Consider the following 230686-nt stretch of genomic DNA (forward strand, 5'->3'; position numbering starts at 1 on the left):
CAGAAAGCATTTCATCCATAAATGTATGAGTACCTGTTGTATAAATTTCAGGCGTACCTGAAACTTCAACAAAGACTGTTTTTTGTTTGTCTTTCGAGATCGCCTCTGCTTGTTTCTTGATGTGATTCAATTTTGCTTTCATCTCGTCTACAAGCTTTGTTGATGCTTCTTTTGCACCTGTTGCTTCACCGATCGTATTGATCGATTTGTACACATCCTTAAAGGAAGTGGCATCATTTACAGTCAGTACTTGAATTCCTGCATCCTCTAGCTGTTTAAATCCCTCTTTTGATCCCATCTGCGAGGCATGAGCTAGTACAAGATCAGGCTTTAAGGAAATCACCTTCTCGACATTGAATTCAAGTCCGCCAATCTTCTCTACCTTTTCAACTTCCTTTGGATAATTGTCAAAATCAGATCGTCCAACCATTTTATCTCCAAGACCAAGCGCATAGGCAACCTCTGTATTACTTGGAATTAATGAGACAATACGTTTAGGCTGTTCTTTGATTTCGACTGTTTTACCAGCTGCATCTTTAATCGAGACAGGAAATGCCGCAGCCGCTGTTTCGTTATTTTGTGAACTCTTTGCTTTATGGTCTGTTTCAGCACCTGCACATCCTGCTAAAACACCCATCACAAGCAATAGCGATAGCCAAATGGCCGTTAACTTTTTCATGAATGAACCCCCTGATTTATGTACTGCTTGACGAAAGCTCTTCCGTCAATTCTTTTCTAATTTCGGGAATATTATACTACAGTGCAGTTAGGTTGTATATGTGATTTCTAAAAGCGTCTTTTTCGTTCTGATAAAAGAAAAACAGCCTCTAATAAGACTGTTTTACGCCCATCTATTTATTAATTTGTTCCCCATTGATGACAACTTTCTGAAAAGAAGGCGCTACTGCATTCTCCAAAGAAAGTGGATACGTCACATGGTCTATGACACAATTTTTCATGTTGAAGTTTGTCACGGGGGAATGTGAGTAGGCGGCTATTTTCACACCATATCGTCCGCCGCTGCTTTTCAGTCCTTCCACTTGAATATGACGTACAACAGGACGATGTGGACCCGCATCCCCTTCCTCATACATCATGTCGATACAGACCACTTCATGCTTTAAGCTTTTGACTGTGTTGTTTTTAAAGTAAATATGTTCAATGGTACCGCCTCTGACAGAGTTGGTTTTAATCCGCAGTGCCCGGTCAAGGTTCGGACTATCCATGACATTATTCTCTGCATAGATATACCTTACCCCGCCAGAGATTTCACTCCCAATCGTCACTCCGCCGTGTCCATCACGCATCTCATTTCTACGAATAACAATGTTTTCAGATGGAATCCCTATTCTCCGTCCGTCCTCGTTCCTTCCAGATTTGATGGCAATACAATCGTCGCCATTATCAAAATAACAATCTTCAATGAGCACATTCCGGCAAGACTCCGGATTGACACCATCTGTGTTTGGTCCATGCCCGATAATATGAACTCCACGGACAATCACAAGTTCACTTAGTACAGGGTGAATTTGCCACATCGGTGAATCCTTCACTGTCACTCCCTCAATAAGAACTTGCTGACATTGGTAGGGCTGGATAAAGCTTGATCTTAAATAATGGCCTTCTCCAAACACTCTTTCTTCTACTGGTATTCTCTTTTCAGCCATGTCAAATAGAAGCTGACGATCCCGATCTTGAGAAGGCTGACCATTCGTACCATATTTCCAAGGCCACCAATGATGCTCATCTCCCCTGCCATCAAGCGTTCCAGCTCCTGTAATGGCAATGTTTTCTGCATGGTGTGCATAAATGAGAGGTGAATAATTATAAAGCTCAACCCCTTCATATCTTGTCAGGACAAGTGGCAGATAATCCTTTGGGTTTTGGCTGAATGACACATACGCTTTCTCATGCAAATGCAATTCTACATGACTCTTCAATTCTAGCGCACCTGTCAGAAACGTCCCTTCTGGAATGTGCACACGCCCCCCTTTCAAACGGTGCGCATCATCAATGGCAGACTGGATAGCATCTGTTGAAAGCTCGATTCCTTTCGCATCTGCACCATAATGAACCACATTAAATTCACGATCAGGGAACAGTGGTGCTTTTATCTGTTTTAACACTTGATCGATTCCATTTGCTTCTTTGTCTTTCTTCCCTTGTCTTGCTAAACGTGTGAGCCCGATTCCTGTGAGTACCGTTCCTGCTGTGATATACATTAAATCCCGTCTTCTAGACACATTTTCATCCCCCCGTCGCCTTAAAGTGTGACACCTGTTTTGAAAATAGCCAACTCTCTAAAATTGTTTTTTTCATGATTTAATAGCTTTCCGCTTGCCACATCAATGACAGTTGAAATGAATTTTTCTAACACAACATCTTCTGGTACATCTTCAAGCAATTCTCCCGCATTAAAGTCAATCCAATGTTTTTTTGTTTCATATAAGGCTGTATTCGTCGAGACCTTCATTGTTGGGACAAACGTGCCGAATGGTGTCCCTCTGCCTGTTGTAAAAAGAACCAACTGACAGCCAGAAGCGGCAAGAGCAGATGAAGCAACCAAATCATTTCCCGGTGCACTTAATAAATTTAGACCCTTTCGCTTCAGCAATTCCCCATATTTCAATACATCTTGAATGTCAGAAGTTCCTGCTTTTTGTGTACAACCGAGAGATTTATCCTCTAATGTCGAAATTCCACCTGCTTTATTTCCCGGGGAAGGATTTTCATATACTGGCTGTCGATGATCCATGAAGTATTGTTTAAAGTCATTGATCATTTGCACAATATTGTCGAAGGTCGCTTCTGATTCCGCTCTCTCCATTAAAATCGTTTCAGCTCCAAACATTTCGGGCACTTCTGTTAACACTGTCGTGCCGCCTTGAGCAACAATAAAATCGGACAGCCTTCCTAAAAGCGGATTTCCGGTAATGCCGGAGAATCCATCTGATCCCCCGCACTTCAAGCCGATTTTCAGCTCAGATAACGGGATTTCTTCACGGTGATCTTCTTTCGCTGCCTCATAAATTCCCTTGAGTAAAGCGACTCCCGCCTCAATCTCATCTCCTACTTCTTGGCTTCTTAAAAATTTCACCCTCTCATGGTCATATTCACCTAATGTAGACTGAAAATCTTCAATGTCGTTATTTTCACAACCAAGTCCGAGGACGAGCACTCCTCCAGCATTGGGATGCTTCACGGCATTTTGTAAAATGATTTTTGTATTCTCATGATCGTCCCCAAGCTGTGAGCATCCATAATTGTGCTTTAATACAAGAGCTGTTTCAAACGGATGGATGCTTCCGCCCATTTCAGCGGTAAAAATTTGAATGATTTGATCGGCGATGCCATTTACGCATCCAACGGTTGGGACAATCCAAAGCTCATTGCGAATCCCGCTTTCCCCATTTTTTCGTTTATATCCTTTAAATGTAAGATTCGTTTTTTCATAGGGGTTATTTGTAAATGAAGGCTCGTATTCATAATCGAGCTTGCCTGATAGATTGGTTTTGATGTTATGTGTATGCACCCATTCTCCAGCAGAAATGGCAGTCGTTGCATGCCCAATGGGGTAACCGTATTTCATGATATTCTCTCTTTGCTTGATATCAGCCAATGCAAACTTATGACCTTTGGCGATGGTCTCTTTTAAAATAACGGAATGATCTTGATGATGTAGCTCCTCCCCTTGTTCAAGCACTTTTAAAGCAATACCGACATTATCTGAAGGGTGAATCACAATAAAATCTTTCATGCCTTCTCCCCCTGACTTTCATATTGATGCTGCAGCATTCGTTGAACAGCCGCTCTCATCCCTTGCTCCTTTATGAGGGTAAGCTGATCAGCTACAGCGTGAACCAAATCATTTATATCCGTTAAATTTCTCCCCCATAATTTTTCACATGATAGAATCTTTGCTGCGATCGCTTCATTAGATTGGTTCTCTTCTTCAAATGCTTCCTTCATGAATGCCAGTACAGTCTCATCATCCTTTATCTTTTCTGCATGTGCTCTGTAAAAATAAATGAGGCTGCTGAGTGAAAACACGAGTTTCATTGGCAGCTGTTTCTTTTGCTCAACATAATCGAGCAATGACGGAAGAATACGGGTTCGAAACTTAGATACACCATTAAGCGCAATATCCAGCAATTGATGCTTCACAAATGGATTGCAAAATCGATCCCAAACCGATTGTGTATAAAGAAGAAGCTCACCTCGAGAAAGCTCAAGCCCTGGCAGTATTTCCTCCTCCAGCATCCGCCGGATGAACGGGCCAACATCCTCATCATCCACAGCCTCTTTTACAGTTTCTACCCCGCATGAGTAAGCGATTGGCACCATCGCTGTATGGGCACCGTTTAAAATCCGTACCTTGCTCATGCGATAAGGCGCAATATCCTCTACAAAAAGGACATTTAAACCTGCTTCTTGAAAGGGAAGCTCTTTTTGTACGAAGACAGGTGCTTCAATAACAAAGAGGTGATAGTATTCTGCCGTGACAAGCAACTCGTCGATATATCCCTCTTCCTTTTGAACAATTTCAGCTGCTTCCTTAGAAAACCCAGGAACGATCCGATCCACAAGCGTATTACAAAACGTATTGGCTTCCTTGATCCATGTGATAAACGCAAGCGGCAGGTCCCACTCAGTTGCCATGTCTATCACATATTCCTTCAAGCGATCACCGTTATGTTCGACCAGTTCACATGGAAGGATGATCAGCCCTTTTTGTTCATCTCCAGCAAATGCTTTAAACCTGTGATATAGGAACGCCGTCAGCTTTCCTGGAAAACTCGCTTGCGGTCGATCCTCCAAGCGATCCGCCTTTCTGAACATAAGCCCTGCCTCTGTCGTGTTGGAGAAGACAAAGCGGAGATCGGGATTTTCAGCTACTTGTAAAAAAACATCATAATCCGTATACGTACTGATTCCTCTGCTGATCGATTGAATGACCATCCGCTCATTCATTTCTTGCTGGTCATGATAGCCCTGTATACATAATGTGTATAAGCCATCTTGTTCATTTAAAGCTGCAACAGATCCTTTTCTCGGGGGAACAACAACAGCTCTTCCTTTAAAATCTGTGCAGTCGTTCAGCTTTTGGATGTGCCAATTAATAAAGCCTCGCATAAAATTCCCTTCACCAATCTGCAAAATCGTTTCCGGATACTCAGGCACCGGGTATAGGGCTTTTGATAAACGTTTCAAATGGATTCCCCTCTCTGTAATTTATGCACACGTGAACATTCTTCTATAAAAGATGCCGATTACTGCACCTTTTTGACTGAATCTCTGATCATCAGCTCTGTGTGGACATACATTTTTTCCATATGATCTTTTTCCTGCTCTTCACCGTTTATGACGGATAGGATGGCTTCTGCTCCAAGTGCACACATTTTTTCGATTGGCTTTTTCACCGTTGTCAGTGCAGGCGTGGTATAGGATGAAAATGCAATATCATCAAAACCAATAATAGAGATATCGCCTGGACACGTCTTGCCCTTTGCATATAAAGCATTCATCGCACCAATGGCCATGTCATCGTTAGAGCAAAAAAGCGCTGTTGGCGGATGATCAAGGGTCAGCAGAGATTCCATTGATTCATAGCCGCTTTTCATATGGTAGTCACCCGTGATCATATATTCTTTTTTCATAGGAATATGGTGATCAATTAACGCTTGGAGAAAGCCAGCTTTTCTCTCCTGAGTCGATTTAAAGCCTTCTTTTCCTTCAATGATGGCGATTTGTTGATGGCCTTGCTGAATGAAATAGTGCGCTGCCTGGTATGCTCCTTGACTATCATCTGCTAATATATTCATCACTTCATTACTTTCTACACGACGGTTCAGCACAATGATTGGAATGCCCTGTTTCTTGACATGATGGATAAACGCTTCATCGTGCTCGCTTTGGCTCATCAGCAAAATGCCATCGTAGCGCTGTTTATGAATGGTTGTGTAATCGTGAAAATCGTCAATACCCCTAACAAACAGATTGTAATGCTCTGTCATGACGCTATTGACACCTTTTAACGCATCCACAAAGAAGCTTGAGGATGTGCCTTCTGTTAAACTCGTGAAAAACAGACCGATTGTAAACGATTTTTGTGATACAAGGCCTCTGGCATGGACATTTGGTGAATAGTTCAGCTGTTTTGCAATCGACAAAATCTTTTGTTTTGTCTTCTCTTTAATAAAAGGACTGTTATTCAAAGCCCTTGATACTGTGGTATGAGAGACATTTGCCAATTTTGCTATGTCTTTAATTGTGACTGTCATGCTATTCCGCCTTTTATGATTTTTTTCCATCTTATCATAAAACCGCTTTCATTTTCTCACCTTTTTCCTCATGTGATTTTACTTTGATGATGGAGCTGCTTTGCCCGGTCAAATTGAAAATATTGCTTGGCATTTTCATAGCTGATTCCTTTCACGATCTCCCCTAACAGCTCAAGGTCATAGGGGACTTCTCCTTTTTCTACCCAATCCCCGATGATATCACAAAGCAGTCTTCGGAAATATTCATGCCTTGTATAGGACAAAAAGCTTCGTGAATCTGTCAGCATCCCGATAAAACGGCTGATCAGTCCGATACTGGAAAGAGCCATCATCTGCTCTGTCATTCCTTGCTTCGTATCATTAAACCACCAGGCTGTGCCGTGCTGCATCTTCCCCGGTGTCTTCCCGTCTTGAAAGCTTCCAGCCAATGTTGATATCACTACATTGTCCCTTGGATTCAAGGAATAAAGAATCGTGTTTGGCAATGCATCTTCTTGTTCTAAACGATCTAATATTCGGCAAAGCGGCTTTGCAATGTCTTCGTCATTCATCGCATCGTATCCCGTATCTGGTCCGAGCCTCTCAAACATTTTCGTATTGTTGTTTCTAAGTGCATTGATATGAAGCTGCATTGCCCAGCCACGCTCACAGTAAGCCTGACCTAGCATAATGAATGTCTCTGTTTTAAATTTGATCTTCTCTTTTTCCGTCAATGGATGACCAGACATTCTTTTATGAAAGATGGTCTCCACTTCTTCTTGTGTCGTTTCTTCATATGTCATTTCATTAATGGCATGATCTGAGATCAAGCAGCCGTGATCATGAAAAAAATCAATTCTCGCACGGAGGGCATGTAAGAAGTCTTGGTAGGATTGTATTGGGATAGCTGAAGCCTCTGCCAGCTCATGAACATATTTTTCAAACAGATCATTCGCTATATCGAGTGCTTTATCAGGTCGAAACCCTGGAAGCACTTGTACAGAGAATCCCTCTTCCCGCAGTTTTTGATGATATTGAAGAGAATCGACCGGATCATCTGTTGTGACAACGGTTTCAACGTTTGATTTCATGATGAAGTCTCTCGCCCCAAATCCCTCTCCTTGCAGCTTTTCATTGACTTTCTGCCAAATGATGTCTGCATTTTTTTCATTTAATAGGTCTTCGACTCCGAAATACCTTCTCAGCTCTAGATGAGTCCAGTGATAGAGCGGATTTCCTATGGTCATAGGGACGGTCTTTGCCCACGCCAAAAATTTATCATCATCAGATGCATCCCCCGTGACGTGCGTTTCAGGGATGCCGTTTGCTCTCATGGCACGCCATTTGTAATGATCTCCATAAAGCCATGCCTCGGTGATATTTCGGAAGGTTTTATTTTCATAGATGTCTTTAGGACTTAAATGACAATGGTAATCTATGATTGGAAGGTCCTTTGCAAACTCATGGTATAACTTTTCCGCCGTTGGACTGTTTAGTAAAAACTGCTCATCTAAAAAGGCTTTCATCAAATTCCCCCATCCCTCTTATCGTATGAAATTATTTTGTTCACGTTAACAATTTAATTGTAATCGTTTACAAAGTTGATTTCAATCCTAAAACAGGAAAAAACGATCTCCTTTTGAAAGGAAAATCGTTTTTTGGCTATTTTACAGGAGGTGATTTTTTTAGGATAATCGCAATAGTTGTTCCAGCACCTTGTTCACTTTCCACTTGAATATCACCGTCATGCAGCAAGACAAGCTCTTTTGCAATCGCCAGCCCGAGTCCTGTTCCATTCGTTGGATCGTTCGTATTTGTCCCTCTATAGTAGCGGTTAAATAAGTGATCGACCGTTTCTTGTGCCATTCCGCATCCGTTGTCTTTCATTTCGATCCGAACTTCCTCATTTGTTTCAGATAAGGTAGCTGTAATATGAGTTCCTTTTTGGTTATGCTTGACTGCATTCGCTAGCAGGTTCTCAATCACTCGTCTGAACCAGGCTTTGTCGATCTCAAACATGACACCATCAGTTTGATCTTCGAAGGAGGAAGGGAAATCTTCTGAAAATGAGCTCCTTGAAAACTCGTCCATAATGGATGCTAAGAATTCACCAAGCTCGACTGGTTTTCGATTAATAGGCAATGCGCCATTTTTTAGTCGATACGTGAGGTTTAAATCTTCAATCAAGGTCGACATGTATTCTGATTTCTCACGAATCACCTGTCCCATTTCCATGACTTCTTCCTTGGACCATTGATATTGATCAGATTCAAGCATGAGCCCGTAGCCATAAATCGTACTAAGGGGTGTTTTCAAATCATGTGACAATCCTGCAATCCATTCTTCCCTTGTGGTTTGAATTTTTCTTCGGTTTGCTTCATTCTCTTTTAATGTAAGCGTGAGCTGATCCATTGTTTTTAGGATATCCTCAAATAATCGGTATTCCCGCTTAATACGACCTTTTTTATTTTTACTGATTGGAATTCCTTTTCTATTTGTTGGTTCCTGTAATTTATTTCTAGATAAGAAAATCAGCCAGCGGATAATGTGATAGATTGGCAGACCATAGCGATACGAGTACCATATTGTCATGACGATAATAATCGTAAGCGCAAGACCTGCAATTAAGATGGTTGTATATTGATTTAAAGCATCTGTTTCTTTATCGTATAATCCATCTGGGCTGTATACTTTATTTGGTACAGAAATAATGATATACAGGTTTTTATTCACTCTGATATAAGACAGGTCACTTCTAAACTCCCAAGGCTTTGATTGATACTTGAGCAGTTCAACATCTGTTACCTCATGTTTCAAATTGGTATTAGCTCGAATACCTTGTAAATATTTCCCTTCATCATTGAACAGATGCACTGATCCATTCATTCTCTTCAAGAATTCTTTCGTTTCAACCGAATATTGAGATAATGCAGCCAAGTCTTTCTCGTGCTGCTTCAGATAATTGGCGACCTTTGTGCTGTTTGTTTTGAACCCGTATAGCACGATAAAGCTTTTTTGATCAATTTCAATTGGCCAGAAGTACATCTTGTAATCTTTATATTGCCTTTTTTCAAAGATCTTGATCATTTCATCCTTTTGATAGGAAGTTGGAATGGACTTAGGGCGGTGATAGCTATAGACGTTATCCTTTTTTGAATCAATGACTTGCAGCCAGCCGTCTCGTTTTCTCACTGCTTGTTTCAGCTGATCATCGGCTTCCATTTTTCCATCCTCATTAAAATAAAGCCAGCTCATGAGTGTATCTCCATCAGCTTTTGTTAAACCGGTTTCAGCCATGTTCTCATAGTATTTTTTTAAATATAAATTATCAGAGAACGTATTTCCGATGATCAAAATGGCAATCACAATAAACATTTGTCCGACAAAGTGAAAGAAGAGTTTTGCTCGTAGATTCATAAATTATTTAAGAACCTTTGCTGGGTGCGGTATAAATTTATAGCCCATACCACGGATCGTCACAATATATTCTGGCTGACTCGGATCTAACTCAATCTTTTCTCTCAGCTTTCGGATATGAACCATCACGGTGTTGTTATCACCATATGATGGGACGCCCCATACTTTCTCATAGATTTGATCTTTTGAAAGAACCACATTCGGATGATCACAAAAGTACTTCAGCAAGGAGAGAAGCTGAGCTGAGCATGCAGTCACCTCTCCTCTTACTTTCAATTCGGCTGAATGAGGATGATAGGAGAAATGGGCATATTCGTATTGACTTTGAGCCTCATCGTGGTCTTCCTTTAAAGAGATATATGTTCGGTTTAAGTGAGCCTTAATTCTAGCCACTAGCTCTAGCGGGTTAAATGGCTTTGTGATGTAATCATCTGCTCCTTGAGCAAAGCCGGTCAGTTTATCTACATCAGACGTTCTTGCGGTTAAATAGAAAATGGGCGCTTTCGTATATTTTCTCATTTCAGGAAGAACATCAAAACCAGACTTACCGGGCATCATCACGTCTAGAAGTAAGAGGTGGATGTCCTCGTTTTTGACAATATCTAATGCTTCATCTGCATGGTAGGCTTTATATATATGCTTGAATCCTTCTTTTTTTAATACGCGTTCAACCATTTTGACAATTGCTTCTTCGTCATCTGCAATCAATATTTTTGCTGTTTCCACGCATCTCTTTCCTTTCTAGCTATGATCTCTAACCGTATATTACCATTGTCTAAAGTAAAAAAGTACCTCTTTTCTGCATAAAAGCGAAAAAATATCAACTGGAGAAAATGGCAGCACTAGGAAGTTTCAGAGACGCAAAAAAACTCGGCTATTCCACCGAGTTCCTTTTACTTCTATTATCCATTCACAGCTTCTAGCTTTCTTTCATGATTCATTAAGTCATATGTTAAACAGATCGGCTTATTCGTTCTAGGGTCAAGTACGATTTCTGCATCAATGTGGAATACCTGACCAAGCACCTCTTTGGTCATGACCTCATGAGGCGACCCATCTTTGATAACTTTTCCTTGATTGAGGGCAATCATGTAATGAGAAAAACGTGCCGCATGATTCAAATCATGAATGACCATCAACACAGTTCGTCCCTGCTCTCTGTTTAACCGTTCTAACAGCTGAAGAATTTCGAGCTGATGTGCAAGGTCCAAATACGTCGTCGGCTCATCCAATAGAAGCAGTTCTGTTTCCTGGGCAAGTGCCATCGCAATCCATACACGCTGACGCTGTCCACCAGAAAGTGCTTCAATTGGCCGGTCATGAAAAGCAATCATACCCGTTTCTTCAAGTGCCCATCTGATGATTCGTTTATCTTCATTTGATAAGCGTCCAAATCCATTTTGATGCGGGAATCGTCCATATGACACAAGCTCATACACTGTCAGCCCGCTTGGTGCTTCGGGAGTCTGCGGTAAGATCGCCATTTGTTTTGAAATTTCTTTTGTTGGCGTTTGATGGATGGCCTGGCCTTTTAAGTAAACAGCTCCTTGACTGGACTTCATGATACGGGACATTGTTTTTAAAATCGTTGATTTCCCGCACCCATTCGGTCCAATCAATGTCGTCACCTTGCCTTTTGGGATACTGATATTTAAATCGTCTACAATCAAACGGTCATTATAGCCAATACAAAGCTTTTCTGTTTCGAGCGATTTCATATGTTGTACTCTCCTTCCTTCTTAGTTCGTTTTCATCAATAAGTAAATGAAGTAAGGTGCGCCTAAAGCCGAAACGACAAGACCAACTGGCACCTCTGATGGTGCAAGTATGACGCGGCCAAGTGTATCTGCCAGTAATAATAACAATGCGCCAATCAACGCGGAGGCTGGTATCATTCCTTGATGCTTTGGTCCAACAAGCTTTCTCGCCAAGTGCGGTGCGGCTAACCCTAAGAACGAGATACTACCTGCAACAGCGACACTAGCACCTGCTAATGCAACAGCAATCAGCATAAAAAAGCTTCTTTCTTTATGAACTGAAATCCCTAATGCATAGGACAGCTGGTCACCTAAATTCATGATATTTAAGTAACGTGCTCTCACAAACGCTAACACAAGGAAAATAAGCATCCATGGCAGAACTGATAGGACATACGTCCAGCTCGATCCCCAAATGCTTCCTGATAACCACACGATGGCTTGGTTAAAATCATTTGGGCTCATTTTTAATTGAATAACCACAATTGCTGCTGAAAACGCAGCATTCACGCCAATACCCGTTAAAATCAATCGAACAGGTGTGATGCCTTTTTTCCACGCTAACACATAGATGAGAAATGCAGCAAAGCCTGCACCTACAAAAGCGAAGAGCGGCAGTACAAAGATCGTAAAATCACCTAGGTTTGACATCGTACCTTGGAAAGCAAAAATAAACAAAACCACTGCAAAGCCTGCGCCCGCATTGACACCAAGAATGCCTGGATCGGCTAAACCGTTTTGAGAAACACCTTGCCAAATCGCTCCTGATACAGCGATAGAAGCGCCAACAAGTAAAGCGATGACCATTCTTGGAAGTCTGAACTCGAATAATACAAGCTCATCCATTTCACTTCCGAATCCAAAAAATGTTTTCAATGTATCCATCGGAGAAATGCGAATTTCTCCGGTATTTAAACTAATAAGGAACACAGCCACGATCGCCAAAAAGATCATGAGCATCGTTCGTTTGTATTTCTTTTTCTTTGCCTGCTGCACCATTTCCATCTAAATCCCGCTCCTTTCACGTCTAGCTAAATATAAGAAGAAAGGAACGCCTATAATTGCAGTAATGGCACCGACTGGCGTTTCAAATGGGGCATTGACCAGCCTTGCAGCAATGTCTGCATAAATTAACAGAACCGCCCCTAAAATAGCTGAGCATGGGATAATCCATCGATAGTCAACTCCGACCAAGAAACGAGTGACATGAGGAATCACAAGCCCGATAAAGCCAATAGTACCGGCCACTGAGACAGCAGCACCTGTTAGAAGAATGACGACCAATATTCCAAGTACCTTGACAGTTTTCGTGTACTGTCCAAGCCCTTTTGCCAATTCATCACCTAAGCTGAGAACAGTGATCGAGCGGGCAAGAATCATTGCGATGATCAGCCCCGCAACCGCAACTGGAATGATGACCTTAATATTGCTCCAATTCACACCAGCCACGCCGCCAGCATACCAAAAGCTCATGTCTTGAGCGACGTCAAACCGGATGGCAATTGCTGAGGAGATGGAGCTTAAAAGTGCCCCAACAGCCGTACCAGCTAGTGCGAGCTTCACTGGGGTCAATCCACCTTTTGAAAGAGTACCGACACCAAACACAATAGAGGCAGCGAGTGCCGCACCAACAAATGACCAAAGAATTAATGTAAAAGAAGATTGTCCTGGGAAAAAAGCAAACGCAATGGCAATCGCAAATGCAGAGCCATTTGTCACACCCATAATTTCAGGAGACGCAAGCGCATTTCTTGTCATGCCTTGCATAATAGCCCCCGATACGGCTAAAAAGGCACCGACGAGTGCAGCCCCAACTGTACGCGGCAGCCTCAATTCCCGGATGATTTGATGTGAAGTTTGTTGTGGATCAAATTGAAAAATGGCTTCCCATACCGTGTGAAGATGAATATTTGCTGCTCCTAATGATACCGATAAAAAAAGACCAAATGCTAAAGCGATAATTCCTATGATGACAACAACTGCTGTTCCAAAGGGTTTCGTGACAATATCCATTGCATTGTCTTTGGCCGGCAGCTGTTTATTCGATTGTGAGCCCAAAACCAGTCTCTTCCTTTCCGTTCAAATCTATTCCTCATTAGTGATAATGATTATCAATCTCGAAGTCTAGTATATCACTTTCTTTTCTTTTTGAAATCATTGTTCTGAACATTTTCTTTATTTTCATCAAAAAACCGTGAGAAATTTACCATTTTTCTTTAGGCCCTAAAATAGCCGATGCATTTTTCATCCCATCATGTTACGATATAATTGAAATTGATAATCATTATCATGTACGAGTGAATAGGAGAGAATCTTTGTGAAAAACCGATCTGGATTTCTTTTGATATCCTTAGCCATTCTCATGCTTTTTACAGCTGCTTGCGGCAGCACTTCAAATAAAAAATCTGGTGCCAACCAGGATGACACAATCACCTATCAGGATGTGAAAGGTGAAGTCAAACTCCCTAAAGATCCAAAACGAATTGTGCTTCTGGCAGAAAGCTACTATGGAGACCTCGTGACACTTGACAAGACGCCAATTGCTGCAACGGCACCCATCTTTAAAAACCCTTTCTATAAAGGCAAAACGGATGGTGTCAAAAACCTTGGAACAACCCCTTCTGTCGAAAAGGTCGCCGCTTTGAATCCAGATATGATTATTGCTTGGGGAGAAGACGAAAAATTTGATCAATACAAAAAAATTGCGCCAACCGTTGCCATTAAATACAATCAATATTCCTTTAAAGATCAACTAAAAGAATTCGGTAAAATGACAGGTACACCGAAAAAAGCAGCAGAATGGATCACAAAATGGGATACCAAAATAGCTGAGATTAAGCCTAAAGTAACAAAAGCGGTCGGCAGTAAAACCGTTTCAATCGTGTCACCTTTTGATAAAGGGATCTATATCTTTGGAAACACCTTTGCACGCGGAGGCGAAATTATTTATGATGAGCTGAAATTACGTGCGCCAAAGGCAGTTAAAAAAGATGCCATCGACAGCGGCGTCGGCTATGCAAACATTTCCCTTGAAAAGCTGCCAGAATACGCAGGCGACTATATTTTCACTAGTCCATGGAGCGGGTCAAAAAGTAAAGGAGACCAGGTGTATGAAAGCAGCATTTGGGCATCACTTCCTGCTGTACAAAATAAACACGTATTTGAAATCGACCCTGTCGGTTACTTCTTTAATGACCCAGTTTCATTAGAAGGACAGCTTGAGTTTATTGTGGACCGATTAACATCTGCATCATAAAAAAACGTTTCTCCATATGTGGAGAAACGTTTCCCTTATTCCGTTCCTTTGGCAAATCCTTTTGACATGAATGGATAAAGCAAAATACCTACTAAGAACAGACCGATGCCAAGTCCAAATGTTTTCAAATCAGCTGTTCCTGAAATAATGACCCAAGCGGAATACCCCATCGCAACAAGCGCAATGATTCCGTCTCTTGTTCGCTTCCCTTTTTGAAGATCATACGTGTCACCTTGCATGATGACTTTAAAACTATAGATCGAAGACACAATATACGGAATGAGATACGCAAGTGTCGCTGATGTCGTTAAAAAGGTAAAAGCTTCATTAATCGTACGAGACATCACTGAGAAAATAAACAGCTGTGACATGATATTTGTAACCGTTAAAGCAAAAACAGGACTGCCTTTTTTGTTTGTTTTTGCAAATACTGCCGGGAAATCGCCAGCCTTTGCTGCTTGGTATGGTACTTCTGAACCAAGTAAGATCCAGCCAAGCATCGAGCCAAATAAACAAATAATCGCAAGCAATGCCATCACAATTCCACCAGCCGGTCCAATAATAAGCTGAAGCACGTCTACGAATGGTTTATCTGAGCCTTGCAACTGATCGTGCGGTAGGACGCCCATTGTAATCAAAGTAATAACCATGTAGATAGAAAGTGCAATTAAAAGACCTGTAATCGTTGCACGTTTCACATCGCGCTGCGAGGACGCTCTTCCTGATAAAATGACAGCAGATTCGATGCCAATAAATGCCCATAGTGTGGAAATGGCCGCATGATGAATTTGGCCTCCAAGTCCGAGCATTCCTTCGCCTTCTGCTGCAACTGGGAAGTAATAATGTTCAAATAATGCCGTTTGGAATGCAAATAATCCCGCAACAATAAAAAGGACGAATCCAAGTACCTTTGAAAAGGTTGTAATAAAGTTTAATTTACTTGCAGCACTTAAGCTTGTAATTAAGATCGTATGTGTTCCCCAAAGAAGAATGGTACATACAATAAACGTTGTCAGCTGACCAAGTGTGATCGCTTCTTTACCAAAGGTGAAAATCTCCGTCTTCACTGTGAGAATTGGGAAAAATGTCGTTAAATAACCGGCAAGACTTGTAATAATCGCGACATTACTAATCCAGCTTGCTACCCAATATCCCCAAACCATTGTAAAACCGGCTGCTTTCCCCTTTTTCGGATCGTTAAAAAGTGCTCTTGCATAACTTTGTGGTCCTGCCGTTAGCTGCGGCTTATGAATGGACAAATGCCCAAAAACAAGTGCAATCATCAGCACACCGCCACCTGTGACAAGCCATGCCATCGTCACACCTAAAGGACTCGCATGCTGGGCAAGCGTACTTGGCAGCATAAAGATGCCTGAACCTACCATATTTCCGACGACAAAAGCCGTCAATAACCAAAAACCCCATTTTTTTGTCTGTTCCATTTCCGTACCTCCGTTATATTCACTTCGGACCAGACCCGGCATTATCTTCATTGATATATTTGTGAAGCAATGACTTGTATTCTTTATGTTCATTATGGGTCACTTTCTTAACAGCATACCCTTATCTTCGGTACTCAGAACATAAAAAAAAGCCTGAACAACAGTCCATGCTTTTCAAAACATACACCTTGATCTCCGGATAGCCCTCCACGCTTCAAAGACGTGGCAGTCCTGCATTTATTCAATGCAGACCCAGCATAAAGAAAGTTGGAGCTCTCTCTACACTTCGGCGCTGATGCCTTTTTTCTCATGATCTTCGATTCCATCTCTCCCATGAGTGACTCATCATCCGCGCAACCTCTACCTCACTGAGACATAGCGTGAGGATTTCTATTCATTTTTACTACACGAAGGTTATCAAACATTCTCACTTCTGTCAAAGGGTAAAACATAGAAAAAGGGCAGAGATTCTTTTCTCTGCCCTATACCTGCTTATTGATCATTGTTTTTCTTCTTTTGTACAGCTTCCTGAAGCGGATCGCCTGCTAGCTCTTTGCTTGCTTCTTCTAACAGCTGATCTACTTGCTTGTGGTCTTTCTCGCTTTTCGCCTTTTTATCCTTTTGGAAAAATGACATCGCTGTTTCCTCCCTTTTCATAAAATGCGGTTGCCTGTTTAATTTGTGCTACAGTGCGCCGCATTATACAAAGTGGAAAGGCTCAATCATCATGAAAGGTCTGTCTCATTTTTTGCAGGTACGTCAAAAAGGTCTTTAAGTCTTCCTTTGTGAAGTCTGACATCATATGCTGAATCACCTTTCCGAAAAGACGTGTATGCTTCTCATAAATCGCCTTCCCTTTTTCGGTGGCTTCTAATCGGACGAGCGAGGGGTCGTCTTTGTCCCGTTCTCTCTGAATATAGCCCTGCTCACATAATTTATTGAGTGCAATGGAGGCTGCACCTGGGTTTAAAGAGAGTCTTTGTTTCAGCTCTTCGGCATGTGATACTTTGCCTTGTATCAAAATAGAAAGAGCATATATCTGCGGAGGCGTGATGTCTTTTTCTAACTCAAGTAACTTGCGGTTTAATTTACGGCTGACTTCATAATGTACAAGAACAATTTCTTTTAAAATGTCTGCATTACCCATCCGAATCGCATCCTTATCGTTAGTATCAACATGACTTCCCCCTTATTATAGAATGTTTTTCCAATCAGCCAACCCTTTTGTCCTCTTTTTCTTTAGAAATAAGCCTTGCTGAATGAATTCACCCTTGATATAGTGGGTACTTGAACAAAAGATAGAACAGGAGTACGCATCATGACAGGAAAAACACACATTATGGGCGGAATCGCCGCCTCAACAGCCGTCGCCTACTACTACGGATTCGACCCAGTCATCATGGCTGCAGCTGGATCAGCAGGTGCTTTGATCCCCGACCTTTGCCATACAAAAAGTAAAATCGGTAGAAAATTTCCGCTGCTCTCAGCAATGATCAGCAGCGTATTCGGTCATCGCACGTTCACTCACAGTTTATTATTTCTGCTGATCATTTATTTTCTCGCGACAACATACATACCAAATGACAGCCTAAGTATCGGTTTACTAGTTGGAATGACGAGCCACCTTATCCTTGATGCTGGAACAGTAAACGGCATTAAATTTTTATTTCCAGCTTCCATTAAAGTGCGTCTCCCCTTCTATGTCAAAACAGGCAGCACAGGAGAACAAGTCGTACTAGCTGCTCTCACTGTCGTCACCTGCTATTACATCGCCGTCATTTGCGGCATATCTATCCCCATTCAGTTCTAACAGAATAAAAAAGAGTTTTGCGAAAAAAATAAGATATGAATTGATCATTCCTCATTTTTTTAGTAGGTTTAAGATAAGTGTTTTTGCCTTGCAGCTGAATACAGAATGATGAGGAGATACATAAATGAAAGCGTTTTTCAAAAATCACTGGTTTTTAGTGTATTCCATCCTCTTCATGTGGATGAAAACATACATCATTTATCAACTAGGTTTTCACATACGAACGGCCAATCTGTTTCATGAATGGCTGCTTTTGATCAATCCACTTAGCTTTCTACTCCCTTTGTTTGGGATAGCTCTTTTTTTAAATGAAACCAAACAAAAGGTTTTTTTATTGACTGCAAATTTTATTCTTACGGCGATTCTTATATCGAATACGATCTTTTATGGTTTTTACATTGATTTCATTACCATTCCCGTGCTATTCCAAGCGAAGAACATGGGAGATATGGGCAGCAGTATGACGGAATTATTCCACCCGCTCTTTGTGCTGATGCTCGTTGATTTTGTCGTACTTGCTTGGCTGCTCAAGCGCAAACCATTAGCCCCAAAAGCGTCATACAAGACGATCAAAACATATTATGCGATCTGCTGCAGCTTCCTATTGTTTCATGTCAGCTCAGCTATGATGGATCACCCTCGATTTCTGACAAGCTCTTATGATCGTGAAGTCATTGTCAGAAACCTCGGGCTGTTCCAATTCCATCTTTACGACGGTGCTGCCCAAACGGCACGCATTGGACAAAAGGCTTTTGCAGATGAAGATACGCTTTCTACTGTAGCAAACTACACAAAGGCTGATTACAGCGCACCAAACGAAGAGTACTTCGGACTTGCTAAAGGCAAGAACGTTGTGTTCATTTCACTTGAATCCACGCAGCAATTTGTCATGAATCAAAAGGTAAATGGACAATATATCACTCCCTTTTTAAATCAATTGGCTAAAAAGAGTTTTTATTTTGATGAATTTTATCAGCAGACAGAGCAGGGGAAGACGTCCGATTCAGAGTTTATTGTCGCGAATTCCCTCTATCCTTCTAGCAGCGGCGCTGTCTTTTTCACAGCGAGTGATAATGAATATGATACGTTATACAAGCAGTTGAAAAAGGAAAACTATCAATCCGTCCAATTTCATGCGAATAATAAAACGTTTTGGAATCGTGATGTAATGTATGAATCTCTAGGAATTGATCGTTTTTATGATGTCGATTCATATCATGTCAATGAACGGAATTCCACTGGCTGGGGCTTAAAGGATATCGACTTCTTTGATCAATCCATTGATTATTTAAAAAAGTTGAAGCAGCCTTATTACAGTACGTTTATTACTTTGACCAATCATTTTCCATTTGAAATTGACCCGAAGGATCAGTTTATTGATGAATATGATTCGTCCAGTACCATCTTAAACCGCTATGTGACGACCGTCCGCTATCAAGATGAAGCGATTAAGATGTTTTTTGACCGTATGAAAGAAGAAGGATTGTATAACAATACGATGTTTGTCCTCATGGGTGACCATTATGGCATCTCTGAGGCACATCATGAGGCAATGGCACAGCTACTCAATCAAGAGGAAATCACACCGTTTGATGCGGTCAAACTGCAGCGTGTTCCGTTTTTGATTTACATTCCTGGTGTCACGGACCAAGCACCGCAGACGATTTCTGAAACAGCTGGTCAAATGGACGTCAAGCCGACACTTCTTCACTTACTAGGGATTGAAACGAAGGATTCCATTCAATTCGGCAATGATTTATTTTCAAATGAACGGACGCCTTTCGCTGTTCTGAGAAACGGTAACTTTATTACAGATGATTATCTCTATACAAAAAACACCTGCTATGATCAAAAAACAAAAGAACCCGTGAAGCAGGATGAGGTATGTCAGCCTTATATCGAAAAAGCCAATAAAGAGCTCTCCTTATCAGACAAGGTGATCAATGGGAATTTGCTGCGTTTTTATCAGCAGTAAACAGGATAAAACGATCTCCTTAGTCGTCACGCTGAAAGTCGCCATTTGGCGGCTTTTTCTTTTCTCTTTTTATTGAAAGCCTATGAATGCTCAAATAAGTTTGCTTATAATAAAGGGAACTACATGATATTGAATGATAAGAGGTGTGAACATGAAGTATATATTCTTAGCCTTCATCTCCATATGTTTGCTTCTGAGTGGATGCCAAACAGAGATGAAGCCATCTAATTCGAATAAAAAAACAGAGCTTGTGATTTCAGCAGCGGCAAGTCTTCAGGATGCACTAAAGGAAATTGAAGCCTCCTTTCACAAACAGCATCCACATGTGACATTAACGAATAACTTCGGATCATCCGGCGCATTGAAGCAGCAAATCGCTCAAGGAGCAAAAGCGGATCTCTTTTTCTCAGCAGCTGAAGAGCCCTTCAATAAACTTGTTCAATCTGGAGACATTGACCGAGAATATATCAAGGACGCCATACAAAATGAGCTAGTCCTTATTGTGCCAAAAGATGGCTCTTCCTCTATTAAAAGCTTTCAAGACGTCCAGCACGTAAAAGGAAAGATCGCTCTTGGCACACCTGAATCGGTTCCTGCTGGTACATATGGCAAAGAGATTTTCACAAAACTGAATATATGGGATCAAGTGAAAAAGAATGCTGTCTATGCCAAAGATGTACGGCAAGTTTTAAGCTACGTTGAAACTGGAAATGTCGAAGCAGGTGTTGTGTATAAAACAGACGCCCTCGTTTCTAAAAAAGTAAAGATTGCAGCTGAAGCAAATTCGGACATGCACTCCCCGGTTATATATCCAGTAGGGATTGTCAAAGGGACAAATCATCTTACGGAAGCCAAAGCCTTTTTTCAATTTCTTCAATCTGATAAAGCCACATCCATTTTTAAGAAATACGGCTTTCAAGTGTCGTAATGCCTATGCTGACTGAAGACTTTCTATCACCCATTTGGCTGTCCGTGCAAGTGGCTATCGTCAGCGGGCTGTTGGCCACTGTCTTTGGCACAACGATTGGCTTCTGGATGGCGCGAACAACTTTTAAAGGGAAAATGCTTGTGGAAACGCTCCTGATGATGCCGCTCGTTCTCCCGCCAACAGTCGTTGGCTTTTTATTGCTCGTCGTATTCGGAAAGCATAGTGTAATAGGGGGCGCGATTGAATGGATCTTCCATCAGCCGGTCATTTTCACATGGTGGGCAGCGGTCATTGCTTCGACAGTCGTGGCATTCCCGCTCATGTATCAATCAGCAAAGGCGGGCTTTTCTACAATTGAGTCAGATATTGAAGGGGCTGCAAAAGTAGATGGTGCTCATTCATTCCAAGTCTTTGCCTATATTACGGTACCTCTTGCCCTTCCATCCCTCTTGTCAGGCAGCATCCTTAGCTTTGCAAGAGCCCTTGGTGAATTCGGAGCGACCTTAATGTTTGCCGGCAACATCCCAGGAAAAACCCAAACACTCCCAACCGCTATTTATGTGGCGATTGATTCTGGACGCATGGAGCTTGCTTGGGCGTGGACGATCTGTATTGTGATCTTATCTTTTATTATGCTTTTGGCTGTGCGTAGAAGTAGTACGTAAAAAAATCCCCTTTCTCACGTGAGAAAGAGGATTTTTTCATTTATTCAAACCCAACCGTCATCGTCTCAGGATTAGAGCCGACGCGCTCGTTATTGTTTAATGCATCAATTTTTTCCATGTCTTCTTTTGTTAGTTCGAAATCAAAAATATCTGCATTTTGTTTAATGCGTTCTTCGTTGATTGATTTAGGAATCGTCACGACGCCGCTTTGCAGATCCCAGCGCAAGATGACCTGAGCAACAGATTTGTTGTAGCGTGCAGCCATGTCCTTTAATACGTCATGATCTAATAGCTTTCCTTGCATGAGCGGAGACCACGCTTCAATTTGAATGCCTTTTTCTTTTGCGTATTGACGCAGTTCGACAAGTGTCAGTTTCGGATGAAATTCAACTTGGTTCACGGCTGGAACAACTTCAGCATCTTTTAATAGCTCTTCTAAATGCTGAATGTAGAAGTTGCTGACGCCAATGGCTCTCACTTTCCCATCCTTGTAAAGCTTCTCAAGCGCACGCCATGTGTCTTTAAATGTTTCTGCATTTGGGCCAGGCCAATGAATCAAATAGAGGTCTAAGTAATCAAGACCTAATCGATTTAAGCTTGCGTCAAATGCAGCCAGCGCTTTGTCATAGCCTTGATCCGTATTCCATACTTTAGACGTAATGAACAAATCTTCTCGTTTCACGCCAGATTCTTTAATTGCTTTGCCTACGCCTGTCTCATTTTTATAAACGGCAGCCGTATCAATACTGCGGTATCCGTTGCGTATGGCTGCTTTTACGGCATCTACCACTTGATTGCCGTCCTCCACTTTGAATACACCTAAACCAAACCAAGGCATTTCCACTCCGTTATTCAGTGTTACGGTATCATTCAAGCTTTTAACCATTTTAACAACCACCTTTTTCATAGATTCCATCTTTTTCATTATCTCACGTTGTCCATTAAAACTCTATTATCAGGCGTTTTTCTTCGCTTCGATGGCTAACAGCAAAGCACCTGTCATGCCGGCCTTGTCCTCAAGTCCAGGAGAGACAATGTATGTATCAAGCGGCGGCAGGTCTACATAATCATTGAGATACGCAGCAAGCTTCTCTCGAATTAATGGAAACAGCTGTTTTTGCTTCATGACGCCCCCGCCCATAATGATGCGCTCTGGGCTTAAAATGAGGGAGTACTGCATCAGCGCCTGCGCCAAATAATCGGCTTCAAGTGCCCAAACTGATTTTTCCTCCGTAAGCTCTTTAGCAGATTTCCCCCATCTTTTCTCAATCGCTGGTCCAGCTGCCAGTCCTTCTAAACACGTCCCATGCGCTGGGCAGACTCCTTCAAATACGTCTGATTCATGCTGCCTGACAAGGATATGCCCCATTTCTGGATGCGAATGACCATGAAGAAGCTCGTTTTTTACAACAGCGCCAGCACCGATACCCGTACCGACCGTGATATACATACAGCTATTCAGCCCTTTGGCTGCTCCTTTTGTTAATTCACCTAAGGCTGCCGCATTTACATCTGTTGTAAAAGCTACTGGGACTTCTAATTGCTTCTCTAGCTCTGGGATGAACGGGTAATGCTTCCACTCTACTTTCGGCGTGTTCATGATATAACCGTAAGAAGGGTCGTCCTTTTGGATACAAATCGGTCCAAAGGAGCCGACCCCTAATGCTTCAATGTCATGCTGCTCGAAAAATGGCATGAGCTTTTGTAATGTTTTTTCTGGGTGCTCTGTAGGAATTGTCATTTCTTCGAGAATATCCCCGTGCTCATTGCCAATTGCACAACAAAACTTTGTACCGCCAGCTTCAATTGCTCCATAATACGCCATCATTGATCTCCCCCTGCTTGTTCTCTTTCTTCATCATAAAACATAGGGAAAAAGATAACAACATTACGTGTTGGTCAGGAGAACAGCTTCCATATCATTGATATACTCCCTTAGATGATGGGCAATATCACGATTGATTTCACCATTTTCATACAAAGTTTGAATTTCATTTCGAATCGTCTGTACAGCTTGGAAGTTAAGCTCTTTTTTCTTCCGGTCAAACGAACGGTCTTTTTGCTGAAAGAAGCTTGGACCGTGTTCACATCGATAAATGACTTGGTTGTAAAAGCCAATCACTTGGTGACATGTTTGTTTATTTTCATCGGTCATATGCTGTTTGATCGAGTCCACAGCAGCCTCTGCCGTTTTCTTACGGATTTGCTTGTACGAGTCTTCGTTTTCTAAAATACCGCTGGAAACGAGCTGATTCGGTCGCCATAATTGAAGCCATTGAAGCAAGCGCAGGAACTTCACTTTTGAAAAACGAATTTTGAAGGAGTTTGAATACAGCATTTCCAGCTCATGAAATCTCTCCTGCAACTCATAGGCTTCTTCTTTATCTAATTTCTCTTCATCAATTAATTGCTGAAGCTTCATTTGTTCTGCTTTAATTCCATGCAATCTGATCTTTCGTTCCTGTCTTCTCATCCCGAATTGGTACGGCTCACGCTGGATATTACGCAGCTTCATTCGGTAATCATTAATGAGTGCTAGAGACACTTCCCTGTTGTCTTCATTCATTCCTTCTCTTAAGGTTTTAATGGCACTTCTCAGCAGCTTCCGTTTCGCATGCTGAACCTTTGTATCCAAATCCACGGCAATTTGTTTGTCTTTTTTCTCAGATAAAAGAGGCAATAATACACTAGCTAAAATGAGTGTACATAAAATGACGCCTGCTGCGAGGAAAATAATCAAATGCCGCTCGGGGAATGGTGATCCGTCCGCAAGCGTAAATGGGATTGAGAAGGCACCAGCTAAAGTGACAGCACCACGAACACCAGAGAATGTCATCAGCATCGAAGCACGCAGCTTCGGTTTTTTCACATTCTGCTTTTTCGTTACACTCCAGTTACCTGCCCAGAAGAGCCATACCCATAAGAATCTCAGGATCATGAGACACAGCGTGATGATTAAGATGTAACTGATGACCTGCATATTATTAAACGCTTCATCCTGGAAAATCACTGTCGATACATCAGGAATCTGCAATCCAAGAATAACGAAAACAAGTCCGTTTAAAATAAATAAAATAATATTCCATGTGTTTGATGAAGCAATTTGCAGTTTGGCTAAATTTGCTTCCATTCGATCCTGCTCAATAGCGTGTGTCACACCGCCAGCAACAACGGCTAAAATACCGGATACACCAATTTCTTCAGCTGCTAAATAGATGACAAATGGTGTAAGGATTTGCAGAATGATATGCATCGTGACATCGTCCATTCCTAAACGGCGGAGAAAATAGCGAAAACGAATGATAAAAAAGGATAGAATAAATCCAGTCAATAGACCACCTGCGGCAATCAGGACAAAGCTAAAGGATGCCTCAGCAATTGAAAAAGCGCCAGTTACTGTTGCTGCAATGGCAAATTTAAAGGCGACAAGTCCTGATGCATCGTTCATCAATCCCTCGCCTTCCAGCAGTCTCATGATGCCCTTTGGCATATTCACACGGCTGGAAAGTGCACTGACTGCTACCACATCTGTCGGTGATAAAATCGCTGCAAGCGCAAATGCGGCTGGAAGTGGTATGCTTGGGATCATCCAATGGATGGTATATCCCGCGACAATGACTGTCGCAAAGACTAACCCTAGGGCTAACAGAAGAATCGGCGCTCTTAATTTCCACAGCTCGTCCCTTGGGGTACGCTTCCCGTCATTAAATAACAGCGGTGCAATGAATAAAACGAAGAATAGTTCAGGATTTAAAGAAATATGTAAACCTGAAGGAAAAGCTGCCACCAGTATTCCTAAGCCCACTTGAATTAACGGGACTGGAATAAAGGGGACAAAACGATTGATAATATTAGATGATGCAATGAGTGCAAGTAGTACGAGCACTGCCAAAAAAATCTCCACTAGTACGTGTCCCTCCTATTTTCATTTTTTCGTCAAGTTTTGCTTACATGCAAAGATGTGTTCATTTCGAGTTGATTCATCCGTCCGATCATAGAAGCTTCTTTAGTATTCCGCAAAATGTGAAACCAACACATAACAATCCATCTAGGCAAAAAAAGGCTGAATCCAGATATTCAGCCAGCTGACAAAATTTTCATCATATGTATTGTTCCAATGATGAACAAAAAGACCCTGCTTTTATTTTACACGAAAACTCCATTACCTGCTGACATCCAGCTCGTTTCAAACACAAAAAAAAGAGCGAAATCGCTCTTTTCTCGTTTTACCCTTTATTTAAAAAATAAGACCTAGCGGGAAGCCGCCATTTGAATAGATAGGAACAAACCCTGCATACGACGAGGATGAGAAACAGCAAATACAAAGCAATCTCTCCTTGTGCTAAACCGAGTCCTACGAGTAAGCCGCCAAGTGCTGCCCAGACTGCGTAAATCTCCGCTTTTAGCACAAGCGGCTTTCGCCCTGCCAATAAATCACGCACAATTCCGCCACCGCTTCCAGTCAGAATGGCTGCCACAATGACCGCACTGAGCGGAAGCTCTCTTTGCACAGCAAATAATGCACCTTGAATCGCAAACGCTGCTAAGCCAATCGCATCCGAGAAATTCCCCCATGTGCTCCAGTGCTTGAGCAAAAGCTTTGGAAAAAGAAACACAATCGTAATGGATACAAGAGCAATGGTAAACATCTTGCCCTGTGACCATAAAGCAGACACCGGAAGACCGATTAATAGATTCCGAATCGCTCCACCGCCAAATGCTGTCACAATCCCTAAAATGTACACACCAAGAATATCGTACTCTTCCTCCATTGCCACTATCGCACCACTAATGGCGAACGCGATAATACCAATGATACTTAAGACTTCCCATGCCATTTTCCGCTTATCTCCTTACATGATCTGATCATCTAACACTACTCCCTTAATGTATATCTGACATAAGCGAAAAGCAATACAAATTTTCTTTAAATTTTATCTTTTTGCAAAAATAAAAAATAGCCCGCTAAAAAGCAGGCTATCTCTCAATCTTCTTTTGCATTTAACAGCAGCATACTGATGATAATCAGAATAAATGCAATAAGTGCTAATAGCGGAATGGTGATAAAACCAAACCAGTTCAAATAATCAACAGAACAAGGAATACCGCTGAGGCAAGGGCGAATCGACGCAAAGCCTGGGATCTTTTGTTCCATATAATGATAGATGGAAAAGCCAGCACCGATTACAGCTAAAGGCAGTACGTAATACTTCACTTTGACATCACCCCGGAACGTAGCAATTCCAAGTAAAAGCACGAGCGGGTACATGAAAATACGCTGGAACCAGCACATATCGCATGGAATAAACTTTTTGATTTCACTTAAATACAGGCTGCTCATCGTCGCAACGATCGAGACAATCCAAGCACTGTACAAGTAAATAAGCTTATTCTTCATGATTTCTTCCCTTTAAGCTCTTGATCAATTAATTCTTTGATTTCATCATAGTCATAGAAGTTTTGAACTTGTTTATTGTTAATGAAAATCGTTGGTGTTGAATTCACTTTGTATTTGTTCACAAGCTGATCGTCTGTGTTCAGCTGCGGCTGATACGTTTTCTTTGATAGGTTATCTTTGAGTTTGTCCGTATCAATTTTTGTTGTCTTTTTCGCTAATTCAGTCAGCTTAGCAGGCGTAACCCATTCTGCTTCACTATCTGGCTGTGCTTGATAGACAGCTTCATGGAATGCCCAGAAGTTTTTTGGATCTTCTTTCCATACTTCTTCAGAAGCTAGTGCTGCTAACACTGCGCCATCTCCATGAACAGGCAGTGGCAAGTTAATAAATGAAAATGATACATCGCCTTTATCTATGTAGTCTGCTTTCAGTTTTGGGAAAATGTCTGTTTCGAATGATTTACATGACGGACATTTGTAGTCCCCAAACTCGACAATTTGCACCGCTGCATCTTTGTCTCCTATGACAGGCTGTCCTTTAATCGAAGGCTTACTGTCAACTGTTTGTGCTTCTTGGCTGTTCTTGTTTCCAATCACAACAAATATACCGATGAGAAGAGCTGCGATGATGGTTAAAATGACAGCAAATTTAATGGATGAAGATTGATTATTTTTCTTACTCACATAAGCACCTACCTTATCTTTTTCATTCCTTTTAAAAAAGAAAAAGGATAATAGCTTAGAAAAATGCCATTATCCAACTTCTTCTATTTTAACAAGAGGGGGTCCATTATGAAAGATGGTATTCATGAAATTTTCCTTACAATTTTATTTCATGACCCTCATCGCATTTAAAACAGCGAGTACGGTGACACCGACATCCGAGAAGACGGCTTCCCACATCGTCGCAATTCCGAATGCTCCGAGTAATAGGAAAACGCCTTTGACACCAAGGGCAAATGCGATATTCTGCCAGACAATCCTTCTTGTTCGTTTTGCGACAGCGATGGCTTCTGCTACCTTTGATGGCTGGTCCGTCATGATGACGATATCAGCCGCTTCGACAGCTGCATCTGAACCAAGCCCGCCCATTGCAATTCCTATGTCTGCTCTTGCTAATACCGGTGTATCATTAATGCCGTCCCCAACAAATAATAGCTTTTCTTGAGGCGCTTTTTTCTGATCAATTTCTTCTAATTTCGTTACTTTGTCCTGCGGTAATAATTCTGCATGTACTTCATCAATGCCAATTTGCTTAGCGACCGCCGTTCCGACTTGCTTAGCATCACCAGTGAGCATGACGGTTTGAATACCAGACGCCTTTAGAGCAGAAACGGCTTCGATTGCATCGTCCTTTAATTCATCTGCGATCAAGATTGATCCGGCAAACTCACCGTTAATTGCCATGTACACAACGGTTCCGCTTCTTTTTTCTTTTTCATACGCAATGTCTTCTCGCTCCATCAGGCGGTGATTTCCCGCTAAGACGTGAGAACCGCTGATGGTCGCTTTAATTCCATGTCCCGCGATATCCTCATAAGCTTCGATCTGGCTTTCATCAAGCGGTGAGCTATATGCCGCTTTAATCGATTCTGCAATAGGGTGAGAGGAATGGGCTTCTGCTAGTGCTGCAAAAGAAAGCAGCTCTTCTTCTGACCACTTGTCACTGGCTGTGGCAATATTGGTCACTGTAAAGTTTCCTTTTGTAAGCGTGCCCGTCTTATCAAATACCGCATATTTCACAGAATTCAATGCTTCTAAATAGTTACTGCCTTTGACAAGGATGCCTCGTTTAGACGCTGCCCCAATCCCCCCGAAAAATCCTAATGGAATGGATACAACAAGAGCACAAGGACAAGAGATCACGAGAAAGACAAGTGCCCGGTACACCCAATCAGACAATTGTGCTGATGGAATAAGAAGCGGCGGCACAAAGGCAAGCAATAAGGCGAGTACGACGACAGCCGGTGTATAATATTTCGCAAATTTTGTAATGAAATTTTCTGTCTGTGCTTTTCGGCTGCTTGCATTCTCAACCAAATCTAAAATTTTCGTCACAGCCGATTCGCTTAACTCTTTTTGAACTTCAATTTCAAGTATACCGTTTTGATTCACAAATCCTGCAAGAACTTCTTTTCCCGCTTCTACATCCCGCGGCACCGACTCCCCTGTTAATGCGGATGTATCAACAAGCGAGAAGCCCTCAATAACGAGCCCATCCAGCGGAATTTTTTCACCAGGCTTCACGACAATACGGTCACCGGCTTTTACTTCTTCTGGATTCACTTTTTTCGTTTCATTTCCGACTTTTAGATTCGCGTATTCTGGACGTATATTCATTAATTCACTAATTGAACGTCTTGAACGGTTCACTGCCGCCCCTTGGAAGAGCTCTCCAATTTGGTAAAAGAGCATCACTGCCAGTGCCTCTGGATATTGCTGAATCACAAAAGCGCCAACTGTTGCAATGGTCATTAAAAAGTTCTCATCAAATACTTGGCCTCGCACGATATTTTTCAGCGCTTTAAAAACCACATCACCGCCGACTAGTAAATATGCTGCGAAGAACATAAGGAACTTTAATACACCATCTTCAGGTATAAAGAAAGCGGCTGTTCCAATGACTGCACCGCCAATTAATTTCAGCACAATCGTTTTTAAATTTTTCGTCCCGTGATCATGATCGTGATGATGTCCTTCTTCTTTCGGTGATACACTCACATGAGGTTCAATGGACTGAACAGTTTTTTCAATACGCTTTGTCATCGTTTCTTGCTTATCTGCATGCGTCACAGTCAAGGTGCCTGTCGCAAAGTTAACAGAGCAAGCTTCCACTCCATCCATTTTGCTGACTCCTGTTTCTATTTTCCGTGCACAGTTGCCGCAATCAAGACCGCTTAATACGTATTCATCCTTCATCTTTTTCATGTTCTCACCTTTTTCTATATGATAAGTAACGTTCCCTGGATCGATTCAACCTATTAAAAATTAAAAACTTTATATATGAGCATATATTCATATATTGGATTACCCTTATTATATGAGGATTTCTTATCTTCTGTCAATCATTTATGAAGAAATAATTGGTTTTTTGTGTCCCATTCTGTCACACGGATTTTCAATAAACCAAGCTCATGTCCCCCGCTCACCACATAACATAAAAACGATCGTTTGATCTCTGACAGAATAAGTGCAGTTTTTTCTCTTTACAAAAGAAGGACAGACGCTTAGAATGAAATAAAAGTTTCCTCAAGGAAACAAATTAGCGTTAGAGAATCATTTCATCCTTTAGTCAAAATTATTTAATGTATGCATATATCTTTAGGAAGTGCAATGATGATCGAAAGGGGCCGCAAGAGATGCCAAATGCTTTAACAATCGACCGTCTTCATGTCTCATATCACGGGCAGGATGCTTTAGAGAACATCTCTCTTTCCATACAGGAAGGAACGATGACAGGAATCATAGGTCCAAATGGTGCCGGTAAATCGACTTTACTCAAGGCATGCTTGGATTTAATTGAAAAAGATCAAGGGGATATTCGCTTTTTTGAACAGCCCTTTAAACAAGTTAGAAAACTGATCGCCTATGTACCTCAGAGAAATGATCTAGACTGGACGTTTCCTATTCATGTGCTGGATACCGTCCTACTTGGAACATATCCGAAGCTTGGCCTGATCAAACGTCCAAAAAAAGAAGACCGGGCATATGCGTACCACTGTTTAGAAAAAGTCGGCATGCAGGACTTTGCCAAAAGACAAATTGGTGAGTTATCCGGCGGTCAGCAGCAGCGTGTCTTCCTTGCAAGAGCACTTGCGCAAAACGCACAGCTCTTCTGTTTGGATGAACCATTTGTTGGAATTGATATGGCAAGTGAAGAAACGATGATTCGCATTTTGAAGGAATTACGGGATGAAGGAAAAACCATTTTGGTGGTCCATCATGATTTAAGTAAAGCCGATGATTACTTCAGCCATCTCGTTCTGTTAAATAAAAAACTCATCAAAGCTGGACCTGTACACGATATCCTTCGCCCAGAGGTCATGCTGGAGGCATATGAAACGCAGCTACCATTCTTAAAATCAGCAGGAGGAGACGTGTAATGGAATTTTTAACCGGACTCTTTGAATATGCGTTTTTACAAAAAGCATTATTTACATCCGTGATGGTAGGCATTATTTGCGGGGTCATTGGCTGCTTTATCATTTTACGGGGCATGGCCTTGATGGGAGACGCCATATCGCATGCTGTGCTGCCAGGTGTCGCCATCTCTTATATGCTGGGAATTAACTTTTTCTTCGGAGCCGTCTTAACTGGCGTATTAACAGCGATTGGGATCGGATACGTGAGTCAAAACAGCCGCATTAAAAATGACTCTGCGATTGGCATTGTCTTCACCGCTTTTTTCTCAATCGGGATCATCTTGATCACATTTTTGAAAAGTTCCAGCGATTTATATCATATCTTGTTTGGAAACGTTCTAGCTGTTCGATCATCTGATATGTGGATTACGCTTGGCATCGGCATTTTTATCCTGCTGGCCGTCATCATTTTCTACAAAGAATTGCTCATTAGTTCATTTGATCCGGTGATTTCTTCGGTTTACGGTTTACCGAATCGAATGATCCATTATTTTCTCATGACCTTGTTGACCCTTGTGACCGTTGCTTCACTACAAACTGTTGGGATTATTCTTGTCGTTGCCATGCTTATTACGCCGGCAGCCACTGCGTATCTCTTAACAGACCGGCTATGGATTATGATTTATTTATCTGCATTTTTCGGGGCAGTTTCTGCCGTTGCCGGTCTTGGGCTTAGTTTTACGTATAACTTGTCGTCTGGCGCTTCTATCGTGCTAGTTGCGACCATTTTATTCGGGAGTGCCTTTATCCTTTCACCAAAGCAAGGAATTCTATGGAGATCATTAAGATCTAAACGAAAACGAACGCAGCTAAAAAAGGAAGCGTCTATGTAAAAGGAGGACATATATGAAGAAGGTATTTGCAATCCGTTTGACCGCAGTATTCATTGCCCTTATGGTCATCACAGGCTGTTCTACAAAACAAAATAATTCCGGCAAAGATGACGGCACATTAAAAGTCGTCACAACCTACTCCATTCTTTATGACATTGTGAAGGAAGTAGGCGGAGATCATGTCTCTATTCACAGCATTGTTCCCATTGGTACAGACCCACATGAATTTGATCCACTACCAAAGGATGTTCAGCATACAACGGATGCAGACCTTGTTCTATATAATGGTTTAAACCTTGAAACAGGGAATGGCTGGTTTCAAAAGCTGCTCGAATCGAGTGGTAAGGATGGGGATGATGCACCTGTAGCCGAAATGAGTAAAGGCGTCAAAGTAAAACATTTATCTTCAAAAGGCCTCGAAAGCCAGCAGGACCCACATGCTTGGCTAAATGTCGAAAATGGGATTCTGTATGCTAAAAATGCCAGAGATGCACTTATTAAAGCGGACCCTGAGCATCAAGAGGATTACGAAAAAAATGCAGAAGACTATATCAAAAAGCTTCAAGCGCTTCATGATGAAGCAAAAGACAAGTTCGACCAGCTGCCGAAAGACAAAAAGCGTCTTGTGACAAGTGAGGGAGCCTTCAAGTATTTTGCAGATGCCTATGGACTAAAGGCAGGCTACATTTGGGAGATCAACACAGAAAATGAAGGAACACCTGGACAAATGAAGCGCATCATTCATTTCGTCAAAGATCATCAAGTGCCTGCGCTCTTTCTTGAAACAAGTGTCGATCCACGCAGCCTTGAAAGCCTATCTGAAGAAACTGGTGTTCCGATTAAAGGAAAAGTATTTACTGACTCCATTGGAAAGAAAGGTGAAGATGGGGACAGCTACTATAAGATGATGAAATGGAATATTGACATCATTTACAAAGGGCTTTCATCATAAGAAAAGACAGGCGGAGTGAGTTCGCCTGTCTTTTTTATTAGCTGGCTATATTTTGCGGGTGTTTTTTCGGCCAGATCACATAGCTGATGCTAATGACGAAATCAATGGCTAAGACCATTCCCCATACTCTCGCTAGCTGCATCAGTGCTTCCGTTCGTTCTGGTGCTTGGATGAGATAAGATAACCCAAATAGTAGACCGGCTCCGATGACATAAGAGACGAGATGCCGCGTCCAGCCGACTATTTCATATACAGACCGTTCCTTCCCGTACTTTGGTCTTCCCTTCGGCTTAGGGCCTCCTGCAAATCGATAAGCAAACCGGACATCTGCCCATTTCACCATTTGATGTCCAAAAGCGAGACTCACCCCAATATAAACAGCTGCGAGCCCGTGAATGACACTTGCCACAGCCCCCTCTCTTAAATCCATATACGTCGCTGCAAGAAGTATGAGATCCAAAATCGGTGTACAAATGAGGAAGAAGGCGCCCCACTTTTTCTGTCTAAACACATAACGAAGTGTTAACCCCACCAGAATAAACAGCCAAAAGCCAATTTCACATGCCACAATCAATAACCCGATCAATATTCACCACATCCTTTTTAATACGATTGTATTAAATAAAAAATAACACAACTGTTTTAAAAAAACAATAGCTGTGCTAAAATCAATGTATGCCAAAAATCGTCGATCACTATAAACAAAAACAAAAAGTCGCTCAAGCTGCCATGAGAGTGATTAAACAGGATGGATTGGAAAACGCTTCTGTACGAAAAGTAGCGGTAGAAGCTGGCATTTCAGCGGGCTCTATGCGTCATTATTTCTCCACACAGCAGGAGCTATTTCTTTTCTCTATGACATTGATTCAGGAAAGAGTCAAAGAGCGGATGACAGGACTTCAGCTGAACGGTTCAACGGAAGAAAATGTCTTCGCGTTATTGGAGCAGGTTCTCCCACTTGATGAAGAACGAAGATTTGAAATGGAGGTGTGGCAGGCTTTTACAGTCAAGTCGATGACTGAACCTGATTTACAGCCGCTCAATGCAAAGATGTATGACGAGCTTTTCCAAATGACCCAATATTGTTTAATGAAATTAAAAGAGGATGGGCTCTTGCTTGATCATATCGATCTTTTAGTCGAAACTGAGCGGCTTTATGCGGTCATCAATGGGCTTGCATTGAATGGAATCTTGCAGCCTCATCGCTTACCGCCTCAGCTCATACGCTTCGTACTGCAGATGCACCTGCAATCCATCACCAAAAAAGACATGTCTCCCTCATGAGGGAGCATGTCTTTTTTTAATCTTCCATAAAAATACGTTTTGCTTCGTAGTAGAGCACCTGTACAAATTTCTTCACATTGATACGGGTATGTTCTTCTCTACCGCTCGTCTCTTTTGTTAATTCACTCATTTTCTTTCGCACGATGGTGAAATCAAAGAATTTAGAAGCGTAATTTTCAAAGGTCGGATGAGAAAAATCAGTTAACCCAAGTGAAGCGATGTGTTTCAAGGATTGATTGATCGCACGCCTCACCCGCTGTTCCGCTGCTTTCGCTTCTCTTGCAATGTCTGCCGATGTGTAAGGCTCATTTAATTTATCCTCGGTGACACCCGTGAAAATGACCTTTAAAGAAGGAAATGAATCATGATGTTCGGTATGTAGCGCTAAATACTGATCTGTGAAGAGGATCATATCTAATAAATCTTTAGATCCCTTTTCGCCCACAATTCCAAGCTCTGCAAGCAAGAACTGGCCTGCCTCTGCAAGACTTTTCCCACGCTGCTTCGTTTTCGTCTGACCGCGCTGCTGAAACTGCATGACGGATTTGAGTGAGTGCTGAATATTTTCAATTGAATGCTCTAAATGAAGCCGCTCAATCATGAGGTGGAGCACACTTAAGACCTCTACACGATTGATTGGCTTTGTCACATAATACTCGACACCAAGCGTATACGCCTGGCCGATTAATTCCTTTGTTTCTACCTGTGACAGCATTAAGTATTTGCCATGAAACTCATCCTTAATGGCTCGAATCGTTTCAAGTCCGTCTCGTTCCGGCATCAATAGATCAATACATAAGATATCAATGTGCAAATCATTTAAGTAGCTTGCCGTTAACTCTGCGCCATCCTCTGCTTCTCCCGCGACGAAGCCAAGCTCTTCATCTTCAATGAGCTGAGCGAGTGAAGAACGCACGGCTTCATCATCATCCACAATAAAAAATCTCATCTCCCAATCCCCTCTTTTCTACTAACTTGATCCATTGGTATCGTTAACGTGAAAGTCGTTTGTTTATTTGGAATACTCTTCATCTCAACACTTCCGCCAAGCTTCTCCGCTGTATCCTTTACATAGGAAAGACCGATACCGCTTGATGGATTCCCAGCCTGATCGTATTTTAAAGTAAAACCGGGTTTAAAAATCACATGATGATTACGCTCTTTAATGCCAGGCCCGTTGTCACTAATTTGAAAGATCACATGGTTCTCTTTATGGGAAATAGAGAGTGATACCTCTCCATCCACCGGAATGGCTTCGACAGCATTGGAAACGATATTATTTAACAAAGATAGAATGGTATACACGTGATAGACGGGATGCTGCCCATCTTCATCATAATGAAAGACAATGTTTTTTTTAAGAGATTCTGCGTAATTTTCATGAATACGAATCACGAGCCCAGCAATATGCGCAGGACTTGCATACGCCTGGAAATTTTCTTCATGAATCAGCTTTGATAATGCAGAAAAAATCCGCTGGTTATCCTTTTTGATCTCGTGCACCTCTCCAGCGATTTGCAGGGCTGTTTTTCCGAGTTTTTTCAAATCCAAAGATTCCGCATCCTTTGCGTGATGCAGGGATTGATACAATTGATAGGATGTCGCTGTAATGTGCTCAGCATGTGCAAGTGTTTTATGAAAGTATGTAGATTCCGTGTAAAGATTAGACAGGAGCATGAGCAGATGTTCCTTTTCCTTTTTCATCTGACGCTCTCTCGCCTGCTCTTCATATAATCGAATCATTGTATAACAAGCCAACACGAAAAAGCTTCTGAAAATCGCCAACACGAAAAGTTGAAACAGCGTCCGCATCGTTAAAATTTCATCGATGGTGCCACGAAGTGCAATCATTTCAACAACGCTCGCGCATAGCTCCATGATGATACCTGTGGCTCCAATCAGCCAAGGCTGATCGCGGAAACGTCTGACCTTTAATAAATAAAAGAGCGTGCCGTAGACGACGTAATAAAGCAGGGGAGGAAATCTGAATGAAATTGCCTCTTCCAGTGGAAGATGACCTGTGACGGCTGTATCAAGAAGCACGCGAAACGCAAAAACAGAAACCCCTGCAATGATACCGCTTGCCCATGCCGGGAATTTTTTCATTTGAAGCAGGATAAAGAAAAAGACAACGGTTCCAAAGCTGACCCGAAAGCTGTCCTCAAATGGATAAAATTTAAACTCTCCGCCAATCGGTGTCAGTACAATGAGCATCACAATTAAATAAGGCTCTGTATTCAGCCATTTTTTCAGTAGATTCAAACGCAGTCACATCCCTAATAATTGACGATAGTATACTATGTGGGCTTGAGAAAAACAAACATCCATGAAAAAGCGCACACCGGAACTTTGTCGGTGTGCGCTTCTCATGATGCTGCTTAATCTTCTAAACGATCCTTTTCTAAAAGTGATGCGCCAGCAATACCTGGTTTAGTCATTTCAAAAGGATTCAAGATGACATCAAGCTCTTCCTCTGATAAAACATCATTTTGCAGACAAAGCTCACGTACAGATACGCCTGTAAGAATCGCTTCTCTGGCAATTCGTGCAGCAGCTTCATAACCAATATGCGGATTCACCGCTGTCATGACACCAGCACTTTTTTCTACATATTCTTTTAATCTAGATTCATCTGCTTTTAGGTCACGCAAGCAGTTGTCTACGAAGGATTCAAATACATTTTTCATGATGCTGAGAGATTGAAGCAAGTTGAACACAAGAACTGGTTCCATCACGTTCAGCTCAAGCTGACCAGCCTCTGATGCAAGACAGATCGTGTGGTCATTTCCGATAACTTGGAATGCCACTTGGTTCATGACCTCAGGCATCACTGGGTTGACTTTCCCTGGCATGATAGATGAACCTGGCTGTCTTGGCGGCAAGTGAAGCTCACCAAAGCCTGCTCTTGGACCTGATGCCATCAAGCGAATATCGTTCGCCATTTTAGACATATTCATCATACATACTTTCAGTGCAGCTGATACTTCTGTATAAGCATCCGTATTTTGCGTGGCATCGACTAAATCTTCAGCTCCAACTAACGGTAATCCGCTAATGTCAGATAGATAGCCAACCACCTGGCGAATATATTTAGGATCAGCATTCAAGCCAGTTCCGACTGCTGTTGCACCCATATTGACTTCATATAAATGCTGTTTAGACTGCTTGATACGTTTAATATCACGAGCAAGAACCTTTGCATAAGCACTAAACTCTTGACCAAGTCTGATTGGAACAGCGTCCTGAAGATGCGTACGTCCCATTTTGATGACATGATCGAATTCTTGCGCTTTTTCTGTCATAACTTGATGCATGTTTTCCATCGTATAAAGTAGTTTTTCAATCATATTCAATGTTGAAATATGAATCGCTGTTGGGAAAACGTCGTTTGTTGACTGCGACATGTTCACATGCGTGTTTGGACTTAGCTCAGTATAAGCGCCTTTTTCCTTTCCTAGTAGTTCAAGCGCTCTGTTTGCAATGACTTCATTGGCATTCATATTCATTGAAGTGCCAGCCCCGCCTTGAATTGGATCGACAATAAATTGATTGTTCCATTTTCCTTCAATAACCTCATCTGCGGCTTGAACAATTTTTTCTCCAAGACCAGAATATAGTCGCTTTGTATCCATATTTGCAAGTGCGGCTGCCTTTTTGACAATCCCTAATGCTTTGATGAGTTCCTCATGAACATGGTAGCCAGTAATTGGAAAGTTCTCTACTGCACGTAATGTTTGAATTCCATAATACGCTTGAGTGTCTACTTCCTTTTCACCTAGAAAGTCTCGTTCGATTCGAACTTGCTTGTCCTGTAGCTTCGTCATTTGAAAAGATCTCCTTTTACGCTGCTTTTGTTTGTTGTTTTAATTCCTCAATATACTTCTTCGATTTCTCTTGATCAAAAACTTTTTCCCACTTAGACATGACAATGGCTGCAAGTGAGTTACCAAATACGTTAACAGTTGTACGAACCATGTCAAGAATACGGTCGATCCCAACGATGAAGGCAAGTCCTTCAAGCGGCAGTCCCATTGCACCAAGTGTTGTGATGACAACAACGATTGATGCACCTGGTACACCAGCCATTCCTTTAGATGTCAGCATCAAGATTAATAGTAACGTAATTTGCTCATAGATGGAAAGTGGCATGCCGTACATTTGTGCAACAAATATGGCGGCAATGGATTGATAGATGGCACTTCCATCTAAGTTAAAGGTGTAGCCTGTTGGGATAACGAACGACGTGATCGCTTTCGGGCAGCCGAACTTCTCCATTTTATCCATTAGTCTAGGCAGTACAGCTTCTGAACTTGCTGTTGAGAATGCAAGAATGATTTCTTCTTTTAGCACTCTAAATAGTGTAAAGACGCTTGTTCCAGCTAATTTTGCGATAATGCCAAGTACGACAATCACGAAGAATGCCATTGTGCCGTAAACGACAAGTACCAGCTTACCTAGCGGGAGAAGCGCTCCGACCCCGAATTTGATCACCGTCACACTGATGAGCGCGAATACACCAAATGGTGCAAATTTCATCACTTTATTGGTCACCCAGAACATGGCTTCGAGTATACCCTCAAAGAATCCTAACACTGGTTTCCCTTTGTCTCCTACTGCGGCAATTCCTAATCCGAATAAGACGGTAAAGAAGATCGTTGGTAATAGATCACCTTCTGCAATGGATTGGAAAACGTTTGTTGGCACTAGATGCACAATCGTTTCAGAGAAACTTGCTTTTTCGGAAGAAGCTTTCGATGTCTCTTCATATTTAGAGATATCGCCTTTTTCCATGTTGCTCATATCAATTCCTGTACCAGGATGGAAGACGTTTGCTGCAAGCAGTCCTACTGCTAATGCAATCGTTGTCACAATTTCGAAGTAAAGAATCGTTTTCCCACCGAGTCTTCCGATGGTTTTCATATCCCCTACACCAGCTACTGCTACAATCAACGCAGCAATAACAATTGGAAGAACGATCATTTTAATTAAATGGATGAATATATCGCCAATCGGCGTTAACACATTAATAACGGTTTCATTTTGATAAAACAGCGCTCCCACGATAACACCCAGAACAAGTGCAATGAGTATTTGTGAAGCTAACCCTAACTTTTTCATACGTGAACCCCCTTTTTTTGATAACGCTTTCTTTGTTGCTTAATCGCATCTTAACGATGAACCTACAAAAAACGACAAAAAGGAACAAAAAGAAGTGAATTTTTTATGAAAAATCTTTTAAAAGGTGGGTTTTTCCACAAAATTGTTAAAAAAAGACTCCGCTTTTGGGCGAAGTCCTAATGATTTTGCATTTGTTCACTTGGTGTATCTTGTTGTGGATAAAATCTATCGTATATCACATATCCAATAAGGACAAGAGCAACGTAGAACAATGCACTAATCGTCCAAATCCATTTGACATTCAGCTTCATTGTGCCACTCCCTCTCTAACCGGTTTCAATCGCTGCAATCTGAGCGCGTTCAATACAACCGACACGGAGCTAAAGGCCATTGCTGCTCCTGCAAGCCATGGCGCAAGAAGTCCTAAAGCAGCTATCGGTATCCCAATACAATTATAAGCAAGCGCCCAAAATAGATTTTGCTTGATGTTTCTCATCGTTTTTTGACTAAATTCAAGCGCATCAGCAATGGCATGGAGGTCTCCTGTCATGAGTGTGATATCTGCTGCTTCCATGGCGACATCTGTCCCAGTTCCAACTGCCATCCCAATATTCGCTGTCGCAAGGGCCGGGGCATCATTAATACCATCTCCGACCATGGCGACTTTCTTTCCTTGTTCCTGAAGCGCCGCGATGTGAGCCGCCTTTTCCTCAGGCAGGACTTCAGCAATGACATGATCAATGCCCGCCTGTTTCGCAATCGCCTCTGCTGTCATCTTGTTATCACCTGTCATCATCACGACATGAATCCCTTGCTCTTTCAGACGCTTGATCGCTTGAGGTGAAGATGATTTGATCGTATCTGCGACCGCGACAATGCCAGCGACTTCGCCGTCAATCGCGACGAGCATTGCCGTTTTCCCTTGCTGCTCCAGCGTTGTGACGGATGCTTCGACTTGATCATATGGGATATGATGTTTCTGTAATAGCTTACGCGTTCCAATCAAAAGCTTGCGCCCTGCCGCCTTTGCTTCAATTCCATGACCTGGGTCAGCTTGGAAGGCTTCAATCTCGACCGCTTCTAGACCTTGTTCCTTCATTCCATCTGTGATCGCTCTGGCAAGCGGGTGTTCCGACTGTTGTTCAGCTGATCCTGCTAACTGTAGGAGCGTATTTTCTGTCCAATTGGCAGACGCTATTACATCTGTCAGACTCGGCTCCCCTTTTGTCACAGTCCCTGTTTTATCTAAAACCACCGTGTCGAGAGATTGGGTCACTTCTAAATGCTCTCCGCCTTTAAACAGAATGCCTGATTCAGCCGCACGGCCGCTACCCGCCATAATAGAGGTTGGTGTAGCAAGACCGAGTGCACACGGACATGCGATGACGATGACTGCGATAAACGTTTCAAGTGCTGAAGTCACATTCCCTGGATCAACAAAGAAAAACCAGATCATGAAGGTGAGCACTGCAATTCCTACAACGATGGGAACGAATATCCCTGATATTTGATCGGCCATCCTTTGAATCGGTGCTTTTGAGCCCTGTGCCTGTTCTACGACTTTAATAATCTGTGAAAGGGCGGTCTCTTTTCCAACCTTTGTCGCTTTCACTTTCACAAACCCATTTTTATTAATGGTTGCCCCAATGACCGCATCACCTGCCGTTTTATCAACAGGCAAACTTTCGCCCGTAATCATGGACTCGTCAATTGCGGTTGTTCCCTCCACGATCTCTCCATCTACCGGCACTTTCTCTCCCGGTTTGATAAACACAAGGTCATTTACTTTCACTTCGGAAATAGGGACGGTCATCTCTTTCCCATCTCGCTCGATGACCGCTTCTTTCGCTTGTAGGCCCATCAGCTTTTGAATCGCTTCTGATGATCTCCCTTTTGCTCTTGCTTCCATTAATTTTCCGAGCACGATCAACGTAATGAGTACAGCACTTGTTTCATAATAGAGGGCTGCCTCATGTGTGCCTTGAACCGCTGACTGAATGCTTTCATATAAACTATAGAAAAACGCAGCTGATGTCCCAAGTGCGACAAGAACATCCATGTTGGCACTTTTATTACGTAACGCTTTATACGCACCTACATAGAAGGACCAGCCGACAATGAACTGAACGGGCGCTGAAAACGCCAGTTGAACCCAAGGATTCATGAACGCTTCAGGCAGCCAAATAAAAGACGTGAAAGAAAAATGACTGACCATTGCCCAAAGAAGTGGCAGTGACAGGATCATTGAGAATAGAAAGCGTGCCGTCTGCTTCTCTATTGCTGCTTGGCGATGATCTTTTTTTCCTTCCTCTGCTTCATCTGCAGCTGGTTCAATTAAAGAATACCCAATGGACTGAACCGCTTCCTTTATATCACTTGTAGACGTTTGGCCTGGGTGATACGTGACCTGAAGGGTCTCCAGCGCAAAGTTCACAGATCCGTGATCGACACCATCCATCCGGTTAATTTTTTTCTCGATTCGGTTGGCACACGCTGCACACGTCATTCCTTCTATATCAAATTCTGCTTGCTCCATCACCACATCGTAGCCGAGAGATTGAATTTTTTGCTTGAGATCCTCTGGTGTGAGTTGTTCTGCTTCATACACAATATGAGATGTTTCCAGCGCCAAATTCACATTGGCATCCTCCACACCTTCCAGCCTGTTCAATCCCTTTTCGATGCGTCCTGCACAGGCAGCACAGGTCATCCCCGTAATTTGAAAGTCGATTTCCTTCTTCATTAACCTCACCTCTCCATATACACCATGGGGGTATTATATTTTGAAAAAAATACGTGCTGTTATGCAGCACGTATTTTCATTTATACGACATCATATCCCTGTTCTTCAATTACATCAGAGATACGGTGCAACGTGACTTGATCTGGGTGAAATGAAACTTCCACCTCTCCTTTGTCTAAATGGACTTTCACAGATTCAACACCTGCTAGTTCTCCTACATTTCCTTCGACTGCTTTCACGCAATGTCCGCAAGACATGCCCTGCACTTGAAGTGTTGCTTGCTCCACTTCTCATCGCCTCCATCAATCATTTTCTACACCTTACTATACCCTAGTAGGGTATCAATGTAAACATATAAATGCTACGATTTTGTCAGTTTCGTAAAGACCGTCATTAACTCTTCAATGGCTTCATCCCCATTGCCGCTCTTGATTGCATCTGCTACACAATGATGGGTATGCTTTTCCATCAATTGAAGACTGACCTTTTTCAAAGCCGCATTGACAGCGGAGATTTGATTGACAACATCTATACAGTAACGATCGTTTTCAATCATTTGCTGAATCCCGCGCACTTGTCCTTCCACTCGTTTCAACCGATTGATCAATTGATCTTTATCCTTCTCTGCTCTTGGCGAAGCCATATGTCTTTCTTCATGTTCTGTCATGTGATCACCTTTTTTTCCATTATGACTTGTCTTTACCTAAATTAAAGCATATCTCCACCGGAAAAGGCAAAGATATGCTGAATACACTCTATAGTGTTTGCTTTAGTTTGTTAATTGTTCAATGTCCTGCAATAGATTGACGGATTGCTGAAGCTGCTTAATCAATCCTTGCTGGTCCTCAAGCATGGCGGCAACGTCGATGTTGTCTGCTTTCAATTGCTGTAAATACGTCTGAATTTCCTCTGACAGCACTTTATTTTTTTCAATGATTTGCGCATGCAGGTCTTCTGCCATTTTTGGCGCTGTGACCTCATTAAAATCTTGAATGTCTGCCTTCAATGATTCAAGCTGCTGCGTTAATTCTGCCTTTTTGGCGGCGTTTTGGACAGCTTCTTCAGCAAGCTTTGGAAAGTCCTCTGTAAATTGCTGAATGTCTGTGACATAGTCATTTGCCTCAGTGACATATGTCGTTGTATCGTTGACTTGATCAAGTAAGCTGGAGCACCCGCTTAATACAAGCGTTCCGGAAAATAGGAAAGCTATCACATATTTTTTCAAGATCGATCATCCTTTCATCTGTGGGATTAAAAGCATCATTTGTTCAGCTTCCCTATCACACAGACTTAAAAAGACCTTAAAAATAGCCAGACCTTTGCCTCATGTGTGATAGGCAAAGGTCTGGCTAACATTGTTCATGCCGGAATGGCCGAGAAGCAATCGCTGCTTCTGTAATGACGACCAAACCGTAAAAGCTACTCCCCTTTAGGAAACCGTTCAAATGTTATGTTTATCATATCGAATGTCAGGACAACCGTCAATGAGAAGCAAGCGGTAGGTCAATTCTCTTCATAAAGCATATAGTCCGCTCCAGTGGACGCATAAATCCGGTTCCGTCCTTGGCGTTTTGACATATACAAGGCCTGGTCCGCTTCAAATAGAAGAGTTTCTAATACATTGGGATCATAAACTGTATGAGCAATTCCAAAGCTCGCTGTTACTCGCACTTTTTCCTCATCATTCTCAAAGAAACTCATCTCAAATGAATGTCTAATTTGCTCCGCAATATGACATGCCTCTTCGAAAGAATGATGCGGCAGACAAATAGCAAACTCTTCTCCGCCATATCGTCCGAATAAATCGTCCATTTGTAAATGCTGCTGACAAATGGTGACAACATGACGCAGTGCCTCGTCTCCAATATGATGTCCGTGTGTGTCATTGATTTGTTTAAAGAAATCAATATCAAACAGCATAACAGCCGTATCCTGCGCATCCTCTTCCAGGATCATCTGCGTTCGTTCAATAAATGAAGACCGATTGAAGATATTCGTCAATCCATCAATATACGCACGACGCTCCAGCTCTTCCTGCAATAAACGCTGCTCTGTTACATCACTGATCACAATTTGCCTTCCCTCGATCTCTCCTCTTCTATTAAATAACGATGAAGCGGTCAGAAGATAATAGCTGGACTGATCTTCTTCCTTTTTCCACATTAAATCATATTGCGAATGATCCTGCGGAGAACGCAGCCACTGGAAGAACGCGGTATCTTTGATGATCCCTGAGAAAATATCGTCTATTTTATAGCCAATTCCCTTTTTATTAGAAAGTGCTGGAATGATCGATGCAGCAGCGGGGTTGTAATCTATGAGTGTCCGGTATCGATCTAAAATGAGAACCCCTTCAGACATATGCTCAAACACACGCTCCATCGCAATGGGAGAGAGCTTAAAGAGCTGGAACGACATAATCGCCCATAAGTAGAGCGCATTGGTTAAAAACATCACCACAGGGACCGGGTCAATATGAAGAGGTGTCACGCCTAATAAATAGATAAAAGATGTCGTGATTGGCAGTAACATGCCCACTAGCAAAATAAGGATCTGCTTTAAATACTCTTTTTTTGTAACCCGCAAAAACCAAACCAGCATAAAAATAGCGAGCATCGAACAGCCAAATGTATAGACGCCATGAATGATATACCAATAGCCAATCGTAAAGTCAGCCAATAAAAATCCGTCTACTGGATTCATCGTGATGCTTCGATAAAAGAGTGAATGAAAAGAGTTGGTGAACACCATAATGGTGGTGAGAGTTGGAATCAGTAAGATGAGAAGCACGCGGCGCTTTGTAAAATATTGATGGAATCCAGTAAATTGCAGCACAATCATCAGACTGAATGGCGCGATGAACGGAAGACCTATGTATTGAAAACAAACCCAGAACATAATCTCCCTAGGTGTACTTGCCAATAATTCAAATGTGTGCCCAAAGATATAAATCGCAGTTGCTCCAGACATGTACATAAACAATTGACAGCCAATATACCGGTGGCGGTTCGCATGAGCAATGATTGATAATATCACGGACAGAATGCCAGAAACACTCATGATCACAATAAAATGTAAAACAATCGAATCCATGTAAACGCCCCAATTTCAGTTATTTAGAACTAGTCTAATCTTACTATATATGAGGAAGTCACAAATGGGAAGATGTGATTTTGATTTGGGTGGAGGTTTTTTGTAACATTTCAGGCGTTATCTGTTCGTGATCTCTTATATTTTCACTACTTTTTGCTTAATTTAAGATAGAAGTATGTTGCGCTCGGAGAAATATCTGTACAATGTGGGGATGAATGGAGAGGAGACTCAAAAGAAATATGACTTTTTGGATGATCATGACAGGGCTGTTTATACTGATTCTTTTGAAGAAACCGTTTGAAAAGAGAAGTTCTGGATTGTTATTTTTGATCAGTTATTTACTGCTGATTGCGATTTATGTGATCCAAACAACGTTTGTGGAACTTGTGCCGGATGGATTTTTGATGATGATTGCGGTGGTTGTCGTTTTTCCTTTGTTTGTTCGGTTGGTGGTGTCTTCTCAGAAGACACGTTCTTGAAAACTATACAAAAATGAGACTATGTTAGTACTTATTTTGCAAGTTTAATTATTAGTTAAATAGACAACTAACTAGTGTAAATGGTCAATTGAATTACCTTACAAAAAATAAGCAAGCAGAAGCTTGCTTATTTTTCATAATCACTTATTAGTAAATAACTTATCAATAATGTTAATAGCAATAAGACAAATAGGAAGTGCAATGATAATGTACAAAAAGTTTTTAGGTACAAACATATTGTAATAATAGAAAAATACACTGATAAAGAGAATCATAACAGCATACTTCATTATACTTTTCACAAAATTCCTCCTAATAAATATCCACCCAGCCATTATTAGGGCGTTTATCCCTTTTATCTAATTGTTTAGCAATTTGGGTTCCAATATCCAAATAATTTAGAGCAATTGCGACAGCAACACCAATAGAAACCGCTAATTTTTTAGCTCCCCACGCCTTTAATCTACTTGTTACGGTTTTAGTGAATATTCTTTTAGCTTCTGCTTTGCCTTTTTTAATAATAAATGATTGTATAACACCAACGCCACCCCCAACAGCAAAACCAATCACAGCATTGAAAACTGCACCTGCAAACCTCACAGATACACCAACCTTTATACCAGATGATTTTTTCTTTTTAGCAGCTTCAACTTCTTTAACCCCAAAGGAAGAAGCAAATACCTCTTTAGCAAATGCTAAATTCTCATTTTCTAATAGAGTTGAATCATTTATTTCTTCCACTAACTCTTCTTGTGCTGCTGACAAATCATTATATGTATCAGATTCTTTATCGAAGAAATTTGTTAGTTCTTTTTTAAATATTTCCTTCTCAGTAACATTTGATAGCTCTGTTTGTTCTTCTACTATTTTATCAAAAAGTTTTCTCTCATCTTTCGTCATTTCATCTATCGAAGGCATATTTCTAACCTCTTCTTCAAGATCGAACTCTTCAGATAAAACTTCCCTACTCAATTTAACATCATTTGAATTTATACCCTCTACTGTTTCACCTACTAGAACTCCCTCTAACACAGGTTGTTCCTCAATATCTGACTCTGCGAAACTAGTTAGAGTAGATAATGAACTAATCGTGAAGATAATTACTGTCAAAATTGAAACTCTTTTAAAAAATACATTCATCGACACCTTTACAAATACCTCCTATAAAAGTTAAATTAAAACACATAAATTTTATTTTAACACAAAAATGATGAAGAAACAGGATAATATTCTCTAGATAAGTAAATAATTGATAAATATGATCAAATTTTTAATTCTTAATACCTGTAAACAAGGAGACTCCGAATAAAAATTTAGGTTATAATAATATGACTAAATAAAAAAAGACGCTAAAAATAGCGTCTTTTTTTATTAAAGTTTTTAATAAAATCCTTTTGTGCTAACCAATCGTTTAGAAGAACATGTTGCCAGTCCCGCATCAAGGGCTTTCAAACCCTTGATACGACTGCATTCTAAAAGTTTTGATGGAGACGGTGGGAGTCGAACCCACGTCCAGAGACATCGATTACTTAAGCGTCTACGAGCGTAGTCAACATATTTCGTGTTCACTCATCCTCATGCCTGCTGACGGGCGCTTGGAGAGCTAGTCTGATGGATCTCTTCTTACGTCCTCAGACAAAAACGTAAGCGTAGCCTACTTCATTGGGCTCCTCACAGACACATAGGCGATGTCAGGAAGAGCTCGCTGCACTTATTAGGCAGCTAGTGCTAAGTTTTGGTTAAAACTTTTAGTTTTGCCAGTTACATTTAGTGCGTGTTAACGAGATCGCCTCTCGGCTCGCAGCTCAAGCTCGAACCGCCCCTGTCGAATCCGTAACGTCCCCTTGTAAAAGGGATATACGGGATGGAAACGTTCAGCTTAACTGCTTCCGTATATAACTATTATAACAGTCTCATCGCTTGAAACAACTGGTGGTTTCTGTAAAAAAGCGGTGACTGTTTACTGCATATCATATTGTAGCATAGTGTTGATGCTAGCAGCAAGCAATCTGTCCCGGGCTAGAATTGCTTTTGTCGATCACGGAAGGCACGGTCGATTTCGCGTTTTGCATCTTTTTTCTTCAGATCTTCACGTTTATCGTATTTCTTTTTCCCTTTACCAATTCCGATCAACACTTTGGCAAAGCCATTTTTTAAATAGAGTTTCAGAGGCACGAGTGAGTAACCTTCTTCCTTTGTCGCACCAATCAATTTACTGATTTGCTTGCGATGAAGCAGCAGCTTTCTCGTTCTCAGCGGATCATGGTTATAACGGTTCCCCTGCTCGTATGGGCTCACGTGCATGTTGTGAAGGAACACTTCTCCTCGTTCGATTTTGGCAAAGGAATCTTTTAAATTCACTTTTCCTGCACGAATCGATTTGATCTCAGTTCCTTGTAACACAAGGCCAGCTTCATACGTTTCTTCAATAAAATAGTCATGATTTGCTTTTTTGTTTTGGGAAACAACCTTTCCCTCTCCCTTTGGCATTGGCGTACACCCTCCTTTTGACACAAACACGGTCCAAATCGTACGGATTATTTTATCAAACAATCCAGCTTTAGACAACGCTGACGCTATGTGGTCAAAAAGCAAATAGAGCGTGATGCCTTATTTGCTTTTTGTCACGTTACTTTTTCTTTTTACGCTTTTGTTTTGGTGCGTTATCAAATACGCGTTTTTTCTTTTTCTTCTTCTTACGGCCTGTGAACCAGTCACTTCCGCCTTTATCCTCTTTGGCTTTATCCCCAGAGGCATTTTGGCCACCGTGCCCTTTTTTCGCTGGTGAATCTGTCCGTTTTTTAAACTTAAAATCTTTCGGCGATTTACGGCGGGTGCCTTTCATGCCGACGATTTCAAAATCAATCGAGTGCTCATCTTTATTGACATTCACCACTTTGACTGTGATTTCATCACCGATACGGTAGACATTTCCTGTGCGTTCACCGATCATGGCAAAGTGCTGCTCATCAAAGCGATAGTAGTCGTCTGTCATGTAGCTGACATGAACAAGACCTTCAATTGTATTCGGCAGTTCAACAAATAGTCCGAAGTTCGTCACGGAACTAATCATGCCATCAAACTCTTCACCGATTTTATCAAGCATAAATTCTGCCTTCTTGAGATCATCTGTTTCACGCTCTGCATCAACTGAGCGGCGCTCCATTGTAGACGCATGATCTGCAATTTCAGGAAGCAGCTGCCCCCACTTTTCTAGAGTTGCTTCGTCTGTCTTTTTCTGAATCAAATAGGTTCTAATTAGTCTATGCACGATTAAATCCGGATAACGGCGGATCGGTGATGTGAAATGTGTATAGAATTCCGTTGATAAACCAAAATGGCCGATGCTTTCTGGATCATATTTCGCCTGTTTCATCGAACGAAGCATCACGGTTTGTATCACAACTTCTTCTGGTTGATCCCTCACAGCATCAAGTACACTTTGAAGTGCACGCGGGTGAATGTTTGTCGACGTTCCTTTCACAATGTAACCAAACGTTGTCACGAACTCTAAAAAGCGCTGAAGCTTCTCAGGATTTGGTTCTTCGTGAATTCGATAAATGAAAGGTACATTCAACCAGTGGAAATGCTCTGCAACCGTTTCGTTTGCAACAAGCATGAATTCTTCAATTAATTTCTCTGCGACAGAACGCTCACGAACGACAACGTCTTTTGCTGCGCCTTCATCATCTACAAGCACTTTTGCTTCCTTGAAGTCAAAGTCTACTGCCCCGCGCTCCATCCGTTTGTCGCGAAGGATCTCTGCAAGCTTCTCCATTTCTTGGAACATTGGCACAAGCGGCTCGTATTTGTCTATAAGCTCTTCGTCTTGATCGACTAAAATCTTATTCACATCAGTATAGGTCATTCTTTCCGTCGTTTTGATCACACTTTGGAAAATCTCGTGTTTGACGACCTTCCCATTTCGATCAATGACCATTTCACAAGACAGCGTGAGACGATCGACCTTCGGATTCAACGAGCAAATACCGTTTGACAGGCGGTGCGGGATCATCGGAATGACGCGGTCTACGAGATATACACTCGTTCCACGCTCATAAGCTTCCTGATCAATCGGAGAGTTCTCTGTGACATAATGAGAGACATCTGCAATATGCACCCCTAGCTTATATTTGCCATCATCCAGCTTTTGCACCGTAACGGCATCATCTAAGTCCTTCGCATCTGCTCCGTCAATGGTTACAATCGTTTCATTGCGTAAGTCACGTCTGCCTTCTAGGTCTTTTTCATCAATCGTTTCAGGTGTGTCTACTGCCTGCTGGAGCGCTTCTTCTGGGAACTCACCTGGCAGGCCGTGTTTATGAATGATTGATAGTATATCAATGCCAGGGTCATTTTTATGACCAAGGATTTCAGTGACTTCGCCCTCTGCACTCATTCTTCCTTCTGGGTAGCTAGTCAGCGTCACGACCACTTTATGCCCTTCGACCGCTCCATTTTTAGCGGATTTCGGGATGAAGATATCGGTTGTGATTTTTTTATCATCAGGAATGACAAAGCCAAAGCTTTTCGTTTCTGTATAGGTACCGACAACCGTCTGAGTATTACGCTCCAGAATTCGGATGACAGTCCCTTCTTTTTTTGTGCCGTTTGATTTGTGGCTGACACGAACCATGACTGTATCACCATTCATCGCTGTGCCTAGCTCATTAGGCGGAATGAAAATATCATCCTGTCCAAACTCTTCTGGTGTCACAAATGCAAAGCCTTTTGCATGAGCAGACAGCTTTCCTTTTACCAAGTTCATTTTTTCCGGTACACCGTAGCGATCGCTGCGCGTGCGAACGATGAGTCCTTGATCTTCCAGCATCACAAGTGCTTTGACGAGCTCTTTATAATCATCTGGATTGGTAATCTCCATCATCACTTCCAGCTCTTGAACGGTTAACGGTTTATACGCTTCATCTTTCATAAAAGCGAGTAATTCATTCATAAATTCTTCTTTTTGCACACTCTAACCCCCTATATATTTAAACTGACCAATCAAGTGATTCTAAGAATGCATATACATCCTGATGAACCTTCTCGCGCTCTTTATCAAGCGTGATCGCATGGCCTGATTCTTCATACCATTTCAAATGCTTTTGATCTGTCTCTACTTCGTTGTAAATGATATTCGCACTGTCTGTATTAATCATATGATCGTGACGTGCCTGAACAACAAAAGTAGGTGAATAAATCATGTCGACATTGTTTCTGACATCTGCAATGAGTTCTTGCAGACTCTTAAGTGTATCCATTGGCGTTTTCTTGAACTCTTCCATTTCCTGTTCAATTTGGTCCTCTGACTTACCCTCGAATTTCTTATAGTTACGGGCATATTCTAGTACACCCTGGTACATGACTTCTTCACTTTTTATGTACATAGGTGCACACATAGGTACAATTCCCTTTACAGGTACAGTGTAACCTAATTTCAATGAAAAAACTCCTCCGAGGGATAGTCCGCAAACTGCAATTTCCTCATAGCCTTCATCCTTTAAGAATTGATAGGCTTCTTGTACATCCTTCCACCAGTCATCCGGTCCAAAATGGACAAGCTCTTCTGGCGGCACGCCGTGTCCTTTATATTGTGGTGCATGACACGTATACCCTCTTTCGTTCAAATAACGGCCTAGCATTCGAACATCGGCTGTATTCCCAGTAAAACCGTGAAGAAGAAGCACCGCCTTTTCTCCACCTTTAAACGTAAATGGTTTTGGTGTAACAACTTTCATGATGTGACTTCCTTTCCTTCCGATATGGTTTATATTTTCCACTTGTATGTATGAAACAAACACAAAAGAGTGCTGATAATAAAAAAAGGTCTGAAAAAAGATCAGACCTTCTGTTACTCGCGCTTTATACGCCTAAATATGCCAATGCAAGTGTTAAGATGAAGAAAAGCACTGACAAAATAACCGTTAAACGGTGAAGTATCAAGTCAAGACCTCTCGCTTTTTGCTTACCGAAAAGCTGCTCGGCTCCACCTGAAATAGCGCCTGACAGTCCAGCACTTTTACTAGATTGTAACAATACAACGATGATAAGTGCGATACTGACAATTACGAGTAATGTGATAACAAATGCGTGCATGAAAACACCTCCAGACAAACTGGTACACATAACTTTATTTTACATGAAAACAAGGTGCATGTCACGAAACATCAAAATAAAGATTCCCTCTATATTCTGGACTTTACTCGTTATTTTGATTCAATTTCATTCCAAAGAGTAGTATGCAGCATTTTTTATATGCAATTTTCGGTTAAAAACATGTTTTTAACGGGTTGCTTCTTCTTTCAATAGCTGTTTTAATTCTACTAACAAACGTTCAGCTCCTTCAGGACTCAGCATCACTTTCCCATTTCCATAGCTTTTGTTATACTTCGTCACTTGTCCAGTTAACAGGCAGCTCTTATCTGCATCATATTTTTTCAGCATAATAGTTTGATCTTCAATGAAAATTTCTAAAAGCTGCTCTTCTTTAATATTGAGTACCTTGCGCATTTCTGAAGGCAGAACAATTCTGCCTAGTGAATCAATATGTCTGACCATCCCAGTTCTTTTCAACGACATTGCCTCCTTGATCATTTCATTCATTGACTTTTGTCAACATTTTCATAGTAAAATAGATCTTCAAATTTTTTATCAAAGTAATGAATCATTTTGCCAATGACAAGCTGGCCTGGTTTCCGATGACCATTTAATACCCTGCTGAGTGTGGCAGGAGAAATGCCAATTTCATCAGCGAGCTGATTTAAAGACATATCGTTTTCGATCATATACTGCATGACATAAGTTCGCCTGATCTGAATCTTTTCGACCATCATTACAACCTCCTATGGAATCAATATGTACAACGTGTAGGTGCTCACATGAAACAGATTCATTAACTTAAGTCAACACTTTTACCCCTCTGCTATTTCCTTTGGTCAATGATCATACTAAAATAAGTCATATACTGAAATGTGAGGTTCGATGTCATGAATCACTTTGGTGAACAATTACGCATTTTAAGAGAAAATAGAAAAATGTCTGTCAATCAACTCGCCATGTATTCAGGTGTAAGCGCTGCTGGTATTTCTCGTATCGAAAATGGAAAGCGTGGTGTGCCGAAGCCTTTAACCATAAAAAAATTAGCACACGCCTTGAAGGTGCCTTATGAGGATTTAATGCTGCTTGCCGGTCATATTGAACAGGAACAAGTTCATGAAATGAAACCAAAATATGAATCCATGTTAAAAATCTACCAAACGGCGCTTCAAAAGGATGTAGAACATCTTCCCATTTTTGACGGAGACCTATGGGAAAGGTTATCCGCACAAGACATCAGCCAGCTGAATGAATACTTTCTCACGCTCATCAACCAAAAAAAGACGAACAAATAGCGGGGCATAACCTTAAGATACATTCACTATTAACTAATGTCAATATTTTCATGGTATACTTGTTGCCAATAGTCAACAAATCAAGTAAAATAGACATATCTAATCTATAACCATGTGAGGTTTTGCCTTGATGAACTTTGGTGCATACTTAAGAGCATTACGTGAGGAAAAGAAGCTGTCAGTGAACCAATTAGCGATGTATTCAGAGGTCAGTGCTGCTGGTATTTCTCGTATTGAAAATGGGAAACGCGGCATTCCGAAGCCTCCTACGATAAAAAAACTAGCCGGTGCATTAAAGGTCCCTTATGAGGAAATGATGCAGGCTGCGGGCTATATTGAGGAAGCCTCTTCTGTCCATCAGCTGAAGGAAGAGGAAACGGCATTATCCAAAATAAAGGAAGCCGCAACGCAATATGAACTTGGTGATCTCGAGCTATTTGATGGAGACATTTGGTCAACTCTTTCGAAAAAAGAAATAGAAGATCTTAACCGATATCTGTTATTTATATTAAACAGCCGTTCGTCATCATAGAATGTTTTGATCATTGACAAGCTTTTAGAGCTGATTTATGACAAATTTACGGTATAATGAGTTCAGATTGGAGTGAAGAAAGATGAATCAATCTGACATATGCCCGCGGTTTGAAAAAGCAGTTGAGTTATTGAGTAAACGCTGGGTTGCACTGATTGTTTTTCAGCTTCTCTCAAGTCCGCAGCGCTTTAGTGAAATTGAGGCCGCTCTGACAAATTTAAGCGGAAGAGTATTATCTGAGAGATTAAAAGAGCTGGAAGCAGCAGGCATTGTAAAACGGGAGGTTTTTGCTGAAACACCCGTGCGTATTGAATATTCTTTAACTGATATGGGGCGTTCCCTTGCACCCGTTTTTGAGGAAATTTCGAAGTGGTCCACTGAATGGATCACGCTCGAATCATAAAATAACCGCATGTGAACTGAACTGCCTGATCATTATAAAACAACCTCCCTTACAGATGTAAGGGAGGTTTTGTCTTTTCAACCGCTTAAGCAGATGTCATGTTTTTTTCAGCTAATGCTTTTCTTTCTTTTTTCTTGTTCGTTGGGCTTAAATAGCGTTCAAGCCAGCCCATGACTAGGTCAGCGATAATGGCCATGAGGGCAGTTGGAATAGCACCTGCTAAAATGATGGCTGTTCCGTTTGTGGCGTTTGATCCTCTGATGATGATATCACCTAGACCTCCTGCGCCAACAAATGTCCCAATCGCTGTAATGCCGATGGCGATGACCAGCGCAGTTCTTAAACCAGCCATAATAACCGATAAAGCAAGCGGTAATTCAACCATTCTCAGCACTTGCCATTTCGTCATGCCCATCGCTTTACCCGATTCTAAATAAGCATGTTCAATGCTGACAATTCCTGTATACGTGTTGCGGATGATCGGCAGAAGCGAATACAGAAAGAGTGATAAGATGACTGTATTTGCGCCAAGTCCTAACACGAGCATCAACACGGAAAGCATTGCTAACGCCGGTATGGTTTGAATGACGTTGGTAATGGCGAAGATCCAATTGCTTAGCTTACGGTAATGCGCCACAAAGATGCCTACTGGAATTCCGACTATTGCCGCAAACAGCACCCCATACGCTGACATGAGAAAATGCCGATAAAATTCTTCTAACACATATGAACCGTTCTGCTGATAATACGTCCATAATTGCTGCAGTGTGTCCATCAGCCGTGACACCTCCCCATCTTACTCAAAGTAATTGTGCTTTTTCAGGAAATTCTTCGCAACGGTGGCTGGTTCTTGAAGCTCTCCGTCGACTTGATAGTTCAGCTCTTGCATTTGTTCTGTATTAATTTTTCCGATCAGTCTGTTGATCACCTTATCAAGCCCTGGGTTCTCTTTTAAAACTTTTTCCGGGACAACGGGCGATGCATCATATGGCGGGAAAAACCGCTTATCATCTTTTAAAATTTTGAGGTCATAGGCTTTGATTCGCCCATCTGTTGAATAGGCAAGCACAATATCCATTTTTTCATTTTTTAATGCATCGTACACTAAACCAATCTGCATTGGATACGTGCTTCCAAATTCAATTCCGTATGTTTTCACGAATCCTTCATAACCGTCGCCTTTCTTTTTGAGCCATATATTATCGACACCGAACCGGTAATTCTTCGCATTCTTTTTCAAGTCAGAGACCGTTTCTAACTTGTTTTCCTTCGCCATCTTTTGCGTCACGGCAAAGGCATACGTATTGTCAAAGCCATAGGAATCAAACCATTTGTAATCATAGCGTTTCTTAAATTCTTTTTGGACGATTTCCATTGCACGCTCCGGGTCTTTTTCCGCATCCATTCCAAGCGTACTTGTCAAATCTGTCCCTGTATATCTTGTCGCCGAAATGTCGATATCCCCATTTTCCATTGCTTTCTGCTGTACGGTATTAGAGCCTAAGTTTTTCACAATGGTTGTCTTTTTATCTGTGTAATGTTCGATGATCTCGCTAACCATATAGGCCATGATTTCTGATTCGGTAAAGTTTTGTGCTCCCACCCGCAGCGTATTGCCTGAGGAGCCGGCTAGTCCAGGAAGTGAACAGCCGCTTATCAATAGCAAGCATCCAGCAAGCAGTGCGCTGATCCATTTTGTTTTTCGATTCTTCACATAAGCCAACTCCTTATGAAACTTCCTTCAATCCTTTTAAGCCTTCTGGTGTTACTTTTTTCTCCAGCTTCATCAATGTAAAGTCAATGATGACCGCTAAAATAGTGACTGGGATGGCGCCTGCAATAATGTATTCCGGCTGGTATAGCTGAAGTCCAATCAAAATGTAGTCACCAAGACCGCCTCCACCGATAAAAGCAGCAAGTGTTGTCCAACCAATTAAATAAATCGTTGACGTTCGGACACCTGCCATAATGATCGGTACAGCAAGCGGAAGTTCCACAAGACGAATTTGCTCCCAGGTGGTCATGCCGATCCCTTTACCGGATTCAAGCAGATTTTTGTTCACACCTTGGACGCCGGCATACGTATTTCTCAAAATAGGCAATACCGAATAGAAAAAGAGAGCAACGATTGCAGGTATTTTCCCAACCCCCAAAATAGGAATAAAAAATGCAAGAATCGCTAAACTAGGGAGTGTTTGAAAGATATTCACGACACCGATGACAAAGCCTGCGCCTCGTTTCATTCGCGTGAGAACGACGCCTAAAGGAACGGCAACGATAATTCCTAGCACGACAGCAATTAAGGAAATATATAAATGCTCCCACATTTTTGTGAGGAGTTCCCCACCATTTTTCTCTAGAAAATCGATGATTTGATCCATGTGTCCACCTCCCTTAGTTCATTTCAATGGCAGACGCTGGCGTATCGTCTCCCCAAATGGAGTCGTACACAACATCTACAAGACTTGCCCGTGTCACAATGCCTTTTAAATGCCCTTTGGCATCGACAACCGGTACATATTTAATACCGCGTATTAAGATTTTCCGAACGGTGTCTCTGAGAAGTGCGCCTTCTTGTACAGTATAGAACTCTGTATTTAGGATCTCACCAACGAAAGCCGCTTTTCTGCGGTTCGCATCAATTGTTTCAATATCGATATAGCCTTTTAACACATCATGTTCGTCTACTACAAGCAAGGAATCGACCCGCTTTTCTCTCATGATGTAGATGGCATCAGTCAACGTTTGTTCGACTGTAATGGTGACTGGTGACGTGTTCATCATTTGTTCTACACGTTCCATATTCGGATTTGACTGAAGCAGGCGTTCTTTTCCAATGAATTCTTCAACGAACTCGTTGGCTGGGTTACGTAAAATATCTTCTGGTGTGCCTACTTGAACAATCTCTCCATCTTTTAAAATCACAATTCGGTCAGCCAGTTTAATTGCTTCATCCATGTCATGTGTGACGAATACGATGGTTTTATTTAACGTTTTTTGCAGCTTCTTAAATTCTTCCTGCAATGTATCTCGTGTAATTGGATCAAGTGCACCAAATGGTTCGTCCATGAGGATCAGAGGGGGTTCTGCTGCTAGTGCGCGAAGAACTCCGATACGCTGCTGCTGTCCTCCACTAAGTTCATGAGGATAGCGCTCTAAAAATTCTGGGCCCATGTCGACGAGCTTCAGCAGTTCACGTGCTCGCTCTTTCCGTTTTTCTTCCGGCCATTTTAAGAGCTTCGGCACAAGTGAGATGTTTTGCGCGATGGTCATATGGGGGAACAGTCCAATTTGCTGAATCACATAACCGATTTCTCTTCTTAATTGAACTGGATCTTTTTTCATGATATTTTCTCCCTCGATAAAAATATTTCCTGAGGAAGGTTCGATGAGTCGGTTGATCATCTTCATGGTTGTGGTCTTACCACAGCCACTCGGTCCAATAAAACAAATAAATTCTCCTTTTGCTATGTCTAAATCAATATTTTTGACAGCTTTTTTTCCGCCTTTATACGTCTTAGATACATTCTCTAGTTTCAGCAAATGAGACACCTCCAATTAGTTGGATCTATATATTCAGAAAATTTACACCTTATTAATTATAGTGCAAACTTTATAAAATAAAAAGTTTATGATGTGTTTGTATTGCATAACATTTATATAAAATTTTCAGTTAACGCCGTAATACCTAGATATCTCTCCTTTTTCCTCCAAATTACTAGCAATTACTCAATATTTATTGTTTTCATCAACAAACAGGTATATGATATATTGTGTTACAAATTGTCAGTCGTGAAGGGATGAAGCGGGGAGTGGACAAGCAAGCGCTAGGCGCCATTCAAAAAGCACAGGATCATTATATTGAAAAAGCTGCAGAGAACATGAATGCCTTTGGTCTTTCTTCTACAGTGGGTAGAGTGCTTGGTATCATTCACATGAACCGTAAACCAATGACGCTGGAAGAGCTATCAGAGGCGACCGGCATGAGCAAAACGAGGATGAGTCAAGTCGTTCGAGAAATGCTCGATTTAAATATTGCGGAAAAGGTTTATGAAAAAGGAATACGTAAAGATCTTTATGACGTTGAGCAAGATCAATACCAAACGTTTATTTCATTGTTTGCAGCCAATTGGACACGTGTTGTCAGTAAAAACCGTAAAGCACATAAGAAAACGTGCAAGGAATTGCAAGAGCTGCTTGAACAGGAAGATTTACCAGAAGAAACAGAGGATAAAATCAATCTGCTTCTTTCAGAAATCAAGGAAAGTCTTGATTACTATGATTGGATTAGCCGCTTAATTGAGTTCTTTGAAAGTGAAGAAGTATTTAAGCATGTGCCGAAACCTTAAAAAAAGCTGTTTTATTTTACATCATTGTAGAAAAAAACAGCTTTTTTATATACACTTATGACATAAACATCGGAAACATCCCTTTTAAGCCTGCGCCGATCATTTCAACTGCCACTACAGCCAGAATTAATCCCATCAAACGCGTCACGACATTCATCTCTGTTTTCCCCATTTTTCGCATAATAAAACTTGAATAATGAAAGGCATAATACGTCATGGCAAGAACGATGACAATGCCGATTAGAATCGCAAACATGTGGAGCATCCCTTGACTTCCCGGGGTTAAACTCATCACTGAAGCGATTGTACCGGGACCAGCGATGATCGGAATGGCGAGCGGCGTAACGGAGATATCTGCCTTCTCTTTGCTTTCTGCCTTTTCCTCCGAATGAGGATTTTGGACGTGTGATTCTTTTGCATTCAGTAAATTGTAAGCGATACCAAAAATAAAAATACCGCCAGCGATGCGGAGTGCATGAATATCAATTCCAAACAGTTTGAAAATGAGCCTGCCTGCCAATAGAAAGGCAATCAAAATAATAAAAGAGACCACGATGGCTTTTTTGGCTGTCTGGGAGCGCTCTTTCTCTGTATAGCCCTCTGTTAAGGTGATGAAAAGAGGTACGTTTCCTATGGGGTTTGATACAGCAAATAATGAGACGACAACATGAATCATAAAGGAAATCAACAGACACCCTCCTTTTTTCATAGTGTCTGCCATTCTGATGTGAATATTCCCTTGTGATGTTAAAACCTGTATATCTTTAACCGATGATAATAGAGGTTTAAAGAAAGGGGTTCACACATGAAGAAAACAATGACGATCATTCTTCTTTCTGTAGCAGTTATTGCCTTAGGTGGCTGGATTGTTTGGCAGCAGCAGACCATCTTAAAAGCAGAGAAAACACATCAGCAAGAAAGCAAAACGAGCGATCTGAAGCTCTCGCAGTTAACATCAGATCAAACAGATATGAAGCATAAAAACGATGAACAAAAAAAGCAAATAGCCACCGTCACAAAAAAGCTCAAAAAAGAAAAGAAAGCCTATGAAAAAGAGGTCAAACAGCGTAAAGCGCTTGAGATAAAAGTCGACCAGCTTCAAAAAGAGCTGGCAGCAGCAAAAGCCACTGCTCAAGCAAATAAGCAGACCGCTCAGGGTACAAGAAAACCAACTGTGAAAAAAGACCCGAATGTCACTCATCATCCTCCATCTCAGTGGGTACAGGACCAATATGATTGGGGCGTGAAACAAGGGTATATTAAAGAATAGAAAGGATGAAAAAATGTGATACAGATTCGGCGATTATCTCATGATGAATCTCTCCCAATGGATCTTTTACTATTAGCTGATCCTTCAAAGGAAAAGGTTCTTGCTTATGTGCAATCCAGCTCTTGTTATGCCGCTTTTCATGAAGAGGATGTGATTGGTGTCTATGTGCTATCATCGCTCTCTCAGCATTCAGTGGAAATCATGAATGTGGCTGTGAAGGAGTCATGGCAAGGAAGGGGAATTGGGAAGCAGCTGATCCGCCATGCGATCGCTGAAGCGAAAGCCACTGGTTTTCATACGATTGAAATCGGCACAGGCAACTCGAGTATTCAGCAGCTCGCACTTTATCAAAAATGCGGCTTCCGTCTAACGTCGATCGATCGCGATTTCTTCCTTAAGCATTATGATGAACCAATTTATGAAAACGGGATTCAGTGTATGGATATGGTACGGCTGTCTCTCACATTTCAAGCAGACTGACTATTTGTTCAGCCTGCTTTTTTTATGCTCTTCGTTTCTTCATAGCATGAATCACATATTGAATGAAAAAGTAAAGCACAGCGCCGGCTAAAAAGCAGACAACGCATCCAAAAAGCGTCGCCTCAGAGCTGAATTGATACTCTTCAATTTTCATGATATAAAATGGCATGCCAAACAGCGTTGGACTTGACTCGATATGATTGACCTCTAACAGTAGTAAAAAGACAGGGGTCATAAACACAGCAAATATATACAGCATCGCAAGTGTTAAGCCGCTAGAAAACGAATGAAATACTTTGATCATCTCTTTCTCTCCTTCATCTCTTTTAAACTGACTGTGATATTTTTCCCGTCTGGGCAAGCTGGATGCAGCATCACAGTGTTCAGTAAAGAAAAAAACAGCAGCTGATGACTCACCGAATGCTTCCACGTTAATAAAAGCACAATTGAGCAGAGTACCGGAAACAGCGGACCTGCAAGTGCCACCATCAGATTAAAGCTCGGCCGGGCAAATGTCTCATGAATAATCACCACATGCTTCCAATCAATCGTTACCACAAAATCAAAGAGCGGCCTTTTTTCGACTTTGTTACACACCATGATCATCAGCATATGACCGAGTTCATGAATGAGCACAACCGCTAGTAAACTAATGACAAGCCCCATCATCGCAATATCGGCCTTTTTAACATCACAGCATATATACAACTGAAAAAGGCAAGTGACCCAAGCAGATAAGCGGTGGCAAGAAGAAACATATGAGCTGACAGCCACTCTAATAAAAGCATATCGATGAAGCTGAATACAGCAATCATCATCACGATGACAAACAGTTTATTAAAATCACTGATTTTCACGACAAACCCCGTACAGGCTGCCATGACGGTCATGAATAAAATGGACAAACTCGCCAAGCCATGACCTTCACTTTCAATACCGATCACCAAATAAGCAAGGCCAATATACACAAAATAAATGAGTAAATTGATTGTGTAATAAAATAAAATTCTTGGCAATATATACGCACCCTTTGATGTATTTAACATAAAGATGGCCCGTTGATTGATATGATATTCTCTGCCAATCATCAGCGGAAGCATGATCAATATTTCCTTTAACGCAAACTGCACAATAAAGGCATACAGCCAGCCAGTTTCTTCCGGTGTAAAAACAAATGGCAGCCCAATCGTCAAACAAACGAGAAAGAGGAACAAAATGCCTTGTTCTTTAAAAACAGTTGATCGGATGAAATAGACCATTTCCTGCCGCACATGCGTCAGAAAGGAAGAGTACGTCCTAATTTTCTGGTAAGAAAATGACTTTACCTCTGTTTTCAGCTGCAAAAACATTTGATGAACATAGCAAGCTGCTAAGCCCTTTACCCATAGCCAGCCAGAGCTTAGAAGAATTACCAGCAACGTCAGATAGACAGCCGGCCATACATGGATCATCTCCACTGCTTTTTGAAAAAGAAGAAATATGAGTACTTGAAGTGCCGCAAAGCCGATTGTTTGTAGCAGTAAATGCTCCTTTGTTTTTGATACGAAATAACTTACACCGATCCTCATTAGCATCCATGAAGAGAGCGTATAAAGTGCCAATATGCCGCATGTGATGCAAACAGCGATGATCCAATACAGAGATGGGGTGACACCCGTGATAAAAAGACCTAATACAATCGGTAAAAAAAGCAATCCAGCCATGAGGAAGCAAAAAAGCACTGGAAAGAAATACGCACAAAGGACAAAGGGTACACTTTGTATCGCACTGTTCAAAAAGTAGAATTGATATTCTTGGCGCTTCAGTTTATTGCGGGATAACACAATCCCTGCTCCTAATAGTAAGAGCGACATTTTGACAAATTGGAGGTATAGCGCAGCTGGCTCACTTTCACCTGCCTGCATGTAAAAGCGCAGGCTGATGACAACGTATATTGCATAGATGAGCAAGAGAAAAACGGCAGCTGCGAGAAGCTGCAAAGGATACTTTTTTCCAAGCTGCTTTCCTTTCGTTGTCAGCATGCCCCATTCGATTTTATGAAGAACGTGTCGTGTCCAAATCATTGAGTAACCTCTCCACCTGCATATAGTAATCTCGATTTACATCTTTATAAATCTCTTCAAGTGCCTGATGAGGAAATGTCTCATTCGTTTCTTGGCGGGACATATTCAGCTTCACGTCACCATTTCTTAAGATCATGAGATGATCATATAATGTATCACCAAAGCTCAAATGATGAGTTGATATCAGGATGCCAGCGCCTTGATCTCTCAGCTTCATGAGCACCTTTTTTAAGATGATCATCATATCTGGATCAAGTCCGTTCGTTGGCTCGTCGAACACATAATAATCACATGGTCTGAGAAGCTGCGAAATGATCTGTGTTTTTTTTTGATTGCCATGGGACAGCTGAGCGATTGGCTGATCCATATACGGACTCAGCTCAAACAAATCGGTGAATGTCTCTTCACGTGTGGCATCTTGCTCATGTGGCAGCTGAAGTAATTGAAAGTATTCCCTCGGTGTTAAATAATCGAACAACGCATGATCGTCAGAAATATAGGAAACATGTTTTTTCAAAAGGGAAATATGAGCTGAGGATTGAAGGTTCAGCTGTTCACCATGTAAGGAAACGTATCCAGTAAATGGCGTCAGCCCAAACATAGCTTGAATCATCGTTGTCTTTCCTGCACCATTATGCCCTAAAAGAAGCATCGTCCGGCCTTTCTCCACGTTCATTTGAATATTACGGAGAGAGAAGGTGCGGCTATACGTTTTTTCTTGTAATTGTAATGACAGCATCATATCCCTCCGTTTGTTTCAGATGGAACAGATGACCTTGCATCTGTTCTCATCCCTGTTAGAACCCGCATTGGATTTTAACGTACATGCCTAATAATTTGAACTCTCCTAAAAATTTGGAGCCCTGTCCAAAGGTCTTACATGCCCAAATCAATGCTCCAAGTGAAATAATGCCCAATATAGCGGCAAGGACATAAATCCAAAATGCGTTTTTCTGTACATTCTTAGAAGTTAGAATTCGTTGCTTCCTTTCATCATATGCCGCCAGTAGGTGGAGAATATACATATACACACCTACTGGAAAACGAAGGCTAAAAGGATTCAGCATCTCATCACCCCCTAATATATGTAAAATGATACCACCCCCTTACAGAAAGCATAAGTTCATTTCAGATCATATTTTTAGTCGATTTTTCATGATCTATTGCTTATAAATGGTGGATCTTCTCACTTTCCCTCTGACTGAAGGACGACTTTTTACAAAAATAGGATGTGACTATTGAAACAGCTGCGGGATCTCATTCAACACAAAAAAACGCTGTGCCCACTCTTTTATAAGAGCGGAACGCAGCGCGTTGCTGGCATTATTTATTCAAGTTATAGAATGTTGCAATGCCGTGATATTGTGCTGTTTCAGCCAATTGATCTTCGATGCGAAGTAATTGGTTGTATTTCGCCACACGGTCCGTACGAGACGGAGCACCTGTTTTGATTTGTCCAGCGTTTGTTGCAACAGCGATGTCTGCAATTGTGCTGTCTTCTGTTTCACCAGAGCGGTGAGAGATAACAGCTGTGTATCCTGCACGTTTTGCCATTTCGATTGCATCAAATGTTTCAGTTAATGTACCGATTTGGTTTACTTTGATTAGGATTGAGTTACCAACGCCGTTTTTGATTCCTTCAGAAAGCTTCTTCGTGTTTGTCACAAACAAGTCATCTCCTACTAGCTGAACCTTGCTGCCAAGGCGCTCAGTTAATAGTTTGTGACCTTCCCAGTCGTTTTCATCAAGGCCGTCTTCGATCGAGATGATTGGGTATTTCGATACCATATCTTCATACCAGTCAACCATTTCAGCAGATGTTTTCACAACACCTTCGCCTGATAAATGATATTTACCGTCTTCTTTGTTGTAGAACTCAGAAGATGCAGCATCCATTGCAAGTTTCACTTCTTCACCTGGTTTGAAACCAGCTTTTTCAATCGCTTCAACGATTGTTTGAAGTGCTTCTTCGTTAGAACCAAGGTTTGGAGCGAATCCACCTTCGTCACCTACAGCTGTGTTTAAGCCTTTTGCACTTAATACAGATTTCAGGCTATGGAAGATTTGTGCGCCCATGCGAAGTGCTTCACGGAAGTTAGGTGCACCTACAGGCATAATCATGAATTCTTGAATGTCTACGTTGTTATCCGCATGCTCTCCGCCGTTGACGATGTTCATCATTGGCACTGGAAGCGTTTTGGAGTTGAATCCACCAAGGTATTGGTAAAGTGGAATTTGTAAGAAATCAGCAGCCGCACGTGCTACAGCGATAGATACGCCAAGGATTGCGTTTGCGCCTAATTTCCCTTTGTTTTCTGTTCCGTCAAGTTCGATTAACATTTTGTCAATTGCTACTTGTTCAGTTACATCAAAGCCTAAAAGCTCTGGTGCAATGATTTCGTTTACGTTGTTTACAGCTGTCAGAACACCTTTTCCAAGGTAACGGTCATTGTCTCCGTCACGTAGTTCTACTGCTTCATATTCACCAGTAGAGGCACCACTTGGTACTAGTGCACGGCCAAAGCCGCCAGATTCTGTGTAAACTTCTACTTCAACTGTTGGGTTACCGCGAGAGTCTAATACTTCGCGTGCATATACGTCAACAATGTATGGCATCGTTATTTCTCTCCTTTTGAATCAATTTGTTATTTCTGAATCAATGATGTTCCTGTCATCTCTTTTGGTTTTTCAAGACCAAGTAAGTCTAAAAGCGTTGGAGATAGATCGGCTAGAATGCCGCCTTCTCTAAGCGTTGCACCTTTTTTCGTTACGATGACTGGAACAGGGTTTGTCGTATGTGCAGTATGCGGCTTTCCTTCTTCAGTAATCAGCACGTCTGCGTTACCGTGGTCTGCCGTGATGATGGCATGTCCGCCTTTTGCTAGGATTGCGTCGACAACAGCTCCTAAGCATTCATCTACTGCTTCAATGGCTTTGATTGTTGGCTCAAGCATACCTGAATGACCAACCATATCCGGGTTAGCAAAGTTCAGGATGATCGCATCATGCTTGTCAGCATTGATGTCTGCAACTAGTGCATCCTTTACCTCATAAGCGCTCATTTCTGGCTTGAGGTCATAGGTTGCCACATCTGGCGAATTGATCAAGATGCGGTCTTCACCAGGAAATTCTTCTTCACGTCCACCGCTCATAAAGAACGTCACGTGAGGATATTTCTCTGTTTCAGCAATCCGCAGCTGTTTCAATCCATTTTGCGCTAGCACTTCTCCTACTGTGTTATCCAAATTCACTGGTTTGAAGGCAACATAGCCATCAACCGTTTCACTGAAGTGTGTGAAGCAGACGAAGTGTAAATGCTTCGGATGTGCTTCTCCGCGATCAAACGAGCGGAAATCTTCATTTGTGAAGGTGTTCGAAATTTGGATTGCACGGTCTGGGCGGAAGTTATAGAAAATCACAGAATCGCCGTCGTTTACTTTTGCAACTGGCTCACCATTTTCTCTCGTGATGACAGATGGAATAACGAATTCATCGTAGATTCCATTTTCATAGGAGTCATCAACGACATCATAGATGTTTTGATAACTTGGGCCTTCACCATACGCCATCGCGCGATATGCTTTCTCCACACGATCCCAGCGTTTGTCACGGTCCATTGAGTAATAGCGTCCAGAAAGTGTTGCCACTTCTCCGACACCGATTTCTTTGATTTGTTCTTCAAGCTGTTTTAAGTACACTTTGGCTGTCTTTTGACCAACATCACGTCCGTCCAAGAAGCCATGAATGTATACTTTTGTTAAGCCTTCTTTTTTCGCTAGTTTCAGCAAGGCAAAAAGATGCTGGATGTGGCTGTGCACACCGCCGTCTGACAGGAGACCGAATAAATGAAGGGCCTTGTCATTCTCTTTTGCATAAGTCATTGCCTCTAAGAACGTTTCGTTTTTCTCAAATTCCCCATCACGAATGGCAACATTCACTCTTGTTAAGCTTTGATACACAATGCGTCCTGCACCGATGTTCAAATGCCCAACTTCAGAGTTCCCCATTTGACCTTGTGGGAGGCCTACTGCCTCACCTGAAGCCGTTAAGGTTTGATGCGGGAATTCGTTCCAGTAGCGGTCGAAGTTCGGTTTCTTTGCTTGGGCAACAGCGTTACCAACTGTTTCGCCTCTTAAACCGAATCCATCTAAGATGATTAATGCAGCTGGTTTCTTACTCATATTGACCTTCCTCCAATAATTGAACGAAAGACTGAGGTTCTAAGCTTGCGCCGCCTACCAAAGCACCGTCAATATCGGATTCTGCCATATATTCTTTAATATTCGCAGGTTTCACGCTTCCGCCATATTGAATGCGAAGGCTGTCTGCCGCTTCTTGACCATATTCGCTTGCAACCGTTTGACGGATATGCGCACAAACGTCGTTTGCATCTTTCGCTGTAGAAGATTTCCCTGTACCGATCGCCCAGATTGGCTCATATGCAATAACAGATTCAGAAACTTGCTGAGTTGTTAAACCAGCTAGTGCTTTCTTCACTTGATCAGCGACAAGTTCATTTGTTTTGCCAGCTTCACGCTCTTCAAGCGTTTCACCTACACAGATAATTGGAACGATGCCATGCTTGAATGCAGCATGTGCTTTTTTGTTCACTGTTTCATCTGTTTCAGCGAAGAATTCACGGCGCTCTGAATGACCGATCACTGAGTAGCCGATGCCAAGATCTTTTAGCGCAGCAGGGCTGATTTCACCAGTGAATGCACCATTTTCTTCAAAGTGCATGTTTTGTGCACCAATTTTAAGGTCTGTTCCGTTAGAAAGGCTGTTTAGCTTTTCAAGGAAAAGGGCTGGCGCACAGACAATGGATTCCACTTTGTCAGGAGATGGAATGGATGACTTGACTTCTTCAACGAAGCTAACCGCTTCGCCAAGTGTTTTGTTCATTTTCCAGTTCCCAGCTATAATTGGTTTTCTCATGATTGACACTTCCTTATAGCAGTTTTGGTCTTATTTATCGTTTAATGCAGTAACACCTGGAAGCTCTTTGCCTTCCATAAATTCAAGTGAAGCGCCGCCGCCTGTAGAAATATGGCTCATCTGATCAGCAAGACCAAATTTCTCAACAGCTGCTGCTGAATCTCCACCGCCAATGACAGAATATGTATCTTTTGCTTCTGCCAGTGCTTCTGCGATTGCTTTTGTTCCTTTAGCGAATGCGTCGATTTCAAATACACCCATTGGTCCGTTCCAAACAACAAGCTTGCTGTTTTTAATAACATCAGCGTACTTGCCTATTGTCTCTGTTCCAATATCAAGTGCTTCTAGATCACTTGGAATTTCAGAGATTGGCACAATGCTTGTATTCGCATCATTTGAAAAGTCGTCGGCTACCAGAACATCTGTTGGAATCAGGAAGTTCACGCCTTTTTCTTTTGCACGGTCCATAAAGGATTTCGCTAAATCGACTTTGTCTTCTTCTAATAAAGATTTTCCTACTTCGTGGCCTAGTGCTTTCACAAATGTGTAAGCAAGTCCGCCGCCGATGATGAGGTTGTCCACTTTATCAAGAAGACTTTCAATCACACCGATTTTATCCTTTACTTTTGCGCCACCAATAATCGCTGTAAATGGGCGATCAGGGTTTGAAATGGCTTTTCCTAGAACCTCAAGCTCTTTTTGCATGAGGAAGCCAGAAACAGCCGGAAGATATGCTGCAATACCAGCAGTGGATGCATGTGCACGGTGTGCAGCACCGAATGCATCATTGACATACACATCGGCTAAATCAGCAAATGCTTTTGATAGTTCAGGATCGTTCTTTTCTTCACCAGGATAGAAACGAACGTTTTCAAGCACTAGCACATCTCCTTCTTTTAAGTCAGAGATTTGCTTTTTTACGTTGTCGCCGTAAGCTTCATTCGCTTTTTTCACTTCTTGTCCAAGAAGCTCTTGCAGACGTTTCGCTACAGGTGTCAGACGCAGTTCTTCAGTAACTTGACCCTTCGGACGACCCAAATGACTAGCTAGTAGTACCTTTGCGCCTTGTCCTGTTAAATACTCAATCGTTGGTAATGCTGCGCGAATACGAGTATCATCCGTCACTTTTCCGTCTTTCATTGGAACGTTAAAATCTACGCGGCAGAACACAACTTTACCTTTTACGTCAATGTCTTTTACTGATTTCTTATTCATGCTCGTCAGGAGATCCTCCTTTATTCTGGTTTCCTTACGCATTGGACAAGTCTCTCTTTATCCTTTTCCCATTTTGCCCTCATCAAAACGAGAAATCGTGCAGAACGGATAAAAACAGAGAAAAAGGGAAAGGGATGCTTCCCCTTCCCTTGTCCGTCTTCATTATATCGTGTCTATAGGAAAGAACCAAGTGAGTTCCTTCAGTGTGACAAATTAAAGACCTTGTTTTGCAATGTAAGCTGCAAGGTCAACCACGCGGTGAGAATATCCACTCTCGTTATCGTACCAAGAAATGACTTTCACCATGCTGCCTTCCATTACCATTGTAGAAAGAGCATCAATTGTTGAAGAGTTTGCATTACCATTGTAGTCACCAGATACTAATGGCTCTTCGCTGTAGCCAAGGATTCCATTAAGTTCTCCTTCAGCTGCTTCTTTAAGTGCTGCATTTACATCTTCAACAGTTACATCTTGGTTTAATTCAGCCACAAGGTCAACTAAAGAAACGTTAGGTGTTGGAACACGCATAGCGCCACCGTTTAATTTACCTTTAAGTTCAGGCAATACAAGTGAAACAGCTTTCGCAGCACCTGTAGAAGTTGGGATGATATTTTCCGCAGCTGCACGAGCACGACGGTAGTCTTTGTGCGGAAGATCAAGAATTTGTTGGTCATTTGTGTATGAGTGAACAGTTGTCATCATACCGCGTTTGATACCAAATTTATCGTTAAGTACTTTTGCAAATGGAGCTAAGCAGTTTGTTGTACAAGATGCATTAGAGATGACATCGTGGCTAGCTGCATCGTATTTGTCTTCGTTTACACCCATAACGATTGTGATATCTTCTTCGTTAGCAGGAGCAGAGATGATGACTTTTTTAGCGCCAGCTTCTAAGTGTTTTGCAGCGTCTGCACGTTTTGTGAAGAATCCAGTAGATTCAACAACAATTTCTACGCCTTGTTTACCCCAGCTTAATTTCGCAGGGTCACGCTCAGCTGATACTTCGATTGTTTTACCGTTCACTACTAAGTTCGTACCGTCTACAGAAACCTCTGCATCTAGTTTTCCGTGAACAGAGTCATATTGTAAAAGGTGTGCAAGCATGTTAGCGTCTGTTAGATCGTTAACCGCTACTACCTCAACTTCAGGATTGTTTAATGCTGCACGAAATACGTTACGTCCAATACGTCCAAATCCGTTAATACCGACTTTTACTGCCATGATGTTTCCTCCTTTTATAGGTCACAATGTTTTATATTGAGGGATCAATTGACTCCCTTAATAACTCTTTTGCGGCTCCTTCGTCTGTGACGAGAACCGTTCGGCGGGGTTTTTTGAAATAAGCTTCAATGGCCCCTGCCTTTGATGATCCACCTGCAACAGCAATGATGTGTGGAATGCTTTCTAAATCATCTAGCTGCATGCCGACGGAGTGCACTTTGTGGACGACCTCACCATCACGATTAAAGTAATAGCCAAAGGCCTCTGTCACTGCGTCATGCTCATCAATCTTTTTTAAATCTTCAGCTGGTGTGTTTCGTCTCATCGCCATTGTTTTTGCTTCACCGATTCCATGAATGAGCATCGTGGATGATTTAATCGTTTGAAGCACTTCTTTGACTGACGGCTCTTCAATAATGGAAGAGTAAGCACCTTCTGACAGCTGTCCTGGAACAAACAACAGTTTGTAAGTACCGGAAGCTTTTTCAGCCATGTGGGCACAAATGGTGTTTGCCTGATTTTTTACATTCTCCCCAAGACCGCCTCTCGCAGGGACAAACATCATGTCTCTGTTTTTGGCATCAGGGGTCATCATTTCGGCAACGGCTTCCATCGTCGTTCCGCCAGTGACGGCGACGATATTATTTCCAGTAAACCTTTTTTTCATACATTGGACAGCAGCTCTTCCCATCTCTTGCTTCACCCACGGGGATTCGTCACTGTCACCAGAAACGATCACGACTTCTTCTAGGCCTAACTTCCTCTTTAATGTATTTTCCAAAAAGGTTAAACCTAAAACGTCTTTCATCATTCCTTCAAGCATTTCAAGCAAAGCGTGGCCTTCACTCGTCAGCATCATGCCGCTCGTTTTGACATCCAGCAGATTTTGTTCTTTTAAAAACTGAACTTCAGCTCTTAAGATGCGCTCACTGAGACCAAGACTCGTCGCAAGACTTCTGCGGCCGATTGGTTCAGCTAATCTGATGTACTGCAAAATGTCGTAGCGTTTTTGCATAACGATGAGAAGATCTGGCAATAATTTTTTTTGAGCTTCCAATAAACGATTCATGGCTAACGACCCTTTCTTTTCACGTTGGACTAAAAACGTCCCACTGTGACAAAAAACGTCCCGCCACAGCCAAAAAAAATCAATCCCTGCTTTCTTTAATTATTTTAACAGGATCATCTTGCATTTTCAACTATTACAAACACATTTAGACAAAAAATAGACACATTTTCACCGATAGCCTGCTTGTCATCAAGGTTCTTGCTATGATTTTTCTTTTCGAAATATTTTATTTTCTTCTATATTGAATGAATTCATCAATGAAAGTGTGCATGCGTAAGAGGTCCGCATACACACTTTTTTGATATAGTCGTCTTTTATGTTTTTGGGATTCCTTCCTCTTCGGCGAAACGCTTTGCCTCTTCCTTCGGTTTGATTTTGAGATAATAAATGATGTAGCAGGCAGCCATGAACGGGATTCCGCAATAAAGACCGATCCGCTGATCCTCGATAAAAAATAAGCTAATGAGCACGATGCCAAATGCGATGAAGCCTGCTAGTGGGACAAATGGATAGAGCGGTGTACGGAAGACGAGATCTTTTACATCTCCCCCGTCTTTTATGAATTGCTTTCTAAAGAAATATTGAGACAAACAAATGGACATCCACACCACAACAAGAACCATTCCAGAAATCGAAATAAGCCACACATACACCGTTTTTGGTGCCACAATACTTGTGAGCAGAGATAGAGCGGATACACCCATTGTCACCAATAATGCATTGATCGGGATTTTACGCTTGGACAGCTTTTTCGTAAAGGCAGGTCCTTTCCCGTCCTTTGAAAGCGACCAGAGCATACGTGATGATGCATATAATCCAGAGTTTGCTACAGACAAGACAGCTGTGATGATAATAAAATTCATGATATCTGCAGCATATGGGATGCCGACCTTGTCCAGCACGACCACAAACGGACTGTCGACAGCGCCTGCTGTCTGCCATGGAAGAAGTGCCGCTAGAACCGCAATTGATAAAACGAAAAAGACCATCGTTCTCCAAATAATATTCCGTATTGATCGAGGCAATGTTTTTTCAGGGCTTTCACTCTCACCTGCTGCGATCCCTACAAGTTCTGTTCCTTGGAAGGAGAAATTGACCGTGACCATGGTTAATAAAATAGCAAAAACACCATTAGGAAATAGTCCGCCATGATCCGTCAAATGACGAAATAAAGGGGCTGGTTCTCCGCCTTTTAAATGAATCATTCCGAAAATTGCGCCAATTCCGATGATAATAAACAATAGGATGGCCGCAACCTTGATGGCTGAAAACCAAAACTCCGTTTCAGCGAAGCTGCGAGCAGAGATGGCATTCACGGCAAATAATATCACGCTAAATGCTAGACACCAGAGCCAAACCGGAATATCTGGAAACCACCTTTGGAGCAATATGCCTGCTGATGTAAACTCCAGACCAATCGTACACGCCCAGCTAAACCAATACAGCCAGCCGATCATAAAGCCTGTGGACGGGCCTATATATTTGGTTGCATATTCCTGAAAGGAACCGGCTGTTGGCATCGCCACTGCTAATTCTCCAAGACAGAGCATGACCAAATACATTAAAAATCCGCCAATGATAAACGATAGAATGGCTCCCCCCGGTCCTGCCTGATGGATAATCAACCCTGACCCAAGGAAAAGCCCTGTACCGATGACGCCGCCTAAGGCAATCATAAAGAGATGTCTGCTTTTCATGGAACGCTCTAGTTCATTATGCTGTTCTTGCATCAAATCCACTTCCCCACTTTCCCTCTTCTATTCAGCATCCTTTGACAAAATTCGCTGTTCGTTGAAAAAGAAAGGGAGAAAGTGAAGCTTCCTCCCCCTTTGCCATTTAAGCTTGAAACAGTGATTCAATATGACCAATCGCCCAGTCTAAATCTGCTTTTGAAATGGTCAGTGGTGGTGCAAAACGGATGACTGTTTCATGAGTTTCCTTACATAACAAACCTGCTTGCTTCAGCTTTTCACAATAAGGTCTAGCTGCCTCTGTCAGCTCCATGCCTATAAATAGTCCGCGGCCGCGCACTTCTTTAATCACAGGACTTTGAATGCGTGCCAATTTGTCTTTGAAGTATTCACCAAGCTCCATAGAGCGTGCTGCAAGCTTTTCGTCGATTAAAACATCCAGTGCAGCAAGCGACACTGCACACGCAAGAGGATTTCCTCCGAAGGTAGACCCATGAGAACCAGGGTTAAACACGCCTAAAATATCGCGGTTTGCTACAACACACGAGATTGGGAATACTCCGCCGCCTAAAGCTTTCCCAAGAATCAGCATATCTGGCTCAATGTCTTCCCAATCACACGCAAACATCTTACCTGTTCGTGCTAACCCCACTTGAATCTCATCCGCAATGAACAGCACATTTTCTTGCTCACAAAGCGTTTTGGCTTCTTTCAAGAAGCCTTCTGGCGGCATGACAATCCCCGCTTCTCCTTGAATCGGCTCAATGAGGAAAGCCGCTGTCTGTGGTGTGATCGCTTCACGTAACGCTTCAATATCTCCGTAAGGAATTAGCTTAATTCCAGGAAGCATTGGGCCGAAACCTCTTTGGTATTCTGCTTCTGAGGAAAGAGATACAGCCGTCATCGTTCTCCCATGGAAATTGCCAACACACGCAATGATTTCTGCACGATTCTCTTCGATTCCTTTCACATCATAGCCCCAGCGTCTCGCTGCTTTTACAGCGGTTTCTACAGCCTCAGCACCTGTATTCATTGGCAGTGCCATGTCTTTATTCGTCAGTTTGCAAATTTTTTCATACCAAGGACCAAGCTGATCATTATGAAAGGCTCTCGAGGTGAGCGTCACGCGGTCTGCCTGTTTTTTGAGCGCTTCAATAATGCGGGGATGGCGATGTCCTTGGTTCACTGCGGAATACGCACTCAGCATATCCATATATCGATTGCCTTCAGGGTCTGTCACCCACACTCCCTCAGCCTCAGAAATGACAATTGGCAGCGGATGATAGTTTGCCGCTCCATATTGCTCTGTTTGTTGAATCAATTCATTTGTCTGTGTCGTCATCATCTATTCCTCCTTCTGTAAGGTAGCTTCTTTCAATTGGGTTCATCTTCATCCATATGTTATGCAAGGATCGTGCCAACTTTCTGACCGCTTGATCATGGGGTCTACTTCATTAATTACGCAAAGTTTCTTTGCATACGCCAAATTTTTTAGAGGAAACCGCAAAATTTTTCATGTAAAATAGAGGTAACGTCAGGAGGTGGCGCAATTGAAAAAAGATCTGCATGCCGCAAAGCTTGAAAATGAGATTGATTTATATAAACAAATGCTCGATTTAATTGATGTCGGGGTTCATGCTATTGATGAGAATGGACATACGGTTGTTTATAATAAAAAAATGATGGAGATCGAGTCTTTAAAACGCTCAGATGTTCTCCATAAAAATGTACTCGATTTCTTCGCCTTTCAAGATGAGATGCACAGTACACTTGTCCAAGCGCTGCGTACCGGGAAACAAACCGTACATGCCAAGCAGACGTATCATAATTACAACGGAAAAGAAATCACAACGATTAACCATACATACCCACTCGTTCGAGATGGTCTCATTCAAGGGGCAGTTGAAATTTCGAATGATGTGACCAAGCTGGAACGGCTGATTCATCACAATATGAAGAAAAAAGGAAGCACCCGCTTTACCTTCGATTCTATTATTGGACAAAGCCCTACCTTTTTAGAGGTGATTGAGCATGCGAAACGAGCGACACGCACCTCTTCCTATGTGCTCATTGTTGGCGAAACTGGGACTGGGAAAGAGCTGTTTGCTCAAAGCATTCATAACGGCAGCAGCCGGTCATCTGGACCTTTTATTACTCAAAATTGTGCGGCACTGCCTGATAATTTGATTGAAAGCCTGCTCTTTGGTACACAAAAAGGGGCTTTTACGGGAGCAGCTGATCAGCCTGGCTTATTTGAGCAGGCGCAAGGAGGAACCTTGCTTTTAGATGAGATCAACTCACTAAATCCTCATCTTCAAGCAAAACTACTGCGCGTCTTACAGGAGAAACGTGTGAGAAGGCTAGGAAGCACAAAGGAAATTGCTGTTGATGTAAGAGTGATTGCCAATATGAATGAGGACCCTGTGGATGCAATCGCAGGTGGACGCATGCGCAAGGATTTATTTTATCGTCTCGGTATTGTCACCTTATTTATTCCGCCGCTTTCTGAACGAAAAGAGGACATTCCTACGTTTGTGAATCATTTTATTCAAAAATATAATGAGCTGTTTCAAATGAAGGTGAAGACGGCTGATGAAGAGGTACTTGCCCTTTTTAAGGCGTATCATTGGCCAGGCAATGTAAGAGAACTGGAGCATGTGATTGAGGCGGGGATGAATATGATGATGGATGAAGACGACTTAAGCATGCATCACCTTCCCTATCATTTTAGATTTAAGCACGGGGAAGTCCGTCCTAAGGCGCAATTGCAAACAAATTCTTTGCAGCAAACCGCAGCTGCTGACACCTTTGTGTATACAAGCCCAGAACAGACGACTGATTTCCAAACCCAAATGGAACGATTCGAAAAACAATACATCGTCCATTACTTAGAAAAAATGGACGATAATATTTCACAGACTGCAAAGTTATTGGGCATGAGCAGGCAAAGTCTGCAATATCGAATGAAAAAGCTACATATTTCTCGTCAATAATAGAGCTGTGCCATCATTCGGCACAGCTTATTGTGTATCTGACTGTTCTGCTGGTTTTTGCAGCACATCACCGAGCAGATTTTCTACATTTTTCAAATGCGTAAGCATCGCTTTCTCTGCTTCTTCTGGCTGCCTTGCAACGATGGCTTTGTAAATTTGTTCATGTTCTTCGTAAAGCTTCCGAATGGAGGCTTTCGTTGAGAATAACACGACTTTTCTCGTTTCCCGCATCGTTTCTACTAACAAGGATGAGACTTGATTCATTAACACCTTTAATACATCATTCTTCGAGGCTTTGGCTAAGGCGAGATGAAAGGTAAGATCTGCCTCTTCACCAATTTCTTCATGGGCTTCTGCCAGCTTCATTTGTTCAAGTGCATCACGCAGCTGATGTAGGTCATCGTCCGTCCGAAGCAGCGCCGCCTTTTTGACAGCACCTGTTTCAATAATGGTTCTCACTTCAAGGAGCTGCCTGACATCATGCTGCTTCATTAAAAATGCAGGAGATAAAGAAAATGCGAGCTGTTCAGGATCGAACTGCTTCACATATGTGCCTTCCCCTTGTTTCATCTCTATTAATCCGATCGCTTTGAGAGCAGACAGCGCCTCTCTCACAGCGGAACGGCTGACTTGAAAGCTTTCTGAGAGCGATTGAACCGAATCTAATTTTTCTCCCGGAAGAAGCTCACCAGTGCGAATCGATTCGATTAATGCATCCGCAATTTCTTCATATATTTTTTTGGTTTTGATTTGTTTATATTTCAATTGGTCTCACCTCATCACTGTTGTCTACCCTTTTCGGCTCATGCCCTATCTTATACTTTACCCCAAAATTTCCGTTCACACGTCTCCCCGATTTAATTTTCAAAAAATCTTCTGTATGCCTCGCTTTCAACTAAAAAAGCACCTGCCATGTTTCTGGCAAGTACTTCTTTTTAATCATAGCGCTTCCGCAGTGTAGATGATGGAAGATTCATTTGTTCACGATATTTCGCAATGGTTCTGCGCGACACTCGGATGCCAAAGGTTTGCTGTAGCTGCGTCATCATTTGCTGATCTGAATACGGTTTTTTCTTATTTTCCGTTTGGATCAGCTCTGTGATGTACGTCTTGACTGTGTAGCTGGACGCCTCTTCCAGTGAGGGTCCTTCTAGCTTTGCTTGGAAAAATTGCTTCATTTCCATGAGGCCATAAGGGGTTTGCACCATTTTCCCTTTCACCGTTCGGCTGACTGTTGACTCATGCACTTGCAATATATCTGCGATACGCTTCATCGTAAGCGGTTTCATTTTATGTTTCCCTGTAAGGAAAAAATCTGTCTGGTGTAAGATAATCTCACGAACGACATGGGTCATCGTTTGTTTTCTTTGCTTCAGCGCCTGGACAAGCCAATTGTACTGCTGCTCTTTTTCCTTTAGATACACATATGCTTCATGCCGCTTTCGGTCTTGAATCATAGCGAAGTATCCTTCATTCATTTCAACGTCTGGGAAAGCGCGCTGATTCAGCTCAAATGTGATGTGGTCCTGCACGACAGTAATCGTCACATCCGGCTCTATATACACATGGTCTTCTTCGTATGAGAAATGGATGCCTGGTCTTGGTTCAAGCTGCGACACCTCATCTTGTACCGCTTGAAGTGTTTTCATGGAAATACCTGTTTTCGCCGCGATTTCCTTCCATGCTTTTCTTGCAAAGAGAAAGAAGTGCTCATCGATGATCAGCTCGGCTTCATACCAGCGCTCCTTTTTTCTTCTCAGCTGAAGCAGGATGCATTCTTGTAAAGATCTTGCGCCAATACCGGCAGGCTCTAGCGATTGAAGCTGATGAAGGACGGCTTCAACTTCTTCAACTGACACCTTTAAGACAGCTGCCATCTCGTCAACCGGTTCATTTAAATAGCCATTGGAATCAATGGACTCGATCATAAAATGAAAGATCCTTTGATTCTTTTCACTTAGATTCAAATCAATGGCTTGTTTCTTTAAATACATTTGCAGGCTTTCTTTTTGATGCGTTCGATACGGCTCTGTCATTCGGTCTTGAGATTTTTTATGATAAACTGGTTGATAGCTGTCCGTGTCTTTCCGCTCAATCAGAGGGTTCTCAAGCGCTAACTGGTCAAGATACTCGCCAAGCTCAGTGCTATTCAGCTGGAGCAATGTAATGGCCTGCCTGAGTTCTGGTGTGAGCACCTGCTTTAATACTTGTTCTTGTTGCAGATTAAGGCTCATTGTCTCCCCTCCCTCTCATCATTTTACATGAAGATTGACGGACCGTATATACGAAATAGGAGTGATTCCCATGTCTGAACTTTTTTCCGTTCCATACTTTGTTGACAACTTGAAACAACACATCGCCATGAATCAAAATGAAGACAAGATTCATGCCATGAATGCCTATTACCGCTCAGTCGTGTCAACGCTTGTACAAGACCAGCTGACCAAAAATGCTGTGGTTTTGAAGCGAATTCAGCACCTTGATGAGGCGTATCAAAAGGTGAAAAAAGAAAGCGAATGAACGAAAAAGAACACCCTTTGTCACGATGGCAAAGGGTGTTTTTCATTTGCAAAAAGCTTCCGATCCAGCCTTGATTTGTACATCATCAAAAAACCAGAACGTCCTACAGTATAGATGATAAAAGCAAACCATAATCCGTGATTGTGCCAAATAGGCGTGACCGCTGCTTGAACAACGATAAACAAGATCATCGCAAACAGCATCGAATTTCTGACAGGGGCAATTTCTGTCGCACCTGTAAATACGCCGTATATGACCAAACCGAAACAAGCGGCAAACGGATAGAGAACGAGCCAGTCTGCATAGCCTAATGTCACATCTAGAAGACGGGGAAGATTTGTAAACAAGCCCAAGATCGGCTCTTTTAAGAGAAAATAAACCGACGCAATGACGCATGCCATGACAAGTGCCCACTGCCTTGAAAGGGTTAAGGTTCTCTCATAAAGGGTGCGGTCATTTGCACCAACTGATCTGCCCACAAGGATGCTGGATGCATTGGCAAAACCATCGAACAAATAAGCCATGATGTAGTGAATTTGAAATAAGATGGCATTGGCCGCAAGCATTTCTGTTCCAAAAGAAGCACCTTTTGCTGTAAACATGTTAATCACGACAAGGAGACAAATCGTCCGAATAAACAAATCTTTATTCACATGAAACATTTTCTGAACTGCCTGTGTATCCATAATTTTCTTAATAGACGGCACCTGGAACCCGTTTTTTGAATGCTTCATAATGATCCATGCGCCTAGCACAAAGGCGGTTAATTCAGATATCAATGTCGCAGCTGCCACCCCTTTGACTGCAAACGAAAACACATGAACAAGCAGGAGGGCAAGGACCATATTCATGACATTGATCAAGATTTGTAAAGAGAGGGCTTCTTTCATTTTTGCCATTCCCATCAGCCAGCCTAATATCACATAATTCATCAAGGTAAACGGCGCACCCCAAATCCGAATATGAAAATAATCTGCTGCAAATTGCCGTACATCCGCAGCCGGAGAGATCACGAGAAAAGCAGATTGAATAATGGGCCATTGCAGGGCAATAAAACAAAGGCCGACAATGATGGCAATTAAAAAGGGTCTTAGAAAAGCAAGTACGCCCTGCTCTTCACTCTGCGCCCCATTTGCTTGAGCGGCAAAAGCAGATGTACTCACCCGCAAAAAACCAAAGAGCCAATAGAGTGTACTGAAAATGAGACTGCCAACTGCGACGCCTCCAATATACGCGGGATTGGCAAGCTGACCGACAACAGCTGTATCAACAGCTCCAAGTAATGGAGTGGTCATCGTTGAGATGGTTAAAGGAACGGCTAAAGCTAAATACGCTCGATGGTTCACGATGCCACCTGCCTTTCATGAAAAATAGCCTCTTCTAAAAGAGGCTTAGATTGTTGACAAAGTGCTAAAATGATTTTTATTTTAGCACTTTGTCTTCTTTTCAGCGTGATAGAAAACCTTTGAAGTCTAGGAAGGGCAGCTACTTTTGCGGAGCGAATTGAACATTCGTGAGCACCAGCGCGCAGACCTGACAACGAATGCGAGGGTTTGTCTACACGCTGAGCCTCTTCTAAAAGAGGCATTGATGTAATGAAGATTTATCGAACCGGTCTGCCAATTGTTCGGGACAAAGGATGGTCTACGAGCATTGCATCTCTCATCTTTTGCACCGCTTTCTCTTCTGATGAAAAGAAATCATCCTTTGATCGAAATTGAGCAACAAGTTCACCTTGATCTAATATCGCCAATTGATCACTTAAGTGATAGGCTGCCGTCATATCATGTGTAATAAATAAGTAAGCGACACCTAGTTCCTTCTTTAATTCTACTAATAAATCTAAAATGACACCCTGTGTGACCATGTCTAAGCTGCTGACGGATTCATCCAGTACGACGAGCTTTGGCTGCAGTAATAAGGCTCTTGCAATGTTGATTCTTTGCAGCTGACCGCCGCTGAATTGGTGCGGATATTTAGATAAGTCCTTTTCACTGAGCCCGACTCTTTCCAGCCAATGGATCAGCACGCTTTTGCGTTCTTTTCGGCTCATGGTTCCATAGTTTTCAAGCGGCTCGGATAAAATTTGTTCGACTGTCCACCTTGGATTTACCGCCGAGTACGAATCCTGAAACACCGCTTGCACATGCCGGCGATAATGTTTGCGTGTTCTTTGATCTGCACAATATATATCCTGCCCTTCAAAAAGAACCTGACCGGCTTTTGGCTTCTCTAGACCAAGTATGATACGACCTAGCGTGCTTTTCCCTGCGCCGCTTTGCCCCAGTAATCCGACGCACGTGCCTTCTTCAATGATTAAATTGACGCCGTTTAAGACTTGGTCTGCGCCTTTTTTTCTCATCAGAAACGACCGGCTGTTGTATGAATGACTAACTGCTTTCACTTCTAATAAATGCAAGGGCCTTCTCACCTCAAATCGGACAAACAGCTGGGATGGATGGACGAGCTGCTAATAGTTTCTTTGTATAATCATGCTTGGGGTTTTCAAAAAGCTCAAGGACTTCTGCTTTTTCTACCATTTCTCCCTGTCTCATGACAACAACCTGATCTGCCATTTCTGCAATGACGCCAAGGTCGTGAGTAATGAGCAAGATGGCAGTTCCATAGTCATGACGAATTTGGTTCAGATGCTCAAGCACCAGCTTCTGCGTGTGTACATCTAAAGCAGTTGTTGGTTCATCTGCTATGAGGAGAGGCGGGTGCATACAGGCAGCCATGGCAATCATGACACGCTGCAGCATGCCGCCGCTTAGTTCAAAGGGATACTTGTTTAACAGCTTGTCTGGCTGCGGCAGATTCATCTGCGCTAACGCATCTATTGCCTTCGCTTTTGCCTGCCTTTTACTGACAGTAGTATGCCGGCGGATGGTTTCAATCAGCTGATGACCGATCGTCCATACTGGCGTAAAGCTGTTCATTGGATTTTGCATGATATATGAGATGTCCTTGCCCCGAATAGAACGTATATCCCTTTCACTCAGACCGATCAATTCTCGTCCTTGAAGTGTGATGCTACCAGTGACATCGGTTGTTTTTCGGTCAAGCATATGTAAGATCGACATACTTGTCACCGTTTTCCCGCAGCCGCTCTCACCTATTAATCCAACGATTTGGCCTCGCCCTACTTCAAACGATACGTCCTGAATAAGAGAGGTTGTCCCATAAGGCGTTTTCGTCTGCACATGCAGGTTCTCTATTTGTAAAATGGACTCTTGCACATTGATCATTCCTTTACACACGGCGTTTGATACCATATTTCTCTGAAAGGGCTTCTCCTAGTAAATTAAAGAGGACGACGACAGCCATGATGACAAGACCTGGATACAGCATCAACTGAGGATTCGTTTGAATATACGATTTCCCTTCATGGATCATTGCTCCCCATTCAGGCATAGGAGGCTGAACGCCTAATCCGAGAAAGGACATCGCTGAAATGTCCATAATCGCCCAGCCCATTTCAAGTGTGCCAATGACCGCGAGTGGCGGCAGGACATTTGGAATCATATGCTTTCTCATGATGTTCCAGTGGGATGTCCCGCTGATTTTCGCAGCGGCAATAAAGTTCTGTTCTTTTAAACTCAGCACCATTCCTCGGAAGACGCGAGCATAGTATACCCACTGCACAAGCATCAAGGCAAGCACTACTTGAGAAAGTCCAGGACCGAAGATGCCGACTAATCCGAGGATCAGCACCAGGTTCGGGAATGCCATGATCCCGTCGCAGATTCTCATTAAGACGTGATCGATCCAGCCACCTTTGTAACCTGACAACAAACCAACGATTAACCCAATCAATAAAGAAGAGAGAAAGATTAATAACGCACAGCCTAGTGAAACACGTGCACCATATAAAATTCGAGATAAATTGCATCGGCCTAATTGATCTGTCCCAAGAGGATACTCCCACGAAGATCCCTTTAGCTTCATCGCTAGATTGACAGCCGCCGGATCATGTGGAGCGATCCACGGCGCACATATTGTCACAATCAGCAATAGACCAAGGAGCACCACGCAGATCGAGATCAGCTTTTGATGAGAGAAGAGATATTTTCCTTTTGTCATCATGACTGGCGGCCTTCCTTTCTGGAAATACGGGGGTCAATGATCAGCTGAAGTAAGTCCACAATCAAGCTGCTCAAAATAAAGATACATGCTGCCATAAGGACATAGAATTGAATGACCGGCAGATCCCGGTTAAAGATCGCTTCAATAAAGAAGCGCCCAAACCCTGGCCATGAAAAAACTGCCTCTACGATAATGGTTCCTGTCAGCAGCTTGCCAAGATTCACCCCAAGCCCTGTCAGCATTGGCGATATCGCGATTCTCAATACATGCTTGAACATGATCGACCGTTCCTTTAATCCTCTAATTCTCGCATATTGAACAAACGGCTCTTGAAGCGCCTCACTCACACTTGATCGTAATAGCCTTGTATACATCGCAATTAAAGGGACGGCAAGTGTGACCGACGGCAGAATGAGATGCTCCCATGTTCCCACCCCTTCAACCGGTAGAAGATCGAGCTTCACCGAAAAAAAGAAGATGAGCAAATACCCCAAGACAAATGTCGGGATAGATGCTCCTAAGAAAGAAATGAGCCGGCTCACATGATCAACGACGCCATTTTTCCTCATGCCGCTGAAAAAGCCGAGTGGAATGCTGACACAAATTGCAATCAGTAGACTAGTCAGCGCCAATTGAATCGTCGCTGGTATTCTATAGATCACCTCATTGAGCACAGGCTGGTTGGACATATATGATTTGCCAAAATCAAGATGAATGACTTTTTCAATGGTGTGAAGATACTGCATATAAAACGGTTGGTCTAAACCAAATTCACTTCGTTTTTGCGCTAATATTTCATCCGTTGGCTGGATATGAGCCGCCGCTAAATATGCCTCAGCCGGGTCGACTGGCGAAAGGTGAATCATACCAGTCGTGAAAAGAGTGGCTAATAAAAATACAGGGATGATTGATAGCATGCGTTTGACGATATAGCGGCCCATTTCCTAACCTTCCTTCTATTACTTCAGCTTAATACCTGTGAATGGATGTTCGTCGCGATTTGCTGGGAACTCAAAGTCCTTCACATTTTTTTGATAAACGGCTGTCTTTTTAAAATAAGAGATTGGCACAATTGCCCCTTGATCCTGTAATGAAGATAAGACAGACGAATAAAGTGCTTTTCGTTTGTTTTCATTGGTTGTTGATGGAATTTCGCTCATTTCTTTGATCAGCTTGTCCTTATTTGGATAGGCTGAGATGGCTTCTTTGAATCCAAAACCATCTGATGAGACGACGTTCATAAATGTATGCGGATCATATGGCGCTCCGTAGTTGCTAAAGAAGTTCATATCAAACTTATTAGCTTTAAAGCGCTGCACCTGTGTTGCCAGCTCCACACCTTCAAGTTTGACACCAACGCCAATGGCACCCCATTCTGCTTGAAGCGTCTCAGCCATCGCTTTTTGAATCGATTCTGCTGAATCATACATCATACTAAATTCAAGCGTTTTTCCATCTTTTTCACGAACGGTTTTTCCTTTTGGTAGTGTCCAGCCTGCTTCATCCAGCAATGCTTTCGCTTTGTCTACATCATATTGGAACGACTTCACCTTAATATCAGATGTGTAAGGCATGTTGGTCGGCAATATGTGATCTGCTTCATCCTCTAAGCCAGAGGTAACACCTTCTACCATTGACTTCTTATTGATCGCATATTGAAGGGCATGTCGCACTTTCTCATCTGACAGCTGATCCACTTTTGTGTTCATGACAAGCTGTCTCGTTGCTACCGGCTCTGACATTTTTGTTTCATACTTACCGCTCGCCTCTAACTGTTTGTAGGCATCCAGGCTAATGGTTCCTTCTCCGTAAAGGACGTCTACATCACCTTTTTCAAATGCCATGACTCTCGTTTCCGCATCTGGGATGACCTTGACTTTGATTTCTTTGACCTTTGGTTTTTCTCCCCAATAATGATCATTTCGTTCGAAAATGGCATAGTCATCTTTTTGATATGTTTTTAATACCCAAGGGCCTGTTCCCACTGGTTTTTCAATTCCTTTTGACGTATCACCGTTTTTAGGGAAGCCTGCTTCGCCTAAGAAACGAACCGGGCGGACAACGGCTAATTCTTGAACAGTTGGATAATATGGCTCTGTTAATGTGAGTTTAAATGTTTTCTTGTCTACTGCTTCTGTCTTTTTGATCTTTTTTATCACACCTAACCAGCTATGTATATCCTTGTTTTTCAAGATGGAATCAAAGTTCTTTTTCACAATGTTTGCATTAAACTCAGATCCATCTGAAAATGTCACTTTGTCTCTTAGATGGAACGTGTACACCTTGCCATCCTTTGACACATCCCATGATTTCGCTAATTCAGGTTTTAGCTTTCCATTCTTTTGATAGCTGACCAATGGCTCATAAATCATTGATTGCGCGAACAATTGTGATGGGTTGTATACGTGCGGATTCATTTCGCCAATATCTCTCGGCCAAGCCATCGTGATCATGTCAGGATGATCCTTGTTTCCATCTGCCCCATTGTTTGCTTGAGAACAGCCTACTAATAAAAAGATAAGCAGGAAAGGGATGACTGTATTTATTTTAATTTTCGGAAAAAATTGACTCCTAATAAACATAAGATGTTCCTCCTAATTGATGCTGATAATCATTTTCATTTTAAGGAGGAAGGACCCCGTTGTCAATATCATATTTAAAACGAATTGACAATAAATAAACCTATTTATTCCACAAATTGATGAATTTGATAAAAAGAGAGGCAGGCTGCTTACGAGTGAGCAGCCTGTGAAGAGGTGAAGGTTTTTTCTCGCAGGGCATGACGAAGTGTGTCAATGATACGATCCTGTTCAGCGTCTGTCATACTTGTTCCAGAGGGGAGACAAAGCCCTGTTTCAAATAACAATTCAGATACGGGAGTGCCTTTCGCCGCTGAATAAAAGGGACAATCACGAAAGAGCGGCTGTTGGTGCAGCGGCTTCCATACACGCCTTGCTTCAATCTGTTCTTCTTCTAGTGCAGCAATGATGTCCACTGGAGAGGTTCTTTTATCGCGATCAATGGTCAATGTCGTCAGCCAGCGGTTGGACTTGGTGTCTTGATATTCAGACATGAAATAAAGACCCTCTACTTTAGATAACGCATCCTGATACCGCTTGAAAATGCGGCGCTTTTGTTCAACACGCTCGTCCAATATTTCCATCTGAGCAATCCCGACGCCTGCTAGCAGGTTGCTCATGCGATAGTTGTATCCTATTTCTTGATGCTCATAATGCATCGCGCGCTCTCTTGCCTGTGAAGCGAGAAAGCGGCAGCGTTCGATCGCAGCTTCATCATTACTCACAAGCATTCCGCCGCCTGATGTTGTAATGATTTTATTGCCATTAAACGAATAAATGCCGAACCTGCCCATTGAGCCGCTTTTTTTTCCTTTATATAGAGCACCTAACGATTCAGCCGCATCCTCAATGACTGGCACATCATATGCTTCACACAACGCCAGGATCTCGTCCATTTTTGCGCTTTGTCCATATAAATGCACGACAATGACTGCACGGGGTCTTTTTCCAAGTCGTTTTGATTCCACAAAGGCTTTCTCTAAAGCAAGCGGGCACATATTCCATGTATCCCTTTCAGAATCAATAAAAACGGGCGTGGCTTGTTCATATAAAATCGGATTTGCAGTTGCCACAAATGTGAGGGTGGAACAAAAGACAATGTCCCCTTTTTCAACGCCAATAAGCTTTAATGCGAGGTGAATTGCTGCTGTTCCAGAAGATAAAGCCGCTCCTGCATTCACTCCTGCATAGCGCGCGACTGCCTGCTCAAATTCATTCACAAGAGGTCCAAGCGGTGCAATCCAATTACTCTTGAAAGCTTCCTCTATTTTCAAATACTCTTTTCCGCTCATATGCGGTGGTGATAAGTAAATCCGTTTTCTTTCTTGCATCATTTCCCACCCTCTCTCCGATCTTTGATTTCTATTGCAGGAATGCCTACAGCGACTTTCTGATCGTGTATATCTCTTGTTACTGCGGCTCCTGCGCCAATGATTGTCCAGCTTCCGATTGATGTCCCGGGTATCACAACAGCACCTGCCCCAATATGGGTTCCCATTCGTACAGACACACAGCCAGTTAACACTGCTCCCGGTGACAGATGGACAAATGATTCGAGTATACAGTCATGCTCTACGATAGATCCTGTGTTGATAATCGCATGTTCACCGATTACTGCATCTGCTTGAACTACTGCCCTTGCCATTACGACAGCTCCTCTTCCAATGACCGCTGATGGACTTACGACCGCCTGTGGATGGATGAGTGTGGAAAATGCCGTGTTTTCAAAGGAGAGGCGTTCCTTTACTAACTGTCTGCTCTCATTTTGTCCGATCGCAATCAGCCATTTCATATGTGGCATTGTCTCTCTCAGCTGTTGACTCACGGAGATCGGTCCATACAAGATACTGCTTTGAGTCGTAGTCTCTTCAAATTGATCATCTAATACGGCACATAATGAGTAATCGGGATGGGCAGCAATCATTTCTTGAATGACTTTGCTATGCCCACCAGCACCAATTAAACCAATCGGTTGCTCTTTACATATCGGTTCCTTTGAATTTTTCAGCTGTGGCATGATGCGGCTGCTGCACCCCCTCTGTTTTGATGACTTTCAGCAAGGTCATCCATAAAATTTTCATATCAAGCCAAAATGATTGATGCTCGACGTACCAGAGGTCATAGTAGAATTTCTCCTCCCAGGAGATCGTGTTCCTTCCATTCACCTGTGCCCATCCAGTAATGCCAGGCTTGACAAGATGGCGCCTTGCTTGCTCCTCTGTATACATCGGTAGATATTCCATCAGAAGCGGCCTTGGTCCAACGAGACTGAGCTCTCCTTTTAGGACATTGACTAGCTGCGGCAATTCATCAAGACTGAGCTTGCGAATCAAGGCGCCGGTTTTTGTTAATCGAAGATGATCTGGCAGGAGCACCCCGTGCTCGTCACGCTCATCGGTCATCGTCCGAAATTTATATAGCATAAATGGCCGACCATACAGACCAGGCCGCTTCTGCCGAAACAACACAGGCCTCCCAATTTTCCACCGAATCAATCCATAAAGCAGAAGAAAAAGAAGACTGCCTGCGATGAGCAGCGTCAATGCCACCATCACATCTAACATTCTTTTCATCATGAAATCTCCTTTTCTCACTAGCGGGAAACAGCTTGTTTTACCTTATGCACCAGCTGCTGCCGCTCTCGTTTTGTTCCTGCAAATTGATACAAGTAGCCCATATAAAGAAAGAAACATAGACCGCCAATACAAAACAGCTCCCACCAGGACGTCACGTCATAAATCGCTTGAATTCCTGCACAGACGCCCCAAATCATGAGCGCTCCTGCAAGTGGAACCATCGTATGTTTGTAAAAGATGGTGCGTTTCTGATTCGTGATGCGGGCCGTATAAAATGGCAGAAACACAATATTTTTGATCAATAAAACAATCGCTCCCGCTGATGCAATGCCGTATAAACCAAGCTGAAGCGTATGAGTCAATCCATAGGCAAAAAGTACATTGGATACACCTAATATGAGCGTGACCACCGCTGGAACCTTCAATCGATTAAAAGCGGTCGGCACATATGTCAGCGGTAAAAACATCAAGGTCAAGCATAAATAAGCAGCATGAATCATGAGAAGCCATTTCAGCTCTTCAAAGGCAGGTCCCAGCCATAAAAGCATGAGCGGACCGGCAAGTCCTCCTAGCAGAGCGGCCGGAAACGCGACAAATAATCCGCTCCACTTAATGGCACTGGCTGCATATTGAATGAGACCTTTTTCATCTTGATTCGAGTAAAATTTCGTAATCGTTGGGGCAAATACAACCGCCAATGTCCCTGCGAGTGTGCGTAATAATAATGGAAATTGTAATATCGCCGCATACTGTCCCGTCGCTTCCGCTCCAATGAGCAGATTCGTCATCAATAAATCAATCTGTAAAAATAGCAAAATCCCCATTTGCTCAAAAGAATGCCAGACCCCTGATCGAACAAGTGTAAGACTAGAAGATAGTGAAACGTGCCGCCACTTAAACGAAAACCAAGGAATAAGCTTTTTAAAATAATAGATACCAATTCCCATAGCCGCCATGCTTCCTATCACAGCCGCAAGTGGAATATGCCAGATGGCGGGTGCCGTCCATGTAAACAGCAGCACAATCATCATTGCCCTCAAAAACATTTGAATAGCCTGACCAATACTTGATACATATAACTTATTCGCATAAAACGGCGCAGCCCCAATGCCGGACATGACAAAATTGAGCATAAATAATAGACCCCCTAATATAAAGGCGGTCTGTGTGTCCTTGGCGAGATCATCAGGCACATGAAGCCACTCTACAAGCTGGCTGGACATGAACAGACAAAACAAAAAAAGGCTAATCGATAAAAAAATGGAACTGACGAAATAAGATGAGAGATAGCGCTGCGCCTTCTCCATTTCTCCTTTATGAGCCGCCACAGAAAAAAAACGCACCACCACAGCACTTAATGACGCCGTAATAACCGATAAATAGTTGATCATATTTTGCGTCAGATGGATTAAGCCGAATGCTTCGACTCCAAGTGTATGAACGATGTACGGTGTTAAACAAACAGACATAAGCATCATCAAGACAAACGTCATGATGTTTGCACTGGCATTGTAAAGAAACGCTCGATTCATTTTGATTTCACGCAGCGTGTAAAAGCCTTCATCCAGCTTCCTCTCCCTTTTGTCTGCTCGTTTTCATCAGCTGATGAATCGCCTCTTTCACAGACGCCTCATTCGGTTCTTTCAATAGCGTCAAAAACGGAAGATGAGCCACCCATTCATATCCTTCCATCACCTTATGATCAAACGACCTGAGGACAACACACGGTGTTTGCGTAATCGCACAAAAAATCATGCCGTGAAGCCGGTCTGTCACGACGACCTGAGCCTTACTTAACTCTTTCCATAAAGCAGATAATTCATCTAAGCGAGTCGTTCGATCCACTCGTTTGCCAATTGTCGTTGTGATCAAACCGACTTGATCATACGTCTCTTGAATATGCTGCTTTAGCTCCCGCCGCTCCTTTTCAGTGAGATACGCTTCCTTATCCTCTCGCAAACAAAGTAGAACCCCTTCACGTTTTTGTTCCTTGTTTGATTCATCTAATGTCAGCACCATATCAGGCTGTTTCCACACATCTTGATCAGGGAAGTGCTGCTTCATCCAAGTGTAGGTTGTTTGATCTCTTGCCATGAGAAGCAGCCTTGGATGGTGTTTGTATGTTTGAATGGCGCGGCGTTCCTCTCTTTTTCCTCTCTTTGTTTCTGTAAAATGGGCAGTGGCCGGCAATTGAATCACCGGATAGGACTTGAAGGTTTTCATGATAAATTGTCTCGTCCATTCTTCATAACGGTATAAGTCCCCCATATTGCCTCCACCGATGATACAGACGATGTCTTCTGGGTGCCGCATACGCTTTAACGGACGGGCGAGGCGATAAATCTCCTTCATGTCCACTTCCATGATGTCGTAGGCGGGAAAGTGCTCTTTTAAAAAACAATAACTCGCATAGGCAATGGCATGATCCCCTAAATTATCATGTCCTGGCAGCAGCGTGAGAATGATTTTCTTCTGATGACTCCGCTTTGGCAGGCTTTGGCGGCTCAGTCGATATTCAAGCGGATATTTAACCTTTAAGAGCAGCCACTCTGCGGCGTGCGCCTTCAATTGCTGCAATGTCAATCTCATCACCCCTATTTCCTTGTTTGATATTCGATCCATTTTTGATAGCTAGAAGCGGCGGCAGACAGCGGATAAACCAGCCGGCACTTCGCAAGGAATAAAATCATTCGCTTTCGAGCGGTGAGCTTCGATGGTTCCACTTGTTTGACAGCATGCTGAAAAGCCTCGTGTGTCACCATTTCCCGCATGTGATCAAGCTTTTCCCGAAGAGAGAGTGCATTTTGGCTCTTCCATTCGTTGAGCATACAATGAAGGGTATGATTGACAATAAAAAAATCAAGTGCCTTTTCATACAGAGAGATGTCATCATATTCTGTCAAAAACAAGCGCTGCGCATGATAAAAGGTTAGTCCATGATGAAAATACTGCTTCTGATATCGCTGCACAATAGAAGACAGATGAACACGGTAGTAATAAAGAGGTTCATGAACAAAGGCAATGCCGCGAGATAAAGAAAAACAGCGCAGCGTCACATATTGATCTTCTATGTTCTCAAGTTCCCCCCGCAGCGGAAATCGAATGTGATGTTCTTCGATAAAGGCACGTCGATACAGCTTATTCCATGAGAACCCCGTAATGTCTCCATGCAATAATGCTTCAATTAAACTCGTTTTTTCGGCCGACCGCTCGGCTAACAACGTCGTTGGTATGGTTCGCTTTGACTGTTCAAATTGAATCCAGTACTCACTGACAACTAGATCTGCGCCGGTCATTTCAGCTTTTTCATACAAGGCTTCGCAGTAATGAGGCGCTAGAATATCATCTGAATCAACAAAGGCAATATACGTGCCCTTTGCTTCTTCGATGCCCCGGTTCCTCACAGCGCCTAACCCTTGATTGGTTTGATGAATGACCCGAAACCGCTGATCTTGCGAAGCAAATGCTTCAAGATATTCTCCGCTACGATCTGTAGATCCATCATTCACGAGAATGACCTCTATATTTGAAAAACTTTGATCTGCAATTGATTGAAGGCATTGCTCCACATACTGACTCGTATTGTAGACTGCGACCAATAGACTGATAGCTGGCATTACAACATGCCCCACCTTTCTCAAAATCTACTTTGTAAATATCGTCCTGTACGGTAACACAGATGAATCGAACGGCATCAGCATGATGCTGTACAGAATATAGCAAACAGCAATCCCTACATAGATAAAAACATTAGACCGCTGATCAAAAATACGTGTGAAATACGGCAGTAAAATAAGCTGATACAAGCCAAAATAAATATGAAATCTTGCATAAATGACATCCTTTGTGGCAAGGATGCCAAACAAGAAACCGAGCAAACAAAAGTTCACAACGTAATCACTCTCAGGCGTCAGCTCACGAAGCCGTTTTCGATAAAAGAACGCAAGCAAAAGCGGCAAAATCAATACACCGATTTTTGTCACATTCATTCCATTTGTATTCGTTGTGAGCCATTCCTCGTAATGCCCATACGAACTGCCTTGCAGCATTACGACAAACACGGAAATAAAGCGGTCATAAAGAGCGGTTAACCCTAAGAAAATCATGCATAAGACCAGCATCATCCATGACCACGATTTTGTTCTCACGATAAAATACACAGGAATCATGATAAGAGCTGATGAATGAAACAATGAACATACGAGGACAAGCGGAAAATATAATTTCCACTGACCATTGATCACAAGACGGATGGCATAAAAAAGAACCGCCGCCACCATATACTGACGCATGCCATTAAACGAAGCGTAATAATGAAAGGTGCCGAGAAAAAGCAGCATACTCAGCTCAAAGGGACGACCATATTGAATGAGCGTCTTGATGATAAAAAAATAGGTGATCGCCCCAACCGAGATATACATGATTTGCGGATCATGGGACAGTTGATTGAGCATCCATAAAATAAACGTAAATCCTGGGTCAGTAGCCGCCTTGTCCACACCAAATCCGAAGATATGCCAAGGCTTTTCATAATTGATGGAGAACTCATACATCTGTCCATATGTGACAAAATCGGTTCCTACTTTGTACCGAATACCAGCGACAATACAAAGAAACAAAAACGGAAATAACACGAGAATCTTGTTAGGCCGCCATCCGCTTTGAATGGTATCATCACGCTTACCGTAAAATGCGGCAAAGCTCGACCATAAATAGACCATGATCATGTTCACCAAATATACCGCCATCTGCCATTCCTTCCTTACAGTCCATATCCATTCATCACACGTGTGATGTTCTGTTTGACATCAAATCCTCTTTGTTCAAGCTGGTACGTAATGGTCTCTTGAAGAGGAGGCTCTGCATGATACGCTTCAAGCACCGCCTTCATCCATTCATGCGCGGAATCCCGCAGCGACATTCTTTTCACAAGACCGCAGCCTAAATCTACTTCCTCTGTAATATGATCTGAAATCACACAAGGCAATCCAGATGCCTGTGCTTCCACTAAAACGAGTGGAAGGCCTTCAAACAAGGAAGGCATCACAAATACATCAAATGCTTTCATATAGTCTGGAACGTCCGATACAACGCCTGTAAAGACAATGTTGTCTAACAAACCGGCCTTTTCCGCATATGATTCAACCACCTGCCTCAGCGGTCCATCCCCTACAAGGACAAGCTGAAATGAAACCCCCTGCTTCTTTAAGGTCTGTGCCAATTCCATAAAAAAAACGTGATTTTTTTGTTCATGAAAACGGCCAATATGACCTATCACCATACTCTTTTCCTGAAGACCCAGCTGCTTTTTGATCTTCACCTTTTCTTCTGGATCAGGCTGAAAGAAAAGGGATAAATCGATCCCATTCGGCAGCACCTCAACCTGTCCATTCTTCATTTTTTTCTGCCCAAATAAAAAGGAGCCGGCATCCTCACCGCATGCAACAAGCTTTGTAGAAAATGCAAAAATCAGCCGGCGAAACCCTTTGAGCATCAAATGGTCTACCCAATTTGGCGACTGTTTCCAAGCTGTATTATGCGAATGACAAATCCGCACCTTCACACCCGCCAATTTCGCAGCAAGGGCAGAGAAGCCTGTTTGAAAATCTGTATGTGCATGCACTGCTTGATACGGTCCTGTTCGTTTGATCGTCTTTGTCAATGTTCTGACAAATGCCAAAGGAGAGGACGCTCCAATACTCGGGACGTAAAAGATACGTCCTCCGAGCCTCTGAATTTCCTCATCATAATCACAGACATCCTTCCGGTGGGTAATAAAGTCAAATTGAAGAACATTTCTATCGAGCGCACGATAGATGTTCATGATCATCGTTTCAGCTCCGCCGCGGTTCATCCCGCCCACAATATGAAGTACACGCTTTGGCTCACTCATCCCGAATCCGCCTCCTTTTCAACAAAGACGCCTCCAGCTTCCGCTGATGATAAAATTTCATGATCTTCGGTGATAAACAGGCACGGACCACCGGCTTTAACGCAAACAAATAATGAACCGGCGGCAATTTTAATAACCAGCATGCTTTTAAAACGAGCCAGGCATTATCTATCGAATATTGAAACTTACGACGCTGAAAAGCCGCTTCATCCTCTCTCACAAGGTATAACGGCTCTTGTAAATTAAAGCCTTTTCTCCCCGTAGCAAAAAAACGGATCCACAGATCAATATCTTCCATCCGTCTCGTTGTTTTCACAGAGCGATATCCATTTAAAGCCTTGTACGCAGCAGCCCTCATCATAATGGTTCCATGACAAAAAGGCGTCCCTCTTGCCAGCACTTTTCGATCAGGCTCTGAAATCAGTGCACGTACACCTTTTGTACCCAATTCATCAAACACGGTCATCGCCGTCCCGACCACATCATATTCAGGATGTGATTCAAGGAAATCCACCTGTTTTTCTAAACGATCAAGTACTGATATATCGTCGCCATCCTGCCTTGCAATCAAGTCTCCCCTCGCTTCAGCTAGACAGCGATTCAGACTGGCAGCGAGCCTTTGATTATGCTCATTGCGGATAAGGCGAATTCTTTCAGGTTCTCGTTTTGTATAGGACAGCACTTTTTCATAGGTGCCGTCTGTTGATGCGTCATCACATATGATGAACTCCCAGTTGTCATATGTTTGATGAAGAATGGAGTCAATACTTTCTTCTACTGTGTCTTGGCAATTATAGACGCCCATGATGATAGACACCTTTGGCTTATGCATGCTCACATCACCTTCTTTGCTTGATCCATAAAGGTTGTATAAATTTCTTCCATAGCACTCACCGTCTGCTCCTGTGCAAATGCATGGGCTAAGGAGCGCCCCGCTTTTCCCATGAGGGGCAGCTGATCTCTTTTGTGATAAAGCTGGTGCAAATATTCAGCCAAGTCATTCACATCATGCGGTTTGACTAAAAAACCATTCACGCCATGTCTGATCAACTCACAGTGTCCTCTATTCTCTGTTGCAATGACCGGCTTTTCCGCAGACATCGCTTCAAGCAGATTCATGCCGAGCCCTTCTCTTAAACTAGTCGACACACATACATCACTCAAATGCATCCATTCCTCGATTTGTTTGCAAAAACCAGCAAAGTGGACATGCTTTTCAAGATGGAGTTCGTGAACCAACTTTTCATACATCGGCCTCATTGCCCCTTCCCCGACAAACACGATCTTCACATTTGGTATTTTCCTATATAGCTGGGCACATGCTTTGATGAGCATTCCTTGGTTTTTATTCGCATTTAATTCGCCAGCGCACAGCACAATAAAATCTTCTAAAGAAAAGCCATGGACTGCACGAAGATGCTGCTTCTCTTTTTCATTAACTGGTGCAAATCGTTTCATATCCACACCCATACCAGGAACGTAATAAACAGATGTCCGCTCTTTTGATAGACGATCAGCTCTTTTAAAATCTTCTCCATTAATGGTGATCAGAGCGTCTGTATGACGGGCGAGCCATCGCTCAATCGGATAATAGAGCAACCAGTTTTGAAGCGGCGCTCCTTGCCAAAAGTGAAAGCCATGTGCTGTGTAAAGTACCTTCGTCCCTTTTCTGCGCGCGCTTTTGGCTGCAAGTCTACCAATCACACTGCCCATTGGTGTGTGACAATGGATGAAGTCGTAGTGCTCTTTCGCTAACAGCTTCTTCAGCTCGACATACGCAAGCCGGTTGTGCACATGAAAAGGAGAGCGCTGAATCGGAATCGAGTGCGCTTGATCCACATAGGGAAGCTCCAGCTGACCATTTGCCGCTGTATGCACTTCCCATCCTTGTTCCTGAAACCACCGGAAATACGGAAGGTGAAATGCCTTAAAATGATAATCAACCGTTGCGCAAAACAAGACTTTTTTCTTCATCAGCAAGCGCTTCCCCCTCTCTTTTCATCTGTTCAGACAACAAATCATGCGATTCGATGGCAGCAAATAATGCTTCTCTCATTTGCTCTTCACTCATGATGTCAAATTCATGGATAAAGCGGTTCAGCACATATGGATCCCCATCCAGCGCATGGCCGATATGAATTTTCGGGAAAATTTGTTCCTGTGCTTTTTCATGCTGGTTGAGTAGTTCCTCATACATTTTCTCCCCAGGGCGAATGCCTGTGAACGTAATCGGAATCTGGTCTGTGGTGTAGCCTGAGAGGTGAATGAGGTTTTCTGCGAGGTCAACAATTTTCACTGGCTCCCCCATATCTAATACGAAAATCTGTCTTCCTTCTGCCAAGGCACCCGCCTGAATGACAAGTCTCGATGCCTCTGGAATGGTCATAAAATATCTTGTCATGGCTGGGTGTGTGACCGTGACCGGCCCGCCTTGTTCAATCTGTTTCTTAAAAATTGGAATGACGCTTCCCCTGCTTCCGAGTACATTTCCAAACCGAACCGCGACAAATTTTGTGTCACTGCTTGCCCCCATTTGCATGATCAGCATTTCAGCAAATCGCTTTGTGGCGCCCATCACATTGGCAGGATTGACCGCTTTATCAGAGGAAATGAGGACGAATGTTTCAATGCCATGCTCATGTGCAGCTTCTGCGACATTTTTTGTCCCGATAATATTGTTTTTTACTGCTTCTTTTGGACTGATCTCCATGAGCGGGACGTGCTTATGTGCCGCAGCATGATAAATCATATCCGGCTGAAATTGACCAACGATTTCACTCATTTTCTGTTTATCTTGGATATCCGCAATTTGCGGATAGAGACTGATGGTGTCCCCATACATTTCTTTCAGCTCTAGTAAAATAGAATGAATGCTAAATTCTCCATGTCCCACAAGCACAATCGCTTGAGGAGCAAACACACAAATTTGACGACAGATTTCTGATCCAATCGATCCGCCCGCCCCTGTGACCATGATGGTTTTCCCCTTTAAATGGACAGATAGACGGCTTGAATCTAATTGAATCGGTTCTCTACCTAATAAATCCTCTGGCTGTACATCTCGCAATTGATTTAGCGCATGGGTTCCTTTTAAAATCTGCTCCATCTCCGGCATGATCTGCGTTTTAATTCCAGTCGCTACGCATTCTTTATAAAGCCCTTTTAAGGTATGGCTGCTTTTGGACGGAATGGCGATGATGATCTTTTGAATATCCATCATCACAACAGCTGTTTGAATCTGTTCTTTTCCCCCTAGAACAGGCAGTCCCATGATTTCAAGCCTATGCTTCGTCTTGTCATCATCTATGAAGGCGACTGGTTCAATATGTACATCACTCGATTGCTGAAGCTGACGAACGATGATGGTCCCAGCTGATCCGGCGCCAATGATTAAGGCTCGCTCCTTTTCTACCTGCAGCCGCTTTGCCCCATCATGTAATAGCCGGGACGCCATTCGAGATGCACCGATGAATAATACGTGAAAAAGCCACACGATGAATAAAAAACGGAAGGGCCATGTCTGCACGAAAAGGTACAGCATTGCCATTGAAAATAAAAAAGAACATACAAAGGTCTTCATTAAAGAAAATAGCTCTCTTACCCCTGTATAAGCCCATACTTGCTTGTACACGTGAAAAATATACGAAAACAAATGGTGCCCAATGAGTAGACTGAGCGAAGAAATGACGAGCATTTCAAATGTATAAACAGTTAACGCCGCTTCTTGGACAAATTGAAAACCAAAAAAGACAGCCACTAAGATGAGATATGAATCTAGTGCCACGATGATTGATAATCTTTGGGCGTAAGTCAACGCTCCTCCCCCTTTTTAAAACATCACTATTCTTACGTAAAATGGGCATCAAACCCGTCCTCACATCCCACTATTGATGACGAGCATCTAAGGCATTGGTCATGCCCACAGCAGGATCGAGTGCCTCCATTGTTAAAGATTAGGAGACATCACCTATCAATCTTGTTAATACATATACAGCCTTCCCTTTTTCTCTTTCTTGCCATTTAGCATAGCCCCAAGCAGTTTACCTGTTGTCCCGTCTAACACTTCTTTTGATTTCTTGACCGCAGCTATCTTGGTTTTGCCGCTTAAGACAACAAGAATGCTTCCATCTGTCCGGTTCGCCAGGATCTTTGCATCGGCTACTGGCAGAAGCGGCGCAGAATCAACAATCACCATGTCATATTGCTGTTCAATTTCATAAAACAGCTGCTTCATGACAGATGAGGAGAGCAGCTCAGCTGGATTCGGCGGAATGGTTCCGCTCGGAAGCAGCTCTAAATGTTCAATAGGTGTGGGTAAAATAGCTTCCTCCAAGCTGCAATTATTTAATAGCACATTGGTCAAGCCCGTGTGATGACTCAGGTCAAAATATTCATGAACAGCCGGCTTTCTCAAATCAGCATCCATTAGCAGCACCCGCTTTTTCTGCTGTGCAAAAACAGCTGCTAGATTTGCAGCCGTAAATGATTTCCCTTCCTTCGGCAAGGAGGATGTCACCAATATGGATTTCAGCCTTGTTTGGATTGATGTGAATTCGATGTTCGTTCGGATCGTACGAAATTGTTCTGCTATGACAGAGTGAGGATCTAATACAGAAATACAGGATAAATCTCTCTTTTCTCTTTTCTTTCTCTTAAAGATCAATGTTCTGTCCTCCCGTTATGACGGACTGCTTGTCTTTTTTTGCCCTCCTGTCTGCCTGCATCTGATAGACGCTGCCGAGCGACGGCAATCCGATCTCTTCTCTTATTTGATGTGTTCTTTTTACAGTATCATCGAGTAGGTTCATTAAGAAAATGAGTGTTACCCCCCCTAATAAAGAGGCGCCTAGTGCCAGTACGATATGAACGAATTTTCTTGAATTCATGAGAATCGTATTGGACAGCTTGGCTTCAGACAAAACATTAATGCGATCCATATTCATGGTTTTTTTGATTTCTTCTTGCAGCACCTCTGTTGCAGTATTCGCGATGGCAACTGCCTTTGCGCGATCCTCATCTTGCACAGAAATATTGATGACCTCAGACTCATTTTCTGTACTTGTGGCAATTTTGTGTTTTAATCCTTCAGCTGATTCTGTGAGATTGAGTGTTTCTTTTACTTTTTCAATAACGATCGGACTTTTTAATAAAACTTGAAAGGTACGTGTATATTGAAGGTTCATCTGAATATCGTTTAAGTTCGCTTGTGCGTCATTGCTGCGTTTATGAACAAGAATTTGAGTGGTTGCCTGATATACAGGAGTCGAGACATAGAACTGATAGTAGGCTGAAATGCCCGTTACGATCAGGACAATCAGGATCAGAAGGGCCATTTTCTCTTTAATGACAGAAAACAGCTGCTTAAAACCTATATTCTCATTCATAGATACCTCCCGATTCCATCATAAAAAGGTTATATATGGTTTCTTTTTGTTAATGATTGGATTATAAAAGATAATACCCGCAAAGAAAAATGTCATAATAGGTCTTATAGTTCTTTTTAAAGAACGAAATCGTTCGTTTTCTTTTGTTTACTTCCTGATTCTTACGTTTTTGAATTTTATAAAGAACAATTTATTTCTTATAATGAACAAAAAGGTCGCAGTACGATTCGCCAGGGAGAAGGGAGATCATTAATCGAATGATAGGAAAGGTGATACGCATTTACCGAAAGAGGAAAGGATACTCCATTCAGCAGCTGGCTGAAGATGCCCATGTTTCTAAATCGTATTTGAGTAAAATTGAGCGTGGTGTCCACAGAAATCCATCTGTCCAGTTTTTAAAAAAGGTATCCTCTTCGCTAGAGATTGATTTACAAGAGCTATTTGATGCAGAGACGTTGATGTTTCATGACTCTGAGAGTGGTGAACACGAATGGCGGGAGCATATCGTCAATGCCGTCCAATCCGGCATGCCAAAAGAAGAACTCTATCAGCTGCTCCAAACGTACCGAAAGGAGCAGGAAGAAAAGACGTTACATGTCACTCATAGAAAGTTGACGGATTCGAATATAACAGAGTGGAAGCGTCTGATGAGTGAGGCGAAAGCTATCGGCTTAAGCATTGAGGAAGTAAAAGCATTCCTCGCCAACATGGGAGAACGACGGGCGTAAGCCTTTCAGGAAGAGTCAAATTGCGGGGAGAGGCGTTTGACGCTTCGCTGAAAAAGAGCCTTTTATCATGAAAAGGCTCTTTTTCCTCTTATTCTGCTTTTTTTGTTCGTGCTTTTTTCGTTATATCATTGTTTTTCCAATAGGCCCAGAGAGATGTAATTCCAAGAAAGACTAACGTGATGAATTGCTGAATACCTTCTTCATCAATAGGTATTGGGCTTTTTCCCGCAGCGGTTAGCGCACTGTTGACAAGCGCGAGCAAAAGCAGCACAAGCCTTGCGATTGTACCTGCACTAATTTTTTGAACTTCCAACTGTAACCCCTCCCTTTCTTCCCCTTCACGGGCGGTACGGCTCGTTCTCTCTCATATGTATGCAAAAACCGAAAGAATAGAAGACCGGATCAAAAAAAGAGACATCATGCCTATATAAGGAATGATGCCTGATTTCATCTTATTTTGATGTAGAAAACATCTCTTTCGCTTCATCCAATGCCATTTTATTGCCTAGTGCTGAGTAATCGAGCCATGGCTGATCGGCAATCGGATAGACTTGATTGTTCTTCACAGCTTTTAGACCCTTCCAAATCGGCGTCTTTTCTAATTGCTTGAATGCCTGCTGCGCTTTATCATCACGGTTCACGACGACAAAGATAGCATCTGCATCATAGTCAGGAAGAACCTCTTGAGAAATCACTTCAAATGGCCGTTTGCTGTCCAGTTTCTTCACCCCATCGACAGGTGTGAGGCCTAAATCCTCGTACAAAATTGGACCCATTGGGCGCTTCATGCTAAATACTCGAAGCTCCTTTGCCGTCACACGGATCGCCATTACTTTTCCGTTTCCAATCTTTTGTTTGATGAGCGATTTGACTTCTTTTGCTTCTTGATTGTAATCCTGAATATATTGATCGGCTTCTTTCTCTTTATTGACGAGCTTGCCGATTTTTTTCAAATGATCACGCCAAGTGCCGTTATTTAAATCAAACACTTCCGTTTTGGCGATTTTCTTATATTTCGATAAATCTTGTCCAGCTAGTTCTTCATCGACATAAATAACATCTGGTTGTAATGCAAGCAGCGACTCCATATCAGGATCGGCTGCGATGCCCAGCTTCTTCGTACCACTCAGCTGCTTTTTGGCATGTGGAAGAAAATCTTTTAAATCCCCTCCTACAACAGAGCCTGCTGGCTTGATACCGAGTGCTAATAAGTCATTCGTTAAATGAATAGACAAGGAAGCAATTTTCGGTGTTCCATGATCATTTTGAGTTGTTGTATTCTTTGTTTCCTGTTGACCACAAGCGGCAAGCAAAATAAAACAGAGCGTTAAACCAAGCACAAGTAATTTTTTCATGATGAGTTCCTCTTTCTTGTTTATTTCGTTTTTGCTAATAAATAGAGAAAATAAGGAGCGCCGATAAAAGCCACAACGACACCCGCTGGTATGGCATTTGGGGCAAAGATGGAACGTCCAATTGTATCGGCACTGACCAAAATCAACAAGCCAAGCAGCGCACTAACCGGTAAAAAGTATTGATGAAGCGAGCCGACAAGCCGCCTTGCCAAATGCGGGGCGACAAGTCCAATAAAACCAATACCACCTGTCATCGAAACACTTGCACTTGCCAGGCCAACAGCTAAGGTCAGCAAAAGGAGACGCTGACGCTGAACACGTACACCTACACTTGAGGCGACAGCATCTCCTAATGTCAACGCATTGAGCGTGCTTGACTGCATCAGCGTAAGCGGCACAAGGCATACAATCCAAGGCAGAAGCGCTAACACATGAATCCAATCTCTCCCCCAGACATTTCCGACAAGCCATCTTGAAGCAAATGTGTAAGTATCTTCATCTAGCTTCAATGACAAAAATAATGTCAAAGCACTGAATCCCGCTGCAACTGCAATTCCTACTAAAATCAGCCGGATGGGAACGATCCCTTCCTGCCGGTCATACGCCAAAAGCACAATGACCGCTGCCGCAAGTAACCCTCCGCCAAATGTAAAGAGCGGAATCAGAAGAGAGGGATTGCCTTCTAGTGCGTGGAAATACGTCACAAACACGATTAAGCCAAATGCGGCGCCTGCATTCAGTCCAATAATCCCTGGATCGGCCAGCGGGTTACGAGATAAACTTTGCAAAATGCCTCCCGCAATACCAAGACCAATTCCCGCTAGCATCGTTACCACGATTCGAGGCAGACGATAGTCAAACAGCACCGTTTCACTTTGAAAATCTCCAAAGCCGAATAACGTTTTGACGACTACAAGAGGATTTAGTTTTAGCGTACCGGTATTTAAGCTATACAGCACAACAGCCTCACTTAAACAAAGCAAAACGACTGTCACAACAAGAGCCCGCTGTTTCTCTCTCATGACAGGTTCCTCCCTTCTTTTCTGGCAATATACAAGAAGAAAGGAACACCGACAAGTGCCACCATCACGCCAATGGCAAGCTCTCGCGGCGGATTAACGGTGCGGCTGGCAAGGTCAGCAAAGACAAGCAGCACCGCGCCTAATATCGCTGACATCGGAATGACGAAACGATAGTTTACACCAACCAGCTTTCGTGCGATATGCGGGATGACAAGACCGACAAACCCAATGGAGCCGACTGCTGACACAGAAACCCCTGCTAATAATACAGCAGCTACCATTCCTAGTATTCGCACTTGTCGCGTTTTCACCCCTAAATTTGCCGCTACATCTTCACCAAGCGACAGTAGCGACAGTGACCGTCCTAATAGCATCGCCCATACGATCACTATGAGAATGACCGGAGCAAGAATTGTCAGCTGCGGCCATTTCACACCAGCCACTCCGCCTGCATACCAAAACGCAAGGTCCTGGCTTAAGTCAAAATAAATCGCGATTCCAGAGCTAAGTGCATGAAGCAATGCAGCCACAACGGCTCCTGCTACAGTTAAGCGCAGCGGTGTCAAAACGCCGCCAGCCGCACCAATCGCAAAGATCAGCAGCGTACTGAGCACCGCACCGATAAAGGAAAACAACATAAGTGCCGAATAAGGGATTCCTGGGAAAAAAGCAAAACAAAGAGCGACTACAAACATCGCACCGCCATTGATGCCCAAAATCCCCGCATCGGCCAGCGGGTTTCTTGTAATCCCCTGCATGAGCGCACCCGCTACGGCAAATGCCGCTCCAACAAGAGCTGCTCCTAAAACACGAGGAAGTCTTAACTCATGGATGATCTGCTGCTCTGTGACATCTGACTGATAGTCAAATACAGCTGTCCAAACCGTTTGCAGAGACAATGTTTTGGCACCATATGACACAGCCAAAAACATGGCAACAGCCAAACTAAGGACGGCGAGAAAAAATATCAAAAAGAACAGAATATATGATGATCGTTTTTGTTGAGGTGTTCGCTTATCCTGCAAAATCGGTGTCATCCTTTTCTTCATTAAAAGTCTGTTTGAAAATGAGAATCATAATCATCAAAATTATATCTGCCTGCCTCTCAAAAATCAATGTACACCTTATTTTTTAATTAATGAAGGTATGCAGATGACAGTCTTTGCTCGTTTGAAATGACCTATCATTTTTTCTCATAGTTTAATAGGAAAATAGTTGACATTCCGCCTGAATATCCTCTAAAATGACAAAAGTAAGTCAAATGTTATAAAAATATTACAAACAGATGTCAAACTGATAAAGAATGACCCGTCTTGAGAGGAGATTTGAACGTTGTGTCATTAAAGGGAAAATGGAGTATCGGCCTATTTGCACTTGCGATCGTCATTGGAGTCGTTGCTTTCTTTCAGAATCAACAAGCAAGTGGTACCGAGAAGAAAAATGTAAAGCAGGATACGAACTATAAAAACGTCGAAATCGTCACTCTCGTAAATGACGGGAAATTTATGAGATATGCAGTCAACTATCCTCTTTTTCATCAAAAAGAGCTAGATGACAAGATTCAAAGCTATGCCAATTCAGCTTTAGAGCATTTCAAAAAGACGTTTAGTGAAGCCAAGGACGTCGATGAAAACAAACGCTTTGAACTGAATATTGATTATGATATGGTGCATTATGCGAAGCAGTCGGCTGCTATTCGCTTTACGACTTATACCTATACAGGTCAGCAAAATGGGACCACCAATCATCTCACGATCAACTATGATTTTCAGAAAAAAACCTTTCTTGACACAAAAGATTTATTTCTACCTAAAACCAACTTTTTGAAGAAATTATCCTACATTACATATTCGGAGCTTCAAAAGGACAAAACCTTATCTAAGGATCAGACGCTCCTTCAGAAGGGAACAGCCCCTACTGCTCAAAACTTCAGTCAATTTGCCTTGAAAGAGAAATATGTAGAATTTTATTTCCCAGCATCTCAAGTAGCCGGCGAGGATCTTGGTCCCCAAACACTTGCGATTAAAAAGACGCTGCTGAAAGATATAATGAAGCCAGAATATATGAATAAAACCAAAAATCAAAATGAAATGAAAGAACCAAATCCGAAAAGAAAAGCCGTCAAGCTGCCGCAAAAATCAAAGCTTGATCCAAATAAAAAAGCCATCGCCCTCACATTTGATGATGGTCCGAATCCAGCGACCACCTCAAAGATTTTAGAAGCACTGAAGGAAAATAAAGGACATGCGACCTTTTTCGTATTAGGCAGCAGGGTGCAGTATTATCCTAATATGCTTGCTGATATTCTAAAAGGCGGGAATGAAATCGGAAACCATTCTTACAGTCATCCTTTATTAACAAGACTGCCTTTAAAGGAGGCGGTGAAACAAGTGAAGGACACTCAGAAGCTGATTGAGAAAGCGAGCGGGTATGCACCTACGCACTTTAGACCGCCATATGGTGGGACAAATCAAGACATCAATCAAGCAGTTGGGATGAAGGTCTCTTTATGGGATGTTGATCCTGAGGATTGGAAAATTCGCAACAGCCAGCAGATCACAAACCACGTTCTTTCACATGCAGCAGATGGCAGAACGGTGTTGATGCACGATATTTATGACAGCTCAGCTCAAGCAGCAGTGAAGATCATTCATGAACTCACCAAACAAGGCTATCAGCTCGTCACAGTCAGTGAGCTTGATCAATTAAAAAAAGAACGACATGAACAAGCCCCTGTGCAATAAACACAGGGGTTTTCTTTATGACTCCAAAGATTTCTTTTGTTTCAATAATGCTTGAAATGTCTCCTCCAGCTCCTGAGACGGCTCAATACTTAACCGGCTGAGCACTTCAGACAGCTGTAAATCAATTAACAGAAGCTCCTCTTCTCTTTGGGTAACAGCTGGTTTGTCGCCTTTTTGTTTATACGCTTCATATGTTCCACAAAAAGCTTCAATACGCTTTTCATGAACATGGAAAATGCGAGTCGCCACATTCTCAATCAGTCTGCGATCATGGGAAACGAACACAACCGTACCCGGGTAATCCTTCAATAGACCTTCAAGCGCTTCAACTGCCGCCAGATCTAGAAAGTTCGTCGGTTCATCCAGCATGAGAACATTGGCATCGCTGACAAGCAAAGACGCCAGCATGGTCTTCACCCTTTCTCCTCCGCTTAACACCCCGACAGGTTTATACACGTCATCCCCTCGAAACCCAAGTCTCGCTAAAACCGTTCGTACCACTGTCTCATCTTGAACTGCCTCTTTCAGCGCATTTTGTAAAATCGATTCATCTACCTTTAATCCTGAAAGATCTTGACGAAAATAGCCGAGCTTGACAGCTTCTGAGCGAGAAACTCCGGGATGTCCATTTACCAGCATTCGGAGAAATGTCGTTTTCCCGCTCCCATTCTTGCCAATGATGGCGACCTTGTCCCCGCCTCTCACTTCCACATTCGCCTGTTTCCAAAGCAATTGATCGCCCGCCTTGCCATCTACATTTTTCACTCGCAAAATGGTACGGCTCGCTACTTCCTTCATTGTATGCTGCGTCATTTGAATGGGCTGAATGTCTTTTACTTTCTCAACCTTTTCTAATTTCTCCATCCTTGTTTCAATCGATTTGGCTGTTTTTTGCAGCTTTTTTTGCTTATTTGCATAGTAGGGCTTTGCAATTTTTGGCCCTGAGGATTTCAGCTTTTGGGATGGCTTTGTAGCTTTGTCGGCTTTTTTCTTTTTCTTTTCTAGCGCATGCTCTAACTGTTTTTTCTTTTGGGTATAAGCTTCGTACGCTTCCACCTGCTGACGATGCGCCAGCTCTTTTTGATGTGCAAATTGCGTGTAGTTGCCTTTGTATTGATTGAGCCGTCCATGATCCAGCTCCCAAATCTCCATACATACCGCATCTAAAAAAGCACGATCATGTGAAACGACAATGAGGGCTCCTTGATAATTGTGCAGCTTCTCTTCCAGCCACTCAATGTGCTCTGTATCTAAATGAGTCGTTGGTTCATCTGCTAATAAAAGGGCAGAAGGACGGTTTAACGCGCTTTCAATATAAGTCTGGGTCATCTCACCACCACTCTGTATGCCATCCGCTTGTTTTAGCTGAGGAAGCAGTGTGCAGGTCGTTGTGGCAGCAAACGTGCCACTTTCTGGTGTCTCTTGCCCCGCGAGCACATGCAATAACGTCGTTTTCCCGCTTCCATTTGCCCCGACAAGTCCAATGCGGTCACTTTGATGGATGGTAAGTTCCTCAATATCAAATAACAATCGATCTTTTCGAAACACCTTTAACTGATTGGCTTTTACTAACATCCAACCCACTCCTTTCGTATCAGGAGACATGAAAAAGCCTCCCATTCTCAGAATAGGAGGCAAAATGGTGTACAAAAATAAGCGGATCAATCCCGGATGACGTGCCGTTCCTATTTGAACACACACATCCCCCGTATCAATCTCCTCATTCTTTGATTCCCAAGCTGTACCATCCTATTCCGAAGCTAAAAAATGAAAACGCAGCAAACATGGCAAACCAATCGTTTGCTCACTGCCTTCGTTTTTTCATTTTGCTTACAGGTCATAGGATTAGTACTTCATTGCATTGGGTCACCCTTCCGTCGTTTGTTACGTTTACAATAAAAGATTGGTTATTTTTTGTCAAGCTGAAATGGCACAGGTGAGTCCATTCATTTCAGCGTAATAGAAAACCTTTGAAGTCTTGGAAGGACTGGTACCGAAGCAGAGCGAATTCCACTTTCACGCACGTCAGACACCAAATACGAGGGTTTGCCTACACGCTGACAGACTCATGATTGAGTCTGTTTCGTCTGCATCCATTGATCAATCGTCCGCAATGCTTTATCTGTTCCACCTGCTGTTTGGAAGCTTTCTTCAATTTTTTCGATTCCAGCACGGTATGTGTTACTTCCCAGAACAGATTCCACGGTTTCTCTTAGCTGCTTTGCTGTCAGCTGTTCTTTATCAAGTGCACGGGCAGCAGATAGCTCGGTCAGTCTTTGTGCGACCATCGGCTGATCTTTGTCGACAGGAATGACAACCATCGGAACGTGATAATGAATGCCTTCATTGACACTGTTCATTCCGCCATGCGTCACAAACACATCTGTCAGCTCAAGCACTTCAAGCTGCGGCACATAAGACTCGATCAGAAAATGAGAGGGTGCTTCTTTCAAAAGAGACCGATCCACTTTTTCACCTGTTGCGAGCACCACTTTTCCATCAAAGTCGGCAAAGGCATCTATACACATATTAAAAAATGCCTCTGTATCCCCAAGAACGGTGCCCATCGAAATAAAGACGACTTTATCTTGCTCAAGTGCTTCCAGCGGGAAATCATGCTGATCTGCCCTTTTTAGAAAGCTCGGTCCAATGAAAACAAATGAGTCGTTTACTGCATCGACAGACGGCTGGAAATATTCACTTGTATACACGATATTCAGTTCTCCGCGATTTTTCATGAATTGCATCAAACGTGTTGGCTGAACGCCAAAACGCTCTTGTATGTTCTCTAACAGATGATCGGCTTTCTCATCTTTTCTGTATAGCGGTGTATCAAAATGCGCCTCTTGCAGCACAAAGGATGGGTTTGAACCGATCCCTGGAATTTGTAAATAATCTCGAACAAGCTCCCCTGCCCCAAACATATCAAAATAGACAAAATCAAATGAATGCTGCTGAGAAAGTGTTTCCACCACCTCTAAAATATCAAATGATGTTTGCAGCATGGCATGAAAGAATGGCTGCATGGAATCGAGATTTCCTTCATCCACGTGTAATGTCCGAATATAGTCTGGATGTTTATGTACGTGAGCGCCTAAGCGTTTGATTCGTTCCTCATAATGTACAGTTGTGACCGCATGCACTTCATCTCCACGATCCGCCCAAGCTTTGATGATCCCTAACATAGGATTCACATGCCCTTCAGCGGGAAATGTAATCAATAAAATCTTCGCCACAAGAAATCCCTCCTCATTGTCAATTCTCTTCCATGTTAATCATATACAGCCAGCAGGCTCAACAAATACGCCTGTAAAGGGAAGAAATGAGTCTTATGGCTAGTATTTTAAGAGATGACTAGAAGAAAAAAGACAAAGCCCCAAGTTAAGTGCTTTGTCCTTTTTCTATTATTTTTTGAGCAGCATTTGTTTAAACGCAGCAGACTGTTTTTCAATTGAGATCGGATCTGCATAGATAAATTCATTGATTGAAGTTGAAGAACATTATTCAAACATTAAAATTTTGAGGTCTTTATTGTAACAGTGAACAAGCATAGCATGTAATTGTCCCCTATGATGATATACATGTGCTAATATTTCTAACAACCATTCATACCTTGTATATGTTACACCCCAATATGAAGTGGTACGAGACAGTAGTTCTGTGTCCGATAATTTCATATAATTATTTTTTAATGAATGAAAATTAGTCATTAAGCCATTTTCTATCGACTTTAAAGTTCTATATGATACATTAGCATAAAACTTTTCCATCTCTTCTTGGGTAGCCTCATTAGCAATACGCCAATCCGCTTCACAAATGATCGCAATGTGTTCCAGCAACTCTCCGATAGACTGCTTATGAGGTGTTGGTTTTTTTTGTAAATCATCTTCTTCTAATTGACTTACTATTTCTATTAATGTTTTAACAGCTACTTCAATTTGATGTAAAACACTTTCACAATTCATGAGTGCCCTCCTTATTAAAGGATTCTGCCCTTTTAGTTGAACAAGCTTTGAGAATATTGTTGATTCAATGATTTTAGACTCCAATTATAGATTAACTTTACTTAATCACTATCATAAAGAAAATTTGTCTTTTTAACAATTTTACTCCGTGCTTTTTGGTACAAAATGAACTACTTCACTTAAACGATGATAAATAGTGAGGTTCCTCTCAATTTACTCACACAATACCACTCATAAAAAATAAAAAACCCTTTATTTCAAAGGGTTTTCAGGTTCTTTCACAAATGATCAATCGGATACTATAGACGCGCTCGGAGGGATTCGAACCCCCGGCAGACGTGGTACCGGAAACCACCGCTCTATCCGACTGAGCTACGAGCGCACGATATGTTTTTGAACGTCAGCATATCAAATTATAAGGGAAATGCTGCAAGAAAGCAATAATATTCTGATGACTTCAAAGAAGCCTGCACCGAAAAGATGCAGACATATCAATTTATGCACTTTTAACAGACGCAATAATTTTTCGTTCTATGTTTTCATTTACTTCATCCACTGTTTTGACAAGACAAATGATCCCATCAATAAATGGCCAAATGAAAAATGTCAACCATCCTAGTAGAAGCATGGTCACTGCATAACCTTTTTTTTCATCAAGATAAAAACGATGAATAGCAATAGCTCCAAGGAACCACCACAAAATAAATACAACTAATTTCGACTTTTTTTTGGCTTGAAGTTCGGTTGATACAACAATACGCTGTTGATCAGTCAAACTACTTTTCTCCAAAAGATTATCCACTATTCTTCCTTCTTTCCGACTATATATAATAATAACATAGGTAATATTACCTCATAACAGAAAGTTTTACCATATTTTTTTAAAACTTTTCCATGGTTTAAGATAAATAAATTTTGGGAAAAATAACATGTGGCTGTCGAATTTTTTGATTGCGTTTTGTTTGACCTTTATTGACCAAAAATGTATCATTGAATTACATACTTACCTAAAAGGTGAAGGAGGAACATTATGAATTTAATACCTACAGTCATTGAACAAACAAATCGTGGGGAAAGAGCTTACGACATTTATTCTCGTCTTTTAAAAGACCGTATTATCATGCTTGGTTCTGCGATCGATGACAATGTTGCCAACTCCATCGTGTCCCAGCTGCTTTTCTTAGAAGCTGAAGATCCAGAAAAAGATATTTCTATCTACATTAACAGCCCTGGCGGTTCAATCACAGCTGGTATGGCCATTTACGATACGATGCAATTTATTAAACCAAAGGTATCAACCATTTGTATTGGTATGGCTGCATCTATGGGTGCGTTCCTGCTTGCTGCTGGTGAAAAAGGTAAGCGTTATGCTCTTCCAAACAGTGAAGTCATGATTCACCAACCACTAGGTGGTGCCCAAGGTCAAGCAACAGAAATTGAAATTGCGGCAAAACGAATCCTTTCTTTACGCGATAAACTGAACCAAGTACTTGCTGAACGTACTGGTCAGCCAATTGAAGTCATTGAGCGCGATACAGATCGTGACAACTTCAAAACAGCGGAAGAAGCACTTCAATACGGACTCATTGACAAAGTCTTGACCCGTAATGCAGAAGAACAAAAATAATATGACAAAACAAACCGTCTGCTCCTTGAACAGACGGTTTTTTGTGGTTGAAATACGCTTTACTTTAAGACAGCTCCGTCCATTTCTGCTGAAGAGATGGTGTTTGATAAGAAGCCATCTGCGTGATTAATTCCTCCGGTTCGCTGGAGGCATGTAACAATTGGAGGTGTGATTCATTCGAGAAACCTTCCTGTACACTAAACTTCACCATGTCAATGAGCGGATTGAAATAGTCATTCACTTGATACAAGCCGATTGGCTTTTGGTGAATGCCGATTTGTGCCCAGCATAGCACCTCAAATAATTCTTCATATGTACCAAAGCCGCCTGGCATCGCAATAAATCCATCAGCCAGCTCACTCATTTTCGCTTTTCGTTCATGCATTCCTGTTACCTCGATTAATTCTGTCAGCTCTTGATGTACAACTTCTCCTCTAAAAAGCCCCTTAGGCATAACTCCAATGACTTGCCCGCCATGTCTTAAGACCTCATCTGCAATGGCACCCATCAATCCAATTCGTGAACCGCCGTATACAAGACGGATGTCATGCTCTGCCATATAAGTCCCCAGCTCTACAGCCTTTTCTTTGTACACGTCCTTCACGCCTGGATTCGAACCAGCAAACACACAAATCGTTTTCATCAAAACAGCTCCATCTCTCTCTATGATTTCTTCACCCACTCATTCTACTATAATTGTTTTTAAAAAAACAGCCGCTTCATCTATATATAGTGTAAAATCAAAAGGTGCACACCATATAAGGAGCTGTATAAAGAGAATGCAAACAAATGAGATGGAGAAATGGATCAAGGATTTTTACAAAAAGAGAAATTGGACAGAATACGGACCGTTTATCCGGTTAGGGTTCCTGATGGAAGAAACAGGAGAACTCGCTCGCGCTGTTAGAGCCATCGAGATCGGACGTGACCGGCCTGACGAGCAAAAACAAAAATCATCTGAGTTGAAGAAAGAACTCGTTGAAGAAATGGGAGATGTGTTAGCGAATCTACTTATTTTAGCCGATCTCTATGATGTCACAGTAGAAGAGATTTTCTCCTCTCATCAACAGAAACTCACAAAGCGTTTTTCAGAACTGAAAAGCACGTGACCACATCGTCACGTGCTTTTTTCCACCTTTATAGCTGCTGTGGTGAGATATCATCTGTTCGTTCAAAGAAATGCTGTTTTCCAATATGATGGAAAAGACCTGTTCTGTGCAAAAGCTCTTTCGGCTGTGATTGAAGTCCGACAATCATCAGCTTACCATTATGATGCTTTAACCGATTGGAGATATTCATCAGCACCGCTTCTGCTGATGTGTCCATATAATTGACTTTATTCATGAGCAGAATGAGGGTTTTCGGCTTTGTCTGAACATGGTCAAGAATCGAATTTTCGAGTGAATCTGTTGTCCCGAAAAACAGCGGCCCTTCAATGGCGTACATACTGATGCCTTGCTGGTCTGTCTGTTTTTCTAAAGCAGCTGCTGTTTCCATCTGGGGAACCGCAACGTTTGGATGAATGCTGGTCGTCTGGCTCATTTTTTTGATGAAAGCGATAAAGGCTAAAATGAGACCTGCGGTGACGCCAATAATCAAATCACCGATGACCGTCAGCAGGAAGGTCACAACAAGTACAAGGGAATCCGCATTTTTCACTTTTACAATATTGATAAACTCTTTTTTCTCACTCATATTCCAAGCCACAAACATTAAAATCGGTGCCATCGCAGCAAGTGGAATCATCGACGCATATGGCGCAAAGAGCATTAAGATGAGCAGCACGACGACGCCATGCACAACACCTGAAATCGGGCTTGCTCCGCCATTTTTGATGTTTGTTGCCGTACGGGCAATCGCCCCAGTCGCCGGTATTCCTCCGAACAGCGGTGCCGCCATATTGGCGATCCCTTGTCCGACAAGCTCCTTGTTGCTATCATGCTTAGAGCCTTTCATATTATCAGCAACCATTGCGGACAAGATCGATTCTACTCCGCCTAAAAGCGCAATGACAATCGCTGGAGGGAGGAGGTAGATCATTTTTTCAATCGTTAATTCAGGAAAAGCAAAGCTTGGCAGCTGACGAGGAATTTCCCCATATGCCGAGCCGATCGTTTCAACTTGTCCTTGGAAAAAGAGAACAGCTAGAAACGTTGAAGCCAATAGACCTAATAGAGCACCAGGTATTTTGGGAATGTATTTTTGTGCCACCAATATCACAATAAGCCCAATAACAGCTGTGATGATGGCAAGACTGTTTGCGGTACCGAGATGGACCACAATTTCTCTCATATTGAGGAAAAAGCTTTCATGCTTTTCAACACCCTTTAATCCGAGGAAATTGGCAATCTGTCCTGAAAAAATAATGACAGCAATGCCAGCAGTAAAGCCGATGATAACCGGACGAGGAATAAATTTCATGAGCTTCCCTAGTTTGAATATCCCGAATAATACAAGCATACACCCTGCCATAAAACCGGCAATGAGTAAGTTTTCGATACCGTATTGGCTGACGATACCAAATAAAATCGGAACAAACGCCCCAGTCGGCCCGCCGATCTGATACTTTGAACCACCAAACAATGAAATCAAAATGCCGGCAACGATGACTGTGTATAATCCATATTCTGGTCCGACACCAGATGCAATGGCAAAAGCCATGCCTAAAGGAATTGCCACAACGCCCACGACAAGCCCAGCGATTAAATCACGTCTAAATTTTGATGAATCATATCCTTCAAATCTTCCATAAAAACGCATGGTATGTGTTGGCCTCCTTCAAGTATGTGTAGATGATTTAGGTATACTGCGCATCAATCTGATTATCTTTCACAACGACATCCAGCTTTCCCGTTGCTGGATGAATGACAAGTCCATGAACAGCCACATCACTTGGCATCAATGGATGCTCTTTAACCAATTTCACACTTTGGGACACACTCTCTTCAACCGAATCAAAGCCTGTCAGCCATCCCTTTAAATCAACTCCTGAGTTTTTCACAATGCTCAAACATTTCTCTTCAATGCCACGCGCTTTCGCCTTTTCAAGTAAAGGATCTGCCGCAAGACCTGCCATTCCGCATTCATGATGTCCTACAATGCATACCTCTTCTGCCTTTAGCTCATAGATTGCTAGCAGAATACTCCGCATCACACTGCCAAAAGGATGTGTTACGATGGCGCCCGCATTTTTAATGATCTTCGCATCACCGTTACGTAGCCCCATGGATTGCGGCAATAATTCCAAAAGACGTGTATCCATACAAGTTAATATGACGAGTTTCTTTTCAGGAAATTTCCCCGCTTTGTAAGGCTCATAATGTCTCTCTTGTACGAACTTTGAATTGTGCTGAAGAATCTGTTCTAATTTTGATCCCATCCTGCCATCTCCCATCTTTTTATAAGTCACGTAAGCTCCTGCCTGTCCTCCTTTTCTTTCGTGTGTTCTCAAGCATAAAGATGAAAAATGATAGAAAAAAAAGAAAAAAATGAGAAAACGATGAGAAGAAATGTGATCATTTTCTCTCATTTACGCTTCATCGCAAGGGGGACGCGGTCTTCCTTTCAATCTATCGTTCTCTACTCGCCAAAAGACGATGAAATGGTTTAGTAGAAAACGACCTTCCCGTTTAATATGTTTCAAATATAATCATTTTTCTATCAAAAAATCTCGATCTATTTTCCAGTTTGTCAGATAATCTCTCAGAAAAACCGGCTTTTTCATATATCACAACTCCCATTAGCTGATTTTCATCTAAGTAAAAAATGAATCAGATGGCATATGAATACCCTTTTTCACTAAGAAAATGTCTCTCTTTTCCGTTATTTTAGTATATTAAATATTGAGCAGATAACCTTCAAACGTGTTCAGCCGAAATGGTTGCTTTATAATAAAAGGAGCAAGATGATCATGTGAAAGGAGCGAGTTGACAATGAAACCACACATTTTTGTCGCCAAACCATTACCTGCTTCATTTGAGGAAATACTAAAGGAACATTGTACATACGAGGTTTGGCAATCCAAGGACCCCATTCCAAAAGATATTTTGTTTCAAAAATTGCAGCATGCTGATGGTCTTTTAACGTCTGGAACGAAAATCGATCAAGAGCTATTAGATCACGCACCAAAACTCAAAGTAGTGAGCAACAACTCTGTCGGCTATGACAATTTCGATATAGAATTGATGAGGCAAAGAGGCGTAATTGGTACACACACGCCTCATACACTCGACCACACTGTGGCTGACCTTGCATTTTCACTCATTCTTTCCTCTGCGCGAAGAATTGCCGAGCTTGATCGTTTTATCCGTGAGGGGAAATGGACGAAATTTGTACAGGAAGAGGATATCTTTGGCATCGATGTCCATCATCAAACGCTTGGCATTATTGGCATGGGACGAATCGGAGAGCAAGTCGCCAAACGAGCTGCACATGGTTTTGATATGAATGTTCTGTATCATAACCGCAGCCGGAATGAAAAGGCTGAATCAGCATATGGCGCTTTATATTGCACACTTGATGACCTGCTAAAGCAAGCTGATATCATTGTGTTGATTACACCGCTGACCGATGAAACGTATCATATGATTGGCGAACGAGAATTGAAGTTAATGAAGCAAACGGCTTTATTTGTAAACATCTCCCGCGGGAAAACAGTGGACGAAAAAAGCCTCATTCAAGCGCTTCAAGAGGGATGGATCAAAGGCGCAGGTCTTGATGTGTTTGAACAGGAACCGCTTCAGGAGAATCATCCTTTCAAAGAAATGAACAATGTCACCCTTGTTCCCCACATCGGTTCCGCTACTGAAACAACACGGGATCTTATGCTGAAACGAGCCATTCATAATGTGATTCATGGAATTGATGACAAAGCCCCTGTAGATATTGTGAAGGAGCTTGCTTCATCTTAATCGGAAAAGACGCAGGATTCAGAGCTGCGTCTTTTTATTTATTTCAATAGAAGGATATCAGGAAAAAAGCCTCATTTTAGCAAAGATCCTGTTTCTTTACATTTCCTTCATATTCGGGTGCTATAATATGAGGTAGACAAGCATCAAGAGGACAGCTTCCGATTTCCTTAATAGGAGGATGAAGATGAAAAAAATCAGTTCGGTTTTTACTATGTTTGCTCTGATCGCTGCTATTCTGTTTTCTGGTTTTATTCCGCAGCAAGCCTATGCCGAAACACCACTTACACCGACCGCCACAAATGAAACACCTTCTGTTCAACTGACATCAGATGTTCATACCCTTGCCGTCATTAATACGTTTGATGGTGTAGCGGATTATTTGATTCGCTACAAACGACTGCCTGATAACTACATCACAAAATCACAAGCAAGTGCTCTTGGATGGGTGGCATCAAAGGGAAATCTAGCAGAGGTTGCACCAGGCAAAAGCATCGGTGGAGATGTTTTCTCTAACCGGGAGGGACGTCTTCCTTCAGCAAGCGGCCGCACATGGCGTGAGGCAGATATCAACTACGTCTCAGGCTTCCGCAATGCTGATCGCCTCGTGTATTCAAGTGACTGGCTCATTTACAAAACAACAGACCATTACGCTACATTCACACGTATTCGATAATCAATCAAAAAACAGCCCCATTTGACGCAGGGCTGTTTTTTTGATGCTACTTATGGCAGCAGGATTTTGACGTATTCCTCAAAAGGCAGAGGCAGCGGTTTTTTCGACACTTCTTCATGTTCATGTATGGTGACATGATCCTCGGTGACGATTACACGTCCTGTCGGTGTGAGCTTTGATGCAAGCGGTCTTTTGTTAAAAGGAGAGGCTTCATTTTCATAAATCTGCTTTCTCATTTGGACCAATGTAGGCTCACTCACCTCTTCCAATGTAAATGCATAGCCTGTCTCAGCGCCTTCTCCTCTATCTAATTGGACAAGGTGCGTACCTTTTTCGGTTTTCTCTTCTTTGACTCGAAACCGAATAGACGCTCCTTCCACCCATTCTTCAGTAAAGGGTACAGGCTGGAGAGGTAAATTCACACCAAAACCCGCATCAATAAGGAAGCGTTCGTTGTGATGATTCAACGTCATGGCTACGTGCGTGCCATCGATTGCCCATGTGCCCGCTTCCTTGTTATACACGGTCCCTTGAACGAGCTGTACAGCGAGTCCTGCCTCTTTTAACACATAATATAAAAGAGGATTGAGATCGTAACAAAGACCTCCTCTGCCTCCTTCAAGAAGATGCTGCTTCAATCCTTCTTGATTCAAGGCATAGGATTGTTTGTTCAGCACAGATCTATTTTCAAATGGAAAGGTGTAGGCCATCTTTTTTAATAATGCAGGCAGGTCATCAAAGGTGATAGACTGTCCTTCGTATCCGATCTTCTGTAAAAATGCTGATTGCATCATGTTCATTCCCTTCTAAAAAAACTGAGTCTGTGAAGAGACTCAGTTTTCTTGATTGATAAAATCAGTTAACGCATCAATGGCTTCTTGTTCATCCGCACCATCTGCTATCAGTTTGACAGTGATCCCAGAGCTGATCGCAAGGCTCATGAGACCCATAATGCTCTTCGCATTGACTCTTTTTCCGTCCTTCTCTAGAAAAATTTCAGCCCCAAAGCGATTCGCTTCCTGTACGAACAAAGCAGCGGGACGTGCCTGCAAGCCTGTTTTCAACTGGATGGTGACCGTTTTTTCCACCATATGATCTGCCTCCCTTTTTCATTCTCCTATTTAAGTGTAACAGCTTGTCCGTTTCGTAATTGTTCTGCAATTTGATCTAGCTTTCTTAAGCGGTGATTAATGCCTGATTTGCTGATCTTGCCGCTTTCCACCATTTCTCCCAATTCCTTTAGCGTGACCTCTTGATAGTCGACTCGCAGCTTTGCAATTTCTCGCAGCTTATCTGGCAGGGCATCAAGTCCAATTTTTTCATCAATGAATTGAATGTTCTCGACCTGGCGCAGGGATGCACCAATCGTTTTATTCAAGTTTGCTGTTTCACAATTGACGAGCCGGTTCACGGAATTCCGCATATCACGGACGATCCGAACGTCTTCGAAGCGAAGAAGTGAATTATGCGCACCTACAACACTTAAGAATTCAGTAATTTTTTCGGCTTCTTTCATATATGTGATGTAGCCTTTTTTACGCTCAAGTGTTTTACTGTTGAGATGAAATTGGTTCATGAGCTCACAAAGGGCATCATTGTGTTCTTTATATAGGGAAAAAATCTCAAGGTGATAGGAAGACGTTTCTGGATTATTCACAGAACCGCCTGCTAAAAAAGCACCTCTCATATAGGAGCGCTTACAACATCTTTTCTTTACAAGCTCTTCTGAAATATTACGCTCAAATACAAATTGCTCACCTAATATTTTCAAATCCTCTAAAATGGTTTTCGCTCGTTCTACCAGTCTGACAATATACACATTATTCTTTTTTAATCTCATTTTCTTACGAACGAGCAGCTCGACTGTGACATCATATTTCTTTTTTAGCAGCGTATAAATCCGTCTTGCGATAGCTGCGTTCTCTGTTTGTATATCTAGAATTAATTTTCGATTAGAGAAAGATAATGAACCGTTCATACGGATGAGGGCAGAAAGCTCTGCTTTTGTGCAGCAGTCCTTCACGTCCAGATTAGTCAGCTCTTTTTTTGTTTCGGATGCAAATGACATCCTTGCCACCCCCATTCCTATTTTTTCTTATGCAGCAGGTCGACAAGCAGCGCGGCTACTTTCAGCGTGTCGTGACGAATCACATGCTGGTCGTATGTAATGATTTCCCCAGGGATGACTTCCAGTCCCATTGCCTTGAGTACATCTGTGTCGAACTGTACAGGCTGTGCCTGTTCTTCTGCATATTTTGCTTTGATCTCTTCTGGAATTTCTTTATTGTTTACAAAAATGGTATCAATAAATGGACGAACCATATGATCGTTTAATGCCTGCACATGATCAGCTGCACTGTAGGAAAGCGTTTCCCCTGGCTGCGTCATGACATTGCAAATATACACTTTTTTCGCCTTAGAACGAATCACTTCTTCGCCAATATGCGGTACAAGCAAGTTTGGCAAGATACTTGTATACAAGCTGCCAGGTCCAATGACGATCAAATCGGCTTCACGAATGACTTGAATCGATTCTGGGAGCGGCTCAATCGTATCAGGTGTGAGGAACACTCGTTTAATTCGCTCACCGTATGTTGGGATTTTTGATTCTCCTGTTACCACTTGCCCATTTTCTAATTCAGCATGAAGAACAACACTTGAATTCGCTGCTGGCAAGACTTTTCCTCTCACATTTAAGACCTTGCTCATTTCTGTGACGGCATGAAAAAAATCACCGGTTATATTTGTCATGGCCGCAAGAATGAGGTTGCCAAGAGAGTGGCCTGTTAAGTCATTCCCTTTGTTAAAACGGTGCTGAAATAAGTCTTCTACAAGCGGTTCAACATCAGAGAGAGCTGCAAGGACATTTCGAATATCGCCTGGGGGCGGAATATTCAAATCATGCCGCAGTCTGCCTGAGCTGCCTCCGTCATCAGCAACCGTTACAATAGCGGTAATGTCCACTGGCTTTGTTTTTAGCCCTCTGAGCAAAACAGATAAGCCAGTGCCCCCGCCAAGAATGACCACCTTTGGAAGTGTCGTCATCTATTTTCTGCTTCTCTTTTCTATGTCCCGGTGAGTGACATGAGTGTAGTAGTCATTTTTAAAATACTCCGATAAGTAGTTCGCTAGCGTCACTGATCGGTGCTGCCCGCCTGTACAGCCAATAGCGATCACAAGCTGGCTTTTTCCTTCTCGTTTATAGGACGGAAGCATAAAGCTGAGAAGGTCAATTAATTTCTCTGTGAATTTTTGTGTCTCGCTCCATTTCATTACATAGGAGCGCACTTCTTCATCATTTCCAGTCTGTGGACGCATGCTCTCAATATAGTAAGGATTCGGCAGAAATCTCACATCAAATACAAGATCAGCATCAATCGGCAGACCGTATTTAAAACCGAAGGACATCACATTCACTGTAAACACCTGCCCTTGGGTCGTGGCAAAGTGCGCGACAATTTTTTCTCGAAGCTGTTTTGGTTTTAAATCCGATGTATCAAAAATCATTTGAGCCCGACCTTTTAACTCTTCTAACAGATCGCGTTCCATTGCGATTCCTTCGAGCGGCAAACCTGTAGTCGCAAGAGGATGCGAACGTCTCGTTTCTTTGTATCTTGAGACAAGCACCTTATCGTTTGCATCTAGAAATAATATTCTTGGTGTGATCCAGCCAAGATCACTCATTTCATCTAAGGCTGCAATCAAGCTGTCAAAGAATTCTCGTCCGCGCAAATCCATCACAAGGGCAACCTTACTCATCTTCGAATTCGATTCCTTCATGAGTTCTAGGAACTTTGGTAAAAGTGATGGCGGCAAGTTATCTACACAGAAGTAACCTAAATCTTCAAAGCTTTGAATGGCAACGGTTTTCCCCGCACCTGACATTCCTGTAATAATCACAAGCTGAATATCTTCTTGTTTGTGCGTATTCATGCCTGCTTCCTCTCCTTCTTTATAAAAACGGTTCATGTATTAGTCTCCTTGAGGATCTAACCGATAAGCAATCAATTCAAAATCAGGTGTATACGTAAAAGTACCGTGAAGAAGTCCTTTTCCCTTTAGCATGAAATCAAGAATATGGGAATCCCCTGGTGCCATTGGTAAATGCGGCACATCCTTTACTTCATGCCACTTTAAAATGCCTTCCTCTGACTCTGTCACGTTTTTTCCAGTAAATGAATCTGCCATAAAGGTGAACATCATCCACTCTTGAACGATTTGATCGCCTTCTTTTATGATAAAGGTAAAAACACCTTTTAACTGTGGATTTAAAATATAAATTCCTGTTTCTTCTCTATACTCTCGAACGACTGAATCCTTGACCGATTCTCCGCTTTCCATTTTTCCGCCCGGCGCTACCCACCAGCCTCGTCTTGGCTTTTGCAGCAAGAGAACTTGATCTTCGTGATGCAGCACACAATTGGTTACTCGTTGCATCAGCTGTCACCTACTCTTTTATGTCTTTAACTTATTATACAGGTTCATCCTGACGTCCACAATGAACATGCCCCTTCTTCACCGAAAACAGACCGAATTTCGTCTGAAAGGAGTCGCGGGCAATTTCTCTACTCTTTATTTTACAGCAACCAATGGTTCTCCATGCGTCATTTGTGAACATCTCATGAATTTCTGATTTTAAGCAAAAAAAAGGACACGGATTCTCATCCGTGCCAAACATGTATTCCTTATAAAAGGGGGTCAATTACTAGTTTTATCATAACGGAAAATTGTTTCACCCGTGTTACATTCCAGTTAAAAGCCCATGACGCTATATTAAGGATTTACGACAGCCTTTTATTTCGTTGCTTTGAGTTTTTCAGCAAGCTCTTCTACATAATGCTGTGCGCTTTGTGCGGCAATACTTCCGTCACCTGTTGCTGTCACAATTTGACGGAGTGTTTTTTCACGAATGTCACCAGCGGCGAAAATGCCTTCCACTCTCGTTTCCATTCTTTCGTTTGTTTCGATGTAGCCTTCTTTATTTGTAATGCCGAGATTTTCAAATGGTTTAGACAGTGGCAGCATTCCGATATAGATAAAGGCGCCATCTGTTTTAAAGTCTTCTTCTTCACCAGTCACCGTATCAATCAAAGTCACACTGCCGACTTTACCGTTTTCTTCATTAATTTGTTTAACGGTTTTGTTCCACATGAAGTCGATTTTTTCATTATCAAAAGCACGTGCTTGTAAAATGCTTTGGGCACGAAGCTTGTCGCGTCTATGAACGATCGTTACTTTTGACGCAAAGCGTGTCAGGTACACACCCTCTTCTACCGCAGAGTCTCCTCCACCAATGACGACGAGCTCTTTGTTTTTAAAGAAAGCACCGTCACATACTGCACAGTAAGAGACGCCTCGACCGCCAAGTTCTTTTTCACCTGGTGCACCGATTTTTTTGTATTCCGCACCTGCTGCAATAATGACAGAGCGTCCTTTGTATTCTTTTGAACCGGCTTTGACGATTTTGTACTCTTCACCGTCTACGATTTCTTTGATATCGCCATATGCATACTCAGCACCGAATTTCTTCGCATGGTCAAACATTTTATTTGAAAGTTCTGGCCCTAAAATGCTTTCAAAGCCAGGATAGTTCTCGACATCTTCCGTATTAGCCATTTGACCGCCTGGAATCCCTCTTTCAATCATCAATGTTGAAAGATTTCCACGAGATGTATAAACAGCGGCTGTCATTCCGGCAGGTCCCGCTCCAATGATGATCGTATCGTAGATTTTTTCTTCTGACACAACTGTCACTCCCTCTTCAATTGCTGCTAGCATTTCTTATTAGAATGCCCTTGGGTGATGCTTCCATTCATGACAGAAAGCATCCATTCCACTCTTATTTTTATTCCTTACCCATATCCTATTAAATCTGCGGATAATAAGCGAATCATTTGCTCATATGTTCAAAAAAAGAAAAAGCTTCCTTAAACTGCTGTTTAAGGAAGCCTGTTTACGGTTATATAGTAAGTAATGATTTATTCAACGACTCTTCTTACAACGCCATTGAATGCTTTTTTCCAGTAAACATTGCTCATAGAGTCAACTGAAACACCGCGAGAGCTGTTATCGTTCAAGAATGTACCGTTTCCTAAGTAAATACCAACGTGTCCATTTACTTTATACGTATCAAAGAACACAAGGTCTCCGCGTTTCATGTCAGATGCACTTACAGCTCTTCCTTTACCTACAAGCGTATCTGTTGTTGTACCGCCAACTGGTCCAAGGTTGATGCCTGCTGATGCAAATGCCCAGCGAACGAATGAAGAACAGTCAAAACGACGTGCGTCAATATCAGCTTGTGATCTGCCACCAGCCCATTTATATGGAGATTGTCCAACAATGGAAGAACCTGTGCTGATTGCACCTTCGATTCCGCCTACGTTACTGCTGACAGGTGATCCACCGCCAGTAGATGGCTTCTTGCTTGGTGAACTGCTGTTGTTATTATCGTTGTTGTTTGAAGATCCACTGTTACTGTTATTTGAAGACGAGCTGCTGTCGTTCGTTGAGCTGTTGTCTTCTGCTTGAACACTAGCTTGACGCTGCTGTTGTCTTTGTACTTTTTCTTCTTTTGCTTTTTGAGCTGCTTCTCTTGCTTCTTTTTCAGCTTGTTTTTGAGCAGTGATTGTTGCGTCTTTTTCAGATGCAATGCTGTTAGCCTCACTGTTTAACTCGCTAATTTGAGAAGAAGCACTTCCTTTTTGCTTTTTCACTTGCTTGAATAGCTTGTCTTTTTCATCAAGCTGTTTATTCAAGTCTGTTTGAAGTGTTTCAAGCTTTGTAAGTGTCTTTTGAACATCTTCAAGCTTTGTGTTTAATTCGTTTTCAGACTTTTGGAGCTCAGCTTTGTCTTTTTCTTGCTCTTTAATGATTTCGCTGTCTGCGTTGATGAGTGTAGATACTGCACCTGCACGGCTGATGAAATCGCTAAAGCTTTTCGCTCCTAGTAATACATCTATGTATTTCGTAGAACCGCCGCTTTCTTGAAGCGCACGTACACGCTTTTTCAAGAATTTGTTTCGATCTTCAATACGTTTTTCAGTATCAGCAATGTCTTTTTTCAGTGCATTGATTTCTTTTTTCGTTTGTTCATTTTCTTTTTGTTTTTCTTCGATTTGATCACTTGTTTTTAAAGCTTTCTCGTCAATTTCTTTTAGCTTTAGTGCAAGTGCCTCTTGTTTTGCTTCAAGCTTTGAAAGCTCATCTTTTTTCTTTTGAAGGTTTTTGTTGACCTCAGATTGCTTGCTGTCCAGCTCTTGTTTCTTTTGTTCAAAGTTCTGTGCGTTTGCTTCATGAGTAAATGGGATAAATAAACTGCTCGCTCCGATGACCGAAGCTAAACCGAAAGTAATAAACTTTTTCACGAATAGTTCCTCCTTTGACAATTTCCAAGCGACATGAGAAAGCAGCAAATTCTCTGCGACCAATCTGTGCTATCTATGTCTTTCTTCCTGATTGATCAGTCAGATGTTGACCAGATTGTTTCTATCACTAGGTGTTTCATTATGTATAGTAAAATATCTAAATATATGTCTTTGTTTTAATCCACGATTTTCATTATACATGAGACATCGACAAAATGAGCTAATATTTTTATTACATTTATGTTTCAAAAACATGTCGTGATTGTCATACTTCGCCAAATCCTTGCAAATCCCACCTTTTTATCCAAGAAAAAAGCATGACCTTTTCGGCCATGCTGCAATCTTCTAAATCTATTTACCTATTTAATCAATTAATGTACAAATGACTTGTTCATATTTAGACAGTGTTTGAACACTGATTTGAAAAGAGGCTGCAATCTCTTTTTTGCTCATAGATTCTTCTTGCTCCTGCATCCATAAATAATAGGATGCTGCTGCCCATGCAGGCGCATTTTTCTTATCTACGCCAGAAGCACGTGCCTGCTGAATAATATGGAATAACCAAAAATAAGGCATATGGCTGTCAGGCTGAACAGCTTCTTCCAAGCTGGATGCCGCCTGTTTTGCGAAAACCGCATCTTCTGAAAAAGACCGTTCTTCCATTTCATCTTCGTATAAGAGCAGTTCAATGAATTGCTGTTCAAAAGCTGTTTTCGCTGCGCGTGCATCAAGGACAGATTGAAGAACGTCACGTTCTCCTTTTTGTTTGCTTACATAGTACGCCGTCAGCCGCTCCTCAATGGAGACCATTGGCTCAGTCTCCTCAGGTTTATCCTGCCATGGCTTGATTTCATCTGCATCGATATCTTCTTCGACCATCTTATCCCAAACCGTCTGTGCAAGCGTTTTGTGACCTGTATAATAAGCTGCGCTTGCGAGCCAGTATAAAAATGTACTATCTCCTTGAAAGCCTGTTTTGTACAAAGAATAAAGCCATTTAAATGCCCATTCAAATTCTCCAACTAGGGCAAATGTTGCGCCAAGCTTATAACGCTGTTCACTTAATATTGGATACACGTGCGTTAATTGCTTTGCTAACGTATTGACCTTTTCTTCTTCTTTTTCATAATGATAGAAGACTAGCTGGTTGCAAAGGGCATGCAGATTACCCGGATTTTCATGTAGAACCCGGTTCAGCATCTCTTTTGCCTGATGGATTTGACCAGAATAAAAATAGGCCAATGCGAGATTGTTATACGCTGACCAAAATTCTGGATACTCAACAATCATCTGTTCCAGCATCTCAATGGCTTCATCAAGCCTGCCGCTTTCCAGTAAGTGATTTGCTTGATCCTGCTTCACAATCAGGTCATCCTGATCGTAAGGAAAATCTTCGTTCTCTTCGTCACTCATATCGAGCAGGTCGAGAAGGTCATCATTTTCATCTGCAAATTCCCCGTTCTCTTCTAATGAAGCATAGGCAGTCGCTGACTTATATGCCTCTTGAAAGAGTCCTAGATTCGCATAATTATTGGCTTTAAAATAGTGACACTCAAACATATTTTCATCAATATGTTCAAGGATGAAATCAAGCAGTTCATTTGATTGTTGGAAATGACCCATTTCAGTATAAATAATAGCAAGCTGTGACAGCATTTCTACATTTTCAGGCTCAAGTACGATAGCCCGCTGTATGAGCTTACTCGCTTTAGATAGATTTCTTTCTCTATAAGCTTTTAGACCTTTATGAAAAAAGTAATGCCCATCTTGGAATAGCTGGACGACTTGTGTGTGATTATTTTGAGAAGTGTATTTACTCACTGATACCCTCCATTTCGAACAGTGTACCGTGTGTAGTATAACATACTTCAAGAGTCGTCACATAGAACAAAAGAAAAGGAAGGATTTGTTTTTCACTTAGGAAATAAAAAGCCGGAGGTGTCCCCGGCTTTTCACTCGCCTTGATGACGTTTTTTTAATACTTTTAATACATCATCAAGTGGCAATTGCTGTTCACGTAATAACACAAGCAGGTGATACAGAAGATCGGCTGTTTCCCATTTCAATTCTTCTTGATCCCGGTTTTTCGCGGCAATGATGACCTCTGACGCTTCTTCCCCTACCTTTTTCAGGATTTTATCGACCCCTTTTTCAAATAGATAGGTTGTATAAGCGCCTTCTGGCATTTCTGCCTGACGTTTCGCAATCACCTGTTCAAGTTCATTTAAAATGGCAAAACGATCCTGCTCTTCCGTTTGACGCTTCACGCCTTCTTCCGAAAAGCAGCTATAGCTGCCAGTGTGGCACGCTGGTCCACTTGGTGAGACAAGAATAAGCAGAGCATCCTTGTCACAGTCATATCGAATGGATGTGACTCGCTGAGTATGTCCAGATGTGGCGCCTTTGTGCCAAAGCTCGTTTCTTGATCGGCTGTAAAACCATGTTTCCCCTGTCTCTAGTGTTTTTTCATAGGATTCTTGATTCATATACGCCAATGTCAATACTTCCTTACTTTGAGCATCCTGTACAATCGCAGGTATCAGGCCTGCCTCATTAAAGGATAATTCGTTTCCCTGTTTCATCTGACCTTCACCCCGTGTTCTCTCAAGTATGTCTTTACCTCTTGAATTGAAGTCTCTTTATAATGAAAAATGGAAGCTGCTAAAGCTGCATCCGCTTCTCCTTTTGTAAATGCCTCCAGCATATGCTGAGCATTGCCAGCACCTCCCGAGGCAATGACAGGTACGGTGACAGCTTCTGACACAAGCTTTGTTAATCGATGATCAAAGCCCTTTTTCTCACCGTCGGCATCCATACTTGTCAGCAAGATCTCTCCTGCCCCCCTCAGCACGGCTTCTTTTGCCCAATCGCTAACCTCTATATCCGTTTGACGGCGCCCTCCGTGTGTATAAACCATGTACGCTTTTTTCTCTTCATCGTACTTTGCATCTATTGCAACGACGATGCACTGAGAACCAAAAAAATCGGCGCCTTCAGAAATCAGTTCTGGTCTTAAAACTGCCGCTGTGTTCACAGATACTTTGTCTGCACCCGCTCTTAATATGCGCTTCATGTCATCAAGGTGGTTAATTCCGCCGCCTACCGTAAAAGGGATGGCAAGAGTGGACGCCACTTGCTTGACCATATCCACCATCGTTTTCCGGCCTTCATGAGAGGCAGAAATATCAAGAAAGACGAGTTCATCCGCCCCTTCCTCATCATACATCTGCGCTAATTCTACCGGATCACCGGCATCCTTTAAGCCGAGGAATTGCACCCCTTTGACCACACGACCTTCCTTCACATCGAGACATGGGATGATTCGTTTTGTCATCATACGCGGTCAAGCCCTTCAATTGCTTCAGCTAAAGTAAACCGCTCCGTATAAAGTGCCTTTCCAATGATTGCACCAGAAACGCCTGACTGTTTTTGTGCTGACAGCTTTTGGAGATCGGCTACCGAACTGATACCGCCTGAGGCAATAACTTGTTTGCCAGTAGCTTCTGCTAAGCGAATTGTACTTTCCACATTGGGCCCAGCCAGCATGCCGTCCATTTGAATATCTGTGAAAATAAAGACCTCCGCGCCTTCCTTTGCCAATTCTTTGCCGAGATCCTCTGCCTTCACTTTCGACGTTTCAAGCCACCCCTCAGTCGATACGAATCCATTTCGCGCATCAATGCCAATCGCTATTTTCTCCCCATATTGCGCAAGCATTTTTTTCACAAAGGCAGGGTTAGAAACAGCCGAGCTGCCAAGGATGACTCTAGCTACACCATTGTTTATATAAAAGGCAACGTCTTCTTCTGTCCGAATGCCACCACCAATTTGTACATTTACATCTAAGGATGAAGCAATCGCCAGCACATGCTCATGATTGACGCGACTCCCCGCTTTGGCACCATCTAGGTCAACGAGATGAATCCACTTTGCTCCTTCATTTGCAAATCGCGTCGCCATATCGAGCGGCGAATCTCCATAAATGGTTTCTTGATCATAATCTCCTTGCACGAGCCGTACACATTTGCCATTTCTCATATCAATCGCTGGATACAATGTAAAGTCACTCATTTGTTCACCCTCTGTTCGTTTGCTAATTGAATAAATTGTTTGAGCAGCGCCATGCCCGTTGTACTGCTTTTTTCAGGGTGAAACTGTGCGCCTAGCACATTTCCCATGCCAACAACTGCTGGTACTTGAACGCCATAGTCTGCGCTTGCTAATTGCTCTTCTGGATTCATATCCCTCACATAATAAGAGTGAACAAAGTACGCAAATCCTTCCGGTACCCCGTCAAACAATGGGGAGGGCTGATGAAATGTGAGCTCATTCCACCCCATATGAGGCACCTTCAGCCTTTGCCCACCCTGGTCACGATCCTTTAGAAGAACGACACGCCCTTTTAGCAGCCCCAAACCTTTCGTACGCCCTGCCTCTTCACTTTCTTCAAATAACAGCTGCATCCCAAGACAAATGCCAAATAGCAGCTTTCCTTCCTGCACTACTTGGTGGATAAACGCCTCAAGCCCTGTCTGTTTTAACAGCTGCATCGCATCACGAAACGAACCGACCCCAGGCAAAATATAAGCATCTGCCTTTTTGAGCTCCTCCACATCAGAGGAGACGATATAACGGGCACCTGCTCGTTCCAGTGCTTTTGATACGCTGAACAAATTTCCCATTCCGTAATCAATGACTCCGATCATTAGAGCATCCCCTTTGTTGAAGGAATCCCTTTCACACGTGGATCAATGGTTGTTGCTTCATCTAAAGCACGTGCCATTGCTTTAAAAATAGCTTCAATTATATGGTGTGTATTGGTTCCATAGTGAACAATTACATGAAGATTTATACGAGCTTCTAACGCAAACTTCCAAAGAAACTCATGTATGAGCTCTGTATCAAAGGTACCGACCTTTTGACTTGGAAAGGCCGCTCTCATTTCTAAATGAGGACGATTGCTTAAGTCGACCACGACCTGGGCAAGCGTTTCATCCATTGGAACAAAACTGGAGCCATATCGCTTGATTCCCTTTTTATCACCTAACGCTTCCTTAAACATTTGCCCAAGCACGATGCCGATATCTTCCGTTGTGTGGTGATCATCAACATCCGTATCTCCTTTCGCATCGACGGTCAAATTAAAGTGTCCATGCTTCGTAAATAGATCGAGCATGTGTGTCATAAAAGGGACATCTGTTTGAATATCCGCTGTTCCTTCCCCATCAATCTCTAACGATAACGAAATATTCGTTTCATTTGTTTGTCTCGCTGTTTCCGCCTGTCTCATGACGATTCCCCCCGCTTTCTCGATTCAATCGACCTTGCATGTGCTTCGAGCCCCTCTAACCTAGCAAAAGCCGCAATGCTATCCCTGTGTGTCTCAAAGGCTTCTTGACTATATGAAATAATGCTTGTTTTCTTTTGAAAATCGGTCACACCAAGCGGGCTAGAAAATCTGGCTGTTCCGTTGGTTGGCAGCACGTGATTCGGTCCTGCAAAATAATCTCCCACCGGCTCAGGGCTATAACGCCCTAAAAAAATCGCCCCTGCATGCTTGATTTGACCAAGAAATGATTCTGGATATGCTGTCAGCACCTCTAAATGCTCTGGCGCTAACTGATTGACGACGTCTACTGCACGTTCCATGGAATCTGTCACGTATATACGGCCATGATGTTGTATGGATTGTGCAGCGATTGATTTTCTTGGCAAGGTGTCCAGCTGCGCTTGCACCTCAGCTCGCACATTTTCAGCAAGTGTCTTAGACGGGGTCACCAAAATACTAGATGCTAGCGCATCATGCTCTGCCTGAGAAAGTAGATCGGCCGCCACCTCATATGCTATGGCCGTGTCATCTGCTAGAACCGCAATTTCACTAGGACCGGCAATCATATCAATGTCTACCTGACCAAATACTTCCCGCTTTGCCAGTGCGACATAGATGTTGCCTGGACCTGTGATTTTATCAACAGGCTGGATGCTTTCTGTTCCATAGGCAAGTGCCGCAATCGCCTGTGCACCGCCCATTTTATACATCTCTGTAATGCCGAGCTCCTTCGCAGCAACGAGTACAGCGTCAGAGAGGTAGCCGTTTTTCCCTGGGGGTGTCACAAGGACAATTCGCTGAACACCAGCGACAAGCGCGGGAATCACATTCATCAAAACAGATGATGGATAAGCAGCTGTTCCGCCGGGGACATACACACCAACTGCCTCAAGTGGTGTCACCTTTTGTCCGAGCATCGAGCCATCCTGCTGGTGATAAAACCAAGAGGATGTCAGCTGACGCTCATGGTATGTGCGAATATGACGGATAGCCGTTTGGATCACATGAATCATGGCTGGGTCCAAACGTTCGGAGGCTTTTGTCATTTCCTCATCTGTGACAAGCGGATCTTCAAGCAGCACCCCATCAAATTGCTTTGTAAAAGACTGTACCGCTTGATCACCATTTAGCCTCACTTCTTGTATAATCCGCTGAACAGCCAGGCGCTGCTCTTCCGTGCCTGTATCTAAAGTCCGTTTGAGCGAGAGTGTCTCTGTCTCACCTTCTTGTATATAGGTGATGTTCATGATGTTTCCTCCCCTTCAATGATTCTTGCAAGGCGCTGCGCCATTTCATCGATCACCGCATCCTTCATCCGATAGCTCACAGGATTGACAATAAACCGTGATGTAATATCACAAATATGCTCCGTTTCAACAAGTCCGTTTTCCTTGAGTGTTTGACCTGTAGAGACAATGTCTACAATACGATCGGCGAGTCCGATGAGCGGTGCTAATTCAATGGAACCATTCAGCTTAATGATCTCCACCTGCTCCCCTTGCTCTCTAAAATAGGAAGATGCAACATTTGGGTACTTTGTTGCCACACGCGGTGCGACACCGCCCCAGCTAGCTCCCGGCAATCCGGCAACCGCTAAATGGCATTTACTGATGTTTAAATCAAGCACCTCGTACACATCACGAGCTTCTTCGAGCATGACATCCTTTCCTGCAATGCCAACATCTGCTACACCGTGCTCTACATAAGTCGTCACATCCATTGGCTTCGCTAAAATAAAGCGGAGGTTTTCTTCCGGTACATCGATGATTAACTTTCTTGAATCCTCGAATTCCTCTGGCAGTTGATATCCTGCCTGCCTTAACAGCCCTGCGGCTTCTTCAAATATTCGGCCCTTTGGCATCGCCATCGTCAATACTTTACCCATTTTGTTCTCCCTTTCTAGCGCCGATAAAATAAGTCACCTGCTCAAATGCCTTGGTCATCGCGTCAATATTTTCAATCCCTGCTAAGTCTTGCAAGACGATCTTTTTCCCTTTTGACCGCTCCTTTTCTGCAAAAGCAAAAGCCTCCAGCCGTTGTTCTTTACTAAAAATCACTGCCTCCTGCGGCTCATTGATTTCTTTTGCATCAAGCGCTTCAAGCAGACGGTCTAATCGAAGTCCGAATCCTGTAGCTGGTGCAGGTGCATCAAAATGAGCAAGCAATTGGTCATATCTGCCGCCACTTCCGATGACTGACCCAACATGATCTGCAAATACTTCAAACAAAATACCCGTGTAGTAGCTCATATGACTCACCATGCTTAAATCTAGACGGATATATTCTGTACAGTCGTAATCTTCAAGTGTCTCCCAAAGCGACTTTAACTGCGTAAGCACCTCTTTTCCTTCTTGTGAAACGACGATTTCCTCTGCCCGCTCTGTGACTTCCTGGCCGCCTCTTAACTCTAAAAGCTGTAACAGCCTCGTTTTATCGATGGAGGAGAGTGGCAATTGCTTCACATGCTGACGGTACCCTACATAATTCTTTTCATATAAAAATCGGCGAAGAACGTTTGCACGCTCTGTATTTCCCAGTACATCTACAAATAACGTCTCTGCTAAAGCGACATGCCCAATCGCGATTTTGAAGGATTTGAGCCCAGCATTTTTTAATGCGAATACGACAAGCGCGATCACTTCAGCATCTGCACTAATCGAACCGTCTCCAATTAACTCAATTCCGACCTGCTCAAATTCTGATGGCCTTCCGCCTTCTCTTTCCTGTGCCCGGAACACATTGGCCGCATACCCAACGCGAAGCGGATACGCCTGTTCATGAAGCTTTGATGCTGCCACTCTCGCAATAGGTCCCGTCATATCAGGTCTGAGTACAAGGGTTTGCCCGTTCTGATCTAAAAGCTTAAAGAGCTGTGTATCTGTAATCGCCGATTGAACACCGACTGTATCGTAAAATTCAAGCGTTGGTGTCTCCATCAACCGGTAACCCCAACCGTTCATGACCTCTGTTAAGGAATGTCTCACTTTTTTCTTCGTCTCATACAATCCTGGTAATGAATCCCGCATACCATATGGTTTCTCAAACATAAACATGTTCTTCTGCACCTCCAACACATTAAAACAAAAAATTCCGAATCCTTTAGTTCGCTAATATGATAATATGCTAACAAAATAAAGTAATTAAATCAATCATTTTTATTTTCTCTCTATTTTCATGAAAAATTTGTGGAATTATTACATTCAAGTGACACCTATCTCTTTTCTGCATGTTGGGTGAAAGAACGTGCTATAATACATAAAAATATTGAATAAAACAGGAGATTACAGTGAAGTTCATCCAGACATTAATCTTAACTTTGTTGTGCGCTTGCCTTGTTTATTTCGGCTTTATATACGTGACACAAATCGACCAAGTCAAGAAAACAGCTTCACCACACGAAGCAGCCAAAGAAAAAGAAAATGATACGGCACTCGCAGCTGAAGAAACACGATCAACGAAAAAAACAGACACCACCTATTCTTCCTTAAAAGGAAGCAAAAAAGCCATGGATGTCATCCTCTACAATCAAATGGATGCCCCAAAGCTTTATAATGGATGCGAAGTCACAAGCTTAGCGATGCTTCTTCATTACAGCGGCTACAAGCAAGTGACGAAAGACACATTGGCAAATGAAATTAAACGTGTTCCACTCAATTATGAAAATGGCTTAAAAGGAGACCCACATGACGGGTTTGTAGGCGATATGGAGAATGGACCAGGTCTCGGTGTATACCATGAACCTATTTATCAGCTTGCGAAAAAATATGCGGGCGCTCAAGTCGTCGACTTAAGCGGAAAACCTGTCAAAAAGGCCATCTATCAATCACTTGAAAAAGGGTATCCTGTTTGGGTGATTACCACATCCACCTTTGACAAAATAGATAACATCGAAACATGGAATACACCAAATGGCAAAATAGATGTAAGCTTTAATATGCATAGCGTGGTCATCACAGGCTATGACAAGGAGCATGTCTACTTAAATAACCCATACGGAGAAAAGAATCAAAAAGTCGATCGCGATCAGTTTGAAGATTCTTGGGAACAGATGGGCAGGCAGGCGATTATCATTAAAGCATAGAACAATTTCTCTTTGAAAACATGAAAACCCATCCTCTATCCGAATAGAGGATGGGTTTTTCATGATGATGCTTCTATGATTTCCTTCAGGCGCTCCTCAAGCTTTTCAGCTGTCATCGCTCCTCCGCCTACACTGAAGTATTCATTCCCTTTTTTTAATAAAAGGGTAGGGTATCCATTCACTTGAAGTTGATGAACCTTCGCAAAGTCGGCATACGCAGCATTGATGACTTCTTTTGTTTTCATTCGTTCAATGACGGCTTTAGGATCAAGATGATGTGCCAGAGCGATCTCCTGATACGTTTCATCATCGCTCAGGCTTTTTCCGTCTTGATAAAAAGCCTTTTGCATCGATGCAGCCAAGTACAATGCACGATCTGGAGCAACGGATCTTAATGCTGAAAACCCAATGGCTGCAGCCTCAGAGTCTAAGAGAAATGTCCCGTTTGCTAGCAGCTTCTGATAACGTTCACCAAACTCAACGCCAGTTAGCTGATTGATCCGTTGATTTGCTTCTGATATATGTGGATATTCCTTTATTGGAAGACTTCTTTCTCCTACAAATAAGCCGCCAGATACGAGCGTCAGTGACATTTCAGGATGATTCTCATGCAAAGTACGGATACTGTTAGAAAACCCATAACACCAGCCACAATACGCATCCCATACATAAATGAGAGACAATTCTTGATCATTCATACGTTAAACTCCTCACTCATCGTTTTTAGTGGCAACGAATCACTTATTCTGCTTCAGATACAACGGTAAAACGTTCTCCAACATGGGCAGCCTGCTCAATTTCATCGACAAGCGCAATGGCGTAGTCGGCATAGCTCACATAGCTGTCACCTTTAGAATTAACAATCAGTTGGTCCTTCCCTTTCACATAAGAACCTGTGCGTTTGCCAGCTGGATCAAAGAATGCAGCAGGGCTGAGGAAAGTCCATTTTAATCCTTCGGTTTGTTGAAGGTCTTTTAAGTTTTCACCTTGCTGTGAAGCAGTAGGCACATACTCCTTTGGAAATTCCGGTGTGTCAACAAGTCTTGTTGTTTTGGCTTCATCAACAAAAAGACTGCCCGCTCCGCCCACAACGATTAAACGGGTACCGGGTACCTCTTTCAAAATATCAATCAGCTTTTTCCCTGCCTCTACGTGAAGGTGCTCTTGTCCAGCAGGTGCGCCAAATGCATTGACGATGACATCAAAGCCTTTGATGTCTTCTGCTTGTAAATGAAACACATCCTTCTCAATAACAGCTACGGATGAATCTGTCACTTTTTTCGCATCTCGAACGATGGCTGTTACCTCATGTCCTCTTGATTGAGCCTCTTTTACAATTTCCTGTCCTGCTTTACCTGTAGCGCCAATAATGCCGATTTTCATATGAATTCCTCCTGTAAAATGATTTTATTTAATAAACAAAGGTGTAACCGATTTAGTTACAACAGAGGTAAAAAAAATTGAATAGATCATCCAATTTTTTTGATTAACACCTGCGTTAGTTCACTTAATTTGATCTCAGCAAGCACTTGCTCCATCGCACTTTGAGCGCGGCACAAGATTAACTCAAGCACAGCCTGGATATTTGCACCGATCGGACAGTCAGGATTTGGGCTTTCATGGATTTGAAACAATTCTCCCTCATCCACCACCTCAACCGCTTTATACACATCAAGCAGCGTGATATCGTCTTCACTGCGGTTCAGCTGAGAACCGCCTTTGCCAAGACTCGTTGAGATTAGGCCTGCTTTTTTTAATTTACTCATAATACGGCGGATGACCACTGGGTTTGTATTTACACTTCCCGCGATATCCTCCGATGTCTGTAATGATCCTTTTTCAAGTGATAGCAAGGCCAGAATATGGACAGCGACAGTAAATCTGCTGCTGATTTTCATGTTTTCTCACCTCTGTTGTAATCATTATAGTTACACCATAACATATTGTCAACAAAAAAGTCTGCCGAGCTACTCAGCAGACGTAGATTGACGTGCATTCATTTCTTCTTTCGTATAAATCATGCGCATTGGATTTCCTCCAACAAATGAGCCTGCTGGAACATCCTTATGAACAAGTGTACCAGCGGACACGATCGCCCCATCCCCAATGGTCACACCAGGTAAAATGGTGGAATTGGCTCCAATTAAGACTTCATCCCCAATATAGACTTCCCCAAGTCTGTATTCTTTAATCAAATACTCATGGGTCAAAATGGTTGTGTTATAGCCAATCACCGAATTTCGACCGACCGTGATTTTCTCAGGAAACATGAGATCCACCATGACCATTAAGGCAAACGCTGTATCTTCGCCAACCTTCATACGAAGAAAGGTTCGGTATATCCAATTTTTCATTCCCATAAAAGGCGTGTACCGTGCGATTTGAATGAAAATAAAGTTTTTCACCACTTTGAAAAAGGGGACCGTCCGATAGACTTGTCGTAACGAATTGACCCCTTTTACAGGATATCGATCTGTTTTTCTCAACTCAATCAGCTCCAACAATCGCCAGAAGATCACTCATTTTCTTTAGCATAAAATCAGGGCGATGCTTTAAAAGGGCCTCTTCTCCCTTAATTGACCAAGCAACACCTGCTGTTTTTGTCCCTGCCGCTTGACCAGACAAAATATCGTGATAATTATCGCCGACCATCACCGCTTCATGTGGATCACTGCCAAGCTTGGATAATGCCAGCTGGACTGGCTCCGGATGCGGCTTCTCATTTTGGACATCATCGAGCGTCACAATCACCTCAAAGAATGGCTCTAAACCGGTCAGCTTCAATCCCATTAACACTGTGTCACGTACCTTTGTTGTGACAATTCCAAGCTTAAATCCTCGATCCTGCAAAACCTTCAATGTATCTATAACAGTCTCATATTCAGTCACGAGCAGATCATGCTGTTCATGATTAAACGTACGGTACATCTGAATCATGTCATCCGTTAGATCAGGGTCCATCGCAGAGAATGTATCAAATAATGACGGACCAATGAAATGGAGGATCTCTTCACGGCTGTACTGATCAGGGTAATAATGATCAAGCGTATGTTGAAATGAAGCAATAATTAATTCATTCGTATTGATTAATGTGCCATCTAAATCAAATAGCACGGTGTTAACAGTTGATTCGTTCATATGGCTTCCTTTCTAACAACTGCGAGCTCGCGCTTTCGCCAAATATAGCTAATGGCAGCTGTTAATAAAATAGCAGATATCAGACGGATGACAAGAAGCGGCCACACAGGAATCCCAAGTGGAATAAATATCAGCGTGTCTTCGACTACTGCATGGCAGGCAACAAGGAAAATGAAAGCAAGGGTTAAATCCTTTTTACTCACGCCGTCCTCTTCCACTGCCTTCATCATCACGCCAGCTCCGTATGCTAGACCAATGGTTAACCCAGCGACCATCGTCATCGACGTATTTTCTTTCATTCCAAGCATTCTCGTAAATGGAGACAGCCACTTAGACAGCGTATGGAGCCATCCTAAATCTCTCATGAATTGAATGATGATCATGAGAGGGATGACGATACAGGCGAGCTGGAGCACACCGAGTACGGCTTTTTGTAAAGCGACAAGGACGATCATGTACCAGCTGGAAGGCACATCAGCCGTTTGGGCTGCTGTCAGCAGTCCATATTGTGCCGGCTCCTGGCCTCCCTGCCAAACGAGATGAATAACAATAGCCGAAACAACAGCAAGACTGATTCTGACCAGCAAAATGACAGACACTCTCAGTCCAACCTTTGCTGCCACAGTCGATTCGATGATCAGGTTGTGACAAAAGGACAGCATCACGGCCAAAATAAACACTTCCTTCACAGGAAGATCTAGAGTCAAAATGGCCGCTATGCCCGCATACAAGTTCAGCACATTTCCTAACACAAGCGGAATGGCTGCTTCTCCTGAAAGACCAAACAATCCCATAAATGGCCGTATGAATTGAATGATCCAATCCATAACAGGCGTATGCTGCAAGATACTGACGAGAATGGTAACCGGAAAGATGACTTTTCCAAGTGTCCAAGTTGTCGATAGCCCTGCTTTTAAGCCGTTTTTCCATGTCTCCTGCATCCTTCTGATCCCCCTGCTTTAATTCGATGAGTTGTTCTCTTTATACGGGATCGATGCGTGACCTTTTATTCTTCTAAAGATCAGCAGCAGAACAGCCACTACAAAAATGGCAATCGAAATCATTTGAGCGATTCGAAGATGTTCTGTCAGCATCAAACTGTCCGTTCTCATACCTTCTATGAAGAAACGACCGATTGAATACCAAATTAAATAAGACAAGAAGATTTCGCCTCTGCGCATCGATGTTCTACGTAATAAAATCAAGATCACAACACCGGCAAGATTCCATAATGATTCGTATAAGAACGTTGGGTGATAATACGTCCCATCAATATACATTTGATTAATGATAAACTCAGGCAAATGCAAATTCTCTAAAAAGGCTCTTGAAACAGCCTCACCATGCGCTTCCTGATTAATAAAGTTCCCCCAGCGTCCAATGGCCTGCGCTAGTAAAATACTAGGTGCTGCTACATCCGCTATTTTCCAGAAGGACACCTTTTTCACTTTTGTGAAGACGATCGCTGTCAGCACAGCACCTATCAGCCCGCCATGGATGGCAATTCCGCCATGCCAAATCTTAATGATTTCATTTGGGTGCTGCTGATAGTAATCCCATTCGAAGGATACATAATAAATTCGTGCACAAATAATCGCTATTGGAATGGCAAATAAGATTAAATCAATAAACGTATCTTTATTGATTCCTCTTTTCTCACATTCTCTCAGTGCGAGCCAGAGTCCTAGTAAGGCTCCGACCCCAATGATCACACCATACCAATGAACCGAAAGAGGTCCGAGCTGAAAAGCAATCGGATCAATTGGCTGAATCGCTTCGTTCATATAGACAACTCCTATTCATCTTGGCCATTGTCTTCAATGACATCGGCTAGTTTACTTGTAAATTGTTCCGCCGCATTATGTCCCATGCGTTTTAACCTGAAGTTCATCGCAGCCACCTCAATGATAACCGCTAAGTTTCGACCAGGGCGGACAGGAATGGTCAGCTTCGGTACATCTGTATCGATGATTCGCATTTTCTCTTCTTCAAGTCCTAAACGATCGTACTGTTTGCCTTGTTCCCAAAGCTCAAGGTTCATGACAATCGTAATTCTCTTATAGCTTCTGACAGCCCCAGCTCCAAATAAGGTCATCACATTAATGATGCCTAACCCGCGGATTTCTAAAAGATGTTCAATCAGCTCTGGTGCGCTTCCGACTAGCGTATCCTGATCCTCTTGACGGATTTCCACGCAATCATCTGCGACCAGCCTGTGTCCTCTCTTCACTAATTCTAAGGCTGTTTCACTTTTTCCTACTCCGCTTTTTCCAATTAACAATACACCTACACCATATACATCAACAAGTACGCCATGAATCGCGGTCGTAGGTGCAAGCTTGCTTTCTAAAAAGTTGGTCAAACGACTCGAAAGTCTTGTCGTTTTTAGGCTTGAACGTAACACAGGTACACCATTTTCATTTGAAGCTTCAATTAATTCCTTCGGCACTTCACGATCTCGTGACAAAATAATTGCAGGGGTAATATCAGTACAAAGAGACATCATTCTCTGCTTTCGTTCGCGTTCTGGGAGCTGTTCAAAAAAAGAAAGCTCTGTTTTCCCTAAAAGTTGAACTCTTTCTTTTGGGTAATATGTAAAATAACCAGCCATTTCAATACCTGGTCTGGAAAGATCACTGATTGTAATGGGACGATTAATCCCTTCTTCCCCACTTACCAGTTCAAGATGAAATTGTTCCATTATGTCCTTCGTACGAACTTTCGGCACGCTTCTTCCTCCTTTTATCACAGGCGATTCAGAAATACAGCTCTATTTTATCACTTTCAATGATGATCCCAAAACAGTATTTTATCCTGATCCTGTTTCCGTTCATTTACTGGTATAGACAACTATACTTAAAAAGGGTAAACTAAGTCAAAGACAATGACTAAAGGGGGCACAATCATGAGCAGCTCTTTATTGCTCTCCAATATTCATATTGTGACAAAGACTGAAATGATTGCAAACGGTTTTGTCGGTTTACGCGACGGCAAGATTGACTATATTTCAACAACACCACCGACAGGAAATTATGAAAAAGTATATATTTCCCGGGAAAACTTTTATTTACTTCCCGGAATGATTGATATTCACATCCATGGCGGATATGGAGCAGATATGATGGATGCGACATCAGAAGCCATGAATACACTCGCTGACAACTTACCGTTAGAAGGAACGACAAGTTTTTTAGCCACAACCATCACTCAAAACCATCATGAGATAGAGCAAGCACTTAAAAATGTCGCCAAGTGGAAACAATACAATGAAGAACAAGCAGGCGTTCAGGCACAATGTTTAGGTATCCATCTTGAAGGTCCTTTTATTTCTAAAGATAAAGCAGGGGCACAGCCTGTTCAATGGATACAGCAGCCCGATCGCCCTCTTTTTGAAAAATGGTTGGATGCTTCTGAACGGCTTATTCGAATTGTCACGTTCGCACCTGAGGAAGACCCTGACTTTGCTTTTCTTTCCTTGTTGCAAGAAAAAAACATTATTCCTTCTATTGGACATACGAATGCCCATCATGACATGATTGAATTAGCAGCAAAGCATGGTGCACGCCATGTCACGCATCTTTATAATGCACTGAGTTCGTTTCAGCATCGTGAACCAAACGCTGTAGGAGCTGCTCTTACAAACGAGGATCTCCATACTGAGCTGATTACGGATGGGATACACTCCCACCCACTTTCCATCAAGCTTGCGTATTTGGCAAAAGGAAGTGATCGTTTAATGATGATCACAGACTCGATGCGCGCAAAAGGACTTGGAAATGGCACGTATGAATTTGGGGGTCAAACAGTCACAGTGAGCGGCGAACAAGCTTTACTGGCAGATGGTACACTTGCAGGATCGATTCTGCGAATGAAAGATGGCGTCAAACGGATGAAACAGATCACACATTGCGAATGGACAGAGATCGCAAAGATGACCTCAACTAATGCAGCCATTCAGCTAGGACTTGATCAGCAGCTTGGTTCGATTGAAGTTGGAAAACAAGCAGACCTTGTGATCTGGGATGAGTCTGGTGAACTAATGATGACGATCTGCCATGGACAAATCGTCTTTGAGAAAAAGGAGGCCAACCACTAATGAACATCATTGAATTTGAAGATAAAGAACAATTAGGAAAAGAAGCAGCAGCCCTGATCGCGCGCACAATCGCTTCTAAACCAGATGCCGTACTCGGCCTGGCAACGGGCGGTACACCTCTTGATACGTATCAAGAGTTAATTCACCTTCATCAATCACAACAATTGTCTTTCAAACAAACAAAAACAGTCAATTTAGATGAATATGCAGGCCTTGATCCAGATCATGAAAATAGTTATATGACCTATATGAAACGTCATTTATTTGATCATATTGATCTTCCACAGGATCAGTATTTTCTTCCAAATGGCGCTGCACCTGATTTAGAAAAAGAATGCTTAAGATATGATCAGCTCATTCAAGATATAGGCGGCATCGACCTTCAGCTTCTTGGAATCGGTCAAAATGGACATATTGGGTTTAACGAGCCCGGTACCCCATTTAACTCAAAGACTCATGTCGTGCAACTAGATGAAAACACACGGCAGGCCAATGCAAGATACTTTTCTTCTATTGATGAAGTGCCTACACATGCCATCACCATGGGCATTGCAAGCATTCTTTCTAGTAAAAAGATTCTCCTTCTTGCATCAGGAAAATCAAAAGCGAAAGTGATACAATATTTAGAACAGACTGAGATACACCCAGACTTCCCAGCATCTGCTCTGAAACTTCATGAAGATGTGACGATTTTGATTGATCGAGAAGCTGGTTCACTACGCTAAAGCTAAACACGAGAGGATTTTCACATGTTTATTGATAAGCAGTCACCTATTCCGATGTACCATCAGATTATGGAGAACTTGAAAAAACAGATTGAGGATGGAACATTAGCACCTGATACACTCATTCCTTCTGAAAGAGAATATGCCGAGCGCTTTGGTATAAGTCGAATGACTGTCAGACAAGCCTTATCGAACCTTGTGAACGAAGGATATTTGTATCGACAAAAAGGAAAAGGCACCTTTGTGAGTCGAAAAAAATTTGAACAGCCGCTTCAAGGCTTAACAAGCTTTACAGAGGATATGCGTCAGCGTGGTCTTAAAGCTTCAAGCCAGCTGATTGATTTCACAAAAACCGTCTGTCCAGATCACTTGCTGCCTGTCTTACAACTGTCAAATGGCGATGCTATATTTGAACTCAAACGGATACGCCTCGCAAATGATGAACCGATGGCGATTGAAACGAGCTATATCCCTGAAGCATTTGCAGGAGATTTAACAAGGGAACATTTAACTGGCTCTATATATGAATATATAGAGACTCAAACAGGCCTTACAATTGCTCATGCAAAACAAGAGCTTGAATCGAATGTGGCTTCAAATGAAGAAGCACATGTGCTGTCTATTTCAACAGGCGATCCCGTGCTCTCAATCGCAAGAACGACTTATTTTCAGAATGATATTCCGTTTGAATATGTTCTTTCCGTTTATAGAGGAGATCGTTACAAGCTCATTCATACAATGGAAAGATAAACAGTGCCCTTATAAAAGGAGCACTGTTTTTATTTCCTAAGAAATGTTTCTTCACGATCATTTTTTGTATGAATTTTCCATATCGGTGAAATCGCTTTTCCTTGAAAACGATCTTTTGCTACGGTGTACCAATAATAGTCTTCGTTTGGCTTTAAGCCTTTCCACTCAAAGCTTGCTTTTTTGCCGCTTTTTACGCCGCGCGCCTCTCCTAACAAAACATTTGTGTACACATTGAGTTCAAAATAGTTGGTTTTGACAGATTTCATTTTCGGCGTCAAATCCACATCGATTGAAAATTCATCCTGATCTCCATACGTTTTAGGATCGTAGAAATGCTCTTGATTCATGTAAGGTGAGTATGTCGTAAAATGAAGCTGGTTTTTTTCTTGATCGGCTGTTATCAATCGCATAAACCCTTGTCCACCTTCAGGCCCTGACTGATAATCGGCGAGTATTTGATATACTTTCCGGTCTACTTTACCATCCTTGTCATCGTCAAGCTCATCTACTTTCCTGCTCGCTCCGTGATAGTGACCGCTAAATACCGCCACTATATTGGGATGGCGTTTCACTACCTGGTGGAAGATGAGGTCGCCAATCGGACTGCGGTTGCCACTGACCAACAAATACTCATGGAAATTTAAAATGACGATACGGTCTGGATGCTCAGAAATCACACGGTTCAACCAATCAATTTCATCTTGCTTAATCCCCCAGCCCATGTATACCATCATATAATCATTGCCACCGGCAGAGATGAGATCATAATGACCTCGATTGTTTTGATAGGATTCACCATAGTACGGTTTATTTGCAAAGCGTTTCTCACCGAAATATTTCCCATATTCCGCATAAAAACCGTCCTTATGTCGAACATCATGATTTCCTGCTAAAACACCATAAGGAATCTGATGCTCATCTAACACGCGCATAAACGTATCGGCTCGTTGCCATTGTTTATCTTTTGAATCATCCACAATGTCACCTGTATGGAACACATATTGAATGTTTAACTTTTCTCTCTGGTCTCTGATCCACTCGACCATTTGTTTAAAGATATGAGGATAGCTCTTTGCATAATATTGTGTGTCAGACATCCAAACCATCTTATATGGCTTTTGCGCTTTACTGATTTCATCCTGTACAAGCAAATCAAACGTATGATTCTTCATGTACTGTCTGACGGACAGCAGTCCTTTCAGGTAAAATTCCTTTTGATCCTTAGCAAAATGATGAGTAATTTTATCCCACTTTTCTTGCTGATGATTCCATGCATACATGGTCACCTTTCTCCCTGTCAATGAACTCCCTTTCCATATCGCTTCGACGACATCCTTTTCACGTACATCTTGATGAACCTTGATTTGAAAACGATGATAGGGAAAACGATGTAAATCCTTCGTTTCAACTGACTTACCATCAGCAAATGCAATGCGATTCCTTTCTTCATGAGAAAAGATCATTTCTCCTTTTTCGTTAAAGCTCTTTGGCGGTTCTGTCTCCGCTGCATATTTCAAAATGTTCATTGATGGATGCAACGATGTATATTGATACGCACGGTAAAAGGAATAATCCAGCTTATCATTCGTTGGGTCCTTGGTGAGCACAGTTTGCTTTGACGATTTCATTTTCGTCTTATCTGCTACACGCTCTGGTGGCTCAGGGTGTTCATGTACCGTCTTGAATTCCTTTTTCAACGTTGACATGTTTCCTGCGGCATCTTTTGCTTTAATTGTTAACGTGTGCTCCCCCGGGTTTAATTCGCTAGAGGACGTCTGGTATGGCAAGGAAATTGGCTTGCCATCTACATATGCTTTCATCTCTTCTATGCTACTCCAACGATCCGTTACCTTTGCTTTTAACGTAAAAGCTCCTTTATATGGATCCTTTGTTTGGACGTTGGTTTTAATTTTTGGACCCGTATTATCAACCATCACATGTACAGATGCATGCTCGTCTGATGTTTTGGCCTCAATCAGGTGCGGCCCCTCTTTCAACCTTCTTGTATCCCACTTCATAAACGTTGAAACATAAGCTTCTTTTGGTATTTCAAATTGAAATGTTCTGACCTTTTTGGCGTTACCGCTGTCTCCCATTCTCCATTCTTTTTCCGGCTTTGCATTGATTGGAGGAATTTGAGTTCCATTCGATAAAATCATTCGGACGTTTTTTAGTTCAAAATCATCGTGATTCTCACCAGGCAACCGATCAACTGGAGAAGATTTTGTTCCTGCATGGAAGGAGATCGATTGGAGACCTGCTTTTTTCATCTCTGCTTCTGGTATTGGCATTGTATAGGTACGATACACTTTTGTCGAATCATCAAAAATAGAAAGTAAGTGCTTACCTATGGACACACCATTTTTAAAATATAAATTTGTCCCTTTGACATCAAATGCAATATATGGATCTGCTTCAAGGGCAGAAAACACTTGCTGATTCCGCTTTCCATCTATCAATAATTCAATGCTTTTTTTCTGATCAGACGTTGCTTTTAATGGAAATAATCCTGAAACCGTATCTCCTTCTTCTACATTGAATCGAAGGCCATGAGCTTTGCTAACTTGCTCCACATCAATCATTTTTTTCATCGTCATTGCTGAATTTTCACCGTCTGACGCTTCAAGCTGATATTCCAATTGTTCTTTACCAATCAACTCAGGTGAGTAAATAATATGATGAAATAATCGGTCGTTATGATCTTTTTGAAGCAGTATTTCCTTAAAATCATCTTTCCGATTTGTTCGATAGCGAAGCTTGACGGTTTTGACGACCTGATCATCCCGTACATCTGCTTTAATCTCTATGCTTTCAGTTGGTTTCACTGGTTTCCTCACTGTCATATCTTCAATCACAGGTTTATGGATATCTTGAGAAATTTCTTTTTTCTCAGATGGAATTTGTGCTTTTAGCACTTTGCCAGGCGTAGGCTCTTCTTCAATTTTCGAGATTAGCTTCATTTGCGAAGTACCGTCCATTGGATATTTGAACAGCAAAGATTTATGCTCACTAAACCATGAAGGCTTTAAGCGAAATGCTGCTGAAGAAATCTCCTCCCCTATATTCGTTGTAATGGAAACAAGACGAGATTTAGAGTTGGAAAGCCCTTTGCTTTCGATGACAGATACATGCTCTCCCTCTTTTAATTGACTTTTGTACATGGCATTGAAGTCCGCTACAGTTAAATGCTCCTGTCCTTTTTTCCTCAGCCAGAAAACATACGGTTTTCCAGGTGAAAGAGTGACTGGATTTGTGTGAAAGGAATACACATCATCCATTTCGGTTCCTTGTGCAGGATTGCGGTAGCGAAGCTGATAATGTTTAAGAGAGATAGGCTCATGTGTTGTGTTATATACCTCAATAAATTCAAATGCATCTTTGCCTTTGCGATTTTTTGAATTGACAACAATTTCTGTGATGACTAAGTCCGGAATGCGCGAAAGATCCTCTTCAAATCCATTTAAGTGGACAGATTGTTCTGCCGTTTTGATCACGGACTTTTGCGTAAGAAACTCTGTATAGTAACGAACGGTTGAATTCCATAATTGATCTGGCGGAATTTTCGCTGTAAATTCTGGCTTCATACCTGGCAGCCGTTCCATTGGGATCAAACGGTACCCTAGCTCATCACTTTGTTTATAATACAAGTTCGCAGACAAAATTTGTTCCGGATCCGTAATCGACGCACGAAAATGGAGATCACGGCTTTTTTCCCCTAGAACTGGACGGACATCCACATGAAAGGGATCAAAGATAAAAGGAGAAAAAGGCTTGTCCGGTATATTGACCTGTGTTTGAATAAAAGGCCCTGCTGAAGCAGGCTGATTGAAACAAAAAAGAATGATAAAAAAACATAAAAGCATGATTTGTCTGCTCACGTTCACCATCGTGCACCGCCTCCCTTCGGATATTGTGTCTCCTGAAGGAAGTTTTTATGTCAGATGAAACGGAGAAACGATACAAAATGGGTCAAAAAAAACCGTTAGCTTTTTTTCGCTAACGGCTCCACAATTCCTTTTTGTATCAACAGATGGAAAATGGATAAGATGACAGCCATCCAAATGGCCGTTCCAAACCCATCAATATTAAAACTATCGCCCATAAAACTTGATGTCATCATAAGTGTGATGGCATTAATCACAAATAAGAACAATCCTAGTGTAAGAACGGTTACTGGAAGCGTTAAAATGATCAAAAACGGCTTCACTAAAATATTGAGCAAGGATAAAATGATACTTGCCACAATGGCTGCGCCAAACCCTTCAATATATACGCTCCCAAGCCCTGGCAGAATGCCTGAATCAAAATATCCAGCAATGACGATTAAAAGTAATGCATTGACTAAAATACTGACGATCCATCTAAGCATTTAGTTAGTGCCTTCTTCCGGAACAACAAAATACCAGATGAAGTAAACCAAGAAAATCGGCATAAATGCTGTCATAAATCCGATGATGACCGTTAAAATGCGAAGCAGAGATGCATCGACCCTTAAGTATTCGGCAAGTCCACCAACAACACCCGCTATTTTTTTATCTGTTGCTGAACGATAAAGCTTCTTCATGTAGAATCACTCCTTGTCTGATTGGTGCTTTACTTGTATTGAACCTGTTTTTGTTTCTGCAAAAATGGATATACTGTTCACTGCCTGTTGGTTGGCTTTGATCATTTTCTCTTTTTGTAATGTCTCATTTTTCTCTTTAATCATCTCTGCATCAAGCAAATCGTGAGAAATAGACCCAAGATTGCTTTTCAGCTCAGCGGTCACTGCACAAGCACGCGGGATCTGGACGTCCACACTGCCTGTTGTCGTTTTCGCATAAATGGAACGGCACTTCTCATCCGACAGCTGAACAGCAATGTTTCCGTTAAAGCTTTGGGCATCAATTGACTCACTTTTCCCGCGCAGGTCAATAAGCCCATTAATGGTTTCTACTTCAATCATACCACACTCGTGATCCGCCAGTTTAATTTGTCCGTTTGCTGTTTCAATTCCAACCTTTTCCGCCTGTAAAGAGGCAAAAGAGACAACACCATTGGTGGTTTTCGCAGTAAGTTCTTTTGTCTTTAGCTTTTCCCCGCGGATCGGACCATTAAACAGCTTAACCTTGATTTTATCGTATTGGATACGTGGCACATATAAAGTGACATTGACTTTCATTGTCTTCTTTTCGGTCCGGATAAAAAATTTATCCCCTTCGAGGCCGCAGTCCAATTGATTGAGAAATTGCTGTCTTGCCTGCTCTCCGTCTTCTGCACGGTAGATTTTCGCATGGCATTCTGCTCGAATATCACCATCGTCCCAAGGCATCACATTGAGACTGCCGTTCGCCAATTGAATATCTAAATGAGAGAGCGAAGCGTCTTTGAACTGAAAAATGTGCTCAACGTCGATCGACTGTCCAAAGTTCAAATCAAGATCTACGTCTTTCACCTTTTTCACCGCAGAATCTAACCAGCCAAACAACTTTGCACCAAGATTTTCTGTACCAGTTCCTTTGCTCTCCGTGCCTGCTTTTTCTTCATGAAAGGTGTGATCAACCGTTGATTTTTCTAATGAAACAGACGGATTTCCCTCCAGTTTTTCAAGCAGCATAATCGCTTCTTTTGCAGATAATGTCCCGTCTTCTACTAATTTTAAAATGCGTTCTTTTTCATTCATACAAAGCCCCTCCTACGATTTGATGGATTGAAGTACTTTAATACCTTGAATGATATTCCAAATGACAGAGATCAAAAAGCCAATAGCGACTAAAAAGGACAAGATGAGCATCGTGATCACTGGCATGAGTGAGTCACTTGCCTGTGTCGACAATAAAAATGGGATAGACCCAAAAACCAGCAACACGCACGCTGCGACTGGCAAAACATGTGACCATAATGCTCGCAACGCGTGCCGTTTCGGTTCCTTTTGGTCGACTACAAAATATGCCACGATCGGTACAATAAACGGCATAAAAAATACACTGAAATAACAAATTGATGCAATGATCGACTGATCTCTATTCATATATATTCGCTCCTTCATGATGAAAATTCCTTTCTAACTCATACGTTTATTGCGTATCAAAAGTTTCAAAATCATTCGATTTACATATGACCTTAGACACAAATTACATCTTTTTGCACCTAAGTGTAGATTCTTCACGGATTACCCTTTAAAATATGTTGAAAAGATGGTGATTATCATTATAGGGGGTAATTATTTTGACAGATCATCATAATACTAACCACACGGCTCAAACGCTTTTAGACCTTATACAGAAACAAAAAAGCATGAACAGCGATATGATCAGGGAGCTTGAGACCATTCATCCGTCTCATCCACAGTATGGTGATATCCGTTATTTAAAAGTACTGCTCGACAGCAGCAGCACGCATATTTTAAAGGATTTAACGCAGCTCAGTCATTTAATGCCAAAGGAAGATGCGCAATAAAACAAAGCCCCCTCTTAAAAGAGGGGGTTTTTTATGATGAAGTCACACTTTCTGTTTCTTTGACCAACTGTTTCATTCGTTTACGGTCACGCTCTAAAATAGGCTTTAAGTATCGACCAGTGTAAGAAGCTTTTTCTTTTGCAATTTGCTCAGGAGTCCCAGAGGCAATGATCGTTCCGCCGCCAGCACCGCCCTCTGGTCCGAGATCAACGAGGTAATCAGCAGCTTTGATAATATCAAGGTTATGCTCAATCACTAGCACCGTATCTCCGTTTTCGACCAAACGCTGAAGCACTTTTAATAAACGGGCAATATCATCCACATGCAGACCTGTTGTCGGCTCGTCTAAAATATAAAGAGACCTTCCGTTTGAACGGCGGTGAAGCTCAGATGCCAATTTCACACGCTGGGCCTCTCCCCCGGACAATGTCGTCGCAGGCTGTCCAAGTGTAATGTACCCTAGTCCAACATCAAAAATCGTTTGAAGCTTCCGCTTAATTTTCGGGATGTTCTCGAAAAATTGGAGTGCGTCCTCCACGGTCATTTCAAGCACATCAGCAATGTTCTTCCCTTTATATGTGACCTCAAGTGTCTCGCGGTTATACCGTTTCCCGTGGCACACCTCACAAGGCACATACACATCAGGTAAAAAGTGCATTTCGATTTTAATGATGCCATCTCCGCGACATGCCTCACAGCGTCCACCTTTGACGTTAAAGCTGAATCTCCCTTTTTTATACCCTCGTACCTTTGCTTCATTGGTTTGTGCAAACACATCTCGCACATCGTCAAATACACCTGTATACGTGGCAGGGTTGGATCTTGGCGTACGGCCGATTGGAGATTGATCAATATCAATCACCTTATCTAAATGATCCATTCCTTTGATTTCTTTGTGCTGTCCTGGCTTCGCCTTCGCTCTGTGCAGTTTTTGCGCAAGTGATTTTAATAGAATTTCATTCACAAGCGTACTTTTCCCTGAACCAGACACACCGGTCACAGCTGTAAAGACGCCTAGAGGGAACTTCGCATTGACGTTTTTCAGGTTGTTTTCTTTTGCACCTTTGATCTCAATATAGCGGCCGTCAGGCTTTCTTCTTTCGATCGGCAGCGGGATAAATTTCTCTCCAGATAAATATTGTCCTGTTAAAGATTTCTTGTCCTTCATGACTTCTTCCGGCGTTCCAGCTGAAATCACTTCTCCTCCATGAACTCCTGCTCCAGGTCCAATATCAATCAAATAATCAGCGGCTAGCATCGTATCTTCATCATGCTCTACGACAATGAGGGTATTCCCGATGTCGCGCATGTTTTTCAATGTCCCGATCAATCGGTCATTATCACGCTGATGCAGACCAATAGATGGTTCATCTAATATATAAAGAACACCTGTCAGCCTTGACCCGATTTGAGTCGCCAGACGAATCCGCTGCGCCTCTCCTCCGGATAGTGTGCCAGCCGAGCGGCTCAATGTGAGGTAATCTAATCCCACATTATTTAAGAAGGACAAGCGCTCTTTGATTTCACGTAAGATGAGCTGAGCAATCTGCAAATCTTTCTCAGACAACTCGATTTCACCATATAAATCAAGGGCATCAGATACAGACAAATCAGTGATTTCTCCAATATGTTTGCCATTGATCAGAACCGCAAGCGTCTCTTTTTTCAGACGATATCCTTTACATGTCGGACATGGCTGGTTCGCCATATATTTCTCCATTTGCTCACGAATATAATCAGAGCTGGTTTCTTTATAGCGTCGTTCAATGTTACGAAGAACACCTTCAAATTCAATTTCATTTTCACGTACCTGACCAAAATCATTTTCATATTTGAAATAAATCCGTTCAGAGCCGCTGCCATATAAAATTTTATCGAATAAATGCGACGGTATATCTTTCACTGGAATGTCCATGTCGATGCCGTAATGTGTACATACTGCCTCAAGAAGCTGAGGATAGTATTGTGAGCTCTGCGGCTCCCAAGGGGCAATGGCATGCTGTCGTAACGTCAAATCCTTATTAGGAATGACAAGCTCAGGGTCAACTTCTAGTTTAGAGCCAAGCCCATCACAGCTCGGACAGGCACCAAAAGGACTATTGAATGAAAACATTCTTGGCTCAAGCTCACCAATAGAAAATCCGCAGTGCGGACAGGCATGATGTTCACTGAATAACAGCTCTTCTTGTCCAATCACGTCAATCATCACACGGCCTTCACCTAGTCGCAGCGCCGTTTCAAGGGAGTCAGACAGCCGAGCCGCAACGCCTTCCTTCACCACGATTCGATCAATCACGACTTCAATGGAATGCTTCTTGTTCTTTTCAAGCTCGATCTCTTCTGACAGATCTTCCATCTCTCCATCGACTCTTACTCGAACATAGCCCTGCTTTCGAATTTGCTCAAGTACTTTAACATGTGTTCCTTTGCGGCCAGATACGACCGGCGCTAGCACTTGCAATTTCGTTCTTTCTGGATATTCTAAAATACGATCTGTCATCTGCTCAATCGTTTGGGACGTAATTTCAATCCCATGTATCGGACAAATAGGTTTCCCAACTCGAGCATACAAGAGTCGTAAATAATCATAGATTTCAGTAACGGTTCCAACTGTTGATCTAGGGTTCCGGCTCGTCGTCTTCTGATCAATACTAATCGCCGGAGAAAGACCTTCAATGGCATCTACATCCGGTTTATCCATTTGACCGAGAAATTGGCGCGCATACGCTGAAAGAGATTCAACGTACCTGCGCTGACCCTCTGCATAAATGGTATCAAAGGCAAGAGACGATTTTCCTGAACCAGATAAACCCGTGATGACCACTAGCTGGTCACGCGGGATATTCACATCAATATTTTTAAGGTTGTGGGCTCTAGCACCTTTCACCTCTATTCGTTCCATAGCCATCAGGCAATCATCCTTCCGCTTTTAGCTCTAGCAATAGATCTCTTAATTCTGCTGCTTTTTCAAAATCAAGCGCTTTTGCTGCATCTTTCATTTCCATCTCGACCTTTTCGATCACTTTTTCTCGTTCTTTTTTGCTCATTTTTGACAGCTTTGGTGCTGCATTTGTTTCATATTCTTCCGATTCTTCATGTATCTTTGTTGCTTTAATGGCATCTCTGATTTTCTTATGGATGGTTTGTGGAGTAATTCCATATTTCTCATTATACGCCTCTTGCTGCTCTCGTCTTCGCTTCGTTTCTTGAATCGCAATATCCATTGATTTGGTCATTTTATCTGCATACATAATGACCCGGCCTTCCGAATTTCTCGCTGCACGGCCTATCGTCTGGATGAGGGATCTTTCAGAGCGTAAGAAGCCTTCTTTATCTGCATCTAAAATCGTCACGAGCGAGACCTCTGGAATATCCAGTCCTTCACGAAGAAGGTTGATTCCCACAAGCACATCATATTTTCCGAGACGTAAATCGCGAATAATCTCAATCCGCTCAAGGGTCTTAATTTCTGAATGCAGATAATTGACCTTGATTCCGATCTCTTTTAAGTAATCTGTAAGATCCTCAGACATTTTCTTCGTCAGCGTCGTCACAAGCACACGTTCATTTTTCTCAACCCGCGCATGAATTTCTCCAATTAAGTCATCAATTTGCCCTTCAATCGGACGCACTTCAATGATTGGATCAAGTAAACCTGTTGGACGAATAATTTGTTCCACAACCTCTGGGGTTTTCTCAAGCTCGTAAGGACCAGGAGTGGCAGATACATGTACAATATGATTAATATGCTTTTCAAACTCATCAAAGGTGAGCGGTCTGTTATCAAGTGCTGAAGGCAGACGGAATCCGTGATCAACCAACACTTGCTTTCTTGCTTGGTCCCCGTTGTACATCGCGCGTATTTGCGGTATTGTCACATGTGACTCATCGACAACAATCATAAAATCATCTGGGAAATAATCAAGCAATGTGTAAGGTGTTGAACCAGGAGGACGCAAGGTTAGGTGCCTTGAGTAGTTCTCGATTCCTGAACAAAAGCCCATTTCTCTCATCATCTCAAGGTCATATCTTGTCCGCTGCTCAAGACGCTGCGCTTCTAGCAATTTTTCATTATCTCGAAGTTTTTCGAGCTGCTCTTCAAGCTCTTGTTCAATATTAATAATTGCTTTTTCCATTTTTTCTTCTCTTGTGACGAAGTGAGATGCTGGGAAAATAGCCACATGCTCACGATCACCGAGTATTTCTCCAGTCAGTGCATCCACTTCACGAATACGTTCAATTTCATCACCGAAAAACTCCACTCTGATACAATGCTCATCACGTGAAGCAGGGAAAATTTCAACGACGTCTCCTCGTACTCGGAAGGTTCCGCGCTGAAAATCTATATCATTACGAGAATACTGAATGTCCACCAGCTTACGAAGAAGCTGATTGCGCTCAATCTCCATTTCAGTACGTAAAGACAGCACAAGCTCTCGATATTCCTCTGGCGAACCTAAGCCATAAATACAGGAGACACTGGCAATGATGATGACATCTCTCCGCTCAAATAACGAGGACGTAGCGGAGTGTCTCAGCTTATCAATCTCATCATTGATGCTGGCATCCTTTTCAATAAATGTATCAGTCTGAGGCACATACGCCTCTGGTTGGTAATAATCATAGTAACTCACAAAATATTCGACAGCATTATTCGGAAAAAATTCCTTGAACTCGCTGTATAGCTGACCGGCAAGTGTCTTGTTATGCGCAATGACAAGTGTCGGTTTGTTCACTTCTTTGATCAGGTTGGATACAGTAAAGGTCTTTCCCGTACCTGTAGCACCTAACAGCGTTTGATGCTGTTTCCCCTGATGGATACCCTCAACAAGCTTTTCAATTGCCTTCGGCTGATCTCCTTGGGGCTGATAGTTAGAAACTAATTCAAAGCGGTCACTCACATCAAAGCCTCCGTTTCGTTACGAAATCTATCTAATGAATATATTATCATAAAAGAACACAAAAATACGAACTAAAGTTCGGCTCTTACTTGATTTTTATTTCCAATACAGTCATACCCTCTCTTCAATACCAAATAACCCTCTTGCGAAAACCTTCCTTTCAGTATGGAACATTTTGGTGAGAGATATTCGATGAGCAGAAAAAGAGAACAAAAGAAAGCTGCACTCACTAGAATTCGTAAGCACAGCTTATAAAACGTCATCTTTCTGCCTAACATGCTCTTGATGATGATATCAATGATTTTTTTCAGCCTTTTCTCTCTTTTCAATTTCTTTTTTAGCCATATATAATGCCCCAGCTACTAAAGAAATGATATCTAATCCCACAATAAAGTAGGTTTCTGTATAGCCCTTCATGTACGAGGCAAATAAAAGCGCTGCTGTTAATGCAATGCCCACATAATGATTATAAGTAACCTTTGAAAATAAAATAACGAGCAGGAAAGGAAAAACAAGTGCAAATATGGCTTTTGTAATCACAAAAACCCTCCCTCTTCTTGGTCTACTCCCTTGATTATAGTAAAGATTGGCATATTGAACAATTCACAGTTTTCAATTTCACCTATTTTTCTTTCTGTTCGGAGACTTTTGTTATAGATATAGAAGGAAATTAGTGAGAATGTCCCCTTTGTAAAGATAGGTCTTTCCGTCTTTGACAGTAACATCCAATAAATCCTATGATTAAAATGATAGTGCGCACTATCATTTTAAAAACAATAGAGAGATAGACAAACCATTGGCTATTTGGATAAGGGGGCATTCCCATGTATTCAGTTTTATTTCATGCGGCTGAAGAATCCGCAGCACTCGCAGGGGCAAAAGGCCTGAATTTAATCAAATTAAACAATCACGGCCTGCCAGTCCCAGATGGATTTATTATCAAAACCAACAGCTTTTCAAGCTTTCTTTCATATCACAACCTGCACCAAACTGAACAAAACCTTGCTGACAAAATCAAAAAAGCATCGTTCCCTTCTCAAATGGAAGCAGAACTCCTTTCGTCCTTTCAATCATTGCGGAAGACTTATCCCTCAGTTGCAGTTCGATCCTCTTCTGTTGCTGAAGATCTCGAAGGCGCCTCATTTGCAGGACAGTACGAGACCTATTTAAATATCAAAACAAATGAAGAATTCTTACAGGCTGTCAAAGAATGCTGGTCTTCTTATTTTGAAGCAAGAGTGACAGAATATAAGGAAGAGATGGGTGAAAACGAGGAAGAGATGCCGCTCATGGCTGTTGTCGTTCAAGGATTGATCCATTCTGACGTCTCCGGTGTCATCTTTAGTGAAAATCCCGTAACAGGAAAAACAAATGAAATGATGCTCACAGCAAGCTACGGACTAGGAGAAGCAATCGTCTCCGGGATTGTGACACCAGACACATTTATTGTAGACAAAGAGACACTTTCTATTGAAAAATCACTTGGAACGAAAGAACTGCAAATTGTACCTTATCAAGAAGGTGTCATTGAACAATCAGTAACTGAGGAAATGGCTGGTCAGTTTTGCCTGAATGATGACCAATTAGTAGAAATCACGCAAATCACCAAACAAGTAGAAACACTTTATGGTCATAGCGTCGATATCGAATTTGGAATAGCAAATGGCACATTTTATTTACTTCAAGCCAGGCCGATTACTGCAGCCCTCTCAAAAGCAGCAGATGAGACAGCGGGCGCTTCTTTTCAAATGCAGCCAGACGAGCTGCAGGATTTCTGGATCTCAATGGACGATCATATGCCGGGCCCAACAAGTCCTCTCTTTTCAAGTCTGATCATCCCAGCATTAAAAAGCGGTATGAAGAAAAATGGTGAAAAATATCAAGTGCCTGATCTGAATATTAAAGATATCAAGCTTTATAGAGGTCACCTGTATTCATCACCGTCCCTGCCTGAAGCGAGTGCAGAAACTGCACCAGTTTTTGATGAGAGCATATTTGAGTTATTTCCACATTTAAGTGAACGTATGTATGAGATTTTAGAGAAAAATTTCTTTCCCTTTTATGAAAAACTCGATCGCCAAATGAAGGAACCGATGACCATTGAAGACGCCATCGTCGGCTTCGAAAAATTAAAGACTTTTTATATACAAGCATACGATGATCATTTTGATATTGTCATACCTCAAGTCATTTTATCGACTATGATTGAAGACATGCTTGTGACGTATACTGGTGATCAATCACAAGTGATCCTGCTGCATGAGATGATGATAGGCGTGATGAACAAATCTCTTGAAACAGACAAGAAGCTATCTGATTTTGCAAAGAGTGTCCTTCAAGATACTGAACTTCATCAAGCGTTTATGAAGCATGAAAAGAACCCAGAGCTGCTTGATGCACTCACTCAATCGGAAAAAGGCAGACACTTCATTTCGGAATTAGAGGAATTTCTTCAAGTCTATGGCTGGCGATCTGTTAAAAGTCATGATCTTACGGAGGAGACATGGGCGGAAAACCCTGAGTTTATACTAGATATCATCAGAAACAACATTCAACACCAATGTGATTTTGATGAAGAATTTGCACAAGCCGTCATCAAAAGACAAGAGACATATGAACATTTTATGAGCCAAGTGAAGGATGAAGCGTTTAAAACGAAATTTGAGACACTTTATCAATTTGCTCTACAGGCTGCTAATATCCGTGACGATCACCACTTCTACATTGATGCCATGTTAGATGCTAAAGCCAGGGTATATCTATTAAAAATTGGTGAACTTCTTGTACAAAAAGGAGCGATTCCTCATCCAGAAGATCTATGGTACCTCTACGATGAGGAGGTACACACAGCGCTCACAACCTCTACATCATTTGATACGGTCATCGCACAAAGAAAAATTGACATGAAAGATAATGAAGCCATCCAACCACCAGCTTATATGGGTACCCCAACTGAAGCTGAATTGCAGCAAGTAGAAAGAATGCTCGGTTCATTAAGAGAAAATGAAAACAATACAAGCGATATGATCTATGGAATTGGCGCATCTAGCGGCATTGTTTCTGGAAGAGTAAAAGTCATTACATGTGCTGAGGAATTCTCTCAATTTCGAAAGGATGATATTTTAGTTTGCAAAACAACCACACCTTTATGGACGAGCTTATTTAGAGATGCAAAAGCAGTCATCACCGATGCTGGAGGCATTTTGTCTCATTCAGCTATTATCGCTAGAGAGTATATGATGCCAGCTGTCCTAGGAACCCGAATAGCGACTGAAACACTTCAATCAGGTGACCTTGTGACAGTAGATGGAAGCAATGGACGCATTCAGATATTAAAACAGCATGCACGTGTCTAACTTTATCGTTTTGGATCATATTGGCGGTCATAGGTTTTATCGGTATACTTACTTTGTTGCAAACACATTCATAACCTGAGGTGAGTATGCTTGTTAAAATCTACAAATCAACGAATCATTCGTGCAACAATGGATTTATTGACTGAAAAGGGCTATCAAAAAACCACAACAAAAGAAATAGCCACAAAAGCGAATGTCAGTGAAGCAACAATTTTCCGCAACTTTAAAAACAAACGCGGCGTTATTGCTGCCATTATGAAAATGAAATCAACGCCGACGAAAACCTTAGAAGCAGAATTTAAAGAGGATTTATACACCGATTTAAAGTTTCTCGGTTCTTATATCCTTGAACATTTAACTTCAAAAAAAGAATTCATTTATATCAGCATGCGAGAACCGGCTATGTTTAAAGATCTGACCAGTCATGAAAAAATTTATCCTCAAGAACTAAGGGAAATGCTGATACAATACTTCAAAAAGATGAGTGCTTTGCAGCATGTCTTAAAAGGAAAAGAAGACATTTATGCAGACATTTTCATTAGTACGTATTTCGGTTTTTTTATTCAGCAGCTTGAGCAAGACTTCCAGCTCGTATTAACACAAAAAGATGATTTTATTGAGACATACACACACATTTTCATGAGAGGAATTTCTCCCGCTTAAAGGGTGGAATTCTTCTTTTTTACAAAAGGTGGTATACACATTGAAATTGCAAAAAGAGAATTTGATCATCTATTCTTTGTTACTTGGAGCTATACTAGTTCCGGTCAACTCAACGATGATCGCAGTCGCTTTATCATCCATATCAACTTATTATGATCAATCCATTTCAAACATTACTTGGGTTGTCACGATTTATCTTATTGTCATGGCGGTCACACAGCCTATCGCTGGTAAGTTAGGAGATATATATGGACACCGCCGCATGTATTTAACCGGAGTGACACTCTTTTTAATCGGCTCGATTGGCTGTGCTTTAGCACCTAATCTAGCATTTCTCATCATCTTTCGCTCCATTCAAGCAGCTGGCGGGGCTATTTTAACACCGAATAGCATTGCTTTGATTCGTGCAACAGTCTCACCCGAAAAGCTATCTAAAACAATGGGTTACTTTGGATTTGGTGCTGGTATTGGTGCCGCACTTGGGCCATTTATTGGATCGATTCTCATTCAGAGTTTTGATTGGCATTCCATATTCTTAGTAAATATTCCATTTCTGTTTCTTACACTAGTCACCGGCGTCTTGCTCATTCCAAACATAAAGCATACACGCATACATGCAAGGGTAGATATGATCGGTTCATTGTATTTAACCATCGGAATTGCCACAATCATTCTATGCTCAAAAAGCCAGCTACTAAATGAATATTTAATTTATGGCATTCTAGCATTGATTGTCATTCCTTTATTCTTTAAACATGTACGGAAAGTAAAGAATCCAATTATCGATTTATCCCTATTTAAAAACAGTTCATTTACAAATGCGAATCTGTCGATCATGCTAAGTAATTTTGTGATGTATGCCATCCTTCTCATTATGCCGCTGTTTATGGAACAACAACTTGCGCTTTCTCATACACAAAGCGGTATGATTCTATCGATATTTTCTCTTTGTATGTCTCTTAGCGGTTTATTAGGCGCAAGACTCCATCCAAAAAAAGGCGCGAAAAAAATGATTCGCTTTTCATTTCTCTGCCTTACTTTATCAAGCATCATGTTAATTACACTGAGTCAGTACCCAACCTTACCACTGCTTATCGTGACACTAGTCGCAGGTGGAATTTCATCAGGGATTGGTATGACAAGTATGCAGATGGCTTCTTTAACAGCTGTTGATCAAAGCTTAACTGGTTCGGCATCTGGTATTTTCTCAACCTTTCGATATTTTGGCAGTATCATTTCGTCGACATTGATTGGTATCATGAGTGGTTTTCAATCTTTATTTATTGTATTAATGGGCGCAGGAATCCTTGGCTTCCTTTTATCCCAACGCGTCAAAACGAAATCTACCTCTCCATCATCTGGACATTCTGCCTAATCACTCCCTGCGCTCTATGGCGATTTAGAGCGGGGGAGTTTTCATTATTTTTATCACTGTAAGCTATAGCTGGCACAGGAATCAAATATTGAAAATCCTTTTTTAAAGAGGAAAAAATGCCACATGACTAGACAAAAAAGGAACTTTAAATCGAATTGTCCTCATTCATTCACCTAAAATCTGTTTTTCATCTCTTTCAGCATTGATAACTTCGATTTTTTTTCACAATTTTTGTGGTATGCTTTTTGAAAATAGAGGACGCAAAGGAGCGGAAGAATGGAACGTGTAAAATATGTTGTGATCTATTTATCAGCTCTATTGTTATTCCTGTCAGGCTGTGGAAAAGACCAGCAATTTACTCCACCTGACAGCTCTCAATCGATCGCGGTCATCTCTCAATTAAAAAAAGCCTCCTTTTCAATAGTTGATTTACAAAAGAATAAAATGATCTCTTCCGTTGATTTAAAACATCCGCTCACTGATCTTATCCAAATCAACAAAGACGTCATCATCGCAACTAGTAAAGAAGGAGAATCGCTTATCGAAATTAATTTAAAAAAAGGTACAGCAACAGATTATATGGATGTGAATAAAGGGCTGACTTCCCTTACATATGATGCAGCTTCTCACACCTTAATTGCAGCAGATTCGCAGAAAAACGTCGTTTATTTTATTGATACGCAGCGTAAAAAAATAAAAGCAACTGTGAAGACCGGAAAGTTACCTTCTTCTATGACACTTTCTCCGTCAGGTACTTTATTTGTTTTAAATGCAGAAAGTCATACTGTCTCTGTTATAGATATTGAGAAGGAAAAACATATACGTACGTTCTCTGTACTTGAACGACCATCTGGTATTCATTTTGATGGACAGTCCATTTGGATCGGTGGTCACGGAAAACCAGGCACCTTAAATAAGAGCATTTTTGCTTACGACCCTCAAACAGGTAAAAAGCAGCGAGAAATAAAACTAGGCGTTATGCCTGTTGCATTCTTTTCAGAGAAAAATTCTTCTACTTTATATGTACTTTGTCATGGAGATCATACGCTATACAAAGTAGATACAGAGACGAATAAGCAGCTTGCTTCTGTTGAAACTGGTCAAAATCCGAATTATATCACCGCTGATACCACATCAATATATGTGAGTAACTTAGATGACAATTCAGTATCAATTATCGATAAACATACATTCATGATGAAAAATCGACTGAATGTCCCATCAGGACCTTATGCTATCGTGTTGGAGGAAAAGAAATGAAAGAACAAATGCATATTTTAATTGTAGACGATGAGTTCGATATGCTTGAGTTAATCGGATCCTTCTTAAAAAGACAAGGCTTTCACATCATCACAGCTAGTAATGGAATGGATGCCTTACGTCAGCTTGAAAAGGAACCCGTTGACCTTGTAGTACTAGATATCATGATGCCTGATATGGATGGATTTGAAGTCTGCCAGCGTATCAGGCAAACATCTCAAATCCCCATCTTATTCTTAACAGCTAGAAGTTATGAGGAGGATCGAATTAGAGGCCTAGAAATTGGTGCGGATGACTACATCATGAAGCCTTTCAGTCTACGTGAGCTTGCAGCAAGAATTGAAACAACTTTGAGACGAATTAGAGGTCTTTCGCTAAAGCGCAGCCGCATACAGTTTGGTGACATAGAGATTGATCAGGATGGTAGACAAGTCTATATCCATCAGGAGCCCATTAATTTAACTAGAAGAGAATTCGATTTGCTCATGTTTCTTTTACTCAATCAAGGCCAAGTGTTTTCACGAGAACAGCTCTATCAAAAATTGTGGGAATCACATTCTACTAGTGGCTCATTACGAACAGTCGATACACATATCAAAACGCTGAGACTGAAATTAAAGGGAGCGGAACGGCATATAAAAACCGTTTGGGGTGTCGGCTATAAGTTTGAGGAGGAAGAATGAAGCCTTTATCGATTAAAAAGAAAGTGCTCTTCTTAATCCTTGTAGTGACCGGAATCGTTGCTGCCTCAGCTCTTGCCCTCACCTATTACTTATACCAGCACTTATATGTTGATAAGCAGATTGATTCCTTAAGTTTACAAGGTGAAAAGCTGGCACAAATCTATCATCAACACGGGAAAGATACGTATTTTACCGATAGAATAAAATGGGCTAACGACTCGAGTCAGGCGAACATTATTTTTACAGATGACCCAATGGAGCTTTCAAGTGGTCTTCCTTTTGATACGAACACAAATGATAACCTCATTACGTTTAAGGAACGCCAAAAGCTCCTTCAAGGGGAAACCGTCGTGTTGATTAGAGAACACTCACAGTTTCATCAAGATATTCTTGGCATCGCCATCCCTGTTTTTTCAAGCAAAGATGAGCTATCAGGGACAATTTTTCTATCCATGCCCTTATCGGATGTATATGAACCCTTTGTCCAAATCAGATTGACACTTGGCATATCCATTTTATTAATTCTGCTCCTGATTTTCTTTATCGGATATAAAAGCTCCAATAAAGTCGTTCGGACAATTAATCAAATGAAAGAAATTGCGATGGAAATGGAATCTGGTGATTTTTCAAAACGGATGGCTGTGACCAAAAACGGAGATGAATTAAACCAGCTGAGCCGCTCTTTTAACAAACTGTCTTCTACCCTTGAAAAGGTTGAGCAGCACCGCAGGGAATTTCTTGCGAATGTCTCTCACGAACTTCGAACTCCGCTAAGTTATATGAAAGGATATGCTGAAGGTATTGAAGAAGGGATCATTGATCAAAAAAAAGGAATGCACATCATCCAGGATGAGGCCGCACGTTTAAGCCGGCTTGTGAATGATCTTTTAGACCTTGCACAGCTAGAAGGAGATTCTTATCCACTAACGATGGAGCCAATCGTCTTTGCTCAGCTGATTCATGACGTTCTTGATCAAATGGCATTTATCGCTAATCAAAAGAGCATTTATCTGAAACGGACACTTGATGAGGATTGTATTGTGTATGGCGATAGCGATCGGCTGCAACAAGTGGTTCGTAATTTACTGGACAATGCCATTCATTACACTCCCTCTGGAAAATCGGTCTCGATTGAATTACTAGTTCACCAACATAAAGCTGAATTGAGAGTGACAGATGAGGGCAACGGCATTCCAAAAGAAGACCTTCCACATGTTTCTGAGCGATTTTACCGAGTAAATAAGGCACGTACGAGAAAAGATGGCGGCTCAGGTCTTGGACTAGCTATTGTCTATCAAATCATGAAAAAACATCATGGCACGTTCGATATTCAATCTGAGCCAGGATACGGTACGACAGCCATCATCCAGCTGCCAAATACTCCAATCGATGAAGACCTGCATACGATATAATCAATTAGATTTTTTAGGTAAGGTCATTCGTTTCATCCAAATATACGCATCAGTCGCCTAAATTTGAACAACTATTTTCAGCCCCTTTTTGATCATCTACTTTTATGCATCAATTCCTTTCAAAAGGATAGTCGATTGCTTTCGTTCAAACAATAAAACTGCATTTAAAAAAGCGTGCGAGACCTTCTTCAAGAGTCCTGCACGCTTTTAAATTAAACAGCTGTTTCAAACCGTTTTCTATTGATGAAGAAAGAAAGCGTAATGATGAGATAGATACCCATTGTGACCAAGGTTTGGACAATCGGAGTTGTTGATACTACGCCGATAAAAATGGCAATGATTGCAATGACAGAAAACCATGTTGTGAAAGGATACAGCTTGACGCGATATCCTCCTGGTGCTGCTACGCTTCGAGACTTTAAATGCCCGACAGCAATAATAAACCAGATGAATAAGACCGTGTAGCTTAAAGATCCCATTAAATAATTAAAGGTTTGACTTCCTACAAAAAGAGAGATTAATACGGCTGCATACAAAGTAGATGTACATACTAGAATCGCTCTGACTGGCACCTGCTGTTTCGACAGCTTCGAAAAGCCCTTCCATATACGGCCATCCATTGCCTGTGTAAATAGTACCCTTGAAGAAGCATACAGACCAGAGTTCATAGAAGACAAGATCGCTAATAAAATAATCCCGTTCATGATATCACTTGCATATGGCACACCAATCGTTGCAAACACCGTGACGAATGGGCTCACTTGTTCATTGTTTACTTGATTCCAAGGAATTAAGCTGACGATGATGAAGAACGGAAGTACATAAAAACCGATGATTCGTACAAATGTACTTTGAATGGCTTTTGGGATGACTTTTTCAGGGTTTTTCGTTTCTGCTAATGTAACCCCAATCATTTCAGTTCCGCCATATGAATACACGACCACCAGCATTGCCGCAATTAAGCCGCCTGTTCCATTCGGGAAAAATCCTCCGTGTTCGGTTAAGTTAGATAATCCCGGTGCTGCATGCTGTCCGAATGAGACAAACAGCATCGTTAACCCAATGATAATAAATAAAAGAATGACAGCAATTTTAATAGAAGCTAACCAGTACTCTGTTTCAGCAAACATTTTGACTGAACAAACATTGATCAATGTCACAACAAGTGAAATGATTAACACAAGTGTCCAAATCGGTACTTGTGGGAACCAGTACTGAATAAAGATTGCAGACACGATCGCTTCTGCTGCAATGTTCAACACCCACATTTTCCAATAGATCCAGTCTAGGAAATAGGCTGGGTATTTGCCTAACACAGGTTCAATTAAATCACGGAATGTTCTAGCGCCAGGTCGTGCAACTGTCATTTCGGCAAGTCCTTGCATAATAAATAATAAAATAAGACCACCAATCATATATGCCAAAATGACAGCAGGACCCGCGATATCAATGGCAGAACTGCTTCCTTTAAACAGACCAGCACCGATGGCACCGCCAAGTGCGAGCATCATAATATGCCTTGACGTCATTGTTCGTTTTAACTGCACATGTTCCTTTTCCATTTTCTATAGCTCCTTTAAATTTGAATCTTCAGACAAATATAAGATAAAAGCATATAAAAAGGCCAGTCATCTCCTTGAAGAGACGACTGACCTTGCAACCGCGTTACCACTCTTATTGACTCAGACATAGCTGAATCCAACTTGAAACCCGATAACGGAGGTCACACGTAAAGACTTACTATTCATTCAGTCTTGCCGCTCCTTGAGCGAGTTCAATGATCCGTTTTACTGCGTTGCACCAACCCGCAGCTCTCTTAAAAAACGGATATTCATTTACTATTCTCAAGTCAAAGCGTTTTATAGTCAATTTGTCTATTTATAAAAGATTTTATTTTTTAAATATACTGACTAACCACGCAATTGTCAACAGCCTTTTTCAGACATTTTCTTTTAACGAATCCAAACGGCTACTTCATCCATTGGACGACGCGTTTTGCCGCGCTTTGGCTCAATGACTCGATACCCAAAGGCAGCCATGACAGAGATGTCGTACTGACCATTTTCAAGTAATCCTTCTTCCTCAAGTATACGATGAATTTCATCGTAGCTGAATCCCTCAACAGGGCATGAATCAATGCCGATTTGTGCCGCGGCTGTCATCATATTTCCAAGGGCAATATACGTTTGTTTGGAAGCCCAATCGAAGAGCGTACGGTCAGTTTCCATCAAATGAAGATCATTCTCTTGGAATTGTTTGTAGCGTTCTTTTACCATCTCAAACGTTTCGTCTGTCATTCCTTTGATTTCCTTGTTGATGTATTCTGCATATGGTGAATCATACCGGGCGTCTGTTCTTGCCAAAATGATCACAAAATGGCTGGCAGTTGGAAGTTGCTTTTGCGCACCCCATGTACATTCTTTTAATTTCTCTCTAAATGCTTCATTTTGAACGACGAGGAACTTCCAAGGCTCAAATCCGACAGAGAGTCTTCCTGTCTCTAAAATGAACGCAAAGTCATCTTCTGGAATCTTTTTCGCCGGGTCAAACTCTTTTGTCGCATGACGGAATTCATACGCCTCAATGATTTCTTTTTTTAATTGCTCTTTGTCTCGCATGGTATTCATCCTTTCTAGTGAACGATTAGGGTGTGAAGTTTCACCAATCCAATTTCTTTCCATTCCCATATAGAAATTGTTATGATAAGAAAACAAACAACCCGAATGTGTGATGTGATACCTCTATGGTAAAAGAAAAACTTCCTTTGATTCAAGTACGCACATTTTTGTTCGTTAGGTACAATCATGTTCGTTTATCACCCATTTCGCCTTAGAAAGGAGTGTAAAGATGAGTGCACCATCCAATCCAGTCAGTATTGTCAATCATGGCTGTCCCGTTTCCACCACAACGAGTGTAATAGGAGGAAAATGGAAAGGAGTGATCCTTTATCATTTGACTTGCGGTCCAAAACGATACAACGAATTACGCCGGCTTCTGCCAAGGATTTCTCAGCGTGTTCTTACGCTGCAATTGCGCGAGCTAGAACAAGACGGCGTTGTTCACAGAGAAGTCTATGAGGAGGTCCCTCCTCGTGTCGAATATTCACTCACTTCTTTAGGAGATACGTTAAAGCCTATCATCTTCGCTATGCGTGAATGGGGCGAATCCTATGGAAAAGAAGCGCGTCCAAAAGAAAAAAGCTGCCATCTCTAGCAGCTTTTTTTTATGATGAAATCGCCGTTGATTCTTGCTGTGGATCATCCTTCACAAACAGGATGCCAAGCTGATGATGCTCCCCTTCGTAAGAAGCGCGTTTCTCAAACCTTGTCTGACCATTCAAGCCAATGATCTCAAGCTTTGTCAGAGCACGATTGGTTTGAAGGGCTTCGTAAAATTCCGAAACGGTTTTGACTTCAATTCCATTCACCTTTGTAATGACTTCTCCGATCTCAAGCTTTAAATCAGCTGCAGGTGTATTCGGAATGATTCCGAGCACCATTAGCCCTTGATTACGCTTAGAGAAGTAGAATGGAGCCGCATTGTCGTTGACTCTCTGTTTCCATGAGAGGAATGCCCTTCCGGCAATCGCTATCAATACAGCTGCCCATGCAATCGGTGTAAACCAAATACTTGCAGCACCTAGTAAAGCAACAGCGAGTCCAAGCATGAGAATACGCCGTGCCGTAATTTGAATGCTGACAATTGGCAGCGATCCTTGAATCCGCTGCCCGAAACCGATGATGTATGGAATCAAAATAAATGAAAAGCTTTGATCGTGTACTTGAAGCACCGGCCACCATGGCAGAGAAGAAGTAAATTCACCTGCCGGCATCAGCAAAACAAGCGGTAAAAGCCACAGACGATTTGCCCGCTGCTGGCCAATCAAAAGTCCTCTCGCACTCATCACCATTGCAGGCGATGTTCGTAAATGCGCCGTTCGATAGGCTAGAATCCCCTCGGTCATTAATAAAAGTCCTAGCAGAATAACAACGGCTGATGTATTCATCATTGAGAGCTGCGGCAACCATGAATGGCTCACTTGGAAATACATCAGTCCAAGTGCCGCAATAAAGCTGAAACCGAGTGTGTATGCAGACGAAAGCGCACTCGCCTTAAAGAATAAAGAGCAAACGATGGTCATCGCTGCAATCAGCACGATGAATCCAGGTGGGAGGGCAATCCCTAAGCCTACTGAAATGACGGATAGGCAAATCCCTAGAATCCATCCTTTTGAATATGTAAATTTAAGTTCATCGTATACATCTTCTATTCTTGTTTGAAACGCTTTTCTCTCCCGCTTTACGCGGATGTAGCCATGTAACAGGCTGATTAATATCATGAAATAAAAAAGAGGGTGGATTAAAAACAGACCGACCGCTTTTAATCCAGCTCCCATCCACTCCGAGCTCATTATCGTTCACCGCCCAAGTCAAGCATTTTCTCTTATTCTATCAAATAAATCGATGCTTGACACCAGGTTTATTTCTCCTGATTCATCCAAAGTGTGACATTGGACAGTGAAAAATCTTTTAAGTAGTGATTGACATCTACATCTAGTATGCCGCCGAGCAGCTGCATCGACCTCTTGATGTCGGTTAAGTTTATACCAAGTCTCTTATGATTATCCATTAAATAATTGAAGTATATCTCAGCACAGTCTTCATCGATTTCGTCGACTGATTCTACCGTTGTGTAATTGACCAAGTACCTGCTTAACAGCATGAGCAGACTTAATGCCTTTGTAGCGGAAAACGTCACATCTTTCGAACGACTCTTAAGCTCCTCTACCAACTCGTAATATTTTTTCTCTCTCACAATACTTGCCCTTTTCAATTGTGTACCCCCATTTACTAGTTCTTTTAAGAAAAGCGCAAACCTCGGTACAGCTTAATGCTCAAGCTGAATATCCGCAAAAAATAAAATATTTAAAATGAGTGCTACTTTATATTGTAAGAATTATTTATGTAACATACAACTTTCAAAAGTTTCATTTTCATGACATGTTTAAATCAACAGAAAGTCTCTTATATAAATATGTTATCGGGTAAAATCGAAGGAATGTTATGTTTTTTGTAAAATAAATGAATATATTTCTCGATATAATTTATTTTTAAGAATAAACTATTACATGTTTGTGACACTTATGAACCAAAAAAAAGAGGCATTTATTCGCCTCTTTATTTTTTAAGATATAGTGCTTTTAGTGCAGTCTGCAGTTGAAGATCATTTTTTTCATAGGATTTCACTTCATCCACCATTTTGTTCATCATTTTCGCTGTATTCAGATCAATTACACCTGATTTATCGAGATTGTATGTGCTTTGGAAGGCTAATACCGCCTTTTTCGTTTCTTCATCAAAGTAGCCGTCTACTCTGCCGGGGTCGAATGACAATCCCTTTAATAGCGTCTGTGCTTGTCTCACTTCTTCATTGTTCATATCAAGCTGAAGCGGTTCTTTCAGCTGAAGCGGTCCTACAGTAAAGTAATCTGGCTGATGAATCGCAATCGTTGGTACGACACCTTTTTTGTGAATCCAATTCCCTTTTGGCGTGAGCCATTTATACAACGTTAATTTAATGTTACTGCCGTCACCCATTGGAACCGCCTGCTGCACAGTGCCTTTCCCAAAGGAGACATCACCGACGACTTCATATTTTCCGGCTTCTTTCATAGCACCAGCAAGTATTTCAGAAGCGGATGCACTGCCTTTATCAATTAAGACATTAACTGGGTAAGGCTTCTGTTCTTTCCGCTTTGAAAAATAGCGTTTCCTGTCGCCGTTCCGTTCTGCAATTTGAATATAAGGCTGATCTTTTGTAATAAAATGCTTCAAAATGTCTTCTACACTTTGCAGATAGCCGCCAGGGTTTCCTCTCACATCAAGCACAAGACCTTCTATGCCCTTTTTCTCGAGCTGTTTCAGGCTTGATGTGAAATCCTTCGCAGTATCTTCTGAAAAGCTTGAGATCGCGATATAGCCTGTTTTATGACCATTTACCTCTTTCACAGAGGAAGTCACGGTTTCAAGTGGGATTTCTTCTCGTTTGATATGGAATGTTAACTCTTTTTCAATCCCATTTCGTCTGATTTTCAGAGCGACGGATGTTCCTTTTTTCCCTCTTATTTTCAGTACAGCATCGTTTAAGCTTTTTTCTTTCATCGACTCACCATCAATGCTGATAATTTCATCTTTCGGTTTTAGACCTGCTTTTGCTGCAGGGGATTTTTTAAAGGCAGAGACGATAATGATTTTTCCTTCATCCATCCCCACTTCTGCCCCAATTCCCTCAAAAGAAGAATCAAGCGAATCAGAAAATTGCTTGGCGGTTTGCTTGTCCATGTATACTGAATACGGATCATTTAAAGTTGAAAGCATTCCTTGAATGGCGCCTTCAAGCAGCTTTTGGCGATCCACTTCCTCTACATATTCATTCGAAATAAGGTCATAGGCTTTCTCAATTTTCTCCATCCCATTCTCTTTCGCCTTATCACTTGATTGAGCTTGTCCAGCCATTGCAGCAGCTGCTTGCGGTGACTCCGCATGAGTTCCCTCTTTATGCGTCATCACCCCTGCACTGATTAATAGAATGACACTTGCCATAATAGATGCGATTTGTTTTTTCATATTTGGCCTCCTTCTTCAACTCTTCCTGATGACCTGAGTTATTATATGCCAGAAGAAGGGATTTCATGTAAAGACATTCTGCTGCGAAGGCTTGACTAATTATTTTATTAGGTGTAATTTTTATTTTGTTATGATCGAGAAGGAGTCTTCGCTATGTATATTATATTGACGATGCTATTATTAGGAATTTTATTAGGATTTGTAGGAGCAGGCGGTGCTGGTTTTGTCATCGCATTGCTTACGTTAATTTTTGATATCCCTATCCATACCGCACTTGGGACATCTTTAGCCGCAATGGCATTTACGACGTTATCAGGTGCATACAGCCACTACAGGGAAGGGAATATTCAGCTGAAATCTGGTTTGATCGTCGGAGCTTTGGCTTGTGTGGCTTCCTTTGCAGGAGCTAAGATTGCTCCTTTTATTCCAGAAGGAAATCTGCACTATTTAACAGCTGGCATGCTCTTTTTATCCGCTGTGTTTATGATGATCAAATTATTTGTTCTGAAGGAAGAAGCTGAGCAGCAGCCGCTTTCTTCACGTCAGCTGCTCATAAGGGGTATTATTTTAGGACTTGTATCCGGATTGCTGTCAGGTATGTTTGGTATCGGGTCCGCACCATTTATCCAAGTAGGACTTTTGATTTTACTGAGACTTTCCATTCGACAGGCAGTTGGCACGACGATGCTTGTCATTATTCCAATTTCCATCGGTGGTGGAATTGGATATATTACAGAGGGCTATGTTGATTTTATCTTGCTCATTCAAATTTTAATCGGAACAGTATTAGGCGCATATATTGGCGCAAAATTTACACGCCTTGCACCGAAGCTTTTATTGAAATCGGCTGTACTGTTAACACCTATTATTGCCGGTTTACTGCTGTTATTTTAATTTTATTTAGAATAAGAAAAGCCGATAACGTGATGTTATCGGCTTTTTGATTAGCGAATATATTGCGCTGGATTGACTGCATTTGATTTTGCGCCATTCCATAATCCTTTATGAATTTCAAAATGGAGATGCTGACCATGTGACTGGCCTGTATTACCCATATATCCAAGGAATTGTCCTTGCTCGACTCTCTGCCCTGTGGACACACTTCTTGTAGATAGGTGGGCATATACCGTTTGATAGGTCTGTCCATTGATATTATGCGTAATGAATATCACATTCCCGTAGCTCGATGAGTAGCTTGAGTTCGTGACTGTTCCAGATGCAGCTGCGACGACAGATACTGTGCCTTTTGCTGCAATATCTAATCCGAAGTGGTTTCCGCCAGAACGTCCGCCAAAGCCAGATGAGAATCGGCCAGCAGCTGGTTTAATAAAGCCTGAGCTGCTTGCTGGTGTATCAGATATTTGATCTGAACCGCCACTTTGAGGTGTAGGTGCACTTTTTTCAGCAGCTGCTTGTTCTGCTTTCTTTGCTTCTTCCTTTTGGCGGCGTGCTTCCTCAGACTTCACAGCCGCTTTTTGGTTCGCTAAAATTTCTTGTTCATTTTCAAGTTTGCCTAATTCATCATGGGCATGGTTCTTTTTATCTGTTACATTCCCTAAGATTTTTTCTTTTTCTTTTTGCTGTTTAGACAAATCCTTTTTCAACTCTTCTAGCTCTTTCAGAGATGTTTCAAGTCCACTTAGCTGATTATTTAGCTCTGCTTCTTTTTGCTCCACCAGCTTTAAATCATTTTCATGTTCTGTAATCATGTCTTTGTCTGCTTCAACAATGGTTGTAACAGCTCCAACACGACCGACAAAATCACTAAAGCTGCGAGCACCCAGCAGCACATCTAAATAGTTGATCGTACCGCCGCTTTTTTGCATCGAACGAATTCGATCTTTGAAAATAGCTTTTCTTTTTTCAATTCGATCATTGATGACTTGAATGTCTTTTTTTAGTTTCTTGATCTCTTGCTTCGTTTGTTTGACTTCTTTTTCTTTTTCTGCGACTTTTTCAGTTGCAGCACTTACCTTGTGGTCAATCTTTTCAATTTCTTTTTTGAGCTTGGATTCTTTCTTTTCAAGCTTAGCTAGCTCTGATTTCTTTTTCTTCAAAGTTGATTCAGTCTTTGATGTTTTCTCTTCGATTTGTTGACGTTTTTGATCTAGGTCTTCGTATGCGAATGCACGATTCTCGTTCCCTGGAATATATAGCCACGTTGTTCCAATAAACGCTGCCATTCCAGCCATCATCAGCTTTCTTTTCAAAACGATATTCCCCTCCTATGACAACTGCCTGCATGAAGAGTCGACCGGATGAATCGGTTCAACCGGTCACACCTTCTATCAAACTCTCGAGTGCTGCCATCAAAAATAGATTTATACTTTTAAGAATTTACGGATGGACGTCAAGCTTCCCCATACACCAATGATTGCACCGATCAAAAGAAGGACCAGTGAAACTTGATAGACAAACGGGTTATATGGAAGCATGGAAATAAATGAGCCTTGTACTCTCGGTGCCACCCAGCCCACTGCATATTGATATGTGCCAAGCAGTAGAGCAATCGGTATAATGGAACCAAATACACCAAGCAGTAATCCTTCAATGAAGAATGGCCAGCGGATAAACCAGTTCGTTGCACCTACGAGCTTCATAATCTCGATTTCTTTACGTCTAGCAAAAATCGTAATTTTGATCGTATTAGAGATCAAGAACATGGCTGTAAATAAAAGCCCAATAATGAGCGCAATCCCTACATTCCGCGCCACTCCAACCACATTAAAGAGTCGGCTGACTTCTTCTTTTCCGTAGGTTACTTTATACGTACCTTTTAGGTTTTCTAATTTCTTCGCTACTTTTGGTGTATCGTGTGGATCTGATGTTTTCACAATAAACGCATCGTTTAATGGGTTTTCTTGATCAACAAGTCCCATGGATTGTCCATTTTCACCAAAGCTTTTAATCAGCGCTTTTAGTTCGTCATCTTTAGATGAGTACTTGACATCACTGATTTCAGGAATCTTATCAATTTCTGCTTTTAATTCATCCTGCTGCTTTTGATTCGCCGTTAATTCGATTAACACTTTTACTTCTACTTCTTTTTCAGCGTTCGATGCCATGTTGTTCAAGTTGAGCATAATCACAAGAAAAACCCCAACTAAAATCAATGTGACAGTGACCGCACTAATTGATGCAAATGTCATCCACGTGTTTCTTCCAAGTGAACGGAAGCTCTCACGTAAATGCCGCGAGAGAGTTTTAATCATAAATGCCGTACTCCCCTCTTGCTTCGTCACGCACAATCATTCCATCTTCGATTGCGATGACGCGTTTCTTCATGCTGTTTACAATCTCTTTGTTATGTGTCGCCATGACGACTGTTGTTCCTCGGTTATTAATCTCTTCGAGTGTCTTCATGATTTCCCAAGATGTGTCTGGATCAAGGTTTCCTGTTGGCTCGTCTGCAATGACTACCTCAGGACTATTCACGATCGAACGAGCGATAGATACACGCTGCTGCTCACCGCCAGACAGCTGGTCAGGAAATTGTCGTGCTTTGTGCTTGAGCTGTACCAAATCAAGTACATCCAGCACTTTTTTCTTAATGATATGAGGCTGTTCCCCAATGACTTCAAGAGCAAATGCCACGTTCTCAAACACTGTGAGGGTTGGAAGTAGTTTGAAATCTTGGAATACTACGCCAATTTCTCTTCTTAAGTAAGGGATTTCTTTTTCCTTAATCGAGCCTAAATCTTTGCTATTAATTAAGATTTTCCCTTTGGTTGGCTTCTCTTCACGATACATCATTTTGATGAAAGTGGATTTACCAGCACCACTGGGACCAACAACATACACAAACTCTCCTGGGTGGATAGAGACATTGATTCCATTGATCGCCTTTACACCGTTAGAATAGATCTTGTAGACTTCCTTCATTTCAATCATGTAATCACCTAATCTTTTCTTATTGCTGACTAACAGCTTATCATGATGTTTTGACACTTATCGTCAAAAAACGTTATGTATGGTCACGCACATACCCTTCGATACGTACAAGCAATTTATGTCCTTTTCATCCAAAAAGATGAAAAAATTGAATCGTCTAAATTTCAACAACTCCAATTATACGTCATGAATCGACGCAATGGTATTACATTTATATTTCAAAACTTATCGTTAAAAGGTAAAAACAACATTTAAAACCGAAAAACATGTCTTTTTACCCTTATTTTTTAAATAAAACTTAATATAATACGTTTTCATACTATCCAAAAGTCTTTTTCTACATATAAAAACAAAAAAACCTTGTCGATTAGACAAAGGTTTTATTTTTTCTCTGCAAGCCATTTTGCTACTTCTTTTGCTTGCTTCTCATCTACCATTCCGCTTGGCATAGAGCCTTTACCATTCTGTGCAATATCTGCAATTTGGCTTTCATTATATTTCTTCCCTACTTCTTTCAGGCTTGGTCCGCCTCCGCCAGATAGGTCTTTCCCATGACAGCCAATACAGTTTTGCTGATAAATTTCCTCACCACTGCTCACAGTTGAAGCACTTTTGCTGCCTTCTTTGTCACTGTCACTGCTGCTTGAATTTCCTCCACAAGCCGCAAGAACAAGAATCATCGCTGCAAACAGCATCATTAATCCGCTCTTTTGCATCAATTTCCCTCCCTTACAATCATTTGGTCAACGCTATTATATCCTTGTTTAAGCCCTTTTAAAACCCTCACCAAGCACCTCTTTTGCATCCATTACGATGACAAATGCTGATGCATCGATTGCTTTCACCACTTGTTTCAACTTTGTGAATTGTGACTGTCCAACGACACACATTAGAATTGGACGGTCATGATCGGTATATCCTCCGACTGCTGAGATTTTTGTGACACCACGGTCAATTTGATCAAAAACTGCCTGTCTGACTTCATCCTCATGCCCTGTAATGATCATCGCCATTTTCGAATGACTGAAGCCGGCCTGTACGACATCAATCGTTTTACTTGAAATAAACACACCAATGACAGCGTACAGTCCCTCTTCAATCCCGAAAACAGTCATCGCAGCCAGAACGATTAGGCCATCCATCATTGCTAAACAGGTACCAAGCGTGAGGCCTGTATATTTATTGATGATTTTGGCAGCGAGCGCCGTTCCACCTGTTGACCCATTTCCAAGGAACACGAGCCCTATGCCGATCCCAATCACCACTCCGCCAAAAATAGCTGCTAAGAGTGCTTCATGTGTCACAGGTGCAATATGCCTTGTGACAAACACCATCAAAGGTAAGAAAATAGAGCCAACGAGCGTTTTCACGCCAAATGTACCGCCTAATAAATAAAAGCCAGCGATAAACAGCGGAATGTTGAGCCCCCACTGCACATATGCCGCCTCAAAGCCGAATGACTGCATAATCGTACTAATCCCGCTCACACCACCTGCGGCAATCTGATTCGGTAATAATAACGTATTAAATCCAATCGCCACAATGGCTGATCCAATTAAAATGAACAAGTAATTTTTTGCTTCAATCCATAATTGTGAATGTCCCTGCTTCATGTCTGTCTTCCTCCGTTACTTCTGAATGCACACCTATTTTAAGCCCTCCAATTATGAATGTAAATAACAGCCAAATGCAGTGCTAATGGATTAATACTTTATCACACAAACGGATCAGCGTGCTTGCCGTTTGGCATAGGAGCAAATGATGGTATATTTAATATGTACATGAGAAAGAAGGGACATGCGATGAAGAAAATACTGAAGATCACAGGCATTTCATTACTTGCACTGATCATTTTGGCTTTTGGTGCTTTCTATACATGGAGCCGCTTTACATACGGACCATCTGCCGCTTTAAAAAAGCAAGTGAACATCGAGCAAGTGGAACATAAAAACGACGTATATACATTTGCATCAACTAAAAGCGATACGGGCATCATTCTCTATCCAGGAGCAAAGGTAGAACCACTTTCGTACGCCTATATTGGGAATGAATTGATGAAAAAAGGCTATTCTGTCTTTATCCCTGACATGCCATTTTCGTTTGCGATTTTTCATACAAATAAAGCACAAGATATCATAAAAGATCATCAAACGATCAAACACTGGTATATTGGCGGTCATTCACTAGGCGGAACAGCCGCCGCTATGTTTGCAGAAAAAAACCAGCGCCAGCTCGACGGTCTTTTTTTCCTTGCGTCTTATCCAGCATCAGATGAGCTGAAATCATCCTCCTTGAACGTACTCTCTATATCAGGTGAAAAGGATGGACTTGCGACACAAGAGAAAATCAAGCAATCGAAAACAAATTTGCCGTCTCAAACCGTTTATCATGAAGTAAAAGGCGGGAACCATGCTCAGTTTGGCATGTACGGTAAACAAAAAGGTGATCAGCCAGCGGACATTCCAGCCCTCACACAGCAAAAGGATATCGTTCAGACGATGCTTGGATGGCTAAAACCAGCAAAAAAGCTCCATAAAGAAGACAAAGGGCTAAAATAAAGATCATTTTAACCCTTTGTCAACAATCTAAAGCTTCCGTAATGGGGGCTTTTCATTTTCACTTTTTCGTCGCTTCTAAAAACTCTTCAGCGTCTTCTACAGCGAGGCTAATGGCTTCCTCCCAAAAGTCTTTTTGGGTAAGATCGACACCTAAGTGCTTAAAGGCCAAATCTTCTACTGACATTGAAGCTGTGTCCTTTAATAATGCAATGTACTTTTCTTCAAACGAAGTACCAGCCTGCAAGGCCTTTGCATAAATTCCTAGTGAGAACATGTAGCCGAATGTGTACGGGAAATTATAAAACGGTACACCTGTGATATGGAAATGCAACTTAGACGCCCAGAAATGCGGATGGTATTCATCTAAAGAGTCACCAAAGGCTTCTTTCTGCGCTTCTACCATCAGCTCATTCAACCGATCCGCCGGCACTTCTCCTTGTTTACGCTCTTCATAAAAACGCTGTTCAAATAAGAACCGAGATTGAATGTTCATGAAAAATGCTACACTCCGCTGCAGCTTATCCTCTAACAAGCTGAGGCGCTCCTCTTCATTTGCCGCTTCTTTCAATGAAGCATCAGCCACAATCATTTCTGCGAATGTCGACGCCGTTTCAGCTACATTCATCGCATATTTGCGATTAAGAATGCGAACATCCTGCATCACTTCCTGATGGAACGAATGACCAAGCTCATGCGCAAGTGTCGCCACATTGGATGGACTGCCTGAGAAGGTCATAAAAATGCGGGACTCTCCGCTGTCAGGGAAATTTGTACAAAAACCGCCTACTCGTTTGTTCGGGCGATCCTCAGCTTCTACCCAACGCTCATTAAAGGCCTTTTCTGTAAAAGCAGCAAGCTCTTCTCCAAATCCAGCGAAATGCTTCACAATAAAAGCAGCTGCTTCCTGATACGGATAAATCTTGGTCTCACTGCCAATAGGAGCCCCAACATCAAACCAGCTTAGCTTATCCACTCCAAGCATGTCAGCCTTTCGATGTAAATAATCAATGAATGGCTGCTTATGTTCATCAATCACAGACCACATGGCATCAAGGGTTTCTTGTTTCATCCGGCAAATATCAAGCGGCTCTTTTAAGATATGATCCCAGCCTCTTGCTTCATATACTTGCAAACGAAAACCTGCCAAATGATTGAGCGTGCTTGCAAATAGATGTTCGTCCTGCGTCCATGCATGCTCTAGGTTATGATAAACAGCCTTTCTGACTTCACGGTCTGAATCATCCATCACATTTTCCGCTTGGCCGACAGAGATCATCTGCGTTTCACCATGTTGTTCAAATGGAATCGTAATCTTATTCACTAAGCTAGAATAAAGCTCATCCCATGCATGGTAGCCATCTACGGCTAGCTTTTGAATCAATGTTTCTTGTTCAACAGGCAATTGATCCTTCACGCGTTCTCTGCGTTCATTTAATATGTAGCGAACATCTGAAAAGGCCTCTGAATTCATGAGATCCTCCCATTTTCCAGGAGAGATGGCAGCAAGCGCCTGATCAAACAGCGCAAGAATGGTACCTAAATCAGCTTCCAGCTTAGCAATCGTACCTCGAAGACTGCCAGCCTTCATATCCTTTGTATTTTGAGATTGAAGACAGGAAACAAATGAACCTGCTTGAGACAGTTTTTTATATGTGGTTTCATACGTGTCAAGGACAAACGTTAATTTGCTTTCAATGTGTGTATCTTCTTTTGAAAAGGCATCGACCTTTTGTCGTAATTCATCTAATAGCTGCTGAATGTGTTGCAAGTATGTTTTAAATTCTGGTGAAGCGCTGCCTCCTTTAAAAAAGGCATCTAAATCCCACGTCTCTTGTAATGTTGTTAATCCCAAAATATTTCCCCCTTTATTTGCTAATTTCATCATACAAAGGATATAGAGTCAGTATGGCGTATGTATTCCTTTATATTCATTATATTTTCTCACAATAAAAAAAACCCGGCAAGAAGCCGAGTTTTTATGATAATTTCGAACGTAAGTAAGCATCGATAAATGAATCTAAATCTCCATCCATGACCGCTTGAACATTTCCCATCTCCGTATTGGTTCGATGGTCTTTCACAAGAGAATACGGATGGAATACATAAGAGCGAATTTGGCTTCCCCAGCCAATTTCTTTCTGCTCTCCTCTAATTTCATCCAATTCAGCCTGCTGTTCTTCGATCCGTCTTTGATAAAGTTTCGATTTCAGCATTTTCATCGCACGTTCTCTGTTTTTGATTTGTGATCTTTCTGTTTGGCATGTCACCACGACATTGGTTGGAATGTGTGTGATACGAACGGCAGAGTCAGTCGTATTGACGTGCTGTCCACCTGCACCGCTTGCTCGATACGTATCCACTTTGATATCTTCTGTTCGAATATCAATATCGATTTCTTCATTGAACTCAGGCATGACATCACAGGAAACGAAAGAAGTATGTCTACGGCCAGATGAATCAAAAGGAGAAATACGAACCAAACGATGGACCCCTTTTTCTGCCTTTAAGTACCCGTATGCGTTATGCCCTTTGATGAGCAATGTCACAGACTTAATTCCTGCTTCATCACCAGGAAGGTAATCAAGCGTTTCAACCTTAAAGCCTCTGCGCTCTGCCCAGCGAGTATACATTCTCAGAAGCATAGAACCCCAGTCCTGTGATTCAGTACCGCCTGCGCCTGGGTGAAGCTCAAGGATGGCATTGTTTTTATCATATGGTTCACTTAAGAGAAGCTGCAGTTCAAAGTCGTTAAATTGCTTAGTTAAGTTCTTCAGCTCTTTCTCAAGCTCTACATGAAGCTCCTCGTCATAATCTTCCTTTAACAGGTCATGTGTCATTTGCAGCTCTTCATGAGATTCACTGAGCTCATGGTATGAATTCACATTATCCTTTAGTGCATTGGCTTCATTGATGACGCCTTGTGCCTTTTGCTGATCATTCCAAAAATCAGCCTCTGACATGGTCGCTTCGAGTTCTGCAATTTTGGCTTCTTTTGTTTCGAGGTCAAAGAGACCCCCTAAAATCAGCTAGCCTGCTAGCCATATTTTCAAGCTCTTGTCTAATTTCTACTAATTCCATATCCTTCACCTCATAGATGTAGGGCTGACATGAATAGAAAGAGGTTTTCACCTCTTTCCATTACTTATTCTGTCTTCCCATGACAATTTTTATATTTCTTGCCGCTTCCACAGTGACATGGTGAGTTTCGACCAATGTCTACGACTTTACGTACTGGCTTCTTTTTGACTGTCTTCTCCTCATCACCCTCTTGAGGCTGATGAGCTGTTGTTTGACCTTGAACGACTTCTTCACGTTCTAAGTTGTTTTGGATTTCTGATTTTAAGACATATTTGGCCACATCATCTTCGATTGAAGCGACCATGTGCTCAAACATCGCAAATCCTTCCATTTGATACTCACGAAGCGGATTTGTTTGTGCATACGCACGTAAATGAATCCCTTGACGCAGTTGATCCATTGCATCGATATGATCCATCCACTTTGAATCCACCGCACGAAGAACGATGACTTTTTCAAATTCTCGCATTTGTTCGTCGCCATATGTTTCTTCTTTTGCATCGTATTTTTCTTTAATACGATCCATAATGAAGGAGGTGATTTCATCTGCTTCTTTACCGTAAATATCCTTGACCGAAATGGCTCCTTCATCTAAATAGTTCGTGTTGATTAATTCAACAAGACCATCTAGTTTCCACTCTTCTGGAAGCTCTTCTTTCGGCGTATAAGAACCAACAGCGCGCTCAATTGAAGACTGAATCATATTGATCACAATCGATTTTAAGTTATCAGAATCAATGACTTCAAAGCGCTGCTTGTAAATCACTTCACGCTGCTGACGAAGCACATCGTCATATTGCAGAAGCTGTTTACGGGAATCAAAGTTGTTCCCCTCAACGCGTTTTTGAGATGATTCAACGGCTTTAGACACCATTTTACTTTGGATAGGCGTAGTGTCATCCATGCCAAAGCGGTCAAGCATGGCCATCGTACGCTCTGCACCAAATCGGCGCATCAATTCATCTTCCATGGAGAGATAGAATTGGGTAATCCCTGGGTCTCCTTGACGACCAGAACGTCCACGCAGCTGGTTATCAATACGCCGTGATTCATGACGCTCTGTCCCAATTACAGCTAGACCGCCAAGCTCTTTGACGCCTTCGCCAAGCTTGATGTCCGTACCACGTCCTGCCATGTTGGTCGCAATGGTGACGGCACCCTTTTGACCAGCCTCTTCAATAATTTGTGCCTCACGCTCATGGTTTTTCGCATTTAACACTTGATGAGGAATCCCTTTATTTTTAAGCAGCTTAGAAATAAGCTCAGACGTCTCAACCGCTACTGTTCCGACAAGCACTGGTTGCCCTGTCATATAGCGCTGCGCAACATCTTCAGCCACTGCTTTAAATTTACCTTCCATTGTGCGGTAAATTAAATCAGGTCTGTCATCACGAACCACTGGTTGATTGGTCGGGATTGTCACAACCTGCATGTTGTAAATGTTACGAAATTCTTCTTCTTCCGTTTTCGCTGTACCCGTCATACCAGAAAGCTTTTCATACATGCGGAAGTAGTTCTGGAACGTAATCGTTGCAAGGGTCATGCTTTCGTTCTGCACTTCGAGACCTTCTTTTGCCTCAATGGCTTGATGCAGACCTTCACTATAACGGCGTCCTTTCATTAGACGTCCTGTGAACGAGTCAACAATAACGACTTGACCTTCTTCAACGACATAATCCACATCTTTTTGCATCGCAACATGTGCCTTTAGCGCCTGGGCGATGTGATGGTTCAGTGCGACATGTTTGACATCAAATAAGTTTTCGATGCCGAATGCTTTTTCCGCCTTCGTCATTCCACTTTCTGTCAGCTGTACACTTTTTGTTTTAATATCGTATGTGAAATCATCTTCTATTTTTAATGTACGAACAAATGCATTGGCTTGAACGTAAAGCTTTGTAGATTTCGCAGCTTGTCCAGAAATAATAAGAGGTGTTCTCGCTTCATCAACTAAGATGGAGTCAACCTCATCAATCACGGCATAATGAAGCGGTCTTTGAACCATTTGCTCTTTGTAAAGCACCATGTTATCTCGTAAATAGTCAAAGCCAAGTTCATTGTTTGTAGAATACGTAATATCAGCAGCATATGCTTCTCTTTTTTCATCTTTGTCTAAGCTGTTTAAGTTTAAGCCAACCGTTAAGCCAAGAAACTCAAAAATCTTGCCCATTTCCTCTGCATCACGGCTTGCCAAATATTCGTTGACTGTCACAATGTGGACGCCTTTTCCAGAAAGAGCATTTAAATAAACAGGCATTGTTGAAGTCAACGTTTTACCTTCACCTGTTTTCATCTCAGAGATGTTGCCTTCATGAAGCGCGATCCCCCCCATGAGCTGCACCTTAAATGGGAACATTCCTGTCACGCGGCGTGATGCCTCGCGAACCGTTGCAAATGCTTCAACCAACAGGTCATCCACGGATTGTCCTTTTTCAAGTTTTTCTTTAAATTCGTTCGTTTTATTTCGTAAAGCCTCGTCAGATAATTTCTCAAAATCTTGAGCAAGAGCTTCAATTTCATTTGCTTTTTTTTCATATTTGCTGATCGTACGTTTCGTAGGATCAAACACTTTGTTTAAGATTCCAAGCATATAATAACGCTCCTCTATTTCATGCAATTTTTCGGCATGTCCAAAAGATTGACAGGTCCATATTTACCTGCATTTATCATACCATACCTTCCTTCATTTCCAAAGAATTTGCAATGATTTCGCACAAAAAACCCGCCCCTCATGGAGGGAACGGGTTTACTTTTTTTAGGTTGTTTTTAGATCTGATTAAGCGTTCGGCTCAATCAGTCCATATTTTCCATCATTTCGGCGATAGACCACATTGGTCAAATTTGTCTCAGCATTTGTGAAGACGAAGAAACTATGACCTAACATGTTCATTTGAAGGATGGCCTCTTCGCTATCCATCGGTTTTAAATTGAAACGTTTTTGTCTGACGATTTCTGTTTCATCAATTTCTTCGTCATCTTGAACAGCTACATCAGCCGTCCCATTTCCTCCAGCAAATAAGTGCTTTTTGGCACCTTGTTCGCGGAATTTACGGTTTACTTTTGTTTTGTGTTTTCGAATTTGACGTTCTAATTTACTGGCTGCTAGGTCTACTGCATTGTACATATCTTCATTATGCACCTCAGCTCGAAGTGCTAGATCAGTCATTGGAATGGTAACCTCAACTTTAGATTCTTGATCATTGTAAAACTTCAAGTTCACGTTGACTGAAGCATCTACGTCTGTCTCAAAATAACGCTCCAGCTTTCCAATTTTTTTCTCGACATGATCTCTTAGTGCAGGTGTTACGTCGATGTTTTCTCCTCTGACATTGTAATTCATGTAAAGAACGCCTCCTTTAAAATTAAGGATATGTAAACCTATTTCTACTTTTCCCTCCTTTTCTCCTGCTCAAACGTAAAAAAAATGTGAATTTTTATTGAAATTTGTCGAATTTTGCGGTGCATCAACTGTTACTTGATAGGTGATGAATATATATTCGGCTCATTCTTGAAAAAGACCAGCGCACATTTAAATGGTGAAAGATGATATTGATGTTTTCAGCGATTGAGATAAGGTTTTTAAATCCTCCGCCGCTGCTTTCATTTCTTCATTTGCTGCCAATGATTCTTCAACAGCCGCAGACATGTACTCCGTCTCTTCTGAATTGCGTTTGGCTCCTTCTTCAATGACCCCAACCGTCTGAGATATTTCCTCTGTACTAGCTGAAATCTCCTCTGCAGTAGCTGAAAGTTCCTCTGCTTTCATCGAAATATCACGAATAGATTCCAGGATTTCATGAAAGCTCTGTTCTGACAATTGCGATACTTTCACACCTTCTGCTACATCCTGCTCAACCTTTGTCATCGAATGTGATGATTTTTCAGTATCTTTGTTCACGTTCGCGAGCAATTGACTAATTTGATCTGTCAGCTGACTAGATTCTTCCGCCAGTTTCCTCACTTCATCTGCTACCACCGCAAAGCCTCTCCCATGCTCTCCTGCTCTTGCCGCTTCAATAGCAGCATTTAAAGCAAGCAAATTCGTTTGATCAGCGATGGCATGGATATGACCTAACAAATCTTCAATGCCTGTAAACTGGGCTTGTACATGAGCCATTGTGGAATGGTGCTCGTTCACAGACGCTTTGATAGAGCTCATTTGTTTTACGAATTGCTGAATAAGCGCTGCACCCTCTTCAGCCTTTTCAGTCACTGAAATTGAGTGACCCGAAACATCGGATGTGTGTTCAGCTGCATTTTGCATACCAGTCGAGACTTCTTGAATGGCAGAAGCTACTTTTCCGACCGCGTTTGATTGTTCACGTGAAGCTTCACTGACCTGTTCAATCGAGCTAGATGTCTGCTCACTGGCAGATATGGTTTGATGAATCGTTTCCTCAAACTGAGCAGCAGAATCAGCTAATTGTCTTGATCCATGTTGCACCTGTAAAATGAGCTGACGCAAATGCTTTGTCATTTGATTAAAAGCAGTACCGAGTTGACCAATCTCATTTTTAGAGGTCACTTCAATCTCTTCAAGTGTAAGGTCACCATCTGCCATCCTTCTCGCAGCATTTGTGACAGACACAATCGGCTTTGTCATACGATAAACGAATCTTGTCCCAATCAACAAAAAGCCAACAATAATGACCGCACTAACTAGAATGAGAGTGAATAGTAATTGATTACTGTCTTGGTTGAGCTGATTGATTTTTTGGTCACGTTGCTTCAACTGAGTTTGAGCAAATTCTTTTGTAAAGGTATGTATTTCTTGTTCGATAGGTTGTAATTCTTGATTGAGGCGTGTGTTGAATTCTTTTTGATTTTGCATATTCAATGAATTAAATAGTCGGTTCGTTGAGGTGTAGTAGAGATAATTCTTTTCTGAGATTTGATCTAATAGATTTTTTGCTTGTTTGACAGAGCTCATTTTTGTAGCTTCCGTTGTTTTCTTATTAATCTCTTCATATGTTTGCTCAATTTTCTGTAAATTTTCAGCATCTTGCACGACAACATATGTTTTAATTTGTGCTTCCTGTTTTTGCAAAAGCGCCTCTAATTCCAGTGAGGTTTGATAAAGCTTTACTTCTTTGCTAAGAAGCGTCTTATAGGATTGATCTGTTTTGTAATAGATAAAGCTTGAGAATCCTAAAATACTGACAAACAATACACATATGACAATAAGCCCAAACAAAAATTGATTTTTTAGTCTCATAATTTCCTCCGAAAGTCTGAATTGAACAAAAATTAATGAATGACATACGGCCTCATACAGGCATGTATTTCATCCATCCACTTTCTATATTCAGGTATAAAATATGCTTTAAGGAATGATTGGAAGTGTATTGAAGGGAATGTATAGAAAGCTAGTATATCAAAACTTAAAAAAATTTGATCAAACGAACGAATCGTTTTGGCAAAGTGCTCATTTTCTATAATTGAAAGCAGAAGGGGATGTGTTGTCTCTAAATGAAAGAAGGCATGGATCAGATCATTAAAGATCCGATCCCCTTCTGTTTTAGCAAAATCCTTCTCAATTTCATCTAAATATTTTAGACTCTCTTCTATCGTAAATAGAAGTTCATAATATGTGGTTAATAAAATATAGTCATCTGAACGATACGCCACAGGTCTCACCTAATTATTTCCGTTTATCGTAATATACGCCGTCACTCGTCATAGGCTGGTATGGATTTTGATAATTCAGCTGTTTCGTTTTCTTTTTTTGAATGGCTTGAATATCTGCTTTGATCCCATTTTGGATCACAGTTAATTGCTTCGCCATCTGTTGATCTGTTTGGATGATTTCTTTGATTTTTTCTTTTTCTTGATCCGTCAGCTCATGCTGAATATCTCTCATTAATTCGTCTCTCTCAATTAAAAAGGCATCAAAGTCTTCAACCAAGGTGTCACTTTGCGGATTTGCCGTTATTTCGGCTGCCATTTTTAATGTTTGGTCATGCAGCTGGTCCACAATACTCATAGAGATCCCCCGATAGAGTGGTGACGCCCTTTTCGATCAGTTTGAATAACTTCCTTCCACGCATCACGAAAATCAGTTACGTATTGCTCTACTTCATTCAACATCTCTTCGTCATTTTGAAGATTGGCTTCAATCAGTCTGCGATAAATGTAATCATACATACTTGCCATACTATTTGATACGTCATAAGAACGATTTAAGGTGACATTTAATTCTTGAATGATGTTTTGAGCCTTTTTCAGGTTCACATTTCTCGTTTCTGCATCCTCTTTTTGAATGGCATACTTCGCTAATCTAATGAACTTTAAGCAGCCTTCATAAAGCATAAGCGTCAACTCGGCAGGTGTTGCAGTCTCAATAGAATTTTTCTGATAGGCGGCATAAGGGTTCTGAATTGCCATATGTTATAAACCTCCAATTATTGTCCAAGCAGTTGAGAAAGATAGCCAGATTGGTTGTTTAGCTTTTGAATCGCGCTATCCATGGCGTTAAACTTTTTGTAGTAACGGGCTTCAACCATCTTCAAACGGTCTTGGAACGTACCCATTCGTTTGGTCAAAGAATCAAGGTCCTTACCAAGTCCGTATTCCTTTAATTCCATCGTTGTGCTTCCCGCCTTTGTTTGAATGCTCTTCGTGAAGGCAGTTAAGGAATTTTTGACACGATAAATGATTCCTTGTTCTTGATATTGCTGCTGTGCTTTGTCTTTATCTTTTGAATCCACATTTAAACTACCCGAGATGAACATTTGTCTGACTTTCTCCGGGTCTTCTTCAATGGCTTTTCTTAATTTCTCTACTCCATTTATATCCTTACTAAATTCCAGCTTTCCACCATCTTTATACTTGGATGATGTCTCAATACCAATTTGTGTGAGGTGAATTTTATTCGCATCACTTGTCGTAATATTAGCATAAAAATCACTTCTTATTTTAGAGGCACCAGCTCGTAAAATGGAATCACTTCTCAGCAAGCCAGACTTCGCGGTCGTTTCCCATAGCTCTATTTCTTTTTCAGACATCCCTTTTTTCTCTTCAGCCGTTAATGGTTGATAGTCTCTGTTTTTCTTTTCATTGACTTTACCATTAATTTGCTCAACGAGCTCATTGTATTTATCAACAAATTGTTTAATTTTATCAAAGATTGCATCCACATCTGTTGAAACGTTTAAGCTGACAGGCTGATCCGTTGTTCCTTTAAGTTCGTACGTAATATCAGCCTGTGTGAATGTGTTGTTGTTATTTTCCATTTTCAGACCGTTAATCTCGTATTGTGCCTTCTGTCCTTGAGTGGTCGCAACTAATTTGTTATCTCCATCTACTTGGAATCCTAATTGCGTTAAAAATGAAGCCGAATTGCCATCAGCTGCTTTAATACTGACACCCTCACCAGTTGTCCGAGAAGTAAGAGCAATTGTATCCACGTAGTTCGTTCCATCAAAGATTTGGCCTTTGTAAGCCGTCACACCTAATTGCGCGTTGTTTAGCTTTGACACAATGTTATCAATTGTATCGGTATCAGAAGTATTGATCGTCACCATTTTCGGTTTTGTCGAATCTGGTGTCGTCACCTCAAAAGTAAACGTGCCGTTTGCTGGTGTAAATCCAGATGTACCAGAAGATTTGAAGACGGAAGCTGTCGCTAGTTGAGTGACATGAATAGAGCCAGAGGTCGCATTTGTTGACCCAGTTGCTGTGACAGCAGATTCATTAGAGCTTGTCACCTTTTTTGCGCCATATGTACTTGGACGCGTTAAGTTTAAACTGTTGATCAAATCATCTAATTCTTTGATTTTCGAGTTAACCTCGCGATAGCTGTCTCTTTGCCATTCAAGTGTTTGTTTCTGGCGTGTCATTTTATCAAGTGGTGCTTGCTCAGTTTTCATGAGTTTTGATACGATTTCATCAATATCAAACACATTTGAAAATCCAGTAATTCGATTGACCATTTTTTATGTTCTCCCTTCACTTACATTCTTTTATCTACAAATAAACCGACAATTTCTGTCATTGCCGCATAGAAATCAAGCCATTCCTTGGAAGGAATTTCTCTAATGACTTCTTCTGTTTGGTTATCTACGACTTTGACATAATATTCATTGAGTTTTTCATGTAATTCAAATTGCAGATGAAATTGAGTGGGTTCAATCAGCTTGTTTGCGCCTTGAAGCGTTTTTTCAATTTCTTCTTTTGAAACGACCTTGCCATTTGCTTGTAAATCAGAGTTTGCATTGTCATTCTGGTTATTAGAAACACGGGTTTGAAATGCATCGATAATTGGCTCTAGCGATGTCAACTTACCAACAGACATAGTTATTCAGCTCCTGTGCTTTAATCTACCTTTTATATCGGCTTGGAATTTTCAAATTAAATATAGATGGACCGATTTGTTAAAGTTTCATATAGATGGTGAACATCCACACAGAAACGTGGAGAAGGATAGCTGAATCAGATAAAAAAATCCTCACTTTTTTTGTGAGGATAATTGAGAGAGGAGATCTACGGATAAACTCGCAGCACGACTGTTCTCTTCTTGAATAGACAGGTACACTTCTTTCCTGTGAATATCAATGTGCTTAGGAGCTTCAATCCCGATTTTCACTTGATCGCCTTCGATCGAAATAATCTTGACTTCAATATCATCGCCAATTTGAATCGACTGGTTTAATTTACGCGAGAGAACTAACATGAGGATGCCACCTCTAACAAATGTTTTGTATGATAGGATGAATCATGCAAAATCACCTGCTTGGCTTTCATGTTTTTCCGGTTCACAATAATAGGCGCTCTTAAATTGGCTGTCGTTTTTTCAATAGAAGATTCCATTGTTAAGATCACCATGACTTCCACATCATTGGCATCTTCTACTTCTAGAATATCTACGACCGTTTCGTCTAGATCGAATTCATATTGATTGAAGAATAAAAACGGACTGCTGACAATAAAGCCTAACTCTGCGTTTTTCAATGATTGAAGAACTAAAAATGGAGACTCTTCTGATAAAGGTAAAATGACAAACTGTTTTTGATCCAGAAATCCTGGTATTCCATTAGAGAAGTTGATGATTTGCTCCTCTTTGATTGTCACTTCACCATGGTATTTTGTTTGAATGATCATAATTCACGACCTTTTTCATTTTTCTTAACTATACCTTATCACCATTTTGGCCCATTTCGTCAACTTCTATTTTTAAATCTGGGTATTGTAACATATCAATATTGACCTTACCTGGCTGGTAGTTAACGATTGGTTTATGAGGCGTTGCCTCTATAATAGCTTTTTGAGGCTCCACTTCAATTTGAAGCTCAGATGGCTGATAGTGAATTTTCACACTAAAGAATGAAGGGATCACACCAATATTGAATTGTTTGGCTGGAGGAGTGCCATTGATTTTGGCAAACTCGGCAATTGCATTCCCACCATTCTCGATCTTGATGAGTTCACTGCCTTCTTCCGCTCTTCGGCCCATTCCCTCTCCAACAGCACGTTTCCCCTCAGCTGCCCATTCTTCAGAACGCCTAAAAATTGACTTGATATCCATATCGGCAAATGCTTCGGTTTGATCTATTGTTAACTTTGACGGTGTCCTTGTCATATTCATGACGGCTCTGGGCTGCTGAATCTCAAGGTCTGCTCTTGGCTGCTCTACTTCTTGCCGAGAAGGAGTTGTCGACATTTGCAGCTTTGCATAGGTTTGTTGCATTAACAATCTAGGGATTTGCATATAGGTTCACCTCCATGATGCAAAAAAGCACCCAACGGATGCTTTTTATTATCTTAAGAAATCGACAAGGGATGGCTGAATAACTTTAGCCGTCGTTGCTAAAGCAGCTCTATTCACAGTCTCTTGTTGAAGAAGATCAATAATTGCTTTTTCACTTTCTACATCTTCATTATCTGATTTGGCATTTTTCAGTACTTCGAATTGTGAAGTCAAGCGACTGCCTACTAAGTCAACACGATTTGAACGGGCTCCTAAGTCCGAGCGCTCAGCACTCATCACTTCTTTAAACTGATCGATACTTCCTAACGCATCATCAGAATTTGCGAACGTTCCATTTTTCAATGAGTTTTCTAAATCCGTCAGCATTTCAATGACATTTTGACCGCTGGCAGTCTGTCCACCAAACGCTGAAATTGGATTTGAGTTCACATTTAAAGTGATACCATCAGAAATGTTCGACTTAACAGAATTTGCATCTGTATAGTTTTCAAAGTTAAACGTAAACGTACCATCTGCGTTCTCAACAACTGGTTTGACATTTGTATTTGTTCCATTAAATACGAACTTACCTAACATCTGAGTGTTCATCGCGTCAATGATTTGTTTCTTCATCTGACCAATTTCCACGCCGACAGCTGCTAAATCTTCTGGCTGCTTTGTTCCATTAGCCGCATCAAGCACTTTATCTCGTACATTTGACATAATATCAATGATTTCAGTGACACTTGTTTCAGATGTATCAATCCAGTTCTGTGCTTCATTTAAGTTTTTTTGATATTGATCATTTCGAAACATTGCTGTGCTATATTGAAGGCTTTTTACTGCTGCAACGGGATCATCAGACGTTTTTGTGAAACGTCTCCCTGTTTGTGCTTGCTCATTTATTTTAGAAAGTTTTTCATAACTTTTACTAATATTACGAAGTGAGTTTTGAGAAATCATACCTTGTGTGACTCGCATCAGTTATACCTACCTTCCTACGACACCCATGCCGTTTATTACTTTATCCAATATTTCATCTTGTAATGTCACAACTCTCGCAGCTGCATTATATGCATGCTGAAATTGGATCATATTCGTCATTTCTTCATCAATGGAAACAGCACTCGTCGACATTCTACGCTCATTGGCTGAATTGACAAGAGCGGCTGAACTGCTTTCTAGCGTTATGTTCTTTTTCCCTTGAATTCCCATCTCAGCAATGACATTTTGGTAGTAATCCTGGATCGTCGTTGTATTGCCGCCGATTGGTACCTTTAAGTCTTGAATACCAGCTAATTTCGTAGCATTCGAACCGTCACCTTTTGTTTGATTGAGAGATGCTGCAATATTATCTGTTGATGCTAAAATAACATCACTCACTTTGATACGAGCAGCTAAACCTTTATTCAGATCATTATTATTCTCGATATCAAAAAAGTCTTGTCCACTTGTGCCATTTAATGTGTACCCCTGCTTATGCACATCATTAAATGTATCCATGAAGACTTGTGCTACTTCATCAAGCTCTGCAAGCATGTCTGGATACATGCCTTTTTCAGCACCATTTGACATGTAGCCATAAGCCTCAACAAGTGCTTTTACTTTACCATTCACTTGAAGCTGATCTGCTGCAATGGTTGTTGTTCCGAATTGAAGTGAGTTAACAAGTCCCGTTGTATTATCATAGGAGATTTGCAGTTCAGATTTTTCGTTCGTAATGCCATTCAAAATCGTTCCAGCAGATTGTCCATTTGCACCGATAATGTCGATGTTGACAGTTCCTTCTGCAATTTTGAGTGCATTCCCGCCAGATGGATTGTAGCTCACTTTAATATCAACAAGTGAAGATAATTGATCTACCAACGCATCACGCGTATCATATAGATCATTTGGAAGATACCCGTTTGGTTCAACTGCTGCAATTTGTTTGTTCACTTCATCTATTTGAGATAAAATCGTGTTCACATTTTTGGCTGTTGAATCGAGTTCTGTTTTTAAATTCTTCTGTATCGTTGTTAAAGAAGAATTAAGTAGACGGAATTGATCTACTAAAGCCTGTGCACTTGTTTTAACAACTGTACGCGCAGACGCTGTATCGGCATTTTTGGTTTCGGATAGGACCTGCAATGATTTCCAAAGGTTATCAAAAGCTCTGTTTAAGCCTTCATCCGTCAAATCATTCATGACTCCCTCCATTTGCGAAAGGGCATCAGATTTTGTTGAGTAGTAGGACAAGTTATTGTTATGATCTCTGAATTGCAGATCTAAAAAGCTGTCTCGAATTCTTTCAACGGTTCCAACTTGAACTCCTGTCCCCATTTGGCCATACGTCTTGCCGTCATAAACTGAAATGACTGGATAAGGATTATCTGCTTTAAAGGTAACTCTTTGTCTTGAGTAGCCATCTGTATTTGCATTGGAGACGTTGTTTGATGTGACATAAAGCCCTGCACGCTGGGCTGTGATTCCTCTTTTTGCCGTTTCTAGTCCCATGAATGTAGAACCCATTGGTATCCTCCTTGTTTACGCCTTTGAATCAAACAAAGCCCTCTGCTGTTTAGGCTTTGAACTCTCAAGACCATTTTGTCCGTAATTCATATTTTCTTTATTAGGGTTAACGAGATCGAATGTCAGTGAAATAAATTGAAGCGACTGCTGAATGAGCTGTTTGTTCAGTTCATTTACATCTTTCAGTTCCACCATGATGTCTTTTAATTTGTCATATAACGAAATGAGCTCTTCTTGATCCAAACCTTCAGCCTTTTCGATACACGCGGTGATGGTTGGCGGTTCATCATTTTGTAAAAATTGAACTGTCGCTTCAATTCTTTTTTCTTCTAATTGAGAAATGGCCTGAATATATTTTTGCTCTAAATTCAGAACCTCTGAAAGAGCATCAATCTCATTACTTTTCAGCATTTCTGTTTTATCTTTCGACAGCTTCAAAAGCTGTTCATGCAATCCATAGAGACGATGCAGCTCTTCAATGATTATTTTAACTGACATTCACGCTACTCCCTTTTGTTATTGTTGTTTATAAAAATTCAGCATTTTATCAGCAATGCCCTTTGTATCTACTTGATATGTTCCAGCTTCAATGCTTTTTTTAATTTGGTCTATTTTATCTTGGCGTTCTTTCATGATATTCGGCACCTTTTGCATTTCGATTGCCTTTTTAGAAATTTCGACTTTATCAGTTGATTTTGCTTGATTTGATTGCAACGTTTGTTTCTCATATGTTTTCTTGTAAGGATTTACTGGTTGTGTTCCATATCGATTAATTTTCACGGGATTCCTCTCGCTTTCCGTTACAGTCTGTCTTGATTCTATCCATTTTATCGACCAAACTGCAACTTAGTTTAGGGAATCAATCGTTTTTAGGATTAATGGCATAATAGGTGTCTTTTTTCCTAGATTCAATCTCCCTTTTACGCTCTTCTTCTTGGTTCATTTGACTCATTTGCGACTGAATGTCCTGTTCACATTGACTGCACAGCTTGTTTTTTCTGATCGGTTGGCCACATCTTTCACAAGGATAGTTGATATTCGGAAATTGGCTAATTTGAAGTCTTTTCAAACGGATAAATTTCAAGATTAATTCTTCATCAACTTCTGTTGCATCTACTATTTCAGCAATGGTTGATTGTCTATTACTTTGCTTTCGCAAGAATTTATAAACGATATCAAAAGAACGTTCTTCTTCTTCAAAGCATTTGTTACAAACCGTTTGGATGGTCGTTTTTAAAAACAGCTGATTACATTGCGGGCAGTTTGCCAATTGATTCATAACCAAAACCCCTTACGTTATTTTCTCTTCTTATTATCGGTTAATTATCCTGAATTTTAACTACGGATCAACGTAAAAGAGGAAACACTTTTGGCACCTGCTTCTTTTAAAATTCTCGCCGCATCATAAATGGTGGCCCCTGTTGTATAAATGTCGTCAATTAAGATAACTTCCCTTTGAACGATCGCATCTGTCTGCGTGATTTGAAACATTCCTTTTTGATCTAAACGTTCATTTTTCTTTTTCTTGGACTGTTTGCTTTGATGTATTTTTACAAGTGGCTGAAGGATCGGCTCACCAATCAAGGAAGCAAGTATGACGGACTGATTAAACCCTCTTTCCTTTAGTCTTTCTTTACTTAAAGGAATCGGGATCAGGACAGGTTCTTTCATTGAAAAAGAGCGCTTAAATACTGCTCGGACATCTTGTTTAAAAAGCTCAGCTAAAGCTGTATCACCTCGAAATTTAAAGCGGGAAAGGACATCTTTCATCAAATCGTTGTAAGCATAGACAGACCTATTTTTCACAAGTACTGTAGTAGAATCAGGGCGTTCTTTCCACATGGAACAGTCTTGACATAATTGATCGTTCGACTGTGCTCTCCCGCAGGCTGGACAAATCGGGCGTTGAATTTTTTCTAGGTGATGCTTACATGCTATACATAGACGATCATCATTTAATAGAAGTAATGATTTCCATGTAAAAGAAGCGACAAAATGTCCCTCACAAATGAGGCAGATCAATTGTTATCCTTATTTATCGACAGACGATTTTCGCATCTTGGAAATGTGGAGACCTTTGAAGCGGCTTCTGTCAGAATGACCAGCATGGCCGTATTTTTCTGTTTGTCCACCATCTCAGATTTACTGTAAGATATTTTATTGATATCTGTTATATACTGAGGCTTCACTTGATTTAGTGAAATCGCTAATACATCTTCTATACACTTTTCACAGTGACAAATCATGTTTAATTGGTTGAGATATTGATAGAGGATTTCCTTGAGTAGTGTTTCTTTTGCATTGAGTAGCATATTTGTCTCTCCTGCCATTTGTGTATTGTGAATATAACTGTACCATGAAATTTAGTTGAACCTACATTATTTTTCGGAGAACTCTTTTTCAGCTGTATCATTCATTTTTACAATATGCTTCTTTGCTTGTTTCATACTTCTCGTTAAACCAAAATGAAAAAAGAAAACATCTCCTTTAAAAAAATCGGGATGTCTACCTGCTCTACCAGAAATCTGAACAAGTGCACTTTCTGTAAAGATAGTAGATTCTGCACCTAGTACCCCCACTTGCACATTTGAAATGGTTACACCTCTTTCTAGAATTGTGGTTGTAACTAGTACATCGTATTTGTAATCTCTGAATTGCTGGACCTTTTGTTTCCTATCTGGATCATCAGCAGACACCCCTTCTACATTTAAGTGGTGCTTTCTAAGAACCTTCGTTACCTTCTTCATAGTAGAAATAGAAGGAACAAAAAGTAAAACCCTTCTCTTTTTTGTAATATGTTTCTGCATCAAATTCATTACTTTAGGTGGGAGCTGATTCTTTTTTAATTTCTTCTTCCAATGTCCAATCCATTGAAAGGATGGGACCGGTAAAGGTTGTTGGTGAAAGCGCAGAGGAATTTTTATGGCTTCTAGTTGTCCACGAGATACATCTCTTATCATTTTCTTAGACGGCGTCGCACTTAAATAAACCCTAACCCCTTTCTTTCTCATTGCCTTTAAAACAGCAAATTGGAGACGTTCATCGATTGAATAAGGGAAGGCGTCGACTTCATCTATAATGAGCACATCAAATGCATGTTTATATCTCATCAACTGGTGAGTTGTAGCGATTACTAACGGTGCTATTTGGAACCTTTGAGGACTTCCTCCATAAAGAACAGCTATTTTCATTCCTTGAAAAGCTTTTTTAAGCCGCGGCTCTAGTTCAAGGACAACATCGGTTCTAGGTGTCGCAATGCAGACACTCATTCCTTGATGTAAGGCATATTCTATTCCATGAAAAAGCACCTCTGTTTTCCCTGCCCCGCAAACTGCCCAGATGAGTAGATCAGATTTGTTTTTTATCGCTTCGATCAATTTCTCTGACGCTCTTTTTTGTCCTTTAGACAGGTTTCCCTGCCATGTTAATTCCGAGTGACATGCTTCTTCCATTTGTGGACCCGTCCATTCATAAAGAAAGCCACATTCCGTTGTTTTCCCCATCATGATGCATGATCTACAATACACACAATCTTTTTGACACTTGTCACACGAAGAGTGGGCAAAGTACCGATTTTTTGATACACCACATCTGCAGCAAATAAGACCATTTGCTTTCCTCTCAATAGCAGGTGTTCGGATAACTAACCCTTTCTCCTCCAGCCAATCCAAATCAGACTGTGAGCATCTTGTTTCAGCAGTAAGCAGGTGGCGTGACTGCAGGTGTTGCCCTAGTTCCATTGCTTTGTCCATGTTCAATTTCAACAAACACCTTTCAACTGATGTTTGCCTATTATGCGCAAAGACATGACCTTTCGTCCAACAGCTAAAAAAGAAAAACAAAACCCCTTTTCTAAGAGAAAAGAGGTTTTTAGGATTTATCTAATCAGCCAGCCAAGAGCTAAAGAGCCTTCGCCTAGATGAGTGCCGATTACGGCACCAAAATAACTTTTATAAAATTCAACATGAGGATATTTTTCTGATAAGTGCGCAATTAAATCGTCTACTTCTTCTTCTCTATTACCATGTATCACGGTTGCTCTCATCGGGACACCACGCGATGCATCTTCATCAAATAGTTCAAACATACGTGAAATGGCTTTTTTCCGTGTACGAATCTTCTCAAAAGGGACAATTAGCTTGTTGTCAAAATGCAGTATAGGCTTTACCTTTAAGAGGCTCCCAATAAAAGCCTGAGCACCATTTAATCTGCCGCCTCTTTGTAAATGAGTTAAATCGTCTACCATAAAATAAGCTCTCTGATTCTCTTTCAGGTAATTGAGATGGGCTAACACTTCTTCTGGAGAAGCACCAGCTTGGATTTTCTCAGCAGCTTCTATCACATAAAAACCTTGTGCCATACAGCTAGTTTCTGTATCAAACGGATAAATGTCAATTCCGTCAACTAGGTCATTTGCTGAGGCTGCACTATTATATGTTCCACTAATTCCGCTAGAAAGGTGAATACTAATCACGGCATCATATGTTTCACTTAGTTTTTCATATAATTCTATTAGTTCACCGAAAGCAGGCTGAGAGGTGGTTGGAAGGTCTTTATGCTTTTTGACTTCTTCATAATATGTCTTCCAATCCATTTCTATTTCTTCACGGTATGATTCATTGCCAAAGATGACATTCAGAGGGATCATATGAATATGATGTTTATCACGCAGCTCTTGTGGTATATAAGCAGTACTGTCTGTTACAACGGCTATTTTCATTCTTAAATACCTTCCTTATCCGTTAAGTTGCTCTTTTTTATTTTCAAAGAATGATCATTGTTATTCATTAGATTTATAATAGTAATCAAAAAAGCCTGCCTAATCAATAGGCAAGCCCGTTATATCCGAAAAAGACTCCTTATCTACCTATCATTTCTCTCAAATTAACATGTGAGAGAATCAAAAACAGGCGAAAAAGGAGTACTTGTCCGGAATATTATCTCATTTCTACCCAGCCGTTCTTAATTGCTACAACAACAGCTTGTGTACGGTCGTTTACATTCATTTTTTGTAAAATGTTACTCACGTGGTTTTTGACTGTTTTCTCACTAATAAAGAGCGACTCACCAATTCCTCTATTGCTCTTTCCGTCAGCTAACATTTGAAGTACTTCGCACTCACGTCTCGTTAAGATATGAAGTGGTCTGCGAATTTCAGGATATACTTCATGCTGTGGATGTGCTGAAACGCCACTAGTCGCTAGGCGTCGGAATTCATTTACTAAGTTATGAGTAACTTTCGGATGTAAATAAGATCCTCCGTCAGCTACGACTTTCACTGCTTCAATGAGCGTGTCTGCATCCATTTCTTTTAACAGGTAGCCTCTTGCTCCTGTTTTCAATGCATGTGTCACATAGTTTTCATCATCATGAATAGATAGAATAATGACTTTTGATTCGGGATAAAGCTCAACTAGCTGCTTTGTAGCCTCTACACCATTTACATTCGGCATATTAATGTCCATAATGACAACATCCGGATGATAGTGTTCTACGATACGTGCAGCTTCGTCTCCGTCGTCTCCTTCTGCAACTACTTCAAAAGTAGGTTCAAAATCTAAAATCCGTTTGACACCTTCACGGAATAATTGGTGATCATCAATAATTACAATATTTACTTTAGTCACAAGCTACGCCTCCCCATGTTTATTGTTCTACACCTGAACTTTATGGTCAATATGTCTTTTGTCTCTATTTTACAATTTTATTTTGCAATGTTAATGGCACGCGAATCATGATGAATGTCCCTAGACCTATTTTTGAGTCTATGGTCATTTTACCTTCAAGTAAGTCTACGCGTTCTTTCATGCCAAGTAAACCGAAGGATTTGTTTTTGTTTGTTTTCACATCTTTCATATCAAAGCCTTTTCCATCGTCTTTGATAATTAACGTGACAAAGTCTTTCGTGACTTCTACTTTTACAGAGATTTCTTCAGCTTCGGAATGCTTCAGTGAATTTGTGACAGCTTCTTGAGCTAGTCTAAACAGTGCCACTTCAAATTGAGAAGCAATTCTTTCGCTTTCTGTATCCCCTAGGCATTGGAACGTGATCTTGGTTTTTCCATCATACTCTTCGATTGTGTTTAAATATTTTCTTAGCGTCGGAATGAGACCCAAATCATCTAAAGCCATTGGTCTTAAATCATAAATGATTCTTCTCACTTCGTACAGAGCATTTCGCACATTCTGTCTGAGACTTCTAATTTCTTTAAAGCCTTCTTCTGTCCCACGGTCTCTGAAAATACGTTCAATTAATTCGGAACGCATCATTACGTTTGCCAGCATTTGGGCCGGACCGTCGTGAATTTCACGGGATACCCTTTTGCGTTCTTCTTCTTGGGCTTCAATAATTCTAAGTCCAAAATCTTGTTTTGCTTGAGCATCTTCAAGTAACACGCCAACTTGACGTAAGTCCTGATTGAGATAGTTGAGAACAACTGTGATCTGACTCACAAGCGTTTCAGAGCGTTCAATGACGTCTTGTAGGCTTAACAATCGTCTTTCCAGATCGTCTCTTCTTTCTCTCAGCTGCTTTTCGCGCTGCTGGATCATAGTGAGTTCCACTTGCAGATTATGTGCTTTTTCGTAGGCCTCCCGTATTTCTTCTTCGCTAAATTTGTTGAAGTTTCTGCTGACCTCAGATAAGCGATTTCTAGCATGTCTCGTATGGACTTCTAGTTTATCCCCAAAATCAATTACTTCGTTTACTTGTTGCTTGATTTGCTTCAGCTCTTCTACAAGGCTTTCATATTGTTGACGGGACTGTTCGCCTATCCTAAATACTTCGTCCTTGCTGCCATCAACTGTACTTAGCATTTTCATGATGATTGAATCCAATAATTTCGGATCCATTTTAGGTGTTGTCATGGCTTTTCCCTCCCGTAACAGTGATGTCATCTTTTTTTATTATAAATGTCATTGATCTGCATTTTATGTCGAATTATAATGAAAGAATGCGTATAAATCATGAAGTTTTTATGACGACCCTTTTTCTACCCCTATCATCATAACAAAATACGCTGTAAAATTCTAAAATCAATGCAAATTTTCTCTAGTCTTACAATTTGCTTTTCAGGAGGGTATGTCTTTTGCTGCATCGCTATCTTACAGTAAAAAGTCGTGGCGAGCATGAGATCGTCATTGAAAAATCACGTTTTATTTGTCATATACAGCGTGCTGTCTCAGAAGAAGAAGCACAAGCATTTATACAATCCATTAAAAAACAACATTGGAATGCCACACATAATTGTTCTGCCTATCTCATTGGAGAACATGACCTGATTCAAAAAGCGAATGATGATGGTGAACCAAGTGGTACAGCAGGTGTGCCAATGCTTGAAGTGTTAAAAAAACGGAAGCTGAAAGATACAGTCGTAGTAGTCACTCGTTATTTCGGCGGTATTAAGCTAGGCGCCGGTGGTTTGATTCGTGCCTACGGAAAATCTGTATCAGAAGCCATCAACCATGTTGGGATGGTAGAGCGCTGTTTAATGCGTACGATGCACACAACAATAGATTATACATGGCTTGGAAAGGTAGAGAATGAGCTTAGAGCCTCATCTTTTCAGCTAAAAGAAATTCATTATGCAGAAGATGTTATTTTTGAGACGTATGTAGAAGAAACACAAACAGAGCAGTTCATTGAATGGATGACTGAGCTGACAAATGGAAAGAGTGTTACAAAAGAAGGCGAACTGATTTATTTAGAAAAGGACATTGGTCCGATAAAGGAGACAGATGAATGGCACAACGAGTAAAAGTGCGTGTACGAAAGAAAAAGAGTAAGAAGAAGAAAATTTTCAAACGTATCCTGGTTTTATTTTTGCTTCTTATCATCTGCATGGGCGGATTTGCAGTCTATAAAATAGTCAATACACTTCAAGCCGCTGACAAAACATATGACGAACTAAACCGCGGAGAGAAATCGAAGCTTCGTGATGCGGTCATTGATATTAAAAAGAAACCCTTCTCTGTACTTTTTGTCGGAATTGAGGATTATGCCACAGATGGTGATCATGGCCGTTCAGATTCACTTATTGTCGCAACAATTAACCCTCAAGACAAAACGATGAAAATGGTTAGTATCCCCCGTGACACACGCGTACAGCTTGCAAGTGACACGACAGGAAGTAAAGAAAAGATCAATGCAGCATATGCTAAAGGCGGTAAAGACGAAACGATTGAAACTGTCGAACAATTCTTGAATATTCCGATTGATAAATATGCGACCGTTGATTTTGACGGATTCAAGGATGTCATTGATGAAGTCGGTGGAATTGATATCGATGTTCCATTTGACTTCAATGAAAAAAGTGATGTGAAAAAATCGAAAAAGATTTATTTCAAAAAAGGCAATATGCATTTAAACGGGGAAGAAGCACTTGCTTACGCGCGGATGAGAAAACAAGATCCACGCGGTGATTTCGGACGTAATGATCGTCAGAAACAAATTTTACGTGCAATGATTGATCAAATGTCGAAGGCAAATAACATCGCGAACGTGGATAATATCGCTAAAGAAGTCAGTGATCATATTACGACCAACTTCCGTATCACAGAAGGTCTAGCGCTTCAGCAAATCTACAGCGGGTTTAAGGGAGACGACACAGAAACACTTTCTATTAAAGGGTCGGATCTTTATTTAGGGCCAAATCGAACGTATTACTTTGAGCCAGATCAAACCAATCTAGCTAACGTACAAAATGCATTACGGACGCATTTAAAGCTTCCTACTGAACCTTCGACTGAAACAAATCCATCCTCTGGTGAAACAGGATCAAGTGATACAACTAATCCTTCCAGCACATCAGGACAATAATAAAACAGCCCAGTTCCTAGGAACGGGCTGTTTTATTATTGTCTTTTCACCATTCGTTTATAGAATTTCGTAAATGGTTTGAACTCTTCGTTGACCAAACCCGTGACTTCCGCAATCACTTGCATAAACATCACCAGTAAAAAGATAATGATCAGCGATAACCAAATGGTCGCGCTTGTCAGCAAAATCGCACTTAAGCTAAAGACTAGGCCAATCATGTAAATCACGATGACAGCCATGCGATGGGACAAGCCAAAGGCCATTAGTCTATGATGAATATGGGATTTGTCCGGTGATGAAATCGGCTGTTTGTTTAATATGCGTCTAATGATTGCAAAGGTCGTATCAAATATAGGAACACCTAGAATGATCACAGGAACAACAACACTAAACAAAGTGACACTTTTGTATAACCCTAAAAGTGACAGCACCGAAATCATATAGCCTAAAAATAGCGAACCGGTATCTCCCATAAAAATCTTCGCCGGATGGAAGTTGTAAAAGAGAAAGCCGATCGTACTGCCAATGACGACAAGAGATAAAGAAAGAATCAGAATCTTATCAGCAGAAAATGCCATCACTGCAATCGTTGATAAACCGATGACAGAAATACCGGCAGCTAGTCCATCAAGGCCGTCAATTAAATTAATGGCATTTGTGATACCCACAATCCATAGCACGGTGAGGGGATATGCCATCCAGCCTAACTCAATTCGATCTGTTAAAAAAGGAACAGAGAAGAAGTCCATTTTTAAGCCCGTGCTCACAATCAAACAAGCAACTAGGACTTGTACGAGAAATTTAAATCTTGCACTTAAATTATATTTATCATCAAATATACCTAAAATGACGATGAGTACGGCACCAACTGAAATTGCTGTAATTTTATTATGTAGAAACAGCCCGCCTGCTAATGCTCCAGCCGCTACTCCAATAAAAATTGCCAAACCACCCATTCGAGGCATTACTTTATCATGAACTTTTCGTTTATTCGGCTGGTCCACTGCACCAATCTTAATTGCAAACTTTTTGACGATTGGTGTCACAATTAAAACTGTAGCCAGAGAGACAAAAAACGCTAATAAGGCGCGTTCGTAATCCATAGGTCAGTCTCCTTCTAAATTGAAATCTGTATTTTGTATATTGGCCGCTCTTTCCATTATACAATTGAATAGAGGATGATCACAAGCTCCCCCTGTGAGGAAGAAACAAATAAAAACGCACAATCCCGAATGAATTATGCGTTTTCTTTAATATTCGTTAGTTCCACCATGTTTGTGAACAGCGCATGCCAATCTTTTTTCTTCGCTCGGCTTTGTCTTAGATGTCTATAGCTCGTGTCGTCTTTTTTGCTGATCACTTTCAGGCAGGCTTCTACGAAGAGCGCAGGATCATCGCCCTCTAAATATTCATACACATCCTTCTCTTTTAGCCTTTCCGTTGATGGGAGATTTAAACCGACAACCGGTATTCCAGCGGCTAAAAATTCATAAAGCTTGAGAGGGAACACCGCTTGATTATAAGGGGATTGTTTATATGGCATCATACCTACATCAATCAGCTTCATATAAGCAGGCACTTCTTCTGGGGCAACAGCACCTGTCCAAATCACATTAGGCAGTTTGAGTGCATGCTGAAAAGATGGATCTCCATTCGTTCCATCCGGACCGACAAATAAAAATGTCCAATCAGGCCGCATGCGAGCAGCTTCAGCCATCATGTCAAAATCGAGCTTTGGCTTGATTCCTCCGATAAAACCAAGCACAGTCCCTTCTCTTCCTTCCAGCACATCTTCTTTGCACGGAAGATTGCTTTTCGCAAACACATCGTATTCGACGCCATTTTCCACCGTAAACACATCTTTCGGTTCTCCCATAAGACGTTTTTTGATTTGATCGTGTAAATATTGAGAAGAGCATGTAATGCTGTGTGCGTATTTAATGATTCGATTTTCTGCTTTGACAATGACACGCTGCCTCATATAAGAAAGGATGTTATGGTTGCCGCTTATCGGCTCTCCCCACAGGTCACTGCAATCATAGACAATATGTTTCCATTCAAATAAAGAAGATAAGAGCGGAAAGCCCGGAAACGTATACCATAAACAAACAGCGATCCCCTTCTTCTCCTCATGCCGCAAATGTTCAAGGAGAGGGGATAATTTATGAATATAGAACATGTCTTGATATCGACCAAAGCGAAATAATTTGCTCTTGAGCACATCAGGAATGGTCAATTGCTTCATTCGATCTGTTATGGGCTGAAAGAGAGCTGTATGACGAGATGATGACGGGCATACCCAGATGACCTCTTTTGTTTCTGGATCAGATGCTAGAAATTCGGCCAGCCGATGCCGTCTGTACCTCAGTCCGTCCTGTCCCCATTCTCCCGTCGCTACGACAACATGTATGATCGAGTCTGCTTTCACCTTTATCACCTTTTTTCCCTTCTGTTTATAAGCGCTTCTTCACAGCATTTGTCGCATAGTGCATAAAACACCAAGACGCTTTGACAAAATGAAGCTGCTCAATTTCTCTGTAGACAAACCACGTTTTTTTCGCTGCTTTCCACTTGTTACTAGAGATGGAGTTCCCAACGATGCGATATTCACTGAGCGGTTCACTCATACCATAGGCTGTAAATCCTCTTTTTAATATAGACAGCCATGTAGCTAAATCCTGCCTTGTGCGAATGTTCGGCATTTCCACATGTCCTACCTTTTGAAGATCAAGCATGACCGTTAAACAGCCGATAATGGTGTTTTTCAGGGCTTCATTATAGTCCAATCTCGCTGGCGCAGTGACGGTTTTTTCTAATGGTTCTCCGTTTTCTGCAATGATGTCATATGCCGTAAATGTAAAGGCATAATCATTTGTCAGCATGAAGTCTACCTGTTTTTCAAGCTTCGTCTCTTTCCACATATCATCGCTGTCTAAAAAAGCGATAAAGCGTCCTTTTGCCTGTTTGATGGCTGCGTTTCTAGCAATGGCAGCTCCCCCATTTTCCTCTAAATAAATGACGTTGATTCTGTCGTCCGCTTGACTTAAATCCCCTAATAGCTTTCGAGTTCCATCTGTAGAACAATCATCTGCAATGATCAGCTCCCAATTGGAATAGGTTTGGGCAAGGACGGAATGAACTGTATCCGTTAAATAACGTTCCGCATTATACGCAGGTGTAATGATGGATACTAACGGTTGATTGTTCACCTAAGACTCATCTCCAGTTCATTATTAAGATTCTTTGAACACTTCGGGTAAGACGACAAACATGAGCGAGATGCTAAAGCCAATGACAAGCCCAAGAAGTGCCCGTTTTTTAGCTGACATGCCTTTATTGCCTTCATCAAGTACTTGTGCAGGATCAACAATTTTTGCCTGCTTCATTCCAAGCTTTGTTGACTCCAATTCATATAAGAATCGTTCTTTATCGACTTTGGAATCATTGCTGACCGATTCGTCTTCAAGAGCAGCTAATCTACTTTCAATCACCTGCTGCCTTTTTGTAAATAATGCTTTATCTTGCTTGAGAAATGTATCCGACACTTGCTTCACGACAGCCAAAGCACGATCCTTATCGGCATCCGTGAAAGACAGCTGTAATTGTGTATCTGATTGATTGGTAAGGATGAGACGAGTTTTCACATCCTGTCTTTCTTCTTCTTTCACATCACTGAGTGCTTCATTTAGAAATGCATCGCTTTTTAATAGAGATGTCACTTCTGCCATGTTGTTATACACCCCATCATCATATTTACCGAGAGTGAGGGTAACAGCAGCTGTGTAACTAGACTGCTGCGTAGTTCCTTTAGCAAAAAAGAAACCAAAAGCGCCTAATACGACAGGCAGCAGTATGAGCCATACGATGTACTTTTTGATTCGCTTCCCTATCCTAGATATGAAACCAGACATGTTCATTCTCCCAACATTGACGTATTTGCTCTTTCACTAGTGTAGCCATACAAACGCAGCATCACACACGGTTTACCATAGCTTGAGTCGTTGTTTGTTTTTCAACATATTCACCGCTGCGATCACCAGTCCTAAAAATACCCAATGGAAATATAAATTCGAGACGGAGCTAGGACTGATACTTGAAACGAGAAAGCTCAGCATGGCTGCAAACAACCCCTCAATGATCATTTTTGCCGATCTTGTGTCAGCCCATTGGTATTGTTTGTACAGTGTGAACATGAGATAGGCGTATACAGAGATATAGCCCAGCATGACTGCAAATCCAAAGTTCGTCATCAATTCCAGCAGCCAATTGTGCACTTCTACGACCTGGTCTGTGTCAAAGATCGAAAAGTGAGCTAAGTAGTAAGACACATTCCCCGCTCCAACTCCGAATCCGTATGAATTCGTAAAGAAGTGCCAAGCATTTTTGATTAAATTCGCTCTCGCGATGTTAGACGGGAGTGGTTCACTAAAAGAATGCGCGACCTGAGAAGCGAGAAACAAGTCATAAAAAACTGAATAAATCTTGGCTGAAAAGACAGCGATACCGATGACGACAATTCCGCTTGCTGCAATGATTGACCACTTTTTGAGAAAACGCGGCAGCAGCAGCCACACATAGATCGCCACTCCTGCAAATATACCAAGCAGACTAGCGCGGGATTCGGTTAACAAAATGAGATACATCGCGGCGATTGCACCTAATAATCCAAACGCTTTGATGTAACCGTTCTTCATTTGACGCATGCATGCTAGATATAAGAAGAAACTAATCGATAAAAACGTTGCAAAGTCATTCTGATTAAAAAAGACAGATGTAGGATAGTGCTGTTTATACGCTGGCCCTAGATACAATGAGGTATTCGGTAAATGGTTCAATGTAAAATGATTATAGAACCCAATCCCCATCACAAACACAGTCATGACCAGCCAAATGCTATAAAAGGTCACCACTTGATCCATTCGCTGAATATACATGACGACTAGAAAGACAAATCCCATCCCCATTGCAAGAAGGGACATATATTTCAGGCCGTCTGTGACCGAATGAGCCCAAAGCAGTGAGATGAGACCGTAAAGAAACCATACAGCGAAAAAACCAAGAATTCCTTTGACACGAATCTGCTGCCACTGCGATATGTACGTCCCCTGATCTCTCATCCGCCATATAAATAAAGCAAAGGCGGCGATGAGCATGATACGGTAGAGAAAAAGACTAAAGAATCCTGCACTAATAGAAAAGAAAGCGTTGTTGAGAAAGGTCAATGTAATCAAAAGATAGATGACTGACATGAAGATTTGCTCACCATTCATGTACAGCTTCATCAACACAAGAGCAGCCGACAGGATCAGAAGTATAACCGGAACAGCCACCATCTTCTTTAACCCGACGGGCTGGGCGGCTGCCATTTGTACAAGCCCGATCCCTGCTGCAAACAATATACATCCAATCATGATTTGCCATGCTGTTTGTTTCACACTCATACCCATTTTCCTCCTAAGCAACCCATCCGATTTGAGGGATTAAGCCTTGACTTCCTGTTCATAGTAGGAAATGGTACGAGCCAAACCTTCCTGTAAACTCACAACAGGCTCCCATGCTAAGACTTGTTTCGTTTCCTCATTTGCCAATGTACTATGCACAATATCTCCTGCACGCTGCGGCTTGTAAATTGGTTCAAGATGTGACCTCGTCACTCGCTTCATCGTTTGAAACAGCTCATTCACAGTGATTGAATCACCACATGAGATATTTAAACAAACGTTTGATTGAGCTGTTAAAGCCGCAACATTAGCCGCTGCTAGATCACCTACATAGATGAAATCTCTTGTTTGTTCTCCGTCTCCGAAAATGAAAGGAGCCTCATCCTTTGCAAACTTATCAGAGAAAATAGAGACAACCCCGCCTTCGCCAAGTGCGTCTTGTCGCGGACCATAAACATTGCTATACCGAAGAATACAATAGTCCACATCATACAGTGATTTTGCCATTTCTAAGTATCGCTCTACTGTGAGTTTCGCTAAACCATAAGGCGAACCAGGCTTTAGCCGGTGAGCGGTATCCACTGGCAGATACACTGGATCTCCATAGACAGCTGCCGATGAGGCAAATACCACCTTCTCCACCCCCGTTTCAGCAGCTGCTTTCATGACTTGCAGGGACCCTTTGATATTGACCTCTTCGTCATAAACGAAATTCTGAACAGACACGGCGACACTCACCTGCGCTGCAAGGTGAATGATATAATCCGGTCTTATTTGTTTGATCAAATCGACCGTTTCTGATTTTGTGACATCTGCCTCAATGCATTGAACGGAAAGGTGGGCAATATTTCCCCGAGATCCAGTTGAAAAGTTATCAAGAACGATGGGCTCGTAACCTTTTTCTAGTAAAGCCTCTACCGTGTGTGATCCAATAAATCCGCTTCCCCCAGTAACCAATACTTTCTTCATCCAAGCTCCCCCTGTTATTGTGCCTTTGATACCAATTCTGCTTCCCATACGCCTGGGCGGCCGATAGACTGGTAAATAAATCCTCTCTCTTTCATTTCTGCTGGATCAAACAAATTCCTTCCATCAATTACAATCGGTGAACGAAGCAGCTGCTGGATTTGATCTTTATCCATCTTCTGTACGTCATCCCATTCTGTTAGGATGAGGCAAGCATCCGTATCTTTTACTGTTTCATACAGGTCATTACTGAAGACAGCTTGCGGGCCAAGCTCTCGTTCTGCTTCTACATAAGCAACCGGATCATAGGCCTTCACAAAGGCACCCAGCTCTCTTAGCATTGGGATAATGTCTAATGCAGGCGCAGAACGCATATCATTCGTATTCGGTTTGAATGCGAGACCTAAAACAGAGATGGTTTTTCCTCTAATATCACCGAATACACTCATCAATTTGCTGACAAGGTGCGCTCTTTGGTGATTGTTCGTTTCAATCACGGACTCGATCAGCTTGAACCGGTAGCCGGCTGTTTCGGCAATTTTGAGAAGAGCCATCGTGTCTTTCGGGAAACAAGACCCACCAAATCCAATGCCCGCTTTTAAAAATTTATGCCCGATACGGCTGTCTAATCCAACGCCTTCGCTAACTTTTTCAACATCAGCGCCCACCCGCTCGCAAATATTTGCAATGTCATTGATGAATGAGATTTTTGTGGCAAGCATGGCATTTGCAGCATACTTAATCATTTCAGCACTTTCTAAATTGGTCTCCACAACCTCTGTTTGAAACGGATCATGCAATCTTTTGATGATGGTCGACGCATGGGTGCTTGTCGAGCCGATTACTGCCCGCTCCATATTCATCGTGTCTTGGATGGCAGATCCTTCTCTGAGAAACTCTGGATTGGATACGACATCAAAAGGATATTTACTGCGCGATGCTTTTTCGACAATGGCTTGAACGAGCCGGCCTGTTCCAACGGGCACTGTGCTTTTATTGACGATGATTTTATAGCCATTTAGATGTTCACCAATTGTTTGAGCGACAGCTTTCACGTACGTTAAATCTGCTTCCCCCTGTGCTGTCATCGGTGTCCCTACAGCAATATAGATAATCTCTGATTCCCGGATAGCAGCAGGAATATTGGTTGTAAAAAACAGTCTTCCTTCTTCCGTATTCTTTTCAATCAATTCCTTTAAACCCGGTTCATAAATGGGAACGACACCACTTTTTAAGCTGTTGATTTTTGATTCATCGATGTCACAGCAGATGACACGATTTCCGATATCAGCAAAACAAGTACCCGATACTAACCCGACATACCCTGTTCCAATCACAGCAATTTTCTTCAACATTTTTCATCCTCTCAGTAAAAGCATATTGTCCGTTCCAAGCTGTTTATCTATCTATCATTCTTTGCACATTTCATCTTGTTTAAACGATGGATCTTGATTGATGAAGCACCTTTTCATATTGCTGTATGAGCTGCTTCGTATTATTTGCTGATGAATATTCTGTATGAACGATTTGATGAAGATCGCTTTTCACTTGCTCATTCCATCTGTTTTCATAAAGGTAGGCGTGAATGGCCTTTTTCAGCTGACTTGTCGAACGTGGTTCAATGAGCAGGTGTTGATAGCTAGAAAATAAGGTTGGGAGACCGCCAACTCGTGTCGCAATGACAGGTACTTTTAAAGCGAGCGCCTCTAGGACGACGGTAGGCATCCCTTCACTATAAGAAGGAAGTGCAAACAGGTCGGATGCGATTAAGTAGTCTTTCACCTGCTCATTCGGCACCTGCCCTGGGAGTAGAATAGATGCTCCAGCCCGTTCTGTGAGCTCCTTTGCAAGGGGGCCTTTTCCAACAAAAACTGCTTTCACACCATCCAAGCCGCTGACAGCATCAGCTAATTCAAGTAAGCCCTTCTCTTTGACTAATCGCCCGACGAATACAACGAGCTTGTCGTGAAGGGGTAAGCCTAACTTTTTCCTGATGACTTGTTGATCTTCTTCCGTTTTAGAAAATGACTGGAGCGGAATACCGAGCGGGAGGCATTTCGCTTCTACCTTTGTCATGTCATTTGTCTTTTTAGCAAGCTCCTCGCTCACCGTCAGAACAGCAGATGCCTGTTTCACCGCCGTTTCAAAGGCTGCATGTGCCCCTTTGCTATAGCCCGGATACACGTTCACATCACTGCCATGTAAGGTCAAAAGATAAGGAATTTGCGTTTCTTTCTGAATCACAGCCGCCGCTCCGCCAGATGGCATCGCAAAGTGCGCATGGATAAAATCTGGTGACAGTTGATAACGCTGCATGGCGCTGAGAACAGTAGAAGCTATTCGTTTACTCGGCTGTGCCCATTTCAGCTGTCCAGGGAGCGCTGTATAGGGCGGCCTGTATACGGTCACTCCGTTTCTCACTTCCTGCTCGGGCAGATCTTTTTTCTGCCGATAGGACGCCTTCAGCATCCGCAAAACCGGTGGATTGACCGGGTTGGGACAGATGACGGTCACTTGTATTCCTTGTTTGAGCAGCTCCTGCACTTGCGTTTCATGGAATACGCCTTCACTTGGATGTTTTTCACTAGGATATACACTTGTCAGCCACAGCACCTTCATGACGAACGACCTCTTCTCAATAATTTGCCTGCCACCTGCGGATACATTTTGATGAGCAGCAAGCCATACAATGCTGCGCTGACACAAATCGTCAATCCTAATTGAAGTAAAATGTCGGCTGACGTCAGCTTCATGCCTTGATGCAGGGCTACCGCACAGGCGGCCATCAATAGCGTCATAGCAGCAGGCTTGCCAAGTGATTTTAAATAAACCTTCATATCTAGCTGAATGACATACGCCATGAGCCATCTGCCGACAATGAAGTTGAGCAGGCTGACACCTGAGTAAACCCAAGCTACTGTGAGCAGACTGCCTGTGCTGACACCTACATATAAGGCGCATCCATACACAAGAAGCATCCCCGTATCCCAATAAAAGGCTAAGTCCGCTCTCCCTTTGGCAAGAAGTATTGACCCGTTTGGATTCATCAGTACACGCAGAAGTCCGACAATGCATAATATATTAAGAACCGGAACAGCTACGAGCCATTTCTCGCCAAACACTACTTCTATAAAGCTATCTGATACGGCAGCAAGACCGATTAATAACGGAAAGCTAATCAATGCGAGCATATTCGTCATACTGAGGAAGCCCTCTCGCAGCATGGAGTGATCACGCTGACTTTTTGCGAAAACCGGGAAAGCCACTCTCGTCACAATCGGGTTAATCTTCAGCACGGGGATCGTCACGATTTGATACGCCAAGCTATAAATACCTAACGCTTCTGCTCCGAGAAACCGGCCGATTAAAATCATGTCTATGTTCGATCCTGCTCGATTGACTAGTCTGGATGCGAGCTGGAATGCACCGAATGAGAAAAATTCTTTCACTTCTCCTAATGCAAAAACAGGTGCTGGGCGCCACTTCTTCCAATAAGCTGCGGCATACATAAGCCCTTTTCCAGATTGCAGAAGCACTTGAGAAATGACATAGGCTACAATCGGATTGATGAAGAAGGCCAAAGCGAGTAAAACAAACAGCGATATCATAGTTGCAATGGCTTCAATGGCACTTAATGTTTTAAAGGCTAAGTCCTTTTGCATCATGTATTGGTATTGCTGGCCAATGGGTGCAATCAGAAACATGATCGATAATAGTTTGAGCAACCCCTCCAGCTCTGGCCGGTTATAAAAGGCGGCAATCATTGGGCTTACTAGAATGAGTAAACAGAATAAGATAATGCCAGTGAGTAAGTTGATCCAATATAATGTGGATAATTGACGTTCTGTTGTTTGTTCCTTTTGGATGATCGCTGCCCCGATCCCTAGATCAAGTAAAATCTGCGTAAATATTGTGACAGTTGTGATCATGCCAACGAGTCCAAACTCTTTCAGTGACATCACGTTCCCTAAAAAGGCGAACTGTGCAATTTGGATGATCGTAATGATAAATGCGGACAAGCTTGTCCATTTTGCCCCGCCCAGCATGTGTTTTTTCATACTTGCCATTTCTCTTCCCTACTTTACTTATCTGGCTCCGTCACCCGTCATGATGACTTTTAACGTTTTTACCATAATCTTCGTGTCGAGAGAAAATGTCAAGTTTTGAATATACTGTAAGTCATGTGTTAATTTTTCACTTGGACTCATTTCATATCCTCCATTTACTTGAGCAAGACCTGTCAGTCCCGGCTTGACCGTTAATCTTTTCGTAAAACCTGGAATCGTCCGATTAAATTCTGCGGTAAACATCGGTCTTTCCGGACGCGGACCTACGATACTCATTTCTCCTTTTAACACGTTGATGAATTGAGGGAGTTCATCGATTCTTGTTTTACGAATGAAGGCTCCCACTTTGGTGATACGTGGGTCGTTTTTTTGTGCCCATTTCGCTCCTCCGCTTTCAGCATCGGTTCTCATCGATCTGAGCTTCCATAATTTAAAGTAAACACCGTCTTTCCCGACCCTCTCCTGCATATAAAAGGCTGGTCCCGGTGTTTCCAGCTTAATCAAAAGAGCAAACAGCAAAATGATTGGCGTACTCAACATCAATCCGATGAACGAGAACATTAAATCTATGAAACGTTTTGCAAATAAATAACGAACCATATGTTCTGTTAAGGCAAAAGAGTGGTTTCGTCTCACTTCATATTCTCTATAAAGATTCATCGCTTTCTCTGCACTCACTGACCTGCACCTCACCATTCAAAGTAGTTGTTGTGTAAAGAGATGTTCTATGAAGGTCAGTTTAGCAGAGCAACATTAAGCAAATGTAAATGCGCTGTTAAGTCTTGTAAAACTGTGTTAAGAATGTGCACTTATATCAAGTTATGCCCTTTTCAACGTAAAAAAGACCCGCAATTCTGCGGGTCTCTGGGTCTTTTTTTATTTTGCTTTAACGGATTCGATCGTTTTTAATCGAAGGGTTCCGTTTGCATCTTTTGTATAAGTGACTTTCACTTTTGATTCTTCTTTTAAGCTGTTCACTTGTTTAGAAAACGTATTTCCGAATTGAATAGCGACTTCTTTGCCATCAATGTTCACAGCAATGGTATGTCCATCAGCCAAGCCGACATATGTGCCTTCCTTGGTGACTTCATTTTTCTTATTTGTTGTTGATTCTTTCTTTGTTTTAGAATCAGTTTTTGATTGTTCCTTAGTAGGTTCTTCTTTTGTGATTTCTTTACTTGAGCTGTCTTTTGCGTCTTCATCAGATTGACCAGATTGCTCTTCTTTTGGAGCAACTGTTTCTTTGCTTTGATCATCTGCTTTTTCATTTGATGACTGATCTTCTGTTTTTTCCTTTTTCTCTGAAGCATTTTCTTTCTTTTGATCAGCTGCTTCGGTTGTTTCCTTTTTGCTGTCATCCTTATTGTTGTCGCTTGATTGATTTGTTGTGCCGCATGCTGTGAGTAGTACACCTAGAAGCAATACTAGAAACGGCATTGTGATTAATTTTTTCAAAATTGTCACCTCTTCATGATTTGTCGATTGGCTGTCGCTTAGATTCATGCGTAAACCATTCACCTTTTATGTTTCAATTATAACAAAGATAACTAGAAATGAAATGTATTTTTAACTTGACACATTATTGATGACCCGATCACTTCATAGACTTTTGAAAAAAGGCTGCCGAGAGACGTTCTCGAGCAGCCTAAGAGGAGTATCTGAGGCACCCCTCATGTTTGTATTTTCTTATCTAAAGTAACCTGACACACCGCTTGAAATGCCTGACGCTAAACGATCTTTATACGTAGCCGATTTCAAGATGTTTGAATCAACTGGACTTGACACAAAACCAGTTTCTAAAAGAACACTCGGCATTTTAGAATATTTAATCACGTAGAATCCAGCTGTTTTCACACCACGGTCTCTTGTACCAAGTGCACTGACCATTTTCGGCTGAATGTTTTGCGCAAGCTTCAAGCTGTTTGCAGACGCATATGTTTTGTCATAATACGTTTCTGTTCCATTTGCACTGCTGTTATCATTTGAGTTTGCATGGACACTAATGAAGATATCTGCATTTGCTGACGCACCTTTGCTCACTCGTGTTTGAAGACTGTCAAATGTGTCTGATGTTCTTGACATCGTAACAAGTGCACCCGCGTTGTTTAATTTCGTATTTAAACGCTTAGCTACATCTAAATTCAAGTTCTTTTCATATAACCCGTAGCCTACAGCTCCTGAATCATGTGCGCCATGACCTGGGTCAATGAATACTTTTTTCCCGACGACAGGGTTTTTCAATTGATTCACAACAGTTGGTGTCACCGTATTTGCACTGCCTACGACAGTGAATTTGGTGATTTTTTTACTGCTAATGGTTGCTCTTGTTACTTTTGGTAATGTTTTTTCATTCGTTAGAAGCAATGCTTTGTTTTGCTTCGCTGCGATCCCTGCAGCAGAAGATGAAGTGGCGTAGCCAAACCCTCTTCCTACATAGGTATTGTTCGTGCTCATATTATACTTTTTCACAATATTAGCGGCAACGTCATAACGAGTGGAGCCTTTAATTCGTGTTGGAGATTTCAATTGATTATAAGCTGCTTTTGTGACGTAATTTTCTCCGCCGACTACAATGGTTTGTTTGACATTGCTTGCTTTTGCAACAGATGCGATTTCAGAACGAAGTCCCTTTTTATCTGTGTAGAGAATCGGGAAACCTTTTTGTGCTGCTACCGGTGCAATTGCAATCCCATGAGCGTAGAAGGAACCTTCAACGACAACGACGCCTGCTGGCTTTTTCATTTTCTTCGCGATATTTGCAGATAGCTCATATCGATTTTTTCCTGAAATACGTTGTGTAGAGATGCCCATCTTCTTCACTTCATTGATTACGTTATTTGACACACTTGATGTACTGCCTAAAACGATCACTGTCTTTGTTTTTAAAGCCTTTAGGGCTTTTTTCGTATCACCTGAAAGACTCTTACTGTTTGTATAAAGAACTGGTCCATTTTTTTGGTGTGCAAGTGGAATCCCTGCTGTGGCATCTGCATACGCAGTTTTCCCTACTATTACGACTGTACTTGCAGTTCCCCATCCCTTTTTCGCTACGTTTGCTGCTACAGCATATCTGCTTCCGCCATCAATTCGTGAGACTGAATTATCTGCTGAAGCTGTTGGAACAATAACGAAAATGGCGATGAGGCTGAGGATGGCTGTTTTCATGATTGAGCGCATCATCTATGTCCTCCTTTAACCCTTTAATAGTTTGTTAGTTTTGTACCTGGATAGTAGAACGAAAGTATGGAAGAATATGAGTTTCCAGATTCTGCTCTAGCTTTGGCACCGTATTGGCTCATGCCAATGCCGTGACCATATCCTTTTCCTGAAATCGTAAAGTCATTTGTATTGTTTTTGACTGACGCAAATGTGCTCTTCACCTTTGTTGCGCCCATGATGGATCTAAACTCGGTCATCTTCATACTTGCCGTTGTACTTTTGTTTACTGCATACGTGCCTGTTTTATTTTTCAGATGATATGTCAGCTTGATTGATACCGTCTTCGCACGTTGTCCTTTTGTTTTTCCTGAGAACGTCAGGCTTGAGATGGATGCAATCTTCATATCAGATGCAGCTGTTTCTTTGTTTTTGAGCAGCCATGATTTGAGACCAGCAAGATCCGCTGCATTTGTCTCTTTTGCCTTAGACCACTGAGATGCTGCTGTACTAGCAGTCAATGTTGTGCCTAGCTGTTTTTTAGAGAGTTTTAATGTCCATGCATTGATCGGATCTTTTGTATCCTTTTTGGCCACTAAGTACGGCAGTGCATTTGCCCACACTTCTTCACTTGCCTCTGTATATCCGCCATTACTAGAATAATAGGTGGCTGAAATGAGCTGATTGTTGTATTTCAGTACTTTCCCTTTTGTGGCATCGACAGCTTTTGTCGAATTTGTGTACCAGTTATATCCTCCATATACTTGGAAGGCAGTTGTATCAGGTACGACTTTTCCAATACTTTTCACCGAATACGTTCTAGCGGCCACTGCCTGTGCTTTTAGCGCTTCAACATGCCAGCTTGCAGGCATTTCATTTGGTACCACGCCTTTTAGATAGTCTTCAAATGGAATATTTTCGAGAGTCGGCCTGATATAACCTGATTCAATTGCAAAGTTGACGCTGCCTAGGTAAGGCTTCCCTGCAATTTGAAGGATATTTTTCGTTGAATATTTCTCAGGAACAACTCTTACATTGTTATACGTCTTTATGCCTTTTAATGAAATTTTTCCGTTAGAAATATTCAATTGGTAGTTTTGATTTTTTTTCAGATAGACTTGTTTGGCTAATGAGTTCTTCAAGCTATCTTTAATCGCACTTGTGCTACCAGCAAGGTGATAAGCATATGTACCCTTTTCTTTCAGCAGTTTTTTTAGTGACGCTGTGACAGAATCCGGTTTCACATACACAACAGTACTATTAGACTTTGCAGCCAATTGAGACAGCGGCATAGCATAAATATAGCTAGAGGCTTTTGCCAAATAAACTTTATCTGCATTGATATTTAATTTCTTCATTATATTCACAGAGAGTTCATAGCGATTGGCACCACTGATTCTTGTTACCTGTGACGTTTTTTTAATTTGATTCTCTACTTTTTGTCCCGTACTTTTCGTACTGCCGATGATGATGACTTTGCTTGGCAGCTTGTAAGACGGAATGGAATCTTTTTTTGTTAACAGGATTGGGTATCCCTTTCTCGATGCATAGGATGCAATCGCAATCCCATTCATAAATGAGTTTCCACCGACAACGACAGCTTGCTTATAGTTACCCATTTCTTTAGCAATTTTTTGGGAGATTTCAAACTTGTCTTTTCCACTAATGCGTCTGACTTTCCCATACTTTTTAATAGATTTCTCAGCAGCTGTTGAAATGCTTTTCGTGTTACCAACGATCAGGATGTTATCCGGCTTCATTTTCTTCAGCTGGTTTTCAGTTGTTTTTGTTAGTTTTTCAATGTTTGTATACAAAATGGGTGCGCCTAGTTTGTAAGCTAACGGTGATACAGAAATGGCATGATCAAATGCATCACGGCTCACAATGACAACTGTTGATGGATTCTTCCAGCCGGCAGACGCGATGCTATTGGCAACTTCGTATCGATTTTTGCCATCATATCTTTTCGTGACAGCCACATTCGATCCTGACAGCTTGTATTCTCCAGCTGTGGATAGATCCATCGTTTTTTTATTTCCGATATAATTAGACAATTTCACTGAAATTGTCGAGCTAGCCATGGCAGACTGAAAGGGTGCGATTAGTAGAGTCATTGTCATGAGAACAATAAGTGTAACGCCTGTTTTCTTCAATTTTGTTCATCCCGCCCATCTTTTTTACTTCTGTTTTTCAATCTTTTGAATTTCCTTTTGACCACTGTCATTGATAAAGTAAGAGATTTCTACTTTGTCTCCTGGTTTGAATTCATTTAACACATCTTTAAAATTATCCGTAAATTCATAGCTTAAGGTCGTATTCACTTTTTTCACTTCGACTGTATGTGCATCAGCCATTCCAATAAATTCAGCTTTTTCTTCCAGCACCTGAGGAGTTGAACTGCTTGTCTTGTTTTCTCCAGAGGACTGCTCAGCCGTTCCACATGCTGTGAGCACGATACCAAGTAGTAGTATTAAGAACGGTAAAACGACGATTTTCTTCATTTTTTTCACCTCATGTCTTTGTATCGTCTTATAACTTAATATTTTAAGGTAAATTTAAGGTTTTTTGAAACCTTTTTTTTGTTACAACGTCTATATCTAGGTTCAGAGTAAAAAAATAACTTGTTTATCAAGATTCGTAAACCTATAATCATGGAAGAATCATAGAAAAGGTGAGGGACATTATGAGAGCTGAAAGAAAACGAAAGAAAAAAAAGGTTCTTTGGATTATTTTATCGATTATTGGCTTATTCGTATTAGCAACTGGCGGATATGCATATCATCTTTGGAATACAGCAGCATCAACCGTGGCAGGCATTCAGGAGAATTTAAAGAAGTCAGATAAGCGTGACAAAGATGTCGATTTAAATAAGAAAGACCCGATTTCTATTTTAGTCATGGGTGTTGACGAAAGAAAAAATGACCGAGGCCGTGCGGATACATTAATATACATGACCGTTAACCCAAAAACCAAAACGACTGAGATGGTGAGTATCCCGCGTGATACGTATACGAAAATTGTCGGAAAAGGCACAATGGATAAAATTAACCACTCCTATGCATTCGGCGGCACACAAATGGCAGCTGATACTGTAGAGGAATTGCTTGATGTACCTGTTGATTACTTCGTAAAAGTCAATATGGAAAGCTTTAAGGATATTGTCGATACAGTTGGCGGTATTACAGTGAACAGCACATTTGCTTTCAGCTATGATGGTCATTCATTTGGTACAGGAGAAATTAATCTAAATGGCGATCAAGCCCTTGCCTACACAAGAATGAGAAAACAAGATCCAAAGGGTGACTTCGGACGTCAGCAAAGGCAGCGTCAAGTCATTGAAGGCATCATTGCTAAAGGGGCAAACATTTCATCTATTACGAAGTTCGGCGATATGTTCAAAGTCGTGGAAAACAATATGAAGACCAACATGTCATTTGATGATATGTGGACGATGATGAATGACTACCGTGACGCAAGACAGCGTGTGAAGCAGCACGAGCTGAAAGGAACGGGAGCACGCATCAATAATATCTATTATTATCAGCTTGATGATAGCAGTTTGGCTAAAGTGAAGAAGGAATTGAAGGACAGTTTGGAGCAGTAAAAAAAGACTACATGACTGTAGTCTTCAGATTGTTGACAAAGGGCTAAAATGGTTTTTATTTTAGCTCTTTGTCTTCTTTTTTTATGATTTAAATGGGGCAGGTTTTTCTTCACTTAATCCAAATCGATGGAGGAGCTCCTCGACAATTCGTCTCGATGCTTGTCCGTCACCATAAGGGTTAGACGCCTTCGACATGCTGTCATACTCCTTCTGATCTACTAGCAGCTCTTTAGCCATTTTGTAAATGGTCTCTTCATCCGTACCTGCAAGCTTAAGTGTGCCGGCTTTCACGCCTTCTGGACGTTCTGTTGTATCACGGAGCACTAAAACTGGCTTCCCTAGAGAAGGCGCCTCCTCTTGTACACCGCCAGAATCCGTTAAGATAAAGTGCGAAGCGGCAGCAAAGTTATGGAAATCAACGACTTCAAGCGGTTCAATTAAGTGTACACGATCGAGACCGCTAAATTCTGTCTGAGCTGCATCACGTACGGCAGGGTTTAAATGAACAGGATAAACGACCTGAACATCTTCAAACTCTTCTACAACACGTCTAATGGCTCTAAACATATTTTTCATCGGCTGGCCGAGATTCTCTCTGCGGTGGGCCGTTAACAAAATCATTTTATCCGTGCCTATTTTCTCTAAAATAGGGTGCTGATAATGCTCAGTAACTGTAGTTTGCAGGGCATCAATCGCTGTATTCCCTGTCACACAAATGGTCTCTTCTTTTTTATTTTCAATTAAAAGATTCTGCTTCGCTTCCTCTGTAGGAGAGAAATGAATATCGGCAATAGTGCCTGTCATTTGACGGTTCAATTCCTCTGGGAACGGCGAATACTTATTGTGTGTTCTCAATCCTGCTTCGACGTGCCCAACTGAAATTTGGTGATAAAATGCTGCCAAGCTTCCTGCAAAGGTTGTTGTAGTATCCCCATGGACAAGGACAATATCAGGTTTTTCTTCTTGGAATAATTGGTCTAGCTTTAACAGTGCATTTGATGTGATTTCAGATAATGTCTGGCGCTGCTTCATGATGTTTAAATCATGATCTGGCGTAATTGAAAAAGCCTCAAGAACTTGATCAAGCATTTCTCTGTGCTGGGCTGTCACAGTGACAATCGAATTTATCAGTGGATGTTTATTTAATTCAAGGACAAGTGGTGCCATTTTGATCGCTTCAGGTCTAGTACCGAAAATAGTCATTACATTTAGTTTTTTCACTTGTTTAATCCTCTTTCCTAGTATAGTACTTTCAATTATACACAATTTGGAGGATAAATTTAATGGTATAAAAAAAGAAATTTACATTGAATTAACGTTAAATTTCTCTTTCCTTTACATTTAACATATAAAATATGAATTATCTAAAATTCATTTTAGTGAAATCATTTGTCTTTCCTATGATTTGTAAGTTACACTTTAAACAGACGACCAAGAACAAACATTGAGTGATTAAATCGGTTATCTATGTAAGGAAGGTGCAAAGTTCATTGAAAAAAGTACGTAAAGCCATTATACCAGCTGCAGGTCTTGGGACACGTTTCCTCCCTGCAACAAAAGCTATGCCTAAAGAAATGCTGCCAATCGTTGATAAACCAACCATTCAATATATTATTGAAGAAGCTGTTGAATCAGGAATTGAAGACATTATTATCGTCACTGGAAAAGGAAAAAGAGCCATTGAGGATCATTTTGATTTTGCACCAGAGCTAGAGCGCAACCTAGAGGAAAAAGGGAAGAGCGAGCTTCTAGAGAAGGTGAGAAAATCCTCTAACATTGCTGACATTCATTACATACGTCAAAAGGAACCTAAAGGACTTGGACACGCTGTTTGGTGCGCACGCAATTTTATCGGTGATGAGCCATTCGCCGTTTTATTAGGCGATGATATTGTTCAAGCTCAAACACCTGGGCTTCGCCAGCTGATGGATGAATACGAAAAGACCCTTTCATCTGTGATCGGTGTTCAGCAGGTAGCAGACAGCGATACGCATCGCTACGGGATCATCGACCCTCTTACACAAGAAGGACGCCGCTACCAAGTGAAAAACTTTGTAGAAAAGCCGCCGCAAGGTACAGCACCATCCAATCTAGCCATCTTAGGACGATACATTTTCACACCAGAGATTTTTATGTACCTTGATCAGCAAGAAATTGGTGCAGGCGGGGAAATTCAACTGACAGATGCCATCCAAAAGCTGAATGATATCCAGCGTGTATTCGCCTATGATTTTGAAGGAAAACGATACGATGTTGGTGAGAAGCAAGGATTCATCGAGACGACTCTCGAGTTTGCCCTTCAAGATGAGGATCTAAAAAAGAAACTCATTCCATTTATGAAACAGCTTCTCGAAAAAGAAGAAGCGAATTAAAAAAAGCTGCCGGAATCGGCAGCTTTAGATTGTTGACAAAGTGCTAAAATGATTTTTATTTTAGCACTTTGTCTTCTTTTCAGCGTGATAGAAAACCTTTGAAGTCTAGGAAGGGCGAGCACTGGCGCGGAGCGAATTGAATATTCGTGAGCACCAGCGCGCAGACCTGACAACGAATGCGAGGGTTTGTCTACACGCTGAAAGCTGCCTTAATCGGCAGCTTTTTATTTCATCACTGAAATCGTCAGTGTATGCTGTTCATTATCAATGACAAACAGATTGCTTTCGCCCTTTACTGCGAATTTCGTTTGTTTCTCATTCATCCAAACCTTCTGTTCTGTCAGTCCAAGTGTCGAAGGAGAGATCGGCATCACCTCATGAAAGACAATAGCATTTGCTTGACCATTTTGAATGACATAGTCAGTTTTCTCTGTGGTCAATCGCTCAATCGTACCGCCTTGATCACTTTTGATCGAGCTCAGCGTTTGCATTTTTTGCTTAAGCACAGATTCCTCTTTTCCAAGGAAAGAAAGTAAATACTCATACGAGCCAGCAGATGCGGGCGATACATACGAGTTGAACTGTCCAGGTCCAATGGATAAAGACTTTAATTCCTCTGCAAGTTGAAGCCCTTCAGGTTTGACAAAATACGTCTCTGATGCTGTTTTGATTTGAACGGTTTGTTTATTTTCAGCGACAGCTTGTATCTCTTGCCCGAATGGCAAAGTGACACCTGCCTTCTTTTTCATAGCTTGATCTTTGTACACCGTGAGTGGATCTGCCGTGACCAGCGTCTGTCGATCCACCTTTTTCATATCAAGCGCCCCTTTTGTTAGCGGGTTCTTTGATTGAGGCGATTCTGTCTTATCTGCTGGGATGGCGCCAAACGTCGCCAGTGTACGAAGTGGACGATCCGAAAACATCGATAAGGCAAGTAAAATCGTTAAAACAGCTATTATCGTCACTTGAAAGGCTGGTCCAAAAAAGGAACGTCGTTTTCCGTTCTCATCATATCGAGACACCTTCTCTGTCTTTTTTTGTACACCTTTGCGACCTTCTTTGTGTTTCAATTGATATTCTTTTTTTTCTTTTTTAGAAAGCTTGTTAAACCATTCAACAAACTCCTTATACTCTTTCACGACCTTCTTCGTCTCATCAAACATACGAAGCTCACCATAATGCATCCAAGCCACTCGGTCACAGATTTTTTGAATTTGGCTAATGGAATGACTGACAAAAAAGATCGTCTTCCCTTGTTCTTTAAATTCTGTGATTCGATCCACGCATTTTTGATAGAAGGTTTGGTCACCAACAGACAACGCTTCATCAATAATCAAGATATCTGGATCGATATGCGCTGAAATGGCGAAGCCAAGACGTGACTTCATTCCGCTTGAATAGCTTTTCACAGGCTGATCAATAAAGTCACCAATATCCGCAAACTCTACGATTTTTTCATATAGTTCGTCTATCTCTTTATTCGTCAGCCCCATCATCAAGCACTTGAGGCGAATGTTGTCTTTCCCGCTTAATTGGTTGTTTAGCCCTGCCGCAATGGCAATTAACGAAGGCTGACCGTCCATATCAACTTCACCACTTGTCGGTGGAATGATTTTCGCAAGAAGATTCGACATCGTTGATTTTCCAGATCCGTTGATCCCTACAAAACCAATCGTCTCGCCTTCATATACATCAAAGGACACATCACGAACAGCAAAGAAACCTTTTTCATTTTTATTAGGAAAAAACAGCCCTTTAATCTTATCTGACTGCTTTTTATATAGGACGTATTGCTTGGATACGTTTCGAAACGAAACCTTTAGTTTCATCGTATAATCTCCTTACTTTTTAAAGAAAATCGACAAATTTATCCCTAAATTTCATATGAAGCAATGAACCGACTGTTAAAAGAAGTAGCGTGATCAGCCAAAAATAAAGCGTATATTTCACATCATGGAAGAACCATTCTCCCTTTAACAAGCTATTTCTAAAACCATCAATAATGTAGAAAAGAGGATTCAATTTTAGTATATCCCCGATCCATGCTTTGTCTCCAGTGAGCTTCTCTGAGATATTCCAAAAAATCGGCAGCAAAAAGAAAAGTAAACGTGTCACTGATTGTAAAAGAAATTGATAGTCTCTCACGAGTACGCTAATCGTGGAATTAAACAAACTAAACGAAAACATAAACGCGATCATACAAATAAGATAGTATATATATTGTAGCCAATGCGCATCAGGATATATGCCATAGGAAATCAGCACAATCAGATAGACACCCATCATGACAAAGTAGCTGAACAAGTTGGACATAATCACTACAGACGGCAGCGCACTAATCGGGAAATTCATTTTCGATACCATATTAATACGTTTAAACACACTGTTTGATCCATCAAGTATCGTCGGACTAATGAAGAACCAAGGGATTAATCCAGCAAGCATCCAAATGATAAACGGAACTTCCATCCCTCCAATGACAATTGGCTGTCCTCCACGAATTCCCAGACCAAAAACAAACCAGTAAGCCAGCATTTGAATCAATGGATTTAAAAACTGCCATAAAACACCTAAATAATTCATCTGATATTTTGATTTTGTTTCATAAACAGCAAGTCGCATAATCAGCGGAAATGAGCTGATTTGCTCCTTTAATATCGTCAACATTGCGTTCATTCTAATCTTCCTTAGATATAAGTTTTTGGGATTACTTTTTTAAAAAGCACCGCTCATAATTGTAACAGATAACGATGCACATTTCATCTTATAACAAAAGTCATGCACGTCAAACTAGAAGACAAAAACCCCCTGAATCCTTTCAATCGTTGATTCAGGGGGTCCTCACATATTAGATAATTTGGTGTTCTTTTAAGAAATCCGTAATTCTTTTCGTATTCTGATTATCGTTAAAGCTGTTGATTTTCAGGTATTTTTCTTTATATGCATCTTCCACAACATACTGACAATCGATCGCATGTTTCACGATTCGAATCAGCTCTTGTGTATTATATGCTATCGGTCCTGGTGCATTTTCATCGTTTACAGGAGGAATCGCCTTATACTGTCTAATCAAGTAATCTTTTTCTTCCCAATAAAAAATAGGGTAGGCACCTCTATATTGTGCATCATAAATAGCAGATGAATAATCAGTAATAAACACTTTTGACACTTTTAGCGCTTCCGATGGGTTATCAGAAATAATATGTTTATACTGAGGCAGATTTTGATAAACGTACTGTGAAAATTTGTTATGCGGTACAATTAACAGACGATCAAGAAGACCTGCTTCTTCAAAGCTTTTGATGATTTTGATTAGAACTCTATAGTAAGATGTTTCTTCAATTCTATTTGTATAAATAAGTCCCTCTTCCCAATATCGGTAAGTTGGCATAAAGGCGATCTTATCTGCACCGTCTACTAATTTGGCATGATCAAAGGTTGCCAGACCTGTCAAAATCAAATCCTCACGATCATAGTTCATTTTATAAAATTCACCGGCCTCTAATTCAGAGCTGATGACTGATTTATAAATATTGTATTGATTCTTGTCTTTATGGAATCCAAAGGCCATTGGATTATCAACCGGTTTAGCAAACATAATGCCATGCTGTAAAAAGACGAGTGGGACACTCATGATTCTCTCTCTGAGATGGTCAATATACAACCTATCATTCAGAACATGGTTAGATAATTCACTTGATATAAAATAACTGGCATTAAATATACTTAAATAATGTCTGAGACTGTATTTCGGTATGATACCCTTTCCATATTTCGCTTTCAATGCTGGATATGCGTTTGATTTCTTATTAAGAATAAAGTAATTTTTTGAGTCTGTTTGACAATTTTCCTGTACATAGTCATACACTCTAATAGCTGATTCATCTGCTTTATCACTCTTTTTCTCAAAAAACAAATTCACACGATACTTTTTGTCTTTATAGAATGATGATAGGATACTCGCTATTTTTATTTTCACTTTACTAAATAAAGAATATTCCTGTGAATAAGGAATAATGGTTGATGTCACATTTCCAAATAGATTGGTTCTTAGGACTTGCAGCTTGTCCCCATTCTTTTTCGTGATATATGTTTTGACCTTCTTATCCCTCTTTTTCAACCTTAAACTATGGATAATTCGGTGATCATTTCCTACGAACAAGTTATTGTGGATTCTGCTGTCTAAATCAAGATCATTTAACGAAATTTTAAAGAAACCATATCTTTTCAAGAATTTAATTTTTCTAAATGGTCTTATAAATTTTGCCAGCTGATGTTCAGAGTTTCTAATGTAAAGATATTCATATTTTTGGTCTGAATTATACGCATAATGCGTCAATCTTCCAAAAACATAAAAACTATTAAACAAACTAAAGATGCGTAATCTCGATGTATGTTTAGTAACGAGATATGGGTTTCCTCTCACTAAGTAAACGCCATTCGTTCTGACATAGATGTAATATCTTTGCTTATTAATCACCAAGATATTGAGAATATTGTCATCTTTGAACTGCTCCAAGGTATCTTTACCAAAAACTTTTAGCGGCTGATATCTAGGAACGAGTCTAAAGTTGACGATTTTCTTTTGATCCGTCACTTTATTTAAAATTTTGATTTGATTACGATTATTCACAATCACTTCAATATCTTTATGTTCCTGCATCACATCAAACAAAATTTTCCTTACATTTAGTTCTTTATTCTGACAGTCATAGGTAATCACAAAGTGGAAAGCACTGTATTGAATAAAGGAGATATCCTCAAATCGTCTATCTGCCTCTTCGATGGGCAAATCTATTTTATAATTGCAATTGATTTCATCTACATTCAGCAGCCCTGAAAATAATAACAATTCCTTTTCGCCGCTGTATAAGCCGTAGCGATCTAACCCTAATTGCTTGACATAAATATCAGCAAATTGATTGTTAATTTCAATAGGAAGTATTTGATCCGGCTGGATCATGTCTGAGCATTCTTTGACAATATACAGGTTATGCTCCTTTGCATAGAGATAGATCATTTCATTAGAATTGTCTATTGTGGATTCAAAAATCATCTGATCCTTTACATCAATTTCACAAATCCACTTTGACTCATTTACATTTAGCTCTTTAAATTCAAAAGTGCACAACTTCTCTATGTTATCAATATATATAACTAACTTGTGTTCATCTAAATTAAGAATTTCTAAAAAATTATGATAAAGTTTGTACATTGAAGCACCTCTATATTATTTTCAGCAAATTTACATTACCGGATAATCTTATCTAAATTTAGCATGTTTACTGTTAAAATTCTATGTTTTTTTATTTTTACCATAACTTTTAAATATGTGTACATTGGAATAAAAAACACAAAAAAGTACCGTTCAAAGGTGAAGAACGGTACTTTTTAAACTATTTTTCAGAAAACACCACTTCCACCACACGCTTCGAAGACTCCCCACTCTCTAAATAGCAGAATTTTTCATAAAACGGTGCGAATGAAGCTGGCAAAGTAAAGGTTGGCTGTTCTGTTTCTCTTACCCAGTCAATGACGCTGGCTGTTTCTTTCACAAGAGGTCCAGGTGCTTCCTGTTCAAAGTCGAAGTAGAAGCCTCTCAGCTTGTCACGATATGTTTCGATGTCTGGCACATAGAATAGCATCGGACGTTTAAGGTTTGCATAATCAAAGAATACAGATGAGTAGTCAGTGATGAGCAGATCAGAAATCATATAAAGATCCCTAATATCTTCGTAATGAGAGAAATCATAGGCAAAGCCTTCATATGGTCCTAAATCAAAGTTTTCAGCGACTAGATAGTGCATACGCAGAATGATAATATATTCATCCCCGATAGCGGCTCTCAGCTCATGCAAATCAAGGTCTAAATCAAATTTGTACTGTCCTTTTTTATAAAATTGATCGTCTCTCCATGTCGGAGCATATAAGATTAATTTTTTATCAAGCGGCAGGTTCATTTTTTGTTTGAGTGCTCTCATCGTTTCTTCATTGTTTTGATTGTGAAGGAAGTCATTTCTCGGATATCCTGACTCAATCATGGTCTTTTGAAATTGGAAGGCACGTGTAAAGATTTCAGTCGAGTAAGCATTTGGAGAAATGAGGTAATCCCAATTCGACGCTTCCTTCGTGAAATTCTTTTTGTATTTTTTCGTGTTTGTTCCAGGCATATGCACCTCGTCCATATCCATCGCCAGTCGTTTTAACGGCGTACCGTGCCATGTCTGCAAGTATGTTGTATGCTCTGGTTTTGGAATCCACAGCGGCAAACGGCTGTTGACGACCCAATACTCAGCTCTTGCCATCGCAAAAATCCATTTCAATGACAGACGATTGATATAGTAAATATCCTTTTCCTTAAACGGTGCTTCGTGCCCTTTTTTCACGCTCCAGATCAACGTATATTCAGGATGATTTTCTTTCATATACTCATAGATCCCACGCGGGTTACAACTGAATTGTTTTCCATTAAAGCTTTCAAACATAACGGTTTTCTTTTTCACAGACAGCTTGCTCGCCAGCTGAAAGGTCGTTTTAAAGGTCCTTGTTACAAGACGGTTACGGACTTTTTTGATTTTACCGATTTGCTTTTTGAACTTCTTCCACTTGCTTTTGACATAGTACTTCGCACGTGTTTTCATTGTATAATCATTAATTCGAATACCAAGCGTTTGTCTTTTTTTCTTTCGATACACCTCATATCGAATCGGTACATCATTTCTTTTATGAATTTGAACAAGCCCTTTGAGTTTGTTTGAGCGATCTCCAAGGACTAGAGAAGTGGTCGTTAAAGTCTCCTCTACTCCACCTACATCGCAAATAAATTCAAAATAGAAGCGATATACAAAACGTTTGTTTAACGAATAGGTCAATTCCTCTAAAGGAACTTCTGCTAGAAATTGATAAAGCTGAGGTACCTGTTGATCATCACGGTATTTGACCACTCCCTCTTTTATTGGAGTCATATTTACCGGAAAACGATGCTCAATTGGCTCTTCGCCATTTCTCTTCACTAGAAGCTTTACTTCCTTGATTTCATAAGGATGCTCTGCACTGAGAACGCCTGCATAACCAGATAAAGATAACGTACATTCTTTGTTGAGCTCGATATGATTGAATTTCACAACCTTTAGCTCACGCTTGATTTTAAACGATGCATTTCCTTTATCCGTACGATACGGGATGACATACAGCATCGCGTCTTTATTTTCTAAATAAGTCAGCTCTGGCTTCTCTATTTCCATTTTTAAACGGCGTTTATAGTATGGCGTCTTCTCTTCTACTTCGGCATGATCCGTTTCTTTTAGTTCTTCTTCCTCTTCTTCTGAATCAGAATCATAGGCTGAGTCCTCAAGCTCGTCCTCATCCTCTTCTTTGTTTGCACTCAGATAGTCCGTCACATACAGGTTGTATGTCTGACCCTGCTCTAATGCAAGCGGAAGCGATGATTCACTCAATACCAATTTGAATAGATTGTCTTCTTGATGAACAAGCGGAAGGAAAAGCTCTTGTTTTGATACCCTTTCCCTCATAAACAAATAAAATTCTCTATCTGTTAATGGCATGTCATCGTCGATGCGAATAAGCATTTCTAGTTTCTCATGATGATTTTTTAACCCTTCAACGACACTCTTCTTATGAATTCCCTCTTCAATCATTAATCGTTAATCTCCTCTGTTCAGAAATCTTACCGTTGTGTTGTCACATTATTTTACTTTCCAAGAATAGTTTCCTTGTTTCGTTTGATACGACCACCCATCGATTGACGATGGTTTATTGGTGAGCAGCTTTTCCTCTACTTCTAGACGCTGCAAAACTTCCTGAAGTTCTTCTGTTTTAAAACGAATGTAAAAATCAACGTATTTTGTTTGATTGGTTTCAATGTTTTTCTTTGTTTGAAAATGCCCAATTGGGAAGCTGACTTGATGGTTTTCATCGATTGTTTGAGATATGATTTCAGCTCCATTCACTCGATCATATCCTGCGAAATCGATTTGCACATGATCCGCATGACTCATTTCGTCCTTCAGCTCAAGCTGAAGATGAAGAACATGATGTTCAGCGCTTAGATCACGCAAAACCCATTTCATGCGGTCCACGATCCTTCTCAGTTCATCTTTACGCTCACGATTTTCGAGCATATGATGAAGTGCTGTATTCCAAAGAGACATTTCATCAGAAGGCACAAGATAAAAATAGGCTTGTTCTCCCAATACCTTCTCAACATCTACCTTATGCTTAGTATCTCCAAAGAAGACGGCATCCACTTGCTGTTTTCTTATTTGTTTAAATAATTCTTCATATTGAGAATTGAGTTGATGCGGATCTTCTTCATAATGTGCGTCATGTACAAATGCAGCATAATACGTTGTTTCGGGCTGATCGATTTTAAACAGGTGACGGTCTTGATCCCGGTCTTCTGTAATCATCAGTTTCAAACGGTCATTTTGTGTTTGAATACTAGATAACCATCGTTGCTTTATATCTGTCTTCTTTGTAAAAGTTTGAATTCCTGTTTTTTTATACCAATTAATATGCCGTACTGGATTCTTTTTTGTATCTCCAGGGTAGATGATCTCCATATAGATATTGCCATCGTCATTGATTAGTTCTTCCAAGTATAGGGCACCTGTATGAGGAACAAAGCTTTGTACTCTGCACAAAACGCCCTGCCAATTGTACTCTTCCCTCTTTATTAATTCCTGCTCTTCATTATATTGATCAATATAACAAATAGGGGAAGATGGCAGTTCATATCTCGTCACCTGCACTGTTGATTCTTCTGCTGGCATCACTGCTTCATTGATCGATTGAAAAGATGTACCGATGATAAATTCCGAGTAACGCCTTTTACTTCCGCTTTCCGGTAGAATATAGTGCTCAAATACATTCAAGATGTCAACTTGGTGCAGAAGGGTCTCCTCCAAGCTATGAATATGTTCTTTCACATTTGCATCATAATTCAAAGTTAAAATGGCATTACGTTTATGTTTGTCAGCCAATGGCTTTAATCTTGCTTTTAAAGACTTCGTTAAGTGCTCATCCTGTTTTGGTACATCACCCATGATAAAGTAGTAGTCCATATCAGGCATGTCAACCGATGTCATTGTTTCATGTTGTTCAGGTTGATCCAATGTGTGTTCAACTTTTTTCTTCATCCAATTTTGAAACAAAGGAAGCTCTCCTTAAAAATAATGATAACTTGCTCATTGTATTTTACATGAAAAAGCACTTCTCACCAAAAGATAAGAAGTACTTTTTTTGATCTATTAAAGTCCAGCAATTTCTTCCTTAATTTGTGTTGTCGAGATGCCTTCTGTTCTTTTCAAGTACACGACTTCGCAATGCTCTTTTAAGAAATCGAATTTACCTTCCCAGTCATCTCCCATGACAAACACATCAATATCGTGCTCTTGCACGTCACGGACTTTTTGATCCCAGCTGTTTTCTGGAATGACTTCGTCTACATAACGAATCGTTTCAAGAATGAGCTTTCGATGCTCGTAGCTATGATAAGCCTTTTTTGATTTTTGTAAGTTAAACTCATCTGTCGAAATGGCCACCACTAAGTAATCTCCAAGCTGCTTTGCACGTTCGAGCAGCTTAATATGCCCCCAGTGTAATAAATCAAATGTACCGTAAGTAATAACTTTCTTCATCGCAAACATGAACTCCTTTCTTCATTCCTTATTCAACTGCTTTCATGCAGTAACGTTTATCCGTAATCCTATGATCTTCGTTCGTATTTTTTCGCTCTTCGGAACCTCATTATATCACAGCGCCCATCAAACGTTAAGCAGATGTAAAGACAAACTATTTCCAATTTATTGGGCGCAGAAGCGAAAGTCCGAAGAATCAATGTTTCTCGCAGCAGCCTCCTTATGAATTGATGAAAATGTCATGAAATTTAAAGGTTTGTAAAGTTATTGTTAATATTTCATGGAGCATCTGTGATAAAATGATGAGTAGACGAAGAATGAATTTACAATGAACGTTCATAGATAACAAGATGAAAAAGGAGGTCTAAACAATGCAAACAGAAGTGGTCTCTAACCTTTCTTATGTAAATGGCGACCTAGATGAATTTATTAGCTATATGAATCACCATCATATTTCTCAAAGAAGAGGCGCCATGATTGCGACTGTCAATCCAGAGATTGGCTATGCTGTTATGAAGGATCAGACGTATCATCAAGTTGTCTCTTCTGCGGATTATGTGCTGCCGGATGGTGTAGGCGTCGTCTTAATGTCACGTTTGACACAAAGTCCGCTGAAGTCAAGAATTGCTGGCTTTGATGTTTTCATGTCTATGCTTGATCTAGCAAACAAGCAGTCTAAAAGTATCTTTTTATATGGGGCGAAAAAAGAAGTGCTTGAGGCTGTTAAACAGCGAATTGATACGGAATATCCAAATGTGGTCATTGCAGGCAGCTGTGACGGTTATCAAGCCGATAAACGTTTCGTAGCAAAACAAATCGCTCGCTCGAAAGCAGATATGGTGTTCGTTGCTTTAGGTTATCCAAATCAGGAGAACTTTATTTATGAATACCGTCATTTATTCCCGCAGGCTGTTTGCATCGGTTTAGGCGGAAGCTTTGATGTATTTAGCGGAACGGTGAAGCGTGCACCACGCTGGATGATTAAAACAAATACAGAATGGCTGTACAGACTTGTTGTGAATCCATGGAGATGGAAGCGAATGTTGAATATTCCTAAATACGCTTTTGCCGTATTGAAAGAAAACAAAGGGAAAAAACGTTACTATCCTGAGCGAGTAAAGGATCAGACGAAGCAGCTGTGAGAGACTGACCAATGATAAATATACGCTCAATGATCATTTCAAGCTATGCAGCTTTCGTTTCTTTTATTGGATGGCTGATGAGCGGCGTGAAACCACGGGAAAACCAGGTGACGCTGCTTGTTTCATTTCAAGAGAATGCAGCTGCTCTTATTGATACTTATCAACAACAGGCGAACATGACGATGAAGCTTACTGTCCTCTATACGAAGCATGCTTCTGCGATAGAAAAGGACGAGTCTCATCTGTCATTTCGCTATTTTCATGAAAAAAATCCTCTCCATCTCATTCAATGTATTTATACGATGTTTAAAAGCAAGGTTGTCGTGACAGATAATTACTTTCTCATGACAAGTGTACTCAGAAAGCGTCCTTCTACCACCTGTATTCAAGTATGGCATGCCAATGGGGCGTTGAAAAAATTCGGTCTTGAAGATGCTTCAAATTCGGAACGAAGTCCTCGTGACATCAAACGGTTCAAACAAGTCTATGCGTCTTTCGATTATATCGTTACAGGCTCAGATCATATGCGCGAGATTTTTAAGTCTTCGTTTGGGATGAATGATGAACGTTTTTTACCAACAGGTGTACCGATGACGGATGTGTACTATGACCAGCGCCCGTCTTCCTTGAAGCCGAATGATTTTCCTAAAGGGAAAAAGATCCTGCTTTATGCACCGACCTATCGAGACTTTGCAATGGACGGTCTTGTCCTGCCTTTTTCAAAGGAGCAATTACAAACAGAGCTAAACGGAGATTATATTCTGCTCGTCAAGCTTCATCCTGCGGTCAAACATTTAGCGAAGGCGGAAACAGACGATGAATGGATATTTGATGTGTCCGATCAGCCGCTTTATCCATTGCTTTGTGCATGCGATGTCCTGATCACAGATTACTCGTCGATCGTGTTTGAATATGCGCTGCTTGAAAAGCCTGTTTTGTTCTTCACTTATGACTTAGACACTTATCGAGAGAAACGCGGCTTAGTCGATCGGTATGAGGACATCATTCCTGGGAAGGCTTGTGTCACTCGAGACATGCTCTTGAAGGAGCTGTTTCATCTAAACGAATCAGATTACCAAGAACGAATCAAAACCTTCGCCGAGGAATGGAATCAATATTCAAAGGGAAGGTCCAGTGAGCAGCTCTTATTCTTTATTGAACAGCAGCTCTTACACAAAAAACGTCCGGCTTCTCATTAGGAAGCACGGACGTTTTTTTATTTGTTATAAACCGGGATATCGTAATAGAGCGTATAGTTATCAAGTAAGTTATACAAGCTATACATACGAGTGACTTGCTTATATGCCCAGCCAATATCTGTTGCATATTGATGAGTCGCTGAACTAGACCAGCGCATTTTATAAATCGTATCTTGTTTGTATGTGGCGTGATTGATATAGCTGTTGCCAATGAATTTTGCCCCGCCAATAATGGCTGCCTCTGGCGTGAACCATTGCTGTTCATACGCATATTTTGCACCGAGGTAATTCGGATTGCTGTCGTATGCGCCAATGCCATACATATTATATACTTTCTTTCCATTAAACATCGTACCATTCGCTAAAATGGAACCTCCGTTACCTGTTTCAAGCAACGCGTGAGAAATGAGATAAATTTCATTGATATGATACGTTTTCGCTGCCGTAATAAAGGCTTGTCCTTTACCTGCAAGAATCCCTTTGCCTGCTAGAATCTTTGAATTCACTTCTGCCGGATTGAGATTCGCAGCTTCAGAGAGTTTCAGAAATTGAAAATAAGATTGAGTGCCCTCAGCAATATTGGCTGGGTCTACATATTTTTGCACCTCTGCTGAGCTTGCATTTCTCCAGCCAAGGCTGATCTTGATCCAGTTTCCTTCTTTCCCAAGCTGTTTCACTTTTGCTCCTTTATTCAGCTGCGCCACGATGTTGCTCGCAGAGCTCGAATCAGGTGTCGAACGAACATTTAAGCCGTCCGTATTCACAGTTGACGTCGCCGTGTCAACATATGGTGCATAGACATAGGCTGCACCATCTGTCTGTGGTGACACCTTCATTTGCTTGTTCACCATCTCATTGACAGTGAGGTTGTAGTTCGTTTGCATGACCATTGGGCCATTTTTAATTTTTACAGCTGTAGCTGTCCAGCCATATTGACTTTTCACAAAAGCAATCGCTGCATTTACAGTTGGTAATCCTGTGAATTGCTGCGTAATGTTGATTTTGTAGGTTGGTTTCGTTGTTGTTTGATAGGCAGCTGGTTCATTCCGTTTTTTGAAAAATGCCATGCCTTGATCGCGCAATGCAGCTGTTGAGATGGCACCTGTTTTGATCT

221 protein-coding genes, 1 tRNA gene, 1 other RNA gene, 1 pseudogene, 1 riboswitch and 1 other annotated feature (2 of these 226 cut by a window edge) are annotated in these 230686 nt (G+C 41.5%); of the genes and pseudogenes, 44 read left to right on the plus strand and 180 right to left on the minus strand.

Going from position 1 to position 230686, the window contains the following annotated elements; all coding sequences use genetic code 11:
* The 11 genes from MHH54_RS15305 to MHH54_RS15355 all read right to left on the minus strand — a co-directional run.
* Nucleotides 1-679, minus strand: the 5' portion of a protein-coding gene (locus tag MHH54_RS15305; protein WP_342500387.1) for an ABC transporter substrate-binding protein. The gene continues 272 nt to the left of window position 1, outside the view; only the first 679 of its 951 coding nucleotides appear in the window; it begins with the start codon at nucleotides 677-679; the stop codon falls past the left edge of the window.
* A gap of 172 nt (nucleotides 680-851) precedes the next feature.
* On the minus strand, nucleotides 852-2243 hold the full coding sequence (locus MHH54_RS15310; RefSeq protein ID WP_342500388.1) for a glycoside hydrolase family 28 protein: 1392 nt from the start codon (nucleotides 2241-2243) through the stop codon (nucleotides 852-854).
* 20 nt (nucleotides 2244-2263) lie between these two features.
* Nucleotides 2264-3757 carry an altronate dehydratase family protein gene (locus MHH54_RS15315; RefSeq protein ID WP_342500389.1) on the minus strand — a complete coding sequence of 498 codons (1494 nt, stop codon included), beginning with the start codon at nucleotides 3755-3757 and terminating at the stop codon, nucleotides 2264-2266.
* Nucleotides 3754-5211 carry a tagaturonate reductase gene (locus MHH54_RS15320; protein WP_003213644.1) on the minus strand — a complete coding sequence of 486 codons (1458 nt, stop codon included), beginning with the start codon at nucleotides 5209-5211 and terminating at the stop codon, nucleotides 3754-3756. The genes MHH54_RS15315 and MHH54_RS15320 overlap by 4 nt, the downstream gene beginning before the upstream one ends.
* Nucleotides 5212-5270: 59 nt before the next feature.
* The gene (locus MHH54_RS15325; RefSeq protein WP_003212963.1) at nucleotides 5271-6281 is read right to left on the minus strand and encodes a LacI family DNA-binding transcriptional regulator; all 1011 of its coding nucleotides are present in this window, start codon (nucleotides 6279-6281) and stop codon (nucleotides 5271-5273) included.
* Between the two features lie 68 nt (nucleotides 6282-6349).
* A complete protein-coding gene (uxaC, locus tag MHH54_RS15330; RefSeq protein ID WP_034620121.1) occupies nucleotides 6350-7786 on the minus strand; it encodes a glucuronate isomerase in 1437 nt (478 codons plus the stop codon).
* 136 nt (nucleotides 7787-7922) lie between these two features.
* The gene (locus tag MHH54_RS15335; RefSeq protein ID WP_034620122.1) at nucleotides 7923-9677 is read right to left on the minus strand and encodes a HAMP domain-containing sensor histidine kinase; all 1755 of its coding nucleotides are present in this window, start codon (nucleotides 9675-9677) and stop codon (nucleotides 7923-7925) included.
* 3 nt (nucleotides 9678-9680) lie between these two features.
* Nucleotides 9681-10403 carry a response regulator transcription factor gene (locus MHH54_RS15340; RefSeq protein WP_342500390.1) on the minus strand — a complete coding sequence of 241 codons (723 nt, stop codon included), beginning with the start codon at nucleotides 10401-10403 and terminating at the stop codon, nucleotides 9681-9683.
* 176 nt (nucleotides 10404-10579) lie between these two features.
* Nucleotides 10580-11395, minus strand: coding sequence for an ABC transporter ATP-binding protein (locus MHH54_RS15345; RefSeq protein WP_342500391.1), 816 nt, complete (start codon nucleotides 11393-11395; stop codon nucleotides 10580-10582).
* 21 nt (nucleotides 11396-11416) lie between these two features.
* Nucleotides 11417-12439: an iron ABC transporter permease gene (locus MHH54_RS15350; RefSeq protein ID WP_003213130.1), complete on the minus strand. Its 1023-nt coding sequence runs from the start codon at nucleotides 12437-12439 to the stop codon at nucleotides 11417-11419.
* A complete protein-coding gene (locus tag MHH54_RS15355; protein ID WP_050944118.1) occupies nucleotides 12440-13492 on the minus strand; it encodes an iron ABC transporter permease in 1053 nt (350 codons plus the stop codon). It lies immediately after the preceding gene.
* 259 nt (nucleotides 13493-13751) lie between these two features.
* On the opposite strand from MHH54_RS15355, the gene MHH54_RS15360 reads away from it, so the two are divergent.
* On the plus strand, nucleotides 13752-14690 hold the full coding sequence (locus MHH54_RS15360) for an iron-hydroxamate ABC transporter substrate-binding protein (protein WP_342500392.1): 939 nt from the start codon (nucleotides 13752-13754) through the stop codon (nucleotides 14688-14690).
* A 35-nt stretch (nucleotides 14691-14725) separates the two neighbouring features.
* Here MHH54_RS15360 and MHH54_RS15365 read toward each other — a convergent pair whose 3' ends face one another.
* The 3 genes from MHH54_RS15365 to MHH54_RS15375 all read right to left on the minus strand — a co-directional run bounded on the left by MHH54_RS15365 (nucleotide 14726) and on the right by MHH54_RS15375 (nucleotide 17279).
* On the minus strand, nucleotides 14726-16132 hold the full coding sequence (locus MHH54_RS15365) for an amino acid permease (RefSeq protein ID WP_044140923.1): 1407 nt from the start codon (nucleotides 16130-16132) through the stop codon (nucleotides 14726-14728).
* A gap of 192 nt (nucleotides 16133-16324) precedes the next feature.
* Nucleotides 16325-16503, minus strand: a riboswitch (Lysine riboswitch).
* A 121-nt stretch (nucleotides 16504-16624) separates the two neighbouring features.
* Entirely contained in the window at nucleotides 16625-16768 is a 144-nt protein-coding gene (sspJ, locus tag MHH54_RS15370; RefSeq protein ID WP_003213383.1) for a small acid-soluble spore protein SspJ, read from the minus strand.
* Nucleotides 16769-16850: 82 nt separating this feature from the next.
* On the minus strand, nucleotides 16851-17279 hold the full coding sequence (locus tag MHH54_RS15375; RefSeq protein ID WP_342500393.1) for a MarR family transcriptional regulator: 429 nt from the start codon (nucleotides 17277-17279) through the stop codon (nucleotides 16851-16853).
* Nucleotides 17280-17450: 171 nt separating this feature from the next.
* Here MHH54_RS15375 and MHH54_RS15380 point away from each other — a divergent pair, with 171 nt between their 5' ends.
* The 4 genes from MHH54_RS15380 (at nucleotide 17451) to modB (ending at nucleotide 21510) form a co-directional block, all read left to right on the plus strand.
* Nucleotides 17451-17942, plus strand: a complete 492-nt coding sequence (locus MHH54_RS15380) for a metal-dependent hydrolase (RefSeq protein ID WP_044140925.1) — start codon at nucleotides 17451-17453, stop codon at nucleotides 17940-17942.
* 124 nt (nucleotides 17943-18066) lie between these two features.
* A complete protein-coding gene (locus MHH54_RS15385) occupies nucleotides 18067-19917 on the plus strand; it encodes an LTA synthase family protein (protein WP_003213307.1) in 1851 nt (616 codons plus the stop codon).
* 151 nt (nucleotides 19918-20068) lie between these two features.
* Nucleotides 20069-20845: a molybdate ABC transporter substrate-binding protein gene (gene modA / locus MHH54_RS15390; RefSeq protein WP_137054405.1), complete on the plus strand. Its 777-nt coding sequence runs from the start codon at nucleotides 20069-20071 to the stop codon at nucleotides 20843-20845.
* A complete protein-coding gene (gene modB / locus MHH54_RS15395) occupies nucleotides 20845-21510 on the plus strand; it encodes a molybdate ABC transporter permease subunit (RefSeq protein ID WP_342500394.1) in 666 nt (221 codons plus the stop codon). The genes modA and modB overlap by 1 nt, the downstream gene beginning before the upstream one ends.
* 40 nt (nucleotides 21511-21550) lie before the next feature.
* On the opposite strand, the gene MHH54_RS15400 is transcribed toward modB, so the two are convergent.
* From MHH54_RS15400 to MHH54_RS15430, 7 genes are all read right to left on the minus strand, one after another.
* The gene (locus tag MHH54_RS15400) at nucleotides 21551-22396 is read right to left on the minus strand and encodes an aldo/keto reductase (RefSeq protein WP_106029320.1); all 846 of its coding nucleotides are present in this window, start codon (nucleotides 22394-22396) and stop codon (nucleotides 21551-21553) included.
* Nucleotides 22397-22465: 69 nt separating this feature from the next.
* The gene (locus MHH54_RS15405; protein WP_342500395.1) at nucleotides 22466-23335 is read right to left on the minus strand and encodes an ROK family protein; all 870 of its coding nucleotides are present in this window, start codon (nucleotides 23333-23335) and stop codon (nucleotides 22466-22468) included.
* A gap of 63 nt (nucleotides 23336-23398) precedes the next feature.
* Complete coding sequence (locus tag MHH54_RS15410) at nucleotides 23399-25414, minus strand: Na+/H+ antiporter (protein ID WP_003212699.1); 2016 nt, start codon at nucleotides 25412-25414, stop codon at nucleotides 23399-23401.
* 322 nt (nucleotides 25415-25736) lie between these two features.
* The gene (locus MHH54_RS15415; protein ID WP_003212961.1) at nucleotides 25737-26348 is read right to left on the minus strand and encodes a trimeric intracellular cation channel family protein; all 612 of its coding nucleotides are present in this window, start codon (nucleotides 26346-26348) and stop codon (nucleotides 25737-25739) included.
* A 146-nt stretch (nucleotides 26349-26494) separates the two neighbouring features.
* Nucleotides 26495-26908, minus strand: a complete 414-nt coding sequence (locus MHH54_RS15420) for a disulfide oxidoreductase (protein WP_003212957.1) — start codon at nucleotides 26906-26908, stop codon at nucleotides 26495-26497.
* Nucleotides 26905-27591: a DsbA family protein gene (locus MHH54_RS15425; RefSeq protein WP_050944130.1), complete on the minus strand. Its 687-nt coding sequence runs from the start codon at nucleotides 27589-27591 to the stop codon at nucleotides 26905-26907. Before MHH54_RS15425 ends, MHH54_RS15420 begins: the two co-directional genes overlap by 4 nt.
* Before the next feature lie 144 nt (nucleotides 27592-27735).
* Nucleotides 27736-29835, minus strand: coding sequence for a heavy metal translocating P-type ATPase (locus MHH54_RS15430; protein ID WP_106032210.1), 2100 nt, complete (start codon nucleotides 29833-29835; stop codon nucleotides 27736-27738).
* Nucleotides 29836-30266: 431 nt separating this feature from the next.
* On the opposite strand from MHH54_RS15430, the gene MHH54_RS15435 reads away from it, so the two are divergent.
* From MHH54_RS15435 to MHH54_RS15445, 3 genes are read left to right on the plus strand one after another with little or no spacing between them, the layout of a single operon-like run.
* The gene (locus MHH54_RS15435; protein ID WP_342500396.1) at nucleotides 30267-31010 is read left to right on the plus strand and encodes a metal ABC transporter ATP-binding protein; all 744 of its coding nucleotides are present in this window, start codon (nucleotides 30267-30269) and stop codon (nucleotides 31008-31010) included.
* A complete protein-coding gene (locus tag MHH54_RS15440) occupies nucleotides 31010-31882 on the plus strand; it encodes a metal ABC transporter permease (protein ID WP_003212785.1) in 873 nt (290 codons plus the stop codon). The genes MHH54_RS15435 and MHH54_RS15440 overlap by 1 nt, the downstream gene beginning before the upstream one ends.
* A gap of 13 nt (nucleotides 31883-31895) precedes the next feature.
* Nucleotides 31896-32834 carry a metal ABC transporter substrate-binding protein gene (locus MHH54_RS15445; RefSeq protein WP_342500397.1) on the plus strand — a complete coding sequence of 313 codons (939 nt, stop codon included), beginning with the start codon at nucleotides 31896-31898 and terminating at the stop codon, nucleotides 32832-32834.
* Between the two features lie 37 nt (nucleotides 32835-32871).
* Here MHH54_RS15445 and MHH54_RS15450 read toward each other — a convergent pair whose 3' ends face one another.
* Nucleotides 32872-33420 (minus strand): hypothetical protein, encoded by a 549-nt coding sequence (locus MHH54_RS15450; RefSeq protein ID WP_003213116.1) that lies wholly within the window; start codon nucleotides 33418-33420, stop codon nucleotides 32872-32874.
* Nucleotides 33421-33509: 89 nt separating this feature from the next.
* Here MHH54_RS15450 and MHH54_RS15455 point away from each other — a divergent pair, with 89 nt between their 5' ends.
* Nucleotides 33510-34118 (plus strand): TetR/AcrR family transcriptional regulator, encoded by a 609-nt coding sequence (locus MHH54_RS15455; RefSeq protein ID WP_106032208.1) that lies wholly within the window; start codon nucleotides 33510-33512, stop codon nucleotides 34116-34118.
* A 16-nt stretch (nucleotides 34119-34134) separates the two neighbouring features.
* Here the strand turns inward: MHH54_RS15455 and MHH54_RS15460 are convergent, their stop codons facing one another.
* The 10 genes from MHH54_RS15460 to MHH54_RS15505 form a co-directional block, all read right to left on the minus strand.
* Complete coding sequence (locus MHH54_RS15460; RefSeq protein ID WP_003212842.1) at nucleotides 34135-35067, minus strand: response regulator; 933 nt, start codon at nucleotides 35065-35067, stop codon at nucleotides 34135-34137.
* The gene (locus tag MHH54_RS15465; protein WP_106032207.1) at nucleotides 35064-36380 is read right to left on the minus strand and encodes a sensor histidine kinase; all 1317 of its coding nucleotides are present in this window, start codon (nucleotides 36378-36380) and stop codon (nucleotides 35064-35066) included. Before MHH54_RS15465 ends, MHH54_RS15460 begins: the two co-directional genes overlap by 4 nt.
* Before the next feature lie 116 nt (nucleotides 36381-36496).
* The gene (aspA, locus tag MHH54_RS15470) at nucleotides 36497-37942 is read right to left on the minus strand and encodes an aspartate ammonia-lyase (RefSeq protein WP_050944151.1); all 1446 of its coding nucleotides are present in this window, start codon (nucleotides 37940-37942) and stop codon (nucleotides 36497-36499) included.
* Nucleotides 37943-37958: 16 nt separating this feature from the next.
* Entirely contained in the window at nucleotides 37959-39236 is a 1278-nt protein-coding gene (locus tag MHH54_RS15475) for a cation:dicarboxylase symporter family transporter (protein ID WP_003213370.1), read from the minus strand.
* A 176-nt stretch (nucleotides 39237-39412) separates the two neighbouring features.
* Nucleotides 39413-39547 (minus strand): hypothetical protein, encoded by a 135-nt coding sequence (locus MHH54_RS15480; RefSeq protein ID WP_342500398.1) that lies wholly within the window; start codon nucleotides 39545-39547, stop codon nucleotides 39413-39415.
* Nucleotides 39544-41979, minus strand: coding sequence for a heavy metal translocating P-type ATPase (locus MHH54_RS15485; RefSeq protein ID WP_342500399.1), 2436 nt, complete (start codon nucleotides 41977-41979; stop codon nucleotides 39544-39546). The genes MHH54_RS15480 and MHH54_RS15485 overlap by 4 nt, the downstream gene beginning before the upstream one ends.
* Before the next feature lie 80 nt (nucleotides 41980-42059).
* Nucleotides 42060-42266, minus strand: a complete 207-nt coding sequence (gene copZ / locus MHH54_RS15490) for a copper chaperone CopZ (protein WP_012011271.1) — start codon at nucleotides 42264-42266, stop codon at nucleotides 42060-42062.
* A 74-nt stretch (nucleotides 42267-42340) separates the two neighbouring features.
* On the minus strand, nucleotides 42341-42646 hold the full coding sequence (locus tag MHH54_RS15495) for a metal-sensing transcriptional repressor (RefSeq protein ID WP_003212640.1): 306 nt from the start codon (nucleotides 42644-42646) through the stop codon (nucleotides 42341-42343).
* A gap of 102 nt (nucleotides 42647-42748) precedes the next feature.
* Complete coding sequence (locus tag MHH54_RS15500; RefSeq protein ID WP_003213149.1) at nucleotides 42749-43204, minus strand: DUF6376 family protein; 456 nt, start codon at nucleotides 43202-43204, stop codon at nucleotides 42749-42751.
* 278 nt (nucleotides 43205-43482) lie between these two features.
* Complete coding sequence (locus MHH54_RS15505) at nucleotides 43483-45072, minus strand: histidine kinase N-terminal 7TM domain-containing protein (protein WP_113387364.1); 1590 nt, start codon at nucleotides 45070-45072, stop codon at nucleotides 43483-43485.
* 239 nt (nucleotides 45073-45311) lie between these two features.
* Here MHH54_RS15505 and MHH54_RS15510 point away from each other — a divergent pair, with 239 nt between their 5' ends.
* The gene (locus MHH54_RS15510) at nucleotides 45312-45551 is read left to right on the plus strand and encodes a hypothetical protein (protein WP_050944161.1); all 240 of its coding nucleotides are present in this window, start codon (nucleotides 45312-45314) and stop codon (nucleotides 45549-45551) included.
* A 312-nt stretch (nucleotides 45552-45863) separates the two neighbouring features.
* Here the strand turns inward: MHH54_RS15510 and MHH54_RS15515 are convergent, their stop codons facing one another.
* The 8 genes from MHH54_RS15515 to MHH54_RS15550 form a co-directional block, all read right to left on the minus strand.
* A complete protein-coding gene (locus MHH54_RS15515; protein ID WP_106029327.1) occupies nucleotides 45864-46697 on the minus strand; it encodes a hypothetical protein in 834 nt (277 codons plus the stop codon).
* A 336-nt stretch (nucleotides 46698-47033) separates the two neighbouring features.
* Nucleotides 47034-47395: a transfer-messenger RNA gene (gene ssrA / locus MHH54_RS15520) on the minus strand.
* Nucleotides 47396-47570: 175 nt separating this feature from the next.
* Nucleotides 47571-48041 carry an SsrA-binding protein SmpB gene (gene smpB, locus MHH54_RS15525; RefSeq protein WP_003213153.1) on the minus strand — a complete coding sequence of 157 codons (471 nt, stop codon included), beginning with the start codon at nucleotides 48039-48041 and terminating at the stop codon, nucleotides 47571-47573.
* A 139-nt stretch (nucleotides 48042-48180) separates the two neighbouring features.
* Nucleotides 48181-50523, minus strand: coding sequence for a ribonuclease R (gene rnr / locus MHH54_RS15530; RefSeq protein WP_212045547.1), 2343 nt, complete (start codon nucleotides 50521-50523; stop codon nucleotides 48181-48183).
* A 19-nt stretch (nucleotides 50524-50542) separates the two neighbouring features.
* Complete coding sequence (locus tag MHH54_RS15535; protein WP_113387366.1) at nucleotides 50543-51289, minus strand: carboxylesterase; 747 nt, start codon at nucleotides 51287-51289, stop codon at nucleotides 50543-50545.
* A gap of 124 nt (nucleotides 51290-51413) precedes the next feature.
* Nucleotides 51414-51647: a preprotein translocase subunit SecG gene (secG, locus tag MHH54_RS15540; protein WP_003212746.1), complete on the minus strand. Its 234-nt coding sequence runs from the start codon at nucleotides 51645-51647 to the stop codon at nucleotides 51414-51416.
* 186 nt (nucleotides 51648-51833) lie between these two features.
* Nucleotides 51834-52124 carry an AbrB/MazE/SpoVT family DNA-binding domain-containing protein gene (locus tag MHH54_RS15545; protein ID WP_003213714.1) on the minus strand — a complete coding sequence of 97 codons (291 nt, stop codon included), beginning with the start codon at nucleotides 52122-52124 and terminating at the stop codon, nucleotides 51834-51836.
* Nucleotides 52125-52150: 26 nt separating this feature from the next.
* On the minus strand, nucleotides 52151-52384 hold the full coding sequence (locus MHH54_RS15550) for a helix-turn-helix transcriptional regulator (protein ID WP_003213379.1): 234 nt from the start codon (nucleotides 52382-52384) through the stop codon (nucleotides 52151-52153).
* Between the two features lie 153 nt (nucleotides 52385-52537).
* On the opposite strand from MHH54_RS15550, the gene MHH54_RS15555 reads away from it, so the two are divergent.
* The 3 genes from MHH54_RS15555 to MHH54_RS15565 all read left to right on the plus strand — a co-directional run bounded on the left by MHH54_RS15555 (nucleotide 52538) and on the right by MHH54_RS15565 (nucleotide 53877).
* Entirely contained in the window at nucleotides 52538-52942 is a 405-nt protein-coding gene (locus MHH54_RS15555; protein ID WP_003213200.1) for a helix-turn-helix transcriptional regulator, read from the plus strand.
* Nucleotides 52943-53072: 130 nt separating this feature from the next.
* Nucleotides 53073-53474, plus strand: a complete 402-nt coding sequence (locus MHH54_RS15560; protein WP_106029330.1) for a helix-turn-helix transcriptional regulator — start codon at nucleotides 53073-53075, stop codon at nucleotides 53472-53474.
* 82 nt (nucleotides 53475-53556) lie between these two features.
* Nucleotides 53557-53877 carry a helix-turn-helix domain-containing protein gene (locus MHH54_RS15565; RefSeq protein WP_044138965.1) on the plus strand — a complete coding sequence of 107 codons (321 nt, stop codon included), beginning with the start codon at nucleotides 53557-53559 and terminating at the stop codon, nucleotides 53875-53877.
* A gap of 85 nt (nucleotides 53878-53962) precedes the next feature.
* Here the strand turns inward: MHH54_RS15565 and MHH54_RS15570 are convergent, their stop codons facing one another.
* Genes MHH54_RS15570 through MHH54_RS15585 form a run of 4 tightly spaced genes read right to left on the minus strand, consistent with a single transcriptional unit; the run spans nucleotide 53963 to nucleotide 57420 of the window.
* Nucleotides 53963-54652 carry an ABC transporter permease gene (locus MHH54_RS15570; RefSeq protein WP_044138966.1) on the minus strand — a complete coding sequence of 230 codons (690 nt, stop codon included), beginning with the start codon at nucleotides 54650-54652 and terminating at the stop codon, nucleotides 53963-53965.
* A gap of 21 nt (nucleotides 54653-54673) precedes the next feature.
* Nucleotides 54674-55591 carry an osmoprotectant ABC transporter substrate-binding protein gene (locus tag MHH54_RS15575; RefSeq protein WP_003213573.1) on the minus strand — a complete coding sequence of 306 codons (918 nt, stop codon included), beginning with the start codon at nucleotides 55589-55591 and terminating at the stop codon, nucleotides 54674-54676.
* A gap of 13 nt (nucleotides 55592-55604) precedes the next feature.
* Nucleotides 55605-56258, minus strand: a complete 654-nt coding sequence (locus MHH54_RS15580) for an ABC transporter permease (protein ID WP_003213477.1) — start codon at nucleotides 56256-56258, stop codon at nucleotides 55605-55607.
* 13 nt (nucleotides 56259-56271) lie between these two features.
* Nucleotides 56272-57420, minus strand: coding sequence for a betaine/proline/choline family ABC transporter ATP-binding protein (locus MHH54_RS15585; protein WP_003212926.1), 1149 nt, complete (start codon nucleotides 57418-57420; stop codon nucleotides 56272-56274).
* Nucleotides 57421-57689: 269 nt separating this feature from the next.
* On the opposite strand from MHH54_RS15585, the gene MHH54_RS15590 reads away from it, so the two are divergent.
* On the plus strand, nucleotides 57690-58226 hold the full coding sequence (locus MHH54_RS15590; RefSeq protein ID WP_012011291.1) for a GbsR/MarR family transcriptional regulator: 537 nt from the start codon (nucleotides 57690-57692) through the stop codon (nucleotides 58224-58226).
* Nucleotides 58227-58281: 55 nt separating this feature from the next.
* Here MHH54_RS15590 and MHH54_RS15595 read toward each other — a convergent pair whose 3' ends face one another.
* The gene (locus tag MHH54_RS15595; RefSeq protein WP_342500400.1) at nucleotides 58282-58914 is read right to left on the minus strand and encodes an NAAT family transporter; all 633 of its coding nucleotides are present in this window, start codon (nucleotides 58912-58914) and stop codon (nucleotides 58282-58284) included.
* A 117-nt stretch (nucleotides 58915-59031) separates the two neighbouring features.
* On the opposite strand from MHH54_RS15595, the gene MHH54_RS15600 reads away from it, so the two are divergent.
* Both MHH54_RS15600 and MHH54_RS15605 read left to right on the plus strand, forming a co-directional pair.
* Nucleotides 59032-59496 carry a hypothetical protein gene (locus MHH54_RS15600; protein WP_113387370.1) on the plus strand — a complete coding sequence of 155 codons (465 nt, stop codon included), beginning with the start codon at nucleotides 59032-59034 and terminating at the stop codon, nucleotides 59494-59496.
* A gap of 15 nt (nucleotides 59497-59511) precedes the next feature.
* Nucleotides 59512-59976, plus strand: coding sequence for a GNAT family N-acetyltransferase (locus MHH54_RS15605; RefSeq protein ID WP_003213708.1), 465 nt, complete (start codon nucleotides 59512-59514; stop codon nucleotides 59974-59976).
* 22 nt (nucleotides 59977-59998) lie between these two features.
* Here MHH54_RS15605 and MHH54_RS15610 read toward each other — a convergent pair whose 3' ends face one another.
* The 13 genes from MHH54_RS15610 to MHH54_RS15670 form a co-directional block, all read right to left on the minus strand.
* Nucleotides 59999-60280, minus strand: a complete 282-nt coding sequence (locus tag MHH54_RS15610; RefSeq protein ID WP_003213050.1) for a hypothetical protein — start codon at nucleotides 60278-60280, stop codon at nucleotides 59999-60001.
* The gene (locus tag MHH54_RS15615; protein ID WP_342500401.1) at nucleotides 60277-60645 is read right to left on the minus strand and encodes a hypothetical protein; all 369 of its coding nucleotides are present in this window, start codon (nucleotides 60643-60645) and stop codon (nucleotides 60277-60279) included. The genes MHH54_RS15610 and MHH54_RS15615 overlap by 4 nt, the downstream gene beginning before the upstream one ends.
* A complete protein-coding gene (locus MHH54_RS15620; RefSeq protein WP_342500402.1) occupies nucleotides 60642-62039 on the minus strand; it encodes a hypothetical protein in 1398 nt (465 codons plus the stop codon). Before MHH54_RS15620 ends, MHH54_RS15615 begins: the two co-directional genes overlap by 4 nt.
* Complete coding sequence (locus MHH54_RS15625; RefSeq protein WP_106032196.1) at nucleotides 62011-62778, minus strand: ABC transporter ATP-binding protein; 768 nt, start codon at nucleotides 62776-62778, stop codon at nucleotides 62011-62013. The genes MHH54_RS15620 and MHH54_RS15625 overlap by 29 nt, the downstream gene beginning before the upstream one ends.
* Nucleotides 62779-62836: 58 nt before the next feature.
* Nucleotides 62837-63106 carry a hypothetical protein gene (locus MHH54_RS15630; RefSeq protein ID WP_034620133.1) on the minus strand — a complete coding sequence of 90 codons (270 nt, stop codon included), beginning with the start codon at nucleotides 63104-63106 and terminating at the stop codon, nucleotides 62837-62839.
* Between the two features lie 256 nt (nucleotides 63107-63362).
* Nucleotides 63363-64655, minus strand: a complete 1293-nt coding sequence (gene eno, locus MHH54_RS15635; RefSeq protein WP_342500403.1) for a phosphopyruvate hydratase — start codon at nucleotides 64653-64655, stop codon at nucleotides 63363-63365.
* Between the two features lie 29 nt (nucleotides 64656-64684).
* Nucleotides 64685-66220, minus strand: coding sequence for a 2,3-bisphosphoglycerate-independent phosphoglycerate mutase (gpmI, locus tag MHH54_RS15640; RefSeq protein ID WP_050944194.1), 1536 nt, complete (start codon nucleotides 66218-66220; stop codon nucleotides 64685-64687).
* On the minus strand, nucleotides 66213-66974 hold the full coding sequence (gene tpiA, locus MHH54_RS15645) for a triose-phosphate isomerase (protein WP_342500404.1): 762 nt from the start codon (nucleotides 66972-66974) through the stop codon (nucleotides 66213-66215). Before tpiA ends, gpmI begins: the two co-directional genes overlap by 8 nt.
* A gap of 30 nt (nucleotides 66975-67004) precedes the next feature.
* Nucleotides 67005-68189 (minus strand): phosphoglycerate kinase, encoded by a 1185-nt coding sequence (locus MHH54_RS15650; RefSeq protein WP_342500405.1) that lies wholly within the window; start codon nucleotides 68187-68189, stop codon nucleotides 67005-67007.
* Nucleotides 68190-68402: 213 nt separating this feature from the next.
* Nucleotides 68403-69410: a type I glyceraldehyde-3-phosphate dehydrogenase gene (gap, locus tag MHH54_RS15655; RefSeq protein ID WP_003212811.1), complete on the minus strand. Its 1008-nt coding sequence runs from the start codon at nucleotides 69408-69410 to the stop codon at nucleotides 68403-68405.
* A 31-nt stretch (nucleotides 69411-69441) separates the two neighbouring features.
* On the minus strand, nucleotides 69442-70479 hold the full coding sequence (locus tag MHH54_RS15660) for a sugar-binding transcriptional regulator (protein WP_003212739.1): 1038 nt from the start codon (nucleotides 70477-70479) through the stop codon (nucleotides 69442-69444).
* Nucleotides 70480-70793: 314 nt separating this feature from the next.
* Entirely contained in the window at nucleotides 70794-72209 is a 1416-nt protein-coding gene (locus MHH54_RS15665) for an amino acid permease (protein WP_003213035.1), read from the minus strand.
* Nucleotides 72210-72315: 106 nt separating this feature from the next.
* A complete protein-coding gene (locus MHH54_RS15670) occupies nucleotides 72316-73512 on the minus strand; it encodes an ornithine--oxo-acid transaminase (RefSeq protein ID WP_034620135.1) in 1197 nt (398 codons plus the stop codon).
* A gap of 208 nt (nucleotides 73513-73720) precedes the next feature.
* On the opposite strand from MHH54_RS15670, the gene MHH54_RS15675 reads away from it, so the two are divergent.
* On the plus strand, nucleotides 73721-75163 hold the full coding sequence (locus tag MHH54_RS15675; RefSeq protein WP_327821588.1) for a sigma 54-interacting transcriptional regulator: 1443 nt from the start codon (nucleotides 73721-73723) through the stop codon (nucleotides 75161-75163).
* Nucleotides 75164-75190: 27 nt separating this feature from the next.
* Here the strand turns inward: MHH54_RS15675 and MHH54_RS15680 are convergent, their stop codons facing one another.
* Both MHH54_RS15680 and rpoN read right to left on the minus strand, forming a co-directional pair.
* Nucleotides 75191-75928 (minus strand): FadR/GntR family transcriptional regulator, encoded by a 738-nt coding sequence (locus MHH54_RS15680; RefSeq protein WP_003213412.1) that lies wholly within the window; start codon nucleotides 75926-75928, stop codon nucleotides 75191-75193.
* Between the two features lie 170 nt (nucleotides 75929-76098).
* Nucleotides 76099-77397 (minus strand): RNA polymerase factor sigma-54, encoded by a 1299-nt coding sequence (gene rpoN, locus MHH54_RS15685; protein ID WP_342500406.1) that lies wholly within the window; start codon nucleotides 77395-77397, stop codon nucleotides 76099-76101.
* Between the two features lie 70 nt (nucleotides 77398-77467).
* Between rpoN and yvfG the strand changes: the two genes are divergently transcribed.
* On the plus strand, nucleotides 77468-77683 hold the full coding sequence (yvfG, locus tag MHH54_RS15690; RefSeq protein WP_003213121.1) for a protein YvfG: 216 nt from the start codon (nucleotides 77468-77470) through the stop codon (nucleotides 77681-77683).
* 20 nt (nucleotides 77684-77703) lie between these two features.
* On the opposite strand, the gene MHH54_RS15695 is transcribed toward yvfG, so the two are convergent.
* The 19 genes from MHH54_RS15695 to MHH54_RS15785 form a co-directional block, all read right to left on the minus strand.
* Entirely contained in the window at nucleotides 77704-79029 is a 1326-nt protein-coding gene (locus MHH54_RS15695; protein ID WP_342500407.1) for an MATE family efflux transporter, read from the minus strand.
* Between the two features lie 257 nt (nucleotides 79030-79286).
* Nucleotides 79287-80102, minus strand: coding sequence for an ATP-binding cassette domain-containing protein (locus MHH54_RS15700; protein ID WP_342500408.1), 816 nt, complete (start codon nucleotides 80100-80102; stop codon nucleotides 79287-79289).
* 13 nt (nucleotides 80103-80115) lie between these two features.
* Nucleotides 80116-80931: an ABC transporter ATP-binding protein gene (locus MHH54_RS15705; RefSeq protein ID WP_003213686.1), complete on the minus strand. Its 816-nt coding sequence runs from the start codon at nucleotides 80929-80931 to the stop codon at nucleotides 80116-80118.
* 4 nt (nucleotides 80932-80935) lie between these two features.
* On the minus strand, nucleotides 80936-81769 hold the full coding sequence (gene nikC / locus MHH54_RS15710) for a nickel ABC transporter permease subunit NikC (RefSeq protein WP_003213255.1): 834 nt from the start codon (nucleotides 81767-81769) through the stop codon (nucleotides 80936-80938).
* Entirely contained in the window at nucleotides 81766-82710 is a 945-nt protein-coding gene (gene nikB / locus MHH54_RS15715; RefSeq protein ID WP_003212889.1) for a nickel ABC transporter permease subunit NikB, read from the minus strand. Before nikB ends, nikC begins: the two co-directional genes overlap by 4 nt.
* Nucleotides 82711-82728: 18 nt before the next feature.
* Entirely contained in the window at nucleotides 82729-84351 is a 1623-nt protein-coding gene (gene nikA / locus MHH54_RS15720; RefSeq protein WP_003213056.1) for a nickel ABC transporter substrate-binding protein, read from the minus strand.
* 149 nt (nucleotides 84352-84500) lie between these two features.
* Nucleotides 84501-85679, minus strand: coding sequence for an aminotransferase class I/II-fold pyridoxal phosphate-dependent enzyme (locus MHH54_RS15725; protein ID WP_065098089.1), 1179 nt, complete (start codon nucleotides 85677-85679; stop codon nucleotides 84501-84503).
* Nucleotides 85679-86365, minus strand: a complete 687-nt coding sequence (locus MHH54_RS15730; protein ID WP_065097993.1) for an acetyltransferase — start codon at nucleotides 86363-86365, stop codon at nucleotides 85679-85681. The genes MHH54_RS15725 and MHH54_RS15730 overlap by 1 nt, the downstream gene beginning before the upstream one ends.
* A complete protein-coding gene (locus MHH54_RS15735) occupies nucleotides 86328-86921 on the minus strand; it encodes a sugar transferase (RefSeq protein ID WP_342500409.1) in 594 nt (197 codons plus the stop codon). Before MHH54_RS15735 ends, MHH54_RS15730 begins: the two co-directional genes overlap by 38 nt.
* A 20-nt stretch (nucleotides 86922-86941) precedes the next feature.
* Nucleotides 86942-88456 (minus strand): MATE family efflux transporter, encoded by a 1515-nt coding sequence (locus MHH54_RS15740; RefSeq protein ID WP_342500410.1) that lies wholly within the window; start codon nucleotides 88454-88456, stop codon nucleotides 86942-86944.
* A 28-nt stretch (nucleotides 88457-88484) separates the two neighbouring features.
* Entirely contained in the window at nucleotides 88485-89513 is a 1029-nt protein-coding gene (locus tag MHH54_RS15745; protein ID WP_342500411.1) for a polysaccharide pyruvyl transferase family protein, read from the minus strand.
* A gap of 5 nt (nucleotides 89514-89518) precedes the next feature.
* Nucleotides 89519-90541: a glycosyltransferase gene (locus tag MHH54_RS15750; RefSeq protein WP_106035633.1), complete on the minus strand. Its 1023-nt coding sequence runs from the start codon at nucleotides 90539-90541 to the stop codon at nucleotides 89519-89521.
* Nucleotides 90542-90568: 27 nt separating this feature from the next.
* Nucleotides 90569-91672 (minus strand): EpsG family protein, encoded by a 1104-nt coding sequence (locus MHH54_RS15755; RefSeq protein WP_342500412.1) that lies wholly within the window; start codon nucleotides 91670-91672, stop codon nucleotides 90569-90571.
* 14 nt (nucleotides 91673-91686) lie between these two features.
* Nucleotides 91687-92817 (minus strand): glycosyltransferase family 1 protein, encoded by a 1131-nt coding sequence (locus MHH54_RS15760; protein ID WP_342500413.1) that lies wholly within the window; start codon nucleotides 92815-92817, stop codon nucleotides 91687-91689.
* Entirely contained in the window at nucleotides 92810-93649 is an 840-nt protein-coding gene (locus MHH54_RS15765; protein ID WP_342500414.1) for a glycosyltransferase, read from the minus strand. Before MHH54_RS15765 ends, MHH54_RS15760 begins: the two co-directional genes overlap by 8 nt.
* Before the next feature lie 2 nt (nucleotides 93650-93651).
* Nucleotides 93652-94791 (minus strand): glycosyltransferase family 4 protein, encoded by a 1140-nt coding sequence (locus MHH54_RS15770; RefSeq protein ID WP_342500415.1) that lies wholly within the window; start codon nucleotides 94789-94791, stop codon nucleotides 93652-93654.
* Entirely contained in the window at nucleotides 94757-96631 is a 1875-nt protein-coding gene (locus MHH54_RS15775; protein WP_342500416.1) for a nucleoside-diphosphate sugar epimerase/dehydratase, read from the minus strand. The genes MHH54_RS15770 and MHH54_RS15775 overlap by 35 nt, the downstream gene beginning before the upstream one ends.
* Nucleotides 96632-96796: 165 nt before the next feature.
* Nucleotides 96797-97480: a CpsD/CapB family tyrosine-protein kinase gene (locus tag MHH54_RS15780; RefSeq protein ID WP_003212774.1), complete on the minus strand. Its 684-nt coding sequence runs from the start codon at nucleotides 97478-97480 to the stop codon at nucleotides 96797-96799.
* Complete coding sequence (locus tag MHH54_RS15785) at nucleotides 97470-98201, minus strand: Wzz/FepE/Etk N-terminal domain-containing protein (protein WP_003213148.1); 732 nt, start codon at nucleotides 98199-98201, stop codon at nucleotides 97470-97472. Before MHH54_RS15785 ends, MHH54_RS15780 begins: the two co-directional genes overlap by 11 nt.
* A gap of 257 nt (nucleotides 98202-98458) precedes the next feature.
* Here MHH54_RS15785 and MHH54_RS15790 point away from each other — a divergent pair, with 257 nt between their 5' ends.
* A complete protein-coding gene (locus MHH54_RS15790; protein WP_044139000.1) occupies nucleotides 98459-98929 on the plus strand; it encodes a helix-turn-helix domain-containing protein in 471 nt (156 codons plus the stop codon).
* Between the two features lie 88 nt (nucleotides 98930-99017).
* Here MHH54_RS15790 and MHH54_RS15795 read toward each other — a convergent pair whose 3' ends face one another.
* From MHH54_RS15795 to MHH54_RS15810, 4 genes are all read right to left on the minus strand, one after another.
* A complete protein-coding gene (locus MHH54_RS15795) occupies nucleotides 99018-99242 on the minus strand; it encodes a phage holin (RefSeq protein WP_003212682.1) in 225 nt (74 codons plus the stop codon).
* Nucleotides 99243-99381: 139 nt separating this feature from the next.
* The gene (locus MHH54_RS15800; RefSeq protein ID WP_065097982.1) at nucleotides 99382-100287 is read right to left on the minus strand and encodes an iron-hydroxamate ABC transporter substrate-binding protein; all 906 of its coding nucleotides are present in this window, start codon (nucleotides 100285-100287) and stop codon (nucleotides 99382-99384) included.
* Between the two features lie 17 nt (nucleotides 100288-100304).
* Nucleotides 100305-101306, minus strand: a complete 1002-nt coding sequence (locus tag MHH54_RS15805) for an iron ABC transporter permease (protein WP_342500417.1) — start codon at nucleotides 101304-101306, stop codon at nucleotides 100305-100307.
* Nucleotides 101303-102331 carry an iron ABC transporter permease gene (locus MHH54_RS15810; RefSeq protein WP_342500418.1) on the minus strand — a complete coding sequence of 343 codons (1029 nt, stop codon included), beginning with the start codon at nucleotides 102329-102331 and terminating at the stop codon, nucleotides 101303-101305. Before MHH54_RS15810 ends, MHH54_RS15805 begins: the two co-directional genes overlap by 4 nt.
* A 309-nt stretch (nucleotides 102332-102640) precedes the next feature.
* On the opposite strand from MHH54_RS15810, the gene MHH54_RS15815 reads away from it, so the two are divergent.
* On the plus strand, nucleotides 102641-104050 hold the full coding sequence (locus MHH54_RS15815; RefSeq protein WP_342500419.1) for a polysaccharide deacetylase family protein: 1410 nt from the start codon (nucleotides 102641-102643) through the stop codon (nucleotides 104048-104050).
* A gap of 15 nt (nucleotides 104051-104065) precedes the next feature.
* Here MHH54_RS15815 and abc-f read toward each other — a convergent pair whose 3' ends face one another.
* The 5 genes from abc-f to MHH54_RS15840 all read right to left on the minus strand — a co-directional run bounded on the left by abc-f (nucleotide 104066) and on the right by MHH54_RS15840 (nucleotide 108790).
* Nucleotides 104066-105625: an ABC-F type ribosomal protection protein gene (gene abc-f, locus MHH54_RS15820; protein ID WP_342500923.1), complete on the minus strand. Its 1560-nt coding sequence runs from the start codon at nucleotides 105623-105625 to the stop codon at nucleotides 104066-104068.
* Nucleotides 105626-106116: 491 nt separating this feature from the next.
* Complete coding sequence (locus MHH54_RS15825; protein ID WP_342500420.1) at nucleotides 106117-107286, minus strand: macrolide family glycosyltransferase; 1170 nt, start codon at nucleotides 107284-107286, stop codon at nucleotides 106117-106119.
* A 264-nt stretch (nucleotides 107287-107550) separates the two neighbouring features.
* Entirely contained in the window at nucleotides 107551-108015 is a 465-nt protein-coding gene (locus MHH54_RS15830) for a DinB family protein (RefSeq protein WP_050944245.1), read from the minus strand.
* A 306-nt stretch (nucleotides 108016-108321) separates the two neighbouring features.
* Nucleotides 108322-108397 (minus strand) — tRNA-Arg (locus MHH54_RS15835).
* Between the two features lie 114 nt (nucleotides 108398-108511).
* On the minus strand, nucleotides 108512-108790 hold the full coding sequence (locus tag MHH54_RS15840) for a TM2 domain-containing protein (RefSeq protein ID WP_003212776.1): 279 nt from the start codon (nucleotides 108788-108790) through the stop codon (nucleotides 108512-108514).
* Nucleotides 108791-109045: 255 nt separating this feature from the next.
* Here MHH54_RS15840 and clpP point away from each other — a divergent pair, with 255 nt between their 5' ends.
* Nucleotides 109046-109642 (plus strand): ATP-dependent Clp endopeptidase proteolytic subunit ClpP, encoded by a 597-nt coding sequence (gene clpP / locus MHH54_RS15845; protein WP_003212962.1) that lies wholly within the window; start codon nucleotides 109046-109048, stop codon nucleotides 109640-109642.
* Between the two features lie 64 nt (nucleotides 109643-109706).
* Here the strand turns inward: clpP and MHH54_RS15850 are convergent, their stop codons facing one another.
* On the minus strand, nucleotides 109707-110285 hold the full coding sequence (locus tag MHH54_RS15850; protein ID WP_034620142.1) for a TIGR00730 family Rossman fold protein: 579 nt from the start codon (nucleotides 110283-110285) through the stop codon (nucleotides 109707-109709).
* A 136-nt stretch (nucleotides 110286-110421) separates the two neighbouring features.
* Between MHH54_RS15850 and MHH54_RS15855 the strand changes: the two genes are divergently transcribed.
* Nucleotides 110422-110751 carry a MazG-like family protein gene (locus tag MHH54_RS15855; protein WP_003213115.1) on the plus strand — a complete coding sequence of 110 codons (330 nt, stop codon included), beginning with the start codon at nucleotides 110422-110424 and terminating at the stop codon, nucleotides 110749-110751.
* A gap of 28 nt (nucleotides 110752-110779) precedes the next feature.
* On the opposite strand, the gene MHH54_RS15860 is transcribed toward MHH54_RS15855, so the two are convergent.
* Both MHH54_RS15860 and MHH54_RS15865 read right to left on the minus strand, forming a co-directional pair.
* Nucleotides 110780-112402 carry a SulP family inorganic anion transporter gene (locus tag MHH54_RS15860; RefSeq protein ID WP_310025426.1) on the minus strand — a complete coding sequence of 541 codons (1623 nt, stop codon included), beginning with the start codon at nucleotides 112400-112402 and terminating at the stop codon, nucleotides 110780-110782.
* A gap of 37 nt (nucleotides 112403-112439) precedes the next feature.
* Nucleotides 112440-113021, minus strand: a complete 582-nt coding sequence (locus tag MHH54_RS15865; RefSeq protein WP_003213318.1) for a carbonic anhydrase — start codon at nucleotides 113019-113021, stop codon at nucleotides 112440-112442.
* A gap of 553 nt (nucleotides 113022-113574) precedes the next feature.
* Between MHH54_RS15865 and MHH54_RS15870 the strand changes: the two genes are divergently transcribed.
* Both MHH54_RS15870 and MHH54_RS15875 read left to right on the plus strand, forming a co-directional pair.
* On the plus strand, nucleotides 113575-114552 hold the full coding sequence (locus MHH54_RS15870) for a D-glycerate dehydrogenase (RefSeq protein WP_342500421.1): 978 nt from the start codon (nucleotides 113575-113577) through the stop codon (nucleotides 114550-114552).
* Between the two features lie 334 nt (nucleotides 114553-114886).
* Nucleotides 114887-115225: pseudogene (locus tag MHH54_RS15875) on the plus strand (ribonuclease); the annotation flags it as partial.
* Between the two features lie 50 nt (nucleotides 115226-115275).
* Here MHH54_RS15875 and MHH54_RS15880 read toward each other — a convergent pair.
* From MHH54_RS15880 to MHH54_RS15960, 17 genes are all read right to left on the minus strand, one after another.
* Nucleotides 115276-116019, minus strand: a complete 744-nt coding sequence (locus tag MHH54_RS15880) for an arylamine N-acetyltransferase (protein WP_342500422.1) — start codon at nucleotides 116017-116019, stop codon at nucleotides 115276-115278.
* Between the two features lie 39 nt (nucleotides 116020-116058).
* Nucleotides 116059-116316 carry an HPr family phosphocarrier protein gene (locus MHH54_RS15885; RefSeq protein ID WP_003212821.1) on the minus strand — a complete coding sequence of 86 codons (258 nt, stop codon included), beginning with the start codon at nucleotides 116314-116316 and terminating at the stop codon, nucleotides 116059-116061.
* 26 nt (nucleotides 116317-116342) lie between these two features.
* Complete coding sequence (gene whiA, locus MHH54_RS15890; RefSeq protein ID WP_003213321.1) at nucleotides 116343-117293, minus strand: DNA-binding protein WhiA; 951 nt, start codon at nucleotides 117291-117293, stop codon at nucleotides 116343-116345.
* A 17-nt stretch (nucleotides 117294-117310) separates the two neighbouring features.
* Complete coding sequence (locus tag MHH54_RS15895) at nucleotides 117311-118270, minus strand: YvcK family protein (RefSeq protein ID WP_012011357.1); 960 nt, start codon at nucleotides 118268-118270, stop codon at nucleotides 117311-117313.
* Entirely contained in the window at nucleotides 118271-119158 is an 888-nt protein-coding gene (gene rapZ / locus MHH54_RS15900) for an RNase adapter RapZ (protein ID WP_034620188.1), read from the minus strand. It abuts the gene before it with no gap.
* 39 nt (nucleotides 119159-119197) lie between these two features.
* Complete coding sequence (locus MHH54_RS15905) at nucleotides 119198-119662, minus strand: 8-oxo-dGTP diphosphatase (protein WP_003213484.1); 465 nt, start codon at nucleotides 119660-119662, stop codon at nucleotides 119198-119200.
* Between the two features lie 357 nt (nucleotides 119663-120019).
* On the minus strand, nucleotides 120020-120970 hold the full coding sequence (gene trxB, locus MHH54_RS15910; RefSeq protein ID WP_034620189.1) for a thioredoxin-disulfide reductase: 951 nt from the start codon (nucleotides 120968-120970) through the stop codon (nucleotides 120020-120022).
* 233 nt (nucleotides 120971-121203) lie between these two features.
* Nucleotides 121204-122592 (minus strand): C40 family peptidase, encoded by a 1389-nt coding sequence (locus MHH54_RS15915; RefSeq protein WP_106029364.1) that lies wholly within the window; start codon nucleotides 122590-122592, stop codon nucleotides 121204-121206.
* A gap of 363 nt (nucleotides 122593-122955) precedes the next feature.
* Nucleotides 122956-124413, minus strand: a complete 1458-nt coding sequence (locus MHH54_RS15920) for a tetratricopeptide repeat protein (protein ID WP_003213004.1) — start codon at nucleotides 124411-124413, stop codon at nucleotides 122956-122958.
* A 131-nt stretch (nucleotides 124414-124544) separates the two neighbouring features.
* Nucleotides 124545-125174 (minus strand): bifunctional phosphoribosyl-AMP cyclohydrolase/phosphoribosyl-ATP diphosphatase HisIE, encoded by a 630-nt coding sequence (hisIE, locus tag MHH54_RS15925; protein ID WP_003212812.1) that lies wholly within the window; start codon nucleotides 125172-125174, stop codon nucleotides 124545-124547.
* Nucleotides 125171-125929: an imidazole glycerol phosphate synthase subunit HisF gene (gene hisF, locus MHH54_RS15930; RefSeq protein ID WP_003213021.1), complete on the minus strand. Its 759-nt coding sequence runs from the start codon at nucleotides 125927-125929 to the stop codon at nucleotides 125171-125173. Before hisF ends, hisIE begins: the two co-directional genes overlap by 4 nt.
* Nucleotides 125926-126663, minus strand: coding sequence for a 1-(5-phosphoribosyl)-5-[(5-phosphoribosylamino)methylideneamino]imidazole-4-carboxamide isomerase (hisA, locus tag MHH54_RS15935; protein WP_003212965.1), 738 nt, complete (start codon nucleotides 126661-126663; stop codon nucleotides 125926-125928). The genes hisF and hisA overlap by 4 nt, the downstream gene beginning before the upstream one ends.
* A complete protein-coding gene (gene hisH, locus MHH54_RS15940) occupies nucleotides 126660-127298 on the minus strand; it encodes an imidazole glycerol phosphate synthase subunit HisH (protein WP_003213571.1) in 639 nt (212 codons plus the stop codon). Before hisH ends, hisA begins: the two co-directional genes overlap by 4 nt.
* Nucleotides 127298-127882, minus strand: coding sequence for an imidazoleglycerol-phosphate dehydratase HisB (gene hisB, locus MHH54_RS15945; RefSeq protein ID WP_003213246.1), 585 nt, complete (start codon nucleotides 127880-127882; stop codon nucleotides 127298-127300). Before hisB ends, hisH begins: the two co-directional genes overlap by 1 nt.
* Nucleotides 127879-129168 carry a histidinol dehydrogenase gene (gene hisD / locus MHH54_RS15950; RefSeq protein WP_003213239.1) on the minus strand — a complete coding sequence of 430 codons (1290 nt, stop codon included), beginning with the start codon at nucleotides 129166-129168 and terminating at the stop codon, nucleotides 127879-127881. The genes hisB and hisD overlap by 4 nt, the downstream gene beginning before the upstream one ends.
* Nucleotides 129165-129806 carry an ATP phosphoribosyltransferase gene (gene hisG / locus MHH54_RS15955; RefSeq protein WP_003213329.1) on the minus strand — a complete coding sequence of 214 codons (642 nt, stop codon included), beginning with the start codon at nucleotides 129804-129806 and terminating at the stop codon, nucleotides 129165-129167. Before hisG ends, hisD begins: the two co-directional genes overlap by 4 nt.
* Nucleotides 129799-130974 carry an ATP phosphoribosyltransferase regulatory subunit gene (locus MHH54_RS15960; RefSeq protein WP_003212893.1) on the minus strand — a complete coding sequence of 392 codons (1176 nt, stop codon included), beginning with the start codon at nucleotides 130972-130974 and terminating at the stop codon, nucleotides 129799-129801. The genes hisG and MHH54_RS15960 overlap by 8 nt, the downstream gene beginning before the upstream one ends.
* A gap of 233 nt (nucleotides 130975-131207) precedes the next feature.
* Between MHH54_RS15960 and MHH54_RS15965 the strand changes: the two genes are divergently transcribed.
* Nucleotides 131208-132002, plus strand: coding sequence for a C39 family peptidase (locus MHH54_RS15965; RefSeq protein ID WP_106029372.1), 795 nt, complete (start codon nucleotides 131208-131210; stop codon nucleotides 132000-132002).
* Between the two features lie 59 nt (nucleotides 132003-132061).
* Here the strand turns inward: MHH54_RS15965 and MHH54_RS15970 are convergent, their stop codons facing one another.
* The 8 genes from MHH54_RS15970 to hprK form a co-directional block, all read right to left on the minus strand.
* Complete coding sequence (locus MHH54_RS15970) at nucleotides 132062-132700, minus strand: DsbA family protein (protein WP_106032167.1); 639 nt, start codon at nucleotides 132698-132700, stop codon at nucleotides 132062-132064.
* Nucleotides 132701-132743: 43 nt separating this feature from the next.
* Nucleotides 132744-133385, minus strand: coding sequence for an NAD(P)-dependent oxidoreductase (locus MHH54_RS15975; RefSeq protein WP_003213607.1), 642 nt, complete (start codon nucleotides 133383-133385; stop codon nucleotides 132744-132746).
* A gap of 86 nt (nucleotides 133386-133471) precedes the next feature.
* Complete coding sequence (locus MHH54_RS15980) at nucleotides 133472-133900, minus strand: Rrf2 family transcriptional regulator (protein ID WP_003213266.1); 429 nt, start codon at nucleotides 133898-133900, stop codon at nucleotides 133472-133474.
* A 69-nt stretch (nucleotides 133901-133969) separates the two neighbouring features.
* Entirely contained in the window at nucleotides 133970-134488 is a 519-nt protein-coding gene (locus MHH54_RS15985; RefSeq protein WP_003213425.1) for an acyltransferase, read from the minus strand.
* A 1-nt stretch (nucleotide 134489) separates the two neighbouring features.
* On the minus strand, nucleotides 134490-135140 hold the full coding sequence (gene ppaX, locus MHH54_RS15990; protein ID WP_003213698.1) for a pyrophosphatase PpaX: 651 nt from the start codon (nucleotides 135138-135140) through the stop codon (nucleotides 134490-134492).
* Nucleotides 135137-136081 (minus strand): nucleoside recognition domain-containing protein, encoded by a 945-nt coding sequence (locus tag MHH54_RS15995; protein WP_003213258.1) that lies wholly within the window; start codon nucleotides 136079-136081, stop codon nucleotides 135137-135139. Before MHH54_RS15995 ends, ppaX begins: the two co-directional genes overlap by 4 nt.
* Before the next feature lie 18 nt (nucleotides 136082-136099).
* Nucleotides 136100-136924 carry a prolipoprotein diacylglyceryl transferase gene (lgt, locus tag MHH54_RS16000; RefSeq protein ID WP_003213250.1) on the minus strand — a complete coding sequence of 275 codons (825 nt, stop codon included), beginning with the start codon at nucleotides 136922-136924 and terminating at the stop codon, nucleotides 136100-136102.
* 11 nt (nucleotides 136925-136935) lie between these two features.
* Complete coding sequence (gene hprK / locus MHH54_RS16005; protein ID WP_003212943.1) at nucleotides 136936-137868, minus strand: HPr(Ser) kinase/phosphatase; 933 nt, start codon at nucleotides 137866-137868, stop codon at nucleotides 136936-136938.
* A gap of 177 nt (nucleotides 137869-138045) precedes the next feature.
* On the opposite strand from hprK, the gene nagA reads away from it, so the two are divergent.
* The 3 genes from nagA to MHH54_RS16020 are packed head-to-tail and all read left to right on the plus strand — an operon-like array spanning nucleotide 138046 to nucleotide 140711.
* Nucleotides 138046-139236: an N-acetylglucosamine-6-phosphate deacetylase gene (gene nagA, locus MHH54_RS16010; protein WP_003213032.1), complete on the plus strand. Its 1191-nt coding sequence runs from the start codon at nucleotides 138046-138048 to the stop codon at nucleotides 139234-139236.
* Nucleotides 139236-139961 (plus strand): glucosamine-6-phosphate deaminase, encoded by a 726-nt coding sequence (nagB, locus tag MHH54_RS16015; RefSeq protein WP_003213114.1) that lies wholly within the window; start codon nucleotides 139236-139238, stop codon nucleotides 139959-139961. Before nagA ends, nagB begins: the two co-directional genes overlap by 1 nt.
* Before the next feature lie 24 nt (nucleotides 139962-139985).
* Entirely contained in the window at nucleotides 139986-140711 is a 726-nt protein-coding gene (locus MHH54_RS16020) for a GntR family transcriptional regulator (protein ID WP_095117891.1), read from the plus strand.
* A gap of 29 nt (nucleotides 140712-140740) precedes the next feature.
* Here the strand turns inward: MHH54_RS16020 and MHH54_RS16025 are convergent, their stop codons facing one another.
* The 5 genes from MHH54_RS16025 to MHH54_RS16045 all read right to left on the minus strand — a co-directional run bounded on the left by MHH54_RS16025 (nucleotide 140741) and on the right by MHH54_RS16045 (nucleotide 146721).
* Nucleotides 140741-144598 carry a metallophosphoesterase gene (locus MHH54_RS16025; protein ID WP_342500423.1) on the minus strand — a complete coding sequence of 1286 codons (3858 nt, stop codon included), beginning with the start codon at nucleotides 144596-144598 and terminating at the stop codon, nucleotides 140741-140743.
* A gap of 95 nt (nucleotides 144599-144693) precedes the next feature.
* Nucleotides 144694-145080: a phage holin family protein gene (locus MHH54_RS16030; RefSeq protein ID WP_003213568.1), complete on the minus strand. Its 387-nt coding sequence runs from the start codon at nucleotides 145078-145080 to the stop codon at nucleotides 144694-144696.
* Nucleotides 145081-145275 (minus strand): PspC domain-containing protein, encoded by a 195-nt coding sequence (locus tag MHH54_RS16035; RefSeq protein WP_003213763.1) that lies wholly within the window; start codon nucleotides 145273-145275, stop codon nucleotides 145081-145083.
* A gap of 6 nt (nucleotides 145276-145281) precedes the next feature.
* Nucleotides 145282-146373 (minus strand): DUF4097 domain-containing protein, encoded by a 1092-nt coding sequence (locus tag MHH54_RS16040; protein WP_342500424.1) that lies wholly within the window; start codon nucleotides 146371-146373, stop codon nucleotides 145282-145284.
* 12 nt (nucleotides 146374-146385) lie between these two features.
* The gene (locus MHH54_RS16045) at nucleotides 146386-146721 is read right to left on the minus strand and encodes a hypothetical protein (protein WP_012011387.1); all 336 of its coding nucleotides are present in this window, start codon (nucleotides 146719-146721) and stop codon (nucleotides 146386-146388) included.
* Between the two features lie 197 nt (nucleotides 146722-146918).
* Here MHH54_RS16045 and MHH54_RS16050 point away from each other — a divergent pair, with 197 nt between their 5' ends.
* Nucleotides 146919-147149 carry a hypothetical protein gene (locus MHH54_RS16050; protein WP_003213489.1) on the plus strand — a complete coding sequence of 77 codons (231 nt, stop codon included), beginning with the start codon at nucleotides 146919-146921 and terminating at the stop codon, nucleotides 147147-147149.
* A 31-nt stretch (nucleotides 147150-147180) separates the two neighbouring features.
* On the opposite strand, the gene uvrA is transcribed toward MHH54_RS16050, so the two are convergent.
* The 3 genes from uvrA to MHH54_RS16065 form a co-directional block, all read right to left on the minus strand.
* Complete coding sequence (uvrA, locus tag MHH54_RS16055) at nucleotides 147181-150057, minus strand: excinuclease ABC subunit UvrA (RefSeq protein ID WP_106035646.1); 2877 nt, start codon at nucleotides 150055-150057, stop codon at nucleotides 147181-147183.
* A gap of 7 nt (nucleotides 150058-150064) precedes the next feature.
* The gene (gene uvrB, locus MHH54_RS16060; RefSeq protein WP_044139364.1) at nucleotides 150065-152050 is read right to left on the minus strand and encodes an excinuclease ABC subunit UvrB; all 1986 of its coding nucleotides are present in this window, start codon (nucleotides 152048-152050) and stop codon (nucleotides 150065-150067) included.
* 294 nt (nucleotides 152051-152344) lie between these two features.
* The gene (locus tag MHH54_RS16065) at nucleotides 152345-152590 is read right to left on the minus strand and encodes a CsbA family protein (RefSeq protein WP_003212837.1); all 246 of its coding nucleotides are present in this window, start codon (nucleotides 152588-152590) and stop codon (nucleotides 152345-152347) included.
* A gap of 284 nt (nucleotides 152591-152874) precedes the next feature.
* Between MHH54_RS16065 and MHH54_RS16070 the strand changes: the two genes are divergently transcribed.
* The 6 genes from MHH54_RS16070 (at nucleotide 152875) to MHH54_RS16095 (ending at nucleotide 160799) form a co-directional block, all read left to right on the plus strand.
* Nucleotides 152875-155406: a PEP/pyruvate-binding domain-containing protein gene (locus MHH54_RS16070; protein ID WP_003212944.1), complete on the plus strand. Its 2532-nt coding sequence runs from the start codon at nucleotides 152875-152877 to the stop codon at nucleotides 155404-155406.
* 90 nt (nucleotides 155407-155496) lie between these two features.
* A complete protein-coding gene (locus MHH54_RS16075) occupies nucleotides 155497-156069 on the plus strand; it encodes a TetR/AcrR family transcriptional regulator (RefSeq protein ID WP_342500425.1) in 573 nt (190 codons plus the stop codon).
* A gap of 40 nt (nucleotides 156070-156109) precedes the next feature.
* Complete coding sequence (locus tag MHH54_RS16080) at nucleotides 156110-157444, plus strand: MFS transporter (RefSeq protein ID WP_003213302.1); 1335 nt, start codon at nucleotides 156110-156112, stop codon at nucleotides 157442-157444.
* Between the two features lie 276 nt (nucleotides 157445-157720).
* Nucleotides 157721-158704, plus strand: coding sequence for a YncE family protein (locus MHH54_RS16085; RefSeq protein ID WP_003213342.1), 984 nt, complete (start codon nucleotides 157721-157723; stop codon nucleotides 158702-158704).
* A complete protein-coding gene (locus tag MHH54_RS16090; RefSeq protein ID WP_003213668.1) occupies nucleotides 158701-159387 on the plus strand; it encodes a response regulator transcription factor in 687 nt (228 codons plus the stop codon). The genes MHH54_RS16085 and MHH54_RS16090 overlap by 4 nt, the downstream gene beginning before the upstream one ends.
* Entirely contained in the window at nucleotides 159384-160799 is a 1416-nt protein-coding gene (locus tag MHH54_RS16095) for an ATP-binding protein (protein ID WP_003213526.1), read from the plus strand. The genes MHH54_RS16090 and MHH54_RS16095 overlap by 4 nt, the downstream gene beginning before the upstream one ends.
* Nucleotides 160800-161011: 212 nt before the next feature.
* On the opposite strand, the gene MHH54_RS16100 is transcribed toward MHH54_RS16095, so the two are convergent.
* Both MHH54_RS16100 and MHH54_RS16105 read right to left on the minus strand, forming a co-directional pair.
* Nucleotides 161012-162361 (minus strand): amino acid permease, encoded by a 1350-nt coding sequence (locus MHH54_RS16100; protein WP_003212968.1) that lies wholly within the window; start codon nucleotides 162359-162361, stop codon nucleotides 161012-161014.
* 75 nt (nucleotides 162362-162436) lie between these two features.
* Nucleotides 162437-162661 (minus strand) — a binding site (T-box leader).
* A gap of 90 nt (nucleotides 162662-162751) precedes the next feature.
* A complete protein-coding gene (locus MHH54_RS16105) occupies nucleotides 162752-163417 on the minus strand; it encodes a nitroreductase family protein (RefSeq protein ID WP_342500426.1) in 666 nt (221 codons plus the stop codon).
* 229 nt (nucleotides 163418-163646) lie between these two features.
* Here MHH54_RS16105 and MHH54_RS16110 point away from each other — a divergent pair, with 229 nt between their 5' ends.
* The gene (locus MHH54_RS16110) at nucleotides 163647-164012 is read left to right on the plus strand and encodes a winged helix-turn-helix transcriptional regulator (protein WP_050944318.1); all 366 of its coding nucleotides are present in this window, start codon (nucleotides 163647-163649) and stop codon (nucleotides 164010-164012) included.
* 10 nt (nucleotides 164013-164022) lie between these two features.
* On the opposite strand, the gene MHH54_RS16115 is transcribed toward MHH54_RS16110, so the two are convergent.
* From MHH54_RS16115 to MHH54_RS16125, 3 genes are all read right to left on the minus strand, one after another.
* Nucleotides 164023-165210, minus strand: coding sequence for a PDZ domain-containing protein (locus MHH54_RS16115; RefSeq protein ID WP_226804174.1), 1188 nt, complete (start codon nucleotides 165208-165210; stop codon nucleotides 164023-164025).
* A gap of 68 nt (nucleotides 165211-165278) precedes the next feature.
* The gene (locus MHH54_RS16120) at nucleotides 165279-165632 is read right to left on the minus strand and encodes a swarming motility protein SwrAA (RefSeq protein WP_003212923.1); all 354 of its coding nucleotides are present in this window, start codon (nucleotides 165630-165632) and stop codon (nucleotides 165279-165281) included.
* 344 nt (nucleotides 165633-165976) lie between these two features.
* Entirely contained in the window at nucleotides 165977-167425 is a 1449-nt protein-coding gene (locus MHH54_RS16125; RefSeq protein ID WP_342500427.1) for a S41 family peptidase, read from the minus strand.
* A 153-nt stretch (nucleotides 167426-167578) separates the two neighbouring features.
* Here MHH54_RS16125 and MHH54_RS16130 point away from each other — a divergent pair, with 153 nt between their 5' ends.
* Nucleotides 167579-168319: a sulfite exporter TauE/SafE family protein gene (locus MHH54_RS16130; protein ID WP_003213751.1), complete on the plus strand. Its 741-nt coding sequence runs from the start codon at nucleotides 167579-167581 to the stop codon at nucleotides 168317-168319.
* Nucleotides 168320-168369: 50 nt separating this feature from the next.
* Here MHH54_RS16130 and MHH54_RS16135 read toward each other — a convergent pair whose 3' ends face one another.
* The 5 genes from MHH54_RS16135 to MHH54_RS16155 all read right to left on the minus strand — a co-directional run bounded on the left by MHH54_RS16135 (nucleotide 168370) and on the right by MHH54_RS16155 (nucleotide 172929).
* Nucleotides 168370-169635, minus strand: coding sequence for a M23 family metallopeptidase (locus MHH54_RS16135; protein ID WP_050944327.1), 1266 nt, complete (start codon nucleotides 169633-169635; stop codon nucleotides 168370-168372).
* Between the two features lie 111 nt (nucleotides 169636-169746).
* A complete protein-coding gene (gene ftsX / locus MHH54_RS16140; protein ID WP_034620145.1) occupies nucleotides 169747-170637 on the minus strand; it encodes a permease-like cell division protein FtsX in 891 nt (296 codons plus the stop codon).
* Nucleotides 170630-171316: a cell division ATP-binding protein FtsE gene (gene ftsE / locus MHH54_RS16145; RefSeq protein ID WP_003213646.1), complete on the minus strand. Its 687-nt coding sequence runs from the start codon at nucleotides 171314-171316 to the stop codon at nucleotides 170630-170632. Before ftsE ends, ftsX begins: the two co-directional genes overlap by 8 nt.
* A 380-nt stretch (nucleotides 171317-171696) precedes the next feature.
* On the minus strand, nucleotides 171697-172032 hold the full coding sequence (gene cccB, locus MHH54_RS16150) for a cytochrome c551 (protein WP_003212771.1): 336 nt from the start codon (nucleotides 172030-172032) through the stop codon (nucleotides 171697-171699).
* 48 nt (nucleotides 172033-172080) lie between these two features.
* The gene (locus tag MHH54_RS16155) at nucleotides 172081-172929 is read right to left on the minus strand and encodes a YitT family protein (RefSeq protein WP_003212797.1); all 849 of its coding nucleotides are present in this window, start codon (nucleotides 172927-172929) and stop codon (nucleotides 172081-172083) included.
* A 189-nt stretch (nucleotides 172930-173118) separates the two neighbouring features.
* On the opposite strand from MHH54_RS16155, the gene MHH54_RS16160 reads away from it, so the two are divergent.
* The gene (locus tag MHH54_RS16160; protein WP_342500428.1) at nucleotides 173119-173874 is read left to right on the plus strand and encodes an alpha/beta family hydrolase; all 756 of its coding nucleotides are present in this window, start codon (nucleotides 173119-173121) and stop codon (nucleotides 173872-173874) included.
* Nucleotides 173875-173932: 58 nt separating this feature from the next.
* Here the strand turns inward: MHH54_RS16160 and MHH54_RS16165 are convergent, their stop codons facing one another.
* The 24 genes from MHH54_RS16165 to MHH54_RS16280 form a co-directional block, all read right to left on the minus strand.
* Nucleotides 173933-175726, minus strand: coding sequence for a M3 family oligoendopeptidase (locus MHH54_RS16165; protein WP_342500429.1), 1794 nt, complete (start codon nucleotides 175724-175726; stop codon nucleotides 173933-173935).
* 124 nt (nucleotides 175727-175850) lie between these two features.
* Nucleotides 175851-176952 (minus strand): peptide chain release factor 2 gene (gene prfB, locus MHH54_RS16170; RefSeq protein ID WP_106030063.1). Its coding sequence is split into 2 segments (ribosomal slippage): nucleotides 175851-176879 and nucleotides 176881-176952, totalling 1101 coding nucleotides; the frame shifts between segments, so codons are not numbered across the junction.
* Nucleotides 176953-177016: 64 nt separating this feature from the next.
* Nucleotides 177017-179542, minus strand: coding sequence for a preprotein translocase subunit SecA (secA, locus tag MHH54_RS16175; protein ID WP_106030064.1), 2526 nt, complete (start codon nucleotides 179540-179542; stop codon nucleotides 177017-177019).
* A gap of 186 nt (nucleotides 179543-179728) precedes the next feature.
* The gene (gene raiA, locus MHH54_RS16180) at nucleotides 179729-180292 is read right to left on the minus strand and encodes a ribosome-associated translation inhibitor RaiA (RefSeq protein WP_003213481.1); all 564 of its coding nucleotides are present in this window, start codon (nucleotides 180290-180292) and stop codon (nucleotides 179729-179731) included.
* Between the two features lie 189 nt (nucleotides 180293-180481).
* Nucleotides 180482-182167, minus strand: a complete 1686-nt coding sequence (locus MHH54_RS16185; protein ID WP_003213333.1) for a methyl-accepting chemotaxis protein — start codon at nucleotides 182165-182167, stop codon at nucleotides 180482-180484.
* Nucleotides 182168-182199: 32 nt separating this feature from the next.
* Complete coding sequence (locus MHH54_RS16190) at nucleotides 182200-182580, minus strand: hypothetical protein (protein ID WP_003213093.1); 381 nt, start codon at nucleotides 182578-182580, stop codon at nucleotides 182200-182202.
* A 13-nt stretch (nucleotides 182581-182593) separates the two neighbouring features.
* The gene (gene fliT / locus MHH54_RS16195; protein ID WP_003212921.1) at nucleotides 182594-182935 is read right to left on the minus strand and encodes a flagella biosynthesis regulatory protein FliT; all 342 of its coding nucleotides are present in this window, start codon (nucleotides 182933-182935) and stop codon (nucleotides 182594-182596) included.
* Nucleotides 182932-183336 (minus strand): flagellar export chaperone FliS, encoded by a 405-nt coding sequence (gene fliS / locus MHH54_RS16200; protein ID WP_003212886.1) that lies wholly within the window; start codon nucleotides 183334-183336, stop codon nucleotides 182932-182934. Before fliS ends, fliT begins: the two co-directional genes overlap by 4 nt.
* A gap of 17 nt (nucleotides 183337-183353) precedes the next feature.
* On the minus strand, nucleotides 183354-184883 hold the full coding sequence (locus MHH54_RS16205; RefSeq protein WP_106035656.1) for a flagellar hook-associated protein 2: 1530 nt from the start codon (nucleotides 184881-184883) through the stop codon (nucleotides 183354-183356).
* Nucleotides 184884-184903: 20 nt separating this feature from the next.
* Nucleotides 184904-185245 (minus strand): flagellar protein FlaG, encoded by a 342-nt coding sequence (gene flaG, locus MHH54_RS16210; RefSeq protein ID WP_003213002.1) that lies wholly within the window; start codon nucleotides 185243-185245, stop codon nucleotides 184904-184906.
* A gap of 153 nt (nucleotides 185246-185398) precedes the next feature.
* Nucleotides 185399-185623, minus strand: a complete 225-nt coding sequence (csrA, locus tag MHH54_RS16215) for a carbon storage regulator CsrA (RefSeq protein WP_003212955.1) — start codon at nucleotides 185621-185623, stop codon at nucleotides 185399-185401.
* Entirely contained in the window at nucleotides 185617-186051 is a 435-nt protein-coding gene (gene fliW, locus MHH54_RS16220) for a flagellar assembly protein FliW (protein ID WP_050944340.1), read from the minus strand. Before fliW ends, csrA begins: the two co-directional genes overlap by 7 nt.
* Nucleotides 186052-186079: 28 nt before the next feature.
* On the minus strand, nucleotides 186080-186658 hold the full coding sequence (locus MHH54_RS16225; RefSeq protein ID WP_342500430.1) for a DUF6470 family protein: 579 nt from the start codon (nucleotides 186656-186658) through the stop codon (nucleotides 186080-186082).
* Between the two features lie 48 nt (nucleotides 186659-186706).
* Entirely contained in the window at nucleotides 186707-187618 is a 912-nt protein-coding gene (gene flgL / locus MHH54_RS16230; protein WP_003213719.1) for a flagellar hook-associated protein FlgL, read from the minus strand.
* A 9-nt stretch (nucleotides 187619-187627) separates the two neighbouring features.
* Nucleotides 187628-189148, minus strand: coding sequence for a flagellar hook-associated protein FlgK (gene flgK / locus MHH54_RS16235; RefSeq protein ID WP_003213544.1), 1521 nt, complete (start codon nucleotides 189146-189148; stop codon nucleotides 187628-187630).
* Nucleotides 189149-189163: 15 nt separating this feature from the next.
* The gene (locus MHH54_RS16240) at nucleotides 189164-189646 is read right to left on the minus strand and encodes a flagellar protein FlgN (RefSeq protein WP_113387415.1); all 483 of its coding nucleotides are present in this window, start codon (nucleotides 189644-189646) and stop codon (nucleotides 189164-189166) included.
* A gap of 18 nt (nucleotides 189647-189664) precedes the next feature.
* Nucleotides 189665-189928, minus strand: coding sequence for a flagellar biosynthesis anti-sigma factor FlgM (gene flgM, locus MHH54_RS16245; RefSeq protein ID WP_003213252.1), 264 nt, complete (start codon nucleotides 189926-189928; stop codon nucleotides 189665-189667).
* 79 nt (nucleotides 189929-190007) lie between these two features.
* Complete coding sequence (locus MHH54_RS16250; RefSeq protein ID WP_003212865.1) at nucleotides 190008-190427, minus strand: TIGR03826 family flagellar region protein; 420 nt, start codon at nucleotides 190425-190427, stop codon at nucleotides 190008-190010.
* A gap of 56 nt (nucleotides 190428-190483) precedes the next feature.
* Nucleotides 190484-191170, minus strand: a complete 687-nt coding sequence (locus tag MHH54_RS16255; protein WP_003212791.1) for a ComF family protein — start codon at nucleotides 191168-191170, stop codon at nucleotides 190484-190486.
* Nucleotides 191167-191460 carry a competence protein ComFB gene (locus MHH54_RS16260; RefSeq protein WP_003213271.1) on the minus strand — a complete coding sequence of 98 codons (294 nt, stop codon included), beginning with the start codon at nucleotides 191458-191460 and terminating at the stop codon, nucleotides 191167-191169. Before MHH54_RS16260 ends, MHH54_RS16255 begins: the two co-directional genes overlap by 4 nt.
* Before the next feature lie 66 nt (nucleotides 191461-191526).
* The gene (locus tag MHH54_RS16265) at nucleotides 191527-192906 is read right to left on the minus strand and encodes a DEAD/DEAH box helicase (protein WP_269457875.1); all 1380 of its coding nucleotides are present in this window, start codon (nucleotides 192904-192906) and stop codon (nucleotides 191527-191529) included.
* Between the two features lie 119 nt (nucleotides 192907-193025).
* Entirely contained in the window at nucleotides 193026-193868 is an 843-nt protein-coding gene (locus MHH54_RS16270; RefSeq protein ID WP_003213402.1) for a DegV family protein, read from the minus strand.
* A gap of 217 nt (nucleotides 193869-194085) precedes the next feature.
* Nucleotides 194086-194775, minus strand: a complete 690-nt coding sequence (gene degU, locus MHH54_RS16275) for a two-component system response regulator DegU (RefSeq protein ID WP_008348273.1) — start codon at nucleotides 194773-194775, stop codon at nucleotides 194086-194088.
* 64 nt (nucleotides 194776-194839) lie between these two features.
* On the minus strand, nucleotides 194840-196015 hold the full coding sequence (locus tag MHH54_RS16280) for a sensor histidine kinase (RefSeq protein ID WP_003213166.1): 1176 nt from the start codon (nucleotides 196013-196015) through the stop codon (nucleotides 194840-194842).
* A gap of 221 nt (nucleotides 196016-196236) precedes the next feature.
* Here MHH54_RS16280 and MHH54_RS16285 point away from each other — a divergent pair, with 221 nt between their 5' ends.
* A complete protein-coding gene (locus MHH54_RS16285) occupies nucleotides 196237-196905 on the plus strand; it encodes a YigZ family protein (protein ID WP_003212936.1) in 669 nt (222 codons plus the stop codon).
* Nucleotides 196890-197966: an LCP family protein gene (locus MHH54_RS16290; protein ID WP_003213564.1), complete on the plus strand. Its 1077-nt coding sequence runs from the start codon at nucleotides 196890-196892 to the stop codon at nucleotides 197964-197966. Before MHH54_RS16285 ends, MHH54_RS16290 begins: the two co-directional genes overlap by 16 nt.
* Before the next feature lie 35 nt (nucleotides 197967-198001).
* Here MHH54_RS16290 and MHH54_RS16295 read toward each other — a convergent pair whose 3' ends face one another.
* The 14 genes from MHH54_RS16295 to MHH54_RS16360 form a co-directional block, all read right to left on the minus strand.
* Nucleotides 198002-199069 carry an MraY family glycosyltransferase gene (locus MHH54_RS16295; protein ID WP_003212692.1) on the minus strand — a complete coding sequence of 356 codons (1068 nt, stop codon included), beginning with the start codon at nucleotides 199067-199069 and terminating at the stop codon, nucleotides 198002-198004.
* 134 nt (nucleotides 199070-199203) lie between these two features.
* Nucleotides 199204-200394, minus strand: coding sequence for a glycosyltransferase (locus MHH54_RS16300; RefSeq protein WP_342500924.1), 1191 nt, complete (start codon nucleotides 200392-200394; stop codon nucleotides 199204-199206).
* Between the two features lie 25 nt (nucleotides 200395-200419).
* Entirely contained in the window at nucleotides 200420-201175 is a 756-nt protein-coding gene (locus MHH54_RS16305) for a glycosyltransferase family 2 protein (RefSeq protein WP_050944347.1), read from the minus strand.
* A gap of 24 nt (nucleotides 201176-201199) precedes the next feature.
* On the minus strand, nucleotides 201200-201877 hold the full coding sequence (locus MHH54_RS16310) for a hypothetical protein (protein ID WP_106030077.1): 678 nt from the start codon (nucleotides 201875-201877) through the stop codon (nucleotides 201200-201202).
* A gap of 72 nt (nucleotides 201878-201949) precedes the next feature.
* Complete coding sequence (locus MHH54_RS16315; RefSeq protein WP_342500431.1) at nucleotides 201950-203407, minus strand: O-antigen ligase family protein; 1458 nt, start codon at nucleotides 203405-203407, stop codon at nucleotides 201950-201952.
* Between the two features lie 39 nt (nucleotides 203408-203446).
* Entirely contained in the window at nucleotides 203447-204376 is a 930-nt protein-coding gene (locus tag MHH54_RS16320; protein ID WP_106032149.1) for an NAD-dependent epimerase/dehydratase family protein, read from the minus strand.
* Nucleotides 204377-204390: 14 nt separating this feature from the next.
* Nucleotides 204391-205728 (minus strand): UDP-glucose/GDP-mannose dehydrogenase family protein, encoded by a 1338-nt coding sequence (locus MHH54_RS16325; RefSeq protein WP_106030080.1) that lies wholly within the window; start codon nucleotides 205726-205728, stop codon nucleotides 204391-204393.
* 79 nt (nucleotides 205729-205807) lie between these two features.
* Nucleotides 205808-206992: a glycosyltransferase gene (locus MHH54_RS16330; RefSeq protein ID WP_106030081.1), complete on the minus strand. Its 1185-nt coding sequence runs from the start codon at nucleotides 206990-206992 to the stop codon at nucleotides 205808-205810.
* Complete coding sequence (locus MHH54_RS16335) at nucleotides 206989-208440, minus strand: MOP flippase family protein (protein ID WP_342500432.1); 1452 nt, start codon at nucleotides 208438-208440, stop codon at nucleotides 206989-206991. The genes MHH54_RS16330 and MHH54_RS16335 overlap by 4 nt, the downstream gene beginning before the upstream one ends.
* Before the next feature lie 18 nt (nucleotides 208441-208458).
* Nucleotides 208459-209118, minus strand: a complete 660-nt coding sequence (locus tag MHH54_RS16340; RefSeq protein ID WP_044140051.1) for an exopolysaccharide biosynthesis polyprenyl glycosylphosphotransferase — start codon at nucleotides 209116-209118, stop codon at nucleotides 208459-208461.
* Nucleotides 209119-209316: 198 nt separating this feature from the next.
* The gene (locus MHH54_RS16345) at nucleotides 209317-209895 is read right to left on the minus strand and encodes a hypothetical protein (protein WP_170965966.1); all 579 of its coding nucleotides are present in this window, start codon (nucleotides 209893-209895) and stop codon (nucleotides 209317-209319) included.
* Nucleotides 209896-210126: 231 nt separating this feature from the next.
* Nucleotides 210127-211617, minus strand: coding sequence for an N-acetylmuramoyl-L-alanine amidase (locus MHH54_RS16350; protein ID WP_044140362.1), 1491 nt, complete (start codon nucleotides 211615-211617; stop codon nucleotides 210127-210129).
* A 23-nt stretch (nucleotides 211618-211640) separates the two neighbouring features.
* Nucleotides 211641-213749 (minus strand): SpoIID/LytB domain-containing protein, encoded by a 2109-nt coding sequence (locus MHH54_RS16355; RefSeq protein ID WP_106030083.1) that lies wholly within the window; start codon nucleotides 213747-213749, stop codon nucleotides 211641-211643.
* 24 nt (nucleotides 213750-213773) lie between these two features.
* Nucleotides 213774-214097 carry a hypothetical protein gene (locus MHH54_RS16360; RefSeq protein WP_035701604.1) on the minus strand — a complete coding sequence of 108 codons (324 nt, stop codon included), beginning with the start codon at nucleotides 214095-214097 and terminating at the stop codon, nucleotides 213774-213776.
* A gap of 182 nt (nucleotides 214098-214279) precedes the next feature.
* On the opposite strand from MHH54_RS16360, the gene MHH54_RS16365 reads away from it, so the two are divergent.
* The gene (locus MHH54_RS16365; RefSeq protein WP_342500433.1) at nucleotides 214280-215200 is read left to right on the plus strand and encodes a LytR family transcriptional regulator; all 921 of its coding nucleotides are present in this window, start codon (nucleotides 214280-214282) and stop codon (nucleotides 215198-215200) included.
* Between the two features lie 81 nt (nucleotides 215201-215281).
* Here MHH54_RS16365 and wecB read toward each other — a convergent pair whose 3' ends face one another.
* A complete protein-coding gene (gene wecB / locus MHH54_RS16370) occupies nucleotides 215282-216421 on the minus strand; it encodes a UDP-N-acetylglucosamine 2-epimerase (non-hydrolyzing) (RefSeq protein WP_050944364.1) in 1140 nt (379 codons plus the stop codon).
* Nucleotides 216422-216690: 269 nt separating this feature from the next.
* On the opposite strand from wecB, the gene galU reads away from it, so the two are divergent.
* The gene (gene galU, locus MHH54_RS16375; RefSeq protein ID WP_095117895.1) at nucleotides 216691-217572 is read left to right on the plus strand and encodes a UTP--glucose-1-phosphate uridylyltransferase GalU; all 882 of its coding nucleotides are present in this window, start codon (nucleotides 216691-216693) and stop codon (nucleotides 217570-217572) included.
* A gap of 224 nt (nucleotides 217573-217796) precedes the next feature.
* Here the strand turns inward: galU and tagH are convergent, their stop codons facing one another.
* The 6 genes from tagH to tagD form a co-directional block, all read right to left on the minus strand.
* Nucleotides 217797-219401: a teichoic acids export ABC transporter ATP-binding subunit TagH gene (tagH, locus tag MHH54_RS16380; protein ID WP_106035666.1), complete on the minus strand. Its 1605-nt coding sequence runs from the start codon at nucleotides 219399-219401 to the stop codon at nucleotides 217797-217799.
* A gap of 19 nt (nucleotides 219402-219420) precedes the next feature.
* Nucleotides 219421-220248, minus strand: a complete 828-nt coding sequence (locus tag MHH54_RS16385; protein ID WP_003213689.1) for an ABC transporter permease — start codon at nucleotides 220246-220248, stop codon at nucleotides 219421-219423.
* 172 nt (nucleotides 220249-220420) lie between these two features.
* A complete protein-coding gene (locus MHH54_RS16390) occupies nucleotides 220421-222787 on the minus strand; it encodes a CDP-glycerol glycerophosphotransferase family protein (RefSeq protein WP_342500434.1) in 2367 nt (788 codons plus the stop codon).
* A gap of 181 nt (nucleotides 222788-222968) precedes the next feature.
* Nucleotides 222969-225230 (minus strand): CDP-glycerol glycerophosphotransferase family protein, encoded by a 2262-nt coding sequence (locus tag MHH54_RS16395; RefSeq protein WP_342500435.1) that lies wholly within the window; start codon nucleotides 225228-225230, stop codon nucleotides 222969-222971.
* Between the two features lie 48 nt (nucleotides 225231-225278).
* Nucleotides 225279-226745 (minus strand): alpha-glucosyltransferase N-terminal domain-containing protein, encoded by a 1467-nt coding sequence (locus MHH54_RS16400; RefSeq protein WP_003213045.1) that lies wholly within the window; start codon nucleotides 226743-226745, stop codon nucleotides 225279-225281.
* A gap of 96 nt (nucleotides 226746-226841) precedes the next feature.
* Nucleotides 226842-227231: a glycerol-3-phosphate cytidylyltransferase gene (tagD, locus tag MHH54_RS16405; RefSeq protein WP_008343212.1), complete on the minus strand. Its 390-nt coding sequence runs from the start codon at nucleotides 227229-227231 to the stop codon at nucleotides 226842-226844.
* A 371-nt stretch (nucleotides 227232-227602) separates the two neighbouring features.
* Between tagD and MHH54_RS16410 the strand changes: the two genes are divergently transcribed.
* Both MHH54_RS16410 and MHH54_RS16415 read left to right on the plus strand, forming a co-directional pair.
* On the plus strand, nucleotides 227603-228373 hold the full coding sequence (locus tag MHH54_RS16410) for a WecB/TagA/CpsF family glycosyltransferase (RefSeq protein WP_106035668.1): 771 nt from the start codon (nucleotides 227603-227605) through the stop codon (nucleotides 228371-228373).
* Nucleotides 228374-228384: 11 nt separating this feature from the next.
* Nucleotides 228385-229572 (plus strand): CDP-glycerol glycerophosphotransferase family protein, encoded by a 1188-nt coding sequence (locus MHH54_RS16415; protein WP_342500436.1) that lies wholly within the window; start codon nucleotides 228385-228387, stop codon nucleotides 229570-229572.
* A gap of 17 nt (nucleotides 229573-229589) precedes the next feature.
* Here the strand turns inward: MHH54_RS16415 and MHH54_RS16420 are convergent, their stop codons facing one another.
* A protein-coding gene (locus MHH54_RS16420; RefSeq protein WP_106030114.1) for a glucosaminidase domain-containing protein crosses the window boundary here: on the minus strand, nucleotides 229590-230686 show its 3' end. The gene runs 1534 nt beyond the window's last position; only the last 1097 of its 2631 coding nucleotides appear in the window; its start codon lies beyond the right edge, outside the window; the stop codon is at nucleotides 229590-229592.

It is taken from the genome of Bacillus sp. FSL K6-4563 (assembly GCF_038630405.1).
In the GTDB taxonomy this organism is placed as follows: domain Bacteria; phylum Bacillota; class Bacilli; order Bacillales; family Bacillaceae; genus Bacillus; species Bacillus pumilus.

What these genes read in the sequence shown, in the direction of transcription:
- MHH54_RS15705 (WP_003213686.1), bottom strand. Translation starts at nt 80,931, where the DNA reads ATGATCAATGTGCAAGAGTCCATTTTACAAATAGAGAACCTGCATGTG.
- MHH54_RS15865 (WP_003213318.1), bottom strand. Translation starts at nt 113,021, where the DNA reads ATGGGATCAAAATTAGAACAGATTCTTCAGCACAATTCAAAGTTCGTA.
- MHH54_RS16290 (WP_003213564.1), top strand. Translation starts at nt 196,890, where the DNA reads ATGGCACAACGAGTAAAAGTGCGTGTACGAAAGAAAAAGAGTAAGAAG.
- MHH54_RS16270 (WP_003213402.1), bottom strand. Translation starts at nt 193,868, where the DNA reads ATGAAAATAGCCGTTGTAACAGACAGTACTGCTTATATACCACAAGAG.
- MHH54_RS16025 (WP_342500423.1), bottom strand. Translation starts at nt 144,598, where the DNA reads ATGGTGAACGTGAGCAGACAAATCATGCTTTTATGTTTTTTTATCATT.
- MHH54_RS16205 (WP_106035656.1), bottom strand. Translation starts at nt 184,883, where the DNA reads ATGGTCAATCGAATTACTGGATTTTCAAATGTGTTTGATATTGATGAA.
- MHH54_RS16250 (WP_003212865.1), bottom strand. Translation starts at nt 190,427, where the DNA reads ATGAATCAATTGGCAAACTGCCCGCAATGTAATCAGCTGTTTTTAAAA.
- hisB (WP_003213246.1), bottom strand. Translation starts at nt 127,882, where the DNA reads ATGAGACAGGCGGAAACAGCGAGACAAACAAATGAAACGAATATTTCG.
- MHH54_RS16115 (WP_226804174.1), bottom strand. Translation starts at nt 165,210, where the DNA reads ATGAGCTCGGAGTGGATGGGAGCTGGATTAAAAGCGGTCGGTCTGTTT.
- MHH54_RS16335 (WP_342500432.1), bottom strand. Translation starts at nt 208,440, where the DNA reads ATGGCAAGTATGAAAAAACACATGCTGGGCGGGGCAAAATGGACAAGC.
- MHH54_RS16105 (WP_342500426.1), bottom strand. Translation starts at nt 163,417, where the DNA reads ATGCGAGACAAAGAGCAATTAAAAAAAGAAATCATTGAGGCGTATGAA.
- ftsX (WP_034620145.1), bottom strand. Translation starts at nt 170,637, where the DNA reads ATGATTAAAACTCTCTCGCGGCATTTACGTGAGAGCTTCCGTTCACTT.
- MHH54_RS15850 (WP_034620142.1), bottom strand. Translation starts at nt 110,285, where the DNA reads ATGAAAACGATTTGTGTGTTTGCTGGTTCGAATCCAGGCGTGAAGGAC.
- MHH54_RS15905 (WP_003213484.1), bottom strand. Translation starts at nt 119,662, where the DNA reads ATGCAACGAGTAACCAATTGTGTGCTGCATCACGAAGATCAAGTTCTC.
- MHH54_RS16130 (WP_003213751.1), top strand. Translation starts at nt 167,579, where the DNA reads ATGTATATTATATTGACGATGCTATTATTAGGAATTTTATTAGGATTT.
- fliT (WP_003212921.1), bottom strand. Translation starts at nt 182,935, where the DNA reads ATGAGTATTGTGGACCAGCTGCATGACCAAACATTAAAAATGGCAGCC.
- MHH54_RS15620 (WP_342500402.1), bottom strand. Translation starts at nt 62,039, where the DNA reads ATGATTTGGACACGACACGTTCTTCATAAAATCGAATGGGGCATGCTG.
- MHH54_RS15550 (WP_003213379.1), bottom strand. Translation starts at nt 52,384, where the DNA reads ATGATGGTCGAAAAGATTCAGATCAGGCGAACTTATGTCATGCAGTAT.
- modA (WP_137054405.1), top strand. Translation starts at nt 20,069, where the DNA reads ATGAAGTATATATTCTTAGCCTTCATCTCCATATGTTTGCTTCTGAGT.
- MHH54_RS15570 (WP_044138966.1), bottom strand. Translation starts at nt 54,652, where the DNA reads ATGGACACACTGCAGCAATTATGGACGTATTATCAGCAGAACGGTTCA.
- MHH54_RS15615 (WP_342500401.1), bottom strand. Translation starts at nt 60,645, where the DNA reads ATGATGGGGCTTGTCATTAGTTTACTAGCGGTTGTGCTCATTCATGAA.
- lgt (WP_003213250.1), bottom strand. Translation starts at nt 136,924, where the DNA reads ATGAACGAAGCGATTCAGCCAATTGATCCGATTGCTTTTCAGCTCGGA.
- MHH54_RS16240 (WP_113387415.1), bottom strand. Translation starts at nt 189,646, where the DNA reads ATGTCAGTTAAAATAATCATTGAAGAGCTGCATCGTCTCTATGGATTG.
- MHH54_RS15725 (WP_065098089.1), bottom strand. Translation starts at nt 85,679, where the DNA reads ATGCAAGAAAGAAAACGGATTTACTTATCACCACCGCATATGAGCGGA.
- ftsE (WP_003213646.1), bottom strand. Translation starts at nt 171,316, where the DNA reads ATGATTGAAATGAAGGAAGTCTACAAGATCTATTCTAACGGTGTAAAG.
- MHH54_RS16320 (WP_106032149.1), bottom strand. Translation starts at nt 204,376, where the DNA reads ATGAAGAAAGTATTGGTTACTGGGGGAAGCGGATTTATTGGATCACAC.
- MHH54_RS16395 (WP_342500435.1), bottom strand. Translation starts at nt 225,230, where the DNA reads ATGATTGAAGAGGGAATTCATAAGAAGAGTGTCGTTGAAGGGTTAAAA.
- nagB (WP_003213114.1), top strand. Translation starts at nt 139,236, where the DNA reads ATGAACATCATTGAATTTGAAGATAAAGAACAATTAGGAAAAGAAGCA.
- modB (WP_342500394.1), top strand. Translation starts at nt 20,845, where the DNA reads ATGCCTATGCTGACTGAAGACTTTCTATCACCCATTTGGCTGTCCGTG.
- MHH54_RS16385 (WP_003213689.1), bottom strand. Translation starts at nt 220,248, where the DNA reads ATGAACGCAATGTTGACGATATTAAAGGAGCAAATCAGCTCATTTCCG.
- gap (WP_003212811.1), bottom strand. Translation starts at nt 69,410, where the DNA reads ATGGCAGTAAAAGTCGGTATTAACGGATTTGGACGTATTGGACGTAAC.
- MHH54_RS15745 (WP_342500411.1), bottom strand. Translation starts at nt 89,513, where the DNA reads ATGAGATTGACATTGCAGCAATTGAAGGCGCACGCCGCAGAGTGGCTG.
- MHH54_RS15870 (WP_342500421.1), top strand. Translation starts at nt 113,575, where the DNA reads ATGAAACCACACATTTTTGTCGCCAAACCATTACCTGCTTCATTTGAG.
- MHH54_RS16225 (WP_342500430.1), bottom strand. Translation starts at nt 186,658, where the DNA reads ATGCAAATCCCTAGATTGTTAATGCAACAAACCTATGCAAAGCTGCAA.
- MHH54_RS15435 (WP_342500396.1), top strand. Translation starts at nt 30,267, where the DNA reads ATGCCAAATGCTTTAACAATCGACCGTCTTCATGTCTCATATCACGGG.
- uvrA (WP_106035646.1), bottom strand. Translation starts at nt 150,057, where the DNA reads ATGGCTATGGAACGAATAGAGGTGAAAGGTGCTAGAGCCCACAACCTT.
- eno (WP_342500403.1), bottom strand. Translation starts at nt 64,655, where the DNA reads ATGCCATACATTGTTGACGTATATGCACGCGAAGTATTAGACTCTCGC.
- MHH54_RS15430 (WP_106032210.1), bottom strand. Translation starts at nt 29,835, where the DNA reads ATGAAAAAGATGAAGGATGAATACGTATTAAGCGGTCTTGATTGCGGC.
- hisD (WP_003213239.1), bottom strand. Translation starts at nt 129,168, where the DNA reads ATGAACATCACCTATATACAAGAAGGTGAGACAGAGACACTCTCGCTC.
- MHH54_RS15505 (WP_113387364.1), bottom strand. Translation starts at nt 45,072, where the DNA reads ATGGATTCGATTGTTTTACATTTTATTGTGATCATGAGTGTTTCTGGC.
- MHH54_RS15580 (WP_003213477.1), bottom strand. Translation starts at nt 56,258, where the DNA reads ATGGATCAAATCATCGATTTTCTAGAGAAAAATGGTGGGGAACTCCTC.
- rapZ (WP_034620188.1), bottom strand. Translation starts at nt 119,158, where the DNA reads ATGAATACGCACAAACAAGAAGATATTCAGCTTGTGATTATTACAGGA.
- MHH54_RS15660 (WP_003212739.1), bottom strand. Translation starts at nt 70,479, where the DNA reads ATGAATCGTTTATTGGAAGCTCAAAAAAAATTATTGCCAGATCTTCTC.
- MHH54_RS16350 (WP_044140362.1), bottom strand. Translation starts at nt 211,617, where the DNA reads ATGCGCTCAATCATGAAAACAGCCATCCTCAGCCTCATCGCCATTTTC.
- MHH54_RS15460 (WP_003212842.1), bottom strand. Translation starts at nt 35,067, where the DNA reads ATGAGATTTTTTATTGTGGATGATGATGAAGCCGTGCGTTCTTCACTC.
- MHH54_RS15750 (WP_106035633.1), bottom strand. Translation starts at nt 90,541, where the DNA reads ATGCCAGCTATCAGTCTATTGGTCGCAGTCTACAATACGAGTCAGTAT.
- MHH54_RS16325 (WP_106030080.1), bottom strand. Translation starts at nt 205,728, where the DNA reads ATGTTGAAGAAAATTGCTGTGATTGGAACAGGGTATGTCGGGTTAGTA.
- raiA (WP_003213481.1), bottom strand. Translation starts at nt 180,292, where the DNA reads ATGAATTACAATGTCAGAGGAGAAAACATCGACGTAACACCTGCACTA.
- MHH54_RS15560 (WP_106029330.1), top strand. Translation starts at nt 53,073, where the DNA reads ATGAACTTTGGTGCATACTTAAGAGCATTACGTGAGGAAAAGAAGCTG.
- secA (WP_106030064.1), bottom strand. Translation starts at nt 179,542, where the DNA reads ATGCTTGGAATCTTAAACAAAGTGTTTGATCCTACGAAACGTACGATC.
- MHH54_RS16295 (WP_003212692.1), bottom strand. Translation starts at nt 199,069, where the DNA reads ATGGATTACGAACGCGCCTTATTAGCGTTTTTTGTCTCTCTGGCTACA.
- MHH54_RS16100 (WP_003212968.1), bottom strand. Translation starts at nt 162,361, where the DNA reads ATGGAAAAGGAACATGTGCAGTTAAAACGAACAATGACGTCAAGGCAT.
- MHH54_RS15375 (WP_342500393.1), bottom strand. Translation starts at nt 17,279, where the DNA reads ATGGGTAATGCAGACATTTTAAAAGAAATTGTTCTTGTACATTATGAA.
- MHH54_RS15345 (WP_342500391.1), bottom strand. Translation starts at nt 11,395, where the DNA reads ATGAAATCGCTCGAAACAGAAAAGCTTTGTATTGGCTATAATGACCGT.
- MHH54_RS15735 (WP_342500409.1), bottom strand. Translation starts at nt 86,921, where the DNA reads ATGAAAAGAATGTTAGATGTGATGGTGGCATTGACGCTGCTCATCGCA.
- MHH54_RS15960 (WP_003212893.1), bottom strand. Translation starts at nt 130,974, where the DNA reads ATGTTTATGTTTGAGAAACCATATGGTATGCGGGATTCATTACCAGGA.
- MHH54_RS16030 (WP_003213568.1), bottom strand. Translation starts at nt 145,080, where the DNA reads ATGCTTAGATGGATCGTCAGTATTTTAGTCAATGCATTACTTTTAATC.
- MHH54_RS15405 (WP_342500395.1), bottom strand. Translation starts at nt 23,335, where the DNA reads ATGGCGTATTATGGAGCAATTGAAGCTGGCGGTACAAAGTTTTGTTGT.
- nikA (WP_003213056.1), bottom strand. Translation starts at nt 84,351, where the DNA reads ATGTTTATTAGGAGTCAATTTTTTCCGAAAATTAAAATAAATACAGTC.
- MHH54_RS15650 (WP_342500405.1), bottom strand. Translation starts at nt 68,189, where the DNA reads ATGAATAAGAAATCAGTAAAAGACATTGACGTAAAAGGTAAAGTTGTG.
- MHH54_RS16310 (WP_106030077.1), bottom strand. Translation starts at nt 201,877, where the DNA reads ATGTCTGGTTTCATATCTAGGATAGGGAAGCGAATCAAAAAGTACATC.
- flgL (WP_003213719.1), bottom strand. Translation starts at nt 187,618, where the DNA reads ATGCGAGTCACACAAGGTATGATTTCTCAAAACTCACTTCGTAATATT.
- tagD (WP_008343212.1), bottom strand. Translation starts at nt 227,231, where the DNA reads ATGAAGAAAGTTATTACTTACGGTACATTTGATTTATTACACTGGGGG.
- tpiA (WP_342500404.1), bottom strand. Translation starts at nt 66,974, where the DNA reads ATGAGAAAACCAATTATAGCTGGGAACTGGAAAATGAACAAAACACTT.
- csrA (WP_003212955.1), bottom strand. Translation starts at nt 185,623, where the DNA reads ATGTTAGTTCTCTCGCGTAAATTAAACCAGTCGATTCAAATTGGCGAT.
- hisF (WP_003213021.1), bottom strand. Translation starts at nt 125,929, where the DNA reads ATGATGACAAAACGAATCATCCCATGTCTCGATGTGAAGGAAGGTCGT.
- fliW (WP_050944340.1), bottom strand. Translation starts at nt 186,051, where the DNA reads ATGATCATTCAAACAAAATACCATGGTGAAGTGACAATCAAAGAGGAG.
- MHH54_RS15970 (WP_106032167.1), bottom strand. Translation starts at nt 132,700, where the DNA reads ATGAATGATCAAGAATTGTCTCTCATTTATGTATGGGATGCGTATTGT.
- MHH54_RS16095 (WP_003213526.1), top strand. Translation starts at nt 159,384, where the DNA reads ATGAAGCCTTTATCGATTAAAAAGAAAGTGCTCTTCTTAATCCTTGTA.
- MHH54_RS16390 (WP_342500434.1), bottom strand. Translation starts at nt 222,787, where the DNA reads ATGTACAAACTTTATCATAATTTTTTAGAAATTCTTAATTTAGATGAA.
- sspJ (WP_003213383.1), bottom strand. Translation starts at nt 16,768, where the DNA reads ATGTCATTTTTCCAAAAGGATAAAAAGGCGAAAAGCGAGAAAGACCAC.
- MHH54_RS15495 (WP_003212640.1), bottom strand. Translation starts at nt 42,646, where the DNA reads ATGACAGAACATGAAGAAAGACATATGGCTTCGCCAAGAGCAGAGAAG.
- MHH54_RS16085 (WP_003213342.1), top strand. Translation starts at nt 157,721, where the DNA reads ATGGAACGTGTAAAATATGTTGTGATCTATTTATCAGCTCTATTGTTA.
- uxaC (WP_034620121.1), bottom strand. Translation starts at nt 7,786, where the DNA reads ATGAAAGCCTTTTTAGATGAGCAGTTTTTACTAAACAGTCCAACGGCG.
- yvfG (WP_003213121.1), top strand. Translation starts at nt 77,468, where the DNA reads ATGTCTGAACTTTTTTCCGTTCCATACTTTGTTGACAACTTGAAACAA.
- MHH54_RS16415 (WP_342500436.1), top strand. Translation starts at nt 228,385, where the DNA reads ATGATAAATATACGCTCAATGATCATTTCAAGCTATGCAGCTTTCGTT.
- MHH54_RS15555 (WP_003213200.1), top strand. Translation starts at nt 52,538, where the DNA reads ATGAATCACTTTGGTGAACAATTACGCATTTTAAGAGAAAATAGAAAA.
- nagA (WP_003213032.1), top strand. Translation starts at nt 138,046, where the DNA reads ATGAGCAGCTCTTTATTGCTCTCCAATATTCATATTGTGACAAAGACT.
- MHH54_RS15670 (WP_034620135.1), bottom strand. Translation starts at nt 73,512, where the DNA reads ATGACGACACAGACAAATGAATTGATTCAACAAACAGAGCAATATGGA.
- MHH54_RS15805 (WP_342500417.1), bottom strand. Translation starts at nt 101,306, where the DNA reads ATGAGAGAGAAACAGCGGGCTCTTGTTGTGACAGTCGTTTTGCTTTGT.
- tagH (WP_106035666.1), bottom strand. Translation starts at nt 219,401, where the DNA reads ATGAAACTAAAGGTTTCGTTTCGAAACGTATCCAAGCAATACGTCCTA.
- hisG (WP_003213329.1), bottom strand. Translation starts at nt 129,806, where the DNA reads ATGGGTAAAGTATTGACGATGGCGATGCCAAAGGGCCGAATATTTGAA.
- MHH54_RS16280 (WP_003213166.1), bottom strand. Translation starts at nt 196,015, where the DNA reads ATGACAACACCTAAAATGGATCCGAAATTATTGGATTCAATCATCATG.
- MHH54_RS16330 (WP_106030081.1), bottom strand. Translation starts at nt 206,992, where the DNA reads ATGAAGGTGCTGTGGCTGACAAGTGTATATCCTAGTGAAAAACATCCA.
- MHH54_RS15785 (WP_003213148.1), bottom strand. Translation starts at nt 98,201, where the DNA reads ATGAATGAGAATATAGGTTTTAAGCAGCTGTTTTCTGTCATTAAAGAG.
- ppaX (WP_003213698.1), bottom strand. Translation starts at nt 135,140, where the DNA reads ATGAACGAATCAACTGTTAACACCGTGCTATTTGATTTAGATGGCACA.
- MHH54_RS15335 (WP_034620122.1), bottom strand. Translation starts at nt 9,677, where the DNA reads ATGAATCTACGAGCAAAACTCTTCTTTCACTTTGTCGGACAAATGTTT.
- MHH54_RS16160 (WP_342500428.1), top strand. Translation starts at nt 173,119, where the DNA reads ATGAAGAAAATACTGAAGATCACAGGCATTTCATTACTTGCACTGATC.
- secG (WP_003212746.1), bottom strand. Translation starts at nt 51,647, where the DNA reads ATGCACGCATTTGTTATCACATTACTCGTAATTGTCAGTATCGCACTT.
- whiA (WP_003213321.1), bottom strand. Translation starts at nt 117,293, where the DNA reads ATGTCATTTGCATCCGAAACAAAAAAAGAGCTGACTAATCTGGACGTG.
- MHH54_RS15485 (WP_342500399.1), bottom strand. Translation starts at nt 41,979, where the DNA reads ATGAAGAAGGAAATCGACTTTCAAATTACGGGGATGACCTGTGCTGCC.
- MHH54_RS15480 (WP_342500398.1), bottom strand. Translation starts at nt 39,547, where the DNA reads ATGAAGCTGAATGTCAAATGGATTTGGACGATTAGTGCATTGTTCTAC.
- cccB (WP_003212771.1), bottom strand. Translation starts at nt 172,032, where the DNA reads ATGCAAAAGAGCGGATTAATGATGCTGTTTGCAGCGATGATTCTTGTT.
- MHH54_RS15995 (WP_003213258.1), bottom strand. Translation starts at nt 136,081, where the DNA reads ATGCAGGAGACATGGAAAAACGGCTTAAAAGCAGGGCTATCGACAACT.
- flgK (WP_003213544.1), bottom strand. Translation starts at nt 189,148, where the DNA reads ATGGGTTCTACATTCATGGGACTAGAAACGGCAAAAAGAGGAATCACA.
- MHH54_RS15855 (WP_003213115.1), top strand. Translation starts at nt 110,422, where the DNA reads ATGCAAACAAATGAGATGGAGAAATGGATCAAGGATTTTTACAAAAAG.
- MHH54_RS16410 (WP_106035668.1), top strand. Translation starts at nt 227,603, where the DNA reads ATGCAAACAGAAGTGGTCTCTAACCTTTCTTATGTAAATGGCGACCTA.
- MHH54_RS15365 (WP_044140923.1), bottom strand. Translation starts at nt 16,132, where the DNA reads ATGGAACAGACAAAAAAATGGGGTTTTTGGTTATTGACGGCTTTTGTC.
- MHH54_RS15475 (WP_003213370.1), bottom strand. Translation starts at nt 39,236, where the DNA reads ATGAAAAAGTTAGGGTTAGCTTCACAAATACTCATTGCACTTGTTCTG.
- nikB (WP_003212889.1), bottom strand. Translation starts at nt 82,710, where the DNA reads ATGGGCCGCTATATCGTCAAACGCATGCTATCAATCATCCCTGTATTT.
- MHH54_RS15630 (WP_034620133.1), bottom strand. Translation starts at nt 63,106, where the DNA reads ATGCTGAATCCTTTTAGCCTTCGTTTTCCAGTAGGTGTGTATATGTAT.
- MHH54_RS16110 (WP_050944318.1), top strand. Translation starts at nt 163,647, where the DNA reads ATGAGTGCACCATCCAATCCAGTCAGTATTGTCAATCATGGCTGTCCC.
- MHH54_RS15420 (WP_003212957.1), bottom strand. Translation starts at nt 26,908, where the DNA reads ATGAAGAATAAGCTTATTTACTTGTACAGTGCTTGGATTGTCTCGATC.
- clpP (WP_003212962.1), top strand. Translation starts at nt 109,046, where the DNA reads ATGAATTTAATACCTACAGTCATTGAACAAACAAATCGTGGGGAAAGA.
- MHH54_RS15455 (WP_106032208.1), top strand. Translation starts at nt 33,510, where the DNA reads ATGCCAAAAATCGTCGATCACTATAAACAAAAACAAAAAGTCGCTCAA.
- hisH (WP_003213571.1), bottom strand. Translation starts at nt 127,298, where the DNA reads ATGATCGGAGTCATTGATTACGGAATGGGAAATTTGTTCAGCGTATCA.
- MHH54_RS16020 (WP_095117891.1), top strand. Translation starts at nt 139,986, where the DNA reads ATGTTTATTGATAAGCAGTCACCTATTCCGATGTACCATCAGATTATG.
- MHH54_RS16125 (WP_342500427.1), bottom strand. Translation starts at nt 167,425, where the DNA reads ATGAAAAAACAAATCGCATCTATTATGGCAAGTGTCATTCTATTAATC.
- MHH54_RS15445 (WP_342500397.1), top strand. Translation starts at nt 31,896, where the DNA reads ATGAAGAAGGTATTTGCAATCCGTTTGACCGCAGTATTCATTGCCCTT.
- MHH54_RS16070 (WP_003212944.1), top strand. Translation starts at nt 152,875, where the DNA reads ATGTATTCAGTTTTATTTCATGCGGCTGAAGAATCCGCAGCACTCGCA.
- MHH54_RS15975 (WP_003213607.1), bottom strand. Translation starts at nt 133,385, where the DNA reads ATGAAAATCGGCATTATTGGCGCTACAGGTAAAGCAGGACAGGAAATT.
- rpoN (WP_342500406.1), bottom strand. Translation starts at nt 77,397, where the DNA reads ATGAGCCTTAATCTGCAACAAGAACAAGTATTAAAGCAGGTGCTCACA.
- MHH54_RS15565 (WP_044138965.1), top strand. Translation starts at nt 53,557, where the DNA reads ATGAATCAATCTGACATATGCCCGCGGTTTGAAAAAGCAGTTGAGTTA.
- MHH54_RS15980 (WP_003213266.1), bottom strand. Translation starts at nt 133,900, where the DNA reads ATGAAAATCAGCAGCAGATTTACTGTCGCTGTCCATATTCTGGCCTTG.
- MHH54_RS15760 (WP_342500413.1), bottom strand. Translation starts at nt 92,817, where the DNA reads ATGAGTGAGCCAAAGCGTGTACTTCATATTGTGGGCGGGATGAACCGC.
- smpB (WP_003213153.1), bottom strand. Translation starts at nt 48,041, where the DNA reads ATGCCAAAGGGAGAGGGAAAGGTTGTTTCCCAAAACAAAAAAGCAAAT.
- abc-f (WP_342500923.1), bottom strand. Translation starts at nt 105,625, where the DNA reads ATGTTAGTAAAAGCCAATCAGTTAAAGGTGTTTCGAAAAGATCGATTG.
- MHH54_RS15755 (WP_342500412.1), bottom strand. Translation starts at nt 91,672, where the DNA reads ATGGCGGTATATTTGGTGAACATGATCATGGTCTATTTATGGTCGAGC.
- MHH54_RS15765 (WP_342500414.1), bottom strand. Translation starts at nt 93,649, where the DNA reads ATGCATAAGCCAAAGGTGTCTATCATCATGGGCGTCTATAATTGCCAA.
- MHH54_RS16365 (WP_342500433.1), top strand. Translation starts at nt 214,280, where the DNA reads ATGAGAGCTGAAAGAAAACGAAAGAAAAAAAAGGTTCTTTGGATTATT.
- MHH54_RS16185 (WP_003213333.1), bottom strand. Translation starts at nt 182,167, where the DNA reads ATGAGACTAAAAAATCAATTTTTGTTTGGGCTTATTGTCATATGTGTA.
- MHH54_RS15510 (WP_050944161.1), top strand. Translation starts at nt 45,312, where the DNA reads ATGACTTTTTGGATGATCATGACAGGGCTGTTTATACTGATTCTTTTG.
- gpmI (WP_050944194.1), bottom strand. Translation starts at nt 66,220, where the DNA reads ATGAGTAAGAAACCAGCTGCATTAATCATCTTAGATGGATTCGGTTTA.
- nikC (WP_003213255.1), bottom strand. Translation starts at nt 81,769, where the DNA reads ATGATGACAAAAGGAAAATATCTCTTCTCTCATCAAAAGCTGATCTCG.
- MHH54_RS16040 (WP_342500424.1), bottom strand. Translation starts at nt 146,373, where the DNA reads ATGAATGAAAAAGAACGCATTTTAAAATTAGTAGAAGACGGGACATTA.
- MHH54_RS15860 (WP_310025426.1), bottom strand. Translation starts at nt 112,402, where the DNA reads ATGCGTTTTTATGGAAGATTTGAAGGATATGATTCATCAAAATTTAGA.
- MHH54_RS16090 (WP_003213668.1), top strand. Translation starts at nt 158,701, where the DNA reads ATGAAAGAACAAATGCATATTTTAATTGTAGACGATGAGTTCGATATG.
- MHH54_RS15830 (WP_050944245.1), bottom strand. Translation starts at nt 108,015, where the DNA reads ATGAATTGTGAAAGTGTTTTACATCAAATTGAAGTAGCTGTTAAAACA.
- MHH54_RS15740 (WP_342500410.1), bottom strand. Translation starts at nt 88,456, where the DNA reads ATGAATCGAGCGTTTCTTTACAATGCCAGTGCAAACATCATGACGTTT.
- MHH54_RS15730 (WP_065097993.1), bottom strand. Translation starts at nt 86,365, where the DNA reads ATGCCACAGCTGAAAAATTCAAAGGAACCGATATGTAAAGAGCAACCG.
- MHH54_RS16260 (WP_003213271.1), bottom strand. Translation starts at nt 191,460, where the DNA reads ATGCTACTCAATGCAAAAGAAACACTACTCAAGGAAATCCTCTATCAA.
- MHH54_RS15625 (WP_106032196.1), bottom strand. Translation starts at nt 62,778, where the DNA reads ATGCTGTCATTACAATTACAAGAAAAAACGTATAGCCGCACCTTCTCT.
- MHH54_RS15665 (WP_003213035.1), bottom strand. Translation starts at nt 72,209, where the DNA reads ATGCAAGAACAGCATAATGAACTAGAGCGTTCCATGAAAAGCAGACAT.
- flaG (WP_003213002.1), bottom strand. Translation starts at nt 185,245, where the DNA reads ATGTCTGTTGGTAAGTTGACATCGCTAGAGCCAATTATCGATGCATTT.
- hisA (WP_003212965.1), bottom strand. Translation starts at nt 126,663, where the DNA reads ATGAGTGACTTTACATTGTATCCAGCGATTGATATGAGAAATGGCAAA.
- MHH54_RS15770 (WP_342500415.1), bottom strand. Translation starts at nt 94,791, where the DNA reads ATGAAGAAAAAAGTCTTGTTTTGCGCAACGGTTGATTATCATTTTAAG.
- MHH54_RS15790 (WP_044139000.1), top strand. Translation starts at nt 98,459, where the DNA reads ATGATAGGAAAGGTGATACGCATTTACCGAAAGAGGAAAGGATACTCC.
- MHH54_RS15895 (WP_012011357.1), bottom strand. Translation starts at nt 118,270, where the DNA reads ATGACGACACTTCCAAAGGTGGTCATTCTTGGCGGGGGCACTGGCTTA.
- hisIE (WP_003212812.1), bottom strand. Translation starts at nt 125,174, where the DNA reads ATGAAACAGGGAAACGAATTATCCTTTAATGAGGCAGGCCTGATACCT.
- fliS (WP_003212886.1), bottom strand. Translation starts at nt 183,336, where the DNA reads ATGGCAATTCAGAACCCTTATGCCGCCTATCAGAAAAATTCTATTGAG.
- MHH54_RS16155 (WP_003212797.1), bottom strand. Translation starts at nt 172,929, where the DNA reads ATGAAGCAGGGACATTCACAATTATGGATTGAAGCAAAAAATTACTTG.
- aspA (WP_050944151.1), bottom strand. Translation starts at nt 37,942, where the DNA reads ATGACGAAGCTACAGGACAAGCAAGTTCGAATCGAACGAGACTTTCTA.
- MHH54_RS15535 (WP_113387366.1), bottom strand. Translation starts at nt 51,289, where the DNA reads ATGAAAGTTGTTACACCAAAACCATTTACGTTTAAAGGTGGAGAAAAG.
- MHH54_RS16035 (WP_003213763.1), bottom strand. Translation starts at nt 145,275, where the DNA reads ATGAAGAAGCTTTATCGTTCAGCAACAGATAAAAAAATAGCGGGTGTT.
- MHH54_RS15415 (WP_003212961.1), bottom strand. Translation starts at nt 26,348, where the DNA reads ATGGCATGGGAAGTCTTAAGTATCATTGGTATTATCGCGTTCGCCATT.
- MHH54_RS15400 (WP_106029320.1), bottom strand. Translation starts at nt 22,396, where the DNA reads ATGGTTAAAAGCTTGAATGATACCGTAACACTGAATAACGGAGTGGAA.
- MHH54_RS15325 (WP_003212963.1), bottom strand. Translation starts at nt 6,281, where the DNA reads ATGACAGTCACAATTAAAGACATAGCAAAATTGGCAAATGTCTCTCAT.
- MHH54_RS15380 (WP_044140925.1), top strand. Translation starts at nt 17,451, where the DNA reads ATGACAGGAAAAACACACATTATGGGCGGAATCGCCGCCTCAACAGCC.
- MHH54_RS15350 (WP_003213130.1), bottom strand. Translation starts at nt 12,439, where the DNA reads ATGGAAATGGTGCAGCAGGCAAAGAAAAAGAAATACAAACGAACGATG.
- MHH54_RS15880 (WP_342500422.1), bottom strand. Translation starts at nt 116,019, where the DNA reads ATGATGCAATCAGCATTTTTACAGAAGATCGGATACGAAGGACAGTCT.
- MHH54_RS15315 (WP_342500389.1), bottom strand. Translation starts at nt 3,757, where the DNA reads ATGAAAGATTTTATTGTGATTCACCCTTCAGATAATGTCGGTATTGCT.
- MHH54_RS15600 (WP_113387370.1), top strand. Translation starts at nt 59,032, where the DNA reads ATGAAGAAAACAATGACGATCATTCTTCTTTCTGTAGCAGTTATTGCC.
- MHH54_RS16045 (WP_012011387.1), bottom strand. Translation starts at nt 146,721, where the DNA reads ATGAATAGAGATCAGTCGATCATTGCATCAATTTGTTATTTCAGTGTA.
- MHH54_RS16315 (WP_342500431.1), bottom strand. Translation starts at nt 203,407, where the DNA reads ATGAGTGTGAAACAAACAGCATGGCAAATCATGATTGGATGTATATTG.
- MHH54_RS15385 (WP_003213307.1), top strand. Translation starts at nt 18,067, where the DNA reads ATGAAAGCGTTTTTCAAAAATCACTGGTTTTTAGTGTATTCCATCCTC.
- MHH54_RS16360 (WP_035701604.1), bottom strand. Translation starts at nt 214,097, where the DNA reads ATGAAGAAAATCGTCGTTTTACCGTTCTTAATACTACTACTTGGTATC.
- MHH54_RS15885 (WP_003212821.1), bottom strand. Translation starts at nt 116,316, where the DNA reads ATGGTGGAAAAAACGGTCACCATCCAGTTGAAAACAGGCTTGCAGGCA.
- MHH54_RS15440 (WP_003212785.1), top strand. Translation starts at nt 31,010, where the DNA reads ATGGAATTTTTAACCGGACTCTTTGAATATGCGTTTTTACAAAAAGCA.
- MHH54_RS15610 (WP_003213050.1), bottom strand. Translation starts at nt 60,280, where the DNA reads ATGATCAAAGTATTTCATTCGTTTTCTAGCGGCTTAACACTTGCGATG.